The following is a 183,541-nucleotide window of genomic DNA, read 5'->3' on the forward strand; positions in this document are numbered from 1 at the left end:
TCAGCAAGATTATCGTTGCCTGATACACCGCATTCGCGGGCAAGCCCGCTCCCACATTTTGTTTCAGTGAAGCTTACGAGCGGGCGCGAGCCTGGTTACGCAGCGCTTTCACTTGATCGTGATTGCGTTGCACGCCGTGGTACTGGCGCTCGACCAGATCACGAATGCCGACCAGATTGTGCTTGTTGATCTTCTCGATCGCTTCCCGATAAGCCTTCAGTGCGTGGTCTTCACCGCGCTCGGCCTCGTTGAGCACGGCTTCTTCGTCCTTGCCGGTGAACATCGCTTTGACGTCGACCCAGCGACGGTGCAGATCACCGCTGACACTGGTCGAGGTTTCCGGATCACCGCCCATCGAGCGCACGGTCGCCTGCAACTCGGCAGCGGCGGTAGCGCAGTCGGCGGAGCGTTTCACGAACAGGGTTTTCAGTTCCGGATGCTTGATGTCTTCAGCGCAGGTCTTGAACCCTTCCTGACCGTCCTTGCTGGTTTCGATCAGGTCGTTGAGGACGGAGATGGCTTCTTTATTCATGTCAGTCATTTTTCAATTCCTTGCGTGGGTGAAAGATGCAAGGAGTGTTGCAGTGGTCGTGCCAGCTTCCCCCAAAGAATTTAATTGTTATTTTTCAATGAGTTAAAAATAAATCAGAAATCTGTATGCCTGTTATTTGCATGATCTGTCATTTGGCCTGCATGCAGAATGCCTGTATTTTCCAGACTGTTTTGAATTCAGACGATCCCTGCAATGAATCCCGAAAAACTCGAACTGCTGATCACCCGCGAAATGCCCTTCGGCAAGTACAAGGGCCGGATCATTGCCGACCTCCCCGGCCCCTACCTGAACTGGTTCGCCCGGGAAGGCTTCCCCCACGGCGAACTCGGCGGCCTGTTGGCGCTGATGCAGGAAATCGATCACAACGGCCTGTCGGAGCTGCTTGAACCCTTGCGCGCCAAACATGGCAAACCCGCCCCGCGCCACTGAGGCGCATCCTGATCCGAGTCGACCATGCCCGATAACACCCGCCGCGCCCGAGACGAAGCCTTCTGGCAAACCTTCGCCGACCGTTACGATCGCCACCCCGGCCCCGTGAACCTGGAAAACGGCTACTTCGGACGCATGTCGCGTACCGTGATCGAGGACTACCAGCGCCACATCGAGCTGATCAACAACAGCAACTCGATCTACGTGCGCCAACGCTTCGAACAGCACGACAGCCTGGACATCCGGGCGCAACTGGCCGAGATGATCGGCGTGCGTGCGCAAAGCATCGCTTTCACCCAGAACGCCACCGCCGGCCTGCAGTCGCTGATCCGCAACTACAACCGCCTGGAACCTGGTGATCAGGTGCTGATCTGCGATCTGGAATACGACACGGTCAAGGGCGCCATGCGCTGGCTGGCCCGCCATCGCGGGGTCGAGGTAATCGAGGTCGAGCACACCCACCCGGCCAGCTTCGACAGCCTGCTGGCAACTTACCGCGAGGCCTTCATTCGTTATCCGAAGCTCAAGCTGATGGCGCTGACCCACGTCACCCACCGCACCGGACTGGTGATACCGGTGCAGGCCATCGCCTCGCTGGCCAAGGAACATGGCGTAGACATCATCCTCGATGGCGCCCATGCCCTCGGCCAGATCGAGTTCGATCTGGAAGCGCTGGGCATCGCCTTCGCCGGGTACAACCTGCACAAATGGATCGGCTCGCCGCTGACCCTGGGTTTTCTGTATATCGCTCCACAGCGTCTGGCCGACATCGACCCGGACATGGGCGAGATGCATTTCCCGCTAAACGACATCCGCTCACGCACGCCTTACAGCACGCCAAACATTCCGGCGCTGATGACCCTGCCGCTGGTGTTCGAGGAACACCGTGCACTCGGTGGCGCAGCGGCCAAGGGCGCACGGGTGAGCTACCTGCGCAACCTGTGGGTCAGCGCCGTGCGCAACCTGCCGGGCATCGAAGTCACAACCCCGGACGATCCGCGTCTGTATTGCGGCATCACCTCGATGCGCTTTACCCGGCATGCCGACCAGCAGGCGATGGTCGAACGCCTGCTCAACGACTACAACCTGTTCACCGTCGTGCGCAACGGCGCAGCCTGCGGGCCGTGCATCCGCATCACGCCGTCGTTGACCACCACGGCGGCGGAGATTCAGTCGCTGATTCTGGCGCTGAATGAACTGCGTTAAACCGTGTACTTGTCGAAGTCCTCGGGCTTGATCTGCGACGACACCGCAAAGGTGTCGATGCCGATCGTGAGATGGCCGAAGTAACCGTCTTCGTGTGATTCTCGACCGATTGGCCAGACGGTCAGGGTCGAGGCCTCACCGCCCATCCTGGTGTAGTAGCTGTCGTCGTCGTTGCACAGCGGCACCGAGTCGCGCCCGCGATAAGCCTTGGCGTTGAGCACGCCGCGAGAAACCACCTCGGGAAAGTACAGCTGTCCGACCCACGCCACGTTGCGCTCGTCCAGGTATTCGTTGCCGGCGACGATGCGCACCGCCACATGAATATGCAGGGCACGCCCGGCATAAAACCCCGGATAGATCGTGGTGAAACGCACCCTGCCCTTGTGATCGCTGAACTGGCCGCCACGAAGATAGGTGTCATCATCGGTCCGCGGAATTGAACCGATGTCTTCGACATCGACTTCCTGGTCCGGGTTGACCCGACTCCAGCCGGAATAGGCGCCACGTGCGTTGCAATGCCAGATATCCACCAGAGCGCCACTGACCGGTTCGCCGGTCATGGCATCGACGATGGTCAGGCGCAACAGCAGTGGCAGCCCCTCGGCGCCTTCGCTGATGTTGCGGCGCAGCAGTCTGGGATTGCGAAAATACGGCCCGGCGACTTGCTCCGGGGCCAGTTGATAAACCGATGGTGCTGAAGGCTGGTTATCCATGACGCGTTCTCTCTTCCATAAGATGAACGCAGGTTAACGCCACACGCCAAGCCGGGTGCGGTAACTATGTATCTCAAGATAACGAAGATTTTTTCAGGCAAAAAAAAACGGTGCACCGACCAAGCGCACCGTTAAAGCCGTAGAACACACAACGAAGTGTCAGGAAAAAACTATCTCGCAAACATCAGTCCAGCAGCGCCAGCGCCTCGGCAGTGCATTCCTGAATACGGGCCCAATCGCCGTTCTTGATCCACTCCGGATCGAGCATCCAGCTACCGCCCACGCACATGACGTTTTTCAGCGCCATGTAGCTCTTGATGTTGGCAGGACCCACACCGCCAGTCGGGCAGAATTTCACTTCGCCAAACGGGCCGCCAAGGGCCTTGATGGCAGCCACGCCGCCGCTGACTTCAGCCGGGAACAGCTTGAAGCGGCGATAACCCAGGCCATAGCCTTCCATGATGCCGGAGGCGTTGCTGATGCCCGGCAGCAGCGGGATCGGGCTTTCGACGCTGGCTTCCAGCAGGTCACGGGTGATGCCGGGGGTGACGATGAATTGCGAACCGGCGGCTTCGGCAGCGGCCAGCATGTTGCGGTCGAGCACGGTGCCGGCACCGGTCACCAGCTCCGGGCGCTGTTCGCGCAGGATCTGGATCGCCTTCAGACCGAACTGCGAACGCAGGGTCACTTCCAGCGCGGTCAGACCACCGGCGGCCAGGGCGTCGGCCAGCGGCAGCACGTCCTGTTCACGAGCGATGGTGATCACCGGCAGGATCCGCGCCTTGGCGCAGAGACTGTCGATCAGGGCAACTTTGTCCGCCATGGAAACGGTCGGGGATGGGGTTGTCATAGCGGCTGTTCCTTGGCTCATGGGCACCAGTAAATCTCTAACGTAGGTTGCAGAAACGCGCGAACCGGCATGGCGGCGACGTCGTTGGATGCCAGTGCGGCATTCAGGGTGGTCAGTTTCGACTGACCGGAAATCGACAGAATCTTGTGCCGCGCCGAGGCCAGCAGCGCCCGGCTCATGGTCAGGCGTTGACGCGGTACGCTCGGCGCCAGCATCGGCCAGCAGCGACGGGTGCCATCGGCTTGCAGCGCTTCGGCAAGGTTCGGGCTGTCCGGGAACAGCGACGCGGTGTGACCGTCATCGCCCATGCCCAGCACCAGCACATCAATGGCCGGCAATTCAGCAAGCAAGCGGTCAGCGTTTTCAGCAGCCTGCTCGACGTTGGCCGCAGCGCTGTAGAGGCTGAGGAACTGCGCCTTGGCCGCCGGGCCCTTGAGCAGATACTGCTTGAGCAGACCGGCGTTGCTATCGGCGTGCTCGACCGGCACCCAGCGCTCGTCAGCGAGGGTCACGACGACCTTCGACCAGTCCAGTTCCTGCTTGGCCAGGTGCTGGAAAAACGCCACCGGGCTGCGACCACCGGACACCACCAGCACAGCGTTGCCGCGTGCCGCCAGGGCTTCGCTCAACTGCTTGGCGACATTCAGCGCCAGGCCTTCGGCGAGCAACACCGGGCTCTTGAATTCGCGGGCATTCACACCCTCGGGCAGTTTCACATCAGATATCGCCATACCACGACCTCCCGTCCCGCGTGATCAATGCAATGGAGCTCATCGGCCCCCACGACCCGGCCGCATACGGCTTGGGCGCGTCACCGGACTTTTTCCACCCGGCGATCAACTGGTCACACCACTTCCACGCGGCTTCGATTTCATCTTTACGGACAAACAGGTTCTGATTGCCGTTCATCACTTCCAGCAACAACCGCTCGTAGGCGTCGGGGATCCGCGCGCTGCGCCAGGTGTCGGAAAAATTCAGTTGCAACGGACCGCTGCGCAGTTGCATGCCCTTGTCCAGGCCTTGATCCTTGGTCATCACACGCAGGGAAATCCCCTCGTCCGGTTGCAGGCGGATGATCAGTTTGTTGCTGATCTGCAGGCGCTGCTCCGGGGCGAAGATGTAGTGCGACGGTTCCTTGAAGTGGATGACGATCTGCGACAGCTTTTGCGGCATGCGCTTGCCGGTGCGCAGGTAGAACGGCACGCCGGCCCAGCGCCAGTTGCGGATATCGGCACGCAGGGCGACGAAGGTTTCGGTGTCGCTCTGGGTGTTGGAATTCGGCTCTTCGAGGTAGCCCGGTACGGACTTGCCTTCGCTGTGGCCGGCGATGTACTGGCCGCGCACAACCTGAGTGGTCAGGCCTTCCGGGCTGATCGGCGCCAGGGCCTTGAGCACTTTCACTTTTTCGTCACGGATGCTGTCGGCGGACAGGTCGGCCGGCGGGTCCATGGCGATCAGGCAGAGCAGTTGCAGCAGGTGGTTCTGGATCATGTCGCGCAGCTGGCCGGCCTTGTCGAAATAGCCCCAGCGACCTTCGATGCCGACCTTCTCGGCCACGGTAATTTCCACGTGGGAGATGTAATGCTGGTTCCACTGGGTCTCGAACAGGCTGTTGGCGAACCGCAGGGCGATCAGGTTTTGTACCGTCTCTTTGCCCAGATAGTGGTCGATGCGGTAGGTGCGGTTCTCCGGGAAGAACTGCGCCACGGCGTCGTTGACCTTGCGCGAGGATTCCAGGTCCGAGCCGATCGGTTTTTCCAGCACCACGCGGGTGTTTTCCGCCAGACCGACTTTCGCCAGGTTCTCGCAGATCGCGCCGTACACCGCCGCCGGGGTGGCGAAGTAGGCAATCATGCGTTGTTTGGTGCCCGCCAGATCGGCCAGCGCCGCGTAATCTTCAGCCTTGAGGAAGTCAACGTGCAGGTAGGTCAGGCGCGCCAGAAAGCGCTCGGCCACCGCTTCGTCCAGTTCCTTGCCCACGTAACGACGCAGCTCCGCGGCAATGAATGCCATGTGCTGCTGCTCGGTGCCTTCTTCACGGGCCAGCGCGATAATACGCGTGTCCTCGTGCAGCAGGCCGGCGCCATCCAGGTGATAAAGGGCAGGAAACAGCTTGCGCAGGGCCAGATCGCCCAAGGCGCCGAACAAGGCGAAGGTGCACGGTTCAACCGTAATCGAAGGCATGATGTTTGTTCTTTTATCAAGTTAAGCTACAAATACCTTTTTTCAAGGCATCACTCAAGGGAAAATGTAGTAATAACCACAACATTTTCGCAAAATACAGATTCCGAGTGGTGGTCGGTCGGAGCCATCAGTAGGATAGGCCACCGTCACGGGCCACATCAAAGGCCCAATTTGCATAGCCGCGCGCTTATCGGCGCCGGTGAATCTAGGAATTCTTATGGACCGCGTGCGAAATTTACTGGAACAGATCCAGAGTCGCCTTGAAGAGCTGAACAAGGCCGAACGCAAAGTCGCCGAAGTGATCCTGCTCAACCCACAGCAGGCCACCCGCTTCAGCATCGCCGCCCTCGCCCAGGCCGCCTCGGTCAGTGAACCGACGGTCAACCGTTTCTGCCGTTCGTTCGGCGTCAGCGGCTACCCCGAACTCAAGTTGCAACTGGCCCAGAGCCTGGCCAGCGGTGCGGCCTACGTCAGCCGTGCCGTGGAAGCCGACGACAATCCCGAGGCCTACACCCAGAAGATTTTCGGCAGCGCCATCGCGTCGCTGGACAGCGCCTGCCAGGCGCTGGACCCGAACCTGATCAGCCGCGCCGTCGACCTGCTGATCCAGGCCCGGCAGATCCACTTCTTCGGCCTCGGTGCCTCGGCCCCGGTGGCGCTGGACGCGCAGCACAAGTTCTTCCGCTTCAACCTGGCGGTCACCGCCCATGCCGACGTGCTGATGCAACGCATGATTGCTTCGGTGGCGCACACTGGCGAACTGTTCGTGATCATTTCCTACACCGGGCGCACCCGCGAGCTGGTGGAAGTGGCGCGCATCGCCCGGGAGAACGGCGCTTCGGTACTGGGCCTGACGGCAGAGAACTCGCCTCTGGCCAAGGCCAGCACCCTGAGCCTGAACATTCCACTGCCGGAAGACACCGACATCTACATGCCGATGACTTCGCGGATCATTCAGTTGACCGTACTGGATGTGTTGGCAACGGGGATGACCTTGCGTCGCGGGGTGGATTTCCAGCCGCATCTGCGCAAGATCAAAGAGAGTTTGAATGCTAGCCGGTATCCTGTGGGTGACGAGTTCAACTAACTAGAGATCAAAAGCCCCTCACCCCAGCCCTCTCCCGGAGGGAGAGGGGGCCGACCGAGGTGTCTTGCGCTACACATCGACCTGAACGACCGAGTTGATTATGGATTCCGGTCACCGCAACCTCTGGCTTGGCCAAGCCAAGATCACCGCCGCAGTCGCAGGTCGATGTACATAGCCAATCCAACTCGGTCAGTCCCCTCTCCCGGAGGGAGAGGGGGCCGACCGAGGTGTCTTGCGCTACACATCGACCTGAACGACCGAGTTGATTATGGATTCCGGTCACCGCAACCTCTGGCTTGGCCAAGCCAAGATCACCGCCGCAGTCGCAGGTCGATGTACATAGTCAATCCAACTCGGTCAGTCCCCTCTCCCCCCGGGAGAGGGTTAGGGTGAGGGCAGCGGTGGAACTGACACACTCAAGCCGCAGCCCAAGCCTGCAAACTCAAATGCGCCTTCTCCCCCGGCGCCAGATGCAGGCTATCCGTCCCACCCGCCGCCGCTTCAACACAGACAAACTCCGAGATCTCATCCCAGGTCACACCCAACAACGGCCGCGCCCCCGGGTGCCAGACCACCGTGTCCGCGCTGTCACCGGTATCGATGCACAATTCGCGCTGCCAGGCGTGATCCTTGAGCTGCAATTCGCCGTCGTGCTGGAACACGCGCTGACAGCCACCATCAACCCGCAGCTCACCTTCCTGCTGACAGACTTCACGGTTCAACTGGTCATAACCCTGCGCGCCTTCGAGCCCAGACAGCGCTATCTCACTCACATCGCCAATACGCCAGTAAGCGTGCAAAGCCTGGCTCAACTGGCACGGCATGTCGTCCTGATGCTCGGTGCTCAGGCGTAACTCCATGCGTTCGCCCAGGTGCGCGTGCAGGTCCACCTGCCAATCACACAGTTGCAATTGCCAATGCAGACGCACGCCGTCATCGGCGGTGCTGCTGTCGAGCAGTTTCCAGTCCAGCAATCGCGCCCAGCCATGGGACGGCCATGCGTTTTCACTCGGATGGCGGCCATACCACGGCCAGCAAACCGGCACACCGCCACGGATCGCGCCGACGTGCGGCCATTTCGCCGCGCACCACAACCACGGTTTCTGCCCGCGCGGCTGAAAGTGCAGCAACTGCGCACCCTGACGACTGAACACCGCCTGACACAGCGGATGATCGATCACCAGCACATCGCGCATCTGATAGCGCTCCCAGGCGAACACCGGTCGTTCGCGCAAGGATTTGAAGAAGCGTTGCAGCGGATGCTCATGCATGGGCCACGGTTCCAGATTCAACTTTCATGGGCTGCGACACCCCTTTCCAAAAAAAAGCGGACAGCCTGGGCTGTCCGCAAATATGCGCACATAGAGAGGAGCTTATCGCAGACGCGTTAGAACGTAGACTGAATTTTCAGGCCAGCGACCAAAGCGTTGTCCACTTGATCCACACCACCCGGGTGAGTGATGTATTGCAGGTTAGGACGCACGGTCAGCCAGTTGGTGACGTGGAAGCCGTAGTTGATCTCGTAGTTGTATTCGGTCTCACGAATCGGCGAGAACACCGGATTGTCGTAGTCCGAAACACCGTTGGAAGCGTTCAGCAGCTCGGCGTTTTTCTTCACGTCGTCGTTGACATGGATACGCGCGGCACCGATGCCGACGTCATCCTTCGGACGGGCGTCGAACGGGCCTTTGTAGACAAACATCACCGACTGATAGTTGTCGATGAAGTTGGTGTCCTTGTCGTGGAACGTGGCGTTGGCCGCGATGTTCAGACCACGGGAAGCATCACCGTTGTGGCTGGTGAGTTGCTGCTGCGCAACGAACCAGTAGCCGTGCTTGCTGCTGTGGGTGCGGTAGGCATTGCCGGTGGTTGCTGCGTCGTTGCCGTTGATGTCTTCACGGACATCATTGGCATCAGCCGTGCTCTTGTAGTAACCGACGCGGTATTCGCCCGGCAGGCTGTTGACCTTCGGCGACCAGACCAGCTCGACCGGCAGCACGGTACCGGCGGTGCCGCTGCCGCTGAGCTTGAAGCCGTTGCCGTGTTCCAGCTGCGACGGGTTCTGGTTGTACGCACCGATCTGCGCGAAGAGCTCGTCGTTGATGTTGTACTTCACGCGGATCGCGGCCTGGCTGACGGGCCAGTTGTACCAGATGTTGGTCGCCCAGTTGCCCACTTGCGAGCCGCAGAACGCCAGGTTCTGGAATTCGCACGGGAAGGTGTTGAAGTCTTCGCCTTCACCGAAGTAACCGGCCTTGACGTCGAGTTTGTTGTCGAAGAACTGGTGCTGAATCCACAGTTGGGTCAGACGCACCATGTGGCCACGACCGTAGACTTCCTGCGAGGAAGACAGGGTGCCGGCACGCGGATCGCCAACGCGGTCGTTGGAGATGTTCTGACCGTTACGGTTGGTCAGCTGGATCTTGGCTTGAGTGTTGTCCCAGCCCCAGAGTTTTTGCAGGTCCAGTGCCACGCCCAGACCGAACTGGTCGCTGTAGCGGCCGGTCTTGTCGTCGTTGTAGCCGCCATGCAGGTTGGCGCCCATTTCCCCAACGTAGTCGGCCTTGATGTCGATGCCTTGCTCGATCAGCTTGGTCCGCTCACCACCCCAGTCGCCCGTCATCCATTTGGAATCGGAGCTGAATGCATCGGCGGCCATGGCATTGCCGGCCAGGACCAATGCGGCCGCGGCTGACATTTGGCAGATCAACCGGGCATTGACGTGTTTCTTTTTCATCCCTACATCCTCGTCTTTATTGTTATTAACTGTTTTTTTCCAACGCGGTTTACATAAAAAGTGCAGTGAACGACAGACCGAACACCACTTTTCCCCTGTGGGAGCGGGCTTGCTCGCGAAGGCGTCATGTCAGTCGACATATGTGTTGCCTGACACTCCGTTTTCGCGAGCAAGCCCGCTCCCACCTTGTTCTTCAGCGCCCTTTGAATTGCGCTACGTTTGCAGATCGGGCTTCGGTCTGCGAATGACCCGCAACCCCCAGGCGCTCGCCGCTCTTGGCATCGAACAGCAGCACTTTCGACGGATCGAATTGCAGGGTCAGGGTTTCGCCCACTTGCGGCGCCACGTCCGGCGCCAGTCGGCAGCAGACCTTGGTGTCGTTGAGGTTGACGAACACCAGGGTGTCCGGACCGGTCGGCTCGGTGACCTGCACTTCGGCCTTGATGCTCGGCAGGCCGTTGCCCTCGCCGTTCGCCAGCGCGATCTGCTCAGGGCGCAGGCCGAGGATCACTTCGCGGTCTTCGAGACCGGCGTCCTGCATTGCCATCGGCAGCTCGCAACGGGCCTGGCCGCTGTCCAGCAGCGCCAGCAGACGGCCGTCCTTGCGTTGCAGGCGCAGCGGGATGAAGTTCATCGGCGGCGAACCGATGAAGCTCGCCACGAACAGGTTGGCCGGGTCGTTGTAGATCTCTTTCGGCGTACCGAACTGCTGGATGATCCCGTCCTTCATCACCGCCACTTTGTCGCCCAGGGTCATCGCTTCGATCTGGTCGTGGGTCACGTAGACCGTGGTGGTTTTCAGACGCTGGTGCATCAGTTTCATTTCGGTGCGCATCTCGACGCGCAGCTTGGCGTCGAGGTTGGACAGCGGTTCGTCGAACAGATAGATCTTAGGCCGACGCGCCAGTGCACGGCCCATCGCCACGCGCTGTTGCTGGCCGCCGGAGAGCTGACCCGGTTTGCGATTGAGCAGGTGCTCGATCTGCAACAGCTTGGCCACGCGGGCGACTTCTTCGTCGATGGCCGACTGGCTCATCTTGCGGATCTTCAGACCGAACTCGATGTTCTCGCGCACGCTCATGGTCGGGTACAGCGCGTAGGACTGGAACACCATGGCGATGTCGCGATCTTTCGGGCTCATGCCGCTGACGTCTTGGTCACCGATCATGATCGCGCCGCCGGTGATGGTTTCCAGACCGGCGATGCAGTTCATCAGGGTCGACTTGCCGCAGCCCGAAGGCCCGACAAGGATCAGGAACTCACCGTCCTTGATCGACAGTTCGATGTTCTTCAGGGTGTCCGGCAGGCCGGCACCGTAGGTCTTGTTTACATTGCGAAGTTCGAGCGTAGCCATGATTACCCCTTGACTGCGCCGGCCGTCAGCCCGCGCACGAAATACTTGCCTGCGACCACATAGACCAGCAGGGTCGGCAGCCCGGCGATCATCGCCGCCGCCATGTCCACGTTGTATTCCTTGGCCCCGGTACTGGTGTTGACCAGGTTGTTCAGCGCCACCGTGATCGGTTGCGAATCACCGCTGGAGAACACCACGCCGAACAGGAAGTCGTTCCAGATCTGGGTGAACTGCCAGATCAGGCAGACCATGATGATCGGCGTCGACATCGGCAGGATGATCCGGCGGAAGATCGTGAAGAAACCCGCGCCATCAAGACGCGCCGCCTTGATCAGCGCATCCGGAATGCTCACGTAGTAGTTACGGAAGAACAGCGTGGTGAACGCCAGACCGTAAACCACATGGATGAACACAAGGCCCGTGGTGGTGCTCGCAAGGCCCATCTTGCCGAGGGTGAACGACGCCGGCAGCAGCACGGTCTGGAACGGCAGGAAGCAGCCGAACAGCAGCAGACCGAAGAACAGCTGCGAACCCTTGAAGCGCCAGAACGACAGCACGTAGCCGTTCAACGCACCGATGGCGGTGGAAATGATCACGGCCGGAACGGTGATCTTGATCGAGTTCCAGAAGTAACCGTCAACCGTGGCCCAGGCTTTCACCCAGCCGATGCCGCTGACCACGGTCGGCCAGCTCAGCAGGTTGCCGGTGGAGATGTCTTCCGGGGTCTTGAAGCTGGTCAACAGCATGACCACCAGCGGTACCAGATACAGCAGGACCGCAAGGATCAGCACCGCGTAGATCGCGATGCGACTCAGGCTGATGGAAGGTTTGGCAGCGAGACTAGTCATGACGCTTGGTCCTCAGCTCGGAGTACAGGTAAGGCACGATGATCGCGAGGATCGCACCGAGCATCAGGATTGCACTGGCCGAGCCCATGCCCATCTGCCCACGACTGAAGGTGAACGAGTACATGAACATCGCCGGCAGGTCGGAGGAATAACCCGGGCCGCCGGCCGTCATGGCCGCCACCAGGTCGAAGCTCTTGATCGCAATGTGCGCCAGGATCATCACCGCACTGAAGAACACCGGACGCAGGCTTGGCAGCACCACTTTCCAGTAGATGCGCGGCATGCTCGCGCCGTCGATCTGGGCGGCACGGATGATCGACTGATCAACGCCACGCAGGCCGGCGAGGAACATCGCCATGATGAAGCCCGAGGCTTGCCAGACCGCCGCGATCACCAGGCAATACACCACGCGATCAGGGTCGATCAGCCAGTCGAGACGGAAGCCTTCCCAGCCCCAGTCCCGCAGCAATTTGTCCAGGCCCATGCCCGGGTTGAGCAGCCATTTCCACGCCGTACCGGTAACGATCATCGAGAGCGCCATCGGGTACAGGTAAATGGTGCGGATGAAGCCTTCGCGACGGATTTTCTGGTCGAGGAATATCGCCAGTGTCACGCCGATCACCAGGGTGATGCCGATGAACATGCCGCCGAATACGGCCAGGTTCTTGCTCGCTACCCACCAGCGATCGTTGTCGAACAGCCGCGCGTATTGCGCCAGCCCTGCCCACTTGTAGTTCGGCAGGAAGGTCGACGTGGTGAACGACAGGACAAACGTCCAGAGGATATAGCCATAGAAGCCCACCAGAACGATGAACATGCTCGGCGCCAGCACCAGTTTCGGTAGCCAGCGCTGCAATGCGTCGAACGGCGAGGCCTTGCTGAACACAGCAACAGAACTCATGGGAAGATCCAGTAGGAGATTAAGAATTACGGATGCGATCCCTGTGGGAGCCAGCCTGCTGGCGATTGCGTTGTGTCAATTCACACTTTCGGTGGCTGACAGTCCGCTATCGCGAGCAGGCTCGCTCCTACAGGCCAAGCATTACTTGGCAGCCTTGATGGCGGTGCCGAGTTTCTTCGCAGCGTCGGCCGGGTCGGCTTTCGGGTCGTTGATGAAGTTGGTCACGACATCAAAGAACGCACCCTGCACGGCCAGCGTGGTCGCCATGTTGTGCGCCATGCTTGGCTGCAGGCCGCCGGTCTTGGCGTCTGCCAGGAAGTCCTTGGCAGCGGTCTGGGCGCAGGAGTCGAAACCGTACTTGCCCATGTCGGCGAGCATGTCGTTACGCACCGGGATCGAGCCCTTGTTGATGCTGAAGACTTTCTGGAAGTTTTCACCCAGCACGACTTTGGCGATGTCCTGCTGACCGGCCGCGGTGCCCGCGTCCTTCTGCTTGAACACGGCCAGGGAATCGATGTTGTAGGTGAACGCCTTGTCGGTACCCGGGAAGGCGACGCACTCGTAGTCCTTGCCGGCGACTTTCTTGGCGGCGGTCCATTCGGACTTGGCCCAGTCACCCATGATCTGCATGCCGGCCTTGCCGTTGATGACCTTGGCCGCTTCCAGGTTCCAGTCCTGGCCTTTGCCGTCCTGGTCCATGTAGGTCGCGACTTTCTTCAGTTCGGTCAGGGCCTTGACCATTTCCGGGCCGGTCAGGGCAGCGTTGTCCAGGTCGACCAGGGCTTTCTTGTAACCATCAACGCCCATCACCGACAGCACGACCGCTTCGAACACGGTGCTGTCCTGCCAAGGCTGGCCACCGTGGGCCAGCGGGATGAAGCCCGCAGCCTTGAGCTTGTCGCCAGCGGCGTAGAACTCTGCGAGGGTAGTCGGGGCTTTTTCGATACCGGCTTTCTTGAAGACTTCCGGGTTGATCCACAGCCAGTTCACACGGTGAATGTTCACCGGCACGGCCACGTAGTCACCGTCGTACTTCACGGTGTCGGAGACTTTCTTGTCGAGCAGGCTGTCCCACTTTTCGGACTTGGAAACGTCCTTCAGGACGTCAGTGTCGAGCAGGCCGGTCGACGCCCATTCCTGGATGTCCGGACCTTTGATCTGGGCAACGCCCGGCGGGTTACCGGCCACGGCGCGGCTTTTCAGCACGGTCATGGCGGTCGCACCGCCACCACCGGCGACAGCACCGTCTTTCCAGGTGAAACCGTCTTTTTCCACTTGTGCCTTGAGCACATCGACAGCAGCTTTTTCGCCACCGGACGTCCACCAATGCACGACTTCCACCGAACCTTTGGATTCGGCAGCGGAAACACTCAGGGGCAGCACAGCGAGCGGGAACAGGGAGGCGACAGAAATGACAGTAGCGAGGCGAGAAATCGCATTCATCTGAGATGTACCTTTCTTGTTGTTATGCATGCAAGTCTGGTGCTTGCGCTGCACACGAGTTTAAACAGAGCGTTTCCCCTCGCAGGTAACGAAGGGACGCGCGAATGTCACCACATGGTTACACAGGAACGGGCCGGGACAACTGCGCCAGCGCAGTCGCCATGCTTGGCGCCAGCGGCAGACGGGGAATCAGCACCGCCTGCCAGGCGTGATACAGATCCGGTTTGCCCGCCCAGATATCGGCACTTGGGCGGTTTTGCGGATCGAGCTCGTGATGCCAGCTGCCGTCGCAGCGGTCGATGAAATTCGCTTCGCAAAATTCCCAGAACAGTCGGTACCAGGTTTCGTACTGCGCCTCGCCGGTACGTTTGAGCAAGGCGCTGGCGGCAGCGCTGGCCTCGGCGTGGGTCCAGTGCAGGCGATGGCGGACGACGGCTTTGTTGTCCCAGTCGAGGGTGTAGACGATGCCCGGGGCGCCATCGACATCCCAGCCTTGACGGCAGTTGTTCTCGAACAGTTTCTGCGCATCAGTGGCCAGCCAGCCGGGCGTGAGCATGCCGGCCTGGACCCGCGCCGCTTCGAGGTGCAGCAACAGCCGCGCCCACTCGAAGCCGTGGCCCGGCGTGGTGCCGTAGGGGCGGAAACCGTCCGCCGGGTTGTCGTGGTTGTATTCGCGCAGCGGCTGCCAGTTTCGGTCGAAATGCTCGATCACCAGATATTCGTTGGCGGCGGCGTGACCGTGAATCACTCGCTCGACGATGCGCTGCGCACGCACCAGCCAGCGCGGGTCGTCGGTGACATCGGCCAGCGCGAGGAACGCTTCGGTGGCGTGCATGTTGCTGTTGGCGCCGCGATAGGCTTCTTCTTCGCTCCAGTCGCGGTTGAAGAATTCGCGCATGGCGCCTTCTTCTTCGCTCCAGAAATACGTGTCGATGATATCGATGGCGTCATCCAGCAACGCCTGGGCGCCGGGACGCTGGGCGACCACAGCGGAACTCGCCGCGAGGGCGACAAAAGCATGCAGGTAAGCGTTCTTGCCGGTGTTGCCGTCGCGGTGTTCGGCAACAGCGAACCAGCCGCCGTGCAGCGCATCGCGCAACGGGCCGCGCAAGGCTGCAATGCCGTGATCGACCAGCTCGGCAAACCCCGGCAGGCCCTGAATGTGGGCCATGGCGAAGCTGTGGGTCATGCGCGCGGTGTTCATGGTTTCGGCTTGCGCGCCGACCTGGAGCTGGCCGCGCTCATCGAGATTGCCGAAGCCTTCCGGCAATCGCGAAGCCTTGGCAAATGCCAGCAGGCGCAGGCCTTCGTCGGCGAGCCATTGCTGGTGGGCAGGGGCATTCAGCCAACTGCTGAAGCCCGGATTGAAGTGATCCATGGAAGGCCTTTTTTGTTGTTATGACTGCGGGGAGTCTAAACAACGGGCCGGGGTGGGCTTGTAACGAAGGGGGCGGGTTTTGTCACTGAGTTGTGACAAAGAGCCAACCCTCACCCCAGCCCTCTCCCGGAGGGAGAGGGAGCCGACCGAGGTGTCTGGCGTCATACATCGACCTGAAAAACCGAGTCGATTATGGATTCGGTAAAGCAGGATCAAGTCGATGTATCTTTAAAGCATCCCCCGATCGGTCCCCTCTCCCTCCGGGAGAGGGTTAGGGTGAGGGAAAGCTTTTGGCTTAATCAGCCGAACGCGGCAACTGCAGGGTCACACGTAGTCCGCCTTCACGCAGGTTCTGCAACGTCACCTCACCGCCATGGCTATGGGCAATATTGCGGGCGATCCCCAACCCCAGCCCATAACCCTGCTGCTGCCCCGCCAACCGGAAGTGCGGTTCGAACACCTGCTCCAGCCGCTGCTCCGGCACGCCCGGCCCTTCGTCGTCGACATGCAGCACGAATGCGCTTTCGTCGTCATCGATGTGCAAATGGGCGTTCTGCCCGTACTTCAGCGCATTGTCGATCAGGTTGCCGATGCAACGCTTGAGCGCCAATGGTTTACCCGGATACGCCGCCAGCGCTCGCCCCTGCTGGGTCACGCGGCCATTGCCGTTGGGCGCCAGATACGGCTCCACCAGACAATCGAGCACATGATTGAGATCCACCGGCTCGATGTTTTCGTGGATGTCGGTGTCTTTCACGCATTGCAGCGCGCCTTTGACCAGCAACTCCAGCTCATCCAGATCACGGCCGAACTTGGTTTGCAGCTGTTCGTCTTCCAGCAGCTCGACCCGCAGACGCAGGCGAGTGATCGGTGTGCGCAGGTCATGGGAAATCGCGCTGAACAACTGGCTGCGCTCGGTGAGGTAGCGACTGATGCGCTCGCGCATGGTGTTGAAGGCGCGGCCCACTTCGACCACTTCACTGCCACCGCCCTCGGCCACCGGCTCGACGTCGGCGCCCAGCGACAAGTCCCGCGCCGCTCGCGCCAGGCGCTTGAGCGGCCGGCTCTGCCAGTGCACCAGCAAGCCGATGAACAACAGCAGAAAACCACTGGTGAACACGATGAACCACACCTGCTGGGTTGGCAGGCCCTGCTCTTCGAGACTGGTATAGGGCTCGGGCAACAGCGAGGCGATGTACAGCCACTCCCCCGGCGCCAACTGGATCTGAGTCACCAGCACCGGCGGATTAACCGGTTCCAGGGTCAGCGCGTAATGCGCCCAGGAGCGTGGCAACTCATCGAGTTTCAACCCGGCATTGAAGATCCGCAGGTCATCGGGGCTGACGAAGGTCACCAGAATATCGGTGTCCTGGCCCAGCGACTGACGCAGCACCTCGTCCACCGCCTGGAGCACCGCAGCCTTGCGCGGCGTGACCGGCAAAACCTCCATGCCCAACGGCTTGTCATTCAGCGTCACCACAAATCGGGTGCCGCCCATGCTGCGCAATTGATCGAGCACCAACGGCCGATAGGCCACCGGCAACGAGCGGAAATAACTCACGCTGGCGGTCATCGAATGGGCGAGGCTGCGGGCGCTGGTGACCAGACCTTCGAGCTGCGTCGCACGCAATTGGGACACCCAGATCACACTGGACAGCGTCTGGGCGAACAACACCGCCAACAATGTCAGCAGCAGCATTCGCCCAAGCAGCGAACGCGGCATCGGCACTTTGCGCGCGGTGTTGCGCAGGAACTCAGTGACCATTGCCGGCAACCACATTGGCTGCCAGTTGGTAGCCGCTGCCACGCACGGTACGGATCAGCCGTGGCGGCTTTTCGGTGTCGCGCAGACGCTGGCGCAAGCGGCTGACGGCCATGTCGACGATACGATCGAGGGGCATCAGATCGCGGCCACGGGTGGCGTTGCCGATGGTGTCGCGGTCGAGGATTTCCTGGGGGTGATCGAGAAACAGCTTGAGCAGCGCGAAATCGGCACCGGACAGAATCACTTCCTCGCCGTCGGTGTGAAACAGGCGATGGCTGACCATGTCCAGTCGCCACTCATCGAAGGCCAGCACTTCACTGCCGCTGCGTTCCTGACCGAACTGGGCACGGCGCAACAGGGCTTTGATTCGCGCTTGCAGTTCGCGGGGACTGAAGGGTTTGCCGAGGTAGTCGTCGGCGCCCAGTTCCAGACCGATCACCCGATCGGCCTCGTCGGAACTGGCGGTGAGCATGATGATCGGCACCTGGGCCTGACGCGGATGCTGGCGCACCCAGCGGCAGAGGCTGAAGCCGTCTTCATCGGGCAGCATCACATCAAGGATCACCAGATCGCTCGGCGCCTCGTTCAGCGCCTGGCGAAAACTGGCGCCGTCGGCCGTGGCACGTACCTGAAAACCCGCGCGGGTCAGGTAGGTTTCCAGCAACTCGCGTATCTCCTGGTCGTCATCGACCAACAAAATCGACTTGTTGACTGAACTCACTTCGAAGGCATCCTTGTTGTTGGAATTGGGCGGATTATGCCTGATGTGCCGATGGTTCCCACGCTCGGCGTGGGAATGATCATTGACCGGATTGTTCGAGCGCGACTCCTGCACCGACGAGACCCGAGTACGGCGCCGTTACCAGCCACACCGGAATCCCCTTGAAGTAATCGCTCATGCAGCCCTTGTCGGCGAAGCTGCGGGCGAAACCGCTTTCGAGGAAGAAATCGGCAAACCGTGGAATCACGCCGCCAACGATGTACACCCCACCGCGACCGCCAGTGGTCAGCACGTTGTTGCCGGCTACGCGACCGAGCCAGCAGCAGAACTGCTCCAGCACTTCCAGGGCAATAGGGTCGCCCGCGAGGCCGGCTGCAGTGATCGCTTCCGGCGTGTCGAGTTTGGGCTCGTGACCATCCACCGCGCAGATCGCCCGGTACACCCGAGGCAGACCGCCGCCGCTCAACGCGGTTTCCGCGCTGACGTGGCCGATTTCGTTGTGGATGTGCTGCCAGAGCTGGGTTTCACGCGGGCTGCTCAACGGCAGATCGACGTGACCGCCCTCCCCCGGCAACGCCGCGAACCGGCCTTCGCCCAGATCGAGCAAGGTGCCAACGCCCAGGCCGGTGCCCGGGCCGATCACCACCGCCGGACGCAACGGTTCCGGCGTGCCTTCGCAGACCACGCGGAATTCGCCGGGCTGCAAACGGGTCATGCCCAGCGCCATTGCCGAGAAATCATTGATCAGCAACAACTGCTCGACCTGCAACGCCTGGCAAAACGCCTTGCGGCTCAGGCGCCAGTGGTTGTTGGTGAACTTGAACTCATCGCCGCTCACGGGACCTGCCACCGACAGGCACACCGAACCGATGGCGCCCGGCGCCAGACCGAGCCCGCTCAGGTAGAGGCTGATCGCCTCTTCCGGGCTGGCATGGTCGGCCGTGGCCAGCACCTGCACCGATTCGAGTTGCTGATCTTTCCACAACGCGAACCGTGCGTTGGTGCCTCCGATGTCACCGACCAAAGCCAGTTTCAATTAAGCGTCTCCAGGGCAGAAGTGAAGGCGCTGGCGCCCTGCTCTGCCGAGCTGAAGGCCAAACGCATGAAGCCAAACAGTTCGCGGCCGCTGCCGATGTTGTTGCCCAACAGGCCTTTGGCGGGTTCGCGCGCTGCGAATTCGGCGGCGTCCACTTTGAGTTCCAAGGTGCCTTTGACGCCATCGACGCGGATGATATCGCCCTCTTGCACGCGAGCCAAAGCGCCGCCGACATAAGCCTCCGGGCTGACGTGGATCGCCGCCGGGATTTTCCCCGACGCGCCGGACATGCGCCCGTCCGTCACCAACGCAACCTTGAAGCCGCGATCCTGCAGCACGCCAAGGAACGGCGTCATCTTGTGCAGTTCCGGCATGCCGTTGGAGCGCGGGCCCTGGAAGCGCATCACCGCGACAAAATCCTTCTCAAGCAAACCAGCCTTGAAGGCGTCGGCCAGATCCTGTTGATCCTGGAACACCATGGCCGGTGCTTCGACGATCTGGTTTTCCAGCGCCACGGCGGACACCTTCATCACGCCACGACCAAGGTTGCCTTCCATCACCCGCAGGCCGCCCTCTGCCGAGAACGCACGGGCCACCGGGCGCAGAATGTTTTCGTCGAGGCTGTCGGTCGGGCCTTCGCGCCACACCAGCTTGCCGTTATCGAGGAACGGTTCCTTGGTGTACTGGCTCAAGCCGTGGCCGAGCACGGTGTTGACGTCTTCGTGCAGCAGGCCGGCTTCGAGCAGTTCGCGGATCAGGAACGACATGCCGCCCGCTGCCTGGAAGTGGTTGATGTCGGCCTTGCCGTTCGGATAGACGTGGCTCAGGGTCGGCACGACTTCGGAGAGGTCGGCCATGTCCTGCCAGGTCAGTTGAATGCCTGCCGCCATGGCGATGGCCGGCATGTGCAGGGTGTGGTTGGTCGAGCCGCCAGTGGCGTGCAGCGCGACGATCGAGTTGACCAGCGCCTTCTCGTCGACGATCTCGCCGATCGGCATGAAATTGCCGTTCTGTTTGGTCAGACGCGTGACCTGATGCGCGGCTTCGCGGGTCAGCGCCTCACGCAGCGGCGTGTTCGGGTTGACGAAAGACGCGCCCGGCAAGTGCAGGCCCATGACTTCCATCAGCAACTGGTTGGTGTTGGCGGTGCCGTAGAAGGTGCAAGTGCCCGGGCTGTGGTAGGACTTCATTTCCGATTCCAGCAGCTCTTCGCGGGTCGCCTTGCCTTCGGCGTACTTCTGCCGCACGTCGGCTTTTTCCTTGTTGGAAATCCCCGAGACCATCGGTCCGCCCGGCACGAAGATCGTCGGCAGGTGGCCGAAACGCAGCGAGCCCATCATCAGGCCCGGCACGATCTTGTCGCAGATGCCGAGCATCAGTGCGCCATCGAACATGTTGTGGGACAGCGCCACCGCCGTCGACATCGCGATCACTTCGCGGCTCGGCAGGCTCAGTTCCATGCCCGGCTCGCCCTGGGTCACGCCGTCGCACATGGCTGGCGTACCGCCGGCGAACTGGCCGACCGAGCCGATTTCGCGCAGGGCGTTCTTGATCTGTTCAGGGAACACTTCGTACGGCTGGTGCGCCGAGAGCATGTCGTTATACGAAGAAACAATGGCGATGTTCGCCGAATTCATCATCCGCAGGCTGTGCTTGTCTTCGCTGCCACACCCGGCCACGCCGTGGGCGAAGTTGGCGCATTGCAGCTTGCCGCGCATCGGCCCGTCAGTTGCAGCGCCGCGAATCAGCGCAAGGTAAGCCTGACGCGTGGCGCGGCTGCGGGCGATAAGCCGTTCGGTGACCTCAAGGACGCGGGGATGCATGTGTAGAACTCCAGGCTAACGGATGTGGCGACCTGATTGTCTATGCTGATCAAAAGCCCGTTCGCGTGGGATGACGAACGGTTTTCTTGATCATTCGGACCAGTTGATTCAGGTCACTCGTTGTAGATAAAACAAAATATTGCCACTAAAAAGGCTTGTTTTCTATTTTTATGCGAATAATCTTGTAATTCCAACAACAAAACGACGGCGGCGCTGTTCAATGACTCTTCGAATCGCAATCAATGGTTTTGGCCGCATCGGCCGTAATGTCCTGCGCGCACTGTATACCCAAGGCTATCGTCAGGATTTGCAGATCGTCGCCATCAACGATCTGGGCGACAGCGCGATGAATGCGCACTTGCTCAAATACGATACCGTTCACGGCACATTCGATGCTGAAGTTGCGCATGACAACGAGAGTCTGACCGTCAACGGCGACCGCATTTCGGTCAGCGCCATCCGCAACCCGGCCGAGTTGCCGTGGGCTGCGGAAAAAATTGATGTGGTATTCGAATGCACCGGTCTGTTCACCGATCGGGCCAAAGCCGCCGCGCATATTACTGCCGGTGCGCGCAAAGTCATCATCTCGGCCCCGGCCAAAGGCGCCGATGCCACCGTCGTTTATGGCGTGAACCACGACATCCTGCGCCAGTCGCACCAGATCATTTCCAACGCGTCGTGCACTACCAACTGCCTGGCCCCGGTGGCCCAGGTGCTGCACCGCGAACTGGGCATCGAAAGTGGCCTGATGACCACCATCCACGCCTACACCAACGACCAGAACCTGACCGACGTCTATCACACCGACCCGTACCGCGCCCGTTCCGCCACGCAGAACATGATCCCGAGCAAAACCGGCGCCGCCGAAGCCGTGGGCCTGGTACTGCCGGAACTGGCGGGCAAGCTGACCGGCATGGCCGTGCGTGTGCCGGTGATCAATGTGTCGCTGGTTGACCTGACCGTGCAGTTGAAGCGCGAAGCCTCGGCCGATGAAGTGAACGCGCTGATGAAAGCCGCGAGCCAACACTCGAAAATCCTCGGCTACAACACCCTGCCGCTGGTATCGAGCGACTTCAACCACAACCCGCTGTCGTCGATCTTCGACGCCAACCACACCAAATCCAGCGGCAAACTGCTGAAAGTGCTGGCCTGGTACGACAACGAATGGGGCTTCTCCAACCGCATGCTCGATAACTGCCTGGCGCTGTGCAACGCGGAATAAAACTCGCTCCCACAGGCTTTTGATTTCAATCTGAAATCAACACTTGACCACTCGGGCGGATGATAAGCATTATCATTCGCTCGAAATGGATCAGGTTCTCCCGTGAGTCAGTCGCAGTTCAATCACGTTTTCCTCGCCCAGCGCACTTCACTGCTGCGAACGCTGGAACGGATGGTCAACAACCACAGCACCGCCGAAGACCTGTTGCAGGAAACCTACCTGCGCGTCACCCGGGCGCTGAGCGAACGGGCCATCGATCACCTTGAACCCTTTGTCTTCCAGACCGCGCGCAACCTGGCGCTGGACCATTTGCGTGCGCGCAAGATTCACTCGCGCACCATGCTCGACGACGTGCCGCAGGACGTCGTACACAGTATCGCCGCCCCCGCCAGCAGCGCCGAAGACGCCGCCCACGCCGAACAATTGCTGGAGCGCCTGAACGTGAGCCTCGGTGAACTCAGCCCCCGTCAGCAGCAAATCTTCATCCTCAGCCGCCTGCACGGGCACAGCTATCAGGAAATCGCCGAAGAACTCAGCGTTTCCCTCAGCACGGTGCAGAAAGAACTCAAATTGATCATGACCATTTGCATCGGTGTCGCCGAGCGCTTGAATGGCGACTGATGCTGTAGGTTTTTTCTCCAGGAGTCAGGATCGACTGCACTGATCATCGGCCTTTGTTACCCTTGCCCGACTTTTACGCTTCACTAAAAAAACAGCCGTGCACAGACACAGCCGAGGAAACACCGTGACGGACACCCACCGCCCTCCTTCGCCCGACACGGCGCAGGACGCCACCAACGCAATGGACCAGGCTCTGGACTGGCTCATCGTGCTCGGCAGCCCGGACGAGGAGCAGGCCCGGCAATTTCATGCCTGGCTGGCGGCCGACCCATTGAATGCCCAGGCGTTCGCCAAGGCCCAGGCAATCTGGGATGGCCCGCAAATCGCCCAATGCGCGCAGAACCTCGCGGCCAAACCGAAGAAAGTCACCGTTCTCACACGCCTGCGCCCGCACTGGAAACCGCTGGCCACCGCCGCCGTATTGCTGCTCGGCCTGTTCAGTTTCAGCAACCTGCCGACGCGTCTGCAGGCCGATCACCTGACCGTGGTCGGCGAGCGGCAACGCTTGCAGCTCGAGGACGGCTCGAAAGTCCTGCTCAACACCAATTCCGCCTTCTCCAGCACGATCAATGATCGCCAACGAGTTGCGCGGCTGTATCAGGGCGAAGCGTTTTTCGAGATCCCGGCCAGTCGCAGTCAGCCACTGGAAATCGACGCCGGCCCGGTCAAGGCCAGCGTGCGCGATACCGCGTTCGCCGTGCGTTACCTGGACGGCGTGGCGCAGGTGCGGGTGCAGCGCGGCGATGTCGATCTGCGTGCGACCCGTGACGATGCCCGGGTGCGTCTGTCTGCCGGGGAAAGCATCCGAATCGGCCCGAACGGCTTCGACCGCCCGGCCAAAGTCGACGCCGCCACGGATCTGGCGTGGGTACAGGGTCGGCTGATCTTCGAGAACTGCCCGCTGAACCAGGTGCTGGCCGAACTGCGCCGCTACTATCCAGGCTTCATCATCAACACCAACGAGCAGTTGGCCGACGTCGCCGTCACCGGCAATTACCGCCTCGACCAGCCGCTGGACGTGGTGCGTTCGCTCGCTCACATCACCTCGGCCAAGCTTCAGGAATTCCCGGCGCTGGTGATCTTGAACTAAATGAGAATTATTTTTACTCGATAGCCGAAGCTCGTACGTCTCGTTATAGCCAATGCAATTTATTCGCATCTCGCGATGCCAATCAGCACCTATAAAGATTCGTGCGACACGGAGCGCTATCGATGTCCTCACGCCTTACCCGCCAGACTTCCTCCCCTTCCCGCGTGCTGTCGCTGCTGACCGCCGCCATCCTGATGGCCGGCACCGCACCGCTGATGGCTGCCACCGAGCAACCGGCACGCAACATGGGCGATTACTCGTTCGCCATCGGCCAGCAACCGCTGGTGTCGGCGCTCAACGCGTTCACCACCGTTACAGGTTGGCAGGTCGGCTTGCCGGCGGAACTAGGTCAAGGCGTGTCATCGCCGGGCGTGCGCGGCTCGCTGCCACCGGAAAAAGCCCTGGAGCGCCTGTTGGTGGGGACCAACCTGAGCTTCCGCAAAATCAGCAACAACAACGTCGTGCTGGAAAAACGCAACAACAGCGGCGCACTCAACCTCGATCAGGTGACCATCAGCGCCACCCGTCAGGAACAGTCGGTGAACAGCGTGCCGGCTACCGTCACCGTGCAGACCCGTCAGGATCTGGACCGCAACAACGTCAACACCATCAAGGATCTGGTGCGCTACGAGCCGGGCGTCTCCGTCGGCGGTGCCGGCCAGCGCGGCGGGATCAGCGGCTACAACATTCGCGGTATCGACGGTGACCGCATCCTGACTCAGGTGGACGGCGTCGAAGTGCCGGACGGTTTCTTCAACGGCCCGTACGCCAAGACCCAGCGCAATTACGTTGACCCGGAAATCGTCAAACGCGTGGAAATCCTTCGCGGTCCGGCCTCGGTGCTGTACGGCAGCAACGCCATCGGCGGCGCGGTCAGCTACTACACCCTCGACCCGGATGACATCATCAAGCCCGGCAAAGACGTCGGCGCCCGCCTGAAAACCGGCTACAGCTCCGCCGACGACAGCTGGCTGAAATCCGCCACCGTCGCCGGCCGCGCCGAGCAGTTCGACGGCTTGCTGCACTACAGCCAGCGCGACGGCCATGAAACCGACTCCTACGGCAGCAACAACGGCACCGGCCTTGAGCGCACCGCCGCCAACCCGGAAGACGTGAAAACGAGCAACGTACTGGCCAAGATCGGCTGGAACTACAACGAAGGTTCGCGCCTGGGCCTGACCTACGAAAAGTACAAGGATGATCGCGACACCGATCAGAAAAGCGCTTACGGCGGTCCGTACTTCAACGGTGCCCCGACGATCCCGAACAGCGTGCTGCCCGGCGGCATGTACCAATGGCGCACTGGCAACGACACCGTCACCCGCGAGCGTTTCGGCCTGGAACACAGCTTCGAGCTCAACAGCCTGCTGGCCGACAACGTGAAGTGGAGCCTCAACCACCAGACTGCCAAGACCGACCAGAGCACCGAAGAGTTCTACTACCCGATGACCCGTAAAGTGTTGCGTACCCGCGACACGATCTACGAGGAAAAACAATGGGTGTTCGATGCGCAGCTGGACAAGGCGTTCGCCATCGGTGACACCGATCACGTGCTGACCTACGGCACCACAATCAAACAGCAAAAGGTCACCGGCTCGCGCAGCGGCGACGGCAAGTGCCTGGCAGTCGGTCGCGGCTGCACCGCCATCGGAGCCACCAGTGCGGCCGATGTGCTGAAGAAATCCAGCGACTTCCCGGACCCGACCATCAATACCTACAGCCTGTTCGCCCAGGATCAGATCAGCTGGAACAAATGGACATTCCTGCCGGGCCTGCGCTACGACTACACCCAGCTCAAGCCGCACATCACTCAGGAATTCCTCAACACCGTGGCCGCCGACGGCAAAGGCACGGTCAGCGACGAGAACAAGACCTGGCATAAAGTCTCGCCGAAATTCGGCCTGACCTACGCCCTGACCGAGAACTACACCTGGTACGGCCAGTACGCCGAAGGCTTCCGCACCCCGACTGCGAAAGCGCTGTACGGCCGCTTCGAGAACAGCACCACCGGCTACAACGTGGCGCCGAACCCGAACCTTGAACCGGAGAAAAGCAAAAGCTACGAAACCGGTCTGCGCGGCAACTTCGAGCAAGGCTCGTTCGACGTGGCGGTGTTCTATAACAAGTACCGCGACTTCATCAACGAAGACGCCGTCACCCCGGGCTACAGCGAGCTGACATTCCAGACCAACAACATCAAGCACGCCACTATCAAGGGTGCCGAAGTCAAAGGTCGTCTGAACCTGGATTCGTTCGGCGCACCGCAAGGTCTGTACACCCAGGGCTCGATTGCCTACGCCTACGGTCGCAACAACGACACCGGCGAGCCGCTCAACAGCGTCAACCCGCTGACCGGCGTGTTCGGCCTCGGTTATGACCAGGACAACTACGGCGGCCTGCTGAGCTGGACCGTGGTCAAGAAGAAGGATCGCGTCGACGACAGCAACTTCAAGTCGCCGGACGGCGTCAGCAGCCAGTTCAAGTCGCCGGGCTTCGGCATTCTCGACCTGACCGGGTTCTACAAAGTCACCGACGACGTCACCGTCAGCGGCGGCATCTACAACCTGACCGACAAGAAGTACTGGCTGTGGGATGACGTGCGCGGTTACGACAGCGTCGGCGAAGCCGCCGTCCTCAGCCCGGCCAACCTCGATCGCCTGACCCAGCCGGGTCGCAACTTTGCGATCAACCTGGTCTGGGATATCTGATCCGGCCGACCTCACGGCGCGTGTGCATTGCCGCGTCGTGAGGTTTTTTTACTGTCCGGCGCTTGCCCGTACGTCTCGTTATCAAGCGCCTCTTCTTTTCAAGGACATCTCATGAGCACCCCGGAAAAAGCCCTGCGTTCGCAACGCCTGAACCAGATCACCCACGAGCCGCACAGCAAGCTCGATGCACTGGTCAAGGCGCACGCGCCGTTCGAGACCCGCGCCAATTTCGCCCGTTTCGTGGTCGCGCAGTACCTGTTCCAGTCGGAACTGGTGTCGCTGTACAACGATGCCGAACTGACCGCCATCGTCCCTGACCTGCCGGCCCGCTGCCGCGCCGAAGCGGCCAAGGCCGACCTTGCCGACCTGGACACCGAAGTGCCTGGCCCGGTAGCCGGTGCGGTGAAAAACCCGAGCAAGGCCCGCGCCCTGGGCTGGATCTTCGTCTCCGAGGGCTCCAAGCTTGGCGCAGCATTCCTGATCAAACGCGCCGTCGCGCTGGACCTGAGCGAAACCTTCGGCGCCCGTCACCTGGGCGAGCCTGAAGGCGGTCGCGCCGAAGGCTGGAAGCGCTTCGTGCGCACCCTCGATTCGCTGCAATTCAGCGCTGAAGAGGAAGCCGAAGTGGAGCAAGGCGCGATCGACGCGTTCAACCGTTTCACCGTGCTGCTGGAACAGGCTTACGCCACGGAAGCCGAACCGGCCTGAAGCCACGCGACTCCCCAATGTGGGAGCGGGCTTGCTCGCGAATGGGATCTGTCATTCAACATTGAAGGTGACTGATACGCCGCTTTCGCGAGCAAGCCCGCTCCCACATGAGAACAGCGCAAGTCTGTAGAATCCCCGTTTCGCCTCACGCACTTCGAGCCCATGCCCCAACCCGCCTCTTCCAGACTCGCCCGCCTGCTGTTCGGCCTGCTCGCCTATGTCAGCCTCGGCATCGGCCTGATCGCCATCGTCGTGCCCGGCCTGCCGACCACCGAGTTCATCCTGCTCGCCGCCTGGGCCGCGACCCGCAGTTCGCCGCGCCTGAGCGCCTGGCTGGAAAACCATCGGCTGTTCGGCCCGATCCTGAGCAACTGGCGCAACGGCAAGATCATCGCCCGCAAGGCCAAGGTCAGCGCCACGGTCAGCATGCTGCTGTGCGCCACGCTGATGCTGGTGATGCTCGATCACGGCTGGCCGGTCTATCTGGCGATTGCCGGCATGACGATGGGCAACCTGTGGATCTGGTCGCGCCCGGAAGCGTTGCCGAAGATTTCCTGATTTTTCCCTTCTTTTCAGGGCATTTGCCCGCGCAAACGTTTAGCCGTGACCGTTCGTCGGCCTGGCCCTCATGCCCCCTCGCCCCGCGCCGATGAGCATTGAATGGCGCTGAATGGATTTGGCGAACCGGGCAATTCCGTGCCCCGTAGCCAACCGTTCATTCATTCGCGAGAACATCCCATGTTCGACTCTCTGTCCATTCGCCTGAAAATCGTCCTGCTGTCGGGCCTGTGCCTGCTCGGCGTGGTTGCGCTGATCGTCGGCATCAATATCTACCAGACCAACCAGAACGACGATCTGGTCAGCGAGTCGAGCAGCAAGATGCTCACCGCCAGCGTGCAGGACCTGCTGCAGGCCAAGGCTGCCGAACAGGCGGTACAGGTGCAGAAAACCTTCGGCGAGAGCCTGCTGGTGATCACTGCGCTGGCCGACCAGATCAAGGACATGCGCGTCATGGCCGCCAAGCGTTCGCTGGACGCTGGCGCCTTGCGTGAAGAGTTGAACCTGAGCCTGAAAACCGCGTTCGAGCGCAACAGCAAGGTGCTCGGCATCTGGCTGGCATTCGAACCCAACGGCCTGGACGGCAAGGACAGCGAGTTCGTCAATGACGCCGCGCGCCAGTCCAACGAAGCCGGGCGCTTCGCTACCTACTGGAGCCGCGCCGCCGGGTCTGCGCTGAACACGATCATGGTCGAAGAAGACATGACCAAGACCACCCTCAGCGTCAGCGGCACGCCCTACAACAGTTGGTACACCTGCCCTCGCGACAACAAGCGCACCTGCCTGCTCGACCCTTACGCCGACACTGTGGGTGGCAAGGAAATGCTCATGACCACCATTTCCGTGCCGCTGCTGGTGGACGGCAAAGCCATCGGCGTGGTCGGCATCGACATCGCCCTCGACGCCCTGCAAGCGGCGGCCGTGGGTTCCCAGCGCGAACTGTTCAACGGTGCCGGGCACATGCTGATCGTCTCCGGCAGCGGCGTACTCGGTGCCTACAGCACCGACGCTACCAAGGTCGGCAAAGGCATCGCCGAAACCCTTGGCACCGAAGGCAAGGACATCCTGCAATTGCTGAGCGCCGGCACGCCGAAGATTCTCGAACAGGGCGACCTGATCCGCGCCGTGTACCCGGTCGATCCGATCGGCAATTCCCGGGCCTGGGGCGTGGTCATCGACCTGCCGAAACAAGTGCTTCTGGCCGACTCGGTCAAGCTGCAAGCGGTGCTCGACGACGCTCAGAAAACCGGCACGATCACCGCGTTGTCGGTGGCCGTGATCGCCGGCCTGATCGGCCTTGTGCTGATCTGGCTGACCGCCTCGGGCGTGACCCGACCGATCAACAGCGTTGCCGAGATGCTGAAGAACATCGCCAGCGGTGAGGGCGACCTGACCCAGCGTCTGAACTACACCAAGAAGGATGAACTGGGCGAACTGGTGAACTGGTTCAACCGCTTCCTCGACAAGCTGCAACCCACCATCGCCCAGATCAAACAGAGCATCACCGAGGCCCGTGGCACCGCCGATCAGTCGTCGGAAATCGCCCGCCAGACCAGCGAAGGCATGCAGGTGCAGTTCCGCGAGATCGATCAGGTGGCCACCGCGTCGAACGAAATGAGCGCCACCGCCCACGACGTGGCCAACAGCGCCTCGAACGCCGCCAACGCCGCGAAAGGCGCCGACCAGTCGGCCAAGGACGGGATGTCGATCATCGAGCGCAGCACCCGCGACATCAATCAACTGGCTGAAGAAGTCAGCAAAGCGGTGACCGAAGTCGAGGAACTGGCGATCAACAGCGAGCAGATCGGCTCGGTGCTGGAAGTGATCCGCAGCATCGCCGAACAGACCAACCTGCTGGCGCTGAACGCCGCGATCGAAGCGGCCCGTGCCGGTGAAAGCGGTCGTGGTTTTGCGGTGGTTGCCGACGAAGTGCGTAACCTGGCCAAGCGTACTCAGGATTCGGTGGAAGAAATCCGCGTGGTGATCGAACGCATCCAGACCGGCACCCGTGGCGTGGTCGCCACCATGCACTCGAGCCAGACCCAGGCCCACAAAAACGCCGGGCAAATCCGCCAGGCCGTGGACGCTCTCGGCAAGATCAGCGACGCGGTCACTGTGATCAGCGACATGAACCTGCAAATCGCCAGCGCCGCCGAACAGCAAAGCGCCGTGGCCGAAGAGGTCAACCGCAACGTCTCGGCGATCCGTACCGTCACCGAAACCCTGACCGAGCAGGCCACCGAATCGGCGGCGATCAGCAGCCAGCTCAATGCATTGGCCAGTCAGCAGATGAAATTGATGGATCAGTTCCGCGTGTAATCGCAGTCGCCCTGAATCCCTGTGGGAGCTGGCTTGCCAGCGATGGCGGTAGATCAGTCGATACATTATTGCCTGACACACCGTAATCGTTGGCAAGCCAGCTCCCACAGGGACCGGTGATGTCCGGCAAATCGGGGATTTCATCTAAGCCAACAGCGTTTTGCACTATTCTGCCCTCTCGTTCCGGAGGGCCTTCGATGACTGATCTGCTCACGTCCATTCAAGCCGCACTCGGCTTGTCCCGCACGCCGATTCCGTTCACCGCCGAGGGCGCTCTGCCCTCCGCGTTTGCCGTCACCGACCTTGCCTGCGCGAGCATTGCCGCTGCCGGGCAAGCGGTCGCGGAACTGCTCCAGCAGCAAACCGGAGACTTGCCTGCTCTTGAAGTCGACCGCCGCCTCGCCTCGTTCTGGTTTGCCACTTCGCTACGGCCGATCGGCTGGGAAGTGCCGCCACTGTGGGATCCGGTCGCCGGCGACTACGCAACGAAGGACGGCTGGATCCGCCTGCACACCAACGCCCCGCATCACCGCGCCGCCGCCGAAAGCGTACTGGGTGCCTGCGCCGACCGCGCAGCGATGGCGGCGAAAGTCGCGCAATGGGACAGTGCCGGTCTGGAACAAGCGGTGGTCGAGGCCAAGGGCTGCGCCGCCGAAATGCGCAGTTGGGCGCAGTGGCAGAAACACCCGCAAGGCCTGGCGGTGAATGCGGAACCGCTGGTGCATTTCAGTGATGGGAAAGACGAAAGCCATCAACCCTGGCAAGGCTCGGTGTCGCAGCCATTGGCCGGGCTCAAGGTGCTCGATTTGACCCGCGTCCTCGCCGGCCCCACTGCCAGCCGCTTTCTCGCGGGGCTCGGCGCCAATGTCCTGCGCATCGACCCGCCGACCTGGAACGAGCCCGGCGTGGTGCCGGAGGTGACCCTCGGCAAGCGCTGCGCGCGGCTGGATCTGCATCAACCGGCAGATCGTGCCGTGTTCGAAGGTCTGCTCAAGGACGCCGACATTCTGCTGCACGGCTACCGCGCCGATGCGCTGGAGCATCTCGGTTTCGGCGCCGAACGTCGCCGGCAACTGGCACCGGGGCTGATCGACGTCTGCCTCAATGCCTACGGCTGGAGCGGCCCGTGGCAGAACCGCCGGGGCTTCGACAGCCTGGTACAGATGAGCAGCGGGATTGCCGAAGCGGGACAGCGCTGGAAGCAGGCGGACAAGCCGACGCCGTTGCCGGTGCAGGCGCTGGATCATGCGACGGGGTATCTGATGGCGACGAGTGCGATCAGGTTGCTGGACGAGAGGCTGCGCAGTGGTCGAGGTGGGACCGCGCGATTGTCGCTGGCGCGGACGGCGAAGTTGTTGATTGAGCATGGGGCTGAGACGGACGAAGCATTGCGTCCGGAGGATGAGCAGGATCAGGGTTTGCAGGTGGAACAGACGCCCTGGGGGCCGGCGCATCGGCTTCAAGCGCCGCTGCGTATTGCTGGAACTCCGTTGGAGTGGGCCTTACCGGCCACTGAATTGGGATCGCATCAACCACGGTGGCTCTGAGATTTGTGCATCGCTTGAGATCGCTGCCCTCATCGGAACGCCGCCCGCCCAGCCCTCTCCCGGGGGGAGAGGGAGCCGATTGGAGGATATTTGAGAAGTACGCCGACTTGACACTTTCGAGCCGAATCCAAAATCGACACGACCTTTTCAGGTGTACGCATATCGAAAGACGCCTCGGTCTGGTCCCCTCTCCCTCCGGGAGAGGGTTAGGGTGAGGGCAGCGATCTCAAGCCGCACACCACAAAATCAGTCAAAGCGACTCAAAGAAGTCCACAACACCTGCGCCGCATACCCCCGAAACGGTCGCCAAATCTCGGCGCGGGCAGACAACCCCCGCGCCGTCATCCGCTCCCCTTCCAACACCTCCAGTGCCCGAAGCAACCCCACATCGCCAGTCGGAAACCCGTCCATATCCCGCAACTGTCGCAGCGCGATGTACTGCGCCGTCCAGTCGCCAATTCCGTGCAACGCCAGCAACCGCGCCGTCCCGCAGGCAAACAGCAGTGGATCGTCCAGCGACGCCTGCGCCACCCCGGACAAGGTGCGCCCGCGACTTTTCGGCATGCCCAGCGCCGCCAGATCAGCGTTCGCCAAAACCTTTGTCTGAGGAAAGACGTGAGTAAGGCCCGGCACCGCAGAACGCAAAGGCTCGCCATACTGCGCCAGCAGTTTCCCCGCCAACTGGATCGCCCCGACCACAGTAATCTGCTGCCCCAGCACCGCCCGAAACGCCAGCTCCAAACCATCCCACGCCCCCGGCACCCGCAATCCCGGGCGCTCGGCGATCAGCCGCGCCAGCAGCGGATCCGTCGCCAGATGCCGCTGCATCGTCGGCAAATCCGCATCCAGATCAAACATCCGTCGCAAGCGCGCAACAATCTCGGGAACCGCCGACGGACCCGGGAAATCCAGCTCGACCTCCAGCGCATCACCGTCACCGGGCCAGACCAAAACTGTGCCATGCACACCGTCCAGACCGATGCTGCGCGAATACACGCCATCGATCACGGCCTCCATCCCGACCACCGCCCGCGCCGCAAGAAACCCGAGCATCGCCGGCCAGTCGTAAGGCGCCTGGTATTCGAGCCGCAGCCTCACAGCGACAGCAAACCGCTGTACAAGCCGTAGGCCGCCAGCCCGGCCCCGGCGATCACACAGGTGAAGATGCCCTTCTCGATGGTCGTGAACAACGGCTCGCCCTGCTCATGCTTGGCCTTGGCAAACAGGATCACTCCCGGCGCATAGAGCAGCGCCGACAACAGCAGGTATTTCACCCCACCGGCGTACAGCAACCACACCGCGTAGCACAGGGCGATGCCGCCGATCAGCAGGTCCTTGGTACGTTCGGCCGAGGCATGTTCATAGGTTTCGCCGCGCCCGCTGAGCAGCACCGCATAGGCCGCCGACCACAGGTATGGCACCAGGATCATCGACGACGCGAGGTAGATCAGGCTGGTGTAAGTGCCGGCGGAAAACAGCGTGATCAGCAGGAAAATCTGGATCATCACGTTGGTCAGCCACAAAGCGTTGACCGGTACATGGTTGGCATTTTCCTTTTTCAGGAACGCCGGCATGGTCTTGTCCTTGGCCGTGGCAAACAGGATTTCGGCACACAGCAACGCCCAGGACAACAGCGCACCGAGCAACGAAACCGCCAGGCCAATGCTGATCGCCAGCGCGCCCCACGGCCCGACGATGTGTTCCAGCACCGCCGCCAGCGACGGATTCTGCAGGGTCGCCAGTTCTGGTTGGCTCATGATCCCCAACGACAGCACGTTGACCAGCACCAGCAGCGCCAGCACACCGATGAAACCGATGACCGTGGCCCGTCCGACGTCCGCCCGTTTCTCGGCCCGCGCCGAATACACGCTGGCGCCTTCGATGCCGATGAATACGAACACCGTGACCAGCATCATGTTGCGCACCTGATCCATCACCCCGCCGAAATTCGGATTGCTGCGGCCCCAGATGTCGCGGGTAAACACGTCAGCCTTGAACGCCACGGCAGCGATGACGATGAACATGACCAGCGGCACGATCTTGGCTACGGTGGTCAGTTGATTGATGAACGCCGCCTCCTTGATCCCGCGCATCACCAGAAAATGTACGGCCCACAGCAGCACCGAAGCGCAACCGATGGCAATCGGCGTGTTGCCCTGGCCGAACACCGGAAAGAAGTAGCCGAGGGTGCTGAACAGCAACACGAAATACCCGACGTTGCCCAGCCAGGCGCTGATCCAGTAACCCCACGCCGAAGAAAACCCCATGTAGTCGCCAAACCCGGCCTTGGCGTAGGCGTAGACGCCGGAATCCAGCTCCGGCTTGCGGTTGGCCAGGGTCTGGAACACGAACGCCAGGGTCAGCATGCCGATGGCGGTAATTCCCCAGCCGATCAGGATGGCGCCGGCATCGGCACGAGCCGCCATGTTCTGCGGCAAGGAGAAAATCCCCCCGCCAATCATCGACCCCACCACCAGGGCGATCAGCGCGCCAAGGCGCAGCTTTTGCGTCGGTTGCGACATACAAATCTCCTTGAAAGATGTGGTGAGGTTTTATTTGTAACAACTATTAACTAAACGGCTAACAGTCGAAGACGTTTATCAGGTAATGCCAACAAACGCCCACTTATATATAGCGGATGACGCTAACGCCTAGCACGTTAAGTCAGTTTTGTGCGCCGATCCTAATAAATCAATTCTGTACTGAAAACAGATGTGAAAAATTTGCCAAAACCCGAAAAGCAACTAGCGTGATAACTCGAAAGTAATAGGATCCATTCCCAATCAATTCGACCAAAGGCCTCTGGGACGGGCCTTCCAGACAGTAGCTTTATGCCTCCAGTGGTTTCATAAGTCATTCATTAACAATGGAATGTGGCCATGCACTGATCTATGTCAGCTGTTTGAACAGTCAACAGATCTACGCTGTGAACTCTTCTCTCCTGCAATGGAGTCATGCAATGTCTGAAGCTCCCGGAAAACTACGACTAGGTGCACTGGTTGCCCTGGTAGTCGGATCAATGATCGGTGGCGGGATATTCTCTTTGCCACAAAACATGGCCGCCAGCGCCGACGTCGGCGCCGTGCTGATCGGTTGGGCCATCACCGCCGTCGGCATGCTCACCCTCGCCTTTGTCTTCCAGACCCTCGCCAATCGCAAACCTGACCTGGATGGCGGTGTCTACGCCTACGCCAAGGCCGGTTTCGGCGACTACATGGGTTTCTCGTCCGCCTGGGGTTACTGGATCAGCGCCTGGCTGGGCAACGTGGGGTACTTCGTACTCCTGTTCAGCACCCTCGGCTACTTCTTCCCGCTATTTGGGGAGGGGAACACTCCTGCGGCGGTAATAGGCGCCTCGGTGCTGCTGTGGGCCGTGCACTTTCTAGTACTGCGCGGGATCAAGGAAGCGGCGTTCATCAACCTGGTGACCACCGTCGCCAAGGTCGTGCCATTGCTGCTGTTCGTCCTGATCGCGATCTTCGCCTTCAAACTGGACATCTTCACCGCCGACATCTGGGGCGTGAAAAACCCGGATCTGGGCAGCGTGATGAACCAGGTGCGCAACATGATGCTGGTCACCGTGTGGGTGTTCATCGGCATCGAAGGCGCGAGCATCTTCTCGGCCCGGGCGGAAAAACGTTCGGACGTCGGCAAGGCCACCGTGATCGGTTTCATCACCGTGCTGCTGTTCCTGGTGCTGGTGAACGTGCTGTCGCTGGGCATCATGACCCAACCGGAACTGGCCAAACTGCAGAACCCGTCGATGGCCGCCGTGCTGGAGCACGTGGTCGGTCACTGGGGCGCGGTGCTGATCAGCGTCGGCCTGATCATCTCGCTGCTGGGGGCGCTGCTGTCGTGGGTGCTGCTGTGTGCGGAGATCATGTTCGCCGCCGCCAAGGACCACACCATGCCGGAGTTCCTGCGCAAGGAAAACGCCAACCATGTGCCGGTCAACGCCCTGTGGCTGACCAACGCGATGGTGCAGCTGTTCCTGATCATCACCCTGTTCTCGGCCAGCACTTACCTGTCGCTGATCTACCTCGCCACTTCGATGATTCTGGTGCCGTACCTGTGGTCGGCGGCCTACGCCCTGCTGCTGGCGGTACGCGGCGAAAGCTACGAAGGCTTCGCGGCCGAACGGCGCAAGGACCTGATCATCGGCGGCATCGCCCTGATCTATGCGGTCTGGTTGCTCTATGCCGGCGGCGTGAAATATCTGCTGCTCTCGGCCCTGCTCTATGCGCCCGGCGCGATCCTGTTCGCCAAGGCCAAGCTGGAACTCAAACAACCGGTTTTCACCAACGTCGAGAAGCTGATTTTCGCCGCGGTGGTCGTGGGTGCCCTGGTGGCTGCCTACGGTCTCTACGACGGCTTCCTGACTCTGTAACCCCTGATTGATTTGTCATCTGGAGGAACACTGAAATGACCACGGAAAAAGTTAAGTACGGCGTCCATTCCGAAGCCGGCAAACTGCGCAAAGTCATGGTTTGCTCCCCAGGTCTGGCCCATCAGCGGCTGACCCCGAGCAACTGCGATGAACTGCTGTTCGACGACGTCATCTGGGTCAACCAGGCCAAGCGTGACCACTTCGACTTCGTGACCAAGATGCGCGAGCGCGGGATCGAAGTGCTGGAAATGCACAACCTGCTGACCGACATCGTTTCCAACCCCGAAGCACTGAAATGGATTCTGGATCGCAAGATCACCCCCGACACCGTCGGCGTCGGTCTGACCAACGAAGTGCGCAGCTGGCTCGAAAGCCTGGAGCCACGCAAACTCGCCGAGTTCCTGATTGGCGGCGTGGCCGGCGAGGATCTGCCGGACAGCGAAGGCGCCAGCGTGATCAAGATGTACCGCGACTACCTGGGCCATTCCAGCTTTCTGCTCGACCCGCTGCCCAACACCCAGTTCACCCGCGACACCACTTGCTGGATCTACGGCGGTGTGACCCTCAACCCGATGTACTGGCCGGCCCGTCGTCAGGAAACCCTGCTGACTACCGCCATCTACAAATTCCACCCCGACTTCACCGGCGCCGACTTCGAAGTCTGGTACGGCGACCCGGACAAGGACCACGGTAAAGCCACCCTCGAGGGTGGTGACGTCATGCCGATCGGCAATGGCGTGGTGTTGATCGGCATGGGCGAGCGCACTTCGCGTCAGGCCATCGGCCAACTCGCGCAATCGCTGTTCGCCAAAGGCGCGGTGGAAAAAGTCGTGGTCGCCGGCCTGCCGAAATCCCGCGCGGCGATGCACCTGGACACCGTGTTCAGCTTCTGCGACCGCGACCTGGTCACGATCTTCCCGGAAGTGGTCAAGGAAATCGTGCCGTTCATCATCCGTCCTGACGAAAGCAAACCTTACGGTCTGGACGTACGACGGGAGAACAAAACGTTCCTCGAAGTCGTGGCCAATTCGCTGAACCTGCCGAACCTGCGCGTGGTGGAAACCGGCGGCAACAGCTTCGCCGCCGAACGCGAGCAATGGGATGACGGCAACAACGTGGTGGCCGTGGAACCGGGCGTGGTCATCGGTTACGACCGCAACACCTACACCAACACCCTGCTGCGCAAGGCAGGGGTCGAAGTCATCACCATCAGCGCCGGCGAACTGGGCCGTGGCCGTGGCGGCGGCCACTGCATGACCTGCCCGATCATCCGCGACCCAATCGACTACTAAACGACCATCTCCCCGGCCGCACTGACCCTGTCGCGGCCGGGCCGATTACCGAATCCAAGGAGAATCATCATGGCGTTCAACATTCACAACCGTAACCTGCTCAGCCTGGAACACCACACCCCACGTGAGCTGCGCTACCTGCTCGACCTGTCCCGCGACCTCAAACGCGCCAAGTACACCGGCACCGAGCAACAACACCTGAAGGGCAACAACATCGCCCTGATCTTCGAAAAAACCTCGACCCGCACCCGTTGCGCGTTCGAAGTTGCAGCCTATGACCAGGGCGCCAACGTCACCTACATCGACCCGAATTCCTCGCAGATCGGCCACAAGGAAAGCATGAAGGACACAGCCCGCGTGCTGGGTCGCATGTACGACGCCATCGAGTACCGTGGCTTCAAGCAGGAAATCGTCGAAGAACTGGCCAAGTTCGCCGGCGTACCGGTATTCAACGGTCTGACCGATGAATATCACCCGACCCAGATGATCGCCGACGTCCTGACCATGCGTGAGCACGCCGACAAGCCGATCCATGAGATCAGCTACGCCTACCTGGGCGACGCCCGCAACAACATGGGCAACTCGCTGCTGCTGGTCGGCGCCAAACTGGGCATGGACGTGCGCATCTGCGCGCCGAAAGCCCTGTGGCCCCACGACGATCTGGTGGATCGCTGCAAAAAATACGCAGAGGAAAGCGGCGCCCGCATCACCCTGACCGAAGACCCGAAAGCCGCGGTCAAGGGCGTGGACTTCATCCACACCGACGTCTGGGTATCGATGGGTGAGCCGGTTGAAGCCTGGGCCGAGCGTATCGAACAGTTGCTGCCGTATCAGGTCAACGCGCAATTGATGAAAGCCACCGGCAACCCGCGCACCAAGTTCATGCACTGCCTGCCGGCGTTCCACAACAGTGATACCAAGGTCGGCAAACAGATTGCCGAACAGTATCCGCACCTGGCCAACGGCATCGAAGTGACCGACGACGTGTTCGAGTCGCCGGCCTGCATCGCCTTCGAGCAAGCGGAAAACCGCATGCACACCATCAAGGCGATTCTGGTGTCGACCCTGGCTGATCTGTAAACCGGCGCAGCTCTCACTGACACGACAAGGTCACTGTCGGAGCTGGCTTGCCAGCGATAGCGGTGTGTCAGCCAACGACAATGCTGACTGATCCGGCGCCATCGCGGGCAAGCCCGGCTCCCACAATGACCGCGCTCGCTCTGTCAGACCCAAGTGCTTTTTAGAAGGACCAAAACCATGCGTATCGTCGTAGCTCTGGGCGGTAACGCCCTGCTCCGCCGTGGTGAGCCGATGACCGCTGACAACCAGCGCGCCAACATCCGCATCGCCACCGAGCAAATAGCCAAGATTCATCCCGGCAACCAGTTGGTCATCGCCCACGGCAATGGCCCGCAAGTCGGCCTGCTGTCGTTGCAGGCAGCGGCCTACACCTCTGTCACCCCTTACCCGCTGGACGTGCTCGGTGCCGAAACCGAAGGCATGATCGGCTACATCATCGAACAGGAACTGGGCAACCTGCTGGACTTCGAAGTCCCGTTCGCCACCCTGCTCACCCAGGTCGAAGTCGATGCCAACGACCCGGCCTTCAAGAACCCGACCAAACCGATCGGCCCGGTCTACGAGAAAGCCGAAGCGGAAAAACTCGCTGCCGAAAAAGGCTGGGCGATTGCGGCGGATGGCGACAAATTCCGTCGTGTGGTGGCCAGCCCGCGGCCGAAACGCATCTTCGAAATCCGCCCGATCAAGTGGCTGCTGGACAAGGGCAGCATCGTGATCTGCGCCGGCGGTGGTGGCATCCCGACCATGTATGACGAGAAGCGCAATCTCAAAGGGATTGAAGCGGTGATCGACAAGGACCTGTGCTCGTCGCTGCTCGCCGAACAGCTGGAAGCGGATTTGCTGGTGATCGCCACCGACGTCAACGCCGCTTACATCGACTTCAACAAACCGACCCAGAAAGCCATCGCCCAGGCCCACCCGGACGAACTCGAACGCCTGGGCTTCGCCGCCGGCTCCATGGGGCCGAAGGTGCAGGCAGCCTGTGAATTTGCACGCCATACTGGCAAGGTTGCGGTGATCGGTTCGCTGGCGGACATCGAAGCCATCGTCCAGGGCACCGCCGGTACGCGGGTCAGCACCGCCGCGCCAGGCATCACCTACCGATAACCAGAAATACCGGGGGCAGACCCAGGGTCTGCCCTTCTCCCATGCCTTGAAAGGAGAGAACACCATGGCCCAGTTCGAACCCGGTCACTTGCACATCGAACGGCACGCGTTGACCCAGGATGACGTCAACTACAACATCCGCCTCGAATACGAGGTGTCGCAGGATCCGCAAAAAGGCAAAGGGATACAGTTCCGGCTGCTTGGAACCATCCAGGGCAAAGAGGTCAACGAACCGTTCTTTCTGCCCAAGGAAGAGGCCTACAACTTCGCGCGCAACGTCACACAGATTGCCGAAAAGTACGGTATCCCCAAGAGCCACAGCCAGATCGGCTCGGTGCACAAACATTACGATTTGATGTTTGAAGACATCCGTGAGCAGTTGAATATGAAATCCGGGGATCCGGTCAATCCCGAGCATTTCGAGTAACCCCAAAAGCCCCCCTCACCCTAACCCTCTCCCGGAAGGAGAGGGGACTGACCGAGTTGCTCGCTCAAGGTACACCGACCTGAAATAGCGAGCCGAACTCAAGTTTTGAAAAGCCCCCGATCTGCTCCCTTTCCCCCTCTCCCCTCTGGGGAGAGGGGTGGATTTCAAGCACGACGCCGATCTCAAGATTTCACCCCAGTCCCCCATCAAGGCATACTTGCCCCCCTCCGCACTCCAGAACCCAGAACCACTCCATGCGTATCCACGTCAGCTTCATCGACCGCGTCGGCATCACCCAGGAAGTCCTGGCGATACTCGGTGGGCGCAACCTCAATCTGGATGCGGTGGAAATGGTCCCGCCGAACGTCTACATCGACGCCCCGACCCTCAGCCCGCAAGTGCTCGAAGAGTTGAAGGACGCGCTGTTCCGGGTGCGCGGCGTGGAAGCCGTGGTAGTGGTCGACATCCTCCCCGGCCAGCGTCGGCACTTGCAGCTCGACGCGTTGCTCGCGGCAATGACCGATCCGGTACTGGCGCTGGACAGCGCCGGCAAGGTGCTGCTGGCCAACCCGGCGCTGATCGCCTTGTACGGTCGCGAGCCGGCGGGCGAAAGCGTCTCGGAACTGTTCAACGACCCGGGCCTGCTCGAAACTTTGCTCGAACAAGGCTTCCGCCTGCCGCTGCGGGAAATCACCGTCAATGGCCAGACCCTGTTGCTGGACGCCACGCCGATCACCGACGCCGGCGCCCTGCTGACCCTGTATCAACCGAACCGCATTGGCGAACAACTCTCGGCGCTGCACCACGACCATGCCGAAGGTTTCGATGCGCTGCTCGGCGAATCCCCGGCGATCCGCACGCTCAAGGCCCGCGCGCAACGCGTCGCGGCTCTCGATGCACCGCTGCTGATTCAGGGCGAAACCGGCACCGGCAAGGAATTGGTAGCCCGCGCCTGCCACGCCATCAGCACCCGCCACAGCGCGCCGTTCCTGGCGCTGAACTGCGCGGCCCTGCCGGAGAACCTCGCCGAGAGTGAACTGTTCGGCTACGCCCCCGGCGCCTTCACTGGCGCACAACGGGGCGGCAAGCCGGGGCTGATGGAACTGGCCAACCAGGGCACGGTGTTTCTCGACGAGATCGGCGAAATGTCGCCGTACCTGCAAGCCAAACTGCTGCGGTTCCTCAACGACGGCAGCTTCCGTCGGGTGGGTGGTGATCGCGAAGTGAAGGTCAACGTGCGCATCCTCAGCGCCACCCACCGCGACCTGGAAAAAATGGTCAGCGAAGGCCTGTTCCGCGAAGACCTGTTCTACCGCCTCAATGTGCTCAACGTCGAAGTGCCACCGCTGCGCGAACGCGGTCAGGACATTCTGCTGCTGGCGCGTTACTTCATGCAGCAGGCCTGCGCGCAGATTCAGCGCCCGGTCTGCCGCCTCGCCCCGGGCACTTACCCGGCACTGCTCGGCAACCGCTGGCCGGGCAACGTGAGGCAGTTGCAGAACGTGATCTTTCGCGCCGCCGCGATCTGCGAAAGCAGCCTCGTGGACATCGGCGACCTCGACATCGCCGGCACCTCGGTGGCACGCCAGACCGACACCGACGTCGACAGCCTGGAAGAAGCCGTGGAAGCCTTCGAAAAATCGCTGCTGGAGAAGCTCTACGTCAGCTATCCCTCGACCCGCCAACTGGCCAGCCGCTTGCAGACCTCGCACACGGCGATTGCCCATCGGTTGCGCAAATACGGCATCCCCAACAAACCGTAGTCGAGCGCGGTCAAAAATGTGGGAGCGGGCTTGCTCGCGAAGGCGTCGGGTCAGCCAGCATTTATGGTGACTGACACACCGCATTCGCGAGCAAGCCCGCTCCCACAGGGTATGTGGCAGATTGGAAATCCGTTCAAAAGCGACCTCCATCTGTACTGAAAGCGCTACAGTGGAACGATATCGATACAGCCTCCTCTGATCACCGCTGTGCAAGGCTTTGATCCAGTTCAGCTTTTTTCTTCGCCCCAAGCTGTAGCGATTTCGCTACACACCCTCTCTCCGTCGCTCACCGAATAAATATCAAGTTGTTGATTTATAACGATATTTTTACATTGGCCGCGTTCTTGCTAAGTAACCGCTCATAAAATCAGGGCTTTGCGCCCAGGTATTCCACCGCGTCCACCAGACGAGTCTGGCCCCTAGGAGATTCCATGAGCGAGTTGCGTTTTACTGAAGATCACGAATGGCTGCGCGCCGAAGCCGATGGCTCTGTCACCGTTGGCATCACCGCTTTCGCGCAGAACGCTCTGGGCGACGTGGTGTTCGTGCAACTGCCTGAATTGCAGGCGTACGAGCAAGGCGCCGAAGCCGCCACCGTGGAATCGGTAAAAGCCGCCAGCGGCGTGTACATGCCACTGGACGGTGAAGTCCTGGCCACCAACCCGGCCCTGGAAGACAGCCCTGAACTGGTCAACGAAGATCCGCTGGGCGAAGGCTGGTTCTTCCGCTTCAAGCCATCCGACGCTTCCGCCGTCGCCCAGCTGCTGGATCAGGACGCCTACGACCGTCTGATCAAAGCACAAGCCGAAGCCTGAGGAACCTGACATGACCCAAGTAAATCTCGGCACCGCCAACGAATTCATCGCCCGTCACATCGGCCCGCGCGCCGGTGACGAGCAGGCCATGCTCAACAGCCTCGGCTTCGACTCGCTGGAAGCCCTGAGCGCCAGCGTCATCCCGGAAAGCATCAAGGGCACCAGTGTGCTCGGTCTGGATGACGGCCTGAGCGAAGCCGATGCCCTGGCAATGATCAAAGGCATCGCTGGCAAGAACCAACTGTTCAAGACCTACATCGGCCAGGGCTACTACAACTGCCACACGCCGTCGCCGATCCTGCGCAACCTGCTGGAAAACCCGGCCTGGTACACCGCTTACACCCCGTACCAGCCGGAAATTTCCCAAGGCCGTCTCGAAGCGCTGCTGAACTTCCAGACCCTGATCAGCGACCTCACCGGCCTGCCGATCGCCAACGCTTCCCTGCTCGACGAAGCCACCGCCGCTGCCGAAGCCATGACCTTCTGCAAACGCCTGAGCAAGAACAAGGGCAGCCACCAGTTCTTCGCCTCGATCCACAGCCACCCGCAAACCCTCGACGTGCTGCGCACCCGCGCCGAGCCTCTGGGCATTGAAGTGGTGGTCGGCGACGAGCGTGAACTGACCGACGTGACGCCATTCTTCGGCGCGCTGCTGCAATACCCGGCCAGCAACGGTGATGTGTTCGACTACCGCGAACTGACCGAACGCTTCCACGCCGCCAACGCATTGGTGGCCGTGGCCGCCGACCTGCTGGCCCTGACCCTGCTGACTCCGCCGGGCGAGTTCGGCGCGGACGTAGCCATCGGCAGCGCGCAACGCTTCGGCGTACCACTGGGCTTCGGTGGCCCGCACGCCGCTTACTTCTCCACCAAAGATGCGTTCAAGCGCGACATGCCGGGCCGTCTGGTCGGTGTCTCGGTTGACCGTTTCGGCAAGCCGGCCCTGCGTCTGGCGATGCAGACCCGCGAGCAACACATCCGCCGCGAGAAGGCCACATCGAACATCTGCACCGCGCAAGTGCTGCTGGCCAACATCGCCAGCATGTACGCCGTGTACCACGGCCCGAAAGGCCTGACCCAAATCGCCAACCGCGTGCATCACCTGACCGCGATCCTGGCCAAGGGCCTGAGCGCACTGGGCGTGACCGTCGAGCAAGCCAGCTTCTTCGACACCCTGACCCTGGCCACCGGCGCGCAAACTGCTGCACTGCATGACAAGGCCCGCGCCCAACAGATCAACCTGCGCGTGATCGATGCCCAGCGTCTGGGCCTGTCGGTCGACGAAACCACTACCCAGGCCGATATCGAAACCCTGTGGGGCCTGTTCGCCGACGGCAAGACTCTGCCTGATTTCGCAGCTCTCGCCGCTGCCGCGCAAAGCACGCTTCCGGCTTCGCTGGTTCGTCAGTCGCCGATCCTCAGTCACCCGGTGTTCAACCGTTATCACTCGGAAACCGAGCTGATGCGCTACCTGCGCAAACTGGCGGACAAGGACCTGGCCCTGGATCGCACCATGATCCCGCTGGGCTCGTGCACCATGAAGCTCAACGCCGCCAGCGAAATGATCCCGGTGACCTGGGCCGAGTTTGGCGCCCTGCACCCGTTCGCCCCGGCCGAGCAAAGCGCCGGTTACCAGCAACTGACCGATGAACTGGAAGCGATGCTCTGTGCCGCCACCGGCTACGACGCAATCTCGCTGCAGCCGAACGCCGGTTCCCAGGGTGAGTACGCCGGTCTGCTGGCAATCCGTGCCTATCACCAGAGCCGTGGCGAAGACCGTCGTGACATCTGCCTGATCCCGTCGTCCGCCCACGGCACCAACCCGGCGACCGCCAACATGGCCGGCATGCGTGTGGTCGTGACCGCGTGCGACGCCCGTGGCAACGTGGACATCGAAGACCTGCGCGCCAAGGCCATCGAGCACCGCGAACACCTCGCCGCGCTGATGATCACTTACCCGTCGACCCACGGCGTGTTCGAAGAAGGCATCCGCGAAATCTGCGGAATCATTCATGACAACGGCGGCCAGGTGTACATCGACGGCGCCAACATGAACGCGATGGTCGGCCTCTGCGCACCGGGCAAGTTTGGCGGCGACGTCTCGCACCTGAACCTGCACAAAACCTTCTGCATCCCTCACGGCGGTGGCGGCCCGGGCGTCGGCCCGATCGGCGTGAAATCGCACCTGACCCCGTTCCTGCCGGGCCATGGCCACATGGAACGCAAGGAAGGCGCGGTCTGCGCAGCACCGTTCGGCAGCGCGAGCATTCTGCCGATCACCTGGATGTACATTCGTATGATGGGTGGCGCAGGTCTGAAGCGCGCTTCGCAACTGGCGATCCTCAATGCCAACTACATTTCCCGTCGCCTGGAAGAGCACTACCCGGTGCTGTACACCGGCAGCAACGGTCTGGTGGCGCACGAGTGCATCCTGGATCTGCGTCCGTTGAAAGACAGCAGCGGCATCAGCGTCGATGACGTCGCCAAGCGTCTGATCGACTTCGGCTTCCACGCCCCGACCATGTCGTTCCCGGTGGCCGGCACGCTGATGATCGAGCCGACCGAAAGCGAATCCAAGGAAGAACTGGACCGCTTCTGCGATGCCATGATCCGCATCCGCGAAGAAATCCGCGCTGTAGAGAACGGCACGCTGGACAAGGACGACAACCCGCTGAAGAACGCTCCGCACACCGCAGCGGAACTGGTGGGCGAGTGGACTCACCCGTATAGCCGCGAGCAGGCGGTGTACCCGGTGGCGTCGTTGATCGAAGGCAAGTACTGGCCGCCGGTCGGTCGCGTCGACAACGTGTTCGGCGACCGCAACCTGGTCTGCGCCTGCCCGTCGATCGAAAGCTACGCTTGACCTGTAAGGGGGCGGGTTCGCCCGCCCCTTTCATGCGTGCCTGATGTGCCTATAACAAGAAACCGGAGAACAACCATGTCGTTAAGCGTGTTCGACCTGTTCAAGATTGGCATCGGCCCCTCCAGCTCCCACACCGTCGGCCCGATGCGCGCAGCTGCGCGCTTCGTCGAAGGGCTGCGCCGGGAAAACCTGTTGTCGGCCACCACCAGCGTCAGGGTCGAGTTGTATGGATCCCTCGGCGCCACCGGCAAGGGCCACGGCAGCGACAAGGCCGTGTTGCTGGGCCTGGAAGGTGAACACCCGGATACCGTGGATACTGAAACCGTCGCTGCACGTCTCACGCAGATTCGTGGCAGCGGGCGTTTGAACCTGCTCGGTGAACACAGCATCGCGTTCAACGAGAAAGAACACCTGGCAATGATCCGCAAGCCGCTGGCCTATCACCCCAACGGCATGATCTTCCGTGCCTTCGATGCGGCGGGATTGCAGATCCGCAGCCGCGAGTACTACTCGGTCGGCGGTGGTTTTGTAGTCGACGAAGATGCGGCCGGTGCCGACCGTATCGTCGAAGACGCCACCCCGCTGACCTTCCCGTTCAAGAGTGCCAAGGACTTGCTCGGTCACTGCGCCACCTATGGTCTGTCGATCAGTCAGGTGATGCTGACCAACGAAAGCGCCTGGCGCCCGGAAGCGGAAACCCGCGCCGGCCTGCTGAAAATCTGGCAAGTGATGCAGGACTGCGTGGCCGCCGGCTGTCGCAACGAAGGCATCCTGCCGGGTGGTTTGAAGGTCAAGCGGCGGGCGGCGGCGTTGCACCGGCAACTGTGCAAGAACCCGGAATCGTCGCTGCGCGATCCGCTGTCGGTGCTGGATTGGGTCAACCTCTACGCCCTCGCCGTCAACGAAGAAAACGCCAACGGCGGGCGTGTGGTAACCGCGCCGACCAACGGTGCAGCGGGGATTATTCCCGCCGTGTTGCATTACTACATGCGCTTCATTCCCGGCGCGAACGACGACGGCGTGGTGCGCTTCCTGCTGACCGCGGCGGCCATCGGCATTCTGTACAAGGAAAACGCCTCGATCTCCGGCGCCGAAGTCGGCTGTCAGGGCGAAGTCGGCGTGGCCTGCTCGATGGCGGCCGGCGCGTTGTGCGAAGTCCTTGGCGGCAGTGTGCAACAAGTGGAAAACGCTGCCGAAATCGGCATGGAACACAACCTCGGACTGACCTGCGACCCGATTGGCGGGCTGGTACAGGTGCCGTGCATCGAACGCAACGCCATGGGCTCGGTCAAGGCGATCAACGCCGTGCGCATGGCCATGCGCGGAGACGGGCAGCACTTCGTCTCCCTCGACAAGGTCATCCGCACCATGCGCCAGACCGGCGCCGACATGAAAAGCAAATACAAGGAGACCGCCCGTGGCGGTCTGGCGGTCAACATTATCGAGTGTTAATTAGCCCCCTCTCCCTCCGGGAGAGGGTTGGTGTGAATCAAGGAGTCACGCATGTCCACCGAACAACTGTCCAAAACCCCGCTGCACGCTCTGCACATCGAACTCGGCGCCCGCATGGTGCCGTTCGCCGGCTACGACATGCCGGTGCAATACCCGCTGGGCGTGATGAAAGAACACCAGCACACCCGTGAGCAGGCCGGGCTGTTCGATGTCTCGCACATGGGCCAGATTCGCCTGACCGGCGCCAATGCCGCCAAAGCCCTGGAAACCCTGGTGCCGGTGGACATCATCGACCTGCCGGTGGGCATGCAGCGCTACGCGATGTTCACCAACGAAACCGGCGGCATCCTCGATGACCTGATGGTCGCCAACCTCGGCAACGACGAACTGTTCCTGGTGGTCAACGCCGCGTGCAAGGATCAGGACCTGGCGCATCTGCAAAAACACATCGGCGATCAGTGCACCATTACCGAGCTGTTCGAAGCCCGCGCCCTGCTCGCCCTGCAAGGCCCGGCCGCCGTGACCGTACTGGCGCGCCTGGCGCCAGAAGTGGCGAAGATGACCTTCATGCAGTTCGCACGGGTGACACTGCTGGGCGTCGATTGCTTCGTCAGCCGTTCGGGCTACACCGGTGAAGACGGTTTCGAAATCTCGGTTCCGGCAGCCGACGCGGAAAAACTCGCCCGCGCCCTGCTGGCCGAACCGGAAGTCGCGGCCATCGGCCTCGGTGCCCGTGATTCGCTGCGCCTGGAAGCCGGCCTGTGCCTGTACGGCCACGACATGAACACCGACACCACGCCAATCGAAGCGAGCCTGCTGTGGGCCATCTCCAAGCCACGCCGCGCCGACGGTGCCCGGGCCGGCGGTTTCCCGGGTGCAGAACAGGTTTTCAGCCAGCAGCAGAACGGCGTCGCACGCAAACGCGTCGGCCTGTTGCCGCAGGAGCGGACGCCGGTCCGTGAAGGTGCAGAAATCGTCAATGAAGCCGGCGAGATCATCGGCAGCGTGTGCAGCGGCGGTTTCGGCCCGACTCTGGGTGGGCCATTGGCGATGGGTTACATCGACAGCGCCTATGTCGCACTCGACACACCCGTCTGGGCCATCGTTCGTGGGAAAAAGGTGCAAATGCTTGTAAGCAAAATGCCATTCGTTCCACAACGCTACTATCGTGGTTGATTGACTGTTTCTATAAGTAACGCGATTGCGTTATGCGTGCACTAATGTGTAACGCAATCGCCATAAAACAGTGCACTTTTCTTACATTCGATTCGAATATGAACTTGGCTTATAACGTTCGAAAACAATTGAACAAGCTAATCGTATAAGCCCGACTAATGGACCGACTAACTGCCAGCAAGCACAGGAAAACCGGGCCCCTCGCGGGGCTTGTTTTTCCTCCTGTAGTTGGCGTAGAGTTTGTCCACTGTGTTTGCATGGGTCAGCTTTGAATCGTGACCTGGGCAGTAGCCTACAAGTTAGCTACATCCCGTTCGACGTCTTCTTACTCTCCTGCAACCAGCCCCAGTACTCTTTCATGAGGAAGAGACTGTCATCAATTTTTGCGTCAAAGGAAATAAGAAATGTCCCAACGTCAGAGCGGTACCGTCAAGTGGTTTAACGACGAGAAAGGTTTTGGTTTTATCACTCCAGAAAGCGGTCCGGATCTGTTCGTGCATTTCCGCGCTATTCAGGGCAACGGCTTCAAGAGCCTGAAAGAAGGCCAGAAAGTGACTTTCGTGGCTGTGCAAGGCCAAAAAGGCATGCAGGCTGACGAAGTACAAGCAGAAGCCTAATCTTCTGTAACCAAAAAGCCCCTGATATTGATATCAGGGGCTTTTTTGTGCGCGCGAATCCGTAAAATGGCGCTTCATTTTGCGTCGAGAGGCTGCCATGTCGAAACACCTGCTCACCCCTCAGGGCGACTTCCCCGCCGTCGGCCTGGGTCGTCGTCTGGCAGCGATGTTCTATGACTTCCTGCTGTGTACCGCTCTGCTGATCGTCACGGGCTTCATCTATAAGCTAATCCAGGCCGCGATTATCGGCGAAGAGCGCCTGCGAGTACTGACCGACGCCGGCAAGCTGGACGGCGATCCGCTCTACTCCACCGTACTGCTGCTGGTGCTGTTCGGCTTCTTCGCCAAGTTCTGGACCCACGCCGGCCAGACACTGGGCATGCAGGTGTGGGGTATTCGCGTACAGAACGCCGATGGCACCGCGATCAGCCTGTGGCAGGCGCTGCTGCGGTTCATGGTGTCGATCGCGTCGTGGCTGTGCTTGGGCGTGGGATTCTTCTGGTCGCTGTTCGACAAACGCAAACGTGCCTGGCATGACATCTATTCGGATACGCAACTGGTGCGGGTCTCGAAGAAGACCAAGTAATCCTGCAGATGCAAAAACGCCCCGATCAAGTCGGGGCGTTTTCATTTGCGGCTCAAGGTCAGGCGTTGCCTGCCAGCTTCATCCGCGCAGCCTGAGTGAAATCAAGCATGCGCTTGAGCGGGCGGATCGCCTGGGGAATCAGCGCCGGGTCGACGAAGATCTCGTTCGAGCCCTCCTTCAGGCACTTCAGCGTGCGCTCAAGGGTGTTCATGGCCATCCACGGGCAATGTGCGCAACTGCGGCACGCCGCGCCGTTACCGGCCGTTGGCGCCTCGATGAAAACCTTGTCCGGGCACAGCTGCTGCATCTTGTAGAAGATGCCACGGTCGGTAGCGACGATCAGGGTCTTGTTCGGCAGCGATTGCGCGGCAGCGATCAACTGACTGGTGGAGCCGACGGCGTCCGCCAGTTCGATCACCGACGTCGGCGACTCGGGGTGCACCAGAATGGCGGCGTCCGGGTACAGCGCTTTCATGTCTTCCAGCTGCTTGGACTTGAACTCTTCGTGAACAATGCACGCACCGTCCCAGAGCAGCATGTCGGCGCCGGTCTGACGCTGGATGTAGGTGCCCAGGTGCTTGTCCGGGCCCCAGATGATGGTCTCGCCGTTGTCCATCAGGCTTTCGACGATTTCCAGCGCGCAACTCGATGTCACCACCCAGTCAGCCCGGGCTTTGACCGCCGCCGACGTGTTGGCGTACACCACAACGGTGCGCTCGGGATGCTGATCGCAGAACGCCGAGAACTCATCCACCGGGCAACCCAGGTCCAGCGAGCAGGTCGCCTCCAGGGTCGGCATCAGCACACGTTTTTCCGGGTTGAGAATCTTCGCGGTTTCGCCCATGAACTTCACACCCGCGACCACTACAGTCTTGGCCGGATGGGCGTTGCCGAAGCGGGCCATTTCCAGGGAGTCGGAAACGCAACCGCCGGTTTCTTCGGCCAGGGCCTGAATAACCGGATCGCAATAAAAGTGGGCAACCAGCACCGCGTCCTGAGCCTTGAGCTCGGCGGCGATGGCGGAACGGTAATAAGCCTCTTCCTCGGCGGTCAGCGGCTTGGGCTGCTTGGCGTCGAGGTGGGCTTGTACCAGAAGGCGTTCGGAAATCTGCGTCATGTTCGCAAGACCTGCAGGCGCATTCGCGCGAAAGTCGAGTATACACCCGGCTCCGGACCGCTTGAGGGTACCGCCGGGAGAGTGAGTTTTATCAGGCACGGACAGCGTTGAAGCTGCGCAAGGCTACAGAATATCCCGGTGATGCAAAAGATGATTCTGACCTGCGTCAGCGCAACGATGCAGAAAGGAGACATGCCGGAATCGCAGGCAAAAAAAAACCCGGAAATCCTCACTTTCGTGGGCCTTCCGGATTTTCTAAACCGCCAAATATGGTGGGTCGTGTGGGATTCGAACCTACGACCAATTGGTTAAAAGCCAACTGCTCTACCAACTGAGCTAACGACCCGCTGTGTGGTGGCGCGTATAATACTGATTTTTAAGGACTATTCAACACCTAATTTGAAAATAATCAAAAATAAGGTGTCGGGTCGCTGATTCCGGCCGCTGCGAAGCCTTCTGCACGCAGTCGGCAGCTGTCGCATTTGCCGCACGCACGGCCATTATCGTCCGCCTGATAGCAGGAAACCGTCAGCCCGTAATCAACGCCGAGCTTAACACCCGCTTGAACGATCTGGGCCTTGCTGAGGTTCTGCAGCGGTGCCTGGATGCGGAAACCGTTGCCTTCTACGCCAGCCTTGGTCGCCAGGTTGGCCATGCGCTCGAACGATTCAATAAACTCGGGACGGCAATCCGGATAACCGGAGTAATCCACCGCGTTGACGCCGATAAAGATATCGCGCGCGCCGAGCACTTCAGCCCAACCCAGGGCAAGCGACAGGAACACCGTGTTGCGCGCCGGCACGTAAGTCACCGGAATGCCTTCACCCAGCTCCTGCGGAATATCGATGCTGCTGTCGGTCAGGGCCGAACCGCCCATGCCGTTCAGGTTCAGACCGATTACCTTGTGCTCAACCACTCCCAGATCCCGAGCGACGCGTGCGGCGGCGTGCAGTTCGGCGTGAGAGCGCTGACCGTAATCGAAGCTCATGGTGTAGCAGCGATAGCCTTCGGCGCGAGCCATCGCCACGACCGTGGCCGAGTCCAGGCCGCCGGACAGCAAAATGACCGCACGTTTTTCAGCAGTGTTCAGTTGTTCAGTCATCTCAGCGCCCCGGCTCGTCATTCCACAGATACTTGTGCAGTTGCAATTGCAGGCGTACCGGCAAATTGTCTGCCACCACCCAATCCGCCAGATCCCGAGCATTCAGGTCATGATGGCTCGGGGAAAACAGCACTTCGCCGGCACGTCGCTCAAGACCGTACTGGATCAGTTTGGATACTGCCCAGTCATAGTCTTCCCGCGAGCAGATGACAAACTTCACCTGATCGTGGGGCGTCAGCAGCTCGATGTTCTCGTAACGGTTGCGATGGGCTTCTTTCGAGTCGGGCGTTTTCAGGTCTACAACCCGACTGACCCGCGGATCGACCGCGGAAATATCGAGGGCGCCGCTGGTTTCCAGCGAGACTTCGTAGCCGGCATCGCACAACTGCTTGAGCAAAGGAATGGCATTGGGCTGTGCCAGCGGCTCACCGCCAGTGACACAGACGTAGCGCGGGCGAAACCCGGCTACTTGCTCGAGGATGTCGTCGAGTGTACGAATGGTGCCGCCGCTGAACGCGTAGGCACTGTCGCAGTATTGGCAACGCAATGGGCAACCGGTCAGGCGCACAAAAACCGTGGGCAGCCCGGCAGTCCGCGTTTCCCCCTGCAACGAGTAGAAAACTTCGGTGATTCTCAATGTGTCTTGCATAGTCGCCACGGGCGTAACAGCTAAACAGGCTGTCCGCCTCCGTCAGGCACTTCAGGCAACCCCGCCAACGCGTAGATCACCAGAAGCGTGTTTCATAAAAGGGCGTGAATTCTAACGAAAAAACCCGCGACAAGCGCGGGTTTCTTCAAAAACCGACAGACAGCCTTTACATACGCTGCAGATCGCGTTGGGCCAACTGAGCGGCGGAGGTACCCGGATATTGGGACACCACCTGTTGCAGAATGCCTTTGACCTTGTCGGTGTGACCAAGGCGGCGCTCTACGTCAGCCAGCTTGTACAGCGAATCCGGCACTTTGGCATGCTTGGGATAGAGCTGAGAAACCTTGGCGAAAGCCTGACCTGCACCTTGCAGATCGCCTTTGGCCAGATTCACTTCACCCAACCAGTACTGGGCATTACCCGCGTATTGGCTGTTCGGATATTTACGCAAGAAAGCGGCGAAAGCCTGGCTGGCCTTGTCGAAATCCTTGGCCTTGATCAGGTCGAAGGCTGCATCGTAATACAGCTTTTCCTTGGCCGGATCAGCCGGTTCGCCACCCGCAGCGGGTGCCTGGGCGGCAGCGGCGGCCCCGGCTCCAGCGGCGGCACCGGCAGCAGCATTTGTATCGCTACCGGCAGAAGAATTCTCAGGAGTCGCGGCAGGTGCAACGCCGGATCCTATGCGCCGATCAAGATCCTGGTATCGCTCCAGGGATTCTTGCTTCATGCGCGCAACCTGATTCTGCAGTTCTTCGATCACGCCTTGCTGGCGCGATATCTGATCCTGCATTTGTTGCAGTTGGTTGAACAGCATGCCTTGTGCCGAGGCAGGGGCCGAAGCCGCTCCCCCGGCATAGGCGCCGTTCGTACCGTAACCTGCAGGCGGATAACTGCTCCCGCTATTGTTATAACCGGAGTTGTCATCGACCACAGGAACCGCAGCCCACGCCGCAAGCGGCGCGAGGCTGAGAGCCAGAACAGTTACAGCACGACGGCACGTTCGCATATCGAATTACTTACGCAGTTCGACGCGACGGTTTTGAGCCCAGGACTGCTCGTCGTTGCCGGTAGCAACTGGACGCTCTTCGCCGTAGGAAACCAGTTCCAGCTGAGCTGGGGAAACACCTTGCAGTACCAGGTAGCGCTGAACGGCTTTCGCACGACGCTCGCCCAGTGCCATGTTGTACTCACGAGTACCACGTTCGTCGGTGTTGCCTTCCAGAACAACGCGAGCGCCGTTTGCTTTCAGGTCTTTGGCGTGAACGTCCAGAGCGCGCATGGCTTCTGGCTTCAGGTCCGAGCTGTCGTATTCGAAGTAGAAGGTGGTGATTGCGCGCAGAGCAGCTTCTTCGCTCAGGGAACCGTCAACGGCACCAGTGTTTGCGCCGTAACCAGCGTTTGGATCAACAGCGCCTTCACCGGCGTTGTCGCCGCCTTTGGACGAGCAACCTACAGCTACAGCCATGGCCAGAGCCAGCGCAGCAAATTTACCAAACTTCAGCATTTCCATCGTGAAACTCCTAATGAACCCCAGTGTGTTAAGTAAAACGTGTAGCGCCCGCTCACTTCAGGTAAGGGGACCAGGACGGTTCTCTGACTTCGCCTTGAGCGGTAGGAAGCGGGAGCCTAACGCGTCCATTAATGGACACGAGCATCAAGACTCCCCGGCCCTGTTGGCGGGTGGCGTAGATTACCATGGTGCCGTTGGGCGCAACAGTAGGCGACTCGTCCAGAGTGCTATCAGTGAGGATTTTTACACTTCCGCGCTGCAAATCCTGAGCCGCTACCTTGAAATTGGTGAATCCGTCCTGGCGATGGATCATTACCAGGGTCTTTTCATCAGCCGAAAGCTTCGGGTTGGCGTTGTAGTTACCGATAAAGGTCACTCGCTCCGCACCGCCGCCACTTGCACTGGTTTTATAGATCTGTGGTTTGCCGCCACGGTCCGAGGTGAAGTAGATGGTCGAACCATCCTTGCCCCAGTACGGTTCGGTGTTGATGCCAGGACCTGCGGTCACGCGGGTGATCTGACGCGAACCGAGGTTCATCACGTAGATGTCCGGGTTGCCGTCTTTCGACAGTACGAACGCCAGGCGATTGCCATCCGGCGACCAGGCTGGCGCGCCGTTCAGGCCTTCGAAGTTGGTGATCTGCTCACGGCGACCGGTGTCGATGTTCTGCATGAAGATGCGTGGACGCTTCTGCTCGAAGGACACATAAGCGATACGCTTGCCGTCCGGTGCGAAACGCGGCGACAGGATTGGCTCGCGCGATTGCAGCAGGGTCACGGCGCGGGCACCGTCATAGTCCGAACGTTGCAGCGTGTAACGGGTGTTCTTCTCGGAGAAGCGTTCAGCCGTCACGTACAGCAGGCGAGTCGAGAACGCACCATCGATACCGGTGAGTTTCTGGAACGACTGGTCAGAGATGAAGTGCGCCATGTCGCGCAGCTGCTCGGTCGTACCGGAAACACTGCCGTCCGCCACTTTTTGCTCGGTAGCGACGTTGAACAGAGCCCACTGCACTTGCAAGCGACCACCGGCAGGAACGATGTTGCCGACCATGATGAACTGAGCACCTACCGCCTTCCAGTCACGGAAGATGATTTCGCTCGGCTGGCTTGGCTGGCTGATCATGTTCTGCTTTGGAATCGGCGCGTAGTAGCCCGAGTTGCGCAGGTCGTTACCAACGATTTCAGCGATGTCATCCGGCAGGACGGCGCCGCCCTGGAATCCGAACGGCACGACGGCAATTGGCGTTGCCTGGGAGCTGCCACTGCTGACCAGGATATTTTTCTCTTCTGCGGTAGCCAGTCCTGCAAAGCAGAACATGACGACAAGCAGTCCTCGAAGAAGGTTTCTCACAAGGCTAGATCCTCAGGTGTGAATGTCATCTTGAATGAACGATAGGGAGCGAAATCCGCTGGACTCAAACCCTGCATTTCGGTCAATCGACCAATATTTTTTACAGCCGCGACGGTTGAACTGTCGAACGGTGCGTCACCGCTGGACTGAATAACCTTGACGCCTGAGATTGTTCCGTCAGGAAGCATGTTGATCTGCAACGTTACCTTCATGCCCCTGCGGGCAGACGGTGGCTGCGCCCAACCTTCAGATGCTCGCGAACGAATCAGATCATCGAAGTTGCCTGCGGTTTCATCGCCCAACTCATCCGACTTCGTAGCCTGACGGTCGACTTTGTCCGACAGCAAGTCGGCCAATGCCTGGGCCTTCTTGTCCTCAACCGATTTGCGTGCTGCGTCCTGCGCTTTCTTCTTCGCAGCATCGGCAGCAGCCTTCTTCTTGGCGTCTTCGGCGACTTTCTTCTTCGCCTCTTCAGCTTCGGCTTTTTTCTTCGCGTCTTCGGCAGCTTTTTTCTTCGCGTCTTCGACGATTTTCTTCTTGGCTTCTTCAGCGGCCTCTTTCTTGGCCTCTTCTTCAGCAGCCTTCTTGGCCTCTTCTTCGGCTTTCTTCTTGGCTATATCAGCCAATTGTTTCTCTTCTGCCTTCTTGGCGTCGGCGGCTTTCTTCGCGTCTTCGGTTTTCTTGGCTTCATCAGCCTTCTTCGCCTCGGCCGCTTTCTTCGCCTCATCGGCTTTCTTGGCTTCCTCGGCCTTTTGAGCCGCTTCTTCTTTCTTTTGTTCCGCAGCCTTTACCGCTTCCTGCTCGATCTTTTTCTGTTCCATCTGCTCGACTTCGGTCTGGCGCGCAGCGGATTTCTTCGCTTCACCCGCAATCTTCTGATTGGTCTGAGTGGTCGCCGGACTTTTCGATTTCAGTTGGTACAAGGTCGCCTGGACAATCGGTTTGGACTCCGGCAGCTCCGGGGTCAGGGCAAAACTGACGAACAGCATGCCGAACACCAGCACGTGCAAGCCAATCGCCCAGACACTAGGCCAGAAGTAGCTTTCCGAGGCGGACGGCTCTCGCTGTTGCTGCATCAGGGGGCCTCGGTAATCAAGCCAACATTACCGACCCCGGCTTTCTGCAACCCGCCCATGGCACCCATGACGGAGCCATAATCGACGGACTTGTCGCCACGGATGAAGACCTGGGTACGCTTGCCGCCTTCAGTACCGGCGCGAATGATCTTGGTCACCGCATCGGTCATCTGCGGCAGGGTCATGGCCCGGTCCTGTTGCTTTTCAGTGTCGACTTCGCTGCCAAGGTTCCAGTAGTAGGTCTTGTCAGCCTTGATCGAAATGGTCAGCACCTGGGTGTTGTTGTCCTGCGGCAAGGCTTCGCTGGAAACCTTGGGCAGATCCACTTTCACGCCCTGATTGAGCATCGGCGCAGTCACCATGAAGATGACCAGCAGCACCAGCATCACGTCGATGTAAGGCACTACGTTCATCTCGGCGACCGGCTTGCGCTTGTGTCGGGCTCGAGTGATTAAAGCCATCGGGAAATACCTGCTTATTCTTCGCTGGTGTGCACTTTGCGGTGCAGGATCGCCTGGAATTCATCGGCGAAGGTGTAGTAGCGGCTCAGCAAGGTTTCGCTGCGGGCAGAGAAACGGTTGTAAGCAATAACGGCCGGGATTGCGGCGAACAGGCCGATCGCAGTGGCGATCAGGGCTTCGGCGATACCCGGCGCCACGGTGGCCAGGGTGGCCTGTTGTGCGCTGGCCAGGCCGCGGAAGGAGTTCATGATCCCCCATACGGTACCGAACAGACCGATGTACGGGCTGACCGAACCTACGGTGGCGAGAAACGGCAGGCTCTGCTCGAGTTTCTCTTCCTCGCGGGAGATGGCAACACGCATGGCACGGGCCACGCCTTCCATTACCGCTTCAGGATCGACACCCGGCTGCTGGCGCAGGCGGGAGAACTCTTTGAAACCGGCACGGAAAATCTGCTCGACGCCCGAGTCCGGATCCGGGTTGCTGCCGGCCTGACGATAGAGTTTGGACAGATCGATACCCGACCAGAAGCGCTCCTCGAAGCTCTCCAGTGCACGTCGACCGGCGCGTATCAGATTGCTGCGCTGAAAGATCATGATCCATGAGGTCACCGATGCGGCCACCAGAGTCAACATTACCAACTGCACCACGACGCTGGCATTGCTGACCAGGCTCCACATGGAGGAATGGTCGACGACGTTAGCTTCCACGCTTTATCTCCTGCTTTAAGTGTGTACCCGTGCCGACCGCGTCGGCGAAAGCCGCACGCAAGTCTTCGGGAAGGGCCCGGGGTTTCAAACTGTTAGTGCGCACACAGGCCACCAGAAACTGCCCTTCACAGAGCAGCACATTATCCGTTGCCCGCCTGACCTGCTGTCTGAAGCGCAGGCTGGCACGGTTCAATTCGATTACATCAGCGCTTACCAGAAGCTCGTCGTCCAGTCGCGCCGGCGCGTGATAACGCGCTTCGCTGGAGTGCACGACGAACAACAGGTCCTCCCCTGCCAGCGCCGACTGGGCAAAGCCCAGCTCCCGGAGCCGCTCGGTTCGAGCCCGTTCCATAAACTTGAGGTAATTAACGTAATACACGATGCCGCCCGCATCGGTGTCCTCGTAATAAACGCGACAACGATGTGCGAACGACTCAAGCCCGTTTTGCGCGCGCATACTCTAGTGCTTACTCCTCGGGTTGCCAATCCGGCCAGGCAACTGTTTTTCATTGTTCGAAGGCTTTACCGCAAAAGTACCGTCCTGAGACAGTACAAACGCTGAATAAATCGACAATAAATGTGTATTAATCGCCCACGGCATCGAGAAACTCGTCTGCCACGGGCATCTCGCCCATTCGTGACGGAATGTTTAAACCAAAATGCAGATACGCGTGACGGGTCACTACCCTGCCCCGTGGTGTCCTCATGATGTAGCCCTGCTGAATCAGATACGGTTCCAGCACATCTTCGATGGTGTGGCGTTCTTCGCTGATCGCGGCCGCCAGACTGTCGATTCCGACCGGGCCGCCATCGAACTTCTCGATCATGGTCAACAGCAAACGCCGGTCCTGATGATCGAAGCCATGCTCGTCGACATCCAGCAGGTTCAGCGCCAGATCAGCGACTGACTTGGTGATGTGGCCCTTGGCCCGGACTTCGGCGAAATCCCGCACCCGGCGCAACAGCCGGTTGGCGATCCGTGGCGTACCACGGGCACGGCGGGCAATCTCGAAAGCGCCTTCCGGATCCAGCGGCAAGCCGAGGATGTTCGCCGAACGGCTGACAATCGTTGCAAGGTCAGCAGTGCTGTAGAACTCGAGACGCTGGACGATACCGAAACGGTCACGCAGCGGATTGGTCAGCATCCCCGCCCGCGTCGTCGCGCCGACGAGGGTGAACGGCGGCAGATCGAGCTTGATCGAACGCGCCGCCGGTCCTTCGCCGATCATGATGTCGAGCTGGAAATCCTCCATGGCCGGGTACAACACTTCTTCGACGATCGGCGACAGGCGATGGATTTCATCGATGAACAGCACATCGTGCGGCTCAAGGTTGGTCAACAGCGCCGCCAGATCTCCCGGCCGCTCGAGCACCGGGCCGGAAGTGCTTTTGATCGACACGCCCATTTCCTGGGCAATGATGTTCGCCAGCGTGGTCTTGCCCAGCCCCGGCGGGCCGAAGATCAAAGTGTGGTCGAGGGATTCGCTACGGCCACGGGCGGCCTGGATAAACAGTTCCATCTGCTCGCGAACGGTCGGCTGGCCGATGTATTCGGCCAGGCTGACAGGACGTATCGCCCGATCCTGGACTTCTTCGCGCTCACGCGGACTGTGCGTGGCGGCGATCAGACGATCAGCTTCAATCACTTAAATCATTCCCTTCAGGGCACGTCGGATCATGTCTTCGCTGCTCAAGCCTTTCTCCTTGATCGCGGAAATCGCCTTGCTCGCTTCCTGTGGCTTGTAGCCCAGGGAAATCAGCGCGCTGACTGCGTCGTTCTCGGCGGTATTGACCGGCGCCGGGCCGTCCGGCTGGTTCGGTACCAGCGCAAACATGGCCGGCGAGGTTTCCCACGCCTTGAAGCGATCCTTGAGCTCCACCAGCAGACGCTCGGCGGTTTTCTTGCCCACGCCCGGCACCTTGGTCAGCGCCGAGGTGTCCTGGGACTGCACGCAGCGGATCAGCTCATCGACCTCCAGGCTCGACATCAAGGCCAGGGCCAGTTTTGGCCCCACACCATTGAGACGGATCAACTCGCGAAAAAAGTCTCGCTCACGCTTTCCGGCAAAACCATAGAGTAACTGCGCGTCTTCGCGTACGACCAGATGGGTGTGCAGGGTCAGCGGTTCACCGACCGACGGCAGGCGATACAGGGTGGTCATGGGCACTTCCAGCTCATACCCGAGGCCGTTTACATCCAGAATCAGGTGCGGCGGCTGTTTTTCAGCGAGGGTGCCGCGCAAGCGTCCAATCACGTTTCAGATCCTTGAGCGTTGGCCAGCCGTGGGCTGGCGACTGTCGGAAGGTGAGTTTCGGGCCGACGACCCAGGCGCAAAGCCCACATTCCGGAAAATTGACTGCTGATGCTATCAGAGACGCAGGCGCCCGCCACGACTGCGTGCAGTTCCCAGGCCGTGTGGCAGCAGACTGGAGCGAGTGTGCGCATGGCAAATGGCAATCGCCAATGCGTCCGAGGCATCGATTTGTGGCTTGCTGGTCAGCTTGAGCATGTGCATGACCATCATCTGCACCTGCTCTTTATTGGCGGCGCCCGTGCCGACCACGGCCTGCTTGACCTGGGTTGCCGTGTACTCGGCGATCTCCAGGCTCTCTTCGGCGCCAGCAACTATGGCGGCCCCACGGGCCTGCCCGAGCTTCAGCGCCGAATCGGCGTTTTTCGCCATGAACACCTTTTCGATGCCCATGGTCACCGGACCATAGGTCTGGATGATCTCGCGCACGCCGCGATAGACGATTTGCAGGCGTTCATGCAGCTCACCGGCGCCGGTGCGGATACAGCCCGAGGCCACATAGATGCAACCGCCGCGTCCGGTATCACGAACAATGCCGTAACCGGTAATGCGAGAACCGGGGTCGATACCAAGAATTAAAGTCATAAGCCTGCAGGTTCGAAAAAACACAAAAACAAATGTGGGAGATTCTATGGTTGAGGCTAACCCTCACACACAGAATCTCCCACATTGAATCGTAGTCGCTCTCAACCGAGCTGAGCGGCCACGTCTTCCGGAATGTCAGCGTTGGAATAGACGTTTTGCACGTCATCCAGATCCTCAAGCATGTCGATCAGCTTGAGCACCTTCTCCGCCCCTTCCAGATCCAGTTCGGCGCTGGTGGTCGGCTGCATGACGATTTCCGCGTCATCACCCTTGAAACCGGCCGCTTCCAGCGCGTTTCGCACAGCGTAGAAACTGGTGAACGAGGTAAACACGTCAATCGAGCCGTCTTCATGAGTGACCACGTCGTCGGCATCGGCTTCCAGCGCCGCTTCGGTCAGCGCATCTTCGTCGACGCCCGGCGCAAAGCTGATCTGGCCCTTGCGCTCGAACAGATACGCCACCGAGCCGTCGGTACCCAGGTTGCCGCCACACTTGCTGAACGCATGACGCACGGCCGCCGCAGTTCGGTTGCGGTTGTCGGTCATGCACTCGACCATCACGGCAACGCCGCCCGGGCCGTAACCTTCGTAGGTCAGTTCTTCAACGTTGTCGGCCTCGGTCGCACCGGCACCACGGGCCACTGCACGATCGATGATGTCACGACTCATGTTGGCGCCCAGCGCCTTGTCCAGGGCCAGACGCAGACGCGGGTTGGAGCCCGGATCGCCGCCGCCCTGACGGGCCGCAACGGTCAGTTCACGGATCCACTTGGTGAAGATCTTGCCTCGTTTGGCATCCTGACGTTCTTTGCGGTGCTTGATGTTCGCCCACTTGGAATGACCTGCCATATCTCGCTCCGAATTCTCTTTGAAACGTTGCCCGCCATGCTCGCGCATCGGCCGGCAAACACAAAATTGCGACCTGCTTTCATGGGATACAGAAAGAAAAAAGGCGCATCCGAAGATGCGCCTTCAGGCCCGTCTTACTCAGCCTTTGGCGTTTCGCGCAAACGAATGTGCAATTCGCGCAATGCCTTGGCATCCACAACACCCGGCGCCTGCGTCATCACGTCGGCAGCACTCTGGGTTTTCGGGAAGGCGATCACTTCACGGATCGACTGGGCGCCGGTCATCAGCATCACCAGACGGTCCAGACCGAAGGCCAGACCACCGTGCGGCGGTGCACCGTACTTCAGGGCGTCGAGCAGGAAGCCGAACTTCTCTTCCTGTTCCGCTTCGTTGATGCCCAGCAGGCGGAATACCGCTTGCTGCATCTCTTTACGGTGAATACGGATCGAACCGCCACCCAGCTCGGTGCCGTTCAGAACCATGTCGTAGGCACGGGACAGAGCGCCCGCCGGGTTCGCCTCGAGCTCTTCCGGGGTGCACTTCGGCGCGGTGAACGGGTGATGCAGAGCGGAGAAGCTGCCGTCGTCGTTCTCTTCGAACATCGGGAAGTCGACGACCCACATCGGTGCCCACTTGCAGGTCAGCAGGTTCAGGTCGTGACCGAGCTTGATACGCAGGGCGCCCAGGGCTTCGCTGACGATCTTGGCCTTGTCTGCGCCGAAGAACACGATGTCGCCGTCGACTGCGCCGACGCGATCGAGGATCACGTTCAGGTTGGCTTCCGGAATGTTTTTCACGATCGGCGATTGCAGACCTTCAACACCGGCCGCACGCTCGTTGACCTTGATGTACGCCAGGCCCTTGGCACCGTAGATGCCGACGAACTTGGTGTAGTCGTCGATCTGCTTGCGCGGCATGCTCGCCCCGCCTGGAACGCGCAGTGCGGCGATACGGCATTTCGGGTCGTTGGCCGGGCCGCTGAACACCTTGAAGTCGACTTCTTTCAGTTGATCGGCAACGTCGACCAGCTCCAGCGGGATACGCAGGTCCGGCTTGTCGGAACCGTAACGGCGCATGGCTTCTTCGAAAGTCATGTGCGGGAATTCGCCGAATTCCAGATCCAGCACTTCCTTGAACAGGTTGCGGATCATCTGCTCGGTCAGGCCCATGATCTCTTTTTCATCGAGGAAGCTGGTCTCGATGTCGATCTGGGTGAATTCCGGCTGACGGTCAGCACGCAGGTCTTCGTCACGGAAGCACTTGGCGATCTGGTAGTAACGGTCGAAGCCGGCGACCATCAGCAGTTGCTTGAACAGCTGTGGCGATTGCGGCAGCGCGAAGAACGAACCGGCGTGAGTACGGCTCGGCACGAGGTAGTCACGCGCGCCTTCCGGCGTTGCACGGGTCAGGATCGGCGTTTCAACGTCGAGGAAGCCGTTCTCGTCGAGGAAGCGACGGATGCTGGTGGTCATGCGCGAACGCAGACGCAGCTTCTCGGCCATTTCCGGACGACGCAGGTCGAGGAAGCGATAGCGCAGGCGGGTTTCTTCACCGACGTCGGAGAACTCGTTCAGCGGGAACGGCGGGGTTTCCGACTCGTTCAGCACTTCCAGTTCGTAGCCCAGCACTTCGATCATGCCCGACGCCATGTTGGCGTTGGTGGCACCGGCCGGACGCAGACGCACCTTGCCGGTGATCTTCACGACGTATTCGCTGCGCACGCGATCGGCGGCGGCGAAGCTCTCGGCGCGATCCGGATCGAATACCACCTGGGCCAGACCATCACGATCACGGATATCGAGGAAAATCACCCCGCCGTGGTCGCGGCGACGGTGAACCCATCCGCAAAGGGTAATTTCCTGGCCTTCCAGGCTTTCGTTCAGTTGGCCGCAATAATGGCTGCGCATCATGGTAGTGGTTTCGCTTCTCGTAATTCGAAATTCGGTGGAGATCCGCCGCACTCAAGCTCTGTGCGACCGGTGGATGCTCGCGCGTGTCGTTAGACCTGGGCCTGAACCCTAGTCAGATTTGTCGCCACCGGCCAGATTCTTCTTCGCGCCGGTCTTGAAATCGGTTTCGTACCAACCGCTGCCGCTGAGGCGAAAGCCTGGCATGGACAGCTGTTTCTTGAGCTCTGGTGCCTGACAGGCAGGGCAATCGACCAGCGGTGCATCACTGATCTTTTGAATGGCTTCCAACTGATGACCACAGGAAGCACATTGGTAATCGTACATCGGCATGGAGTTGTCTCGGCGATCAGATTGCCAGCTCCCGCAGGGCGGTGTGGCGAAAGAGCGGGATTATATCCATTAAATGCGGCCTGTGCAGCCGGAAGACTGCACAGGCCGCCCACTCACTGGCAACCCCCGGTTGTCACCGGGGTATCGCGCAAGCCATGCACGACACACACCACCCGCACCAGACCGCTGAAGTTCTTCACGCCGCCATGACGCAAGTGCACTTCACGGTCGACGCGGGACAGCAACGTACCGACCGAACAGCAATTATCCTCGGCCATGCGGCCCAGAATATTCCAGTAGACCTGCTCCAGTCGCATGCAGGTCGCAAACCCGTTCAAACGCACCGACCGGGCCAACGGCCGGATCAATGTCATGTCGAACTCGTCAAGAAACGGCACCACGGCCCTGTCCTGCTTCGAGCCGATGGCGATTTCACTTCGCCTGTCTCCACCTTCCATATCGTTGACACTCCTTTGCCATCGCTGCTTGTTTTCAAGGCAACATCCTGTGACCTCATTAAAAGCGCAGGGGCAAAGGTATATCCAGACGACTTTTTGACCATCCACGTAGGATAAGCCAACACAACAGGGAGGATCATGGATCCGTGGATCGCACTCCTCACGTCCTACGATATCGAACGCTTTTTCCCGGCCAAAACGGGCGCACGGCTCACAAACAGTGTCCGTGCGCTTCTGGCGATCAAGCTTCGAGCAGTGCCCTGAGCATCCACGCAGTTTTCTCGTGGACCTGCATGCGCTGGGTCAAAAGGTCGGCGGTCGGCTCATCACTGACTTTATCGAGCAGCGGGAAAATACCGCGTGCCGTGCGGGTGACCGCTTCCTGGCCTTCGACCAGTTGCTTGATCATGTCCTCGGCACTCGGCACACCCACTTCTTCTTTAATAGAAGAAAGACGCGCGTAAGTCGCATAGGCGCCCGGCGCAGGGAAACCCAGGGCGCGAATGCGCTCGGCGATCGAGTCCACCGCCAGGGCCAGTTCGTTGTACTGCTCTTCGAACATCAGGTGCAGGGTCCGGAACATCGGCCCGGTGACGTTCCAGTGGAAGTTGTGGGTTTTCAGATACAGCACGTAGGTGTCCGACAGCAGACGCGAAAGCCCTTCGACGATGGATTTGCGGTCTTCTTCACTGATACCGATATCGATTGCCATGCTTACCCCCTAACGGCGATTGAATTCATCCAACAGGTGTCGGTTCACTGTAGCAAGGCCTCCCACCCATGACAGCCCCCGTATCGACCCGATAGAGGCGACAAATCGCCCCACGCCCTGCCGCTGGCCGGCGTGATTTGAGTAGCTGCAGGCTTTGCTGTTAAATAGGCAGTGTGTCGCTACGCCCTGTTTTCCGGGTGTTGCGCATAGGCTGATGCCGGGCACGTGTCCAACGCCTCTTATTGTTCCGAAGCGAACCGTGCGCCTTCAGCTCTTCCTTGTGAGCCGTCATAACGTGAGTCAATAAAATGTTGAAAATCGTCCACCTGCTAATGGGCGCAGCAGCCCTGCTGCTGTCCTTCATACCTAGCTTGAGATCCGAAGCCGTACCTTACCTGCAACAGCCCGATGCACTTTACCTGGCCTTTTTCGGCCTGCTGAACCTGGTTCTCGCTCCAGTGATCCCGTACTGGAACAAAGGCCCGCGCCAGCATCTGCAAAATCTGGTCAGCGCATTGCTGGTGCTGACCGTCGTCCTGCAAACCCTGACCCTGATCGCGCCGATGCCCGTCATCGCCGGCCAGCCCGCTGTGCTGTTCAGCCTGGTCATTGCTCTGGTTGCCGTGGCCGTACATCTGGCCGTCAGCTTCTATAAATCCTCACCGGCCGCCGCCGCGCAAAGCTACGACATGAGCAACCGCGATACCGGTACCGTCAAGTGGTTCAACACCTCCAAGGGCTTCGGCTTTATCTCCCGGGACTCCGGCGATGATATTTTCGTGCACTTTCGCGCCATCCGTGGCGAAGGCCACCGCGTTCTGGTCGAAGGCCAGCGCGTGGAGTTCTCGGTGATGAACCGTGACAAAGGCCTGCAAGCCGAAGACGTGATCGCCGCCCTGCCGCGCCGCTGATCCAGGAACGAAAAAACCGCGAACAGCCTGGCTGCTCGCGGTTTTTTATTGCTTGTGCAAAGCGTTGAGGCTCAGTAGTGCGGCGGCGGTGCGTCTTCTTCGAAAGATCCGAACTGGCCGACCATTTCTTCCTGACGCTTGAGAAGCGCGGCCATCTGCAGTTGCAGACGCTCCACCACCCTTTGCTGCTCCACCAGCACATCGTTCAACGCCTGAATGGTGTCGTCCTGAAACGCCAGACGGCTTTCCAGATCATTGACGCGTTCTTCAAGGCTCATGATCAAACCTCCAGAAACTTGAAATCTTCGTCCAGCACCAATCGCAGGCGCTCGCGGATTGCGGCTACCTGCTCCGCGCTATAAGGTTTGGCGGGATGCTTGCCCCAGACCGGCGCCGGCCATGCGGCATCTTCACGTTTGCGCACGATCACATGCATGTGCAACTGGCTGACGACGTTGCCCAGAGTGGCGACGTTCATTTTGTCGGCATCGAACGAGTCCTTGAGGACCTCCGTCAGGGCCGTGGTTTCCTGCCAGAGGCGCTGCTGGTCAGCGACATCCAACTGAAACAACTCGCTGATATCGTCGCGACGAGGCACCAGGATGAACCAGGGATAGTTGGCGTCGTTGGACAACAGGAGCCGGCAGAGCGGGAAGTCGCCGATGGTCAGCGCGTCCTGTTGAAGTCGTGAATCTAAAGCAAACACTGGGTGTACTCCCGGCTGATCGACAATATTCAGCTTAGTGGGCCAGCCCGGTGGAGGGCGCACTAAACGACAGGACGGCAGCATACCTTCGAATGCCCTGCCCTTCACGATGAAGCGGCGCCCCGACATGGAACATTTCTGGCGATCGCGCACCAGCACGAGACCCACCGAGCCAGGCAACACGCCGGAATGACCGCGACTCACTACCGCGTTCAGGGTCATGACAGGGTGCAAGTGTTTGAATTCAGTACAGCCAGAAAAAATATTTGCACCAAAACCGTACAGTGCGTCTACGCTCAATGGCTCGGGCATCCGCCAAATACTCACTGACAGGGTGAACCGGTAACGTTTTTGGTTGTCATGCGCAAAAACGCGCGAGGCAACACCAAGCGAGCAAGCGCGTCAACCCTCATCAAAAAGGGGCGCGCGAGCCCGTATTTACAAGGTTTTTACAGCAGCGAGCGGGGCCATGGAAAAATAACCGCATCCATTTTGCGGTTTGTGCACGCTTGTTGCATTCATACTCAAATGGGCTATGAGCACACCACGGGAAGTGGAAGCGCCAGGCCCAAGAAAAACAGTGGCAGGGTTGCCCGATGGAGATTCAAGTGTTTTGCCAGGGACTCTTTTTTACCGATGCAAAAAGGCCCAGAAACAGCGATAAAGTTGTCAGTCCGGCTGCATTGGTACTGTGAATTTGCGACATCAACCAAGCCATTTGCGACAGCGTCGTAAAGAACATGAAAGGTTGTATGCGCAAGTATCGCCAACATTGTCGGCGTGATATAAGTTTGCGCCGACACAAAAAGAAAGAGCCGCCCAGATAATAAAACAGGTGGGACGGCAGTACTCTTCTAAAACCAAAGGAGCAAATCACGATGCGCGTGATGAAGTGGAGCATGATCGCACTGGCAGTTGCAGCAGCCGCCAGTACTCAGTTGGCTACGGCCGCACCGTTTGTTAGTGACCAGTCTGAAGCCAAAGGCTTTGTTGAAGACGCCAAACTGACCGAAACGTTGAAGAACTACTACTTCAACCGTGACAACAAGAACGGCGGCCACGACCAGAAAGACTGGACCCAGGGTTTCCTCGGCAACTTCACTTCCGGTTACACCCAAGGCACCGTCGGCGTCGGTATCGATGCATTCGGTTACCTGGCGGTCAAACTGGATGGCGGTGACGGCACTTCCGGCACTGGTAACATGAGCCGTAGCAATACTGTCAAAGCCAACGGCTATGCCCATGACGTTGATGAAAGCCAAGGCAAAGCCGGCGCAGCCATCAAATTCCGCATCTCCAAAACCGAGCTGAAATTCGGCGAAATGCAGCCAAGCACTGCTCCGGTATTCGCTGTCGGCGGTTCCCGTATCCTTCCGCAAACTGCCACTGGCTTCCAGTTGCAGAGCAGCGAAGTCAAAGACCTTGACCTCGAAGCCGGTCACTTCTACTCGGCTTCCAGCCAAGACAAAAACGCCAGCACTGGCGGTCTTTATGCCACCTACGCTGGCGTTGAAGCCAAAAACATCGACTACTTCGGTGGCAAATACGGCATCACTGACAACCTGACTGCATCCCTGTACGGCGCCAAGCTGGAAGATATCTGGAACCAGTACTACGCGAACGTGAACCTCACCACTCCATTCGGTGGTGACACTTCGTTGAACACTGACTTCAACATCTATCGCACCACCGATACCGGTAGCGCGAAAGCCGGTGACATCAGCAACACCGCGTTCTCCCTGGCGACCGCCCTGTCGTTCCTGAAGGCACACACCTTCACCCTGGCCTTCCAGAAGGTCAACGGCGACACCCCGTTCGACTACATCGGCGTGGGCAAGAACAACCGTGGTGGCGACTCGATTTTCCTCGCCAACTCCATCCAGTACTCCGACTTTAACGGTGCAGGCGAGAAATCCCTGCAAGCCCGTTACGACCTGAAAATGGCCGAGTACGGCGTTCCTGGTCTGAGCTTCATGGTTCGCTACGTTAAAGGTTGGGATATCGACGGTACCCACACTCCAGCGGGTAGCGCTTACGCCGGCCTCTACGGTGAAGATGGCAAACACCACGAAACCAACTTTGAAGCCAAATATGTGGTTCAAAGCGGTCCGGCAAAAGACCTGTCCTTCCGTATTCGTCAAGCGTGGCACGTTGCTAACGCTGATGAAGGCGAAGGCGACGTTAAAGAGTTCCGTCTGATCACCGAGTACCCACTGAACATCTTGTAATCGTCAGTGGTTAGTTTGGTAGCATAAAAAAGGCCCATCTTCGGATGGGCCTTTTTGTTATCTGTCACTTGTAATAAATGCCTGACCACCAAGTCAGGCAATTAATTAGCAACCTATCATTAAACCGCCGACTCCTGAACCACACGAATCACACGCTGTGGAAACGGAATATCGATGCCGGCAGTCTTTAAACGATCACGGGATTGTTCGTTAAACATGAACATCACATCCCAATAGTCTGCAGTTTTAACCCAGACCCGCAGGGAAACAGTGATCGAACTATCGCCCAAGGTGGAAATGACAGCCTGCGGCGCCGGATCCTGCAGAACGCGATCATCCTTGGCCAAATCCAGCAACACCTGACGGGCCTTTTGCAGATCGGCTTCGTAATCGACACCCACATCGAACACAACCTTGCGGGTTGGCTGACGGTTGGTGTTGGTAATGATGCCATTCGACAGATTGCCGTTCGGCACGATAATGGTCTTGTTGTCGCCGGTACGCAGTACGGTGTGGAAAATCTGGATGCTGTCGACGGTACCCGCCACACCTTGCGCTTCGATCCAGTCACCGATGCGGAACGGACGGAACAGCAGAATCAGCACGCCGCCGGCGAAGTTCGCCAGGCTGCCCTGCAACGCCAGACCGATGGCCAGGCCGGCCGCACCGATTGCCGCCACGAACGAAGTGGTCTCGACGCCGATCATCGAGGCCACGCTGACGATCAACAATACCTTGAGAATGATGTTGGCCAGGCTGCTGATGAAACCCTGCAGAGCCAGGTCGGCATTGCGCAGAGCCAGCAGGCCGCCGAGTTTTTGCGTGACCTTGTTGATCAGCCACCAGCCGATCGCCAGGGTAATCACTGCCAGCAGCACACGACTGCCGTATTCCATGATCATCGGAATCCACGCCTGGGACGCCTTGACCAGGTTGTCTACCTCAGCATTCAAATCCATCTTTTATCTCCTGATTGCCGGCTTCCCGGGCTGAAAAAATCAGCGGCAGAACGACCGGACCTGTTGGGGCTCAATCGTTTCTGCCGCTGCTTGGGCCTCGGACGCTGAAAACGCCGAGAGGTTCCCGACTCGGATGGCTCAGTCGCGGAAGTTGTTGAATTGCAGTGGCATGCCGAATTCCTTGGCACGCAGGGCAGCGATTGCTTCCTGCAGGTCGTCACGCTTCTTGCCGGTGACACGCACTTGCTCACCCTGGATGGCGGCCTGCACCTTGAGCTTGGCCTCCTTGATGTGGCCAACGATCTTCTTCGCCAGCTCCTTGTCGATGCCTTCCTTCAGAACGGCGTCCTGCTTCATCAGCTTGCCCGAAGCGAAGGAGTCTTTGACTTCGAGGCACTGCACGTCGATCTTGCGCTTGACCAGGGCCAGCTTGAGTATCTCGATCATCGCTTCCAGCTGGAAATCGGCTTCAGCGGTCAGGTGGACGGTCAGGTCCTTTTCCTTGAATTCGAAGCTGCCCTTGCCTTTCAGGTCATAACGACGATCGAGTTCCTTCACGGCGTTCTCGACCGCGTTGGTGAGTTCGTGTTTGTCCAGTTCGGATACCACGTCGAACGACGGCATGTAATCTCTCCAATAAAAAGGCGCGCTCGTTCAGGACGCGGCGCGCTTGGCTTGCGGTTAAAATCGGGCTCATTATAACGGGTCTTTTCCCACCGACACGGCGAGCCTTGCATGCCTGTACCTTACCGAGTGAAAAACTGATGTCCACCCCCTGGCATATCCTCGGCGCCGGGAGTCTCGGCACGCTCTGGGCCGCGCGCCTGGCCCGGGCCGGATTGCCGGTCCGGTTGATCCTGCGCGATATCGATCGTTTGCATGACTATGCGACGGCGGGCGGCCTGACCCTCGTGGAACAAGGTGTGGCCAACACCTACGCCATCCCCGGCGAAACCCCGGACAGTCCCGAACCGATCCGACGCCTGCTCGTGGCGTGCAAGGCCTACGATGCTGAAAACGCCGTGGCCAGCGTCGCTCATCGTCTGGTGCCAGATGCAGAACTGATTCTTCTGCAGAACGGCCTCGGCAGTCAGGAAGCAGTCGCCGCGCAAGTCCCGCAGGCCCGCTGCATCAGCGCCTCCAGCACCGAAGGCGCGTTTCGCGATGGCGACTGGCGCGTGGTCTTTGCCGGCCACGGTTACACCTGGCTCGGCGATGCCGGTCATCCCGTGGCACCGGTCTGGCTCGACGATCTGGAGATGGCAAAGATTCCCCATGAATGGAGCGCCGACATTCTGACCCGCCTGTGGCGAAAACTGGCGCTCAACTGTGCGATCAATCCGCTGACGGTGTTACACGACTGCCGTAACGGTGGATTGCAGGGACATCACTGCGAAGTCGCCACGCTGTGCGCCGAACTGACCGAGTTGCTGGAGCGTTGCGGCCAGCCTGCGGCGGCGGACAATCTGCAGCAGGAAGTCGAACGGGTGATTTCGGCCACCGCAGCCAATTTCTCCTCCATGTATCAGGACGTGGCCAGCAAACGCCGCACCGAGATCAGCTACCTGCTGGGTCATGCCTGCAAGGTTGCGCAGAGGCACCAGCTCAACCTGCCGCATCTGAAGCAATTGCAGCAGCGCCTGACCGCGCATCTGCACAGTCTCGGATTGCCCGTCGACTGAGCAGCGGCTACGCTGCCCACTTGTTCCTTTGCTGCGATAAACCTGATGCCATTGCGCCAGCGCCTCGAAAACCTGCCGGTCGGCCAGAAACTGCTGGCCGCCCTGCTGGTGCTGTTGACCACCGTGTTACTGGTCGCGAACCTGACCTTCATCAGCGCGGCCTATTATATTTCCCAGGAAAGCATGGCGCCCCAGGCGCTGCAGACCATTGGCCGACTGGTATCGAACCCGAGCCTGGTCGCCGAAGCGCTGCAAACACCGCAGAGCGCCGAACGCCTGCTCAAGGAGTTAGACAGCTACTCGCCACTGCGGGCCGCCGCGCTGTACGACGGCAAAGGCGACCGCATCGCTCAGGTACAACGCGGCGACAAGCTCAATCTGCCGGAGCGTTACCGGCACATCGAAGCCTGGCAGCTCACCGAGTTTCGCAGCAATCAATTGATCACCCTGCCCCGCCCCGGCACGGCGCCGGGTCATCTGCTGCTGGTGGCCAGCAGCGAACTGCCGATGGCGTTCTACACCGGCACCCTGACGGCGAGCCTGGGGATTCTGATTTTCAGCGTACTGCTGTGGCTGGTGATTGCCCGGCAGATCAAACGCCTGATCACCCGGCCGATCCATCAACTCGAAGAGCTGTCCCGCCAGGTGACCCGCGAGGAGAACTACGCCCTGCGCGCCTCACGCGGCAACCATGACGAAATCGGCAGTCTGGCCGAGGCCTTCAACACCATGCTTTCACGCATCGAGGCCCGGGAGCAGCAGCTCAAGCGCGCCCGCGATGACTCGCAAGCCGCCTATGATCAGGCGCAGGGGCTGGCCGAAGAAACCCGCCACACCAATCGCAAACTGGAGCTGGAAGTCCAGGTGCGAAGCAAGATCGAGAAGAAGCTCACAGGCTTTCAGAACTACCTCAACAGCATCATCGACTCCATGCCCTCGGCGCTGATCGCTCTCGACGAGCAGCTCTACGTCACGCAATGGAACCAGGAGGCCAGCGCCCTCTCCGGCACCCGGCTGGACGAAGCGCTGAATCAGCCGATCTTCCTCGCGTTCGAACCGCTCAAGCCTTTCCTGCCGCAGCTCAAGCAGACCGTCGAACAGCACACCGTGGCGAAAATCGAGCGGGTGACCTGGTTCAAGGACGACGAGCCCAAGCATTACGCCCTGACGTTTTATCCACTGATGGGCGGTGCCGGACGCGGCGTGGTGATCCGGATCGACGACATCACCCAGCGCCTGTCGCTGGAGGACATGATGGTGCAGTCGGAAAAAATGCTCTCGGTCGGCGGCCTCGCCGCCGGCATGGCCCACGAGATCAACAATCCGCTGGGTGCGATCCTGCACAACGTGCAGAACATTCGCCGGCGTCTGTCGCCCGAACTGCCGAAAAACCTCGAGCAGGCCGAACAACTGGGCATCGAACTGGATACCGTGAACCGCTACCTGCAAGGCCGGGAAGTCCCGCAATTGCTCGACGGCATTCAGCAGGCCGGTGCCAGGGCGGCAAAAATCGTCACCCACATGCTCAGTTTCAGCCGCCGCAGCACCCGGCAGATGGCTCCGTGCGATCTGCCGGCGCTGATCGATCAAGCGGTGGAAATCGCCGGCAACGACTTCGACCTGGCGATTGGTTTCGACTTCAAGGGTCAGGCGATCATTCGTCAGTTCGACCCGGCGCTGGGACCTGTACCGGGCACCGCCAACGAGCTGGAACAAGTGCTGCTCAACCTGCTGAAAAACGCCGCGCAGGCGATCCACCTGCGCGAAGACGACAGCGAGCCGGGGCGAATCATCCTGCGCACAAAGCTCAATCCGCCATGGGCCGAGATCCAGGTCGAAGACAACGGCATCGGCATGAGCGAGAACGTGCGCAAACGCACCTTCGAGCCGTTCTTCACCACCAAGGAAATCGGCCAGGGCACGGGGCTCGGGCTGTCGGTGTCGTATTTCATCATCACCAACAATCACAAAGGGCAGATGGAAGTGCAGTCGGCACCGGGACAGGGCACCTGCTTCACCCTGCGCCTGCCGCTCACGCAACCTGCACCCATTGCCGCAGAAACCAATCAACTACCGAGGTAAACCATGGGCTTTCGCTTGTCGAAGATCTACACCCGCACCGGCGACAAAGGCGAAACCGGCCTCGGCGATGGTCGCCGCGTACCCAAGGATCACCCACGCATCGAAGCCATTGGCGAGGTCGACACATTGAACAGTCAGGTCGGCGTGCTGCTGGCCGGATTGATCGCCGAACGCGAGGCCTGTCCAGGGCTCAACGCATTGATCGACGTGTTGGCGCCCTGCCAGCATCGACTGTTCGATCTCGGGGGCGAATTGGCAATGCCGGAATATCAGGCGCTGAACGCAGCGGAAATCGAACGGCTGGAAGCGGCCATCGATGTCTGGAACGAGGAATTGGGACCGCTGGAGAACTTCATACTGCCCGGCGGTTCGATGCTGATTGCCCAGGCGCATGTCTGCCGCAGCCTGGCGCGCAGTGCCGAACGGCGTTGTCAGCATTTGAATGCGATCGAACCGTTGGCCGGGGTTGGCCTGGCGTATATCAATCGCTTGTCGGATTTGTTGTTTGTGGCGGCGAGGTTGATTGCGCGGCGTCAGGGCATTGCAGAAATCCTCTGGCAACCGGCGACAAAACCCGAAAACTGAACACTCCCGCGCCGGACGCGGGAGTGTTCAGACGCCCATTCAGGCCTCAGGCCAGAACGCCCGAATCCCCGCCACACCCTGAGCCCCGGCATTCCACGCTTTCTCGCGCTCGGCCGGACCAACACCGCCCAACAGGAACACCGGCTTGCTGAAACCTTCAATCAGCGTCGAAGCCTGCTCCCAGCCCAGCGGCTGCGCATCCGGGTGAGTCAAGGTCGGCTGCACCGGCGACAGAGTGACGAAATCCACACCCATCTGCTCGGCCAGCGCCAGTTCTTCAGCATTGTGACAGGACGCCGCCAACCAACGCTCCGCCGGTAGCGGACGCCCCGCCGCCGCGTACTTGCGCAGTTGCGCAGAGGTGATGTGCCAACCGGCGGACGGGAAATCGCCCAGCCACTCGAACGGCCCCTTGATCATCAACTGCGCCTTGCCAGCACACAGGCCGACCGCGTCCACCGCCAGATCGCGGTACTTCGGGTCATAACCATTGGGCGCACGCAGCTGGATCAGCTTGATGCCACCGGCAATCGCTTTCTGGATACCGCGCAGCAACGCTGGGGTTTCCAGATCTTCCGGGGTGATCAGGTATTCAGCGGGCAGACGCGCTGCCGCGACGATCGGCTGGTTGGCCGCCGGGAATTCGTAATTCGTCAGTTCCCTGGACGAAACCCAGGCCAATGGCTGGCCTTCGGCGCCATGGGGTTCACCGGTAAAGCTCGAGACTTCCCAGACATCCAGCAACACCTGCTTGTCCGGGTAATCGTGGCGCACTTTGATCAGCGGTCGGGCGGCGCCGACGACAATGCCCAGTTCTTCGTGCAGCTCACGGGCCAGCGCGGTCTGCACCGACTCGTCGGCTTCGACCTTGCCACCGGGAAATTCCCACAGGCCACCCTGATGCTGAGTGTCAGCCCGGCGGGCAATCAGGATTTTGCCGCTGTCGTCACGAATGACGGCGGCGGCGACGTGTACACGTTTCACGACTGCAACTCCTCCAGTCCGGCCTTTTGCCAGGCCTTGAAGGCCGGCCATTGGTAGACGGTTTCAACATAGGCTTCATCTTCGGCCGGCAACTGCACCTGATAGGTACGCAGACGCACAGCAATCGGCGCAAAAAACGCATCGGCCAGCGACACGCGGCCAAACAGGAATGGCCCAGGCTCAGTGGCAACGGCACGGCATTCGGCCCACAGCGCGAGCATGCGCTCGACATCGACCTTCACTTCCGGTGGTACCGGATTGAGCGGTGCGTCGTGGCTCAGGTTGAACGGCATGTGATTGCGCATGGCGAAGAAGCCGCTGTGCATCTGCGCGCAGGCAGAGCGAGCCTGGGCACGAGCGGCGATATCAGTCGGCCAGAGCTGTTCGGAAGGAAACTGTTCGGCCAGGTATTCGGCGATCGCCAGAGAGTCGGCGATGGTGCCCCGTGCGGTTTTCAGCAACGGCACCTTGCCGGTGGGCGAATGCCTGAGCAACCGCTCACGGGTGTCGGGCTTGCCGAGCTTGATCAGTTCTTCGGTGTAGGGCGCGCCGGTCAGTTCAAGCGCCAGTGCCGCGCGCAGGGACCAGGAAGAAAGCAGTTTGTCGCCGATGATCAGGTGAAGGCTCATGTTCGGGTCCTTTCATGGGACAGAAGAAAAGGAGGTCCGCAGACCTCCCTCTTCGGCAGGGATCAGGTGCGGTATTCGGCGTTGATCTTCACGTACTCGTGGGACAGGTCGGTGGTCCAGATGGTTTCGCTGCAATCGCCGCGACCCAGTTCGATACGAATGGTGATTTCTTCCTGCTGCATCACCGCCGAACCCTGGGCTTCAGTGTAGGTCGCAGCGCGGGCGCCACGGCTGGCGATGCACACTTCGCCGAGGAACACGTCGATCTTGCTCACGTCCAGATCCGGCACACCGGCACGGCCAACGGCGGCAAGGATGCGGCCCCAGTTCGGGTCGGAGGCGAACAGTGCAGTCTTGATCAGCGGCGAGTGGGCCACGGTGTAACCGACGTCCAGGCATTCCTGATGATTGCCGCCACCGTTGACTTCAACGGTCACGAACTTGGTCGCGCCTTCGCCGTCACGCACGATGGCCTGGGCGACGTCCATGCACACTTCGAACACGGCCTGTTTCAGCTTGGCAAACAGCTCGCCTTCGGCACGGGTGATTTCCGGCAGCGCAGCCTTCCCGGTGGCAATCAGCATGCAGCAGTCGTTGGTCGAGGTGTCGCCGTCGATGGTGATGCGGTTGAATGATTTGTTGGCGCCGTCCAGCATCAGGTTGTGCAACACATCGCGGGAGACTTTGGCGTCGGTAGCGATGTAGCCGAGCATGGTCGCCATGTTCGGACGGATCATGCCCGCGCCCTTGCTGATGCCGGTGACAGTGATGGTCACGCCGTCATGCTGGAACTGGCGGCTGGCGCCTTTTGGCAAGGTGTCGGTGGTCATGATGCCGGTGGCGGCGGCTTCCCAGTTGTTTTCCGACAGATCGTCCAGCGCGGCTTGCAAGGCGCCTTCGATTTTCTCTACCGGCAGCGGCTCGCCGATCACACCGGTGGAGTACGGCAGAATCTGGCTGGCATCGACGCCGGTCAGTTCAGCCAGTTTCGCGGTCGTGCGCTCAGCGGCAGCCAGGCCCGGCTCGCCGGTGCCGGCGTTGGCATTGCCGGTGTTGGTCAGCAGATAGCGCACAGCATTCTGCACGCGCTTCTTGGCCAGGATCACCGGCGCTGCGCAGAAAGCGTTCAACGTGAACACGCCCGCCACGGTAGAACCTTCGGCGCAACGCATCACGACGACATCCTTGCGCCCCGGGCGCTTGATGCCGGCCGAAGCGATACCGAGTTCAAAACCGGCAACCGGGTGCAACGTTGGCAAAGGACCAAGACCAACAGCCATGAATGCGCTCCTTACTCAATGATGTCAGCACCGCCAAGCGTAGTGACGGTGGTGTAAATGGCAAAACGCCGCGACGGCTGGTGCCGGTCGCGGCGCGGGTATTTCAGCGATTGAAACGGGTTTTACTGGATCTGCCCGTGGCAATGCTTGAATTTCTTGCCCGAACCGCAGTAGCACAGTTCGTTGCGGCCCAGCTTCTGCTCGTTGCGAACCGGCGCGGTGGCCAAGGCCACATCGACCTCTTCACCGACCAGTGCTTCCGGCTGCTCCAGACCTGGCGCCTCGGCATGTTCGAACTGCATACGCGCGGCCAGCGCTTCGGCTTCCTGACGCAGGCGTTGCTCTTCTTCGGCCGGATCTTCGCGGCGAACCTGAACGTGCGACAGCACACGGATCGAATCGCGCTTGATCGAATCCAGCAGCTCGGAGAACAGCGTGAAGGACTCGCGCTTGTATTCCTGCTTCGGGTTCTTCTGGGCATAGCCACGCAGGTGGATACCGTGACGCAGGTGATCCATGGTCGACAGGTGGTCTTTCCACAGGTCGTCCAGAACGCGCAGTACGATCTGCTTTTCGAAGGAGCGCAGTGCGTCGGCACCGGCCTGGTCTTCTTTCTCGTTGTACGCGGCGATCAGCTCGTTCATCAGCTTCTCGCGCAGGGTTTCTTCGTACAGGTGATCGTCTTCGTCGAGCCATTGCTGGATCGGCAGCTTCACACCGAAGTCGCTGGCAATCGACGCTTCCAGACCGGCCACGTCCCACTGCTCTGGCAGCGATTGCGGCGGAATGTGGGCGCTGACGGTGGCATTCAGGACGTCCTGGCGGAAGTCGGCAATGGTTTCGCCGATGTTGTCCGCGGCCAGCAACGTGTTACGCATGTGATAGATCACTTTACGCTGTTCGTTGTTGACGTCGTCGAACTCAAGCAGTTGTTTACGAATGTCGAAGTTGCGGCCTTCAACCTTGCGCTGCGCTTTCTCGATGGCGTTGGTCACCATGCGGTGCTCGATCGCTTCACCGGACTGCATGCCCAGGGCCTTCATGAAGTTCTTCACCCGGTCGGAGGCGAAGATACGCATCAGGCTGTCTTCCAGCGACAGGTAGAAGCGGCTGGAACCGGCGTCACCCTGACGGCCGGCACGGCCACGCAGCTGGTTGTCGATACGACGGGATTCGTGACGCTCGGACGCGATCACCTGCAAACCGCCGGACTCCAGAACTTGCTGGTGACGCTTCTGCCAGTCGGCCTTGATCTGGGCGATCTGCTCAGGGGTCGGGTTTTCCAGGGACGCGACTTCAACTTCCCAGTTGCCACCCAACAGGATGTCGGTACCACGACCGGCCATGTTGGTAGCGATGGTCAGGGCGCCCGGACGACCGGCCTGCGCGATGATCTCGGCTTCTTTTTCGTGGAACTTGGCGTTCAGAACCTTGTGTTCGATGCCTTCCTTCACGAGCAGTGCGGACATGTGCTCGGACGTTTCGATGGTGGCAGTACCCACCAGCACCGGACGGCCGGCGGCCATGCTTTCCTTGATGTCGTTGACGATCGCCGCGTATTTCTCTTCGGCGGTCAGGAACACCAGGTCGTTGTAGTCCTTACGGGCCAACGGCTTGTTGGTCGGGATCACGATGACCGGCAGACCATAGATCTGGTGGAATTCGAACGCTTCGGTGTCGGCCGTACCGGTCATGCCGGACAGCTTGTCGTACAGACGGAAGTAGTTCTGGAACGTGGTCGATGCCAGGGTCTGGCTCTCGGCCTGGATGTTCAGGTTTTCCTTGGCTTCGATGGCCTGGTGCAGGCCTTCGGACAGACGACGACCCGGCATGGTACGGCCGGTGTGTTCGTCGACCAGTACGACCTGACCGTCCTGCACGATGTATTCGACGTTGCGGTTGAACAGCTTGTGCGCACGCAGACCGGCGTAAACGTGAGTCAGCAGGCTCAGATTGTGCGCCGAGTACAGGCTCTCGCCCTCGGCCAGCAGACCGATGCTGGTCAATTGGTCTTCGATGAACTGGTGACCGGCTTCGTTGAGTTCGACCTGACGGGTCTTCTCGTCAACGGTGAAGTGGCCTTCCTGGGTGACGACGCCTTCGACTTCTTCGACGTGCAGCTTGAGTTTCGGGATCAGTTTGTTGATCTCGATGTACAGCTTGGAGCTGTCCTCGGCCTGACCGGAAATGATCAGCGGGGTACGCGCTTCGTCGATGAGGATGGAGTCGACTTCGTCGATCACGGCAAAGTTGAGTTCACGCTGGAATTTTTCTTCCATGCTGAACGCCATGTTGTCGCGCAGGTAGTCGAACCCGAATTCGTTGTTGGTGCCGTAGGTGATGTCGGCGGCGTAAGCAGCGCGCTTTTCTTCCGGCGGCTGGAACGGCGTCACGATGCCGACAGTCAGGCCGAGGAACTCATACAGCGGACGCATCCAGTTGGCGTCACGGCGGGCCAGGTAGTCGTTCACGGTCACAACGTGCACGCCCTTGCCGGACAGAGCGTTGAGGTAAACGCCCAGGGTACCCACCAGGGTCTTGCCTTCACCGGTGCGCATTTCGGCAATCTTGCCTTCGTGCAGGGTCATGCCGCCGATCAGCTGGACGTCGAAGTGGCGCATGCCCATGACGCGCTTGCCGGCTTCGCGGGCGACCGCAAAGGCTTCCGGCAACAGCTTGTCGAGGGTCTCCCCCTTGGCAATGCGGTCCTTGAACTCTGCGGTCTTGGCGCGCAGTTGATCGTCCGAGAGGGCGACCATCTTCTCTTCGAAGGCATTGACGAGCTGCACCGTCTTGAGCATGCGTTTGACTTCACGCTCGTTCTTGCTTCCAAAAAGTTTCTTTAACAAAGGCGCAAACATATCGGCAGGATCTTCCACACTAAAGGGATGGAGGGCGGCCCCGTGAGTCGCCCGTGCAGCCCTCATGGCCGCATGCGAACGAGCATTCTACCCGGAAACGGTGGTGAGGAAAGTGGCGATATTCCACGATGCTGGCACTGCGCTTTGACGGGGCTCACTTAAAATAGGGGCGTTTTGCTCAACTTCAAGCCGTTGGAGGCAGAAGTTAGTCGTTGATTTAATGGGCAAAGCAGGGACAAAAGCAATGGGCGAGTGAAATGGGTGCTATCTGCTACCATGGCGCCTCTGTTACTTCAGGTCCTAGATCATGGCATTTCGCCCTCTTACAGCCAGAGCGCCCGCCGTTCTGCTTCGCGAAGCCAAGCCGCTGAAAGCCATCCTCGGCCATGCTCAACGCCTGGCCCATCTGCAGCGCCTGCTCGACAGCCAACTGCAACCCGCCGCCCGCGAGCACTGCCATGTGGCCAAGTGGCGCGAAGGCGAACTGTCGCTGGTGGTCACCGATGGTCATTGGGCCACTCGCCTGCGCTATCAGCAAAAACGCCTGCTGCGGCAATTGCAGATGTTCGACGAGTTCGCCGGTCTGACGCGGATCAAGTTCTCGGTGCGACCACCTGTCATCCCGCCAAGAGCAGCCGGACACACGATGGATCTGTCGACGGATGCCGCAGCGACCATTCAGTCCACCGCCGACGGGATCAGCGATCCGAGCCTGCGGGCGGCGCTGGAACGCCTTGCAGCGCACGCCAAAACCAAATCCTGAGATCAATCAAATCAATGCGGGAGCGGGCTTGCTCCCACATTCAGATCTCCATACCACCCGATTTAGCGGCGCTTGCTGCCACCGAGCAACGACCCCATCAATCCCCGCACCAACTGCCGGCCCAACTGGTTCGCTGCCTGACGCATCGCCGACTTCAAAGCCTGCCCCGCCGCTGTCCCGAGGAATTCCCCGGCCTTGTCCGCCAGACTTGGCTCCTCAGCCGCCGCTTTGCCGGGGCTAGCCTCAGCATCAGGACCCAGATTCTTGCGCCCCGTGAGGATTTCATAGGCCGACTCCCGATCGATCGGCTTGTCATAGCGGCCCTTGAACGGAGAACCGGCAATCAACACCGTGCGTTCAGTCTCGGTCAACGGCCCGATCCGCGATTGCGGCGGCGCCACCAGCACGCGCTGGACCATCTCCGGCGTGCCCTTTTCCTGCAAGGTGCCGACCAGCGCCTCGCCAATCCCAAGCTCAGTCAACACCGACAACGTATCGAACGCCGGATTCGGCCGGAACCCGTCCGCCACCGCCCGCAGGGATTTCTGTTCCTTGGCGGTGAACGCGCGCAATCCGTGCTGCACCCGCAGGCCCAGTTGCGCCAGCACATCGTCCGGCAAATCACCCGGCGACTGGGTGACGAAATACACGCCCACGCCTTTGGAACGGATCAGCCGCACCACTTGTTCCAGCCGCTCCTGCAAAGCCTTGGGCGTGTCGCCGAACAACAAGTGCGCTTCGTCGAAGAACAGCGCCAGCAGCGGTTTGTCGGCATCGCCACGCTCCGGCAACTGCTCGAAAAGCTCAGCGAGCAACCACAGCAGGAACGTCGCGTAGACCTTCGGCGCTTCGTGTACCAGACGACTGGCATCGAGCAAATGAATCCGCCCGCGACCGTCGGCGGTCGGTTGCAGAATGTCTTCCAGTTGCAGCGCCGGTTCGCCGAACAACGCTTCGGCGCCCTGCTGCTCAAGGATGGCCAGACGCCGCAGCAGCGCCTGACTGGAACCGGTGGTGAACAACGCGGCGTCTTCGCCGAGCAACTGCGGGTTGTCCTTGAGGTGGTTGAGCAGCGCTTTCAGGTCTTTCAGGTCCAGCAGTAACAGGCCTTCGCGGTCGGCGACCTTGAACGCCGCGTACAGCGCCGACTGCTGACTGTCGGTCAGCTCCAGCAAGGCACCGATCAACAATGGCCCCATTTCGCTCAGCGTGGTGCGCAGCGGATGACCGGACTCACCGTGAATATCCCACAAGGTCACGGGATAAGCCTGAGGCTTGTAATTGAGCCACGGCATGCCGGCAATACGCTCGGCGACCTTGCCCTGAGGATTGCCGGCAGCACCGAGGCCGCACAGGTCACCCTTGATGTCGGCGGCGAACACCGCGACTCCGGCGTCGCTGAATGCTTCGGCCAGACGCTGCAAAGTAACCGTCTTGCCGGTGCCGGTCGCGCCGGCCACAAGTCCGTGACGATTGGCCAGGCGCATCGCCTGGGCGATCGGTTGCCCGGCGAGATCGGCGCCGATAACGAGTTGCGAGGAGTCAGGCATTTGGTCACCCAATAGTTAATCTTTGTCGAGCATGGCCGATAGAGAGGAGTGAGAGACCCGATCAAAAGTCAGGTCCGTGATTTCCCTAAGGAGAGACGGAAATATCACTCAGCTTTCACACCTGCCCATTTTGCGCGCCTTTATAAAAGCACGCCCTGGACATTAAGACCTTAGCGGAACCCCAAGCCATGAACAAAAATCTACGCTTCAGCCATAAAATTTTGCTTGCCGCCGCCCTCATCGTCATTGCCGCCTTCGCCTCGTTCACGCTTTACAACGACTGGCTGCAGCGCAATGCAATCCGCGATGACCTGAACAATTACCTCAACGAGATGGGCGAGGTCACTGCCGACAACATCCAGACCTGGCTCAGCGGGCGCATCCTGCTGATCGAGAACGCTGCACAAAACATCGCCATCAATCCCGAGCCCGCCGCCGTCGCCAGCCTGCTGGAACAGAAAGCCCTGACCTCGACCTTCATGGCTTCCTACCTCGGCGACGCCACCGGGCACTTCACCATTCGTCCGGATGCGAAGATGCCGGACGGCTTCGATCCACGGGTTCGCCCCTGGTATAAAGGTGCGGAAAGCAGCAGCACCTCGACCCTGACCGAACCGTACATCGACGCGGCCACCGGCCAGACCATCATTTCCATCGCCACCGCCGCGAAAAAGGCCGGTCAGAGCGTCGGCGTGGTGGGCGGCGACCTGAGCCTGCAAACCCTGATCAACACCCTCAGCGCCCGGGACTTCTCCGGCATGGGTTACGCCTTCCTGGTCAGCGCCGACGGCAAGATCCTGGTGCACCCGGACAAAGCTCTGGTGATGAAGTCACTCAAGGAAGCCTACCCGCAGGACACGCCGCGCATCAGCAGTGACTTCAGTGAAGTCACCGTCGACGGCAAGACCCGCATCGTCACCTTCACCCCGATCAAGGGCCTGCCGTCGGTCAACTGGTACATCGGCCTGTCGGTGGACAAGGACAAAGCCTTCTCGATGCTCAGCCAGTTCCGCACCTCGGCCGTGATCGCGACCGTGATTGCGGTGGCCATCATCATTGCGCTGCTCGGCATGCTGATCCGCATCCTGATACAGCCGCTGCACGTCATGACCCGCGCCATGGAAGACATCGCCGACGGCGAAGGCGACCTGACCAAGCGTCTGACCATCCAGAACCAGGACGAATTCGGTGTGCTCGGCACGGCATTCAACCGCTTCGTAGAGCGGATTCACGGTTCGATTCGCGAAGTGTCGTCCGCCACCGGGCAAGTCAACGAAGTCGCCCTGCGAGTAGTCGCGGCCTCGAACTCGTCGATGTACAACTCCGACCAGCAAGCCTCGCGCACCAACAGCGTGGCCGCTGCGATCAACCAGCTCGGCGCCGCCGCCCAGGAAATCGCCCGCAACGCCGCACAAGCCTCGACCCAGGCCAGCGACGCCCGTGGTCTGGCCGAAGACGGCCAGCAAGTGGTGGATCGCAGCATCAAGGCGATGAATCAACTGTCGAGCATGCTCAGCGCGTCGAGCAGCAACATCGAATCGCTGAACAGCAAAACCGTGAACATCGGCCAGATTCTCGAAGTAATCACCAGCATTTCCCAACAGACCAATCTGCTGGCCCTCAACGCCGCCATCGAAGCAGCGCGGGCCGGTGAAGCCGGTCGCGGTTTCGCCGTGGTGGCCGACGAAGTGCGCAACCTCGCACACCGCACCCAGGAATCGGCGCAACAGGTGCAGACCATGATCGAGGAGCTGCAAGTCGGCGCCCGTGAGTCCGTCAGCACCATGAGCGACAGCCAGCGCCATAGCCAGGAGAGCGTGGACATCGCCAACCTCGCCGGCGAACGCCTGAACAGCGTGACCCAGCGGATCGGCGAGATCGATGGCATGAACCAGTCGGTGGCCACCGCTACCGAAGAGCAGACCGCCGTGGTCGAGTCGATCAACGTCGACATCACCGAGATCAATACGCTGAACCAGGAAGGCGTGGAGAACCTGCAGGCGACCTTGCGCGCCTGTTCCGATCTGGAACAGCAGGCTTCGCGCCTGAAGCAGTTGGTCGGTAGTTTCCGAATCTAAGATCTAGATCAAGATTAAGATCAAAAGCCTACCCCCTCACCCCAGCCCTCTCCCCCAAGGGGGCGAGGGGGAAAGGGAGCAGATCTCCAAGCCTTTCAAATCCAGAGCTCGACTCCGGGCCTCCAGGTCGATGTATAGCGAAAGAACAACTCGGTCAGTCCCCTCTCCCCCTGGGAGAGGGTTAGGGTGAGGGCCTGGCGCCCTCAACCCCACCACAAATCCCTCCCCCGCCCCCTCCACCGCGAAACCCCAACCGAACATCTATTCTTGATGAAGGTCAATCGAGGGCAATCAACAAGCGGAGGGGCACTCACTGTGCATAACGCTGAAACCACGCTGGCACGCCAACACGGGCTTCACGCATGAGTCGCGGCATTCTGTTGCTGATCGGCCTGCTGGCCGCGGTGCTGATCCCCTCTTTACTGGGCGGCGGGGAAACCTGGACCCGGTTGCAAGCCTTTCCTCTGCACTGGCTGCTAATCCTGCTGAGCATGATTCTGCTCTGCTGGGGCATCAATACGCTGCGCCTGCGCCTGTTGCTCGGCGATCAGCGTGAGCGGGTCACGCCGCTGAAAAGCCTCGGCGTGGTCATGGCGGCCGAATTTGCCTGGTGCGCCACGCCCGGCGGCACTGGCGGGCCGCTGACGATCATGGCGCTGCTGGCCCGCAGCGGCGTGCGTCCGGCTCGGGGCAGTGCGGTGTTTGCGATGGATCAGTTGAGCGACCTGCTGTTCTTTCTCTGTGCGCTGGGCGGGATTCTGATTTATGCGCTGTTCCAGCATCTGAGCGACCGGATGGAGTGGCTGCTGAGCGTCAGCGCCATATCGCTGTTCGGCGGGCTGTTCAGTTGTGTACTGGTGGCGCGTTATCACCGGAGGTTGATTCGCATGAGTGGCCGGCTGCTGGCGCGTATGAACGTGCAACCCGCTACACGGCGGCGCTGGGCGCGCAAACTGCTGCATTTTCTTGCGGCGTTCACTGACGCCCTGAAATTGCCTCGGCAAACGCTGTTCAAGGTGTTTGCCCTGACCTGCGTGCATTGGTCGCTGCGTTACAGCGTGCTGTATCTGGCGTTGCGCGGGTTGGGGGCGGACGTGCAGTGGGCCTGGACGTTTCTGATTCAGATGCTTTCGCTGGGAGCGGGACAATTCAGCCTGTTGCCGGGTGGTGCCGGGGCGGCGGAACTGACCTCGGCGGCGCTGCTGGCGCCCATGGTGGGAGCTTCAACCGCTGCGGCGGCAATCCTGATCTGGCGGGCGATGACGTTTTACTTCTACCTGCTGGTCGGTGGGCCGATTTTTATGCTGATGCTCGGACGTCCGCTGCTCAGGAAGCTGATGAAGGTGCACCAGGCTTAGCGTCGTCGGGTTTCTCTTCATTGAGCTGCTCCCACAACGCGGCAGCGTCGGGGAAGTCCGTGCCATCCTCAGGACTCAATTCATCCGGGTCATAGCGGCTCAGGCAGCCTTCGCCCAAAGTGGCGGGCGCTTTGGAGGTGGCTTTGTCCAGTGGATCGCTCATGGGCGTTTTCTCCGGGGCTGAAACAAAAAGGGCCTGAAGCGATTGAACGCCCAGGCCCTCCGTTTTTCAACCGAAAGGTTCGGTCAGAACACCACAGTCTTGTTGCCGTGCACCAGCACGCGGTCTTCCAGGTGATAGCGCAGGCCACGGGCCAACACCATCTTCTCGACGTCACGGCCGAAACGCACCATGTCTTCGATGCTGTCGCTGTGGCTGACGCGCACCACGTCCTGCTCGATGATCGGGCCGGCATCCAGCTCTTCGGTCACGTAGTGGCAGGTTGCGCCGATCAGCTTCACGCCGCGCAGCGACGCCTGGTGATACGGCTTGGCACCAACGAACGACGGCAGGAAGCTGTGGTGAATGTTGATGACCTTGTGCGCGTATTCGCGGCACATGTCCGGCGGCAGGATCTGCATGTAGCGCGCCAGCACCACCACTTCGGCATCGTGCTGCTTGACCAGGCGCGACACTTCGTCGAAGGCCGGTTGCTTGTCCTGCGGATTGACCGGGACGTGGTAATAAGGAATGCCGTGCCACTCGACCATGCTGCGCAGGTCGTCGTGGTTGGAAATCACGCAGGAGATCTCGCAATCGAGTTCATCGCTGTGCCAGCGGTGCAGCAGATCCGCCAGGCAGTGGGATTCACGGCTGGCCATCAGCACCACGCGTTTTTTCTGCTCGGTGTCGGTGATGCGCCAGTCCATCGAGAACTCTTCGGCGATCGGTGCAAACTTCTCGCGCAACACCTCGATACCGAAAGGCAGGGAATCGGCACGGATTTCGTGACGCATGAAGAACCAGCCCACCTGATTGTCCGAGTGGTGGCTCGCTTCGGTGATCCAGCCATTGTGGGCCGCCAGAAAGTTACTGACTTTGGCAACGATGCCAACGCGGTCCGGGCAAGAAATCACCAGCCGAAAAGTGCGCATGAGGGGGAAACTCCAGAACTTCGCAAAGGCGGACATTCTAGCGACTACGCCGCAAAACTGCAGTATTGATGAGCCTCGAGCCCCGTCAGGCCTCGCCACAGTTTTTTTGACGCAGGCGACCGCCAGGATGATGGCGCGATAATAGCCATGTACCAACGGATCTCTGTGAATATCTGTGAAGACTGCATCACATTATTTAACTGAATATTCAATTCAGGGCTTTTCAACGCAACTAATCCAAATAAAAAACCCGGTTAAATGTTTACTTGATGAAACAGCCTGACTATTATTGCGGCACTGTCCCCTGCCATCGCGCACTCCCAATAAGGTAGTAATCATGTCCTTGATCAACGAATATCGTGCCACCGAAGAAGCAATCAAAGAGCTGCAAGCCCGTTTGAAGAACCTGTCGCAAGACGACAAACTGCAAACCGAGCTGGAATTCGAAGGCAAACTGCGCACCCTGATGGGCGAATACTCCAAATCCCTGCGTGACATCATCGCGCTGCTGGATCCAGAGTCCAAAACCAAGGCCCCACGTGGCGGCGCAGTAAAAACTACCGGCACCAAGCGTGCTCGCAAAGTTAAACAATACAAAAACCCGCACAACGGCGAAGTCATCGAAACCAAAGGTGGCAACCACAAGACTCTGAAAGAGTGGAAAGCCAAGTGGGGCGGTGACGTGGTTGAAGGCTGGGCTACCCTGCTGGGCTAAGCCGCAACCCTTGTCGCAGACCCGTCTGCGGCACAAAAAGAAACGCCAGCATCCGCTGGCGTTTTTTTATGCCCGTCGTTCAAGCGCCGGACATGTTCGATTTCAAAGATTCAAACGTTTGCGCAATGCCTGGACATAATTCTGCCATTCAACCAGCACCTCGCGCTGTAATGGCGTGGCACTAAGCAGCCATTGCTCCGCGGCCTCTGTAAAAGATTGCAAGGTATTAGGCGCCCCCCATTCAGGCTCGGACAAGCGCTGCCGACAAAAGATTTGCCACTGTTCTTGCTCTTCGAAATTCAACGTATCCGGAAAGTTACGCGCTCGATATCGAAACAACAATTCGGGCAAACGTTCGTCATCGAACGGCCATTGATCTCGCGCTAATTGAGCAGGATCTGCCGTCCTCACTTGCTCACATAGTCGCCGGTCGCGATCGCCGATAAATCCGTCGTACAACTGTTGTTCGGGATCTTCACTCGGGGTGAAATCTTCGCTGGCATAAATCGCCGAGACTTTATCTTTCCAAACTTGTTGTGCGTCACTTAGTCGCAATGCACGCGCCTGATACAGCGCCATGTCCAGACCCAGGCGCTGCTGATCTTCAGCTCTGAGCACCGACAGCGGCGCCACTACGGGGCACTTGTTGATGTGAATAAGCTTGAGCGGCACCGGCAACTCGCCTTCGGCCAATTCGTCACGACGGGTATACAGGCGCTGACGCAATGCCTGCGCATCCAGATCGAGCAGGCCCTGCGGGTCCAGGTGCAGATCGCAGACAATCAACGCGTTCTTGTTGCGCGGATGCCAGGCCAATGGCAGCACCACACCGACATAACTGCGCGCCGCCGAGAAGCGTCCGGAAATGTGCACCATCGGCTGTAAAAGACGAATCTGGTCCAGGACCTTCTGTTTGCTGCGCAACTGGAACAGCCAGTCATACAGCTTCGGTTGCTTCTCGCGGATCAACCGGGCCAGGGCGATGGTGGCGCGTACGTCCGACAAGGCCTCGTGGGCATTGCCGTGATCGATACCATTGGCGGCGGTCAGACGTTCGAGCTTGAGCGTGACCTTGCCTTCGTCATCGGTGGGCCAGACCAGCCCATCCGGGCGCAACGCGTAAGCGGCGCGCACGACATCGATCAGGTCCCAGCGACTGTTGCCGCCCTGCCATTCACGGGCATAAGGGTCGAAAAAGTTGCGATACAGACTGTAGCGGGTCATCTCGTCGTCGAAACGCAAGGTGTTGTACCCCGCGCCGCAAGTGCCTGGGGCGGCAAGCTGGGCGTGGACCCGGGTCATGAAATCGGCTTCGCTCAAACCTTGTTCGGCAAGGCGACTCGGGGTGATGCCGGTGATTGCGCACGCTGCCGGGTGCGGCAGGATGTCTTCGCTGGGCTGGCAGTAAAGATTGACCGGTTCGTCGATTTCATTGAGTTCGTGGTCGGTGCGGATCCCGGCCACCTGCAACGGACGGTCACATCGGGGATTAATGCCGGTGGTTTCGTAGTCGTACCAGAAGATGGAAGTCACGGGCGGTTCCTGAACTGAAGATCGGCAAAGTCTAGGCGTTCGACGGCGGTCACGGCCAGCGCGGCATCATTCAGGCACACTTGGTTGAACGATGTGAATGACATAGTTATGTCGTTTTCCCCCACGAGGCTGCTAGCATCGGATTCACTCGCATCCCGATCCGGCAACATCAGGTAGCCCATGCTCGAGACCACAGCAACGCCAAGGAAAGCAACGCTGGCCCCGCCGCTGGACACACGGCATCAGGTCGAAACGCCGGAAGGCATCGACCTGCCGTTGCGCCCCGCCGGCCTGATGGTACGTGCCGTGGCATTCACCATCGATCTGGTTTTGCGCGGGCTGATCATGGGGCTGCTGTTCATGTTGCTGGCATTGCTCGGCAAGCTCGGCATAGGCCTGGGCTCACTGCTGCTGTTCGCCGTGAGCTGGTGGTACATGGTGTTGTTCGAAGTGCTGCGTCAGGGCCGCTCGCCGGGCAAGCAATGGATGGGCCTGCGGGTGGTGCACGACGATGGCACACCGGTCGGCTGGTCGGCCTCCCTGCTGCGCAACCTGCTGCGTTTTGTCGACCTGATGCCGTTCGGCTATTTCCTCGGCGCCATCAGTTGCCTGCAACACCCGGCCTTCAAACGCCTCGGCGACATTGCCGCCGGTACGCTGGTGATCTACAGCGAACGCCCGCTCAAGCGCCCGCAATTGCCTGATGCCGAACCACGCCGCTCACCGATCCCGCTGACCCTGACTGAACAACGTGCCCTGCTCGCTTTCGCCGAGCGCCAGGGTGAACTGTCGACGGCGCGGGTCAACGAGCTCGCGGCGCTGCTGGCTCAGCCACTGCACATCAGCGCGCCGAAAGCCGTCGCCGAACTCAACGGCATCGCCCGCGGCCTGCTGGGGCCGACATGAAGCAAAGTCTTTTCGAAATCCGCCACAAGGCCGAATGGGAGCGCTTCACGCTCGCCCTCGAACGTCTGGAGCGAGGCAAGGATACTTCGCAGGTGGCCGAATTCCCCAAGGCCTATCGCCGAGTCTGCCAGCATCTGGCGCTAGCGCAGGAGCGCGGCTACAGCAGTTTTCTCGTCGATTCGTTGCAGCAGCTCGTACTGCGCGGCCATCAACAACTTTATCGTCATCGCAGCCAGCTCGGCGCCAACCTGCTGGGCTTCATCCTGGCGGGATTTCCACGGCTGGTACGCGCCGAGTGGCGCTTCGTGTTGGCCGCCGGGTTGCTGTTCTTTGGCAGCCTGATCGGATTCGGCTTGCTGGTGTACCTGTTCCCGGAGCTGGTCTACAACCTGATCCCCGCCGATCAGGTGCGCGAGATGCAGAGCATGTACGACCCGGCCGCCGGCCATCTCGGGCGCTCGGCCGAACGTGCGGCCAGTGAAGACTGGGTGATGTTCGGCTACTACATCATGCACAACATCGGCATCGCCTTTCAGACCTTCGCCAGCGGTTTGCTGCTGGGTGTGGGCAGTGCGTTTTTCCTGTTCTACAACGGTTTGATCATCGGCACGGTCGCCGGGCATCTGAGTGAAATCGGCTTCGGTCAGACCTTCTGGTCCTTTGTGATCGGGCACGGGGCCTTCGAGCTCACCGCCATTGCCCTGGCCGGTGCGGCGGGTTTGAAACTGGGTTGGGCGTTGATCGCGCCGGGACGCCTGACCCGTGGCGAGGCCTTGAGACGCGCGGCGCGCCAGAGCGTATTGCTGATCTGTGGTGTGATGCTGTTTCTGTTGATCGCCGCATTTATTGAAGCCTACTGGTCGTCGCGCACCGGGGTTACGCCGCAGACCAAATACCTGGTCGGCGCCGGGCTCTGGCTCTGCGTGGCGACCTATCTGCTGTTCGCCGGAAGGACCCGCCATGCGCCTGAGTGACGCCACCGTGGTGATCCGCCCGCGCACCACCTGGGAAGCCATGGACCTGGGCGTGCTCATGAGCCAGCAACATCGGCGCCTGCTGATGACCAGTTGGGCCATCGTCACCCTGCCACTGTTTGCGGTGCTCAGCCTGCTGTTGTGGGATTCACCGTCACTCGCCGTATTCATCTTCTGGTGGCTGAAACCGGCCTACGAACGCTTGCCGTTGTACATCCTGTCCAAAGCGCTGTTCGGCGAAACGCCCACGCTGAAACAGGCATTACGCCAATGGCCAAAACTGCTCAAACCGCAGCTATTGGCGAGCCTGACCTGGCGCCGCTTGAGCTTCAGTCGCAGCTTCCTGATGCCGGTAGTGCAACTCGAAAACTTGAGCGGCATCGCACGCCAGCAGCGTTTGCGCGTGCTGTTGCAACGCAATGCCGGCGCTGCCCAGTGGCTGACAATCATTGGTGTCCATCTGGAAACGGCGCTGTGGATCGGCCTGCTGGTGCTGTTCTACCTGCTCCTGCCACAACAGGTCGAAACCGATTGGGACTGGCAAAGCCTGATCTTCGCGGCTGATCACGAATGGCGCTGGCTCGAACACCTGACCAATGCCTTCTATGCACTGATACTGGTGATCTGGGAACCGATCTACGTCGCCTGCGGTTTCAGCCTCTACCTGAATCGGCGCACCGCGCTCGAAGCCTGGGACATCGAACTGGTGTTCCGCCGCCTGCGCCAACGCCTGAACAGCAGCGCGCTCGGTTTGCTGCTGGTGGTGTGTCTTTTGCTGCCGGGAGTGCCTTCGGCTTGGGCAGCCGACCCCGCCACCGCGCCGGATGCGCCCCGACTCCTGAATCAGCCACTGACCAGTCAGGCATCCCGCGACAGCATCAAGGCCTTGCTTGAACAACCGCCGTTCAAGAACAAGGAAACCGTCACCCGTTACCGCTTTGGCGAAGACCCCGCCACCGCCGAAAAGCCCAAGGAAGGCAAGGCACCGCAATGGCTGAAAACCTTGCTGGGCTGGCTCAACGGCCAGCACCTCAACGGGCTGGCCAAGGCCATTGAAGTGTTGCTGTGGGCGGTGGTGATCGGAGCGCTCGGCTGGTTGATCTGGCGCTACCGCGAATTTCTGCAAACGTTCGTCAGTCGTCGCCCGCGCCTGCCCGAACGGATCAAACGCCCCGTGCCACAGCAAGCCTTCGGCCTCGACCTGAGCAAGGAAACCCTGCCCGACGATATCGCCGCCAGCGCCGAGCAGCTCTGGCAGACCCAACCCCGAGCAGCACTTGGCCTGCTGTATCGGGCGCTGCTCAGTCATCTGTTGCACGACTTCAACCTGACCCTGAAACCCGCCGACACCGAAAGCGAAGTGCTGGCGCGGATCGAACACTTGCAGCGTCCGGATCTGCTCGCTTACAGCCGCAGTCTGACCGGCCACTGGCAGAACATGGCCTACGGGCACCGCGTACCGGCGGCGCATCTGCAACAGGAATTGTGTGAGGGCTGGCGCACCCTGTTCGGCCACGGAGCCGCCCGTTGAACCGGCGCGCATTCTGGCTGGTCGGCTCGCTGATCGTCGCCCTGTTGGGCGCTTTGGGCGTCTACCTGTACCTCAAGGCCACGCCTTACCAGGCGGTGGTCGATCACGGCCCTTCCCCCGCTGCGCAAGCCAATCCCTATCTGGCGGCAGAGATGTTTCTACGCGGTCGCGGAATAGACGTCAGCCATGCCGAGAGCCTCGCCGTGTTACCCGAGATCGACCCTCGCCGACACACGCTGCTGTTGTTCAACGACCGCTCGAACATGACCCCGCGTCAGGTCGATCAAGTCTTGAACTGGGCCAGGGCCGGCGGACGACTGGTATTCGTCGCCGAATCGATCTGGGATGAAAAGACCGGCCAGAGCAACGACCTGCTGCTCGACCGCGTGCAACTGCATCAGTCCCTGAGCAAGGATCTCAAAGACCCGCCGCCGGATGCCGACGAAGATCCCTACCCCAACCTGACCAAGCTCTATCTGGAAGACGAAGACGCCCCGGCCTACGCCGGGTTCGACACTGAGTTCCACCTCGACGACCCGAAAAACCTCGCCCAGTCCTGGGCCAACAGCGCCCGGGCCACGCACATGATGCAACTGCCCTACGGCGTCGGCTCGATCACCGTGGTCACCGATGCCGACCTGTGGAAAACCCCGGCCATTGCGCAACACGACAACGCGTGGCTGCTCTGGTATCTGAGCGCCGATACCGCCGTGACCTTGCTGTACAACACCGAACACGATGGTCTGTTGACCTTGCTCTGGCGCTATTTCCCGCAGGCCATCGTCGCACTGATTGCCTTGATTGGCCTGTGGCTATGGCACGTCGGCGTGCGCCAGGGGCCCGTTCAGGCCCCAGCCCCGATCGGTCGCCGACAGTTGATGGAACACCTGCGCGCCAGCGCCGACTTCATCCTGCGTCACAACGGCCAGCAGACCTTGCTGCAAGCGTTGCAGCAGGATGTCTTGCGCCGCGCACGTCACCGTCATCCCGGTTTCGACCAATTGAACGTCGCCGAACAATGGCTGGCGCTGTCGCGCCTGACCCGCCAACCGACCCGTGCCATCAGCCAGGCCCTGAGTCCGGTACCGAAGCGGCGCATGTCCAGCGCCGAATTCTGCCGTCAGGTCGCCCACCTGCAAGCCCTGAGGAACTCGCTATGACCGAACACATCGAACCCGGCTCGCCCAGCCACGCGGCCCAGCAACGTCACCGAGCCAGTCAGTTGGCGCAAGCGGTACGCGGTGAATTGCAGAAGGCGCTGATCGGCCAGAACCCGGTGATCGACGACGTGCTGACCGCGCTGATCGCCGGCGGCCACGTGCTGCTCGAAGGCGTTCCCGGCCTCGGCAAGACCTTGCTGGTACGTGCCTTGGCAAAATGCTTCGGCGGTGAGTTCGCGCGTATCCAGTTCACCCCGGACCTGATGCCCAGCGACGTCACCGGCCACGCGGTCTACGACCTGCAGACCGAGCAGTTCAAACTGCGCAAGGGGCCGTTGTTCACCAATCTGCTGTTAGCGGACGAGATCAACCGCGCCCCGGCCAAGACTCAAGCCGCCCTGCTCGAAGCGATGCAGGAACGTCAGGTCACCCTTGAAGGCCGGGCTCTGCCCATCGCCCAGCCGTTCATGGTGCTCGCCACGCAAAACCCGATTGAACAGGAAGGCACATATCCGCTGCCCGAAGCCGAGCTCGACCGTTTCATGCTCAAGGTCCGCATGGACTACCCCGACGCCGATCAGGAACTGGACATGGTGCGTCAGGTCAGCCGCTCGACCCGCGCCGACATGCTCGACGTGCAACCGTTGCGCACGGTGTTGCAGGCCAAGGATGTGCAGGCCTTGCAACGCATCGCCAGTGATTTGCCACTCGACGATCAGGTGCTCGACTACGCCGTGCGCCTCGCTCGCAGCACCCGCACCTGGCCCGGCCTGACCCTCGGCGCCGGGCCACGCGCCTCCATCGCACTGGTGCGTTGTGCCCGCGCCCGGGCCTTGTTGCGCGGCGGCGAATTCGTTATCCCGGACGACATCAAGGGCTGCGCACTGGCGGTGCTGCGCCACCGCGTGCGCCTTGCACCGGAGCTGGACATAGAAGGGCTGGAAGTCGATCAAGTCCTTCAGCAACTGCTCGACCAAGTACCGGCGCCGCGCCTGTGAAACCCTCGCGCCTGCTGTTGATCTGGCTGGCGATCCTGCTGGTCCTCGGCATTGTGCTGGGCACATTACAGGCGCTGGACATCGAAGTGCCCTCGAGCCTGCTGTCGATCAACTGGGGATTGCTGCTGGCGCTGTTTGCGCTGAGTCTGCTGGATGCCTTGCGCCTGAAACGCCTGCCCTCGCCCCGAGTACAACGACAGATGCCCGGCAGCCTCGCGCTTGGTCGCTGGAGCGAAGTCCGGCTGGAAGTCGAACACGATTTCGACCAGCCACTGGCCATTCAAATTTTCGACCACGTACCCGACGGCCTCAGCTTTGAACACCTGCCGCTCAACATCGAGCTACAACCCGGCCAGCGCAGCCAGATCGGCTATCGCCTGCGCCCGCTCAAACGCGGCCACTTCACCTTAGAAACCTGCGAACTCAACCTGCCGAGCCCCTTCGGCCTGTGGTCCGGCAAACGCCTGCTGAACATCACCGACCACACCCGCGTCTACCCCGACTTCGCCCGCCTCTACGGCGGCCAGTTACTGGCGGTCGACAACTGGCTCAGCCAGCTCGGCGTACGCCAGCGCCAACGCCGGGGCCAGGGACTGGAATTCCATCAACTAAGGGAGTTTCGCGAAGGCGACAGCCTGCGCCAGATCGACTGGAAAGCCACCGCCCGGCATCGCACACCGATTGCCCGGGAGTACGAAGACGAGCGGGATCAACAGATCATCTTCATGCTCGATTGCGGGCGGCAGATGCGCAGTCAGGATGGAGAGCTGTCGCATTTCGATCATGCGTTGAATGCGTGTTTGCTGTTGAGTTATGTGGCGTTGCGGCAGGGGGATGCGGTGGGGTTGATGACCTTTGCCAGCGATCAGCCACGCTATGTGGCGCCGGGCAAAGGAGCCGGGCAGTTGAATGTGCTGCTGAACGGCGTCTACGACCTCGACAGCAGTCATCGTTCCGCCGACTACTCGGTAGCCGTCAACCAACTGCTGGCACGACAACGACGTCGGGCGCTAGTGGTGCTGGTAACCAATCTGCAGTATGAGGATGCCGAAGAACTGCTGACCGCCGTCAAGCGAATGAGCCTTGAGCATCGAGTATTGGTGGCGAGTCTTCGGGAAGGAGTGTTGGACGCGTTACGATATACATCTGTTCAGACTTTGCCAGAGGCCTTGTCTTACTGTGGAGTGGTCAACTACATGAATGAACGCGCCGGGCTTCATGAGCAGTTGGATGCTCATGAAATACCGGTGCTTGACGTTCAACCCCATACCTTGGGGCCCCGCTTGGTGACAAGTTATCTAAGCTGGAAACGGGCTGGCGTGATTTGAGTCGCGCCTCCTTCATTATCCTGGAAGCGCAATACTTATCTCATGCAAGAACTTTGACACCCCGACTTCTATACCGGCATAGAGAGTACCTCTGAATTCCTGGATCTGAATTTGTGCCCTGCCGATGTGGTCCGTCACGACAGGGTCATACTTCGCTGTACCCACTCGAAAAAAGACCCATATACCTTCCAAATCATCTCCCGAGCCATCCTTGACATGCACGCTGAATAAACTTCCCCCATTCCACCTGAGATACGAGAGTCGCGGTACTTCTTCGCCCAGAACCTCAACCTCGAAAGACTTGAACTGGGGGTGACCGGGGAGATTGGCTGAGAGAGTCATGATTCCGCTCCCTGATGTGAGGATATTGCCAGATTGTGAATATCCCGAGGCGTCTGTATCCGTGAACGGTATTGACGCATTCTGAAACTCCCCACGAACAGTCAAACCAGCCCAACCTCCACCATCATCTGAAGAAACGACCATCAAATTTGCCCTGATTGACGCGCCCGAGTAAACGACGGGAGGGCTGACATTCAGCACTTTGATTATTGGTCCCACTTTCACGCTCATCGGGATACTTTTAACGTCCCACCCTCCCAAGCCGCTCTCTACAGTCGCCGTCAATGCCCGTTCCCCAGACCCCGTGAGCATGAAACGAACAGTGGCCTTGCCATTGGCGTCAGTTTGACTCGACGGGAGAGCATCATCGTGGTCCGTCCACATGACCGTGGCACCTTCAGTCGGCAGACTGCTGAACGCCGAAACAACAGTGGCCTGCGCCTCGACCAGCTCTCCCGGGTGCTCCGCCGGTTTGGTGATGAGCAACTCGCTGATTTCATTTGGATCGTTCAAAAAACATGGCAGCAAAACCCAGACAGAGCGCTGCTCATCCCCCACACTCGCTTTCAATAGCGCCGCACCGGGCGTCGTCGGAACGAACTTAATTCTCGCCACTCCATAGTAGTCAGTTACGGATGTCTCACCCTCGATGTCCGGATGACTCCATTTCACCGTCCAGCCAACCATTGGTTTTCCACTGGCGGCAGAGATCAAAGTGATCGCCCAATCCAGCGTTTCACCCCAGGCAAGTGTTCGCAAAGCATGGCTGTCCGCACTTATCTTCAAGACCTGCGAACCCGGGCCCAGCGACATCGCATTGTCAGGCGACAGGCGTGCCAACCGCTCGGCAGAGAGTCTCAACGAGAAACTACCGTTCTTCACGTCTCCCGCTCGCAACGAAAACCTCGCCAGCCCGCCAGTGACAACCTGCGCCGCACCCAGCTCCGGTTCATAGTAATTGTCCAGCTCCGATGGCGCCGTGCTGGTCTGGCCCAGACGCACAACCTGCCCCTCCAGCACCTTCGGAAAAAATGCCACGATACTGTGCACGCCTTTTCGACGAGGGAATCCGGTCCTGCTGCCCCACATCTGCTGTGGCTGCCCGTCGATGCTCATCTTGACTTGCGCCCACGGACTGTCCGTTAACGGCTTGATCGCCGTGCTTTTTTCTTCTGTGTAATTGTCGTATGGGCTGCTCAACGAAGACCGTACCGAATGGATTTCAGCACTTGCTGGCACAAAGCCAAAACAGGAATTACCTTCGGCGTCGGTGTTCACGACAACGGGGGTATCCGTCATTTGCCATTTCACCGGCACACCTGCAACAGGCGTCCTGGTGAAGCGTGAAATCACATTCACGCATGTCCAGGCCGAATCCTGGTCCACCACTGGATCCACTGGCGATTCGAGCATGTAGTTGAAACTTACAGCGTTATGTCCCAAAAGCATCGGTTTGGCAGTCGCGACATACGACAGTTGCGGCAGACTCAACGTAAGAGCGAACTGGCCTGCCGTCACGCTGGAGACGAAATCGAGCTCCCAGGACGAACCATCTGCCTCCATGGGTTGAGTCCCGGGCAAAGGAGGACTCACAGTTGCGTCAAATTCGTCGGCTGGCGTCCCCGACCACTCCAGGGCTGACGACAGTCCCACCAGTGGACTCAGAACATTCAGCCAGACATTGAAGCGATGAACCGCCCCCAGGCAGGGATAGAGGGCCTGACCATCTAGAGCTGCCGAGCCCTGATCGAACCTGATGCTCAGTTCCTGCGTCAGATCCGGATTGATGAATCGCCCGGACAGCTCACGATCCTCTGCAACCCCATCAGCTTTCAAACTAAGCTGAAACAGACTGCTGATACTGGCATCCGCACTGGAGGTGAATATCCATGTCACTCCCTCCGGCATCAGCAGAAAAGGCACTCCAGGGTTAGCCATTTTCAAGCCGATCCGAGGATCCGCCTCTCGCCAGTTCAGGCTGATGTTTTTAGTACGGATCCATGGGCTTCCAGTAACAGGCACAACCTTCAGGGTATGTGTCTCGCCATGCCGACAGATCAAACCGAGTGTATTGAAATCGACGAGGTACTCATCCAGAAAAATCTTCACGTGCTGCTTCCAGAGGCTGGTCGCAATCGCCTTCACGACGAAGGTTCTTTCGCTCGGCTCGGCCTCTTCGTGCGCCTTGATCGTGGCATCGACGGGATGCTCCCCGGCAGCAAGAGGCCGATAGGAGTGCCTGGACCAACCGCCAGCGCCCGTAAACGACTTGGTAACGGTTCCATCCGGGTCCCTCCAGAAAACCAGTGCGCGCTCGACCGGATCGCCGTCACCGAGGGCCGTCTCATGCAGCACCTGCATCCACATCCATGCGCTTTCGTTTTCATCCACCACGCAAATCCTGTCAGGCTCACGCACGTCCCCTGGCTTGACGACGTTGCGGGCCAGTGACATGGGTTTCTCGGGCGAAGGCTCCAACAGATGCGAAGAGATCAGCCGCAGAGAAAACTGGCCATTTAGTTTGTCTTCGTTATCGAGTTGGTACCTGACTGTTCCTTCGGGACTTACCCGAACGGCGGTATCAAGCTCCGGATTGACTTTGACACCCAGTTTATCGTGAGGCTCGCCGAACCATCGCAGCGTCACATCGGTATTCCGCAGGACCTCAGGAAATCTGATCAGCAACTCATAGATCGCTCCTCGATTTGGATAACCCGGCTGCTCCCACGGGCGCTCCGCTCCTGCGACTATCGTGAGGACATCTTTCAACGGGTCGGTCGTCAGTACCTTGACTTCAAAGACCTGACTCACGACACGACTGGCGTAATACGGACTTTCGACCGAGGCCATAATGCGTAAATCACCGGCCTTATCCGGTGTGTGCTCGAAATAAACCCAGCCGTCAGGATCGGTCGGTGTCGTTGCGCTCACGTTTTTGCCTTCGACCGTCCAGGTTACCGCTCGCCTTGCCAGTGCCTTGTCGGTGTAATACGAGCCAACGCGAACCCCAACCTTCATGATTTGGTTGTATTCCAGAATCACGAAATGCTTCTGCTCCTGCACGTCGAGAAATTTCAAGCGGTGGTGATCCAGAGAGACCTGAATCCTGCGCGCAGGAGCGCTGTGCTCGCTGTTCAACCAAAGGTCGAAAAGAAGCGGTAACTCATCATCGAGTTCCGGAATGAAGAGCCGCCAAGCGTCATCCAGCGGCTTGTCCTTACCCCTTTCCGGATCGAAAACAATGGCGTCCTGCGGAATGTCACCGCTCAAAGATTCTCGCGTTCCCTGCCAGTCGCAATCGTCTGCGTGCACACACGTGAGTCGATGCGCCTGCGAACCGAGCGCACCCGGACACAGAGGCAAGGCCCGGTCCAGCGGCAACTCCTGATCATCCAGTTTCAGTGCCAGCAGTTTTGCCGCCGGCAGGTGCAATTGAAGGTTGATTCGGGTAATGCGCAACGACGAAAAGTAGTCACCCGCTTCGTTGCGCGGACTGCACACTTCGACACGCAGTGTGTGTGTATCTAGAAGCGGCAATGTCACCGGCACTTCGTATTCGCGCGGTTTGAATACCAGAGGCTGTCCCTTCTCCTGACGTAGTTGGTCGGCATTTCGATCACGGCCCAGCCCTACAAGTAACGGGACTTTCTGTGTTTCGGAAACTCCATCCACGCTGAGTTCCAAAAGGCCCTCCTCTTTGTGATTCATTTCGCCGAGGCAGGAGAGGACATAACGGGCCTCTGCACTGGCATTCTTGGGTACCAGGATTTCCTGAAAGGCAGAGGCGCCGTCAAGGGCCGACAAAATGCGTATTAGGAGGCCTTCATACTGCTCGGGCTTTGTTGTGACGTACGATGGATTGACTGGTCCATTTTTCCAGCCTGTGAGCCCCTGAGTAAAATCGCCATTGACGACCAGATTCCGCTCAGCCTGAGTTTCCGGACTAGCCATGTTTGCGGCTCCTCTTGACTTTATGTTTTGCAGCGCTCTCTTCGACTTCTGTCACCAGGTTTTCCACCGCCAATCTGAACGTCGGTTCACCGGCCTTGGCGGTATAACGGATGGTAAGGATCAGGTCAGTCATCGAGGCGAGTAATGAACACTGCGGTTCCTTACCCCACCACGGGAAATCGATCACCCAGGAAGAAACGGCACCCGTACTCTGAAAGGCGCGAAGCAAGCCCGGATCCTGGTCATCCATGACGCGTCCATCATCTGCGACACCTTGGGAGATCGCGATCTTTTGCCCCGGACGCGTGTTGAACAGTACATCCGCAGGTGCCGCCGTTCCTTCGGGGGTTTGCAGATACTCCACCGCCCGCGGCGATGGCCGGATGATGGTTCGGCTACCTGTCTGAGTCAAAGTGGCGTCGACAGTCTGATAAGGTCCAACCAGTGCCGGGATAGTGACATCGACCGAACTGATCAGACGGCAATATTCACCGGGATGTTTGAGGTTGTAGTGCAGCTCACCCACGTTGAACGCCAGCGTGCCCGTGGTCTGCAGTTTTTCGTGCGCTTTGGCCCAAGTGGGTGCATCTGGCTGGAGCCCGATGGCATTGTCGAAGGCCTCTCTCAAGGAAAAGATCATGACCCGCTCCAGTCGCCGCTCATAGCTTTGCAAGTGGTCATGCTCCATCTGCATCAGAAAGCCATGCAGTCGCTCACCCGCCAACAGGCCATGATGTTTCTCGGACCACGTCTCAGGCAGAAGTCTCTGTAAATCGTAATCACCGGTTTGAGCATTGCGCGACGCCTGTGCACTGATGCACAGGCTGCGGGTCGCATCGTAAGCCTGGTAGTACAGCGCCTTGAGTTCTGCCAGTAGCCAGTCATACAACTGACTGCGAGTCGTGCGCTTCTGAAGGAAATCGTACAAGGCCAGGGACTGACGATTGGTCTGTAACACCAATTGCAAGCTCTTCTCGGCAGCCTCTACAGCAATCTCCTGCGCCTTGATCTGCTCATCGATAGCTAACAGCTCGGCCAGTGCCAGATTGCGTTGCAAACCCCATTCGCGGCGCCGTAAGCGATAACCTTCGGCTACCAATCTCTTTTCCGCGTCTGCCTGTTTGCCCATGGAGGAAATCTGCAAGCCATAGGCGATGGCCTGTGCCACTCCTTCAGGAAAGGCATTGCCGTTGGCCACACCAAAGATTTTAGGTATGGCCGAAATTGCACCCGCTGTAGCCTGGATGGTCACCGATGCCTGATTGAGCTGTTTGGCAGCCTGAAGGTCATTCATGCATTTGTATTCTTCCTCAGTGACATTTAGCTCGTACCACTCGGAATAACCATCGGCGCGCTGCTGCACCGTCTCGCGACTTTGCCGCAATGCCGTCAGCGTTGCCTGCATCTGAGCGATGTTTTTTTCCTGAATGCTTTTCGTAAACTCGCTTTGATCGACCAGATTCGCTTGCTGCATTTCGCTCTGTTTCGCGGCATCGCGTTGTTCCATGCAGCGCAACACTTGAGAGCCGTAATCCTTGAGTGTCTGCACAGAGCGCAGTGCCATCTCGAAGGTCATCCGCCAGTTATAACCATTGATGCCAACTCGCCCACCCATCGGCCTTGGCCCGGCGCTGCTTCCGGCGGCCAGATAACGCAACAATTCCGCGGGATCCCCCGGTGAATCGTACAGCGCCAGGTCGAGTGGATTACCAGTGATGTCCAACCAATTGCGCAGGTTGTGCAGACGCTGCCGGGGTAACTGGAACACATCCAGCAATCGTTCATTGGTCGGAAATTTGAACGGCCCGGCTGCGATCAGTCCCATCGCCGGGGCTGCGGAGGCCGATGGCGGGACGTCCGCCAGGGAATACACATGCGTTTTTTCGAATGCCTCCAATGCCGGGCGGCTAGCGCTCTTTGCAATCAGTGCACCGAGTTCTTGTGGCTGCCAGTCAGTTACCGAGCGTGCAGAAGGAGGAGCGCCCAACATTGCTTGAGCCTGTAGATAACATTCTTTGGCCAACACCAGGCTGTCCCGCGTCAGTTGGCGGTAATACCAATCCCCTTCATCCATCAGATTTTTGACGAACTCGATGAACGTCCAAATCCTGAAATGACGTGGCTCCGAATAACTGATGGCGTACGGGTCGTCCTGTTTCTGGCACTCAGGGCCGAGATTGCCCTTTCCCACCAGAGCCCAGCATCGCCAAAAGTCCGGTTTGTCGGTCGGTTTCACCGGAACTGAAGGTTCCGCGACAGCTCGTGGGTCAAACACTTTTCGCCACCAGTCTTCCGCCTCGCGGTAACGATTTTCATCGCGAAGGCGAACGGCAACCAGATGTATGAGGTAGAAAAACAGCTCCCAGAAATACAAGCTGTTGGCACCATTGAACGCACCCTGGGGTTCACTAATCGTCCCTGCCTCAGGGGGCGGTTCATCCACGATCTGATTCGACCAGGCAAGTACAGCATCTACCGATGCATTGGAGAGAGCGACCAGTCGCGGACCAAACAGCGAGTTAAGGCGTACACGGGCCAGCGTTCCCGGCTTGTTGAACGCCAGAAACTCCGACGCGTTTCCCCGATTCCTTTCCAGCACAGCGGGATCGAAGCCAGCGATATCTTTCATCGTCAGTGAATATTGTTTACGGCCATACGCCGCAGTTACGTCGGTAACGCCAAAGGTAAAGGTGAAGTTGACAACAAAACCGCCTGATGAGCGCTTGTAGACAAGCCAAGGCGTTCCCCAGCCACCTTTTCCCGAAAACTTTCCTTTGGTTTCCTTTGGGTCATTACCTGACGGAGTGCTGGTCAAGGTCAGATCAAAATCGACCTCCGCCGTAGCACCAACGTCATTCGCCTTGCAAACACCCCTGACAGCCAGGATATCTCCCTTGGAATGGGGTAGAAAAATGGCTTCGAGTTCATAGAAGTCAGTCAAGGTTCCGGCCGCCACTACCGTGCTGACAATCTTGGGTTGGGTCTTTTCGGTCAACGAATGCTGGACGGTCAAAACATCAGGAAAGCGTTCCTTCAGAATTTCCAGCCAATCACCATTGTCATAATCTACCGGCCGAAACAGTACATCACGTACCACCGCTTGCTTCGCATTAGTGCCATCGAAAAACAACACACCCAGACAGCCATTGGGATGGCTTTCAGTCACGCGAGCCGTGGCGATCAAACGGCTACCGGCAGCCGGCGCACTGTCACTCGTATAGCTTTGCAAGGTCGTTGTGGGCGACCAGTCTCCGTTCTGCGACCTGAATGCGATATTGGTGCTGATTTTGTAGGGGACATATCCTTCCTTTTCTATCTCCCCGAGCTTATCTGAATACTCGACCCAGACCAGACAAGGTCGTCTATTCCAGAGCACCGGGCGCATGTCCACCACAGTTCCGGTGCCCCCCCCATTGATGAGGACCCACTCTCGCCAGGCCGTCGGATTGATGCTGGTACACGTCGGTGTCAGCTCGATCCTCGCTTCGCGCCAGTAATGTCTGTACGGGGCTACCCGCTCACGGGCGAGAAAAAAATACTCCCCATCCACTGCCGTGCTGCCATCTAAAAAAGCGCTGACGACCTGCAGATTGCAAATTCTCTCAAAGCCAGTGAGGTACTCGCGCATAGCTACCAGCACCGAGTCCTCGCTCAATTTTGTCTGGTTCAGGCTGGTGATCAATTGCTGAAACAAAAGAGTCATGTCCGGCCGCACGGAGGGCAGCATGTAATTTTCCGGGTAGATCAGGAGCAACATCAGCGCCGCCCAGTCCGGATAATTTCGGTACAGCTCCCAGCGCTTCAGGTCATCCTCGGGGAATTTCGCTTTCAGATACCCCGGCTCAAGCCTCCGATAAGCAGCATTGATGAACTTCTGCGCACAGATGATCGCCTCGGCACCAAAAGCACCAGGCACTTTTTGATTTTCCAGCGAATCAAGGCGCAGCAGTTGATTCAAATCGTCAACATTTTTGACGATGTTGAACGGCCCCGTGCTTTCACCAAGGTAGCCAATGCAGTAGTCCGCCAGCGCGGTGCGACGTTGCTCCAGCAGGTCGTTGATGATGCTTTGACTCATGATCACTTCTCCTGTCATACGGGATGCGCGAACGTTGGGTATCACTCGGGAATGACGGGGCGCTCAAATGTAATCGGCTTGAAATCCACCCCTTTTTCGCTGGCTTCCGAAAAAACGGTGCACATGAACGTCCCGCCCGTCGCGCTGGAGACAATTGCCCGGGCGAGGCCTTCCTGAGTGGTGAGGCCCTGAGCAGGACGGATATCGGCCTCGACATGCAGGCGAGGATCGTCGTCGACGGCAACCACGGTCCACCGCACCTGCCGGCTCTTGCCCAGATTGCCGAAGCTATCCATGAGGACTGCGGACAATTCGACGGACCGGCCCAACGGAACTTCACTCACCGGCACCTTCGACATGAAATGGGGTGGGAAATCCAGGTTTTTCCCATCGTCGATCAGCGAAATGAGAGGGGCTTCCTGCCTTGGAGTCAGGACCACCCAGAACAGCGGACGCTCACTCCCCATGACTTTCCCTGGGGTAAAGGTTGCCGTGGCGATACCAGCGGGACTGGTTTTTCCGACAACCAGACTGCCGAGGCTGGCCTGCCCTTGTACAGACACACCGCTGAGCGGCTGTTTATCCTGGTCTGTCAGGGTGATAGTGAAAACGATCTTGTCAGTGCTGCCGGCAATCACTTCGGTGTAGTTCGGAAGGATGTCCATGTTGACGAGCGGCGCACGAAGCTCGTCGGACGGACGAACCGGCGGCGCCGTTTCCGACAGGCTCAGCAAGGCGTGTTCGGCAGCATCTTTGTAAGCTGCCTTGTCGACGTCTTCCGGCAAATTACCCAGCAGAAAGATCGTCAGGGCATCCATCTTCGTATGAGTGGCCAGCTCACGCACACGGACCAGCAGATCCAGTTGCTTCAGATTCTTCAGGAGCCTATGCACCGGATCGATTCGTCCGATGCACTCGAGCACTTCCTGCTCGCTCCAATCGAAAAACCGTGCCAGCCACACTGCCGATGCCTGTTGTGCAAGACGCAGCTCGTCCACAGACAACTTCTCAGGATCGCCCAGCTCATTGACCTGACGAAGATACTCAAGCAACTCGGTGTAAGGCCGCTGGCTGATGTCGAAGGCATGAGTGAGCACTGTCAGGTAATACAGCGTGGTCATATTGAAGGCATAGGGATCGTCCTGCTCCCACCAGACACTCATGCCGTAGTCGAGCAAATCCCTGAGCACGTCATCCCTAAGATCCAGTTCATGGACAACGGCGCTGCGGCGACGCACATCGGCCAACAGGGTGAACAGTGGATCAAGCGGCTCGTCGCGCCCCTTGCGTGAGAACATTGTGTCCTCGGCAATATGATCGACAATGCGCGTCAGCAATTCATAAACAGTCGATTTCGCCCAACTCAAAACCCGTAGCGCCAGCTCCGCATCCAACCCGATGTACAACGCCAGATTTTCCCTGACTACGGACAACTGGGCATCACGCGCCTGTAACACGACCACGAGCATGGTCTCGACAATCGGAGTACGCACAGTGACGTCGTCCTCATCCAGCCCTTCACTGACCGCTTTATGGAGCTCCTCCCTAACAAACGCCAAGTACTCGGCCTCAGTGCCAGGGCGAGACTTCACCAGGCCGATAGGGTTGGTCACCCCAGACAGCAAGTCTCGCCAGTCTCTGCCCACCAGAGGTGGCACACCGGCCGTCAAAAAGGCGGAATGAGTCAACAGTGCGGCGCTCAGCAAGTTCCGAACCTGCTCGAACAAACGCAGTTCAGACTCGGATGCCACATTGGATACTGGTGGATCCGTCACTTGCTGCAGCATCCACAGCACCGGCAGGTTGCGGGACTCACACCAGTAGCGGCAAGCCACCAGAGCCAAAATGAGATCCAGCACGTCAGGTGTAGCGTCACCAGGCTCGCGGCTTTCCTTGATCACCGGAACGCCTGCCAGACCGTCAGTCCATGTCTCCCCGCCAAGCACCATGAGCATCAACAAACCTTCAACAGGGGTCATGTTCAACAGACGTGGCAATTTCACCAGACGGTAAAACGCCGAGAGAATGTTGTGGTTGCGTAGCAACGTTTCGGTGCGGTCATGGGCGCGCGCAATGGCGAGAGCCAGGTAGCGATAAGTCTGCAAATCGATATTCAGTGCACTGCAGATAAGATTGACCGTCAGCTCGATCTCGCCTTGTGCAGGAAACGCCTTGAATTCACCGTTATCCAGAACAATGCGATCGCGATAGTTGTCCTGGCGGTTGTTGTACACCTGATCGAATTGTGACGACTCCTGACCGCGTCCGTAGATCGCCAGTTTGTCGATAAACACCGCAAAATCCCGGGCGGTGCATTGATAGCCCTCACGCAAGGTCTGGAACAGGCCCAATGCATGCACCACATTTTTGGTAATCCAGATCCCGGACCTTGGCCTCTTGCCAGCACCTTCGGCATTTGAGGCAGCATCCAGCAACGCATCTACCTGCTCGGGCGACAATCCCATCCATTTATCCAGACGTCGTTTGCGGTTCATCCGGTCGTAGCGTTCAGGATCAGCGGGGTCTTCGCTTAACTTATGCAGGGACTCGAGGTACTCCACTTGCATGGCAGGTGATCTGCCGCCATTGATGAAGATCGATCCGGAACGCTCACTCTCCTGTCCTGCCAACGCCCCGTAGATTTCCACGTTGGGCGATCGGGCCGGAGCGAAGCTGCGGATCGACAGGAAGCCCTCAATATCCTCGGCACTTTGTTTGGTGTGCGGGCCGAAAATCTTGACCTGAGCGAGATCTTTCCATTCGGGATCTTTGATGCCGTAGTTCTTTAAGTAGAAAGCCTTTGCGTCGGCTGCCGTCACGGCAGGCTCAATCAATAATCCCCGCTGAAACGGGCCCAGCCGCGAAGCATGTGACAGTGCACGACCGGCATCCTCATCCCGGGCGTCAGGCTGGAGGAAATTCGGGTAGCCCGGATCCACCCAGCGTGCAAAATGTCCTACTGAAAGGCCATGATGGGCGGCGACCGTATTGATCGTTGCCCAGTGCTTGTAGTAGGGCAAACCATTCGGATAGCGCCTCTGGATCATTGCCTCTTCCAGATCCGGTTCTGGAGCAATGCTGTACTTTGCAATAAATTCTTCCAACACCTTGACGATGATGTTGACTGCAGAGATCGTCTGGTGCATCGCATTGCGATCAATGAGTAACTCGTTGATATCGACACGACGGTTATGAATGGGAATATTGCCGGGTTTCGAATTTTTTTCGATTTTGTTAAAGATCCAGTTCCAAAGTTCCACGAGATAGGCCACCACCCCTGTGGCATCTTCCAGCCCCCCGACCGGTGCGAACTCGTCAAATGCAGTGGGGAACAGCAACTCGTAACTGGGCCCAGTGTTAAAACCATCGGCACGTTCCGGCGTCGTTTTCGACCGGCCGGCCAGCGAGTTCTCGATGAACTGCCGCCGGAGATAAACCGCCAGAGCATTGGCTCGGTGCAGAAACTTCTGCGCCTCCTCAAGGCTGATTCCGAAGTCCCTGACCAGCCCCTCGGGCCCCTTCTCCACCAATGGAAAAATCGATTCGCCACGCTCCAGCCAGGCTTTCAGACCGGAAAACTTCTTGAGGCTATGCTGCTTGCCGAAAACCTGCTCGAACAACACCAGGCTGGGGCGTTTCGAGGTTTTTTTCCTGGCCATACTGGCAGTCCTTGAATGATGAACACACTTACGGCGAACGAGCCGTGGGGCATTCGTCGCTTCAGGTTATTCAGCGCTGTGGGACGTCAAGCGTCTACTGTCATAAATGACAGGTTTAACAGCCGCTCGTCGGACTCTTTCGATCAGTCACCACCAGGCGGTTCTGGCTTTACGTCACAACGCCCGCTTTGGGACCAGTCAGAAATTGACGTACCCGAATTGAACGTCTGCCGAAATCTGAACCACTGCTCTCCCGCTCTCAATGGCGTTGCTGAAGTGATCCTCCATCCGGCCTCAGTGATCGGAATATTTTCCGCGATCACCTCATCCGGATTGAAAGCGCTCACCAGCGTCCCCGAGCCGGGATTGCCCACCCCCTCGAAGACAATCACAGGCGAGTCCCACTGACCTTCAACCGGCTTTATGAATCTCGGTTGGAAAAGACCCAACCGGCCTGTCCATTCGGTCGGATCAGAATGAAACACACCGCTTGAGGCGACGAATTTCAAGGTGATCTCCCCCTCGGGTGGTGTCAGTGTTGTGCGGATTGACCAGGTACGGTCGGAATCCACAGTTGCGTGCCCCAACTCATCTTCGCCTCGCCACAGGGTCACTTTGTCGCCGGAGTCGCCAAAGCCGGAAAATGTCCCTGTCGCGCCGAGGGGTTCTTCGTCGGTCGGAGACTCGATAACCGGCTTGGGGGGCACGAAAGAGCAGGTCACCTCAGGACTGGGTTTTGACGATATTCCCGCAACGGTCTGGATGGCCCAGAAGACTGCCTCGCCTACCTCTGACTCAACTTCGCCTTCCCAGATGCCATTAATGATCGAGACATCGGTCAACACAGGCTCCTCAATACCCTTGCGCCACACGGTGACCCGACCTCCCGAACGGCCATTGCCTGAAAGGGTTGAAGTACGGGACAGCTTTTCACCCGGCAACGGTTTCAAAAATTTGGGAGGCAGCACCACAACCTTGAATTGGCGGATATCACTGTGTTCCGATGGCCGACCGTTGAGCGTCTGCTGAGCAGTGATAAACCAATCATCAACTTTCAGATTCCTGAGACTGATGGACCAGGCGTTGTTTGCACTCAGCACGACGGGATCACCCAACGGCTTTTTGTCCCGGGCATCCCAGAGTTGCATCGAAGCGTCTTTCATCCCCTTGTCACCGGTCACCGTCAGATCGCTGTCGCATTCCTCCCCATCTTCAGGGTCAGCGATCGTGGGTTTTGGCCGTTCCACGTACACCGAAAACGGTCTGGAAGCAGGTTCCGATTCCAGTCCGACGACTGTCTGGACCGCCTCGACGGTGTAAACCACGCCCTCAACGAACGCTTCGGTAGATTGAAAGTGCCAAGAGGTTCCAGTGACCGTAGCGTTGAAAGAGGTCGGGGCATTACTGAACTTGATTAGGACAGCTGTCGCTCCGGGATCGCAGCCACCCTCTATTTTGGGTAGAAGCCCGATTTCGCCGACCGGATCGATCGAAGGTTGCTGCGGGGGGATGTTGACATTGAGCTTTATCCAGTTCGGTGACTCCTGATCATCCAGGTACTGCTTGATATGAACCTCTCGATTGCGTGTCGCCCCCCACACGTCGAATGCCCGGCTCGACCATTGGCCATTGCTCCCCACCCGCGCATCCGGCGCTGCCTTGGTGACGCCATCAGGGTTGTATAAACGCACTGACGCGTCGATGAGTCCCCCGCCGAAAAACGTCGGCTGATAGTCCAGCGTATGCTTCACGTCCGTTGGATCGGGTACCCCTCGCTCGACAGTGACCTCCAGTGCCAGTGAATCGATCCAGCCGCCGTTGCTATTGGAGACTCTTTGAATGGCGTTCAGAGTATATGAACCCAACGGCCAATCCTTCGCAGTTATCGCCCAACTACCACTTTCCACCTGTACCTCAGGCAGCGCGTCTACATCAGGTCCGCTGACGACAGTCAGCTTGACCATAGCCCCTTCGAACCCATTGCCGGAGAACCTGATGGAACCGCCGGCATCGAAATCAACGTTTACACTTTCCAGTGCAAGTGGAGCGACATAAAACAACCGAGCCTCGGTACGCCCTGTGGATGCCATGCCTTTGAATGATTGAGCGGTAATGCTGTGCGCACCTGGGCTGCAATCGATAAAAGTCGACCAGGAACGGCTGGACAGTAGGACTTCACCGATAGGATCTTGGCCCAAGTCCAAAAATAGTTTCACAGTCACCCCGACGAACGTTGAGTTATCGGGTACCCGCCCCGACACACGAACAGGGCGAGTGTGGATGGTTTGTCTAACATCGGGAGTCAAAATATCAGGACGGGCGAGTGGCTGACTGATAGTCAACGTCTGATGAAGGGTGTCGTGGTTAATACCGTCCACAACAACTCGAGCAAATATCCGGTGTGATCTCTCACTCAAGAAAAGCGGTGGAGTAGCCCAGGCCACAACTTTCCATCCCGCGGGATCCTCAGGGTCAGGAAATGGAATCAAGGTGGTCGTTGCCGTTCCCAAAAATGTATCCTCACCACTGTCCTCACGCCTGTAAATAAAGACGATCGCCAAGGCCAGGATGGCATTTATAACCCCTGCGACATTGTTCCAGTCAGAGTTGCTGACTTCATCAGGCTTAGGTTGATAAATCCGAAAAGTAAAATCCGCATCGAGCCCCGATGGAAGCTGTTGATCATTTGTCATAGCGGCATCTCCCTCCTGATAAGCGAACTCTTTTTGATGTTTTTACGCTCAATGGGCGAAGTGCGCCTACCTGTAAAATCTGACAGTCCCGACAAACGGTAACTCTTCCCACAGCCCGCTCCGACAGCATCCTGCAAGTCGTAACAACGGGCTACGACGCCTTGTGCCATTGCCTACAAATCCCTCAGAATCCGCCGGCTTGTGCGCCTTGGCGTTGCCCCGTAACTTGATCCCCGTCGCTGCCAATCAGCGGCCGGGTTTAGTCGCCCGGGGTCTTAGTACGTTGCGCATAAGCGTCATCCAGTCGGGTATTCCCTATCCCCGCACTCGATGGTGGCTGTTCGCAGGGCGCCCTTGGGCGCACCGGTACGTACTCCCGGTCGACTAACCTGCTTACAGCCGCCCCCCTTTTCTCGTTTAGTCGCGAGCCAATGGTGGTCCTAACGACGAGTACGAAATACATGAAAAAGCCAGTTCCAAATCCCCCTTCGGACACCGATCCAAAGGACCCGACCGATCAACCCGATCCGGTCTCCCCCTACGCTTCAGTCGATTCAAAGAAACTCCACGACGCCGCCCACCGGGCCCTCGACTTCTACCTCAATCCCAAACCGGAAAAACCGCGCAACTCCGTGGATCGCGGCATGCAGATGTTCAAGGTCGACCCGGAGATCAACCCCGAGGCAATTGCCATCCAGACCTACGAGACTTTTTCCTCGGTCAGCATTCTGCTGCTCGACCTGGCCGACAGCCTGGACGACAAGCCGCGGCATCTGGCGATGGCGATCTATCAGTTGAGCGAGATGGGGTTGTTGCTGGCGGAGAGGACGCTGGATAGCGAGCGGGCGATTGCTATTGGCTAGCCCTTGAGAGGATGGCGTCTGTTCTGACGCCTTCGCGGGCAAGCCCGCTCCCACAGGGTTCCGTGTCATTCACATAAATGGTGACTGCCGCAGGAATTGTGGGAGCGGGCTTGCCCGCGATGTTTTTGAAGGTTTTGAATCAGGCCGAGGCCGGCAACGGCTGAAAACTGAAGTACTGCTTCAACGCCTCGACCAGTTGCCCGTACTCCGGCGGCGTCCGGAACAGACTGAAGCCAGCGTCGTAGTGCTGGGGGGTGGCGTCTTCATGGCACCACAGACAACACGCGCTGAGGTCAATGACCTGCTGGCAACCGTCACCCACAGGGATTTTCAGACGCAGATTGAATTCGGCCCCGATCATCATCGGCAACTGGCTGATGAGCATCAAACCATCTTCCGAGACGTTGCCCAGAAAACCGATGGGTTTATCGGTGACGCTGTTGAACACACGCAGAAAATACGGCAATTGATGCCGTTCGATTCGACGGTCGGTAAACATGAGCGTATCGCCATGCATGGCCCGATGCCCGGGCCGCACTGTGCTTCGGAACGAACCTGTCCGCCAGGCCCGCTCTCCCCGCTCCCGGTGTGGCGCTCGCCACGTCAATCTCATGCCAGTCGCAGGTGTTGCGCCAGTTTAGAATCCAGGCTCTAAACCGGTGTCTGTGGACTATAGCTCACCTTGTACAGCCAGCCAGCTTTTGTATGACAACCGCCATCAGAAGCGGGTTGGACGTACCACGGCCGCCGCGCTGCGGGTCGGGTAATGACCCAGGCTCTGCAGGGTTTCCAGACGCGCACGGGCGCGGTAGGCGTATTCGCTGTTGGGGTACGAGGCGATGATGAACTGATAGGTCTGCGCCGCATCGACGAACATTTTTTGCCGTTCCAGGCACTGACCGCGCATCATCGACACTTCCGGCCACACATAAGGACGGGCACGGCTGGCGCGTTCGACCTTGGACAGCTCGAGCATCACCTGCTCGCAATTGCCCCGGTCATAGGCGCTGTAGGCGTTGTTCAAATGATGGTTCATCGACCAACGGGTGCAGCCCGAGGCGGCGAGGACGCTTAGGGCAAGGGCGGCAATGGGCACGAATCGCATGGGGGTTCTCCTGTCTTGTGCTCTGTATCGACCCCGTGTGAGAAATCTTCAGTCATCCGCTGTCAGGTTTGCTCTTGTGAGGTTCGACGCAAGCCGCTGGATGATGAGGATTGACTTCAGCCGATGAAACAATCGGCTGCAAGTGTCCTTCGTTGAACCGCCCAAACGAAAAACCCACTAACCGCTCGGGTTCAGTGGGCATGGCGAATCGATACGGCGATTATTTGACCGTGAACATTCGCGGGCTGGAACGATGCGATTCTTGTCCATTCACCTTAGTTGTTGCTACAACGCTAATCGACCCCTTGGGCAAATCTTCAACTAAAACACCCTCCCAGCGGTCGTCAGTAACGTCGGCCTGGAACAAGATGATCGTACTCAAATCACGATAGACAGTAACAACCCCCTTTTTTACGTTTTCCGTGGTTCCGGAAAACCTGACTTTATTGGTTACTTCAGCACCTGGTTGCGGAAGAACAATATTGGGGGCGGAGGGTAAACTGTTCACTTTGTTCATATTGATGTCTCCATGACTCGTCACCCTTGACGAGGTTCCAGAGCACTACACATGCGTTTCAAATGCCTGCCTACCTGACAGAACTGACAGTCCCGACAGGCGGTAAAACAACACCGCGAAATTTTCAGGGATGTTCGTTTAAAGAAACAAACGAAAAAAAGTAGTGCAAACGAACAATGACTACACCCTTCGAGCATAGTAGCCTTCGCTGGCGCTTGAACCTGAGGAGTCTTTGCATGTCCGTCCGTCGTACCAAAATCGTCGCTACCCTTGGCCCGGCCAGTAACTCGCCGGAAGTTCTCGAACAGCTGATTCTGGCTGGCCTGGACGTCGCCCGTCTGAACTTCTCCCACGGCACCCCCGACGAGCACAAGGCTCGCGCGAAGCTGGTGCGTGACCTCGCTGCCAAGCACGGCCGCTTCGTCGCCCTGCTGGGTGACCTGCAAGGCCCGAAAATCCGTATCGCCAAATTCGCCAACAAGCGCATCGAGCTGAAGATCGGTGACAAGTTCACCTTCTCCACCAGCCATCCGCTGACCGAAGGCAACCAGCAAGTGGTCGGCATCGACTACCCGGACCTGGTCAAGGACTGCGGCGTGGGCGACGAGCTGCTGCTCGACGACGGCCGCGTGGTGATGCGCGTTGAAACCGCCACCGCCACCGAACTGAACTGCGTGGTGACGATCGGCGGTCCGCTGTCCGACCACAAAGGCATCAACCGTCGCGGTGGCGGCCTGACCGCGCCGGCCCTGACTGAAAAAGACAAGGCCGACATCAAGCTCGCCGCTGAAATGGAAGTCGACTACCTCGCCGTGTCCTTCCCGCGTGACGCTGCCGACATGAACTACGCCCGTCAACTGCGCGACGAAGCCGGCGGCACCGCCTGGCTGGTGGCGAAGATCGAACGCGCCGAAGCCGTGGCCGACGACGAAACCCTCGACGGTCTGATCAAGGCTTCCGACGCCGTGATGGTTGCCCGTGGCGACCTGGGTGTGGAAATCGGCGACGCTGAGCTGGTGGGCATCCAGAAGAAAATCATTCTGCATGCACGCCGCCACAACAAGGCTGTGATCGTGGCGACCCAGATGATGGAGTCGATGATCCAGAACCCGATGCCGACCCGCGCCGAAGTGTCCGACGTGGCCAACGCCGTGCTCGACTACACCGACGCCGTGATGCTGTCTGCCGAATCCGCTGCCGGTGCTTATCCGCTGGAAGCCGTGCAGGCGATGGCGCGCATCTGCGTCGGCGCTGAAAAACACCCGACCAGCAAGACCTCCAGCCACCGCATCGGCAAGGAATTCGAGCGCTGCGACGAAAGCATCGCACTGGCGACCATGTACACCGCCAACCACTTCCCGGGTGTCAAAGCGATCATCGCGCTGACCGAAAGCGGCTACACCCCGCTGATCATGTCGCGTATCCGTTCGTCGGTGCCGATCTATTGCTTCACCCCGCACCGCGAAGCCCAGGCCCGCGCGGCAATGTTCCGTGGCGTGTACACCGTTCCGTTCGACCCGGCTTCGCTGGCACCGAACGAAGTCAGCCAGAAAGCCATCGACGAGCTGGTCAAGCGCGGCGTTGTGCAGAAAGGCGACTGGGTCATCCTGACCAAGGGTGACAGCTACCACACCACAGGCGGCACCAACGGCATGAAGATCCTGCACGTGGGCGACCCGCAGGTCTGAGTGACCGGTTGCTGAAAATGAAAAGCCCTGCCGTGTGAATGGTGGGGCTTTTTGCTTTCTGGGTTGGATTATGTGTTGGGCTTAAGATCCTACCCCCTCATCGGAACGCCGCCCGCCCAGCCCTCTCCCCCAGGGGGGCGAGGGGGAAAGGGAGCCGATCGGGGGACCTTTCAAAATAGGCGTTCGACTCGATCCGAATCCTGATTACGGCGCTTGTAGATCCTGAGTTCAACTTGAATTGGCAGGTCGATGTAGAACGCCAAAACTCCTCGGTCGGCCCCCTCTCCCTCGGGGGAGAGGGTTGGGGTGAGGGCTGCTCCTAGTGACGGCGAATAAATCCGGTCAACGCCGCCAACGCCTCCGGCGACCTCAGCCGCTGGGTGAACAGCGCGCCCTCCTCCTCAATCACCTTGCGAATCAACTCGCGATCCGGCGCCCGCATCAATTGTTTGCTGATCCGCACCGCTTCGGCCGGCAACTCGTCAAACCGCAGCGCCATCTCCCGCGCCCTGGCCAACGCGGCTTCGCCACTGCCCAGCGCCTCGGTAGCGATCCCCCATTGCGCCGCTTGCTCACCGGTGAAACCTTCACCAAGCAGCAACAATTCCGATGCCTTGGCCTGCCCGAGCAAACGCGGCAGGATCAGGCTGGAGCCGAATTCCGGGCACAACCCGAGATTGACGAACGGCATGCGCAACCGCGCATCCCGCGCCACGTACACCAGATCGCAATGCAGCAGCAGCGTCGTACCAATCCCCACCGCCGCCCCGGCCACGGCGGCGATCACTGGTTTGCGGCATTCCAGCAGATTGAGCATGAAGTGAAACACCGGGCTGTCGAGGTCGCTCGGCGGTTGCTGAATGAAGTCGGCGATGTCGTTGCCGGCGGTGAAGCACTCGGCGCTGCCGGTAATCAGCACGGCGTTGATTTCGGGGTCGCTGTCGGCCTGTTTCAGCGCGTCGGCCAACTGGCTGTACATGGCGCGGGTCAGGGCGTTTTTCTTGTCCGGGCGATTGAGGCGCAGGGTCAGCAAACCGCGTTCGCGTTGCAGCAGGATGGCTTCGGGCATGGCGTGTCTCGCGTCTGAAAATTCAGCGCTCAACCACGGCTCAGGAAGACATCGGCCAGCAGTTGATTGCGCGGCAGTCCGGCCAGGAAAAGACGTTTGGCAAACGCGTCGACGCTGGCCGTCGAGCCGCAGACTAAGGCCAGGGTTTGTCGGGAAACAAGGCGCAGTTGCGCCAAAGCGGCCGGCAACTCGGCCGCCGTCCATAGTTCGACGCTGAGGTTTTCCCGCTGCGCGACCAGTGCCTGGAGGGGTTTGGCCAGGTAATGCCCGTCGGCGTCATGGGCCAGATGAATAACGCGGATGGCGCCCCGATGGTCGTGACGCAACGCTTCGCGCAACACCCCGAACAACGGGCCGAGCCCGGTGCCGGCGGCGAGCAACCACAGCGGCCGGTCGTGCCAGTCAGGGTCGTAATGCAGCGCACCGCCACGCAATTCGCCGAGGCGGATCGGGTCGCCGATCTGCAAGCGGCGCGCAGCATCGCTGAACTCGCCGGGCTCGCGGCAATCGAGGTGGAATTCAAGAAAGCGGTCTTCTTCCGGCAGGCTCGCCAGCGAATACGGCCGCGCAATGTGACCGGCCCACAGCACCAGATGCTGACCGGCGCTGTAGCGCAACGGTCGCTGGGGTGTCAGGCGCAGCCGCAACACGCTGTCGCTGAGCCAGTCCAGCGCTTCGACCGTGGCCGGGCGACCGTCGGTGACGGGATCGAACGTGTGTACCTGCAAGTCTTCGATGACCTGACACTGACAGGCCAGGCGCCAGCCCTGATCACGCTGTTCGGCACTCAGGGCATCCGGACGACTGTCGGCGGGCAAGCCTTGCACGCATTGCACCAGGCACGCATGGCAACTGCCGGCGCGGCAGCTGTAAGGCACCGCCACGCCGTTCTGATTGAGGGCATCGAGCAGGTTGCTGCCCGCCGCCACCGACCACTGCCGTTCACCGACCCGCACTTCAGGCATCGACGTTCTCCCATGCCGCCGCGCAGCGATTGCGCCCGTCACGCTTGGCCCGGTACAGCGCCTGATCGGCGCGCTGCAAGGCGTCGTCCAGATCATCGCCCAGTTCCAGCAGGGTCATGCCTGCGGACAGGCTAAGGTTTTTCACATTCAGGCCCACCAGTTCAACGTCGGTGAAGGCAATGCGCAGGCGTTCGCAACAGGCGGTCAGCCGCTCGGCATTGCAATCAGGCAGCAGCACAACGAATTCTTCACCACCATAACGCGCCAGCACGTCGCCGTCGCGCAGACAAGCACCGGCCACCCCGGCGAAAGCCTGCAGCACCTGATCGCCAGCCGCATGCCCGTGTATATCGTTGATGCGTTTGAAGTGGTCGAGGTCGATCAGCGCCAGACCATGCACCACGTCGGCTTCCATCGCGTTCAATTCGCGGGTGGCCAGGCGCAGGAAATGTCGGCGATTGAACAGCCCGGTCAATTCATCGGTGGCCACCAGATCTTCGAGCTGACGCATCATCCCGCGCAGGGTGTCCTGATGCGCCTGCAAGGCAAACCGGCGCTGACGCATACGTTGCCGCGAGGTCTGGACGAATCGCGCGTAAATCACCAGCCATGCCAGTACGATCAGCAGGATGCATGCCTGCAACGCGGACAGCGCCGGGTCGTGCAGGCGGAAGTGGTAACCGTCCCACAGCGTGATCGCGCAGAAACTGAAGAACACCAACATCGCGCAGCGCACGAACGCCCGCCGCGACAGATGGAACAAGCCGAACAGCAGGATCAACACATAGAAGACCAGGAACTCGCCCCGGGCTTCTTCCAGATGCGCGATCAACCACGTCTGCCAGCCGAGGCCGAGGAGCACTTGCGCTTCGGTCAGGCTCGGATCGGAAAAACGCAGGTTGGCGCCTGAGAAAAACACCGCGAACAGGATTGCCTGGCTGATGACCACCAGGGCGCTGCCAACGGCGACGCCGGTCAGCGAATCTTCGTAATGTCCGGTGAAATACGCCAGCCACAGCAGCAGCAAGGCCAATCCATAGGTGGCTGCAGCGAGGGCGAAGCGTTTAAGCAAAAGACGTTGAATGGCGTTATGGGTCAATCGTTGACTCACCGTGCGATAAGAGGCTGACCGAGTGTCCTACTCTACAGACCGGCTGCCACTTTAGTGGCCCAGTCGATAAATGACCATTGATTTTCGGGCCGGATAATTGGCGTCAAAGCCATGACCGCTACGTACCGCCAAAAGCGCCCTCACCCTAGCCCTCTCCCGGAGGGAGAGGGGACTGACCGTGATATTTTGTCGGATTTCGGCATCCTGAAATATCGCGTCAAACGCCGATTTCGAACACTGTACAAATCGGCTCCCTCTCCCCCCGGGAGAGGGTTGGGGTGAGGGCAGCGGTCAGAAGGTGAAAAACCGATCGCCAAATCTTCCCCCAACCATGCGACCAACGAATGACTACCGGCGCGTGTCACCACCGGGGAGGCGCGGTATACTGCCGCGCCTTTTTAGCGTCGCGCCAGCAGCCCCGGCGTGCCTTGAAAGGTGTCTGCGACCGACCGATGCACCCAAGCCGCAGGCACCTTATTGAATGTTCCCGTCTTTTAGAGGAGCGCGACTCATGACCGTGATCAAGCAAGACGACCTGATTCAGAGCGTTGCCGACGCCCTGCAGTTCATTTCCTACTACCACCCCGTGGACTTCATCCAGGCGATGCACGAAGCCTACCTGCGCGAAGAATCGCCAGCGGCCCGTGACTCGATGGCGCAGATCCTGATCAACTCGCGCATGTGCGCCACCGGCCACCGGCCGATCTGCCAGGACACCGGCATCGTGACCGTGTTCGTGCGAGTGGGCATGGACGTGCGTTGGGATGGCGCGACCATGAGCCTGGACGACATGATCAACGAAGGCGTGCGCCGCGCCTACAACCTGCCGGAAAACGTCCTCCGTGCCTCGATCCTCGCCGACCCGGCGGGCGCTCGTAAAAACACCAAGGACAACACCCCTGCGGTCATCCACTACTCCATCGTTCCGGGTAACACCGTGGAAGTGGACGTGGCGGCCAAGGGCGGCGGTTCCGAGAACAAGTCGAAGATGGCCATGCTCAACCCGTCCGACTCGATCGTTGACTGGGTTCTGAAGACCGTTCCGACCATGGGCGCCGGCTGGTGCCCGCCGGGCATGCTGGGCATCGGCATCGGCGGTACCGCAGAGAAAGCCGCGGTGATGGCCAAGGAAGTGTTGATGGAATCCATCGACATTCACGAGCTGAAAGCCCGTGGCCCGCAGAACCGCATCGAAGAAATGCGCCTGGAGCTGTTCGAGAAGGTCAATCAGTTGGGCATCGGCGCCCAGGGCCTCGGTGGCCTGACCACCGTGCTCGACGTGAAAATCATGGATTACCCGACCCACGCGGCCTCCTTGCCGGTGTGCATGATCCCGAACTGCGCCGCCACCCGTCACGCGCACTTTGTGCTCGATGGTTCCGGCCCTGCCTCGCTGGAAGCGCCACCACTGGACGCCTACCCGGAAATCGTCTGGGAAGCCGGTCCGTCGGCCCGTCGCGTCAACCTCGACACCCTGACGCCGGAAGACGTGCAGAGCTGGAAGCCGGGCGAAACCGTCCTGCTCAACGGCAAGATGCTCACCGGTCGCGACGCCGCGCACAAACGCATGGTCGAGATGCTGAACAAGGGCGAAACCCTGCCGGTTGATCTGAAAGGTCGCTTCATCTACTACGTCGGCCCGGTTGATCCGGTCGGTGACGAAGTGGTTGGCCCGGCTGGCCCGACCACCGCTACGCGGATGGACAAGTTCACCCGTCAGATCCTCGAGCAGACTGGCCTGTTGGGCATGATCGGCAAGTCCGAGCGCGGCCCGACCGCGATCGACGCGATCAAGGACAACAAGGCCGTGTACCTGATGGCCGTCGGCGGCGCCGCTTACCTGGTGGCGCAGGCGATCAAGAAGTCCAAGGTGCTGGCGTTCGCCGAGCTGGGCATGGAAGCGATCTACGAGTTCGAGGTCAAGGACATGCCGGTCACCGTCGCGGTGGACAGCAAAGGTGAATCGGTCCACATCACCGGCCCTGCGATCTGGCAACAGAAGATCAGCGAAAGCCTGGCGGTTGAAGTGCAGTAAGCGCTTCATCTGCTTGTGAAAAACCGGGCGGTCAGCAATGACCGCCCGGTTTTTTTTTCGCCCGCCGCCAGTCGGCACCTGTCAGATCTGACAGGTGTCGCGCCCAATGACCTCTGCTAGCGTGGAATCTTGACGTTTACAGGTTGCGTTGCCATGGCCCTTGATGCAGATGCGCTTGTCACTCCACCCTCCATCGCCAAGACAGCGTCCATTGCAACGAACGGACGCAGTTGGGGGGAGATCGGTGCGACCGGGCACCGGACTTACTCATTGCCGATACCGCAGCTCACAGCCTCGGGTCGCACGCTGACGCCAGGCCTGCAACTGGGCTATGACAGCAATTCGGGTAACGGCATATACGGCCTCGGCTGGGGTCTATCGCTGGCCACCATCTCGCGCAAGACCAGCACGGGCACTCCGAAGTATGAGAAGCACGAAGTCATGCAGGCCGACGGCACCGACCTTCAGCCCGAACGGACGACGCGCGGCAAGATCAAGTCGACCCGGCGCACTCGCGGCAAAGGCCGGCAAGCCAGAAAGTTTTCGGTGGTGCGCTATATCCCTCGTCTGGAAAGTACCTTCGCTCGCTACGAGCTCTGGACCAATGACGACGGCCACGCCTTCTGGATAGTCATGTATCCCGACGGCTCACAGCACTGCTACGGCAACACCCTTGATTCGTGCATTCACGATCCTGACGCCCCGACCCACATTGCGGTGTGGCTACTGGTGGAAATCATGAATGCCGCGGGTGAGCACATCGTCTACGAATACAAGACTGACGACACAGACCCTGATCCGCGATTCGACTATTCGGCCCAGCGCTACCTGCGGCAGATCTGTTATGGCAACAAGACCGCCAGTGCCGATCTGTTGTGCCTTGAACATGAGAGCCCGCAGGATCTGGACTGGATTTTTCGTCTGATCGTGGACTACGGCGAACGCGTTACCAGACGGGAAGCCGTTCCACCCTATCTAGCTCCGGACGAAAAAAAATGGCCGCCGCGCACGGATCCGTCTCGCATGTACAACTACGGTTTCGAGCTCGGCAGCCGACGGTTGTGCAAGCAATTTCTGTCGTTCATCCACCTCGGCCCCACCCCTGTGCTGGTCGATCGCCTGGTGCTCGAACACGAAACCACGCCGCTCAAATACAACCACCTGACAGCCGCGCACTACATGAGTTACGACGCGGCGGGTCACGTCAAACACGTCCCCCCGCTTGAATACTTCTATAAACCGTTCGTTCTCAACACCGTCCCCCAGCCTTTCCTGGCACTGGACCACATGCCCGGCCTGAACGACGGTCAACCGTACCATTGCGTCGATCTTTATGGCGAAGGCGTGCCCGGGTTTCTCTGCCAGTACGACAACGCCTGGTATTACCGAGAGCCCTTGCGCGGCACTCCCGACACGGACGAAATCGTTTACGGCCCCTGGACCTTGCTGCCGATGATCCCGAACGCCGACACCAGCAAGCCGGTGGTGCAAATCCTCACAGACCTGACGGGTGACGGATGCCTGGACTGGATCGTCGCGCAACCCGGCGGCAGCGGCTATTACACATTCAACCCGGATGGCACCTGGTCGCTGTTCAAGCCGTTCAACCGGTTTCCCTTGGAGTTCTTCCATCCGTTGGCGCAGATGGGCGATTTGAGTGGCGACGGCCTGCAATCCCTGGCGCTGATCGGTCCGAAGAGTGTGCGGTTTTACGCCAACCGCAGGGATCAGGGGTTTGCACCCGGCCAGCAAGTGCCCCACGACGCAGACCCGTTGCCGCTGTTTGGCGATACCCGCAGCGAGTTGGTGTTTTTTGGCGGTATGGGTGCCAGCGGAACCGAGTTGTGCCGGATACGCCACGATGAGATTCGCTGCTGGATCAGCCAAGGCCATGGGCACTTTCGCAGCAGCTTCAAACTGAGCGACTTGGCGTTCGACCATGACAAATTCGATGCCGACAGGGTACGCATCGCCGATCTGGACGGCTCCGGCGCCCCGGCCTTCATTTATCTGTCTTCGGATTACTTCGAGATCTGGTTCAACCACGGTGGCAACGGCCTCGCATCAACACCGGTTCGCGTCCCGTGGCCCGAAGGCATACGCTACGACAATCTCTGCCAGGTGACCTTCGCCGACCTGCAAGGCATTGGTTGCGCGAGCATGCTCTTGACCGTGCCCCACATGACGCCGCAGCACTGGGTGTATCACTTCGTCAGTGAACGGCCCTATTTGCTCACCGGCTGCAACAACAACATGGGTTACAGCGCGACGCTGCATTATTGCAGCAGCGCGCAAAGCTGGCTGGATGAAAAACGCCAGTTGCTGATGGCCCGCAAACGCCCGGTCTGCCGGTTGCCGTTTCCTCAGATGGTGCTCGACTGGTTGCGCCAGGACGATGAAATCACCGGCAATTACCTGATGCAGTACCACAAGTATTTCGAGGGTTACTACGACGGTATCGAACGCGAATTCCGCGGTTTTGGCCAGGTCTGTCAGATCGACAGTGAACTGCAACCTGGCAAAGCCGAAGAAGGTCAAACGGCGCCGAGTCGAGTAACCCGATGGTTTCATACCGGTAGAAACATCGATATCGTCTTGAGGAATGTCTGCGAGCTCGACGATAAAATCACACCACTTGGGCGCACCCTCGTTACAACGTACGATGCAAAACGCCGTAAAGAGCGAATTCGAAAGCGAAGCCAGGCCGACGACAACGCCGAAATCGTCTACGCCCTGGCCGGTAAACTGCTTCGCACTGAGGTGTGTCAGGCTGACGACCCCGCCCCGGCCCCCCTGTTCTCCCTGAGCGAATCTCGCTACCTGGTTCGGAAGGTCAATAACAATCCGTCCAGTGTGCTTGTGCTCGAACTGGAAAATCGCAGCCAGCAGTACGAACGCTTCATGGATGACCCGCAGTGTCAGCATGTGGTCAATGTGGCCTGGGACAAGTTCGGTCAACTGACTCACAGTTTTACGATCGCCTGTGCACGCCGTCTTGGCGGCGAGGATGAACCGCCCTTCGATCGTGAGGATCTGGTACAAGCCTGGAAGGACAGCCACGATGAACAACAGCGGTTTTTTTATCTGACGGAAATCCTTGCCGAATTCATTCACCTGATCAATGACGGCCGTTGGCTGCTCGGCCTGCCCTCGCGCCAACGCACCAATGCGCTGAAGTTGCCCAGAGGCACACTGCCGATTGGAATGCGAGCGGCGGATATCAGTTTTGAAAAACTCGAACTGCATCAAGCCAGTACCGAATGGAATGCCCTGCGCGAACTGACATCACTCTCGCAACACACGTATCTGAAAGACGCCGACGAAAAGATCCTGTACCCACCGTTGCCGGGGCCGACAGAGCAGGCTGTGTTCGACAAAAAAGCGTTGGAGGCGTACGTCGGAGTTCCACCGCCGTTCGCCATCCGGGATGAGCTGGAGAAAATCGGCTACAAATGCATGCACCTGTTCCTGCCCCCAGACCCGGATGAAGATGAACAGAAAAACCTGTGGTCGGCACTGAGCGGTTTTTTCACCTACGCCGATGCCAACGGTTTCTACCACGTCACCGAGGTGCAGCAGACCGCCAGCCATGGCGTGACGCACATCACCTGGGATGCAAACCATCTGCTGGTCATTGCCATCACCCTGCCGGATGGCTGCACGACGACGGTCACCTATGACCCCCACACGCTCCAGCCTCTGAGCATCAAGGACGCCAACGACAATATCCAGGAAGTGCTCTATGACCCGGATCGCCAACCCATGGCGCAGAGTTTTCATGGCACCGAAAATGGGCTGTCTGTCGGCTTCGAACCTCTGAGCGAGTACCCCAGCCAGAAGGACCCGAGCGTCGAGTACGCCCTCGCCAATTCAAAAGAAGTGCTGGCATCTGCCGCCAGTGTGGTGCGCACCGAGCTGCGCAGCTGGATGCCATTGCTCCCGCCCAAAACGCTGCCGCTCAAGAGAAAGGAATGGATCGCCAAGGGGCTGATCCTGCCCGACGGACGCATCCGCGCCTCGGCCCTGCGCTGGCTGAACCAGCGAAAAAAACGCACGGCCAGCGAACAGACCCTGCTCAAGATCATCCGCACCGCCCCACGGCAACCGGTACACAGTCTCAGTCATACCGCCGACCGCTATCACAACGATCTGCTGCAATTGATTCATACGATCATCGTTTACTTCGACGGCTTTGGCCGCGAGTTGCAAAGCAAGCAGCTTGTCCCGCCGGGCGATGCCTTTGTGGGCACACCCGAGGACGAACTCGAGACCGATGCCGATAAAAATCCGATCGAGAGGCCGGCCGCTCGGCGCTGGCGTGTTCAACGTCGTATGGAATACAACCACAAGGGCGAGCCCATCCGGGTCTACCGCCCCTACTTCCTCGATACCCATCGCTGCATCAACGACAGCGCCATGCGCGAGCACGGCTACCACGACCGGATGTTCTACGACGCTTTAGGGCGGCCAATCCAGACGATCAATGCACTGGGCCATCTGGCGTTCGACATCCTTCATCCGTGGCTCAAGCTCAGCTTCGACTTCAACGACAACGACGCCACGCCACCGCCCCGGCCTGCCAAGCCTGCCAAGCCTGCCAAGCCTGCCAAGCCTGCCAGACAGCCCGCCAAACCGGCGAAGAAGGTCAAGTCATGACCACCAGCGTGCATTGGCGCACGCCGTCGCTGGCCGTCACCGGCCCGCGTGGCGATGCCATCAGAACGGTCGAATATTTGCGCAAGGTCGCCGGCGGTGCCGTGCAGGCGCTTGTTACTCGCCAACAACATGATGTTGCCGGACAGCCGGTGGCGCAATACGACCCGCGTCTGGCCATACCCAATACCGTCACCGTGTTTGCGCTGAACGGCCAGCCGCTGAAGACGACCAACGTCGATGCCGGCGTGAACGTCAGCCTGCCTGGACTTGCTGGAGAACCCCTGCAGACCTGGGACGCAAACGGCAATCATCGCCGCATGATTCATGATCCCCAGCTACGCCTGGTCAGACTTGAAGAGAACAGTGCGGCGGATATCGAAACATTCACCTATGCCCCGGCGGCAGCCGATCCCGGGCAAAACCTGCGTGGGCAATTGACCAGGCTGACGGATGCATCAGGCTCGGTCGAATACAAAAGCTACGCACTGACCGGCCAGCCACTGAGTGAAACCCGCACCTTCACAGACGCCATAACGTACACCAGTCAGCAAGTCACCAGCCCGCTCGGCGCGGTGCTCGAGAGCATCGATGCAGGCGGGCACAAGCAACAATCGACTTACGATGTGGCCGGACAGCTCATCCAGGTGCAACTGCAGATCAAGGGGCAAGCCTGGCAGCCAATATTGAAGGGCATGCGATACAACGCCGAAGGAAAGGTCATCGAGCAACAAAGCGCAAACGATGTCACCAGCAGTTGGGTTTACGACAAGGCCGACGGACAGCTACGCCGACACTACGCGCAAAAAGCTTCTGGACAGGCGCTGAAGGATGACGAATACAGCAACGACCGTATGGGCAACATTACCCACATTCGTGACCACACCTACACATCGACCTACTTTCGTAACCAGCGGGTCGACGGTGATCGCGAGTTCGAATATGACTCCCTGTCGCGTCTGACCCTTGCCACCGGCCATGACGATGCGCCGCCCAAAGACAATCAGGGCCTACCACAGCCAACCGACCCCAATGACCGGCGCAATTATGTCCAGACCTATGACATGGACGAAGGCGGGAATCTGACCTGTCTGACCCATGTTCGCGACGAGAACACCTACCATTACAGGATGTTCGTCGACCCTCGCAGCAATCGTGCAGTGCGATGGAAAGAAGGCGATCCGATTCCAGACATCGACACCGAGTTCGATTCCGCCGGCAACCTGAAAGCCCGCCAGCGTGGCCAGCCGATCCAGTGGAACAGCCGCAATCAAGTGCAATCGGTGACTTTGGTCGAACACGCCAGTGGCCCCCCTGATACCGAGCGATATCAATACAGCCAGGGCGTACGCGTACACAAACGACTAGAAACCCACAGCCGGACAGTCAGCCACTTTGTGGACGTTCGCTACCTGCAGAACCTGCAGATTCGCAGCAAGGACGACGGCGAACTTTTGCACCACATCACCATTCCGACCGGCGTCGGACACGTAACTTGTCTGCACTGGGTCAACAAAAAGCCGGACGGGATCGCGAACAATCAATTGCGCTACGCCCTGGCAGACAATTTGGGCTCGACCGTGATGGAGCTGGATGTTTCAGCGAAGTTGATCAGCAAGGAGACCTATTCTCCCTACGGCGCCACGACCACGCTGGCGGCAAGCTCGCAGATCGAGGTGGATTACAAGTTCATTCGCTACTCGGGCCACGAAACAGACATCCCCGGACTCATTTACTATGGGGCACGACATTACGCGCCGTGGCTGTGTCGCTGGATCAGCGCCGATCCGAGGGGGGATGTGGATGGGTCAAATCGGTATGCGTTTGTCGGGAACAATCCGATGAGTTACTTCGATGATGGTGGCACTCAAAGAAAACCCTCTGAGCAACGTCGGATCATCAGTAACCAAATAAATTACTTATCCACTGCGCAGAAGAATCTGGACGAAGTAAACCAACAGTTTGTCGATCTGACTTCGCCGACAACGTTTCGATTGAAGGTAGTCAAAAATCTTTTTTACCTTGCTGGCCGGGCTACTGTTGGTTTCTTCTCCGCTTTGGCCACAACCAGTGATGCGTTCAGTAACAGTACAGTTCCTGGCGAACTGCAAGGGCTGTCATTGGGGAACTTCACGGCTGACCGAACCGTCGGGGCTTACGAAAAAAAACTGTCCCCACTCCAGATGAACGCAGCGATTTTGCCAAGGCATGCGAATCTGGAACCCGGCTCTATCCGGAATCAAAGCAGCGGAACGTCCGCCGGCCCACTTGATAGACTCACAGTCAATCCAGGAACGTGGCAAGAACGGTCGGAGAATATCAGGGCTTTGTTCAGCGTCGCTCGAGACTCCGGAGGAGGTGCAATATTGCCTGGGGTATCGGAAATTTTCGAACTCATGCACGTAGCCAAGGACGCCACCAAGGCCGAAGAGCAATTGACCGCTTTCGAGTTGGATGCCTATGACGCGTTACTCGACAACCTCGAACAATCAATTATCAAAGCCGCAGACATCGCCGACGCCACATTTGAGGAAATGGGCGTCGGCCAGTTTTATGCCAGCAATCTGGATTACTTTGCTGATATCGGTCTCGGCAAAGTGGGGGCATCCGATAGCAGAGCGGTCAGTCGATCCGACATAGCAAAATATCGTGAAAAGGCACTGCAAAGCCTTCATGAAACCCGCACCACCGTCAAACGCTACCGCCAGTATGCGGATATAAAAATAGCTCCTTCGCGCCCACGCTCCGGGGTAGTCAGTTGGTGGAACAATGGCGGCAGATAGCTCAGTCCACCGACACACCCCCTCGCTCATCGTAAATGACGGGCGAGGCCTGCCGGTTCGTCAGGTCGCGTATCTGCGCTCTGTCGCCGGCGCCCCGGTGGAAGCGCTCATCACCCGCCTGCGTCACGACACCGCCGGGCGCCTGGTCGAGCAGCAGGACCCGCGGCTGTCCGTGCCCAACCTTGTGAACGCATTCGGGCTGAGCGATCAGCCTCTCAAGGTCGACAGCGTCGATGCCGGCCGGAATCTGATCTTGCCGGGGCTTGCCGGAGAAGAACTGCAACGCTGGGATGCGCGGGGCAATCACTGGCGCACAACCTTCGATGATCTATTGCGGGTGGTAAGGCTCGATGTAAACGCGATAACCGGCGTGGAAAACATGACCTACGCCGACGTTACCGAGGATCCCGGTCACAACTTGCGCGGTCAGATGATCGAGCTGGAAGATTCATCGGGCTCGCTGAAGCTGCACAGCTACGCTCTGACCGGCCCGGCACTGCGCGAGACCCGAACCTTTCTCGATGGCAAAGCGTTTGTCAGCGGTCGCACGTTCAGCCCGCTGGGCACGGTGCTGGAGACGATCGACGCTGCCGGCCACAAACAACAATCGACTTATGACGTTGCCGGGGAACTCATACACACGCAACTTCAGATCAACGGCCAGTCCAACTGGCAACCCGTGTTGATCGGTGCTCAGTACAACGCCGCCGGACAGATCATCGAACAAAAGGCCGGCAATGGCGTGATCAGCCGCTGGCACTACCGGCCCGCCGACGGCCGCCTGCGCCGCCACTACGCGCAGAAAGCGTCGGGGGAGACGCTTCAGGATTTCGAGTATGAATACGACCCGGTAGGCAACATCACCCGCATTCTCGATCACGCCTTCACACCGACGTATTTTCGTAACCAGCGGGTCGATGGTCATCGCGAGTTCAGCTACGACTCGATGTACCGGCTGATCCGCGCCACCGGTTACAGCGATGCACCGCCGAAGGACAACCCCGGCCCGCCACAACCAACCAATCCCGACGACCGACGCAACTACACCGAAACCTACGGTTACGACAAAGGCAGCAATCTCGTCAAAACCACCCACGCGCGCGACGGCGCCAACCATACCGTCGAAATGTGCATCGACCTCGCCAGCAACCGGGGTGTGCGCTGGAAACCCGGTGATCCGCCACCCGACTTCGCCAGGCTGTTCGACCTGGCCGGCAATCTGCAGGCTCTGCAATCCGGTGTCCCCATGAACTGGAACACCCGAGGCGAACTGGAAAAAGTCACTCTGGTCAGCCGCAACGGCAGAAGCGCCAACGACGAAGAATTTTATGGCTACAGCCAGGGCGAACGGGTCTATAAACGCCACGAGACACACACCACAAAAGTCAGCCACTTCCATGAGGTCCGCTATCTGCCGGGAGTGGAGATCCGCACCAAAGACAATGGCGAAGAACTGCACGTCATCACCCTGGACATCGGCCCCGGCGGCGCGCGCTGCCTGCACTGGGAGAAAGATCCGGCGAACATCGGCGCTGATCAGCTGCGATTCACCTTGGCCGATCATTTGAGATCGGCGGTCAAGGAGCTGGATGCCCGGGCGCAGTTAATCAGCGATGAAGGCTATTTACCCTTCGGAGTTACCGCCTTTTATACAAAACTCTCCGCCCTGGAGGTCGCTTACAAAACCGTGCGTTACTCAGCCAAGGAGATGGATGTCACCAGTCTGTACTACTACGGTGCCCGCTATTACGCGCCGTGGTTGGGACGCTGGATCAGCGCGGATCCGGCATATGATGTGGATGGATTGAATCTGTACGCCTTCGTGCAGAACGACCCGATCGGTCACGTCGATGTCAACGGCGAAGGCAAAGTGAAATGGCCCACCGTGGCAGATTTCAACGCCGGCGTAGATCGGATCATTACCTCGGAAAACACCAGCTATGCCAAAAACAGGCAAGCCATCGCGACACGTCACATGAAAGATCAGTTGAGCAAACAGGTGACACGCCACATCGAAATCCTCGGAATCACCAAGGGACGTGCGCGCGATGCCGCCAGTCAACTCGACAGAATGGGCTCAGGCAGTGATGTAGCCCTGGCAGCGACCCGTAGAGCCATGGTCCTGGTGATAGGCAAATTCATCAGTTTTGGCGTCGGCATCGGCGTCGGATTGGGCGCTCAGGCATTGGGGATTGTAGCTCCCGGCGTGGGCAACGTGGTGGGAGCAGGCTTGGGTATCGGGGCGAAAGTGGGGGTCAGCTCCTTGGTCGATTACATCGCCGAAAGAACAGGCATGAGCGCATCGGTCAACTTGAAGACCAGTAAATTGACGGTAAACAAAATCATCCGCAAAGCCGAATACAAGCAGATGGAACCGCTTGAATACCTGAAAGCCAAATATCAGAACATGGCGCCGACCAGCCAGAAATCACTGCTGAAGTTTTCCAAGGAGGCCGCCACCCAGGCTTCCGGTTATATTTTGAAGTCAACGCTGACCTCTATGCCCTCCGAAGCGGTAAGCGCCATAAGCACGGGGGGCGCGGTTTTGCTGGGATTACCGGAAATCGTGGATGAAACATTGGGAGCGATATCCGACAAGTCGGGCGACAAAATGCTCGAGTTCGAACGCCAGATACTTGGACTTGCTGGAGCGATCGAGTCCAGCAACGCCACGATCCATGAGTTTGCAAATGCACTCTCCACGAACACGATCGGAGGGGTCGACCTTGACGATCTAGATGAGCAAACGGGACAAATCACGGGGCTTCTCCACGGTCTGGCCAACGCTGTTCGAAACCACCGGAGCAGCCAGAAGGCGGTTGCGTGAACACACGGTTTTTGTGCCGCGATAGCACTGGCATTACCCGGCGGCATGCTATCGTGCCCGCCCGACCTGCCACCCGTTAACCCAGCATGCTGCCGACTTCCCGTACCCTGCGCCTGTCGATGTACACCCTGCTGATCATCGCCGGCGCCGCCCTCGCAGCGACGCTTGCGATCCGTCACGCCGAACGCCAGGCGCTGGTGGAAGACGCTGCCCGGGCCAATCAGCAACTGGCGCTGTACGCCAACTCGCTGCACACCCTGATCGACCGCTACCGCGCCCTGCCCGCCGTGCTGGCGCTGGACCCGCAATTGCGTGCGGCGCTGGCAGGTTCCGTCGATGCCGAACAGCAGGCGGCGCTGAATCTGAAGCTGGAAAAGATCAACGGTGCCGCGCAGTCCTCGACCCTGGAACTGCTCGATCACACCGGCCTTGCGGTGGCGGCCAGCAACTGGCGTCTGCCCAGCAGTTACGTCGGTCACAACTATGGCTTTCGCCCCTATTTCAGTCAGACCCGCACTCAGGGCGCCGGGCGTTTTTATGCGGTCGGCGTGACCAGCGGGATTCCCGGTTATTTCCTGTCCAGCGCGGTGCTCGGCGACAACGGCGAGTTTCTCGGGGCGATGGTAGTCAAGCTGGAGTTCCCGGAGCTTGAACGCGAATGGAGCCAGGGCAATGACACCCTGCTGGTCAGCGATGCGCGCGGGATCATTTTCATCGCCAACCAGCCCGACTGGCGCTATCGCCTGCTGCACCCGCTGAGCCCGGCCGATTACAAAGAGATCAAGGCCACCCGCCAATACGACAAACAGTCGCTGGTACCGCTGACTCATCTGTCGCTGCAGCGCTTCGACGACAACAGTGATCTGCGTCGCGTTGAAGGCCCGCAGGGCACAGCCGATTACCTGTGGGAATCGCTGCCGCTGACCGCCGAAGGCTGGACCCTGCACCTGCTGCGCCGCCCGCAATTGTCCTTCGAAGACCAGCGTAATGCCGGACTCGCCGCCGCCGGTGTCTGGCTGGCGCTGGTGTTCCTGTTGCTGTTCCTCAACCAGCGCTGGCGCCTGGCGAAGATGCGTCAGCGCAGCCGCGAAGAACTTGAGCAACTGGTCGAGGAACGCACCCGCGACCTGCGCACCGCCCAGGAGGGTCTGGTGCAGTCGGCGAAACTGGCGGCACTTGGGCAGATGTCGGCGGCGCTGGCCCACGAAATCAACCAGCCGCTGACCGCCCAGCGCATGCAGCTTGCAACTCTGAGGCTGCTGCTCGATCACGGTCGGGTCGATGACGCCTACAAGGCGCTCAAACCGGTCGATGAAATGCTCACACGCATGGCCGCCCTTACCGGCCACCTGAAAACCTTCGCCCGCAAGAGCCCCAGTGGTTTGCGCGAGCGACTGGATCTGGCGACGGTGGTCGATCAGGCCCTGCAATTGCTGGATGCAAGGATGCGCGACGAACAGGTCAGTCTCGTGCTGCATCTGACGCGTCCGGCCTGGGTGCGCGGCGATGCGATCCGCCTCGAACAGGTGCTGATCAACCTGTTGCGCAACGCCCTCGATGCGATGCAGGGCAAGCCTTGCAAGCGTCTGGAAATCCGCCTGGAAGCCGACGAGCAACTGTGGCGCCTGAGCGTCATCGACAATGGCGGCGGCATTGCCGAAGAACATCTGGGTCAGGTATTCGATCCGTTCTTCACAACCAAACCGGTGGGTGACGGCCTCGGTCTGGGGCTGGCGGTGTCGTTTGCCATCGTCCACGAATCCGGCGGACGCCTGAGCGCCGAGAATGGCGACAACGGCGCAGTGTTCAGCCTGACCTTGCCGATCGATCTGGAGGCGCACATCTGATGCTCAATGCGGTGATGGTGGTCGATGACGAAAGCAGTATCCGCAGTGCCGTCGAGCAATGGCTGAGCCTGTCCGGGTTCGAGGTGCAGCTGTTCAGCCGCGCCGAGGAATGCCTGACGGCGCTGCCCGCGCATTTTGCCGGAGTGATTGTCAGCGACGTGCGTATGCCCGGCCTCAGCGGTCTTGAACTGCTGGCCGAGGTGCAGCGCCGGGATGCCGACTTGCCGGTGATTCTGCTGACCGGCCACGGTGATGTGCCGATGGCGGTCGAAGCAATGCGCGACGGCGCCTACGACTTTCTGGAAAAACCCTTCAGCCCCGAGACCTTGCTCGGCAGCCTGCGCCGGGCGTTGGAAAAGCGCCGCCTGGTGCTGGAAAACCGCGCCCTGCACGAACAGGCCGACAACCGCGCCAGACTCGATGCAACGTTGCTCGGTGTGTCCCGTGGTTTGCAGACCTTGCGCCGGCAGGTGCTGGATCTGGCGACGCTGCCGGTCAACGTGCTGATCCGTGGCGAAACCGGCAGCGGCAAGGAACTGGTCGCCCGCTGCCTGCACGACTTCGGCCCGCGTGCCGACAAACCGTTCGTGGCACTGAACTGCGCGGCGATCCCCGAGCAGTTGTTCGAAGCCGAGTTGTTCGGGCATGAAAGCGGCGCCTTCACCGGGGCCTCCGGCAAGCGCATCGGAAAACTCGAATACGCCGATGGCGGCACGTTGTTTCTCGATGAAATCGAAAGCATGCCGCTGGCCCAGCAGGTGAAACTGCTGCGGGTGTTGCAGGAGCAGAAGCTCGAGCGGCTGGGGTCGAACCAGAGCATTCGGGTGGACTTGCGGATCGTCGCGGCGACCAAACCCGACTTGCTGGATGAAGCGCGGGCCGGACGTTTTCGCGAGGACCTGGCCTATCGCCTGAACGTGGCGGAGTTGCGTCTGCCACCGCTGCGGGATCGTCGGGAAGACATTCCGTTGTTGTTCGAATCCTTCGCCCAGAGTGCCGCCCAGCGATTGGGCCGGACTTTTCCGCCGCTCAGTGGTGCGCAATTGAGCCACCTGCTGAGTCATGACTGGCCGGGTAATGTTCGCGAGTTGGCGAACGTCGCCGAACGGCAGGTGCTGGGGCTGGACGAACCGGTGCAGGGCATCGATCCGGGCCAGTCACTGGCGGCGCAGCAAGAGGCGTTTGAGGCTCAGTGTCTACGGGCTGCTTTGACACGGCACAAGGGGGATGTGAAAGCGGTTCTGGAGGAGCTGCAACTGCCGAGGCGCACGTTTAATGAAAAGATGCAGCGGCATGGGTTGAGTCGGGAGATGTTTTTGGCTGATTGAGTTCGGCTGGAGATTTTTGGTGTGGCTGAAATCCATCCCCCTCACCCCAGCCCTCTCCCCCAAGGGGGCGAGGGGGAAAGGGAGCCGTTTTGCGCTGGTTTTCAAACCTGAGTTCGACTCGGCAATTCAGGTCGATGTACCCCGAATAATCGACTCCGTCAGTCCCCTCTCCCTCCGGGAGAGGGTTAGGGTGAGGGGGCTTTTGATCTCCCCCACGATAAGCGGAAATCCGCTCATTCATCCCGGCTCATCGGCAAAATCCCGCTCACCAACTCCCCCTACCCCCTCTAAACCGGCCCTCCCCCCGTTGGCACAGCTCCTGCTATAGCCCTCGCAGGCTGCGTTTCAACGCGCTCCACAAAAACAATTAAACGAAGGATCCTTCAATGGATAACTCCAACGCCCTGCCTCTTGGGTCGGCTGCCGTGCCGGCTAAAGAACGAACCACCGCCAGTCGCATCAAGTCGATCTTCAGCGGTTCCGTCGGCAACATGGTCGAGTGGTACGACTGGTACGTCTATGCCGCCTTCTCGCTGTACTTCGCCAAGACCTTCTTTCCCGCCGGCTCCACCACCGCCCAATTGATGAACACCGCCGCGATCTTCGCCGTGGGCTTTCTGATGCGCCCGATCGGTGGCTGGCTGATGGGGCTGTACGCCGACAAGGTCGGCCGTAAAAAGGCGCTGATGGCCTCGGTGTACCTGATGTGCTTCGGCTCCCTGCTGATCGCCCTCAGCCCGAACTACGAAACCATCGGCATCGGCGCGCCGATCCTGCTGGTCTTCGCCCGTCTGCTGCAAGGCCTGTCGGTCGGTGGCGAATACGGCACCTCGGCCACTTACCTGTCGGAGATGGCGACCAAGGAACGTCGCGGCTTCTTCTCCAGCTTCCAGTACGTGACCCTGATCTCGGGCCAGCTCATCGCGCTGGGCGTGTTGATCGTGCTGCAGAACATGCTCACCACTGAACAGCTGTACGCCTGGGGCTGGCGCATCCCGTTCGCCATCGGCGCGCTGTGCGCAATCGTTGCGCTGTACCTGCGTCGCGGCATGGAAGAAACCGAGTCGTTCACCAAGAAAGAGAAGTCCAAGGAAAGCGCCATGCGCACCTTGCTGCGCCATCCGAAGGAGCTGCTCACCGTGGTCGGCCTGACCATGGGCGGTACGCTGGCGTTCTACACCTACACCACCTACATGCAGAAATACCTGGTGAACACCGTCGGCATGAGCATCTCCGACTCCACCACCATTTCCGCCGCCACGCTGTTCCTGTTCATGTGCCTGCAACCGATCATCGGTGGCCTGTCCGACAAGATCGGTCGTCGCCCGATCCTGATCGCCTTCGGCGTACTTGGTACGATCTTCACTGTGCCGATCCTGATGACCCTGCACACCATCCAGACCTGGTGGGGCGCATTCTTCCTGATCATGGCGGCGCTGATCATCGTCAGCGGCTACACCTCGATCAACGCCGTGGTGAAGGCCGAGCTGTTCCCGACCGAAATCCGCGCACTGGGCGTCGGCCTGCCGTATGCACTGACCGTATCGATCTTCGGCGGCACCGCCGAATACATCGCGCTGTGGTTCAAGAGCATCGGCATGGAAACCGGCTACTACTGGTACGTGACCGCGTGCATCGCGGTGTCCCTGCTGGTGTACATCACCATGAAAGACACCCAGAAACATTCGCGCATCGTCACTGACTGATCGCAAAAAAAACGCGCGAAGGTGCAAGACCTTCGCGCGTTTCTTACCTGTCCGATTTCCCGATCAGGACAATTCGGCAACCCCCTGTTTGCTACCATAGCGCTTCTGCGCATAAGACGCGCCCACGATCATCACCAGCAGAATCCCCGCCAGCACCGCCGAAGAACCGATGGTGCCGAAGTCCAGACCGCCCTTCTCATGGGACTTGGTCATCAAGTCGCCCAGGGTCGCGCCAAACGGCCGGGTCAGCACGAACGCCACCCAGAACAGCGCAACCGACGAAATCTTCGTGAAGTACTTGAGCAATACGACCACAGCAATCGCCGAGCCGATCAGCAGCGCGCCACCGGCAAAGCCCAGGCCCGAGTCGTCCGCCAGGTAATCGCCAAGCGCGGTGCCCAAGGTGTTGGAGAACAGAATCGCCATCCAGTAGAACATCTCGCCGCGAAAGCTCTGCACTTTGGTGACGTTGAGCGAATCGCCGCTCAGGCGCCACGCCGCGAAGATCGCCAGCAGGATCGCGATCAGGATCATGGAACCTGTGGCGTAACCCAGCTCCAGCGTGCGGTCCATGAAGTCGGACATGGTGGTGCCGGCGGTGCTGGTCGACAGGATCACGATCCAGTACAGCAGCGGCTTGTAAGTCTTGGACATCAGTTGCGTGATCAGCGTCAGGACGAACACGCTGATCAGGATCAGCGAGCTCATGGCGTAGCCGACGTTAAGGGTCATCGACAGCAAATCCCCCGCGGTTTCCCCCAGGGTCGTCGCGCAGATTTTCATGACCCAGAAGGCCAGGGTGATTTGGGGCAGTTTGTTCATTGCAGGTAAAGCTCCAGTGTGTGACGGCCGGTTCTTGGTTTTCTGGCCGCCGGCAGACTGGCGTTACGAGGGTGAAAAACCGGTCGGGAATGTATGAAAAATCTGTCACACACCCCAAAAGCGGCGATTAATCACCGGTTAATGCCTCTGCCGCATCCTGCACCTACCTGATCGATGACCTGCGCGACGCTCGCTCCGACGACGAAAGCGATTTGAATGCGCCGCCCTTAATATCGAGTTAATCGATTGTTTTTAGCATTATTTTGCGCTTTTTAATCAATTTAGTTGGCGTAGCATGAACCCCATGCGAAACACATCGCCAACCAATTTCGAATCTGGAGAACGACCATGAAAACCAAACTGATCCTCGCCCTGACCCTGTCCGTACTGGCCGCCAACACCTTCGCCGCCGATGGCTCGGACAAGACCAAATCCGCCGACTTCATTTCCGGCGCCAGCGCCGCCATCGAAACCAGCCACTCGGGCGCCTACGCTGCCGATGGTTTCGATAAAACCAACGTCGGCAAAGCCGTTGCTGCCGATGGCTTCGACAAGACTGGCACCGCTGCAGCCATCGCGGCCGACGGCTTCGACAAAACCGGCACCGCCGCAGCCATCGCTGCCGACGGTTTCGATAAAACCGGCACTGCTGCAGCCATCAGCTGATCGGCAGAATGCAGACACCCAAGCCCGGCCATTGCCGGGCTTGTTCATTTCCAAAGGTCGGGATTTGATCTTCGCGGACCGGACTTGCACTATTGGCCGCTTATAAAAGCCTTCAGGAACACCCCGCCATGCCCGATGACATCCATTTCTACGAACCGGCCAACGGCCACGGTCTGCCCCACGATCCGTTCAACGCGATCGTGGGTCCGCGCCCCATCGGCTGGATTTCTTCGCAGGATGCCGAAGGCAAGCTGAATCTGGCGCCTTACAGCTTTTTCAACGCGTTCAACTACATTCCGCCGATCATCGGGTTCTCCAGCGTCGGGCGCAAAGACAGCCTGAACAACATAGAGCAGACCGGTGAATTCGTCTGGAACCTCGCGACCCGCCCATTGGCCGAGCAGATGAACCAGAGCTGCGCAGCGGTCGCGCCCGAGGTCAACGAGTTCGAACTGGCGGGGCTGACGCCGGTGGCGTCGAAGGTGATTGCCGTGCCGCGCGTAGCCGAAAGCCCGGTGTCCTTTGAATGCAAGGTCACGCAGATCATTCAGTTGCAGCGCGCTGACGGCGAGACGGTGCCGAGCTGGCTGGTGCTCGGTGAAGTGGTCGCCGTGCACATTGCCAAATGGCTGTTGAAGGACGGGATCTACGACACCGCCGCTGCAGAACCGATTCTGCGAGGCGGCGGGCCGGCGGACTACTTCCAGCTGGGGCCGGAGGCATTGTTCAAGATGTGGCGCCCGGGCGCCGTCAAATAAACGCGGTTACCAGATCAGCTCGGCGTCATCAGTGACGCCCTTGAGCTTGTCCAGCTCGTTGATGGCCGCTTCATCAGCGGCAATGGCACCAGGGAAGACCTGGTCATTCAACAGTTTGTGAAAGCGTGGCGCACCGCCGTCGACCAGGGCCTTGACCGCGATTGCCGCGTGATAACCCTTGTTGCTGCCCAACTCGACGGGGACTACAGCGGAAACCGCTTCGAAGTGTTCGAACTCTTTACGTGCCATATCGCAGGTCCTGGCTCAGTCAGATAGGCCGGCCATTAAACCCTCAACCGGCGAGTTTGTGTATCGGCGCGCAACTTTGACCCAATGCCTGCGCCGCCGACACATCTTTAAACGTGTGGAAATCCAGGCTGTTGACCACCAGGTCCTGCACCAGCTCGGCAAAGACTTCCATCGACGGGCTGCTGAAATAGGCGGTCATCGATTGCTGGTTGGTCCAGAAGCCGGAGACCAGCCACAACTCCGGATCACACTGCGAATGCTGCAAGGAAAAGCTCAGGCAACCGGCGGCGGCACGGGACGGTTCGATCAGCGCGCTCAGGCGCATGCCGAGTTCCGCCGAGCGCCCGGCGCGCGCTCGAACAAAGGCCATATGACTGACGGGAATCTGCTTGGACATGTTCAACCCTCCCAGGGAGTCGCGTGGCAGCCGGGGACGGGCTGCGACAGGATCCAAGGTTAAGGGCCGGGCAGCGTTCGCCGTTAGTCGATTCCTGCTGTCGCGTTGCACAATCCTGCGAGACTGTCTTTCAGACCTGTGACAAGCCGTGATTTCCTGTCACCGTCCTGTCACACCGATTTCGGGCAACTCTGACGACCTGCGTCCTGCTATGGCTGGACGGGCCAACAACCCAATGCAGGATCAGGCAAGCATTTCGCAGGATGTGTCTACCGCTTGCGCTTGCACAAACTTATGCTCTGCTCCCATTCCATCCCTTGCCGAGGAGGCTGTGCATGACGTCTTTCGATCGTTTTCAGGCGCCGCCCGATGCCGACATGGAAAAGCAGCGCGCGGAACTGGCAGCCATCATCCGCCGCAACACGTCCGAAGATGGCAGTTATGCCACCGCCGTCGGCTCGCTGTTCATGTCGCGTCATACCCAATCCCATGACTTCGCCCCGGTGCTTGCGCAACCGGCGCTGTGCATCATGGCCCAGGGGCGAAAAGAGGTGCGGCTGGCGGACGAGTACTTCAATTACGACCCGCTGAATTACCTGGTGGTCTCGGTTTCGATGCCGTTGAGCGGGCGCGTCGTGAATGTCTCGCCTGAGGCGCCGATCCTCGCCGTGCGCCTGGACATCGATCCGGCGGAAATCACCGCGCTGATCGCCGATGCCGGCCCGATGGGCGTACCGACCCGGCCGACCGGGCGCGGTCTGTATGTAGAGAAAATCGACAGTGCGATGCTCGATGCAGTGCTGCGTCTGGCCCGCCTGCTGGACACGCCGAAAGACATCGCCATGCTCGCGCCGCTGATCCGTCGGGAAATTCTCTATCGCCTGCTGCGCAGCCCGCAGGGCCATCGGCTGTATGAAATCGCCATCGCCAACAGCCAGAGCCACCGCATCAGCCAAGCGATCAAATGGCTCAACGGCAACTTCGAACAGCCGCTGCGCATTGATGACCTGGCGAAGGAAGTGAACCTTAGCGTCTCGACCCTGCATCACCGTTTCAAGGCGATGACGGCGATGAGTCCGTTGCAGTATCAGAAGCAGCTGCGCCTGCAAGAAGCGCGGCGATTGATGCTGGCTGAAGGGCTGGAGGCTTCGGCAGCGGGGTATCGGGTGGGGTATGAAAGTCCGTCGCAGTTCAGTCGTGAGTACAGTCGGTTGTTTGGGGCGCCGCCGTTGAGGGATTTGGCGCGCCTACGATTGAGCGTCTAAAAGCTACCCCCTCACCCCAGCCCTCTCCCCCAAGGGGGCGAGGGGGAAAGGGAGCCGATCGCTGTTGTTCTCAAACTCGAGTTCACCTTGATTTTTCAGGTCGATGTACCTCGAACAAACACCTCGGTCGGCCCCCTCTCCCTCCGGGAGAGGGCTGGGGTGAGGGAGCGATTTCGAGCAGCAGAGTAATTAAGCGCCCAACACCCGACAAGCCTCACTCGGCAACGTCACCGAAACAGGATGCCCAATCCCCAACCCTATCCCCTGACACGGCGTACTCAGCGCCGTAAACGTCACCCCGGAACATTCCACCGTAGTCTCGATCGTCGCGCCGATATCCCGCACGAAAGTCACCTTGCCCAGCAAGCGATTGCCCGCCGTAGCCTGGGGCGCCGACAATTGCAGGTCTTCGGGGCGGATCAGCATCTTGACCTTCTGCCCGACCACGATGCTGCTGCAGATCGGCACTTGCAGGGCATCGCCGCCCGGCAGCACGACCTTGCCATCGCCCAGCGCCGTAGCCGGGAAAATATTGCCGGAGCCAATGAAGTCCGCCACGAACTCGTTGGCCGGATGCCGGTAGATTTCAATCGGCGTACCCACCTGCTGCACTCGATGTTCACCAAGGACCACCACGATATCGGCCATGGTCATGGCCTCGCGCTGGTCGTGGGTGACCATGATGGTGGTGATGTTCAGGCGTTGTTGCAGTTGGCGGATTTCCACCTGCATCGACTCACGCAGCTTGGCATCCAGCGCCGACAGCGGTTCGTCGAGCAGAAGGATTTTCGGGTGCGAGGCAATCGCCCGGGCAATCGCCACCCGTTGACGCTGACCGCCAGAGAGTTTCGCCACCGGACGATCAATCATCGCTTGCAGCTGGATCAGCTCCAGCAACTCCACCACCCGCGCCTGTTGATCCGCCTTGCTCACACCCCGCAGTTTCAGCGGATAGGCGATGTTCTCACCCACGGTCATGTGCGGGAACAGCGCCAGCGACTGGAACACCATGCCGAAGTTGCGCAGGTGCGCCGGGGTGTGGCCGATGTCCTCGCCGTCCAGGCGGATCTCGCCGCCGGTAAGGGTTTCCAGCCCGGCGATCATTCGCAGCAACGTGGTCTTGCCGCAGCCCGACGGACCGAGGAAGCACACCAGTTTGCCCTCGGGCAAATGCAGGTTGACGTCTTTTACCGCGCAGGCCGAGCCGTAGTGTTTCTCGACGTTTTCCAGAATCAGACCAGACATAAATCACCTCAAGAAATCAGAACGAAACGCCGCCCTCGCCCACCAGCTTCTCCAGCGCCCAGATCAGGACGAAGTCGATCAGCACGATCAGCACGGCAAACGAGAACACGGTAGGGTCGAGCGATGACACGGTGCGGCTGTACATCCAGATCGGCACGGTCATGACGTCGATGGTGTAGAGGAAATAGGTCACGGTGAATTCGTTGAACGAGACGATGAACGCCAGCAGCATCCCCGCCAGAATCCCCGATTTCATCAGCGGCACCACCACATCGACGATGGCGCGCAACGGCGAAGCGCCGAGCATCTGCGCGGCCTCTTCGACTTCGCTGCCGATGGAAAGCATGGCCGCCGTGCAGTTCTTCACCACGAATGGCAGCGCCAGAATCACGTGGGCAATCACCAGCCGCGAAGTGGTCATATGGAACGGCAGGCTGTCGAACACCAGCAGCAAGGCCAGCCCCAGCACCACCATCGGAAACACCAGCGGCAGCGACATCAGTTGCAGCGCCACGCCCTTGCCACGGAACTCGCAACGGGTCAGCGCGTAAGCCGCCGGCACCGCGATCAGCGTGGCGAAAATCATCGTCAGGCACGCCACCAGCAAACTGGTGCCCATCGCCTGGCCGAGGCTCAGCACATCGCTGGCGTCCGGCGACACAAAGGTGTGCCACGCCGCCTTGTACCATTGCAGGCTGTAGCTGCTCGGCGGGAAGTCGAGGTTCGACGCACCGCTGAACGACATCACGATCATGGTCAGGATCGGCAACACGGCCAGGAACAAAATGATCCCGGAAAGAATGCCGGCGAACTTGCCGGTGTCGCCCGGCAACAGCGACTGACGCTTCTTGATCAGGGCACTCATTGCGAAGCCTCCAGCAGACGGCGACGGCGGCCGGTGATGTATTCGGACAAGGTCATGATCGCCAGGGTGGTGACGATCAGCACCACGCCAGCAGCGGACGCAGCGGGCCAGTTCATCAGCGGGGCGATCTGGTCATGCACCATCACCGCGAGCATCGGCACGCGACGGCCACCGAGCAACAGCGGCACCACGAAGCTGCTGGCGTTGTAAGCGAACACCAGAGTCGCGCCGGTGATGATCCCCGGCAGACTCATCGGCAACACCACCTGACGGAACACTTGAAAGCGACTGGCGCCAAGCGTCGCAGCGGCCTCTTCATAGCTGCGGGCAACACCGCGCATGGCGCTGGCAATCGGCAGCACGGCCAATGGAAACGCGGTCTGCACCAGGCCCATCAACACACCGTTCTGGTTGTACAGCAACATGATCGGGCGCTTGATCAGACCGAGGCCCATCAGCGTCTGGTTGAGCATGCCGCCGGGGCCGAGGATCACCAGCCAGCCATAGCTTTGCAGCAGCAGGTTGACCAGCAACGGCAACAGCACCGCCGCCAGAAAAATCCGCCGCACGAATGGCGACGTCAGGCGCGACATGGTGTACGCCACCGGAATGGCCAACACCACGGCAATAACCGCGCTGATCAGCGCCAGACGCAAGGTCAGCAGTAACGACTTGAGGTAGTAGGGTTCGAGCAACTGGGCGTAACTGGCCAGGCTGAAACCGGACCATTCCGCGCCCTTGGTGCCGACGCTCATGCGCAGCACCAACAGGCTGGCGGCAATCAGCACGCCGAGAAACAGCATCGACGGCGTGAGGAAAAACCACGCACGCGCAGTCGGCGAAACACCGCGCGCCGGGCGCACGTCGCCCGCGCCGACCGGTTGGGTCAGGGATTGATGTTCCATAGCAATGATCTCGTCAATGGAAAGCAGCAGACAAACACAGATCTCCAAACCACCGCGAACCCTGTGGGAGCGGGCTTGCCCGCGAAAGCGGTGTATCAGTCACATTGATGTTGGATGTGCCGACGCATTCGCGAGCAAGCCCGCTCCCACATTGGATTTGTGGTGTTTCGGATCAGGAAGAAAAGATTTCCGTGTAGCGACGAATCCACTGGTCATGCACGGTCGCCAGGAAGGCGTTGTCGTGCATGATCGCCTTCTCCGCGATCTGCTCCGGCGTGAGGATGAACGGGCTCTTGCGCGCTTCGGCGGAGATGATCGCCTTGGCGTTGACCGGGCCGTTGAAGATGTCTTCGGCCATCTTGCCCTGCACCAGCGGGTCGAGGGAGTGGTCGATGAAGGCGTAGGCCAGATCGGTATCGCCCGGACGATTCTTCGGCATTACCGAGAGCATCAGGTCGGTGTAGAAACCTTCCTTCATGCCGAACGTGGCACCGAGGCCGTAGTTCGGATCGCGGATCTGCTTGGGGAAAAACGCCGGGGCGTAGAGGCCGCCCATGTCCAGCGAGCCGGTGCGAAACAGCTCGGCGATCTGGTTGGGGTTTTCGCCCAGGGTCACCACCCGTTCCTTGAGCTCGGCGAGTTTCTTGAAGCCCGGTTCGATGTTGTGTTCGTCACCACCGGCCAGTTTGGCGGCGATGATGATCAGGTCCATGGCCTCGGTCCAGTTCGGCGGCGGCAGGAAAATATTCGGCGCCAGATCGGCGTCCCACAGTGCGGCGTAACTGTCAGGCGCTTCTTTCTGGGTACGGGTGCTGTAGACCAGACTGTTGCACCACAGCAGGTAACCAATGCCGTGACCGTTGGCCCCCGTGCGGTATTTCTCCGGAACATCGATCAGGTTGGGAATACGGTTGAGGTCGGGTTTTTCCAGCAGTCCGGCAGCGGCCAGACCTTCGGCGCCGACCCCGGCCAAGGTAATGATGTCGTACTGCGGACGGTCACCGCCGGCCTTGAGTTTTGCGACCATTTCCGAGGTGCTGCCGGTGCGGTCGGCAATCACTTTGGCACCGGTCTTGGCTTCAAACGTTGCAGCGATGTTGCGCAGTGCGGCCAGGCCTGTGTCATCGGACCAGGTCAGCAGGCGCAGGGTCTTGCCGGCAAAACGGGTGTCGCTGGCGCTGGCCCGGATGAAGGGCATGCTCATGGCCGCCGCAGCCACCGAAGCCACGCCGACGGTTTTGATGAATTGACGCCTGTTCAGATCGTGCTCGCCCATGTAGGACTCCCATTATTCTTGTAAGTATGAGATTGACCGCAACCCTTGCCTCTGCTCGACCGGATCCGCTCAACCCCCCGTTTTCAAAGGGCTTGAGCGTGGTCAGCGGGTTCATCCTGAGGTCGTGCAAAACACCTGACTATCGATAAAAACTCATTGGAGCCATGACGCCGGCGCATGCCTCGTTGCGAGGCATGCGCTGACCTTTTTCGGGCATTCAGAGCGCGCGGATCACGTGCTTGATTTCCTGAAATGCCGTCAGGCCCCACGGCCCCAGCTCGCGACCGATGCTGCTCTGTTTGTAGCCGCCCCATGCGGTCTGCGGGAAGATCACCTGCGGCGCGTTGAGCCACACCAACCCCGCCTGCAAGGCGTTGGCGACCCGATCAGCAGTCTCTGCGTTACGCGTCACAACACTCGCCACCAGACCGAACTGACTGTCGTTGGCCAGGGCAATCGCCTCTTGTTCCGAAGCGAAACTGCGCACGCAGATCACCGGGCCGAAGATCTCTTCACACCACAGCGCACTGTCGAGGGGCACTTCGGTGAAGATCGTCGGCTGCAAGAAATATCCGCGCGGCAGATCGGCCGGACGATTGCCGCCACAAATCAGCTTTGCCCCGGCACTGAGGCCACGGTCGATGTGACCGAGCACGCGTTGGTACTGCGCCTGATTGACCAGTGCGCCCATCTCGACGTCCGGATCGAACGGATCGGCCACCCGGATTTTTTCCGCCCGGGCCTTCAGACGAATCAGGAATTCATCAGCGATTTCATCGGCAACCAGCACCCGGCTGGTGGCCGAGCACATCTGCCCGGCGTTGAAGAAACCGCCGCCGCAAGCCAGCTCCACCGCCAGATCAAGGTCGGCATCTTCCAGAACCAGCAGCGAGGATTTGCCGCCCAGTTCCAGGCTCACGCCCTTCACGGTTTCGGCGGCGCGCTGCATCACTTGCACGCCCACGGCATTGCTGCCAGTGAAGGAAACCTTGGCGATGCGCGGGTCCGCCGACAGCGGCGCACCAACCGCCAGACCGGTGCCGCACACCAGGTTGAACACGCCTTTGGGCAGACCGGATTCGGCGATGATGGCCGCCAGCTCCAGCTCCGGCAGCGGCGTGACTTCCGACGGTTTGAGCACCACGCAGCAACCGGCGGCCAGGGCCGGCGCGAGTTTCCACGCGGTGGTGACCATCGGGAAATTCCACGGCACGATCAGCCCGACCACACCGCACGGCTCGCGGCGCAGACGTGCGCTGAAGTCGTCGCTGGGCAGCGGCACATTGCTGTCCTGTTTCGCATCGAGGCCTTCGGCGAGTTCGGCGTAGTACTCGAAGGTGGCGATTACGTCGTCGACATCGATGCCCGCTTCAAACTGCGGTTTGCCGTTGTTGCTCGACTGCAATTTCATCAAGTGATCACGGCCGTTGCGCACGCCATTGGCAATATTGCGCAGAATCGCGCCGCGCTCGGCGCCGGTGGTTTTCGACCAATCCTTGAAGGCTTCGGTCGCCGCCGCTACAGCCTGGTTGACGGCGCTTTCGTCACCGCCATTGACCGTGGTCAGCAGCGCTTCGGTGGCCGGGTTGATGACGCGCAGGTGTTCGCGGCCGGCGGCCCACTGGCCATCGATGTACAGGCCGTCGAGTGTGGTCGGGAAATTCATCATTGGGCCACCGCCTTCATCCATTGGGTCTGGTCGATTTCGATCAGGGTCGGGCCCTGACGATCCGTGGCGGCGCGCAGTGCGCCACGCAGGTGTTCGGCGGAGCTGATCGCTTCCGCCGCGCAGCCCAGTGCCTTGGCCACACCGATGAAGTCCGGGGTGTAGATGTCCACGCCCACCGGCTCGATGGCGCGGTTGACCATGTATTTCTTGATCTCTTCGTAGCCCTGGTTATTCCACAACAGGATGATCACTGGCGTACGTGCTTCCACGGCGCTGGCCAGCTCCGGCAGGGTGAATTGCAGACCGCCGTCGCCGATCAGGCACACCACCGGCGGACGTGCGCCGTGTTCCAGAGGGCCGCCGAGCCAGGCGCCAATCGCTGCCGGCAAGGCGTAACCGAGGGTGCCGTAACCGGTGGACGAGTTGAACCAGCGGCGCGGGCGCTCCGGGTTGAACGTCAGGTTGCCGGTGTACACCGGTTGCGTGGAGTCGCCGACGAACACCGCGTTCGGCAACTCGTGCAGCACGGTTTCGAGGAAACGGGTCTGGGCCAGCGTCGGTGCATCCCAGGTCGCGGCCAGGTCTTCACGCAGACGCGCGGCCCGCACTTGGCCCCAATCGTTGCGGCGCTCGGCCAGCGGTTTGTGCGACAGCGCGCTCAGCAATGCTTGCGCCGCGTTGCGCGAGTCCGCCACCAGCGCTACATGAGGCGGGTAGTTGCGCACGGTCTGGTCGGGATCGATATCGACGCGCAACAGTTTGCCGGGGATTTCGAAACCGCCAGCGAAGGTCACATCGTAGTCGGTTTCCGCCAGTTCGGTGCCGATTGCCAGAATCACGTCGGCATCGGCTACCAGGGCGCGGGTTGCTACCAGACTCTGGGTCGAGCCGATCAACAGCGGATGACTCGACGGCAGCATGCCTTTGGCGTTGATGGTCAGGGCCACCGGAGCGTCGAGTAGCTCGGCCAGTTCAGTGAGTTCGGCCGCTGCGTCGATGGCGCCGCCGCCGGCGAGGATCAGCGGACGCTGGGCGCCGGCCAGCAGTTCAGTCATGCGGCTCACGGCGGCCGGCGCAGCACCGGCGCGGTCGATGTTGACCGGCACGCTGCTCAGCAATTCGTCGGCTTCTTCGACCAGCACGTCCAGCGGGATTTCGATGTGCACCGGACGCGGACGCCCGGCCTGGAACAGCGCAAACGCACGGGCCAGCACGCCCGGCAATTCGGACGCCGACATCAGCGTGTGGGAGAACGCCGCCACGCCGCCGACCAGTGCGCTCTGGTTCGGCAATTCATGCAGCTTGCCGCGACCGCCGCCCAGCTGACTGCGCGACTGCACGCTGGAAATCACCAGCATCGGGATCGAATCGGCGTAAGCCTGGCCCATCGCGGTGGTGATGTTGGTCATGCCAGGGCCGGTGATGATGAAGCACACACCCGGTTTGCCACTGGTGCGGGCGTAGCCGTCGGCCATGAAGCCGGCGCCCTGTTCATGGCGCGGGGTGACGTGGTTGATGCTCGAACGGGCCAGCCCGCGATACAGCTCCACGGTATGCACCCCGGGAATGCCGAACACCTGCTCGACCCCATAACCTTCGAGTAACTTGACCAGTACTTCGCCACATGTCGCCATGTCTTTGCCCTTCTTGTTCGTTGAGGCACCGGGCTTTAAAGGAACCGGTGATTGGCCTCATTGAAACGGGCGACCCGTAGCCGCAACAATCGATAAAAGCTCATACTAGCCATGTCCTCACGTCATACCTTGGATCCACATGAAACGACTGCCTCCCCTGCCCGCCCTGCACACGTTTCTGATCACCGCGCAGTGCTGCAACTTCACCCGGGCCGCCGAGCAGTTGCACATCACCCAAGGTGCGGTAAGCCGGCAGATCGCCGGGCTGGAGGAACATCTGGGTTATGAGTTGTTCATTCGCCTGGCCCGGGGCCTGGAGTTGACGGCCGAAGGTCGCGAATGGCTGCCACGGGTGCAGCAGGTGTTCAGCCTGATCGGCGACTCGGTGGAGCAGATCGGCGCCAAACGCGAGACCCTGCAACTCAAGGCGCCGAGCTGCGTGATGCGCTGGCTGTTGCCGCGCCTGCTGCAATGGCAGCGCGAGCGCCCGGACGTGCCGGTGAAACTCACGGCGTCGTTGCAACACGGAGTGGACTTTCATCGCGAGCAGTTCGATGCGGCGGTGATCTACGGCACAGCGCCCCACGACTCACCTGCAACCCTGCATCTGTTCGATGAACAACTGACGCCGGTCTGCTCGCCGACGCTGCTCAACGGTGGGCCGGCCCTGCACACACCGGCCGACTTGCAACAACACTTGCTGCTGCACCCGACTCACACCGATGACGACTGGACACTCTGGCTTGAAGCCGCCGAGCTGCACTTGAGCAACATCGCCAGCGGTCAGCACTTCGAAACTCTGGATCAGGCGATGTCGATGGCGTCCCACGGGACGGGGGTGGCGATCGGCGACTGGTCACTGATCGGCGACGACTTGAACGCCGGGCGACTGGTGATGCCGTTCGATCTGAAGGTGAAGACGGGACTGGGTTATTACATCGTGGCGCCGGCGTCGGAGCCGTCGGCGAAGTTGCAGGAGTTGATGGGGTGGTTGGTGGAGCAGGCTCATACGCGGTGACGTCTTACCCTCACCCCAGCCCTCTCCCAGAGGGAGAGGGAGCCGACCGTGAGATGCTTGAGAAATACGCCGACCTGAACGTGCTGTACCGAATCCATAATCGACTCGAACTTTCAGGTCGATGAATCAAGTCAGACAACTCGGTCGGCTCCCTCTCCCTCCGGGAGAGGGCTGGGGTGAGGGGCTTTTTAGTTCTTAATAACCGACAGTAAACCGCTGACGCGAATGCTTCGGCGTTTCCACTTCGTCGATCAGCGCAATCGCATAGTCGGCAAACGTAATCGAACTCTGGCCTTCAGCACTCACCAGCAAGTCATCCTTGCCGACGCGGAACTTGCCGGTGCGCTCACCTTCGAAGAACAGCGCCGACGGCGACAGGAACGTCCAGTCCAGTTCCTTCTCCTGACGCAAGGCCTCGAGAAACGCCGCACCGGCGCTGGCCTCAGCCTTGTACTCGGCCGGAAAACCGGCGCTGTCGATCACACGGGTGCCGTCCGGCAGCAACAACGAACCGGCACCGCCGACCACCAGCAGACGCTTCACCCCGGCCTGTTTCACCGGACCGATCAGCGCACTGGCCGGCACCGTGGCGAAATGCGCGGCACTGATGACTACATCGTTGCCGGCGACGGCGTCCTGCAACGCGGCGGCGTCCAGCACGTCGACATTCTTGCTGACCACACCGGCGCGGACGCCGATCTTCGAGGTATCCCGAGCGATGGCGGTGACGCTGTGGCCGCGACGCAGGGCTTCTTCCAGCAGTTGGCTGCCGGCACGGCCGGTGGCACCAATGATTGCGATCTTGCTCATGACATTCTCCAGTTGGCTTGAGAGTGCTCGTTTTCAGATTCGGGTTACCACTTCATCTCGCCCTTGGCGACTTTGGCGCTCAGCTCCAGCGAGCTTTCTTCGCCCAGTTTCGGGTAGCGCTTTTTCATCGCGGCGATCAGCGCGGCAGAGTCCTTGGCCTTGGCGGTTTCTTCGTCGAACGCCTTGATGTAGTCGGCGGTGAATTTCACGGCGGCCAGTGAACGGGCGCTGTCACCCAGGTAGTGACCCGGCACCACGGTTTTCGGCTTCAGGGTTTCGATCGAGTGCAGGGTGTCCAGCCAGTCGGCGTGGGATTGTGCAGTCTGGGTATCGGCCATCCAGACGTGGATGTTCTCGGCGACGACGACACCACCCACCACGGCTTTCAGCGAAGGAATCCATACGAAGCTGCGATCCGGTTGCTTGCCTTCCAGACCGACTACCTGCAATTTCTGCCCTTCGAGCATCAGGCTGTCGCCCTTGAGCACGCCCGGCACGATGGTTTTGGCCGGCACATCGGCGCCCATTTTCGGGCCCCAGAAAGCCAGTTTGCCGTCGACGGTTTGCTTGATGTGATCAACGGTCGGCTGCGAGGCCAGCACCTTGGCATTCGGGAAGGCCTTGGTCAGGGTGTCGAGACCGAAGTAGTAATCCGGGTCACCGTGGCTGATGTAGATGGTGGTCAGTTGCTTGCCGCTGGCGCGGATCTTTTCCACCACCTGCTCGGCCTGGGATTTGCCGAACTGGGCGTCCACCAGGATTGCGTCCTTCTCACCGCTGACCAGCACCGAGGTCACCGGGAAGATCGCGTTGGTGCCCGGGTTGTAGACGTCGAGGCTCAGGTTAGCGGCCGCCGCGTGAGCAGCAAAACCGAGGGTGGCGGTGGCCAGTAAAACGCGCTTGAGAGTGGTGAAGCCGATCATGGGTTGCTCCGCTGTTCGTATGCCGTGCTTGGCGATGGGACAGAGCTTAGTTGCCAGACTCATTACAAAAAATGCGATGCTTAAACATAGTTTGTTTCTGAAAGCGGGCAAATCATGGATCGTCTCCAAGCAATGCGAGTGTTTGTCACGGTAGTGGATCTGGGCAGCCAGTCGGCCGCGGCCGATCACCTGGACCTGTCGCGGCCAGTGGTGTCGCGGTATCTGGCGGAACTGGAAGACTGGGTCGGCGCGCGCCTGATGCATCGCACCACGCGCAAACTGAGCCTGACCGCTGCCGGCAACGAGATCCTGCCGCGCTGCCGGCAGATGCTCGAACTGTCCAGCGACATGCAGGCCGCCGTCAGCGAACCCGACGATGCGCCACGGGGTTTGTTGCGGATCAGCGTCAGCACCTCGTTCGGCCAGGCGCAACTGGCCGATGCCATGGCCGCGTTCGTCAAGCGCTACCCGGGCGTCAACATCGACCTGCAAATGCTCGATCGCACGGTGAACCTGGTGGACGAGCGCATCGACCTGGCGATCCGCACCAGCAACGACCTCGACCCCAACCTCATCGCCCGGCGCCTGACGGTGTGCCGCTCGGTGGTCTGCGCCGCGCCTGCCTATCTGCAGGAACATCCACAACCGCAGCGCGTAGAAGATCTGAGCCGACACAACTGCCTGACCCACTCCTATTTCGGCAAGAGCCTGTGGCATTTCGAGGAGGATGGCGAACCGGTCTCGGTGCCGGTGCAGGGCAACATCAGCGCCAACGAGGCCAGTACCCTGCTGCGCGCGACCCTGGCCGGCGCCGGGGTGGCGATGCTGCCGACCTATCAGGCCGGCGTGCATATTCATAGCGGTGAGCTGGTACGCCTGCTGCCACACGCCGAGCCTCGGCGGATGAACATCTACGCGGTCTATGCTTCGCGCAAGCACATGCCGGTGGCACTGCGCAGCATGCTGGATTTTCTGGTGCTGCGATTTCCCGAAAACCCGCAGTGGGATGTCGGCTTGTAAACCCGTTCGCCGCGCGGCTGGCAACTCCACGGCGCTGGCCTATGCTGAAAGTAGTACCCAAGGGTATTCGTTCAGAGGTCAACGCCATGATCATGAGCACCAGAACAAGAAGATACCTCGCAATTTTCATCACCTGCGCGGCCACTCTGGCGCTGTACGGCACCGCGGCGTGGCGCGTGGAGCAGTTGCGGCAACTGCCCCGTGAATACGCGAGCTGCAACTTCGAGCGCTGCATCCCCCACAACGCCACCCTCAACGCCCTGCGCTGATACAGGACGTCAGGCGTCGTCGTTCTGCTCGGCCTTCAAGCGGTCGCGGAACGCCTTTGGCGAGATCCCCACCCGGCGCCGGAACAGGCGCGTGAAGTTGGTCGGATCGGAAAAACCCAATACCTCGGACATCTCGTAAATCGTCATGCTGGTGTACGTCAGCAGACGCTTGGCTTCCAGCAGCTGACGTTCATGCATGATCTGCAACGCCGGCTGCCCCGCCAGTTCGCGGCAGGTGCCGTTGAGGTGTGAGACGGAAATTCCCAGGCGATGGGCCAGGTCTTCGACCTTGACGTGCTGTCGGTACGTCTCCTCTACCAGTTGAATAAAGCCATTGAGGTATTCGCGCTGACGCTGCGGGCGTTGCGTGGCGTTGTGGCGGTGGATCGCCTGACGGCTGACCCAGACCATGATCACGCTGACCAGCGAATGCATGAGCATTTCCCGCGCCGGTTGATGACCGTTGTACTCGGCCTGCAACGCGGCAAACAGACTGTTGAGGTAATCCGCATCCTTGCCCGCCGGGTAGCTTTCGGCCTGGGCCAGGGCCTGCACCGCGTTGCCCAGTTGCGCCTGCAAGTGGTTGATCAACGGCGTGGCGAGGGTGACGACGAATCCTTCGACGTCCTCGGAAAAACGAAATCCATGCACCGATAACGGTGGCAGGATCTGGATGGCGGCTTCGTTCAGTTGCGTGCGTTGGCCTTCGATTTCAAGCTCTGCCTGACCTTTGAATACGAAGAGCAACTGGCACAAATCGGCGTGGCGGTGGGGTTTGATTTCCCATTGATGTTCGCGGCTGCGTTTGGAAATGGTTTCACAGTGCAGCAAGTCAGGGGTCGGCCAGTCCAGGCTTTCACCGTAGAGCTTGAACACCGGAATCGAAGGCAGGTCAGGCTTGTTCATCACTTCAATCCAGGCCTCGAAGGTTGCGGGCGATAATCGCACCGATTGGCAGAATGTACAGGTATCGGCTCAGTTTTCACCTTCAATTGACAGACCCGCAAGGGAAAAATGCAAGCACTCGAATCCTGAAAATCATTCACCGGCCGTTGTCGCGTGAAGCTTGCGAGTCATAAAAACAATGAAAACGCTGAAAACCCAAGTCGCCATCATCGGCGCCGGTCCGTCCGGATTGTTGCTCGGCCAACTGCTGCACAACGCCGGTATCGACACCCTGATTATTGAGCGCCAGACACCTGAGTACGTGCTCGGCCGAATCCGCGCCGGGGTCCTTGAACAGGGCATGGTAGAGCTGTTGCGCGAGGCTGGCGTGGGTCAGCGGATGGACGCCGAAGGACTGGTCCACGGAGGTTTCGAACTGGCCCTCGACGGACGTCGGGTGCACATCGATCTGCAGGCGCTGACCGGTGGAAAAACCGTGATGGTCTATGGCCAGACCGAGGTCACCCGCGACCTGATGGCCGCTCGTCGGGAGACCGGCGGACAGACAATCTACGAAGCCAGCCATGTCGTTCCCTGTGACATGAAAAGCGACGAGGCCTACGTCACGTTTGAAAAGGACGGCGAAACCTGGCGCGTCGATTGCGACTACATCGCCGGTTGCGACGGTTTCCATGGCGTGGCGCGTCAGTCGATTCCGACGGACTGCCTGAAAGTCTTCGAACGGGTTTATCCGTTCGGCTGGCTGGGGATACTCGCCGACACACCACCGATTCACGACGAACTGGTCTATGCCCGTCACGAGCGCGGCTTCGCTCTGTGCAGCATGCGCTCGGCAACCCGCACCCGTTATTACCTGCAAGTGCCGGCCGAAGAAAACGTCGACGACTGGTCGGATCAACGCTTCTGGGATGAACTGCGCAATCGTCTGCCGAAGGATCTGGCGCAGAAACTCGTGACCGGTCCATCGATTGAAAAGAGCATCGCGCCGCTGCGCAGTTTTGTGGTCGAGCCGATGCAGTACGGGCGGATGTTTCTGGTCGGGGACGCGGCGCACATCGTTCCGCCGACCGGTGCCAAGGGTTTGAACCTGGCGGCCAGCGATGTCAGCACGTTGTCCAGGATTCTGCTGAAGGTTTATCGCGAAGGGCGCACCGACTTGCTGGAGAAATACTCGGAGATCTGCCTGCGCCGGGTGTGGAAAGCCGAGCGGTTTTCCTGGTGGATGACTTCGATGCTGCACCGTTTCGACGAACACGACGATTTCAGTCAGCGCATCAGCGCGTCTGAACTGGACTACTTTGTAAGCTCAGAGGCTGGTCAAAAAACCATTGCAGAAAATTACGTCGGACTTCCTTATGAGGCTATCGAATAGCCTGCTACCGACTTACACTGACGAGCATCCACCCGCTCGCCTTGCCCCTGCGGGTCAATCACTGCCCGCAGGTTCGCCCGTGACCAATCTCAACCATCCCGAAACGCCCAAACCGGCCATTCGCAGCGTGCTGGTCGCGCTGATGATGGCGATCTTTCTTGGTGCGCTGGACCAGACCATCGTCGCCGTTTCCATGCCGGCCATCTCCGCCCAGTTCAAGGACGTCAGCCTGCTGGCCTGGGTGATTTCCGGCTACATGGTGGCGATGACCGTGGCGGTGCCGATCTACGGCAAGCTCGGCGACCTGTACGGGCGGCGCAAACTGATGCTGTTCGGCATGGGCCTGTTCACCCTGGCCTCGCTGTTCTGCGGCATGGCCCAGAGCATGGAGCAACTGGTGCTGGCGCGGATCTTCCAGGGCATCGGTGCCGGCGGGATGATTTCGGTCAGCCAGGCGATCATCGGCGACATCGTCCCGCCCCGGGAGCGCGGGCGCTATCAGGGTTACTTCAGCAGCATGTATGCGGTGGCCAGCGTGGCCGGCCCGGTGCTCGGCGGTTACATGACCGAGTACCTGTCATGGCGTTGGGTGTTCCTGATCAACCTGCCGCTGGGCCTTGGCGCGTACTGGGTGGCGCGACGCAACCTGGTCGGTCTGCCGATTCCCCAGCGCAAACCGGTCATCGACTACCTCGGCACACTGCTGATGATCATCGGCCTGACGGCGCTGTTGCTGGCGATCACTCAAGTCGGCCAGGGTCATGCGTGGCGCAGCAGCGAAGTGCTCGGTCTGTTCGCTTGCGCGGTGGCGGTGCTGGCGGTGTTCGTCTGGCATGAGCGCCGTGCCCGGGAGCCGTTGCTGCCGATGCACCTGTTCACCAACCGCAACGCACTGCTGTGCTGGTGCACGATTTTCTTCTGCAGCTTCCAGGCGATTTCACTGATTGTGCTGATGCCGCTGCGCTTCCAGAGCGTGACCGGTGCCGGCGCCGACAGCGCTGCGCTGCACTTGCTGCCGCTGGCGATGGGCTTGCCGATCGGCGCCTATTTCGCCGGACGTCGCACCTCGATTACCGGGCGATACAAGCCGCAGATTTTCACCGGCGCGCTGCTGATGCCGATTTCGATCCTCGGCATGGCCTTCAGCCCGCCCGATGCGACGCTGGTCAGCAGCCTGTTCATGTTGCTCAGCGGTATCGCCGGCGGCATGCAGTTCCCGACCTCGCTGGTCGGCACGCAGAACTCGGTGGAACAAAAAGACATTGGCGTCGCCACCAGCACCACCAACCTGTTCCGCTCATTGGGCGGCGCGGTGGGCGTGGCATTGATGTCGGCGCTGTTGTTGGCGTTGTTGCAGGACTCCAGTTTTGCCCACCTGACCGGCGCATCGCTGATCGGTGAAGGTCATTCCGGTAACGTGCTGCTCGATGGTCTGAACGCGGCGCCCGGCGATGCGCAGAATGCCTTGCGCGCCGAGTTGCTGGTGACGTTCCGGCATTTGCTGATGGTCAGCGCCGGGGTGTCGCTGCTCGGGCTGGCAGCGGCGATTGCCATGCCGAACCGCTTGTTGCGCGGGCGTGAGCACGGCGCACGCTGACCGATGCCATTGGCTCCCACGCAGTGCGTGGGAGCCACAGGGTTCAAGCACTGTAATAACCGACCGCCACCAGGAAATCCCCGACCTTTTTCAGGTAGGCATGCTTGTCTTCGACCTTGCCGGTCACCGGGTTTTTCCAGCGATATTCGTACTCGCCCTCATCCTGTTTTCCGATCAGCGCCAGAATCGGCTCGCCCACCGGTTTGCCTTCCGGGTCCTTGACCTTGGCGAAGTCAGTATTGATCAACCGCAGGTTGGTGCCATGGGCGACGTAACGTTGCGTTTTCAGGTCCACCACGAACACGTAAAGGTCGTCCTGCAGGTAACCGCCCTTCAGCGAGTTGACTGCCGTCAGCGTGCCCTTTTCGTCCTTGGTCAAATCGGTGGCGGCTTTTTCGAGCAATGATTTCGCCTGTTCCGCCGACGCTCGTGGCAGGTAATAACCGACCGCGAGAATCCGCTGACCGATGCGCTGATAGAACACATGCTTGCGCTCGACCTTGCCGTCGGCCTGATTCTGCCAACGGTACTCGGCTTGCTGGATGCCGTTGCCTTCCGGCACTTTCAGCGCGTCCTTGAATGCCTTCTGCAAATCCGGCCCGAGCACTTCGCTCACGTCCCGGCCGATCAGCGCCGAAGACGGCCCGCCGCTGGCGAGCATCACGCCCTTGGTATCGACCACGAACACGTAGCGATCCTTGTCGACGAACTCGCCTTGGCGGCTGAACGCCGCGAACGCCTTGTCGCCGTTGTCGTGATAGTAGGCCAGAGCCTTTTCCAGCAAGGCGATGGCAGCCTTGCTGTCGTCCTTTTCCGTGGCCGCATTGGCCTGACCGAAACTCAACAACAGCATCGCGCCGAGCCAGGCCAGTTTTTGCACGAACCCCATGACGCATCCCTCGTTCTTGTTGGTGTTTCAAGAGCGTAGACGGCCTGAAGGCAGGTATGGATTTTCAGAAAGCTTCTGAATGTTGCGATGAGTGTGTGGCGAGGGCGTTCGCCCCCTCGCCACAGAAGTGGCTCACGGCCGGGCGTTGATCTGCTGTTGCAGGTTCTGGATCTGCGCCTGCAGGGTGTTGAGGTTGCGGGTCATCTGCCCACGGAACGCATCGAACTCGGCGGTGCTGGAGCCGCCCTGTGCAGCAGCCGGACGATTGTCCTGCTCGCTCTTGAGCACGACGATTTCCTGCTCCAGACGCTCGATCGCGGCGTTTGATCCACCCTGTTTTTTCAGGGCCGTGATGTCGGCGCCGAGGCTCTTGAACTGCGCATCGAACCCCTTGACCTGCGCATCGAAGCTTTTCAGCTGCGCATCGACCTTGCTGGTATCGGCCGGCGTGCTTTTCAGCGTTGCCAGCTCTGCACTCAAGGCTTTGACCTGGGCTTGCAACTGGGTATTGGCGTTCTGTTGTTCAGTGGTCTGGGCGGTCATCTGCGCCAGGCGCTTGTCCAGATCAGTTGCCTGCCCGGCCACGCCCTGCTGCTGTTTGCTCTGATCCTGAAGTGCACTTTGCAGCTGTTTGATCTGCAGTTTCAGCGCTTCGCTGTCAGTGTTGACGTTGGTCTGGCTGGCCACGACCTTGCCGGAAATGTCCTGCAAACGCCCCGCCGCTTCTTCACTGATCCGCGCGAAGCTTTCCTGAGTGGCCACCAGCTGCTGTTCCATCAACGAGATCTGCTGGAAACTCCACCAGGCCAGGCCGATGAAAGCAAAGAACAATGCGCCGACCAGCGCCCACAATGGCCCGGTGCTGGCCGCCTTGACCTTGGCCACCGGCGGTGTGCGCGAGTGCACAGAGGTGCGGGTGGTGGTCGGAAAATCGTCGTCATCGAGCGTGTCGGCGCGCAGGCTCGGAACATCGTCGAAATCGTCGTCGTGGGCATCGTTACGCATGGACATTGAGGCAACCTTTGTGAAACCCGGTAATGGCTGATTGCGGCGCAGTATAAACCCCGCAGCCGCAGGGATTGACCCCCAACCCGCGGCGGGGTTCAGCACTTGGTATCAACGAATGTCCTGAGCTTTCCACCAGCCACAGAACTCATCGAGGGCCGTCCAGAGACTGACTTTCGGATCGTAGTCCAGATAATGCCGGGCGCGACTGATGTCGAGGGTGAAATTTTTGTTCATCACCTGCATGCCCAGGCGCGACAGGGTCGGTTCGGGACGTCCTGGCCAGAGTTTGCATGCGCCTTCGTTGAGCGCCGCCACGCTGTAGGCCAGCCCGTAGGAACGGTACTTGGTGACCTGTGGGACTTCCATCTTGCGCATCACGTAATTGACCACATCCCACAACGGCACCGGGGCGCCATTACTGATGTTGTAGGCCTTGCCCAGCGCCGAACCGGCCGCCAGAAGGCTGCTCAACAAAGCTTCGTTGAGGTTGTGCACGCTGGTGAAGTCGACCTTGTTCAAACCGTTGCCGATGATTGCCAGACGCCCCTTGCGCTGCATCTTCAACAGGCGCGGAAAAATGCTCATGTCCCCGGCGCCGGTGACGAAACGCGGGCGCAGGGCCAGGGTTTCGAGGCCGAATTCCTGGGCACCGAAGACCTTTTGCTCGGCCAGATACTTGGTTGCTGCGTAGTGATGTTTGAAACGCTTGGGCACCTGTTCTTCGGTCAGGCCGAGATGGTCGCGACCGTCAAAGTAGATCGATGGCGACGACAGATGCACCAGGCGCCGCACCCGTTGCTTGAGGCAGGCTTCGACCACGTTTTCGGTGACCTGCACATTGCCCTGATGGAAGTCCTGATAGCGGCCCCACAACCCGACCGCGCCGGCGCAATGCACCACGGCTTCGACGTCGGTGCAGAGCGCCCGCACCAGTTCCGGATCGCTCAGGTCGCCCTGAACGAACTCCGCGCCACGACGCACCAGATGTTCGACGCCTTCGGCCCGACGACCGTTGACCCGCACGTCCAGGCCCTGCTCCAGGGCGAAACGCGCAAAGCGTCCGCCAATGAAGCCGCTTGCGCCGGTGACCAGAATTTTCATGTAGAGCTCCGCTGTCTTTCGTTTTGCCTGATTCGAGAGTCTTGACGCTGCCTGTCAGTCCAACGGCACCAGCCATTGCCCAGACGAGCGCACCAATTGCTCGGTCAACAGCCCGAGCAACTGACCGCCATTGCGCCAATGATGCCAGTACAAGGGCACGTCGATCGGTTTATCTGGCAACAGTTCGCGCAGGACGCCGCGCTCCAGTTGCTCGCGCACCTGTAATTCCGGCACCAGTCCCCAGCCGAGTCCCGCTTCGGTAAGGCGCAGGAACCCCTCGGACGACGGACACAGGTGATGTTCGAAACCGCCATCGACGCCGAGGGAGGCGAGGTAACGATGCTGGAGAAAGTCGTCCGGGCCGAAGACCAATGCGGGGGTGCGCGGTAACTGTTCGGCCCGCACTCCATCGGGAAAGTGCCGTTCGATAAACGCGGGGCTGGCCAGCGCCCGATACCGCATCGCTCCGAGCAACACGCTGCGCGCCCCTGCCACCGGCCGCTCACTGGCGCACAGGCAACCGGCCACTTCACCGGCGCGCATGCGCTTGAGGCCGACGGTCTGGTCTTCGACGATCAGATCGAGCAACAGATGTTGTTCGGCGCAGAAGTCCCCCACCGCCTCGGCCCACCAGGTGGCGAGGCTGTCGGCATTCAGGGCGATGCGCAGACGCTCAGGCAAGCCCTCTTCGTCCAGCGCCGGCACCAGCGTCTGCAAGTCCCGTTCGAGCAGACGCACCTGCTGCACATGGTTAAGCAGGCGCCGGCCGATCTCGGTGGGCGACGGCGGTGTGCCACGCACCAAAACCGGCTGGCCGACCCGCGCCTCCAGCAGTTTGATTCGCTGGGAAATCGCCGATTGCGATAGGCCCAGCACCTGCGCCGCCCGTTCGAATCCGGCCTGCTCGACCACCGCGGCCAGAGCGGAAAGCAATTTGTAGTCGAACATCAGTTTTCCTAATGAGCGATCAGCACTATTGGTTTTTCTTATACAGCGTCTGCCCGGAGAATAGCCAGCAAGCACTCTTTATCAAGGACCACCCCCATGGCTGGCGAAACCTCGTTGACCACCCTGCTGCGCAGCATGAGCCCGCAGCTCAATGCCGGCGAATATGTGTTCTGCACCTTGCGCGACGGCCAGTTGCCGAGCGATCTGGAAATTGTCGGAAGTTTCCGTGAACAGGAAGGCCTGACGGTGATTCTCGAACGGTCCCACGCCGAGCGCGTCGGTTTCAGCTTCGACTACATAGCAGCGTGGATCACTCTGAACGTGCACTCGGCGCTGGAAGCGGTCGGACTTACTGCTGCATTCGCCACAGCATTGGGCAAGGCCGGCATCAGCTGCAACGTGATTGCCGGCTATTACCACGACCATTTGTTCGTCGGTCAGGGCGACGCCCAACGCGCCATGCAAGTGCTGCGCGATCTCGCAGCCAACGCGGAGTAATTGTCATGTGGCAAAGCTATACCAACGGTTTACTGGTGGCGTTCGGGCTGATCATGGCGATCGGCACCCAGAACGCCTTTGTCCTGGCCCAGAGTCTGCGGCGTGAGCATCACCTGCCGGTCGCCGCACTGTGCGTCGCCTGCGATGCATTGCTGGTCGCGGCGGGTGTGTTCGGTCTGGCCACGGTGCTGGCGCAGAACCCGACGTTGCTGGCGGTTGCCCGTTGGGGCGGCGCAGTGTTCCTGATCTGGTACGGCAGCCAGGCGTTGCGCCGGGCCTGCTCGAAACAGAGTTTGCAACAAGGTGAAAACCAGACCGTGCGTTCATTGCGCGCGGTGATGCTCAGCGCACTGGCGGTGACCCTGCTCAATCCGCACGTCTACCTGGACACCGTGCTGCTGATCGGCTCCCTCGGTGCGCAACAGTCGGTGCCCGGCGCTTATGTCGTGGGCGCGGCGAGCGCTTCGCTGCTGTGGTTTTTCACCCTGGCATTCGGCGCGGCATGGCTGGCGCCGTGGCTGGCACGGCCGAGTACGTGGCGAATTCTCGATCTGTTGGTGGCGGTGATGATGTTCACGGTGGCAGGGCAATTGATATTGGCTTCGTGATTTATTCCAAAAGGCTCTGGAACCTCTATCCCACACAGTTGTTGCGTGGTTATGCCGCACCCCCGGTGCTATGATCCGAACCCTGCGCCGCAAAGAGTAAAAACTCGCCGGTGCATTTCTGGCCGCCCGTGATCGGCCTTGCGCTCACCGCAACAGACCTGATTAGGAGAATCATCATGGCTTTCGAATTGCCGCCGCTGCCTTACGCACACGATGCCCTGCAGCCGCACATTTCCAAGGAAACCCTGGAATTCCACCACGACAAGCACCACAACACCTACGTCGTGAACCTGAACAACCTGGTGCCAGGCACCGAGTTCGAAGGCAAGACCCTGGAAGAGATCGTCAAGACTTCCTCGGGTGGCATCTTCAACAACGCCGCTCAGGTCTGGAACCACACCTTCTACTGGAACTGCCTGGCGCCAAACGCCGGCGGTCAACCAACCGGCGCACTGGCTGAAGCCATCAACGCAGCGTTCGGCTCGTTCGACAAGTTCAAGGAAGAGTTCAGCAAAACCTCGATCGGCACCTTCGGTTCCGGCTGGGGCTGGCTGGTGAAAAAGGCTGACGGTTCCCTGGCTCTGGCCAGCACCATCGGCGCCGGCAACCCGCTGACCAGCGGCGACACCCCGCTGCTGACCTGCGACGTCTGGGAACACGCTTACTACATCGACTACCGCAACCTGCGTCCTAAGTACGTCGAAGCGTTCTGGAACCTGGTCAACTGGAAGTTCGTGGCCGAGCAGTTCGAAGGCAAAACCTTCACCGCTTAAGCTGCGCGCCAGACAAAAACCCGGCTATTGCCGGGTTTTTTTATGCCCGCGAAAAAACGCGCCAGTGGGTCTCACCGCAGACAGGGCCATTTCCCACACGCAAAGCAGCCCTTGCCCCCTTGCTCCCAAGCCACAGCGGACTAACATCAAACAGAGGAAAAATTGTCCGACGCCCCTCAAGTTGGAGAGCAAAACTACCGACACAGTACAACTAGGGCAAATACTCCAGGCAGCAGCATTTCGGCCAAGGCCACGGACAAATTTTCCGCGGCTCTATTGTCCCTTTGACTGCCAACACGGGATTGCCAATACTCATGGCAACTTGACGCTACCCGCACGGAACAAGGAATAACCCTTTGAAGCTGGAACTCAAGAACAGCTTGTCGGTGAAGTTGCTCCGGGTCGTGCTCCTGTCGGCATTGATCGTCGGCGTGGTCTTGAGCTGCGCGCAGATTGTTTTTGATGCCTATAAAACACGCCAGGCCGTGGCCGGCGATGCCGAACGCATCCTCGACATGTTCCGCGATCCCTCAACCCAGGCCGTCTACAGCCTGGACCGGGAGATGGGCATGCAGGTGATCGAAGGCCTGTTCCAGGACGACGCCGTGCGCCAGGCCTCCATCGGGCATCCCAACGAAGCGATGCTCGCGCAGAAATCCCGTGAACTGCAGCATTCCAGCAGCCGCTGGCTGACCGACCTGATTCTCGGCCAGGAGCGCACCTTCACCACTCAACTGGTAGGTCGCGGCCCCTACAGCGAATATTACGGCGACCTGAGCATCACCCTCGACACCGCCACCTACGGCCAGGGCTTCATCGTCAGTTCGGTGATCATCTTCATTTCCGGCGTGCTGCGCGCCCTGGCCATGGGACTTGTGTTGTATCTGGTCTATCACTGGCTGCTGACCAAGCCGCTGTCGCGGATCATCGAGCACCTCACCGAAATCAACCCGGACCGCCCCAGCGAACACAAGATTCCGCAGCTAAAGGGTCACGAGAAGAATGAACTCGGGATCTGGATCAACACCGCCAACCAGTTGCTCGAATCCATCGAACGCAACACTCACCTGCGCCACGAAGCGGAAAACAGCCTGCTGCGCATGGCTCAGTACGACTTTCTCACCGGCCTGCCGAACCGTCAGCAATTGCAACAGCAACTGGACAAGATTCTGGTGGATGCCGGCAAGCTGCAACGTCGGGTCGCAGTGTTGTGTGTCGGGCTGGATGACTTCAAAGGCATCAACGAACAATTCAGCTACCAGACCGGCGACCAGTTGCTGCTGGCCCTCGCTGACCGCCTCCGCGCCCACAGCGGCCGCCTCGGCGCCCTCGCGCGACTGGGTGGCGACCAGTTCGCTCTGGTGCAGGCCGATATCGAGCAGCCTTACGAAGCGGCGGAACTGGCGCAAAGCATCCTCGATGATCTGGAGGCGGCATTCGCCCTCGATCATCAGGAAATCCGCCTGCGTGCCACCATCGGTATCACCCTGTTCCCGGAAGACGGCGACAGCACCGAGAAGCTGTTGCAAAAAGCCGAGCAGACCATGACCCTGGCCAAGACCCGCTCGCGCAACCGCTATCAGTTCTATATCGCCAGCGTGGACAGCGAAATGCGCCGCCGTCGCGAACTGGAAAAAGACCTGCGCGATGCTTTGTTGCGGGATCAGTTCTACCTCGTCTATCAACCACAGATCAGCTACCGCGATCACCGCGTGGTCGGCGTCGAGGCACTGATCCGCTGGCAGCATCCGGAACACGGTCTGGTGCCGCCGGACCTGTTCATCCCACTGGCTGAACAGAACGGCACGATCATCGCCATTGGCGAGTGGGTGCTGGATCAGGCCTGCAAGCAACTGCGCGAGTGGCACGATCAGGGTTTCATCGACCTGCGCATGGCGGTCAACCTGTCCACCGTGCAACTGCACCACGCCGAGCTGCCCCGGGTGGTCAACAACCTGTTGCAGATGTACCGCCTGCCGCCGCGCAGTCTGGAACTGGAAGTCACCGAAACCGGCCTGATGGAAGACATCAGCACCGCCGCCCAGCACTTGCTGAGCCTGCGCCGCTCCGGCGCACTGATCGCCATCGACGACTTCGGGACCGGCTACTCCTCGCTGAGCTATCTCAAGAGTCTGCCGCTGGACAAGATCAAGATCGACAAGAGCTTCGTCCAGGATCTGCTGGATGACGACGATGACGCGACCATCGTTCGCGCCATCATTCAACTGGGCAAGAGCCTGGGCATGCAGGTGATCGCCGAAGGCGTGGAAACCGCCGAGCAGGAGACCTACATCATCTCCGAAGGCTGCCACGAAGGTCAGGGCTATCACTACAGCAAGCCGCTGCCGGCGCGCGAGTTGAGCGCGTATCTCAAACAGGCGCAACGCAGCAACGCGGCGATCCTCTGAACGCTGCCGGCAAGGGCCACCATGCGCCTTGTCCCCGGCACCGTTGATCCAGCGCAAACCCTGCGCGAATAGGAAATATTTCCAGCCACAACCCTTTACACATAATGCGAAAGATTTGCATTATGTCGCAGCTTTTGCGCACCCCCGCGCCTGTCCACTCAATTACCGAAGCAGGATGTTCGCCATGATTCGTATGCCTCTGGCTACCGCCAGTCTGCTGGCCATCGCTATTTCCCTCGCCGGTTGCGGCGAAGGCAAAGACAAGGCCGCCGCTCCAGCAGCGCCGACGCCAGCCGCCAGCACCGCCGCGCCGGCTGCTCCTGCCGCTGCCGGTAAAGTCGACGAAGCCGCTGCCAAGGCTGTGGTCGCGCACTACGCCGACATGGTCTTCGCCGTTTACAGCGATGCCGAATCCACCGCGAAAACCCTGCAGACCGCTGTCGACGCATTCCTCGCCAAACCGAACGCCGACACGCTGAAAGCGGCGCGTGAAGCCTGGATCGCCGCGCGCGTTCCTTACCTGCAGAGCGAAGTGTTCCGCTTCGGCAACACCATCATCGACGACTGGGAAGGTCAGGTTAACTCCTGGCCTCTGGACGAAGGCCTGATCGACTACGTCGACAAATCCTACGAACACGCACTGGGCAACCCGGGCGCCACCGCCAACATCATCGCCAACACCGAAGTACAGGTCGGCGAGGACAAGGTTGACGTCAAGGACATCACTCCGGAAAAACTCGCCAGCCTGAACGAGCTGGGCGGTTCCGAAGCGAACGTCGCCACTGGCTACCACGCCATCGAATTCCTGCTCTGGGGCCAGGACCTGAACGGCACTGGCCCTGGCGCCGGCAACCGTCCGGCATCGGACTACCTGGAAGGTGCTGGCGCCACTGGCGGTCACAACGATCGTCGTCGTGCCTACCTGAAAGCCGTGACCCAACTGCTGGTCAGCGATCTGGAAGAAATGGTCGGCAACTGGAAACCGAACGTGGCCGACAACTACCGCGCCACCCTGGAAGCCGAACCGGCCGAAAGCGGTCTGCGCAAGATGCTGTTCGGCATGGGCAGCCTGTCGTTGGGCGAGCTGGCCGGTGAGCGCATGAAGGTGTCCCTGGAAGCGAACTCCCCGGAAGACGAACAGGACTGCTTCAGCGACAACACCCACAACTCGCACTTCTACGATGCCAAAGGCATTCGTAACGTTTACCTGGGCGAGTACACCCGCGTCGACGGCACCAAAATGACCGGCGCCAGCCTGTCGTCGCTGGTGGCCAAGGTTGATCCGGCTGCCGACACCGCGCTGAAAGCCGATCTGGCCGCTACCGAAGCCAAGATCCAGGTCATGGTCGATCACGCCAACAAGGGTGAGCATTACGACCAGTTGATCGCCGCCGGCAACACCGCTGGCAACCAGATCGTCCGTGACGCCATTGCCTCGCTGGTCAAGCAGACCGCTTCGATCGAAACGGCTGCCGGCAAACTGGGCATCAGCGACCTGAACCCGGACAATGCCGATCACGAGTTCTGATCGACACTGTCTGACTGAACAAGGCGACCTTCGGGTCGCCTTGTTCGTTTCGGCCGGCCTGACTTGTATCAAGCAAACGATAATTCCTCTTATTCAAACCCCCTCGCCCTGTTAGACTTTGCGCCTTTATTTTTGCCCGTCCGCAGGAAGTCTGATGCCCTCGCTGCCTCTTCGCTTGTCCGCACTGTTTCTGGCCCTTGGCCTGAGTGCCTGCGATGACGCCCCGCGCTTCACCAAGGCAGAGCCCGGGGAAGCCCGTTCCGGCGGCGCCGCGACCGTACGCAAGACGGATCAGAATGCGTTTTCCCTGCCCTCGGCCAACCTGCCACCTTCGCGTCGGGTGGACTTCAGCGTCGGCAACAGCTTCTTTCGCAGCCCCTGGGTGATCGCACCGTCGACCACCACCGCCCGCGATGGCCTCGGCCCGTTGTTCAATACCAACGCCTGCCAGGGCTGCCATATCAAGGACGGCCGCGGCCATCCGCCAACGCCGGACTCAGTCAACGCCGTATCGATGCTGGTGCGCCTGTCGATTCCCGATGCGCCGCAGTACGCCAAATTGATCGAGCAGGTCGGCGTGGTGCCCGAGCCGGTCTACGGTGGGCAGTTCCAGGACATGGCCGTGCCGGGCGTTGCGCCGGAAGGCAAAGTGCGAGTCGATTACACGCCAGTGCCGGTGCGCTTCAAGGACGGCACCGAAATCGAGCTGCGCAAACCGGTCTTGCAGATCACCCAACTCGGCTACGGCCCGATGCACCCGGACACACGTTTCTCTGCGCGCGTTGCGCCACCAATGATTGGCCTGGGTCTGCTCGAAGCGATCCCCGAAGAAGCGATCCTCGCCAACGCTGCCGCACAGGCCAAAGAAAACAACGGCATCAACGGCCGTCCCAACCGGGTCTGGGACGACGCGCAGCAGAAGACGGTGATGGGGCGATTTGGCTGGAAAGCCGGGCAACCAAACCTCAATCAACAAAATGTTCACGCGTTTTCCGGTGATATGGGCCTCACCACGAGCCTGAGACCATTTGATGACTGCACGGACGCACAAATCGCCTGCAAACAGGCGCCGAATGGCAATGGCCCGGACGGCGAACCTGAAGTCAGCGACAACATCCTGCGCCTGGTGCTGTTCTACAGCCGCAACCTCGCCGTTCCCGCACGCCGGGGCGTCAACGATGCCCAGGTGCTCGCCGGCAAGAATCTGTTTTTCCAGGCTGGCTGCCAGTCCTGTCACACGCCGAAATACACCACCGCCGCCAACGCGGCCGAACCTGAACTGGCCAATCAAGTGATTCGCCCGTACAGCGATCTGCTGCTGCATGACATGGGCGAAGGCCTGGCCGACAACCGCACCGAATTCCAGGCCAGCGGCCGCGACTGGCGCACGCCGCCGTTGTGGGGCATCGGCCTGACACAGGCGGTCAGCGGTCACACTCAGTTTCTGCACGACGGCCGCGCCCGCAACCTGCTCGAAGCCGTGCTCTGGCACGGCGGCGAAGCCAAGGCGGCGCAGCAACAGGTTTTGTCTTTCAATGCCGAGCAGCGTGCCGCGCTGCTGGCGTTTTTGAATTCACTTTAAACACTTAAAAGAATCGGGAGCCCGACATGTTCCGTCCCAAGCTGTTGTTCACCAGCCTTGCCGCACTGGCCCTCGGCGCGTGCTCGCCGCAAGATCCGCAAGCGGTCACGTCGGCCGCCATCGCCAAATCGGTGATCCTGCCGACCTACACCCGCTGGGTCGAAGCCGACAAGCAACTGGCTGTCAGCGCCCTTGCCTACTGCCAGGGCAAGGAAAACCTGGAAACCGCCCGCGCCGACTTCCTGCACGCGCAGAAAGCCTGGGCCGAGCTGCAACCGCTGCTGATCGGTCCGCTGGCCGAGGGCAACCGTTCTTGGCAGGTGCAGTTCTGGCCGGACAAGAAAAACCTGGTCGGCCGTCAGGTCGAGCAACTGGTCACCGCTCAGCCGCAGATCGATGCCGCTGCCCTGGCCAAGTCCAGTGTCGTGGTTCAGGGCCTGTCGGCCTACGAGTACATCCTGTTCGACGCCAAGCCTGACGTGGCCAACGACGCGCAGAAAGCCAAGTACTGCCCGCTACTGGTGGCCATCGGCGAGCGGCAGAAACTCCTGGCCGAAGAGATCCTCAGCAGCTGGAACAACACCGACGGCATGCTTGCGCAAATGAGCAAGTTCCCGAACCAGCGCTACGCCGATTCCCACGAAGCGATCGCCGATCTGCTGCGTGTCCAGGTCACAGCCCTCGACACCCTGAAGAAAAAACTCGGCACCCCGATGGGCCGTCAGAGCAAAGGCGTGCCACAACCGTTCCAGGCCGATGCCTGGCGCAGCCAGTCGTCTCTGACGGCCATGGAAGCCAGCCTGGCCGCCGCCAAGACTGTATGGGAAGGCGTCGATAACAAAGGCCTGCGCGGCTTGCTGCCGGCGGAGCAGAAACCGCTGGCGGACAAGATCGATGCGGCGTACGCAGCCTCGCTCAAACTGTTCGACAGCACCCAGCGCTCGCTGACCGAAATGCTCGAAGACGACGCCGGTCGCCAGCAGCTCAACGACATCTACGACAGCCTCAACGTCGTCCATCGCCTGCACGAAGGCGAACTGGCCAAGGCGCTGGGCATCCAACTGGGCTTCAACGCCAACGACGGTGACTGATGAGGGCAAGTGCCATGCTGCGACGCCAGGCTCTGACTTTAGGTAGTTTGCTGCTGGGAGCAGTGACACTGGGCGGCTGGACGCTGTTCAAGCGCAAGGATCAGAGCCCGCTGCTGCTGTCGGCGCGGGATGACACCGACGGCAAGCACTACGCCGTCGGTTATCGGCTGGACGGCACGCGAGTGTTCGCCACCGAGGTCGGCCAGCGCTGCCACGACATCATCAATCACCCGACGCTGCCGATCGCGTTGTTCGTCGCCCGACGTCCGGGCACCGAGAGCTACCTGATCGACCTGCGCGACGGTGCATTGCTGCAGACCGTGACCTCGCAGCCGAACCGGCACTTCTACGGTCACGCGGTGATCCATCACAGCGGCGACTATCTGTACGCCACCGAGAACGACACCACCGATCCGGGTCGTGGTCTGCTCGGGGTGTACAAGTTTGAAGGCGAACGTTTGGTGCACAGCGGCGAGATTTCCACCCACGGTCTCGGCCCGCATCAGGTGTCGTGGATGCCCGATGGTGAAACCCTGGTGGTGGCCAACGGCGGGATCCGCACCGAAGCCGAAAGCCGGGTCGACATGAACCTCGACGCCATGGAGCCGAGCCTGGTGCTGATGCAGCGCGACGGCACCCTGCTGAGCAAGGAAACCCTCGCCCAACAGATGAACAGTGTGCGTCACCTGGGGATCGCCAGCGACGGCACCATCGTCGCCGGCCAGCAATTCATGGGCCCTTCCCAGGAGCGTTCCGAATTGCTGGCGATCAAGCGTCCGGGCCAGCCGTTCGTGGCGTTCCCGGTGCCGGAGCATCAGTTGCAGTCGATGGGGCATTACACTGCCAGCGTCGCCGTGCACAGCGATCTGCGTCTGGTCGCGCTGACCGCACCGCGCGGCAACCGGTTCTTCATCTGGGATCTGGACAGCGGCGAAGTACGGCTCGACGCTCCGTTGCCTGACTGTGCCGGTGTCGGCGCAGTGAAGGATGGCTTCGTCGTGACGTCGGGGCAAGGACGTTGCCGGTACTACAATTGCCGCCAGGATGAACTGCTGGCCAAACCGCTGGATCTGCCCGCAGGGCTCTGGGACAACCATCTGCACCTGATGGCCTGAAATCGCCGCCGGCCGTTCGGTCGGCGGTGTTCCCTTTCCAAATCTCATCCCCTCATACCCTGTAAAAACTGGCAGTTGGAATCCCTGCCGGAGTCGGGGTAATGTGCCCGCCTGTCTCGCCTGATTTTCTCCAAGGAACTGGAATATGCTGCGTCGCCGCATGCTGATCATGTTGGGTGTTGTACTGCTGATCGTTCTGCTCCTCGCCGGTTACAAGGCCTTCTCGATCTACACGATGATCCAGGGCTTTGCCAAACCGAAACCGCCGATCAGCGTCGCCGTGGCCACCGCCGCCGAGCGCCCGTGGCAGATGCGCCTGCCTACCGTCGGCACACTCAAGGCCCTGCAAGGCGTCGAGCTGAGCCTGGAAGTCGCCGGCACTGTCACCGAGCTGAAATTTGAATCGGGACAGAAGGTCAAGGCCGGGCAACCGTTGCTGCAACTCGACAGCGCCGTCGAATCCGCATTGCTGGAAACCGCCAAGGCCGACCTAGGCCTGGCGCAACTGGACTTTGGCCGTGGCAGCCAACTGGTCGATAGCCGCGCGATTTCCAAGGGCGAGTACGATCGGCTCTCGGCGGTTCTGCAAAAGAACAAGGCCACGGTCAATCAGCTCAACGCATCGCTGGCAAAAAAACGCATTTCCGCACCGTTCAGCGGCACCATCGGCATCCGTCAGGTCGACGTCGGCGACTACCTCGCCAGCGGCACCAAAATCGCCACCCTGCAGGATCTGAGCAGCCTCTACGCCGACTTCTATGTGCCTGAGCAATCGGTGCCGAAACTGGCGATCGGCCAACCGGTGCAGATTTCGGTTGCCGCGTATCCCGGCCAGAACTTTCCCGGTGCCATCAGCGCGATCAACCCGATTGTCGAAAGCACCACCCGTAACATTCTGGTTCGCGCGACGCTGGCCAACCCCGATGGCAAGTTGCTGCCGGGCATGTTCGCCAGCCTTGAAGTGCTGCTGCCGGATCCGCAGAAGCACATCGTCGTGCCGGAAAGCGCAATCACCTACACCCTCTATGGCAATTCGATCTACGTGGTCGGGCAGAAAAAAGCCGAGGACGGCAGCGTCGAGAAAGACGACAAGGGCCAACCGGTACTGATCGCCGAGCGCCGTTTCATAGAAACCGGTGAACGCCGCGAGGGGCTGGTGATGATCAACAAGGGCGTGCAGAGCGGCGAACAAGTGGTGACGGCCGGCCAGATCAAACTGGACAACGGCGCACACATTGCCATCAGCGACGACAAGACCCTCGGCGAGCAGAACAGTCCGCGCCGCGCTGACTGATCAAGGAATCCTCATGGCTTTTACCGATCCGTTCATTCGCCGCCCGGTGCTCGCCACCGTGGTCAGTCTGCTGATTGTGCTGCTGGGCTTCCAGGCCTGGAGCAAACTCCCGTTGCGTCAGTATCCGCAAATGGAAAACGCCCTGATCACGGTGACCACCGCCTACCCCGGGGCCAACGCCGAAACCATCCAGGGCTACATTACCCAGCCGATGCAACAGAGCCTGGCCAGCGCCGAGGGCATCGACTACATGACCTCGGTCAGTCGCCAGAACTTCTCGGTGATTTCGATCTACGCACGCATCGGTTCCAACAGCGACCGGTTGTTCACCGAACTGCTGGCCAAGGCCAACGAGGTGAAAAACAAACTGCCACAGGATGCCGAAGACCCGGTATTGAGCAAGGAAGCCGCCGATGCCTCGGCGCTCATGTACATCAGCTTCTTCAGCAAGGAACTGAGCAACCCGCAGATCACTGACTACCTGTCGCGGGTGATCCAGCCGAAACTGGCGACGTTGCCAGGCATGGCCGAAGCCGAGATTCTCGGTAACCAGGTGTTCGCCATGCGCCTGTGGATCGACCCGGTGAAGCTCGCCGGTTTCGGCCTCAGCGCCAGCGACGTGACCAACGCGGTGCGCCAGTACAACTTCCTTTCCGCCGCGGGTGAGGTGAAAGGCGAATACGTGGTCACCAGTATCAACGCCAACACCGAACTGAAGTCAGCCGAGGCCTTCGGCAAGATTCCACTCAAGGTCAGTGGCGACAGCCGCGTCCTGCTCAGCGATGTGGCGCGGGTGGAAATGGGGGCGGAAAACTACAACTCCATCAGTTCCTTCGGTGGCACACCCTCGGTGTACATCGGGATAAAGGCGACACCCGGGGCAAACCCGCTCGACGTGATCAAGGAAGTGCGCAAGATCATGCCGGAGCTGGAAGCCCAGCTGCCGCCCAACCTCAAGAGCGAGATCGCCTACGACGCCACGCTGTTCATTCAGGCATCCATCGATGAGGTGGTGAAAACCCTGTTCGAGGCGGTGCTGATCGTGATCGTGGTGGTGTTCCTGTTTCTCGGCGCACTGCGTTCAGTGGTGATACCGGTGGTCACTATCCCGTTGTCGATGATCGGCGTGATGTTCTTCATGCAGATGATGGGCTACTCGATCAATCTGCTGACCCTGCTGGCGATGGTACTGGCCATCGGTCTGGTGGTGGACGATGCCATTGTCGTGGTGGAGAACATCCACCGGCATATCGAGGAAGGCAAGACACCGCTGGACGCCGCACTCGAGGGCGCCCGGGAAATCGCGATGCCGGTGGTCTCGATGACCATCACCCTGGCAGCGGTGTATGCGCCGATCGGTTTCCTCACAGGGCTGACCGGGGCACTCTTCAAGGAGTTCGCGCTGACGCTCGCCGGGGCCGTGGTGATCTCCGGAATTGTCGCCCTGACCCTGTCGCCGATGATGTGCGCCTTTCTGTTACGACATGAGGAAAACCCCAGCGGACTTGCCCATCGCCTCGACCGGATCTTCGATAACCTCAAGCGACGCTACCAGAGCATGCTCCACGGCACCCTCAACACCCGGCCGGTGGTGCTGGTGTTCGCCGTGATCGTGCTGTGCCTGATTCCGGTTTTGCTCAAGTTCACCAAGTCGGAACTGGCGCCGGACGAAGACCAGGGCATCATTTTCATGATGGCCAACGCGCCGCAACCGACCAACCTCGATTACCTGAACACCTACACCGACGAGTTCGTGAAGATCTTCAAGGAATTCCCGGAGTACTACTCCTCGTTCCAGATCAACGGCTACAACGGTGTGCAGAGCGGCATCGGCGGCTTCCTGCTCAAACCGTGGAACGAGCGCAGCCGCACCCAGATGCAGATTCTTCCCGAGGTGCAGGGCAGACTCGGCAGCATCCCGGGCTTGCAGATTTTCGGCTTCAACCTGCCCTCCCTGCCCGGCACCGGCGAGGGCCTGCCGTTCGAATTCGTGATCAACACGGCCAACGACTACGAGCTGTTGCTGCAAGTGGCTGACCGGATCAAGAAGCGTGCGATGGAGTCGGGCAAGTTCGCGTTCGTCGACCTTGACCTGGCTTTCGACAAACCGGAAGTGGTGGTCGATATCGACCGCGCCAAGGCGGCACAGATGGGTGTGTCGATGCAGGATCTGGGCGGCACCCTCGCCACCCTGCTTGGCGAAGCAGAGATCAACCGGTTCACCATCGAGGGCCGCAGCTACAAGGTCATCGCCCAGGTTGAACGGGCCTATCGCGATAACCCGGACTGGCTGAACAACTACTATGTGAAAAACACCCAGGGCGAGCTTTTGCCGCTGTCGACCCTGATCACCGTGACCGACCGGGCACGACCGCGACAGCTCAACCAGTTCCAGCAACTCAACGCGGCGAAGCTGTCCGGATTTCCACTGGTGAGCATGGGCGAAGCCATCGACAGCGTAGTGCAGATCGCCCGGGAAGAAGCGCCCGCCGGTTTTGCCTTCGACTATGGCGGCGCTTCACGGCAGTTCGTCCAGGAAGGCAGCGCGCTGTGGGTCACCTTCGCGCTGGCGCTGGCGATCATTTTCCTGGTACTGGCGGCGCAATTCGAGAGTTTCCGCGACCCGCTGGTGATCCTGGTGACCGTACCGCTGTCGATCTGCGGGGCGCTGATTCCGCTGTTCCTGGGCTGGTCGAGCATGAACATCTACACCCAGGTCGGGCTGGTGACACTGATCGGCCTGATCAGCAAACACGGGATCCTGATCGTCGAATTCGCCAATCAACTGCGCAAGGAAAAGGGCCTGACGCCTCGTGAAGCCGTCGAGGAGGCGGCGGCGATTCGCTTGCGCCCCGTCCTGATGACCACCGCTGCCATGGTGTTCGGCATGGTGCCGCTGATCCTGGCCAGTGGCGCGGGTGCGGTGAGCCGCTTCGATATCGGGACGGTGATTGCCACCGGGATGTCGATCGGGACCTTGTTTACGTTGTTCGTCTTGCCCTGTGTTTACACCGTGCTGGCCAAACCTGATCCCAAACCCTCCAACTGACCGACTCTTTCAAACGAGCATAAAAAAGGCCTCGCATCTGCGAGGCCTTTGGCTCTTGTAGAAAGAAGCTTCAATCGATTCAACTCTGCGGCCTCATCCCTTGAGAAAGTCCAAACATGAACAGCAGCAAATCATGGTCGGGTTTGGTTGCCTCGGAGGCTTTCGCCACCCGCGGCATTGGACAATGGGCATCGTTGGTCGATGCCCCGATCACTTGCATGCGTGGCTGTTCCCAGGCCGCCACCGCCAGAGATGCAACTGCCAAGGCTCCTACCAGAAACAAACCTCGCGCAATTTCTAGTTTCATCGCTATAAACCTTTGATAGCGCTGCCAAACGCCGTCTCATAAAAATAGACGAGTTTCTTCCAGTCCGTAGGGCTGAACGACGAGTGGCGACGCAGTTGCTTCATGTCATGGGAGGCCGCGCGATAAGCGGTAAGGCGCTGACGGCACTTTTCCAGATCGATCAGGGCCACTTCGACTTTGGCGGACTCGCCTTCGCCGGTAACGCGGACGAATACGTGCTTGATGTAAATGCAACTGTGTTGCCAGCGGCCCTTGTGCATGCGAGCCAGGTTTTCGGCGAGGTCCTTGAGCACGCGTTCATACACGGCTTCACCGTACTGCTCGCGGCCACCTGCCGCTTCCCACTGTTCAAGTTCCTGGAAACCGTCCAGCGACTTGGTGACCAGCAACGCCCGCCACTTGTGTTGTGGATCGGGCTGGGCACCGCAAAAGACAATTTCCGGCACCCGGACGCCTAGCCTGGATACGCCGGTCAGTGCATCCAGTTCACGCAATACGGTCGGCCGCCCGAACGGATGCAGCCAACTGCGATAGATATGTCCTGTCTGGCGTTTGGCATACAGCAGTTGACCATCGCGCCCCACCACCCGCTGTACACCGCTTTCTCCACCACGACGCACATTGGGCTCTTCTACCCACTCACCGCGCTGGTTCCAGTAGTAGTCAAAGCGATCCTGGGGAGCAACTCCCGTTTCTGCTGCAAATTGCACTGCCATCCTCTTACCTCTTGCGTAGTACGTAAACTCGCCACATGGCATAGAGCGGAATAAAGTCCAGTTGTTCCTGGATCCTGAACCCTGCGTCTTCGAATTCCTTTTCGACCGTAGCGGCCGGTAACACAAATCGGTTCTGGTAACCTTCCTGACCGCGCTTTTTCTCGGCGCGTTTGCGTTTCCAGGCCTTGAAATTGCCGTCAACCCACAACGAAATGATCACACTGTCCCGGGTAACGCGTTCGAACTCGCGCAAAATCGTCTGCCGATGCTCGGCCTCGCCGATGTGGTGCAGCAGACGCATGCAAAAAATGCTGTCCACGGAGTTGTCAGGCAACGCGATGTCGAACGCCGATGTGTGCAAGGGTTGTACCCGCTTCACCACATCCGCCGGTTGGGCCTGCATCGCCGTCTTGATCATCGACTCGGAATTGTCTGCCCCGATGATCACCCGATTGGGTTTTTCTGCCAGCAACGGCCAGAAACGCCCGGCACCGCACGGCAGATCCAGCACCAGCCCCGGTTCGCCGACCAGGGTCAGCGCCTTGCGAGCCAACTGCTGATCTCGCCAGTTGGACAGACGACGCCCCAGACCATCCTGATGCTTGCGCAGATATTTCTGCGCGTGGTTGTCGTCGTACTTTTCGGAAAAATCGAGTTTGATCGGGCCGGCCATCATCGGGACTCCTGAATACTGATACCTCCACCTTAGGCAGGTGCGTGTCAGCGTCAGGTCATCCGTTTGTGAAAAAAACGTCGCGTAAACCCATGAACTATTTCAAGGTTATACAGGATTCGTTCAGGTTGGCAGCTTTTTTGTGCCATTTGGGAGGGATTCGTGTTTGCCCAGATCTACCTCGAAACGGCAGCCATTGGGTTGCATCGTACTCAAAGTAACGCTCCAGCCCTGGTTCTCGCAGATGCGTTGCACCAATGACAATCCGAGCCCCAGGCCTTCTCCGCGTTTTTCGCTACCCCGCACGAAAGGCTGGAACATCGCCTCGCGTTTCTCCTCGGGAATGCCCACGCCCGAGTCCTCGACCACAAAGCCGTTGTCATTGAGCGTCAGCCGAATGAAGCCGTGTTCTGTGTAGTGCAAAGCGTTGCGCAGCAGGTTGCCCATCACCGCATTGAGCAGAGTCGCGTTGTAGCGGGTATCCGGCGGGTTACCCGGTTCGAAAATCAACTTCAGACCCTTGGACTCGATCGGCTCGCGCCACAGGCCCAACAGATTGTCGGCCACCTGGCCGAGACTGTGCTGGGGCGCGGCCCCGGCATCTTCACGCTGGGCACGGGCCAGCATCAGGAAGGTCTGCACCAGTTCGCGCATTTCTTCACTGGCACGGGCGATGCGCTCGACCTGGGCGCGACCGCGCTGATCGATGCCCGGGTTTTCCAGCAGCAGCTCACAGGAACTGGCCAGTACCATCAACGGTGTACGCAATTCATGGCTGACATCACTGGTGAACAGCCGCTCGCGCGTCAGCGCCTGACGCAAACGCCCCAGCGTCGCATCGAATGCCACCGCCAGCTCACCCACTTCATCGGCGGCGTAATCCGGCGCCAGCGGCGGTGCGAGCCCGAGCAACTGATCGCGATGACGTACCTGACGCGCCAGCCGGACCACCGGCGCCATCACCTTGCGTGCCAGCACCCAGCCGAGGAAAACCGCCAGTGCCAGGCTGAGCACGAAGCCCACCAGCACCACGGCAAACAGTACGCGCTCGCGCTCTTCGAAATCGCTTTGATCTTGCAGCAGCACATAGCGCCGGCCGTCGACGATTTCGACCATCGCGTGGTACGACAGCTGCTCGCGGAAGACTTCGTGGAACCCCGAATCCAGATGCCGCAGATCCTTGGGCAGCTCGAAGTCACCCGGGCCACCGCTGAAATAGAACAGTTGATCCGGCTCCGGCCGGTGGCTCCAGTCCGAGACGTTGTCCATCAACAACAGGCGCTGCAAGTCGCCGCCCAGTCCTGCGGAAATCAGTTTTTCTTCCACCAGGTGCACGGTCGCGACGATGCCCATGGCGAAGGCCCCTGCCACCAGTGCGCTCATCAGCGCAAAGGCGATGATGATCCGCTGGGCAAGGCTTTGCTTAAACTCCATCGCGGCCCTCGGCCAAGCGATAACCCACACCGTGCACGGTGTGCAGCAGTGGTTTGGCGAACGGTTTGTCGATCACCTGACGCAATTGGTGGACATGACTGCGCAGGCTGTCGCTGTCCGGGCAGTCGTCGCCCCACAGGGCCTCTTCGAGAATTTCCCGACGCAGTACATGCGGACTCTTCTGCATCAGCACCGCGAGCAGTTTCAGACCGACCGGGTTGAGCTTGAGCAGCTTGCCTTCGCGGGTCACTTCCAGAGTGTCGAGGTCGTAGCTCAGATCGCCGACCTGCAAGGAACGGCGACCGCCGCCCTGGGTCCGGCGCATCACGGCTTCGACCCGCGCGGCCAGCTCCGACAGCGCGAAGGGTTTGACCAGATAATCGTCAGCCCCGGACTTGAAACCCTGCAGGCGATCGTCGAGTTGATCGCGTGCGGTGAGCATGATCACCGGCGTGTCGCGGCGAGCGTCTTCGCGCAGGCGTTTGCACAGGGTGTAGCCGTCGATGCCGGGCAACATGATGTCGAGCACGATCAGGTCATAGTGCTCGGTGGCTGCCAGATGCAGGCCCGACAGACCGTCCTGGGCGCAATCGACGGTATAGCCTTTCAGGCCCAGGTAATCGGCCAGGTTGGCCAGGATATCGCGGTTGTCTTCGACCAATAGAATTCGCATGGGCACCTCTTCCGTACACAGTAACGGCCGTCATGGCCCGCGCAGCTTACGGCCAACTTCGGCTAAGGGCTAGGGTTGGCGCCCGGGCAGATGAATTTGTTCAACCAACATAAATCTTTAACAAAGTTTTCACTATCGATTCACAACCTGATTACAGTGGCTCCGCGAAACTCCCGCGCCATTGATAAAAGGAAAAGAAAACAATGGGTTTCTTCAAGACAGCGCCTATGCGCTATCTGCTGCTGGTCACCGGCGCCTGGCTGGTCGTGTTTCTCCTCACCCGTATCGTACTGCTGCTGACTCATCTGGATGAGGCCGGTGGCGGTGCGCTGTCCGTGTTCGGCGTCGGCCTGGTCTACGATCTGGGCTTCCTCGCCTATGCCGCTTTGCCGATGGGCCTGTACCTGCTGCTGTGCCCGCCAGCCTTGTGGCGCCGTCGCGGTCATCGCTGGTTCCTGCAGGGACTTCTGACCGTCAGCCTGTACGCCATGCTGTTCACGGCGGTGGCCGAATGGCTGTTCTGGGATGAATTCGGGGTGCGCTTCAACTTCATCGCGGTCGACTATCTGGTGTACTCCGACGAAGTGCTGAACAACGTGCTGGAGTCTTATCCGATCGGCAAGCTGCTGAGCATCCTTGCGGTTCTGGCTCTGGTGCTGAGCTTTGCTTTGCGCAAGCCGTTCAATGCAGCGCTCGACGCTCCGCTGCCGCCACTGCGCGGACGCCTGCTCAATGCGCTGGCCCTGTTGGTGGTGGCGGGCCTGAGCCTGCAACTGATCAGTCAGGACGCACCGCGCGCCCAGGGCGGCAACGCCTATCAGAACGAACTGGCGAGCAATGGCCCGTATCAGTTCTTCGCCGCGTTCCGCAACAACGAACTGGACTACAGCCAGTTCTACAAGAGCCTGCCAGCGGACAAAGTCGCCGGTCAGATACGCGCCGAATTGAACGAGCCCAATGCCCGTTTCGTCGGCCAGGACCCGCAGGACATCCGTCGCAATATCGATAACCCCGGCGTCACCCGTAAACCGAACATCGTGCTGGTGACCATCGAGAGCCTCAGCGCCAAATACCTGGGCAGCAATGGTGACGGGCGCAACCTGACGCCGAACCTCGACGCCTTGCGCAAACAGAGCCTGTACTTCAACAATTTCTACGCCACCGGCACTCGTACCGACCGAGGTCTGGAAGCCATCACCCTGGCCATTCCACCGACCCCGGGCCGTTCGATCGTCAAACGCATCGGTCGCGAGAGCGGTTTCGCCAGCCTCGGCCAGCAATTGAGCGCCGTCGGCTATGACAGCGTGTTCGTGTACGGTGGCCGTGGCTACTTCGACAACATGAACGCGTTCTTCAGTGGCAATGGCTATCGCGTGGTCGATCAGAGCAGCGTCGATGAGTCGGAGATTCACTTCAAGAACGCCTGGGGCATGGCTGACGAGGATCTGTACAAGCAGACCCTGAAGCTGGCGGACGCCGATTACGCCAAGCAGCAACCTTTCCTGTTGCAACTGATGACCACCTCCAACCATCGTCCGTACACCTATCCGGACAACCGGATCGACATCAAGTCCGGCAACGGTCGCGATGGTGCGGTGAAGTACACCGACTACGCCATCGGCCAGTTCCTGGCGCAGGCGCGTGAGAAGCCGTGGTTCGACAACACGATCTTCATCTTCGTCGCCGACCACACGGCCGGCAGCGCGGGCAAGGAAGACCTGCCGATCACCAACTACCAGATCCCGCTGTTCATCTATGCACCGAAGCTGATCGAAGCACGGGAAAACGCGCAACTGGCCAGCCAGATCGATCTCGCCCCGACCCTGCTGGGGTTGCTGAACCTGGATTACCAATCGACGTTCTTCGGTCGCAATCTGTTGCAGGACAACCCGCTGCCACCTCGGGTCGTGGTGGGCAACTATCAGCATCTGGGACTGTTCGACGGCAAGGATCTGGCGATCCTCAGTCCACGCCAGGGCCTGCGCCGGCATGACGATGCCCTGACCGAAAGCCGCGAGTCCCGGGTCAACAGCGACGACCCGCTGGTGAGCCGCGCCATCACGTATTACCAAACCGCCAGTTATGGCTTCAAGCAACAGCTGCTTGGCTGGAAAGCACCCAAGGAGGGTGCCGCGCAAGTCAGCGATCGTTAATCGAAACGCCCCGGGCTGATGCCCCGGGGCGTTTTCCTGTTCTGGACCCGTCATGTCATCAAGCGTTTTACGCCCTGCCCCTCGTCCGCTGAATTTTTGGCTGTGCCTGGGGATACCCGCCGTTGCGGCCACCATTCTGGTCTTGCTCGAACTGACCGATCTGGACATGAACCTGGCCCGGATGTTTTACGACCCCGCCGCCGGCGACTTCATCGGGCGCCACAGTTACTTCCTGGAAAACATCCTTCACGACCGCGCCAAACAGGTGGTGATCGCGTTTTCGGTGTTTTCCGTCATCGGTTTCATCGCGGCGTTCTTCATCGCGCGGCTCAAGCCCTTCAAGCGTGAGCTGGGTTGCCTGGTGCTGTCGCTGGGCCTGGCGACGTCGTTCGTGACACCGATGAAAGCCGTGACTGCCGTGCAATGCCCGTGGAGCCTTGAGCAATTCGGTGGCCACGAAACCTACAGCAAACTGCTGGAGCACCGCCCGGCGACCGACAAGCCCGGCCGATGCTGGCCGGGAGGTCATGCCGCTACGGGGTTCACCTTGTTCGCGCTGTTTTTCGTGCTGCGCGACCGGCGCCCACGACTGGCGCGGCAGGCCTTCATCTTTGCCTTTGCACTGGGCTCGGTGTTCTCGATCAGCCGGATGATGCAGGGCGCACACTTCTTTTCGCACAACGTGTGGACGGCGATTTTCTGCTGGTTGATCTGCCTGGGGTCGTATTACTGGGTGCTGTATCGTCCGACCGTCAAAGCGGAAGCGGTCACGCAGGCACAACCGGTCAACGCCTGATGACTTGAAGCCCGGACAATAAAATCAGGGCAATAAAAAACCCCGCCTGCTCATCGCAGGCGGGGTTTTTCGTTACAGGGGTAAGGCTGGCTTACATCATGCCGCCCATGCCACCCATGCCGCCCATGTCTGGCATACCGCCGCCAGCCGAACCTTCTTTCTTCGGTGCGTCAGCAACAGCAGCTTCGGTGGTCAGGATCAGACCGCCGATCGACGATGCAGCTTGCAGAGCCGAACGGGTTACCTTGGTTGGGTCCAGGATGCCCATTTCGATCATGTCGCCGTATTCGCCAGTCGCAGCGTTGTAACCGAAGTTACCTTTGCCGTTCTTGACTTCGTTGACCACAACGCTTGGCTCGTCGCCGCTGTTGGCAGCGATCTGACGCAGCGGTGCTTCAACGGCACGACGCAGAACAGCGATACCTACGTCCTGGTCGGCGTTGTCGCCTTTCAGGTTGATGATCGCGTTCAGAGCGCGGATCAGCGCAACGCCACCGCCAGGTACCACGCCTTCTTCAACGGCTGCGCGGGTTGCGTGCAGGGCGTCTTCAACGCGGGCTTTCTTCTCTTTCATTTCAACTTCGGAACCGGCGCCAACCTTGATCACTGCAACGCCGCCGGACAGTTTGGCCAGACGCTCTTGCAGCTTTTCACGGTCGTAGTCCGAGGAAGTCTCGGCAACCTGGGCACGGATCTGAGCGATACGCGCCTGGATGTCGCCTTCAACGCCAGCACCGTCAACGATGATGGTGTTTTCCTTGGACAGGGTCACGCGCTTGGCGCTGCCCAGGTGTTCCAGGGTGGTGCTTTCCAGGCTCAGGCCGATCTCTTCGGAGATAACGGTACCGCCGGTCAGAACGGCGATGTCCTGCAGCATGGCCTTGCGACGGTCGCCGAAGCCTGGAGCCTTGACGGCTGCGACTTTAACGATGCCACGCATGTTGTTCACTACCAGAGTCGCCAGGGCTTCGCCTTCAACGTCTTCGGCAACGATCAGCAGTGGACGGCCGGCTTTGGCAACGGCTTCCAGTACTGGCAGCATTTCGCGGATGTTCGAGATCTTCTTGTCGACCAGCAGGATCAGCGCGCCTTCCAGCTCGGCAACCATGGTTTCCGGCTTGTTGACGAAGTACGGGGACAGGTAGCCACGGTCGAACTGCATGCCTTCTACAACCGACAGTTCGTTTTCCAGGCCCGAGCCTTCTTCAACGGTGATCACGCCTTCTTTACCGACTTTTTCCATGGCTTCGGCAATGATGTCGCCGATGGAGTTGTCGGAGTTGGCGGAGATGGTGCCAACCTGAGCGATCGCTTTAGTGTCGGTGCAAGGTGCGGACAGCTTTTTCAGCTCGGCAACAACAGCGATGGTCGCCTTGTCGATACCGCGCTTCAGGTCCATCGGGTTCATGCCGGCAGCGACGGCTTTCAGGCCTTCGTTGACGATCGACTGAGCCAGAACGGTAGCGGTGGTAGTACCGTCGCCAGCGTCATCGTTGGCACGGGAGGCAACGTCTTTGACCAGCTGCGCGCCCATGTTTTCGAAACGGTCTTCCAGCTCGATTTCCTTGGCAACGGAAACGCCGTCCTTGGTGATGGTCGGAGCGCCGAAGCTCTTCTCGAGGATCACGTTACGGCCTTTCGGGCCCAGGGTCGCTTTTACCGCGTCAGCCAGGACGTTTACGCCAACCAGCATTTTCTTGCGAGCGGAGTCGCCGAATTTAACTTCTTTAGCAGCCATGATCGATATTCCTTAAATACTTTGTAGTAGCGGGAAAATGAACGGGGGTAATCAGCCTTCGATAACAGCGAGGATTTCGTTCTCGCTCATTACCAGCAGGTCTTCGCCGTCGACTTTCACAGTGTTGCTGCCGGAGTACGGACCGAACACAACCTTGTCGCCCACTTTCACGGACAGTGCGCGCACTTCACCGCTTTCCAGTGCTTTGCCCGGGCCTACAGCCAGAATCTCACCGTGGTTGGCTTTTTCAGCAGCCGAACCTGGCAGGACGATACCGCCAGCGGTTTTCTTTTCTTCTTCGCTGCGACGGATGACGACGCGGTCATGCAGAGGACGAAGCTTCATTGTCGATCTCTCCTAATTGTGGTTTTCATCGGCCGGTGTAGTCCCGGCGGGTTTAACGAATCCGGCCTGCGCCGGTTGCAGTTCGTCGAGCGAACCGCGGAAGTCTGTCCGACTCAAAATGTCGGAAACCTTTCGGTGACCGATACATAAGGGCGCATAAGCTTATTACAAGGGCGGGGGCCAAAAAAATTTCACTGAAGGCTTGATGAATTGGCCCCACAAACGAACACGGCACCCGAAGGTGCCGTGCCGATGCAGAGACTACTTGGTGTCGCGGTGTTCGAACTCGCCTTCGATCACATCGCCCTCGCGCCCCAGAGGCTGGCGCGGCGCAGGACCGCCGCGAGGTTGCAGGTCATCGGCGAACGCACGCTGACGCATGGCCTGTTCTTCGGCACGCTGGCGCATCTTGTTGGCGACCAGACGACGGCTGAATGGCAACAGCAGCACCAGACCGACCACGTCACTGATGAAACCCGGCAGGATCAACAGGCCGCCGGCCAGGGCCAGCATCAGGCCTTCGAGCATGGTTTGCGCAGGCAGTTCGCCGCGGTTCAGGCTTTCACGGGCACGCAGGGCGGTGGCCAGTCCGGCGACGCGCAGCACAAACACGCCGAACATCGAGCCGAGAATGATCAGCAGCAGGGCCGGGAAAAATCCGATCGAACCTGCCACTTTGACGAATACGAACAGCTCCAACACCGGGAACAGCAGAAAGAGCAACAAAAAAGGGCGCATCAAAGTTTCCTCAACGCAAGAAATGCCTTGCAGTAAGCCTTAGATGACGTCGCCCTTTCGTGAATTCAAGCGTCGGCCACCGCATTTTTTGGCCAGACCTCGGCGTGAGCCAGAGAAACCAAGGCTTCGCGCACTTGTATCGGCGTATGACAAGGCGCTTGAAACGGCAGCCAGTACAGTGCCTGACCAATGCGCAGATGCATGCCTTCGGTGTCGATCCCGGCCATTTGCGCCGGGACGGTTTTCGGCAGCCCGGCCAGGTCGACGTAATGCGCGATGGCCTTGGCGTGGTCACTGTTCATGTGCTCGACCATGCTGATTTCGGCCTTGCCGGCGAACGGGTTGGCCAGGGTCAGGTGATCGACCCAGTGAATCGCGCCGAAACCGCCGATGTAGCGATGGCGCACGGGGTTGAGCACCCAGAAATCGAAATCGTGGGCTTTGTGGTAGTTCTGCGAGTCGGGGAAGTAACGGTAGTAACGCTCGGCGGCGGCTTCGATGGCGGCCGCGTCTTCGAGTTTTTGCGCCTCGGCCAGATAGGTCAGGCGACCGACGGCTTGCACGTCGTCAGCCTCGCGCTCGCCCACCAGCAGCGAACATTTCGGATCTTTTTGCAGGTTGTGGGTGTGCTGCGCGATGCGACTGATCAGGATCAGCGGCCGGCCCTGCTCGTCCAGGCAGTAGGGAACCACGGAGCCAAACGGAAAACCGGGCATCGATTTGGAGTGGGTCGACAGCACGCCACGGTATTCCTTGAGAAGCAATTCTCGGGCATTCTTAGCCGCTTCAACGCTCAATTTATGACTCCTTAAATAGAATCCGTCTAAAAAACGGACGGGCAACCTGGATAAGTCCCGGTCGCCATCGGGGCAGTTCTCATGTGCAGCCGGGCCATGTCAGGCGCAGATCGAGAGGCTCTCTAAAGGACACCACTCTGACCTGCTCTCGGGGACATGCGAATGCAACTCAACGACAAAGTAATCATTATCACTGGCGGTTGCCAAGGCTTGGGCCGCTCGATGGCCGAGTATTTCGCAGGCAAGGGCGCGAAGCTGGCACTGGTCGACCTGAACCAGGAAAAACTCGATGACGCCGTCGCGGCCTGCAAGGCCAAGGGTGTCGAGGCGCGCAGCTATCTGTGCAACGTCGCCAACGAAGAGCAGGTGACGCACATGGTTGCCAAAGTGGCCGAGGACTTCGGCGCGATTCACGGCCTGATCAACAACGCCGGGATCCTGCGCGACGGCCTGCTGCTCAAGGTCAAGGACGGCGAGATGACCAAGATGAGCCTGGCCCAATGGCAGGCGGTGATCGACGTCAACCTGACCGGCGTGTTCCTCTGCACCCGTGAAGTGGCGGCGAAAATGGTCGAGCTGAAGAACAGCGGCGCGATCATCAACATCTCGTCGATCTCCCGCGCGGGCAACGTCGGCCAGACCAACTACTCTGCCGCCAAGGCCGGCGTGGCGGCAGCGACCGTGACCTGGGCCAAGGAACTGGCGCGCTACGGCATTCGCGTGGCGGGCATCGCACCGGGCTTCATCGAAACCGAGATGACCCTGGGCATGAAGCCCGAAGCGTTGGAGAAAATGACCTCGGGCATTCCGCTCAAGCGCATGGGCAAACCGGAAGAGATCGCCCATTCGGCGGCGTATATCTTCGAGAACGACTACTACACCGGTCGGATTCTGGAGATGGATGGCGGGTTGCGCATCTAACTGACAACACAAAACCAAATGTGGGAGCGGGCTTGCTCGCGAAAGCGGTGTGTCATTCAACCTATTCGTTGTCTGA

General features: G+C 60.0%; 152 protein-coding genes, 1 tRNA gene and 2 pseudogenes. 70 read left to right on the plus strand and 85 right to left on the minus strand.

Annotation, left to right across the window (positions count from 1 at the left end):
- Window positions 1-73 precede the first annotated feature (73 nt).
- Entirely contained in the window at window positions 74-541 is a 468-nt protein-coding gene (locus ACW9HX_RS02495) for a ferritin-like domain-containing protein (RefSeq protein ID WP_085709662.1), read from the minus strand.
- A gap of 204 nt (window positions 542-745) precedes the next feature.
- On the opposite strand from ACW9HX_RS02495, the gene ACW9HX_RS02500 reads away from it, so the two are divergent.
- Together ACW9HX_RS02500 and ACW9HX_RS02505 are read left to right on the plus strand one after the other, a co-directional pair.
- Window positions 746-982, plus strand: a complete 237-nt coding sequence (locus ACW9HX_RS02500) for a DUF3820 family protein (protein WP_003213031.1) — start codon at window positions 746-748, stop codon at window positions 980-982.
- A gap of 24 nt (window positions 983-1,006) precedes the next feature.
- Window positions 1,007-2,188 carry an aminotransferase class V-fold PLP-dependent enzyme gene (locus ACW9HX_RS02505; protein ID WP_457379385.1) on the plus strand — a complete coding sequence of 394 codons (1,182 nt, stop codon included), beginning with the start codon at window positions 1,007-1,009 and terminating at the stop codon, window positions 2,186-2,188.
- Here ACW9HX_RS02505 and ACW9HX_RS02510 read toward each other — a convergent pair.
- The 4 genes from ACW9HX_RS02510 to zwf all read right to left on the minus strand — a co-directional run bounded on the left by ACW9HX_RS02510 (window position 2,185) and on the right by zwf (window position 5,935).
- Window positions 2,185-2,901 carry an intradiol ring-cleavage dioxygenase gene (locus ACW9HX_RS02510; protein WP_457379386.1) on the minus strand — a complete coding sequence of 239 codons (717 nt, stop codon included), beginning with the start codon at window positions 2,899-2,901 and terminating at the stop codon, window positions 2,185-2,187. The two genes, ACW9HX_RS02505 and ACW9HX_RS02510, sit on opposite strands and share 4 nt — an antisense overlap.
- A 184-nt stretch (window positions 2,902-3,085) precedes the next feature.
- Entirely contained in the window at window positions 3,086-3,751 is a 666-nt protein-coding gene (locus ACW9HX_RS02515; protein ID WP_011335602.1) for a bifunctional 4-hydroxy-2-oxoglutarate aldolase/2-dehydro-3-deoxy-phosphogluconate aldolase, read from the minus strand.
- 17 nt (window positions 3,752-3,768) lie between these two features.
- Window positions 3,769-4,482 carry a 6-phosphogluconolactonase gene (gene pgl / locus ACW9HX_RS02520; RefSeq protein WP_457379387.1) on the minus strand — a complete coding sequence of 238 codons (714 nt, stop codon included), beginning with the start codon at window positions 4,480-4,482 and terminating at the stop codon, window positions 3,769-3,771.
- Entirely contained in the window at window positions 4,469-5,935 is a 1,467-nt protein-coding gene (zwf, locus tag ACW9HX_RS02525; RefSeq protein ID WP_114885036.1) for a glucose-6-phosphate dehydrogenase, read from the minus strand. Before zwf ends, pgl begins: the two co-directional genes overlap by 14 nt.
- 226 nt (window positions 5,936-6,161) lie before the next feature.
- Between zwf and ACW9HX_RS02530 the strand changes: the two genes are divergently transcribed.
- Window positions 6,162-7,022, plus strand: a complete 861-nt coding sequence (locus tag ACW9HX_RS02530) for a MurR/RpiR family transcriptional regulator (protein WP_169842436.1) — start codon at window positions 6,162-6,164, stop codon at window positions 7,020-7,022.
- Window positions 7,023-7,438: 416 nt separating this feature from the next.
- On the opposite strand, the gene ACW9HX_RS02535 is transcribed toward ACW9HX_RS02530, so the two are convergent.
- From ACW9HX_RS02535 to edd, 11 genes are all read right to left on the minus strand, one after another.
- Complete coding sequence (locus tag ACW9HX_RS02535; RefSeq protein ID WP_119427879.1) at window positions 7,439-8,293, minus strand: D-hexose-6-phosphate mutarotase; 855 nt, start codon at window positions 8,291-8,293, stop codon at window positions 7,439-7,441.
- 116 nt (window positions 8,294-8,409) lie between these two features.
- On the minus strand, window positions 8,410-9,759 hold the full coding sequence (locus ACW9HX_RS02540; protein ID WP_457379388.1) for a carbohydrate porin: 1,350 nt from the start codon (window positions 9,757-9,759) through the stop codon (window positions 8,410-8,412).
- 193 nt (window positions 9,760-9,952) lie between these two features.
- Window positions 9,953-11,113: an ABC transporter ATP-binding protein gene (locus ACW9HX_RS02545; RefSeq protein ID WP_457379389.1), complete on the minus strand. Its 1,161-nt coding sequence runs from the start codon at window positions 11,111-11,113 to the stop codon at window positions 9,953-9,955.
- 2 nt (window positions 11,114-11,115) lie between these two features.
- Window positions 11,116-11,961 carry a carbohydrate ABC transporter permease gene (locus tag ACW9HX_RS02550; protein ID WP_457379390.1) on the minus strand — a complete coding sequence of 282 codons (846 nt, stop codon included), beginning with the start codon at window positions 11,959-11,961 and terminating at the stop codon, window positions 11,116-11,118.
- The gene (locus ACW9HX_RS02555; protein ID WP_085697145.1) at window positions 11,954-12,862 is read right to left on the minus strand and encodes a carbohydrate ABC transporter permease; all 909 of its coding nucleotides are present in this window, start codon (window positions 12,860-12,862) and stop codon (window positions 11,954-11,956) included. Before ACW9HX_RS02555 ends, ACW9HX_RS02550 begins: the two co-directional genes overlap by 8 nt.
- Window positions 12,863-13,003: 141 nt before the next feature.
- Complete coding sequence (locus ACW9HX_RS02560) at window positions 13,004-14,305, minus strand: ABC transporter substrate-binding protein (RefSeq protein ID WP_457379391.1); 1,302 nt, start codon at window positions 14,303-14,305, stop codon at window positions 13,004-13,006.
- Between the two features lie 118 nt (window positions 14,306-14,423).
- Window positions 14,424-15,683 carry a D-mannose isomerase gene (locus ACW9HX_RS02565; RefSeq protein ID WP_457379392.1) on the minus strand — a complete coding sequence of 420 codons (1,260 nt, stop codon included), beginning with the start codon at window positions 15,681-15,683 and terminating at the stop codon, window positions 14,424-14,426.
- Window positions 15,684-15,978: 295 nt separating this feature from the next.
- Window positions 15,979-17,406, minus strand: coding sequence for an ATP-binding protein (locus tag ACW9HX_RS02570; RefSeq protein ID WP_162803532.1), 1,428 nt, complete (start codon window positions 17,404-17,406; stop codon window positions 15,979-15,981).
- Window positions 17,407-17,437: 31 nt separating this feature from the next.
- A complete protein-coding gene (locus tag ACW9HX_RS02575; RefSeq protein ID WP_025112821.1) occupies window positions 17,438-18,169 on the minus strand; it encodes a response regulator in 732 nt (243 codons plus the stop codon).
- Between the two features lie 79 nt (window positions 18,170-18,248).
- Complete coding sequence (locus tag ACW9HX_RS02580; protein WP_096818256.1) at window positions 18,249-19,205, minus strand: glucokinase; 957 nt, start codon at window positions 19,203-19,205, stop codon at window positions 18,249-18,251.
- Entirely contained in the window at window positions 19,202-21,028 is a 1,827-nt protein-coding gene (gene edd / locus ACW9HX_RS02585) for a phosphogluconate dehydratase (protein WP_085745187.1), read from the minus strand. Before edd ends, ACW9HX_RS02580 begins: the two co-directional genes overlap by 4 nt.
- 220 nt (window positions 21,029-21,248) lie before the next feature.
- Between edd and gap the strand changes: the two genes are divergently transcribed.
- The 9 genes and pseudogenes from gap to ACW9HX_RS02630 all read left to right on the plus strand — a co-directional run bounded on the left by gap (window position 21,249) and on the right by ACW9HX_RS02630 (window position 31,801).
- Window positions 21,249-22,250 (plus strand): type I glyceraldehyde-3-phosphate dehydrogenase, encoded by a 1,002-nt coding sequence (gene gap / locus ACW9HX_RS02590; protein WP_096818258.1) that lies wholly within the window; start codon window positions 21,249-21,251, stop codon window positions 22,248-22,250.
- A 102-nt stretch (window positions 22,251-22,352) separates the two neighbouring features.
- On the plus strand, window positions 22,353-22,871 hold the full coding sequence (locus tag ACW9HX_RS02595; RefSeq protein ID WP_457379393.1) for an RNA polymerase sigma factor: 519 nt from the start codon (window positions 22,353-22,355) through the stop codon (window positions 22,869-22,871).
- 124 nt (window positions 22,872-22,995) lie between these two features.
- A complete protein-coding gene (locus ACW9HX_RS02600; protein WP_457379394.1) occupies window positions 22,996-23,961 on the plus strand; it encodes a FecR family protein in 966 nt (321 codons plus the stop codon).
- A gap of 122 nt (window positions 23,962-24,083) precedes the next feature.
- Window positions 24,084-26,669, plus strand: a complete 2,586-nt coding sequence (locus ACW9HX_RS02605; RefSeq protein ID WP_457379395.1) for a TonB-dependent receptor — start codon at window positions 24,084-24,086, stop codon at window positions 26,667-26,669.
- Window positions 26,670-26,780: 111 nt separating this feature from the next.
- Entirely contained in the window at window positions 26,781-27,377 is a 597-nt protein-coding gene (locus ACW9HX_RS02610) for a biliverdin-producing heme oxygenase (protein ID WP_457379396.1), read from the plus strand.
- A gap of 162 nt (window positions 27,378-27,539) precedes the next feature.
- Window positions 27,540-27,935: a YbaN family protein gene (locus ACW9HX_RS02615; RefSeq protein ID WP_096818265.1), complete on the plus strand. Its 396-nt coding sequence runs from the start codon at window positions 27,540-27,542 to the stop codon at window positions 27,933-27,935.
- Window positions 27,936-28,388: 453 nt separating this feature from the next.
- Window positions 28,389-29,396: pseudogene (locus ACW9HX_RS02620) on the plus strand (PDC sensor domain-containing protein); the annotation flags it as partial.
- Window positions 29,397-29,498: 102 nt separating this feature from the next.
- Window positions 29,499-30,254 carry a methyl-accepting chemotaxis protein gene (locus ACW9HX_RS02625; RefSeq protein WP_457379484.1) on the plus strand — a complete coding sequence of 252 codons (756 nt, stop codon included), beginning with the start codon at window positions 29,499-29,501 and terminating at the stop codon, window positions 30,252-30,254.
- A 197-nt stretch (window positions 30,255-30,451) separates the two neighbouring features.
- Window positions 30,452-31,801: a CoA transferase gene (locus tag ACW9HX_RS02630; RefSeq protein ID WP_457379397.1), complete on the plus strand. Its 1,350-nt coding sequence runs from the start codon at window positions 30,452-30,454 to the stop codon at window positions 31,799-31,801.
- Window positions 31,802-32,047: 246 nt separating this feature from the next.
- Here ACW9HX_RS02630 and ACW9HX_RS02635 read toward each other — a convergent pair whose 3' ends face one another.
- Window positions 32,048-32,899 (minus strand): DNA-3-methyladenine glycosylase family protein, encoded by an 852-nt coding sequence (locus ACW9HX_RS02635; protein ID WP_457379398.1) that lies wholly within the window; start codon window positions 32,897-32,899, stop codon window positions 32,048-32,050.
- Window positions 32,896-34,323, minus strand: a complete 1,428-nt coding sequence (gene arcD / locus ACW9HX_RS02640; protein WP_457379399.1) for an arginine-ornithine antiporter — start codon at window positions 34,321-34,323, stop codon at window positions 32,896-32,898. Before arcD (ACW9HX_RS02640) ends, ACW9HX_RS02635 begins: the two co-directional genes overlap by 4 nt.
- 437 nt (window positions 34,324-34,760) lie before the next feature.
- Between arcD (ACW9HX_RS02640) and arcD (ACW9HX_RS02645) the strand changes: the two genes are divergently transcribed.
- The 12 genes from arcD (ACW9HX_RS02645) (at window position 34,761) to ACW9HX_RS02700 (ending at window position 49,366) form a co-directional block, all read left to right on the plus strand.
- On the plus strand, window positions 34,761-36,188 hold the full coding sequence (gene arcD, locus ACW9HX_RS02645) for an arginine-ornithine antiporter (RefSeq protein WP_457379400.1): 1,428 nt from the start codon (window positions 34,761-34,763) through the stop codon (window positions 36,186-36,188).
- 35 nt (window positions 36,189-36,223) lie between these two features.
- Window positions 36,224-37,480 carry an arginine deiminase gene (arcA, locus tag ACW9HX_RS02650; protein ID WP_457379401.1) on the plus strand — a complete coding sequence of 419 codons (1,257 nt, stop codon included), beginning with the start codon at window positions 36,224-36,226 and terminating at the stop codon, window positions 37,478-37,480.
- Window positions 37,481-37,549: 69 nt separating this feature from the next.
- Window positions 37,550-38,560: an ornithine carbamoyltransferase gene (locus tag ACW9HX_RS02655; protein WP_457379402.1), complete on the plus strand. Its 1,011-nt coding sequence runs from the start codon at window positions 37,550-37,552 to the stop codon at window positions 38,558-38,560.
- A 177-nt stretch (window positions 38,561-38,737) separates the two neighbouring features.
- Entirely contained in the window at window positions 38,738-39,667 is a 930-nt protein-coding gene (arcC, locus tag ACW9HX_RS02660; protein WP_457379403.1) for a carbamate kinase, read from the plus strand.
- Window positions 39,668-39,731: 64 nt separating this feature from the next.
- The gene (locus ACW9HX_RS02665) at window positions 39,732-40,094 is read left to right on the plus strand and encodes a DUF5064 family protein (RefSeq protein WP_457379404.1); all 363 of its coding nucleotides are present in this window, start codon (window positions 39,732-39,734) and stop codon (window positions 40,092-40,094) included.
- A 254-nt stretch (window positions 40,095-40,348) separates the two neighbouring features.
- Entirely contained in the window at window positions 40,349-41,857 is a 1,509-nt protein-coding gene (locus tag ACW9HX_RS02670) for a sigma-54-dependent transcriptional regulator (protein ID WP_249490675.1), read from the plus strand.
- A 431-nt stretch (window positions 41,858-42,288) separates the two neighbouring features.
- On the plus strand, window positions 42,289-42,672 hold the full coding sequence (gene gcvH, locus ACW9HX_RS02675; protein ID WP_457379405.1) for a glycine cleavage system protein GcvH: 384 nt from the start codon (window positions 42,289-42,291) through the stop codon (window positions 42,670-42,672).
- 10 nt (window positions 42,673-42,682) lie between these two features.
- On the plus strand, window positions 42,683-45,535 hold the full coding sequence (gcvP, locus tag ACW9HX_RS02680; protein ID WP_457379406.1) for an aminomethyl-transferring glycine dehydrogenase: 2,853 nt from the start codon (window positions 42,683-42,685) through the stop codon (window positions 45,533-45,535).
- A 75-nt stretch (window positions 45,536-45,610) separates the two neighbouring features.
- Window positions 45,611-46,987 (plus strand): L-serine ammonia-lyase, encoded by a 1,377-nt coding sequence (locus tag ACW9HX_RS02685; RefSeq protein ID WP_085730271.1) that lies wholly within the window; start codon window positions 45,611-45,613, stop codon window positions 46,985-46,987.
- 51 nt (window positions 46,988-47,038) lie between these two features.
- Window positions 47,039-48,163, plus strand: a complete 1,125-nt coding sequence (gene gcvT / locus ACW9HX_RS02690; RefSeq protein ID WP_457379407.1) for a glycine cleavage system aminomethyltransferase GcvT — start codon at window positions 47,039-47,041, stop codon at window positions 48,161-48,163.
- Between the two features lie 404 nt (window positions 48,164-48,567).
- Window positions 48,568-48,780, plus strand: coding sequence for a cold-shock protein (locus ACW9HX_RS02695; protein WP_003175786.1), 213 nt, complete (start codon window positions 48,568-48,570; stop codon window positions 48,778-48,780).
- 97 nt (window positions 48,781-48,877) lie between these two features.
- Window positions 48,878-49,366 (plus strand): RDD family protein, encoded by a 489-nt coding sequence (locus tag ACW9HX_RS02700; protein ID WP_457379408.1) that lies wholly within the window; start codon window positions 48,878-48,880, stop codon window positions 49,364-49,366.
- 58 nt (window positions 49,367-49,424) lie between these two features.
- Here ACW9HX_RS02700 and nadA read toward each other — a convergent pair whose 3' ends face one another.
- The 19 genes from nadA to ACW9HX_RS02795 all read right to left on the minus strand — a co-directional run bounded on the left by nadA (window position 49,425) and on the right by ACW9HX_RS02795 (window position 64,500).
- Complete coding sequence (gene nadA / locus ACW9HX_RS02705) at window positions 49,425-50,483, minus strand: quinolinate synthase NadA (RefSeq protein ID WP_282473730.1); 1,059 nt, start codon at window positions 50,481-50,483, stop codon at window positions 49,425-49,427.
- 270 nt (window positions 50,484-50,753) lie between these two features.
- Window positions 50,754-50,829, minus strand: a tRNA-Lys gene (locus ACW9HX_RS02710).
- A 63-nt stretch (window positions 50,830-50,892) separates the two neighbouring features.
- The gene (gene queC, locus ACW9HX_RS02715) at window positions 50,893-51,585 is read right to left on the minus strand and encodes a 7-cyano-7-deazaguanine synthase QueC (protein ID WP_457379409.1); all 693 of its coding nucleotides are present in this window, start codon (window positions 51,583-51,585) and stop codon (window positions 50,893-50,895) included.
- Window position 51,586: 1 nt separating this feature from the next.
- Window positions 51,587-52,234 carry a 7-carboxy-7-deazaguanine synthase QueE gene (gene queE, locus ACW9HX_RS02720; protein ID WP_457379410.1) on the minus strand — a complete coding sequence of 216 codons (648 nt, stop codon included), beginning with the start codon at window positions 52,232-52,234 and terminating at the stop codon, window positions 51,587-51,589.
- 166 nt (window positions 52,235-52,400) lie between these two features.
- Window positions 52,401-53,240 carry a tol-pal system protein YbgF gene (gene ybgF, locus ACW9HX_RS02725; RefSeq protein ID WP_457379411.1) on the minus strand — a complete coding sequence of 280 codons (840 nt, stop codon included), beginning with the start codon at window positions 53,238-53,240 and terminating at the stop codon, window positions 52,401-52,403.
- A gap of 6 nt (window positions 53,241-53,246) precedes the next feature.
- Complete coding sequence (pal, locus tag ACW9HX_RS02730) at window positions 53,247-53,744, minus strand: peptidoglycan-associated lipoprotein Pal (RefSeq protein ID WP_003178634.1); 498 nt, start codon at window positions 53,742-53,744, stop codon at window positions 53,247-53,249.
- 52 nt (window positions 53,745-53,796) lie between these two features.
- Window positions 53,797-55,065, minus strand: coding sequence for a Tol-Pal system beta propeller repeat protein TolB (gene tolB, locus ACW9HX_RS02735; protein WP_457379412.1), 1,269 nt, complete (start codon window positions 55,063-55,065; stop codon window positions 53,797-53,799).
- Between the two features lie 29 nt (window positions 55,066-55,094).
- Window positions 55,095-56,174 carry a cell envelope integrity protein TolA gene (tolA, locus tag ACW9HX_RS02740; RefSeq protein ID WP_457379413.1) on the minus strand — a complete coding sequence of 360 codons (1,080 nt, stop codon included), beginning with the start codon at window positions 56,172-56,174 and terminating at the stop codon, window positions 55,095-55,097.
- The gene (tolR, locus tag ACW9HX_RS02745) at window positions 56,174-56,626 is read right to left on the minus strand and encodes a protein TolR (protein ID WP_162803534.1); all 453 of its coding nucleotides are present in this window, start codon (window positions 56,624-56,626) and stop codon (window positions 56,174-56,176) included. Before tolR ends, tolA begins: the two co-directional genes overlap by 1 nt.
- A 23-nt stretch (window positions 56,627-56,649) precedes the next feature.
- Entirely contained in the window at window positions 56,650-57,345 is a 696-nt protein-coding gene (gene tolQ / locus ACW9HX_RS02750; protein WP_457379414.1) for a protein TolQ, read from the minus strand.
- Window positions 57,335-57,802: a tol-pal system-associated acyl-CoA thioesterase gene (gene ybgC / locus ACW9HX_RS02755; protein WP_096818294.1), complete on the minus strand. Its 468-nt coding sequence runs from the start codon at window positions 57,800-57,802 to the stop codon at window positions 57,335-57,337. Before ybgC ends, tolQ begins: the two co-directional genes overlap by 11 nt.
- A 127-nt stretch (window positions 57,803-57,929) precedes the next feature.
- Window positions 57,930-58,991, minus strand: a complete 1,062-nt coding sequence (gene ruvB / locus ACW9HX_RS02760; protein ID WP_457379415.1) for a Holliday junction branch migration DNA helicase RuvB — start codon at window positions 58,989-58,991, stop codon at window positions 57,930-57,932.
- On the minus strand, window positions 58,992-59,600 hold the full coding sequence (ruvA, locus tag ACW9HX_RS02765) for a Holliday junction branch migration protein RuvA (protein ID WP_007951205.1): 609 nt from the start codon (window positions 59,598-59,600) through the stop codon (window positions 58,992-58,994).
- 114 nt (window positions 59,601-59,714) lie between these two features.
- A complete protein-coding gene (gene ruvC, locus ACW9HX_RS02770) occupies window positions 59,715-60,242 on the minus strand; it encodes a crossover junction endodeoxyribonuclease RuvC (RefSeq protein ID WP_007951206.1) in 528 nt (175 codons plus the stop codon).
- A 101-nt stretch (window positions 60,243-60,343) separates the two neighbouring features.
- Window positions 60,344-61,090, minus strand: coding sequence for a YebC/PmpR family DNA-binding transcriptional regulator (locus ACW9HX_RS02775; protein ID WP_085709622.1), 747 nt, complete (start codon window positions 61,088-61,090; stop codon window positions 60,344-60,346).
- A gap of 134 nt (window positions 61,091-61,224) precedes the next feature.
- Entirely contained in the window at window positions 61,225-63,000 is a 1,776-nt protein-coding gene (aspS, locus tag ACW9HX_RS02780) for an aspartate--tRNA ligase (protein ID WP_096818297.1), read from the minus strand.
- Window positions 63,001-63,108: 108 nt separating this feature from the next.
- Entirely contained in the window at window positions 63,109-63,330 is a 222-nt protein-coding gene (locus tag ACW9HX_RS02785; RefSeq protein WP_007951210.1) for an FmdB family zinc ribbon protein, read from the minus strand.
- A gap of 113 nt (window positions 63,331-63,443) precedes the next feature.
- Window positions 63,444-63,788, minus strand: a complete 345-nt coding sequence (locus ACW9HX_RS02790) for a ribbon-helix-helix domain-containing protein (protein WP_457379416.1) — start codon at window positions 63,786-63,788, stop codon at window positions 63,444-63,446.
- A 241-nt stretch (window positions 63,789-64,029) separates the two neighbouring features.
- A complete protein-coding gene (locus ACW9HX_RS02795) occupies window positions 64,030-64,500 on the minus strand; it encodes a Dps family protein (RefSeq protein WP_039766007.1) in 471 nt (156 codons plus the stop codon).
- A 308-nt stretch (window positions 64,501-64,808) separates the two neighbouring features.
- On the opposite strand from ACW9HX_RS02795, the gene ACW9HX_RS02800 reads away from it, so the two are divergent.
- Window positions 64,809-65,411 carry a cold-shock protein gene (locus ACW9HX_RS02800; RefSeq protein ID WP_096818303.1) on the plus strand — a complete coding sequence of 201 codons (603 nt, stop codon included), beginning with the start codon at window positions 64,809-64,811 and terminating at the stop codon, window positions 65,409-65,411.
- Window positions 65,412-65,482: 71 nt separating this feature from the next.
- On the opposite strand, the gene ACW9HX_RS02805 is transcribed toward ACW9HX_RS02800, so the two are convergent.
- Window positions 65,483-65,689 carry a SlyX family protein gene (locus tag ACW9HX_RS02805; protein ID WP_457379417.1) on the minus strand — a complete coding sequence of 69 codons (207 nt, stop codon included), beginning with the start codon at window positions 65,687-65,689 and terminating at the stop codon, window positions 65,483-65,485.
- Between the two features lie 2 nt (window positions 65,690-65,691).
- Window positions 65,692-66,117, minus strand: a complete 426-nt coding sequence (locus tag ACW9HX_RS02810) for an HIT domain-containing protein (RefSeq protein ID WP_457379485.1) — start codon at window positions 66,115-66,117, stop codon at window positions 65,692-65,694.
- Between the two features lie 878 nt (window positions 66,118-66,995).
- Between ACW9HX_RS02810 and ACW9HX_RS02815 the strand changes: the two genes are divergently transcribed.
- The gene (locus tag ACW9HX_RS02815) at window positions 66,996-68,345 is read left to right on the plus strand and encodes an OprD family porin (protein ID WP_457379418.1); all 1,350 of its coding nucleotides are present in this window, start codon (window positions 66,996-66,998) and stop codon (window positions 68,343-68,345) included.
- Between the two features lie 119 nt (window positions 68,346-68,464).
- On the opposite strand, the gene ACW9HX_RS02820 is transcribed toward ACW9HX_RS02815, so the two are convergent.
- Together ACW9HX_RS02820 and ACW9HX_RS02825 are read right to left on the minus strand one after the other, a co-directional pair.
- A complete protein-coding gene (locus ACW9HX_RS02820) occupies window positions 68,465-69,304 on the minus strand; it encodes a mechanosensitive ion channel family protein (RefSeq protein ID WP_007951217.1) in 840 nt (279 codons plus the stop codon).
- A 138-nt stretch (window positions 69,305-69,442) separates the two neighbouring features.
- Entirely contained in the window at window positions 69,443-69,928 is a 486-nt protein-coding gene (locus tag ACW9HX_RS02825) for a YajQ family cyclic di-GMP-binding protein (protein ID WP_007951218.1), read from the minus strand.
- Between the two features lie 140 nt (window positions 69,929-70,068).
- Here ACW9HX_RS02825 and ACW9HX_RS02830 point away from each other — a divergent pair, with 140 nt between their 5' ends.
- From ACW9HX_RS02830 to ACW9HX_RS02840, 3 genes are read left to right on the plus strand one after another with little or no spacing between them, the layout of a single operon-like run.
- Window positions 70,069-70,986 carry a putative 2-dehydropantoate 2-reductase gene (locus ACW9HX_RS02830; RefSeq protein ID WP_457379419.1) on the plus strand — a complete coding sequence of 306 codons (918 nt, stop codon included), beginning with the start codon at window positions 70,069-70,071 and terminating at the stop codon, window positions 70,984-70,986.
- Between the two features lie 45 nt (window positions 70,987-71,031).
- On the plus strand, window positions 71,032-73,068 hold the full coding sequence (locus ACW9HX_RS02835) for a sensor histidine kinase (RefSeq protein WP_457379420.1): 2,037 nt from the start codon (window positions 71,032-71,034) through the stop codon (window positions 73,066-73,068).
- A 3-nt stretch (window positions 73,069-73,071) separates the two neighbouring features.
- Window positions 73,072-73,653 carry a cob(I)yrinic acid a,c-diamide adenosyltransferase gene (locus tag ACW9HX_RS02840; protein ID WP_457379421.1) on the plus strand — a complete coding sequence of 194 codons (582 nt, stop codon included), beginning with the start codon at window positions 73,072-73,074 and terminating at the stop codon, window positions 73,651-73,653.
- Between the two features lie 39 nt (window positions 73,654-73,692).
- Here the strand turns inward: ACW9HX_RS02840 and ACW9HX_RS02845 are convergent, their stop codons facing one another.
- From ACW9HX_RS02845 to secA, 4 genes are all read right to left on the minus strand, one after another.
- Window positions 73,693-74,637, minus strand: coding sequence for a Nudix family hydrolase (locus tag ACW9HX_RS02845; protein WP_457379422.1), 945 nt, complete (start codon window positions 74,635-74,637; stop codon window positions 73,693-73,695).
- The gene (locus ACW9HX_RS02850; RefSeq protein ID WP_457379423.1) at window positions 74,634-75,266 is read right to left on the minus strand and encodes a glutathione S-transferase family protein; all 633 of its coding nucleotides are present in this window, start codon (window positions 75,264-75,266) and stop codon (window positions 74,634-74,636) included. Before ACW9HX_RS02850 ends, ACW9HX_RS02845 begins: the two co-directional genes overlap by 4 nt.
- 62 nt (window positions 75,267-75,328) lie before the next feature.
- Window positions 75,329-76,546 (minus strand): bifunctional glutamate N-acetyltransferase/amino-acid acetyltransferase ArgJ, encoded by a 1,218-nt coding sequence (argJ, locus tag ACW9HX_RS02855; protein WP_096818319.1) that lies wholly within the window; start codon window positions 76,544-76,546, stop codon window positions 75,329-75,331.
- 122 nt (window positions 76,547-76,668) lie between these two features.
- A complete protein-coding gene (gene secA / locus ACW9HX_RS02860; RefSeq protein WP_457379424.1) occupies window positions 76,669-79,407 on the minus strand; it encodes a preprotein translocase subunit SecA in 2,739 nt (912 codons plus the stop codon).
- Between the two features lie 307 nt (window positions 79,408-79,714).
- On the opposite strand from secA, the gene ACW9HX_RS02865 reads away from it, so the two are divergent.
- Window positions 79,715-80,170 carry a DUF721 domain-containing protein gene (locus ACW9HX_RS02865; RefSeq protein WP_457379425.1) on the plus strand — a complete coding sequence of 152 codons (456 nt, stop codon included), beginning with the start codon at window positions 79,715-79,717 and terminating at the stop codon, window positions 80,168-80,170.
- Between the two features lie 62 nt (window positions 80,171-80,232).
- Here ACW9HX_RS02865 and ACW9HX_RS02870 read toward each other — a convergent pair whose 3' ends face one another.
- Window positions 80,233-81,720, minus strand: a complete 1,488-nt coding sequence (locus ACW9HX_RS02870; RefSeq protein ID WP_457379426.1) for a helicase HerA-like domain-containing protein — start codon at window positions 81,718-81,720, stop codon at window positions 80,233-80,235.
- 188 nt (window positions 81,721-81,908) lie between these two features.
- Between ACW9HX_RS02870 and ACW9HX_RS02875 the strand changes: the two are divergent.
- The 3 genes and pseudogenes from ACW9HX_RS02875 to ACW9HX_RS02885 all read left to right on the plus strand — a co-directional run.
- A pseudogene (locus ACW9HX_RS02875) lies at window positions 81,909-82,940 on the plus strand (HAMP domain-containing protein); the annotation flags it as partial.
- 93 nt (window positions 82,941-83,033) lie between these two features.
- Window positions 83,034-83,798, plus strand: a complete 765-nt coding sequence (locus tag ACW9HX_RS02880; RefSeq protein WP_371858320.1) for a methyl-accepting chemotaxis protein — start codon at window positions 83,034-83,036, stop codon at window positions 83,796-83,798.
- Window positions 83,799-84,160: 362 nt separating this feature from the next.
- Window positions 84,161-85,156 (plus strand): lysylphosphatidylglycerol synthase transmembrane domain-containing protein, encoded by a 996-nt coding sequence (locus ACW9HX_RS02885; RefSeq protein WP_457379427.1) that lies wholly within the window; start codon window positions 84,161-84,163, stop codon window positions 85,154-85,156.
- Here the strand turns inward: ACW9HX_RS02885 and ACW9HX_RS02890 are convergent.
- Complete coding sequence (locus tag ACW9HX_RS02890; protein WP_457379428.1) at window positions 85,125-85,319, minus strand: hypothetical protein; 195 nt, start codon at window positions 85,317-85,319, stop codon at window positions 85,125-85,127. The genes ACW9HX_RS02885 and ACW9HX_RS02890 overlap by 32 nt on opposite strands.
- Window positions 85,320-85,402: 83 nt before the next feature.
- On the minus strand, window positions 85,403-86,251 hold the full coding sequence (purU, locus tag ACW9HX_RS02895; RefSeq protein WP_007912774.1) for a formyltetrahydrofolate deformylase: 849 nt from the start codon (window positions 86,249-86,251) through the stop codon (window positions 85,403-85,405).
- Window positions 86,252-86,588: 337 nt separating this feature from the next.
- Between purU and mvaT the strand changes: the two genes are divergently transcribed.
- Complete coding sequence (mvaT, locus tag ACW9HX_RS02900) at window positions 86,589-86,966, plus strand: histone-like nucleoid-structuring protein MvaT (RefSeq protein WP_007933316.1); 378 nt, start codon at window positions 86,589-86,591, stop codon at window positions 86,964-86,966.
- 102 nt (window positions 86,967-87,068) lie between these two features.
- On the opposite strand, the gene sbcB is transcribed toward mvaT, so the two are convergent.
- Window positions 87,069-88,499, minus strand: coding sequence for an exodeoxyribonuclease I (gene sbcB / locus ACW9HX_RS02905; RefSeq protein WP_457379429.1), 1,431 nt, complete (start codon window positions 88,497-88,499; stop codon window positions 87,069-87,071).
- Window positions 88,496-88,681, minus strand: coding sequence for a hypothetical protein (locus ACW9HX_RS02910; protein WP_457379430.1), 186 nt, complete (start codon window positions 88,679-88,681; stop codon window positions 88,496-88,498). The genes sbcB and ACW9HX_RS02910 overlap by 4 nt, the downstream gene beginning before the upstream one ends.
- Here ACW9HX_RS02910 and ACW9HX_RS02915 point away from each other — a divergent pair.
- From ACW9HX_RS02915 to ACW9HX_RS02940, 6 genes are read left to right on the plus strand one after another with little or no spacing between them, the layout of a single operon-like run.
- On the plus strand, window positions 88,680-89,405 hold the full coding sequence (locus tag ACW9HX_RS02915; protein ID WP_457379431.1) for an RDD family protein: 726 nt from the start codon (window positions 88,680-88,682) through the stop codon (window positions 89,403-89,405). The genes ACW9HX_RS02910 and ACW9HX_RS02915 overlap by 2 nt on opposite strands.
- Window positions 89,402-90,379 (plus strand): stage II sporulation protein M, encoded by a 978-nt coding sequence (locus tag ACW9HX_RS02920; protein WP_457379432.1) that lies wholly within the window; start codon window positions 89,402-89,404, stop codon window positions 90,377-90,379. The genes ACW9HX_RS02915 and ACW9HX_RS02920 overlap by 4 nt, the downstream gene beginning before the upstream one ends.
- The gene (locus ACW9HX_RS02925) at window positions 90,366-91,910 is read left to right on the plus strand and encodes a DUF4129 domain-containing protein (protein WP_457379433.1); all 1,545 of its coding nucleotides are present in this window, start codon (window positions 90,366-90,368) and stop codon (window positions 91,908-91,910) included. Before ACW9HX_RS02920 ends, ACW9HX_RS02925 begins: the two co-directional genes overlap by 14 nt.
- Window positions 91,907-93,070 carry a DUF4350 domain-containing protein gene (locus tag ACW9HX_RS02930; RefSeq protein WP_457379434.1) on the plus strand — a complete coding sequence of 388 codons (1,164 nt, stop codon included), beginning with the start codon at window positions 91,907-91,909 and terminating at the stop codon, window positions 93,068-93,070. Before ACW9HX_RS02925 ends, ACW9HX_RS02930 begins: the two co-directional genes overlap by 4 nt.
- Window positions 93,067-94,068 carry an AAA family ATPase gene (locus ACW9HX_RS02935; RefSeq protein ID WP_457379435.1) on the plus strand — a complete coding sequence of 334 codons (1,002 nt, stop codon included), beginning with the start codon at window positions 93,067-93,069 and terminating at the stop codon, window positions 94,066-94,068. Before ACW9HX_RS02930 ends, ACW9HX_RS02935 begins: the two co-directional genes overlap by 4 nt.
- The gene (locus tag ACW9HX_RS02940) at window positions 94,065-95,396 is read left to right on the plus strand and encodes a DUF58 domain-containing protein (RefSeq protein WP_457379436.1); all 1,332 of its coding nucleotides are present in this window, start codon (window positions 94,065-94,067) and stop codon (window positions 95,394-95,396) included. The genes ACW9HX_RS02935 and ACW9HX_RS02940 overlap by 4 nt, the downstream gene beginning before the upstream one ends.
- A gap of 15 nt (window positions 95,397-95,411) precedes the next feature.
- On the opposite strand, the gene ACW9HX_RS02945 is transcribed toward ACW9HX_RS02940, so the two are convergent.
- From ACW9HX_RS02945 to ACW9HX_RS02960, 4 genes are all read right to left on the minus strand, one after another.
- Window positions 95,412-99,689 (minus strand): hypothetical protein, encoded by a 4,278-nt coding sequence (locus tag ACW9HX_RS02945; protein ID WP_457379437.1) that lies wholly within the window; start codon window positions 99,687-99,689, stop codon window positions 95,412-95,414.
- The gene (locus tag ACW9HX_RS02950) at window positions 99,682-103,767 is read right to left on the minus strand and encodes a Tc toxin subunit A-related protein (protein WP_457379438.1); all 4,086 of its coding nucleotides are present in this window, start codon (window positions 103,765-103,767) and stop codon (window positions 99,682-99,684) included. Before ACW9HX_RS02950 ends, ACW9HX_RS02945 begins: the two co-directional genes overlap by 8 nt.
- Before the next feature lie 41 nt (window positions 103,768-103,808).
- Window positions 103,809-107,426 (minus strand): Tc toxin subunit A, encoded by a 3,618-nt coding sequence (locus ACW9HX_RS02955; protein WP_457379439.1) that lies wholly within the window; start codon window positions 107,424-107,426, stop codon window positions 103,809-103,811.
- Window positions 107,427-107,569: 143 nt separating this feature from the next.
- Window positions 107,570-110,119, minus strand: a complete 2,550-nt coding sequence (locus ACW9HX_RS02960) for a hypothetical protein (RefSeq protein ID WP_457379440.1) — start codon at window positions 110,117-110,119, stop codon at window positions 107,570-107,572.
- Window positions 110,120-110,580: 461 nt separating this feature from the next.
- On the opposite strand from ACW9HX_RS02960, the gene ACW9HX_RS02965 reads away from it, so the two are divergent.
- The gene (locus tag ACW9HX_RS02965; protein WP_457379441.1) at window positions 110,581-110,982 is read left to right on the plus strand and encodes a DUF6124 family protein; all 402 of its coding nucleotides are present in this window, start codon (window positions 110,581-110,583) and stop codon (window positions 110,980-110,982) included.
- A 139-nt stretch (window positions 110,983-111,121) separates the two neighbouring features.
- Here ACW9HX_RS02965 and ACW9HX_RS02970 read toward each other — a convergent pair whose 3' ends face one another.
- The 3 genes from ACW9HX_RS02970 to ACW9HX_RS02980 form a co-directional block, all read right to left on the minus strand.
- On the minus strand, window positions 111,122-111,481 hold the full coding sequence (locus ACW9HX_RS02970; RefSeq protein ID WP_457379442.1) for a PilZ domain-containing protein: 360 nt from the start codon (window positions 111,479-111,481) through the stop codon (window positions 111,122-111,124).
- A gap of 219 nt (window positions 111,482-111,700) precedes the next feature.
- Window positions 111,701-112,087 carry a tetratricopeptide repeat protein gene (locus ACW9HX_RS02975; RefSeq protein ID WP_011335675.1) on the minus strand — a complete coding sequence of 129 codons (387 nt, stop codon included), beginning with the start codon at window positions 112,085-112,087 and terminating at the stop codon, window positions 111,701-111,703.
- A 220-nt stretch (window positions 112,088-112,307) separates the two neighbouring features.
- Entirely contained in the window at window positions 112,308-112,604 is a 297-nt protein-coding gene (locus ACW9HX_RS02980; protein ID WP_457379443.1) for a hypothetical protein, read from the minus strand.
- Window positions 112,605-112,840: 236 nt separating this feature from the next.
- Between ACW9HX_RS02980 and pyk the strand changes: the two genes are divergently transcribed.
- Complete coding sequence (gene pyk, locus ACW9HX_RS02985; RefSeq protein ID WP_457379444.1) at window positions 112,841-114,292, plus strand: pyruvate kinase; 1,452 nt, start codon at window positions 112,841-112,843, stop codon at window positions 114,290-114,292.
- 319 nt (window positions 114,293-114,611) lie between these two features.
- On the opposite strand, the gene ACW9HX_RS02990 is transcribed toward pyk, so the two are convergent.
- The 3 genes from ACW9HX_RS02990 to ACW9HX_RS03000 are packed head-to-tail and all read right to left on the minus strand — an operon-like array spanning window position 114,612 to window position 117,425.
- Window positions 114,612-115,361 (minus strand): enoyl-CoA hydratase-related protein, encoded by a 750-nt coding sequence (locus ACW9HX_RS02990; protein WP_457379445.1) that lies wholly within the window; start codon window positions 115,359-115,361, stop codon window positions 114,612-114,614.
- 29 nt (window positions 115,362-115,390) lie between these two features.
- The gene (locus tag ACW9HX_RS02995) at window positions 115,391-116,326 is read right to left on the minus strand and encodes an iron-sulfur-binding ferredoxin reductase (protein ID WP_457379446.1); all 936 of its coding nucleotides are present in this window, start codon (window positions 116,324-116,326) and stop codon (window positions 115,391-115,393) included.
- The gene (locus ACW9HX_RS03000) at window positions 116,319-117,425 is read right to left on the minus strand and encodes a diguanylate cyclase domain-containing protein (RefSeq protein ID WP_457379447.1); all 1,107 of its coding nucleotides are present in this window, start codon (window positions 117,423-117,425) and stop codon (window positions 116,319-116,321) included. Before ACW9HX_RS03000 ends, ACW9HX_RS02995 begins: the two co-directional genes overlap by 8 nt.
- A gap of 523 nt (window positions 117,426-117,948) precedes the next feature.
- Between ACW9HX_RS03000 and ACW9HX_RS03005 the strand changes: the two genes are divergently transcribed.
- From ACW9HX_RS03005 to ACW9HX_RS03035, 7 genes are all read left to right on the plus strand, one after another.
- The gene (locus ACW9HX_RS03005) at window positions 117,949-119,472 is read left to right on the plus strand and encodes a fumarate hydratase (protein ID WP_007960181.1); all 1,524 of its coding nucleotides are present in this window, start codon (window positions 117,949-117,951) and stop codon (window positions 119,470-119,472) included.
- A gap of 153 nt (window positions 119,473-119,625) precedes the next feature.
- On the plus strand, window positions 119,626-124,128 hold the full coding sequence (locus ACW9HX_RS03010; protein WP_457379448.1) for a SpvB/TcaC N-terminal domain-containing protein: 4,503 nt from the start codon (window positions 119,626-119,628) through the stop codon (window positions 124,126-124,128).
- Window positions 124,125-126,908: an RHS repeat-associated core domain-containing protein gene (locus ACW9HX_RS03015; RefSeq protein WP_457379449.1), complete on the plus strand. Its 2,784-nt coding sequence runs from the start codon at window positions 124,125-124,127 to the stop codon at window positions 126,906-126,908. Before ACW9HX_RS03010 ends, ACW9HX_RS03015 begins: the two co-directional genes overlap by 4 nt.
- Entirely contained in the window at window positions 126,895-129,735 is a 2,841-nt protein-coding gene (locus tag ACW9HX_RS03020; RefSeq protein WP_457379450.1) for an RHS repeat-associated core domain-containing protein, read from the plus strand. The genes ACW9HX_RS03015 and ACW9HX_RS03020 overlap by 14 nt, the downstream gene beginning before the upstream one ends.
- Window positions 129,736-129,821: 86 nt before the next feature.
- Entirely contained in the window at window positions 129,822-131,582 is a 1,761-nt protein-coding gene (locus ACW9HX_RS03025) for a sensor histidine kinase (protein WP_457379451.1), read from the plus strand.
- Window positions 131,582-132,910 carry a sigma-54-dependent transcriptional regulator gene (locus ACW9HX_RS03030; protein ID WP_457379452.1) on the plus strand — a complete coding sequence of 443 codons (1,329 nt, stop codon included), beginning with the start codon at window positions 131,582-131,584 and terminating at the stop codon, window positions 132,908-132,910. The genes ACW9HX_RS03025 and ACW9HX_RS03030 overlap by 1 nt, the downstream gene beginning before the upstream one ends.
- A 386-nt stretch (window positions 132,911-133,296) precedes the next feature.
- Window positions 133,297-134,616 (plus strand): MFS transporter, encoded by a 1,320-nt coding sequence (locus tag ACW9HX_RS03035; protein WP_115079020.1) that lies wholly within the window; start codon window positions 133,297-133,299, stop codon window positions 134,614-134,616.
- Window positions 134,617-134,679: 63 nt separating this feature from the next.
- Here the strand turns inward: ACW9HX_RS03035 and ACW9HX_RS03040 are convergent, their stop codons facing one another.
- The gene (locus tag ACW9HX_RS03040; RefSeq protein WP_457379453.1) at window positions 134,680-135,438 is read right to left on the minus strand and encodes a COG4705 family protein; all 759 of its coding nucleotides are present in this window, start codon (window positions 135,436-135,438) and stop codon (window positions 134,680-134,682) included.
- A gap of 348 nt (window positions 135,439-135,786) precedes the next feature.
- On the opposite strand from ACW9HX_RS03040, the gene ACW9HX_RS03045 reads away from it, so the two are divergent.
- Window positions 135,787-136,104, plus strand: coding sequence for a hypothetical protein (locus tag ACW9HX_RS03045; protein WP_085730226.1), 318 nt, complete (start codon window positions 135,787-135,789; stop codon window positions 136,102-136,104).
- Between the two features lie 128 nt (window positions 136,105-136,232).
- Complete coding sequence (locus ACW9HX_RS03050; protein ID WP_114885139.1) at window positions 136,233-136,862, plus strand: flavin reductase family protein; 630 nt, start codon at window positions 136,233-136,235, stop codon at window positions 136,860-136,862.
- Window positions 136,863-136,868: 6 nt separating this feature from the next.
- Here ACW9HX_RS03050 and ACW9HX_RS03055 read toward each other — a convergent pair whose 3' ends face one another.
- A complete protein-coding gene (locus ACW9HX_RS03055) occupies window positions 136,869-137,111 on the minus strand; it encodes a hypothetical protein (protein WP_096818378.1) in 243 nt (80 codons plus the stop codon).
- A gap of 43 nt (window positions 137,112-137,154) precedes the next feature.
- Window positions 137,155-137,508, minus strand: coding sequence for a putative quinol monooxygenase (locus ACW9HX_RS03060; protein ID WP_457379454.1), 354 nt, complete (start codon window positions 137,506-137,508; stop codon window positions 137,155-137,157).
- A 335-nt stretch (window positions 137,509-137,843) separates the two neighbouring features.
- Between ACW9HX_RS03060 and ACW9HX_RS03065 the strand changes: the two genes are divergently transcribed.
- Window positions 137,844-138,773 (plus strand): AraC family transcriptional regulator, encoded by a 930-nt coding sequence (locus tag ACW9HX_RS03065; RefSeq protein WP_457379455.1) that lies wholly within the window; start codon window positions 137,844-137,846, stop codon window positions 138,771-138,773.
- A gap of 189 nt (window positions 138,774-138,962) precedes the next feature.
- Here ACW9HX_RS03065 and ACW9HX_RS03070 read toward each other — a convergent pair whose 3' ends face one another.
- From ACW9HX_RS03070 to ACW9HX_RS03095, 6 genes are all read right to left on the minus strand, one after another.
- Complete coding sequence (locus ACW9HX_RS03070) at window positions 138,963-140,018, minus strand: ABC transporter ATP-binding protein (protein WP_457379456.1); 1,056 nt, start codon at window positions 140,016-140,018, stop codon at window positions 138,963-138,965.
- Between the two features lie 16 nt (window positions 140,019-140,034).
- Entirely contained in the window at window positions 140,035-140,883 is an 849-nt protein-coding gene (locus tag ACW9HX_RS03075; protein WP_064599073.1) for an ABC transporter permease, read from the minus strand.
- On the minus strand, window positions 140,880-141,788 hold the full coding sequence (locus tag ACW9HX_RS03080) for an ABC transporter permease (RefSeq protein ID WP_007960163.1): 909 nt from the start codon (window positions 141,786-141,788) through the stop codon (window positions 140,880-140,882). Before ACW9HX_RS03080 ends, ACW9HX_RS03075 begins: the two co-directional genes overlap by 4 nt.
- A gap of 172 nt (window positions 141,789-141,960) precedes the next feature.
- On the minus strand, window positions 141,961-143,064 hold the full coding sequence (locus ACW9HX_RS03085; RefSeq protein WP_085730221.1) for an ABC transporter substrate-binding protein: 1,104 nt from the start codon (window positions 143,062-143,064) through the stop codon (window positions 141,961-141,963).
- Window positions 143,065-143,281: 217 nt separating this feature from the next.
- Window positions 143,282-144,730, minus strand: coding sequence for an aldehyde dehydrogenase family protein (locus tag ACW9HX_RS03090; RefSeq protein ID WP_457379486.1), 1,449 nt, complete (start codon window positions 144,728-144,730; stop codon window positions 143,282-143,284).
- Entirely contained in the window at window positions 144,730-146,367 is a 1,638-nt protein-coding gene (locus ACW9HX_RS03095) for a 5-guanidino-2-oxopentanoate decarboxylase (protein WP_457379457.1), read from the minus strand. The genes ACW9HX_RS03090 and ACW9HX_RS03095 overlap by 1 nt, the downstream gene beginning before the upstream one ends.
- A gap of 139 nt (window positions 146,368-146,506) precedes the next feature.
- Between ACW9HX_RS03095 and ACW9HX_RS03100 the strand changes: the two genes are divergently transcribed.
- A complete protein-coding gene (locus ACW9HX_RS03100) occupies window positions 146,507-147,385 on the plus strand; it encodes a LysR substrate-binding domain-containing protein (RefSeq protein WP_074688417.1) in 879 nt (292 codons plus the stop codon).
- Window positions 147,386-147,580: 195 nt separating this feature from the next.
- Here the strand turns inward: ACW9HX_RS03100 and ACW9HX_RS03105 are convergent, their stop codons facing one another.
- Both ACW9HX_RS03105 and ACW9HX_RS03110 read right to left on the minus strand, forming a co-directional pair.
- Window positions 147,581-148,195, minus strand: a complete 615-nt coding sequence (locus ACW9HX_RS03105) for an NAD(P)-dependent oxidoreductase (protein WP_457379458.1) — start codon at window positions 148,193-148,195, stop codon at window positions 147,581-147,583.
- Window positions 148,196-148,239: 44 nt separating this feature from the next.
- Window positions 148,240-149,118: an MBL fold metallo-hydrolase gene (locus tag ACW9HX_RS03110; protein WP_457379459.1), complete on the minus strand. Its 879-nt coding sequence runs from the start codon at window positions 149,116-149,118 to the stop codon at window positions 148,240-148,242.
- Window positions 149,119-149,232: 114 nt separating this feature from the next.
- Here ACW9HX_RS03110 and ACW9HX_RS03115 point away from each other — a divergent pair, with 114 nt between their 5' ends.
- Both ACW9HX_RS03115 and ACW9HX_RS03120 read left to right on the plus strand, forming a co-directional pair.
- Window positions 149,233-150,138: a LysR family transcriptional regulator gene (locus ACW9HX_RS03115; RefSeq protein ID WP_457379460.1), complete on the plus strand. Its 906-nt coding sequence runs from the start codon at window positions 149,233-149,235 to the stop codon at window positions 150,136-150,138.
- Between the two features lie 41 nt (window positions 150,139-150,179).
- A complete protein-coding gene (locus tag ACW9HX_RS03120) occupies window positions 150,180-150,407 on the plus strand; it encodes a hypothetical protein (protein WP_085730216.1) in 228 nt (75 codons plus the stop codon).
- A gap of 9 nt (window positions 150,408-150,416) precedes the next feature.
- Here the strand turns inward: ACW9HX_RS03120 and ACW9HX_RS03125 are convergent, their stop codons facing one another.
- Window positions 150,417-151,313 (minus strand): helix-turn-helix domain-containing protein, encoded by an 897-nt coding sequence (locus ACW9HX_RS03125; RefSeq protein WP_457379461.1) that lies wholly within the window; start codon window positions 151,311-151,313, stop codon window positions 150,417-150,419.
- Between the two features lie 178 nt (window positions 151,314-151,491).
- On the opposite strand from ACW9HX_RS03125, the gene pobA reads away from it, so the two are divergent.
- Together pobA and ACW9HX_RS03135 are read left to right on the plus strand one after the other, a co-directional pair.
- Window positions 151,492-152,685, plus strand: a complete 1,194-nt coding sequence (pobA, locus tag ACW9HX_RS03130) for a 4-hydroxybenzoate 3-monooxygenase (RefSeq protein ID WP_457379462.1) — start codon at window positions 151,492-151,494, stop codon at window positions 152,683-152,685.
- Between the two features lie 79 nt (window positions 152,686-152,764).
- Complete coding sequence (locus tag ACW9HX_RS03135) at window positions 152,765-154,282, plus strand: MDR family MFS transporter (protein WP_457379463.1); 1,518 nt, start codon at window positions 152,765-152,767, stop codon at window positions 154,280-154,282.
- Between the two features lie 43 nt (window positions 154,283-154,325).
- Here the strand turns inward: ACW9HX_RS03135 and ACW9HX_RS03140 are convergent, their stop codons facing one another.
- The 4 genes from ACW9HX_RS03140 to ACW9HX_RS03155 all read right to left on the minus strand — a co-directional run bounded on the left by ACW9HX_RS03140 (window position 154,326) and on the right by ACW9HX_RS03155 (window position 158,228).
- Complete coding sequence (locus ACW9HX_RS03140) at window positions 154,326-155,171, minus strand: cache domain-containing protein (RefSeq protein WP_457379464.1); 846 nt, start codon at window positions 155,169-155,171, stop codon at window positions 154,326-154,328.
- A gap of 132 nt (window positions 155,172-155,303) precedes the next feature.
- Window positions 155,304-156,182: an ATPase gene (locus ACW9HX_RS03145; RefSeq protein ID WP_457379465.1), complete on the minus strand. Its 879-nt coding sequence runs from the start codon at window positions 156,180-156,182 to the stop codon at window positions 155,304-155,306.
- A 105-nt stretch (window positions 156,183-156,287) separates the two neighbouring features.
- A complete protein-coding gene (locus tag ACW9HX_RS03150; protein ID WP_096818402.1) occupies window positions 156,288-157,280 on the minus strand; it encodes an NAD-dependent epimerase/dehydratase family protein in 993 nt (330 codons plus the stop codon).
- A gap of 54 nt (window positions 157,281-157,334) precedes the next feature.
- Window positions 157,335-158,228 (minus strand): LysR family transcriptional regulator ArgP, encoded by an 894-nt coding sequence (locus tag ACW9HX_RS03155; protein WP_457379466.1) that lies wholly within the window; start codon window positions 158,226-158,228, stop codon window positions 157,335-157,337.
- Between the two features lie 96 nt (window positions 158,229-158,324).
- Here ACW9HX_RS03155 and ACW9HX_RS03160 point away from each other — a divergent pair, with 96 nt between their 5' ends.
- The 10 genes from ACW9HX_RS03160 to ACW9HX_RS03205 all read left to right on the plus strand — a co-directional run bounded on the left by ACW9HX_RS03160 (window position 158,325) and on the right by ACW9HX_RS03205 (window position 172,174).
- Window positions 158,325-158,726 (plus strand): ACT domain-containing protein, encoded by a 402-nt coding sequence (locus tag ACW9HX_RS03160; protein WP_457379467.1) that lies wholly within the window; start codon window positions 158,325-158,327, stop codon window positions 158,724-158,726.
- Window positions 158,727-158,731: 5 nt separating this feature from the next.
- Window positions 158,732-159,334, plus strand: a complete 603-nt coding sequence (locus tag ACW9HX_RS03165) for a LysE/ArgO family amino acid transporter (protein WP_011335710.1) — start codon at window positions 158,732-158,734, stop codon at window positions 159,332-159,334.
- Window positions 159,335-159,510: 176 nt separating this feature from the next.
- A complete protein-coding gene (locus ACW9HX_RS03170; protein ID WP_003227660.1) occupies window positions 159,511-160,107 on the plus strand; it encodes a superoxide dismutase in 597 nt (198 codons plus the stop codon).
- Window positions 160,108-160,463: 356 nt separating this feature from the next.
- Entirely contained in the window at window positions 160,464-162,515 is a 2,052-nt protein-coding gene (locus tag ACW9HX_RS03175) for a putative bifunctional diguanylate cyclase/phosphodiesterase (protein ID WP_457379468.1), read from the plus strand.
- A gap of 184 nt (window positions 162,516-162,699) precedes the next feature.
- Window positions 162,700-164,043: an imelysin family protein gene (locus ACW9HX_RS03180; RefSeq protein WP_457379469.1), complete on the plus strand. Its 1,344-nt coding sequence runs from the start codon at window positions 162,700-162,702 to the stop codon at window positions 164,041-164,043.
- Window positions 164,044-164,197: 154 nt separating this feature from the next.
- Window positions 164,198-165,625, plus strand: a complete 1,428-nt coding sequence (locus ACW9HX_RS03185) for a di-heme oxidoreductase family protein (RefSeq protein ID WP_457379470.1) — start codon at window positions 164,198-164,200, stop codon at window positions 165,623-165,625.
- A 26-nt stretch (window positions 165,626-165,651) separates the two neighbouring features.
- On the plus strand, window positions 165,652-166,716 hold the full coding sequence (locus ACW9HX_RS03190) for an imelysin family protein (RefSeq protein WP_457379471.1): 1,065 nt from the start codon (window positions 165,652-165,654) through the stop codon (window positions 166,714-166,716).
- A gap of 14 nt (window positions 166,717-166,730) precedes the next feature.
- Window positions 166,731-167,831 carry a DUF1513 domain-containing protein gene (locus ACW9HX_RS03195; protein ID WP_457379472.1) on the plus strand — a complete coding sequence of 367 codons (1,101 nt, stop codon included), beginning with the start codon at window positions 166,731-166,733 and terminating at the stop codon, window positions 167,829-167,831.
- 145 nt (window positions 167,832-167,976) lie between these two features.
- On the plus strand, window positions 167,977-169,125 hold the full coding sequence (locus ACW9HX_RS03200) for an efflux RND transporter periplasmic adaptor subunit (protein WP_457379473.1): 1,149 nt from the start codon (window positions 167,977-167,979) through the stop codon (window positions 169,123-169,125).
- Window positions 169,126-169,138: 13 nt separating this feature from the next.
- Window positions 169,139-172,174: a multidrug efflux RND transporter permease subunit gene (locus tag ACW9HX_RS03205; protein ID WP_457379474.1), complete on the plus strand. Its 3,036-nt coding sequence runs from the start codon at window positions 169,139-169,141 to the stop codon at window positions 172,172-172,174.
- A gap of 79 nt (window positions 172,175-172,253) precedes the next feature.
- Here ACW9HX_RS03205 and ACW9HX_RS03210 read toward each other — a convergent pair whose 3' ends face one another.
- From ACW9HX_RS03210 to colR, 5 genes are all read right to left on the minus strand, one after another.
- Complete coding sequence (locus ACW9HX_RS03210) at window positions 172,254-172,481, minus strand: hypothetical protein (RefSeq protein ID WP_457379475.1); 228 nt, start codon at window positions 172,479-172,481, stop codon at window positions 172,254-172,256.
- Between the two features lie 2 nt (window positions 172,482-172,483).
- Window positions 172,484-173,197, minus strand: coding sequence for a lipopolysaccharide kinase InaA family protein (locus ACW9HX_RS03215; RefSeq protein WP_457379476.1), 714 nt, complete (start codon window positions 173,195-173,197; stop codon window positions 172,484-172,486).
- A gap of 4 nt (window positions 173,198-173,201) precedes the next feature.
- Entirely contained in the window at window positions 173,202-173,870 is a 669-nt protein-coding gene (locus ACW9HX_RS03220) for a class I SAM-dependent methyltransferase (RefSeq protein WP_457379477.1), read from the minus strand.
- Window positions 173,871-173,993: 123 nt separating this feature from the next.
- A complete protein-coding gene (locus ACW9HX_RS03225) occupies window positions 173,994-175,304 on the minus strand; it encodes a sensor histidine kinase (RefSeq protein WP_457379478.1) in 1,311 nt (436 codons plus the stop codon).
- Complete coding sequence (gene colR / locus ACW9HX_RS03230) at window positions 175,294-175,977, minus strand: two-component system response regulator ColR (protein ID WP_065258608.1); 684 nt, start codon at window positions 175,975-175,977, stop codon at window positions 175,294-175,296. Before colR ends, ACW9HX_RS03225 begins: the two co-directional genes overlap by 11 nt.
- Before the next feature lie 203 nt (window positions 175,978-176,180).
- Between colR and ACW9HX_RS03235 the strand changes: the two genes are divergently transcribed.
- Together ACW9HX_RS03235 and ACW9HX_RS03240 are read left to right on the plus strand one after the other, a co-directional pair.
- Window positions 176,181-178,130, plus strand: a complete 1,950-nt coding sequence (locus ACW9HX_RS03235) for an LTA synthase family protein (protein WP_457379479.1) — start codon at window positions 176,181-176,183, stop codon at window positions 178,128-178,130.
- A gap of 52 nt (window positions 178,131-178,182) precedes the next feature.
- Window positions 178,183-178,926: a phosphatase PAP2 family protein gene (locus ACW9HX_RS03240; RefSeq protein WP_457379480.1), complete on the plus strand. Its 744-nt coding sequence runs from the start codon at window positions 178,183-178,185 to the stop codon at window positions 178,924-178,926.
- Between the two features lie 91 nt (window positions 178,927-179,017).
- On the opposite strand, the gene groL is transcribed toward ACW9HX_RS03240, so the two are convergent.
- The 4 genes from groL to ACW9HX_RS03260 all read right to left on the minus strand — a co-directional run bounded on the left by groL (window position 179,018) and on the right by ACW9HX_RS03260 (window position 182,544).
- Window positions 179,018-180,664, minus strand: a complete 1,647-nt coding sequence (groL, locus tag ACW9HX_RS03245; protein ID WP_457379481.1) for a chaperonin GroEL — start codon at window positions 180,662-180,664, stop codon at window positions 179,018-179,020.
- A 51-nt stretch (window positions 180,665-180,715) separates the two neighbouring features.
- On the minus strand, window positions 180,716-181,009 hold the full coding sequence (locus tag ACW9HX_RS03250; protein WP_011335724.1) for a co-chaperone GroES: 294 nt from the start codon (window positions 181,007-181,009) through the stop codon (window positions 180,716-180,718).
- Between the two features lie 261 nt (window positions 181,010-181,270).
- Entirely contained in the window at window positions 181,271-181,747 is a 477-nt protein-coding gene (locus tag ACW9HX_RS03255; RefSeq protein ID WP_007953217.1) for an FxsA family protein, read from the minus strand.
- Between the two features lie 65 nt (window positions 181,748-181,812).
- Window positions 181,813-182,544 (minus strand): HugZ family pyridoxamine 5'-phosphate oxidase, encoded by a 732-nt coding sequence (locus ACW9HX_RS03260; protein WP_457379482.1) that lies wholly within the window; start codon window positions 182,542-182,544, stop codon window positions 181,813-181,815.
- 162 nt (window positions 182,545-182,706) lie between these two features.
- Between ACW9HX_RS03260 and ACW9HX_RS03265 the strand changes: the two genes are divergently transcribed.
- Window positions 182,707-183,465 (plus strand): SDR family oxidoreductase, encoded by a 759-nt coding sequence (locus tag ACW9HX_RS03265; RefSeq protein WP_457379483.1) that lies wholly within the window; start codon window positions 182,707-182,709, stop codon window positions 183,463-183,465.
- The last annotated feature ends 76 nt before the right edge of the window (window positions 183,466-183,541 follow it).

It is taken from the genome of Pseudomonas sp. SDO52101_S400 (genome assembly GCF_054071635.1).

What these genes read in the sequence shown, in the direction of transcription:
- ACW9HX_RS02495 (WP_085709662.1), bottom strand. Translation starts at nt 541, where the DNA reads ATGACTGACATGAATAAAGAAGCCATCTCCGTCCTCAACGACCTGATC.
- ACW9HX_RS02500 (WP_003213031.1), top strand. Translation starts at nt 746, where the DNA reads ATGAATCCCGAAAAACTCGAACTGCTGATCACCCGCGAAATGCCCTTC.
- ACW9HX_RS02505 (WP_457379385.1), top strand. Translation starts at nt 1,007, where the DNA reads ATGCCCGATAACACCCGCCGCGCCCGAGACGAAGCCTTCTGGCAAACC.
- ACW9HX_RS02510 (WP_457379386.1), bottom strand. Translation starts at nt 2,901, where the DNA reads ATGGATAACCAGCCTTCAGCACCATCGGTTTATCAACTGGCCCCGGAG.
- ACW9HX_RS02515 (WP_011335602.1), bottom strand. Translation starts at nt 3,751, where the DNA reads ATGACAACCCCATCCCCGACCGTTTCCATGGCGGACAAAGTTGCCCTG.
- pgl (WP_457379387.1), bottom strand. Translation starts at nt 4,482, where the DNA reads ATGGCGATATCTGATGTGAAACTGCCCGAGGGTGTGAATGCCCGCGAA.
- zwf (WP_114885036.1), bottom strand. Translation starts at nt 5,935, where the DNA reads ATGCCTTCGATTACGGTTGAACCGTGCACCTTCGCCTTGTTCGGCGCC.
- ACW9HX_RS02535 (WP_119427879.1), bottom strand. Translation starts at nt 8,293, where the DNA reads ATGCATGAGCATCCGCTGCAACGCTTCTTCAAATCCTTGCGCGAACGA.
- ACW9HX_RS02540 (WP_457379388.1), bottom strand. Translation starts at nt 9,759, where the DNA reads ATGAAAAAGAAACACGTCAATGCCCGGTTGATCTGCCAAATGTCAGCC.
- ACW9HX_RS02545 (WP_457379389.1), bottom strand. Translation starts at nt 11,113, where the DNA reads ATGGCTACGCTCGAACTTCGCAATGTAAACAAGACCTACGGTGCCGGC.
- ACW9HX_RS02550 (WP_457379390.1), bottom strand. Translation starts at nt 11,961, where the DNA reads ATGACTAGTCTCGCTGCCAAACCTTCCATCAGCCTGAGTCGCATCGCG.
- ACW9HX_RS02555 (WP_085697145.1), bottom strand. Translation starts at nt 12,862, where the DNA reads ATGAGTTCTGTTGCTGTGTTCAGCAAGGCCTCGCCGTTCGACGCATTG.
- ACW9HX_RS02560 (WP_457379391.1), bottom strand. Translation starts at nt 14,305, where the DNA reads ATGAATGCGATTTCTCGCCTCGCTACTGTCATTTCTGTCGCCTCCCTG.
- ACW9HX_RS02565 (WP_457379392.1), bottom strand. Translation starts at nt 15,683, where the DNA reads ATGGATCACTTCAATCCGGGCTTCAGCAGTTGGCTGAATGCCCCTGCC.
- ACW9HX_RS02570 (WP_162803532.1), bottom strand. Translation starts at nt 17,406, where the DNA reads ATGCCGCGTTCGCTGCTTGGGCGAATGCTGCTGCTGACATTGTTGGCG.
- edd (WP_085745187.1), bottom strand. Translation starts at nt 21,028, where the DNA reads ATGCATCCCCGCGTCCTTGAGGTCACCGAACGGCTTATCGCCCGCAGC.
- gap (WP_096818258.1), top strand. Translation starts at nt 21,249, where the DNA reads ATGACTCTTCGAATCGCAATCAATGGTTTTGGCCGCATCGGCCGTAAT.
- ACW9HX_RS02605 (WP_457379395.1), top strand. Translation starts at nt 24,084, where the DNA reads ATGTCCTCACGCCTTACCCGCCAGACTTCCTCCCCTTCCCGCGTGCTG.
- ACW9HX_RS02610 (WP_457379396.1), top strand. Translation starts at nt 26,781, where the DNA reads ATGAGCACCCCGGAAAAAGCCCTGCGTTCGCAACGCCTGAACCAGATC.
- ACW9HX_RS02615 (WP_096818265.1), top strand. Translation starts at nt 27,540, where the DNA reads ATGCCCCAACCCGCCTCTTCCAGACTCGCCCGCCTGCTGTTCGGCCTG.
- ACW9HX_RS02625 (WP_457379484.1), top strand. Translation starts at nt 29,499, where the DNA reads ATGCAGGTGCAGTTCCGCGAGATCGATCAGGTGGCCACCGCGTCGAAC.
- ACW9HX_RS02630 (WP_457379397.1), top strand. Translation starts at nt 30,452, where the DNA reads ATGACTGATCTGCTCACGTCCATTCAAGCCGCACTCGGCTTGTCCCGC.
- arcD (WP_457379399.1), bottom strand. Translation starts at nt 34,323, where the DNA reads ATGTCGCAACCGACGCAAAAGCTGCGCCTTGGCGCGCTGATCGCCCTG.
- arcD (WP_457379400.1), top strand. Translation starts at nt 34,761, where the DNA reads ATGTCTGAAGCTCCCGGAAAACTACGACTAGGTGCACTGGTTGCCCTG.
- arcA (WP_457379401.1), top strand. Translation starts at nt 36,224, where the DNA reads ATGACCACGGAAAAAGTTAAGTACGGCGTCCATTCCGAAGCCGGCAAA.
- ACW9HX_RS02655 (WP_457379402.1), top strand. Translation starts at nt 37,550, where the DNA reads ATGGCGTTCAACATTCACAACCGTAACCTGCTCAGCCTGGAACACCAC.
- arcC (WP_457379403.1), top strand. Translation starts at nt 38,738, where the DNA reads ATGCGTATCGTCGTAGCTCTGGGCGGTAACGCCCTGCTCCGCCGTGGT.
- ACW9HX_RS02665 (WP_457379404.1), top strand. Translation starts at nt 39,732, where the DNA reads ATGGCCCAGTTCGAACCCGGTCACTTGCACATCGAACGGCACGCGTTG.
- ACW9HX_RS02670 (WP_249490675.1), top strand. Translation starts at nt 40,349, where the DNA reads ATGCGTATCCACGTCAGCTTCATCGACCGCGTCGGCATCACCCAGGAA.
- gcvH (WP_457379405.1), top strand. Translation starts at nt 42,289, where the DNA reads ATGAGCGAGTTGCGTTTTACTGAAGATCACGAATGGCTGCGCGCCGAA.
- gcvP (WP_457379406.1), top strand. Translation starts at nt 42,683, where the DNA reads ATGACCCAAGTAAATCTCGGCACCGCCAACGAATTCATCGCCCGTCAC.
- ACW9HX_RS02685 (WP_085730271.1), top strand. Translation starts at nt 45,611, where the DNA reads ATGTCGTTAAGCGTGTTCGACCTGTTCAAGATTGGCATCGGCCCCTCC.
- gcvT (WP_457379407.1), top strand. Translation starts at nt 47,039, where the DNA reads ATGTCCACCGAACAACTGTCCAAAACCCCGCTGCACGCTCTGCACATC.
- ACW9HX_RS02695 (WP_003175786.1), top strand. Translation starts at nt 48,568, where the DNA reads ATGTCCCAACGTCAGAGCGGTACCGTCAAGTGGTTTAACGACGAGAAA.
- ACW9HX_RS02700 (WP_457379408.1), top strand. Translation starts at nt 48,878, where the DNA reads ATGTCGAAACACCTGCTCACCCCTCAGGGCGACTTCCCCGCCGTCGGC.
- nadA (WP_282473730.1), bottom strand. Translation starts at nt 50,483, where the DNA reads ATGACGCAGATTTCCGAACGCCTTCTGGTACAAGCCCACCTCGACGCC.
- queC (WP_457379409.1), bottom strand. Translation starts at nt 51,585, where the DNA reads ATGACTGAACAACTGAACACTGCTGAAAAACGTGCGGTCATTTTGCTG.
- queE (WP_457379410.1), bottom strand. Translation starts at nt 52,234, where the DNA reads ATGCAAGACACATTGAGAATCACCGAAGTTTTCTACTCGTTGCAGGGG.
- ybgF (WP_457379411.1), bottom strand. Translation starts at nt 53,240, where the DNA reads ATGCGAACGTGCCGTCGTGCTGTAACTGTTCTGGCTCTCAGCCTCGCG.
- pal (WP_003178634.1), bottom strand. Translation starts at nt 53,744, where the DNA reads ATGGAAATGCTGAAGTTTGGTAAATTTGCTGCGCTGGCTCTGGCCATG.
- tolB (WP_457379412.1), bottom strand. Translation starts at nt 55,065, where the DNA reads ATGTTCTGCTTTGCAGGACTGGCTACCGCAGAAGAGAAAAATATCCTG.
- tolA (WP_457379413.1), bottom strand. Translation starts at nt 56,174, where the DNA reads ATGCAGCAACAGCGAGAGCCGTCCGCCTCGGAAAGCTACTTCTGGCCT.
- ybgC (WP_096818294.1), bottom strand. Translation starts at nt 57,802, where the DNA reads ATGCGCGCGCAAAACGGGCTTGAGTCGTTCGCACATCGTTGTCGCGTT.
- ruvC (WP_007951206.1), bottom strand. Translation starts at nt 60,242, where the DNA reads ATGACTTTAATTCTTGGTATCGACCCCGGTTCTCGCATTACCGGTTAC.
- ACW9HX_RS02775 (WP_085709622.1), bottom strand. Translation starts at nt 61,090, where the DNA reads ATGGCAGGTCATTCCAAGTGGGCGAACATCAAGCACCGCAAAGAACGT.
- aspS (WP_096818297.1), bottom strand. Translation starts at nt 63,000, where the DNA reads ATGATGCGCAGCCATTATTGCGGCCAACTGAACGAAAGCCTGGAAGGC.
- ACW9HX_RS02785 (WP_007951210.1), bottom strand. Translation starts at nt 63,330, where the DNA reads ATGCCGATGTACGATTACCAATGTGCTTCCTGTGGTCATCAGTTGGAA.
- ACW9HX_RS02790 (WP_457379416.1), bottom strand. Translation starts at nt 63,788, where the DNA reads ATGGAAGGTGGAGACAGGCGAAGTGAAATCGCCATCGGCTCGAAGCAG.
- ACW9HX_RS02795 (WP_039766007.1), bottom strand. Translation starts at nt 64,500, where the DNA reads ATGGCAATCGATATCGGTATCAGTGAAGAAGACCGCAAATCCATCGTC.
- ACW9HX_RS02800 (WP_096818303.1), top strand. Translation starts at nt 64,809, where the DNA reads ATGTTGAAAATCGTCCACCTGCTAATGGGCGCAGCAGCCCTGCTGCTG.
- ACW9HX_RS02805 (WP_457379417.1), bottom strand. Translation starts at nt 65,689, where the DNA reads ATGAGCCTTGAAGAACGCGTCAATGATCTGGAAAGCCGTCTGGCGTTT.
- ACW9HX_RS02815 (WP_457379418.1), top strand. Translation starts at nt 66,996, where the DNA reads ATGCGCGTGATGAAGTGGAGCATGATCGCACTGGCAGTTGCAGCAGCC.
- ACW9HX_RS02820 (WP_007951217.1), bottom strand. Translation starts at nt 69,304, where the DNA reads ATGGATTTGAATGCTGAGGTAGACAACCTGGTCAAGGCGTCCCAGGCG.
- ACW9HX_RS02825 (WP_007951218.1), bottom strand. Translation starts at nt 69,928, where the DNA reads ATGCCGTCGTTCGACGTGGTATCCGAACTGGACAAACACGAACTCACC.
- ACW9HX_RS02830 (WP_457379419.1), top strand. Translation starts at nt 70,069, where the DNA reads ATGTCCACCCCCTGGCATATCCTCGGCGCCGGGAGTCTCGGCACGCTC.
- ACW9HX_RS02835 (WP_457379420.1), top strand. Translation starts at nt 71,032, where the DNA reads ATGCCATTGCGCCAGCGCCTCGAAAACCTGCCGGTCGGCCAGAAACTG.
- ACW9HX_RS02840 (WP_457379421.1), top strand. Translation starts at nt 73,072, where the DNA reads ATGGGCTTTCGCTTGTCGAAGATCTACACCCGCACCGGCGACAAAGGC.
- ACW9HX_RS02850 (WP_457379423.1), bottom strand. Translation starts at nt 75,266, where the DNA reads ATGAGCCTTCACCTGATCATCGGCGACAAACTGCTTTCTTCCTGGTCC.
- argJ (WP_096818319.1), bottom strand. Translation starts at nt 76,546, where the DNA reads ATGGCTGTTGGTCTTGGTCCTTTGCCAACGTTGCACCCGGTTGCCGGT.
- secA (WP_457379424.1), bottom strand. Translation starts at nt 79,407, where the DNA reads ATGTTTGCGCCTTTGTTAAAGAAACTTTTTGGAAGCAAGAACGAGCGT.
- ACW9HX_RS02865 (WP_457379425.1), top strand. Translation starts at nt 79,715, where the DNA reads ATGGCATTTCGCCCTCTTACAGCCAGAGCGCCCGCCGTTCTGCTTCGC.
- ACW9HX_RS02870 (WP_457379426.1), bottom strand. Translation starts at nt 81,720, where the DNA reads ATGCCTGACTCCTCGCAACTCGTTATCGGCGCCGATCTCGCCGGGCAA.
- ACW9HX_RS02880 (WP_371858320.1), top strand. Translation starts at nt 83,034, where the DNA reads ATGTACAACTCCGACCAGCAAGCCTCGCGCACCAACAGCGTGGCCGCT.
- ACW9HX_RS02885 (WP_457379427.1), top strand. Translation starts at nt 84,161, where the DNA reads ATGAGTCGCGGCATTCTGTTGCTGATCGGCCTGCTGGCCGCGGTGCTG.
- ACW9HX_RS02890 (WP_457379428.1), bottom strand. Translation starts at nt 85,319, where the DNA reads ATGAGCGATCCACTGGACAAAGCCACCTCCAAAGCGCCCGCCACTTTG.
- purU (WP_007912774.1), bottom strand. Translation starts at nt 86,251, where the DNA reads ATGCGCACTTTTCGGCTGGTGATTTCTTGCCCGGACCGCGTTGGCATC.
- mvaT (WP_007933316.1), top strand. Translation starts at nt 86,589, where the DNA reads ATGTCCTTGATCAACGAATATCGTGCCACCGAAGAAGCAATCAAAGAG.
- ACW9HX_RS02915 (WP_457379431.1), top strand. Translation starts at nt 88,680, where the DNA reads ATGCTCGAGACCACAGCAACGCCAAGGAAAGCAACGCTGGCCCCGCCG.
- ACW9HX_RS02910 (WP_457379430.1), bottom strand. Translation starts at nt 88,681, where the DNA reads ATGGGCTACCTGATGTTGCCGGATCGGGATGCGAGTGAATCCGATGCT.
- ACW9HX_RS02920 (WP_457379432.1), top strand. Translation starts at nt 89,402, where the DNA reads ATGAAGCAAAGTCTTTTCGAAATCCGCCACAAGGCCGAATGGGAGCGC.
- ACW9HX_RS02925 (WP_457379433.1), top strand. Translation starts at nt 90,366, where the DNA reads ATGCGCCTGAGTGACGCCACCGTGGTGATCCGCCCGCGCACCACCTGG.
- ACW9HX_RS02935 (WP_457379435.1), top strand. Translation starts at nt 93,067, where the DNA reads ATGACCGAACACATCGAACCCGGCTCGCCCAGCCACGCGGCCCAGCAA.
- ACW9HX_RS02945 (WP_457379437.1), bottom strand. Translation starts at nt 99,689, where the DNA reads ATGGCTAGTCCGGAAACTCAGGCTGAGCGGAATCTGGTCGTCAATGGC.
- ACW9HX_RS02950 (WP_457379438.1), bottom strand. Translation starts at nt 103,767, where the DNA reads ATGAGTCAAAGCATCATCAACGACCTGCTGGAGCAACGTCGCACCGCG.
- ACW9HX_RS02955 (WP_457379439.1), bottom strand. Translation starts at nt 107,426, where the DNA reads ATGGCCAGGAAAAAAACCTCGAAACGCCCCAGCCTGGTGTTGTTCGAG.
- ACW9HX_RS02960 (WP_457379440.1), bottom strand. Translation starts at nt 110,119, where the DNA reads ATGACAAATGATCAACAGCTTCCATCGGGGCTCGATGCGGATTTTACT.
- ACW9HX_RS02965 (WP_457379441.1), top strand. Translation starts at nt 110,581, where the DNA reads ATGAAAAAGCCAGTTCCAAATCCCCCTTCGGACACCGATCCAAAGGAC.
- ACW9HX_RS02970 (WP_457379442.1), bottom strand. Translation starts at nt 111,481, where the DNA reads ATGTTTACCGACCGTCGAATCGAACGGCATCAATTGCCGTATTTTCTG.
- ACW9HX_RS02975 (WP_011335675.1), bottom strand. Translation starts at nt 112,087, where the DNA reads ATGCGATTCGTGCCCATTGCCGCCCTTGCCCTAAGCGTCCTCGCCGCC.
- ACW9HX_RS02980 (WP_457379443.1), bottom strand. Translation starts at nt 112,604, where the DNA reads ATGAACAAAGTGAACAGTTTACCCTCCGCCCCCAATATTGTTCTTCCG.
- pyk (WP_457379444.1), top strand. Translation starts at nt 112,841, where the DNA reads ATGTCCGTCCGTCGTACCAAAATCGTCGCTACCCTTGGCCCGGCCAGT.
- ACW9HX_RS02990 (WP_457379445.1), bottom strand. Translation starts at nt 115,361, where the DNA reads ATGCCCGAAGCCATCCTGCTGCAACGCGAACGCGGTTTGCTGACCCTG.
- ACW9HX_RS02995 (WP_457379446.1), bottom strand. Translation starts at nt 116,326, where the DNA reads ATGCCTGAAGTGCGGGTCGGTGAACGGCAGTGGTCGGTGGCGGCGGGC.
- ACW9HX_RS03005 (WP_007960181.1), top strand. Translation starts at nt 117,949, where the DNA reads ATGACCGTGATCAAGCAAGACGACCTGATTCAGAGCGTTGCCGACGCC.
- ACW9HX_RS03010 (WP_457379448.1), top strand. Translation starts at nt 119,626, where the DNA reads ATGGCCCTTGATGCAGATGCGCTTGTCACTCCACCCTCCATCGCCAAG.
- ACW9HX_RS03015 (WP_457379449.1), top strand. Translation starts at nt 124,125, where the DNA reads ATGACCACCAGCGTGCATTGGCGCACGCCGTCGCTGGCCGTCACCGGC.
- ACW9HX_RS03020 (WP_457379450.1), top strand. Translation starts at nt 126,895, where the DNA reads ATGGCGGCAGATAGCTCAGTCCACCGACACACCCCCTCGCTCATCGTA.
- ACW9HX_RS03025 (WP_457379451.1), top strand. Translation starts at nt 129,822, where the DNA reads ATGCTGCCGACTTCCCGTACCCTGCGCCTGTCGATGTACACCCTGCTG.
- ACW9HX_RS03030 (WP_457379452.1), top strand. Translation starts at nt 131,582, where the DNA reads ATGCTCAATGCGGTGATGGTGGTCGATGACGAAAGCAGTATCCGCAGT.
- ACW9HX_RS03035 (WP_115079020.1), top strand. Translation starts at nt 133,297, where the DNA reads ATGGATAACTCCAACGCCCTGCCTCTTGGGTCGGCTGCCGTGCCGGCT.
- ACW9HX_RS03040 (WP_457379453.1), bottom strand. Translation starts at nt 135,438, where the DNA reads ATGAACAAACTGCCCCAAATCACCCTGGCCTTCTGGGTCATGAAAATC.
- ACW9HX_RS03045 (WP_085730226.1), top strand. Translation starts at nt 135,787, where the DNA reads ATGAAAACCAAACTGATCCTCGCCCTGACCCTGTCCGTACTGGCCGCC.
- ACW9HX_RS03050 (WP_114885139.1), top strand. Translation starts at nt 136,233, where the DNA reads ATGCCCGATGACATCCATTTCTACGAACCGGCCAACGGCCACGGTCTG.
- ACW9HX_RS03055 (WP_096818378.1), bottom strand. Translation starts at nt 137,111, where the DNA reads ATGGCACGTAAAGAGTTCGAACACTTCGAAGCGGTTTCCGCTGTAGTC.
- ACW9HX_RS03060 (WP_457379454.1), bottom strand. Translation starts at nt 137,508, where the DNA reads ATGTCCAAGCAGATTCCCGTCAGTCATATGGCCTTTGTTCGAGCGCGC.
- ACW9HX_RS03065 (WP_457379455.1), top strand. Translation starts at nt 137,844, where the DNA reads ATGACGTCTTTCGATCGTTTTCAGGCGCCGCCCGATGCCGACATGGAA.
- ACW9HX_RS03070 (WP_457379456.1), bottom strand. Translation starts at nt 140,018, where the DNA reads ATGTCTGGTCTGATTCTGGAAAACGTCGAGAAACACTACGGCTCGGCC.
- ACW9HX_RS03075 (WP_064599073.1), bottom strand. Translation starts at nt 140,883, where the DNA reads ATGAGTGCCCTGATCAAGAAGCGTCAGTCGCTGTTGCCGGGCGACACC.
- ACW9HX_RS03080 (WP_007960163.1), bottom strand. Translation starts at nt 141,788, where the DNA reads ATGGAACATCAATCCCTGACCCAACCGGTCGGCGCGGGCGACGTGCGC.
- ACW9HX_RS03085 (WP_085730221.1), bottom strand. Translation starts at nt 143,064, where the DNA reads ATGGGCGAGCACGATCTGAACAGGCGTCAATTCATCAAAACCGTCGGC.
- ACW9HX_RS03090 (WP_457379486.1), bottom strand. Translation starts at nt 144,730, where the DNA reads ATGAATTTCCCGACCACACTCGACGGCCTGTACATCGATGGCCAGTGG.
- ACW9HX_RS03095 (WP_457379457.1), bottom strand. Translation starts at nt 146,367, where the DNA reads ATGGCGACATGTGGCGAAGTACTGGTCAAGTTACTCGAAGGTTATGGG.
- ACW9HX_RS03100 (WP_074688417.1), top strand. Translation starts at nt 146,507, where the DNA reads ATGAAACGACTGCCTCCCCTGCCCGCCCTGCACACGTTTCTGATCACC.
- ACW9HX_RS03105 (WP_457379458.1), bottom strand. Translation starts at nt 148,195, where the DNA reads ATGAGCAAGATCGCAATCATTGGTGCCACCGGCCGTGCCGGCAGCCAA.
- ACW9HX_RS03110 (WP_457379459.1), bottom strand. Translation starts at nt 149,118, where the DNA reads ATGATCGGCTTCACCACTCTCAAGCGCGTTTTACTGGCCACCGCCACC.
- ACW9HX_RS03115 (WP_457379460.1), top strand. Translation starts at nt 149,233, where the DNA reads ATGGATCGTCTCCAAGCAATGCGAGTGTTTGTCACGGTAGTGGATCTG.
- ACW9HX_RS03120 (WP_085730216.1), top strand. Translation starts at nt 150,180, where the DNA reads ATGCTGAAAGTAGTACCCAAGGGTATTCGTTCAGAGGTCAACGCCATG.
- ACW9HX_RS03125 (WP_457379461.1), bottom strand. Translation starts at nt 151,313, where the DNA reads ATGAACAAGCCTGACCTGCCTTCGATTCCGGTGTTCAAGCTCTACGGT.
- pobA (WP_457379462.1), top strand. Translation starts at nt 151,492, where the DNA reads ATGAAAACGCTGAAAACCCAAGTCGCCATCATCGGCGCCGGTCCGTCC.
- ACW9HX_RS03140 (WP_457379464.1), bottom strand. Translation starts at nt 155,171, where the DNA reads ATGGGGTTCGTGCAAAAACTGGCCTGGCTCGGCGCGATGCTGTTGTTG.
- ACW9HX_RS03145 (WP_457379465.1), bottom strand. Translation starts at nt 156,182, where the DNA reads ATGTCCATGCGTAACGATGCCCACGACGACGATTTCGACGATGTTCCG.
- ACW9HX_RS03150 (WP_096818402.1), bottom strand. Translation starts at nt 157,280, where the DNA reads ATGAAAATTCTGGTCACCGGCGCAAGCGGCTTCATTGGCGGACGCTTT.
- ACW9HX_RS03155 (WP_457379466.1), bottom strand. Translation starts at nt 158,228, where the DNA reads ATGTTCGACTACAAATTGCTTTCCGCTCTGGCCGCGGTGGTCGAGCAG.
- ACW9HX_RS03160 (WP_457379467.1), top strand. Translation starts at nt 158,325, where the DNA reads ATGGCTGGCGAAACCTCGTTGACCACCCTGCTGCGCAGCATGAGCCCG.
- ACW9HX_RS03165 (WP_011335710.1), top strand. Translation starts at nt 158,732, where the DNA reads ATGTGGCAAAGCTATACCAACGGTTTACTGGTGGCGTTCGGGCTGATC.
- ACW9HX_RS03170 (WP_003227660.1), top strand. Translation starts at nt 159,511, where the DNA reads ATGGCTTTCGAATTGCCGCCGCTGCCTTACGCACACGATGCCCTGCAG.
- ACW9HX_RS03180 (WP_457379469.1), top strand. Translation starts at nt 162,700, where the DNA reads ATGATTCGTATGCCTCTGGCTACCGCCAGTCTGCTGGCCATCGCTATT.
- ACW9HX_RS03185 (WP_457379470.1), top strand. Translation starts at nt 164,198, where the DNA reads ATGCCCTCGCTGCCTCTTCGCTTGTCCGCACTGTTTCTGGCCCTTGGC.
- ACW9HX_RS03190 (WP_457379471.1), top strand. Translation starts at nt 165,652, where the DNA reads ATGTTCCGTCCCAAGCTGTTGTTCACCAGCCTTGCCGCACTGGCCCTC.
- ACW9HX_RS03195 (WP_457379472.1), top strand. Translation starts at nt 166,731, where the DNA reads ATGCTGCGACGCCAGGCTCTGACTTTAGGTAGTTTGCTGCTGGGAGCA.
- ACW9HX_RS03200 (WP_457379473.1), top strand. Translation starts at nt 167,977, where the DNA reads ATGCTGCGTCGCCGCATGCTGATCATGTTGGGTGTTGTACTGCTGATC.
- ACW9HX_RS03205 (WP_457379474.1), top strand. Translation starts at nt 169,139, where the DNA reads ATGGCTTTTACCGATCCGTTCATTCGCCGCCCGGTGCTCGCCACCGTG.
- ACW9HX_RS03210 (WP_457379475.1), bottom strand. Translation starts at nt 172,481, where the DNA reads ATGAAACTAGAAATTGCGCGAGGTTTGTTTCTGGTAGGAGCCTTGGCA.
- ACW9HX_RS03215 (WP_457379476.1), bottom strand. Translation starts at nt 173,197, where the DNA reads ATGGCAGTGCAATTTGCAGCAGAAACGGGAGTTGCTCCCCAGGATCGC.
- ACW9HX_RS03220 (WP_457379477.1), bottom strand. Translation starts at nt 173,870, where the DNA reads ATGGCCGGCCCGATCAAACTCGATTTTTCCGAAAAGTACGACGACAAC.
- ACW9HX_RS03225 (WP_457379478.1), bottom strand. Translation starts at nt 175,304, where the DNA reads ATGGAGTTTAAGCAAAGCCTTGCCCAGCGGATCATCATCGCCTTTGCG.
- colR (WP_065258608.1), bottom strand. Translation starts at nt 175,977, where the DNA reads ATGCGAATTCTATTGGTCGAAGACAACCGCGATATCCTGGCCAACCTG.
- ACW9HX_RS03235 (WP_457379479.1), top strand. Translation starts at nt 176,181, where the DNA reads ATGGGTTTCTTCAAGACAGCGCCTATGCGCTATCTGCTGCTGGTCACC.
- ACW9HX_RS03240 (WP_457379480.1), top strand. Translation starts at nt 178,183, where the DNA reads ATGTCATCAAGCGTTTTACGCCCTGCCCCTCGTCCGCTGAATTTTTGG.
- groL (WP_457379481.1), bottom strand. Translation starts at nt 180,664, where the DNA reads ATGGCTGCTAAAGAAGTTAAATTCGGCGACTCCGCTCGCAAGAAAATG.
- ACW9HX_RS03250 (WP_011335724.1), bottom strand. Translation starts at nt 181,009, where the DNA reads ATGAAGCTTCGTCCTCTGCATGACCGCGTCGTCATCCGTCGCAGCGAA.
- ACW9HX_RS03255 (WP_007953217.1), bottom strand. Translation starts at nt 181,747, where the DNA reads ATGCGCCCTTTTTTGTTGCTCTTTCTGCTGTTCCCGGTGTTGGAGCTG.
- ACW9HX_RS03265 (WP_457379483.1), top strand. Translation starts at nt 182,707, where the DNA reads ATGCAACTCAACGACAAAGTAATCATTATCACTGGCGGTTGCCAAGGC.